207 protein-coding genes, 5 tRNA genes and 3 pseudogenes (2 of these 215 only partly in view) are annotated in these 230,686 nt (G+C 49.1%); 64 read left to right on the forward strand and 151 right to left on the reverse strand.

All coding sequences use genetic code 11. The annotated features are described in order from the left end of the window. From ACJJI8_RS20285 to ACJJI8_RS20295, 3 genes are all read right to left on the reverse strand, one after another. Window positions 1-81, reverse strand: the start of a protein-coding gene (locus ACJJI8_RS20285) for an NADH:ubiquinone reductase (Na(+)-transporting) subunit B (protein ID WP_108733655.1). 1,131 nt of this gene lie to the left of the window's left edge; the window shows 81 of its 1,212 coding nt (coding positions 1-81); its start codon is at window positions 79-81; its stop codon lies beyond the left edge, outside the window. Between the two features lie 2 nt (window positions 82-83). After that, window positions 84-1,424, reverse strand: a complete 1,341-nt coding sequence (locus tag ACJJI8_RS20290) for a Na(+)-translocating NADH-quinone reductase subunit A (protein WP_444933531.1) — start codon at window positions 1,422-1,424, stop codon at window positions 84-86. A 374-nt stretch (window positions 1,425-1,798) separates the two neighbouring features. Further along, a complete protein-coding gene (locus ACJJI8_RS20295; protein ID WP_444894742.1) occupies window positions 1,799-3,259 on the reverse strand; it encodes a glyceraldehyde-3-phosphate dehydrogenase in 1,461 nt (486 codons plus the stop codon). Between the two features lie 304 nt (window positions 3,260-3,563). On the opposite strand from ACJJI8_RS20295, the gene mfd reads away from it, so the two are divergent. Beyond that, complete coding sequence (gene mfd / locus ACJJI8_RS20300; protein ID WP_444933532.1) at window positions 3,564-7,043, forward strand: transcription-repair coupling factor; 3,480 nt, start codon at window positions 3,564-3,566, stop codon at window positions 7,041-7,043. Between the two features lie 123 nt (window positions 7,044-7,166). Continuing rightward, on the forward strand, window positions 7,167-8,162 hold the full coding sequence (locus tag ACJJI8_RS20305) for a CsiV family protein (protein ID WP_444933533.1): 996 nt from the start codon (window positions 7,167-7,169) through the stop codon (window positions 8,160-8,162). Between the two features lie 513 nt (window positions 8,163-8,675). On the opposite strand, the gene ACJJI8_RS20310 is transcribed toward ACJJI8_RS20305, so the two are convergent. The 5 genes from ACJJI8_RS20310 to ACJJI8_RS20330 form a co-directional block, all read right to left on the reverse strand. Beyond that, on the reverse strand, window positions 8,676-8,891 hold the full coding sequence (locus ACJJI8_RS20310) for a cold-shock protein (protein ID WP_020413094.1): 216 nt from the start codon (window positions 8,889-8,891) through the stop codon (window positions 8,676-8,678). A 299-nt stretch (window positions 8,892-9,190) separates the two neighbouring features. Beyond that, window positions 9,191-10,297: a mechanosensitive ion channel family protein gene (locus ACJJI8_RS20315; RefSeq protein WP_413662432.1), complete on the reverse strand. Its 1,107-nt coding sequence runs from the start codon at window positions 10,295-10,297 to the stop codon at window positions 9,191-9,193. Window positions 10,298-10,378: 81 nt separating this feature from the next. Next, window positions 10,379-11,395 (reverse strand): beta-N-acetylhexosaminidase, encoded by a 1,017-nt coding sequence (gene nagZ / locus ACJJI8_RS20320; protein ID WP_444933534.1) that lies wholly within the window; start codon window positions 11,393-11,395, stop codon window positions 10,379-10,381. Window positions 11,396-11,428: 33 nt separating this feature from the next. Then, a complete protein-coding gene (locus ACJJI8_RS20325; protein WP_444914120.1) occupies window positions 11,429-12,058 on the reverse strand; it encodes a TetR/AcrR family transcriptional regulator in 630 nt (209 codons plus the stop codon). Between the two features lie 283 nt (window positions 12,059-12,341). After that, window positions 12,342-12,980: an LOG family protein gene (locus ACJJI8_RS20330; protein ID WP_282932322.1), complete on the reverse strand. Its 639-nt coding sequence runs from the start codon at window positions 12,978-12,980 to the stop codon at window positions 12,342-12,344. A 160-nt stretch (window positions 12,981-13,140) separates the two neighbouring features. Between ACJJI8_RS20330 and lexA the strand changes: the two genes are divergently transcribed. Beyond that, the gene (gene lexA, locus ACJJI8_RS20335) at window positions 13,141-13,746 is read left to right on the forward strand and encodes a transcriptional repressor LexA (RefSeq protein ID WP_444893501.1); all 606 of its coding nucleotides are present in this window, start codon (window positions 13,141-13,143) and stop codon (window positions 13,744-13,746) included. Window positions 13,747-13,809: 63 nt separating this feature from the next. On the opposite strand, the gene ACJJI8_RS20340 is transcribed toward lexA, so the two are convergent. From ACJJI8_RS20340 to ACJJI8_RS20355, 4 genes are all read right to left on the reverse strand, one after another. Beyond that, window positions 13,810-14,067 (reverse strand): hypothetical protein, encoded by a 258-nt coding sequence (locus tag ACJJI8_RS20340; RefSeq protein ID WP_282932320.1) that lies wholly within the window; start codon window positions 14,065-14,067, stop codon window positions 13,810-13,812. 348 nt (window positions 14,068-14,415) lie between these two features. Further along, window positions 14,416-14,907 carry a DUF6586 family protein gene (locus ACJJI8_RS20345; protein WP_444933535.1) on the reverse strand — a complete coding sequence of 164 codons (492 nt, stop codon included), beginning with the start codon at window positions 14,905-14,907 and terminating at the stop codon, window positions 14,416-14,418. A 3-nt stretch (window positions 14,908-14,910) separates the two neighbouring features. Then, the gene (gene topA, locus ACJJI8_RS20350) at window positions 14,911-17,598 is read right to left on the reverse strand and encodes a type I DNA topoisomerase (RefSeq protein ID WP_444914122.1); all 2,688 of its coding nucleotides are present in this window, start codon (window positions 17,596-17,598) and stop codon (window positions 14,911-14,913) included. 207 nt (window positions 17,599-17,805) lie between these two features. Continuing rightward, window positions 17,806-18,336 (reverse strand): hypothetical protein, encoded by a 531-nt coding sequence (locus tag ACJJI8_RS20355; RefSeq protein ID WP_444914123.1) that lies wholly within the window; start codon window positions 18,334-18,336, stop codon window positions 17,806-17,808. Window positions 18,337-18,481: 145 nt separating this feature from the next. On the opposite strand from ACJJI8_RS20355, the gene ACJJI8_RS20360 reads away from it, so the two are divergent. Beyond that, a complete protein-coding gene (locus ACJJI8_RS20360) occupies window positions 18,482-18,925 on the forward strand; it encodes a universal stress protein (RefSeq protein ID WP_282932316.1) in 444 nt (147 codons plus the stop codon). 53 nt (window positions 18,926-18,978) lie between these two features. Here the strand turns inward: ACJJI8_RS20360 and ACJJI8_RS20365 are convergent, their stop codons facing one another. Then, the gene (locus tag ACJJI8_RS20365) at window positions 18,979-20,844 is read right to left on the reverse strand and encodes an ATP-binding cassette domain-containing protein (RefSeq protein ID WP_444933536.1); all 1,866 of its coding nucleotides are present in this window, start codon (window positions 20,842-20,844) and stop codon (window positions 18,979-18,981) included. Window positions 20,845-21,000: 156 nt separating this feature from the next. Between ACJJI8_RS20365 and ACJJI8_RS20370 the strand changes: the two genes are divergently transcribed. After that, the gene (locus ACJJI8_RS20370) at window positions 21,001-23,007 is read left to right on the forward strand and encodes a transglycosylase SLT domain-containing protein (protein ID WP_444911032.1); all 2,007 of its coding nucleotides are present in this window, start codon (window positions 21,001-21,003) and stop codon (window positions 23,005-23,007) included. A 1-nt stretch (window position 23,008) separates the two neighbouring features. On the opposite strand, the gene ACJJI8_RS20375 is transcribed toward ACJJI8_RS20370, so the two are convergent. Beyond that, the gene (locus tag ACJJI8_RS20375) at window positions 23,009-23,263 is read right to left on the reverse strand and encodes a glutaredoxin family protein (RefSeq protein WP_413662439.1); all 255 of its coding nucleotides are present in this window, start codon (window positions 23,261-23,263) and stop codon (window positions 23,009-23,011) included. Then, on the reverse strand, window positions 23,260-24,120 hold the full coding sequence (locus tag ACJJI8_RS20380; RefSeq protein WP_444933537.1) for an FHA domain-containing protein: 861 nt from the start codon (window positions 24,118-24,120) through the stop codon (window positions 23,260-23,262). Before ACJJI8_RS20380 ends, ACJJI8_RS20375 begins: the two co-directional genes overlap by 4 nt. Window positions 24,121-24,439: 319 nt before the next feature. Here ACJJI8_RS20380 and ACJJI8_RS20385 point away from each other — a divergent pair, with 319 nt between their 5' ends. From ACJJI8_RS20385 to ACJJI8_RS20395, 3 genes are read left to right on the forward strand one after another with little or no spacing between them, the layout of a single operon-like run. Then, window positions 24,440-25,357 (forward strand): PP2C family protein-serine/threonine phosphatase, encoded by a 918-nt coding sequence (locus ACJJI8_RS20385; RefSeq protein WP_444914128.1) that lies wholly within the window; start codon window positions 24,440-24,442, stop codon window positions 25,355-25,357. Window positions 25,358-25,374: 17 nt separating this feature from the next. Further along, a complete protein-coding gene (locus tag ACJJI8_RS20390; protein WP_444914129.1) occupies window positions 25,375-27,765 on the forward strand; it encodes a bifunctional serine/threonine-protein kinase/formylglycine-generating enzyme family protein in 2,391 nt (796 codons plus the stop codon). 26 nt (window positions 27,766-27,791) lie between these two features. Next, the gene (locus tag ACJJI8_RS20395) at window positions 27,792-28,205 is read left to right on the forward strand and encodes a hypothetical protein (protein WP_444914130.1); all 414 of its coding nucleotides are present in this window, start codon (window positions 27,792-27,794) and stop codon (window positions 28,203-28,205) included. 152 nt (window positions 28,206-28,357) lie between these two features. Here ACJJI8_RS20395 and rlmKL read toward each other — a convergent pair whose 3' ends face one another. After that, the gene (gene rlmKL, locus ACJJI8_RS20400) at window positions 28,358-30,556 is read right to left on the reverse strand and encodes a bifunctional 23S rRNA (guanine(2069)-N(7))-methyltransferase RlmK/23S rRNA (guanine(2445)-N(2))-methyltransferase RlmL (RefSeq protein ID WP_444933538.1); all 2,199 of its coding nucleotides are present in this window, start codon (window positions 30,554-30,556) and stop codon (window positions 28,358-28,360) included. Window positions 30,557-30,989: 433 nt separating this feature from the next. Here rlmKL and rmf point away from each other — a divergent pair, with 433 nt between their 5' ends. Further along, the gene (gene rmf, locus ACJJI8_RS20405; protein WP_108733677.1) at window positions 30,990-31,241 is read left to right on the forward strand and encodes a ribosome modulation factor; all 252 of its coding nucleotides are present in this window, start codon (window positions 30,990-30,992) and stop codon (window positions 31,239-31,241) included. A 63-nt stretch (window positions 31,242-31,304) separates the two neighbouring features. On the opposite strand, the gene ACJJI8_RS20410 is transcribed toward rmf, so the two are convergent. Both ACJJI8_RS20410 and ACJJI8_RS20415 read right to left on the reverse strand, forming a co-directional pair. Beyond that, the gene (locus ACJJI8_RS20410; RefSeq protein WP_444933539.1) at window positions 31,305-32,342 is read right to left on the reverse strand and encodes a quinone-dependent dihydroorotate dehydrogenase; all 1,038 of its coding nucleotides are present in this window, start codon (window positions 32,340-32,342) and stop codon (window positions 31,305-31,307) included. A gap of 104 nt (window positions 32,343-32,446) precedes the next feature. After that, a complete protein-coding gene (locus ACJJI8_RS20415; protein WP_444935181.1) occupies window positions 32,447-37,336 on the reverse strand; it encodes an NAD-glutamate dehydrogenase in 4,890 nt (1,629 codons plus the stop codon). A gap of 315 nt (window positions 37,337-37,651) precedes the next feature. Between ACJJI8_RS20415 and ACJJI8_RS20420 the strand changes: the two genes are divergently transcribed. The 6 genes from ACJJI8_RS20420 (at window position 37,652) to ACJJI8_RS20445 (ending at window position 44,955) form a co-directional block, all read left to right on the forward strand. Continuing rightward, entirely contained in the window at window positions 37,652-38,623 is a 972-nt protein-coding gene (locus tag ACJJI8_RS20420; RefSeq protein WP_282932305.1) for an AAA family ATPase, read from the forward strand. Next, entirely contained in the window at window positions 38,623-39,600 is a 978-nt protein-coding gene (locus ACJJI8_RS20425) for a DUF58 domain-containing protein (protein WP_444933540.1), read from the forward strand. Before ACJJI8_RS20420 ends, ACJJI8_RS20425 begins: the two co-directional genes overlap by 1 nt. Window positions 39,601-39,727: 127 nt before the next feature. Continuing rightward, window positions 39,728-40,273: a DUF4381 domain-containing protein gene (locus ACJJI8_RS20430; protein WP_444933541.1), complete on the forward strand. Its 546-nt coding sequence runs from the start codon at window positions 39,728-39,730 to the stop codon at window positions 40,271-40,273. Then, window positions 40,266-41,306: a vWA domain-containing protein gene (locus tag ACJJI8_RS20435; protein ID WP_444893491.1), complete on the forward strand. Its 1,041-nt coding sequence runs from the start codon at window positions 40,266-40,268 to the stop codon at window positions 41,304-41,306. Before ACJJI8_RS20430 ends, ACJJI8_RS20435 begins: the two co-directional genes overlap by 8 nt. Window positions 41,307-41,308: 2 nt before the next feature. Continuing rightward, the gene (locus tag ACJJI8_RS20440) at window positions 41,309-43,192 is read left to right on the forward strand and encodes a vWA domain-containing protein (RefSeq protein ID WP_444935182.1); all 1,884 of its coding nucleotides are present in this window, start codon (window positions 41,309-41,311) and stop codon (window positions 43,190-43,192) included. After that, on the forward strand, window positions 43,186-44,955 hold the full coding sequence (locus tag ACJJI8_RS20445) for a BatD family protein (protein WP_444933542.1): 1,770 nt from the start codon (window positions 43,186-43,188) through the stop codon (window positions 44,953-44,955). Before ACJJI8_RS20440 ends, ACJJI8_RS20445 begins: the two co-directional genes overlap by 7 nt. A 38-nt stretch (window positions 44,956-44,993) precedes the next feature. On the opposite strand, the gene ACJJI8_RS20450 is transcribed toward ACJJI8_RS20445, so the two are convergent. From ACJJI8_RS20450 to ACJJI8_RS20465, 4 genes are all read right to left on the reverse strand, one after another. Continuing rightward, entirely contained in the window at window positions 44,994-45,764 is a 771-nt protein-coding gene (locus tag ACJJI8_RS20450) for a glycosyltransferase family 2 protein (protein ID WP_444933543.1), read from the reverse strand. 81 nt (window positions 45,765-45,845) lie between these two features. Beyond that, window positions 45,846-46,802: a GDP-L-fucose synthase family protein gene (locus ACJJI8_RS20455; protein ID WP_444933544.1), complete on the reverse strand. Its 957-nt coding sequence runs from the start codon at window positions 46,800-46,802 to the stop codon at window positions 45,846-45,848. A gap of 3 nt (window positions 46,803-46,805) precedes the next feature. Continuing rightward, window positions 46,806-47,921, reverse strand: coding sequence for a GDP-mannose 4,6-dehydratase (gmd, locus tag ACJJI8_RS20460; RefSeq protein WP_444933545.1), 1,116 nt, complete (start codon window positions 47,919-47,921; stop codon window positions 46,806-46,808). A 61-nt stretch (window positions 47,922-47,982) separates the two neighbouring features. Then, window positions 47,983-48,852 (reverse strand): glycosyltransferase family 2 protein, encoded by an 870-nt coding sequence (locus tag ACJJI8_RS20465; RefSeq protein ID WP_444933546.1) that lies wholly within the window; start codon window positions 48,850-48,852, stop codon window positions 47,983-47,985. 239 nt (window positions 48,853-49,091) lie between these two features. Between ACJJI8_RS20465 and tnpA the strand changes: the two are divergent. Then, window positions 49,092-49,518: pseudogene (tnpA, locus tag ACJJI8_RS20470) on the forward strand (IS200/IS605 family transposase). A 211-nt stretch (window positions 49,519-49,729) separates the two neighbouring features. On the opposite strand, the gene ACJJI8_RS20475 reads toward tnpA, so the two are convergent. Together ACJJI8_RS20475 and ACJJI8_RS20480 are read right to left on the reverse strand one after the other, a co-directional pair. After that, on the reverse strand, window positions 49,730-50,812 hold the full coding sequence (locus tag ACJJI8_RS20475; RefSeq protein ID WP_444933547.1) for a glycosyltransferase family 4 protein: 1,083 nt from the start codon (window positions 50,810-50,812) through the stop codon (window positions 49,730-49,732). Then, on the reverse strand, window positions 50,813-51,922 hold the full coding sequence (locus tag ACJJI8_RS20480; protein ID WP_444933548.1) for a glycosyltransferase: 1,110 nt from the start codon (window positions 51,920-51,922) through the stop codon (window positions 50,813-50,815). A 273-nt stretch (window positions 51,923-52,195) separates the two neighbouring features. Here ACJJI8_RS20480 and ACJJI8_RS20485 point away from each other — a divergent pair, with 273 nt between their 5' ends. Together ACJJI8_RS20485 and ACJJI8_RS20490 are read left to right on the forward strand one after the other, a co-directional pair. After that, on the forward strand, window positions 52,196-52,963 hold the full coding sequence (locus ACJJI8_RS20485; RefSeq protein ID WP_444933549.1) for an ABC transporter permease: 768 nt from the start codon (window positions 52,196-52,198) through the stop codon (window positions 52,961-52,963). After that, window positions 52,960-53,658 carry an ABC transporter ATP-binding protein gene (locus tag ACJJI8_RS20490; protein WP_444933550.1) on the forward strand — a complete coding sequence of 233 codons (699 nt, stop codon included), beginning with the start codon at window positions 52,960-52,962 and terminating at the stop codon, window positions 53,656-53,658. The genes ACJJI8_RS20485 and ACJJI8_RS20490 overlap by 4 nt, the downstream gene beginning before the upstream one ends. A 270-nt stretch (window positions 53,659-53,928) precedes the next feature. Here the strand turns inward: ACJJI8_RS20490 and ACJJI8_RS20495 are convergent. After that, window positions 53,929-54,183, reverse strand: a pseudogene (locus ACJJI8_RS20495) (integrase core domain-containing protein); the annotation flags it as partial. A gap of 46 nt (window positions 54,184-54,229) precedes the next feature. On the opposite strand from ACJJI8_RS20495, the gene ACJJI8_RS20500 reads away from it, so the two are divergent. Beyond that, window positions 54,230-55,368, forward strand: a protein-coding gene (locus ACJJI8_RS20500) for an IS3 family transposase (protein ID WP_444933095.1) whose coding sequence is annotated in 2 segments (ribosomal slippage) — window positions 54,230-54,479 and window positions 54,479-55,368 — 1,140 coding nt in all. Because the reading frame shifts where the segments join, the coding sequence is not laid out codon by codon here. Between the two features lie 146 nt (window positions 55,369-55,514). Here ACJJI8_RS20500 and ACJJI8_RS20505 read toward each other — a convergent pair. The 12 genes from ACJJI8_RS20505 to cysC all read right to left on the reverse strand — a co-directional run bounded on the left by ACJJI8_RS20505 (window position 55,515) and on the right by cysC (window position 69,861). Next, window positions 55,515-56,549 (reverse strand): IS481 family transposase, encoded by a 1,035-nt coding sequence (locus tag ACJJI8_RS20505; RefSeq protein ID WP_444932638.1) that lies wholly within the window; start codon window positions 56,547-56,549, stop codon window positions 55,515-55,517. A 1,097-nt stretch (window positions 56,550-57,646) separates the two neighbouring features. Next, entirely contained in the window at window positions 57,647-58,387 is a 741-nt protein-coding gene (locus tag ACJJI8_RS20510; RefSeq protein WP_444933551.1) for a sulfotransferase domain-containing protein, read from the reverse strand. 109 nt (window positions 58,388-58,496) lie between these two features. Then, a complete protein-coding gene (locus ACJJI8_RS20515; RefSeq protein ID WP_444933552.1) occupies window positions 58,497-59,669 on the reverse strand; it encodes a glycosyltransferase family 4 protein in 1,173 nt (390 codons plus the stop codon). Further along, the gene (locus ACJJI8_RS20520) at window positions 59,662-61,056 is read right to left on the reverse strand and encodes a glycosyltransferase family 4 protein (RefSeq protein ID WP_444933553.1); all 1,395 of its coding nucleotides are present in this window, start codon (window positions 61,054-61,056) and stop codon (window positions 59,662-59,664) included. Before ACJJI8_RS20520 ends, ACJJI8_RS20515 begins: the two co-directional genes overlap by 8 nt. A 73-nt stretch (window positions 61,057-61,129) precedes the next feature. Next, window positions 61,130-62,533, reverse strand: a complete 1,404-nt coding sequence (locus tag ACJJI8_RS20525; protein WP_444935183.1) for a mannose-1-phosphate guanylyltransferase/mannose-6-phosphate isomerase — start codon at window positions 62,531-62,533, stop codon at window positions 61,130-61,132. A gap of 78 nt (window positions 62,534-62,611) precedes the next feature. After that, a complete protein-coding gene (locus ACJJI8_RS20530) occupies window positions 62,612-63,778 on the reverse strand; it encodes a nucleotide sugar dehydrogenase (protein ID WP_444935184.1) in 1,167 nt (388 codons plus the stop codon). 59 nt (window positions 63,779-63,837) lie between these two features. After that, a complete protein-coding gene (locus ACJJI8_RS20535; RefSeq protein WP_444933554.1) occupies window positions 63,838-64,707 on the reverse strand; it encodes an NAD(+) kinase in 870 nt (289 codons plus the stop codon). Window positions 64,708-64,853: 146 nt separating this feature from the next. Further along, a complete protein-coding gene (locus tag ACJJI8_RS20540) occupies window positions 64,854-65,846 on the reverse strand; it encodes a 1-aminocyclopropane-1-carboxylate deaminase/D-cysteine desulfhydrase (protein WP_444933555.1) in 993 nt (330 codons plus the stop codon). A gap of 543 nt (window positions 65,847-66,389) precedes the next feature. Next, a tRNA-Asp gene (locus tag ACJJI8_RS20545) sits at window positions 66,390-66,466 on the reverse strand. Window positions 66,467-66,493: 27 nt separating this feature from the next. Next, window positions 66,494-66,569 (reverse strand) — tRNA-Val (locus ACJJI8_RS20550). A 100-nt stretch (window positions 66,570-66,669) separates the two neighbouring features. Further along, window positions 66,670-69,036, reverse strand: a complete 2,367-nt coding sequence (locus ACJJI8_RS20555; protein ID WP_444933556.1) for a DUF6351 family protein — start codon at window positions 69,034-69,036, stop codon at window positions 66,670-66,672. 195 nt (window positions 69,037-69,231) lie between these two features. Beyond that, a complete protein-coding gene (cysC, locus tag ACJJI8_RS20560; RefSeq protein ID WP_282932285.1) occupies window positions 69,232-69,861 on the reverse strand; it encodes an adenylyl-sulfate kinase in 630 nt (209 codons plus the stop codon). Between the two features lie 1,018 nt (window positions 69,862-70,879). On the opposite strand from cysC, the gene nhaA reads away from it, so the two are divergent. After that, complete coding sequence (nhaA, locus tag ACJJI8_RS20565; RefSeq protein WP_444933557.1) at window positions 70,880-72,310, forward strand: Na+/H+ antiporter NhaA; 1,431 nt, start codon at window positions 70,880-70,882, stop codon at window positions 72,308-72,310. A gap of 114 nt (window positions 72,311-72,424) precedes the next feature. On the opposite strand, the gene ACJJI8_RS20570 is transcribed toward nhaA, so the two are convergent. Then, on the reverse strand, window positions 72,425-72,820 hold the full coding sequence (locus ACJJI8_RS20570) for a universal stress protein (protein WP_444933558.1): 396 nt from the start codon (window positions 72,818-72,820) through the stop codon (window positions 72,425-72,427). A gap of 1,086 nt (window positions 72,821-73,906) precedes the next feature. On the opposite strand from ACJJI8_RS20570, the gene ACJJI8_RS20575 reads away from it, so the two are divergent. Further along, complete coding sequence (locus tag ACJJI8_RS20575) at window positions 73,907-74,131, forward strand: DNA-processing protein DprA (RefSeq protein ID WP_444933559.1); 225 nt, start codon at window positions 73,907-73,909, stop codon at window positions 74,129-74,131. A 146-nt stretch (window positions 74,132-74,277) separates the two neighbouring features. On the opposite strand, the gene ACJJI8_RS20580 is transcribed toward ACJJI8_RS20575, so the two are convergent. Then, on the reverse strand, window positions 74,278-75,108 hold the full coding sequence (locus tag ACJJI8_RS20580) for a glycerophosphodiester phosphodiesterase family protein (protein ID WP_444933560.1): 831 nt from the start codon (window positions 75,106-75,108) through the stop codon (window positions 74,278-74,280). An 811-nt stretch (window positions 75,109-75,919) separates the two neighbouring features. Between ACJJI8_RS20580 and ACJJI8_RS20585 the strand changes: the two genes are divergently transcribed. Further along, window positions 75,920-76,198 carry a hypothetical protein gene (locus ACJJI8_RS20585; RefSeq protein ID WP_444933561.1) on the forward strand — a complete coding sequence of 93 codons (279 nt, stop codon included), beginning with the start codon at window positions 75,920-75,922 and terminating at the stop codon, window positions 76,196-76,198. A gap of 1,021 nt (window positions 76,199-77,219) precedes the next feature. On the opposite strand, the gene ACJJI8_RS20590 is transcribed toward ACJJI8_RS20585, so the two are convergent. Together ACJJI8_RS20590 and ACJJI8_RS20595 are read right to left on the reverse strand one after the other, a co-directional pair. Beyond that, window positions 77,220-78,358 (reverse strand): IS3 family transposase gene (locus ACJJI8_RS20590; protein WP_444933562.1). Its coding sequence is split into 2 segments (ribosomal slippage): window positions 77,220-78,109 and window positions 78,109-78,358, totalling 1,140 coding nucleotides; the frame shifts between segments, so codons are not numbered across the junction. A 444-nt stretch (window positions 78,359-78,802) separates the two neighbouring features. Then, window positions 78,803-78,947, reverse strand: a pseudogene (locus ACJJI8_RS20595) (DUF4113 domain-containing protein). Between the two features lie 558 nt (window positions 78,948-79,505). On the opposite strand from ACJJI8_RS20595, the gene ACJJI8_RS20600 reads away from it, so the two are divergent. Together ACJJI8_RS20600 and ACJJI8_RS20605 are read left to right on the forward strand one after the other, a co-directional pair. Then, window positions 79,506-79,862, forward strand: coding sequence for a hypothetical protein (locus ACJJI8_RS20600; protein ID WP_444933563.1), 357 nt, complete (start codon window positions 79,506-79,508; stop codon window positions 79,860-79,862). A gap of 105 nt (window positions 79,863-79,967) precedes the next feature. After that, entirely contained in the window at window positions 79,968-80,444 is a 477-nt protein-coding gene (locus ACJJI8_RS20605) for a mismatch-specific DNA-glycosylase (protein ID WP_444933564.1), read from the forward strand. Window positions 80,445-80,461: 17 nt separating this feature from the next. Here the strand turns inward: ACJJI8_RS20605 and ACJJI8_RS20610 are convergent, their stop codons facing one another. Together ACJJI8_RS20610 and ACJJI8_RS20615 are read right to left on the reverse strand one after the other, a co-directional pair. Next, a complete protein-coding gene (locus ACJJI8_RS20610; RefSeq protein ID WP_444935185.1) occupies window positions 80,462-80,602 on the reverse strand; it encodes a DUF4113 domain-containing protein in 141 nt (46 codons plus the stop codon). A gap of 1,198 nt (window positions 80,603-81,800) precedes the next feature. Further along, window positions 81,801-82,343 (reverse strand): hypothetical protein, encoded by a 543-nt coding sequence (locus ACJJI8_RS20615; protein ID WP_444933565.1) that lies wholly within the window; start codon window positions 82,341-82,343, stop codon window positions 81,801-81,803. Window positions 82,344-83,187: 844 nt separating this feature from the next. On the opposite strand from ACJJI8_RS20615, the gene ACJJI8_RS20620 reads away from it, so the two are divergent. After that, window positions 83,188-83,436 (forward strand): hypothetical protein, encoded by a 249-nt coding sequence (locus ACJJI8_RS20620; protein WP_444933566.1) that lies wholly within the window; start codon window positions 83,188-83,190, stop codon window positions 83,434-83,436. 493 nt (window positions 83,437-83,929) lie between these two features. Here ACJJI8_RS20620 and ACJJI8_RS20625 read toward each other — a convergent pair whose 3' ends face one another. The 36 genes from ACJJI8_RS20625 to ACJJI8_RS20800 form a co-directional block, all read right to left on the reverse strand. Continuing rightward, on the reverse strand, window positions 83,930-84,826 hold the full coding sequence (locus tag ACJJI8_RS20625) for an RbmA family biofilm matrix protein (protein ID WP_444933567.1): 897 nt from the start codon (window positions 84,824-84,826) through the stop codon (window positions 83,930-83,932). A 367-nt stretch (window positions 84,827-85,193) separates the two neighbouring features. After that, entirely contained in the window at window positions 85,194-85,577 is a 384-nt protein-coding gene (locus ACJJI8_RS20630; protein ID WP_444933568.1) for a hypothetical protein, read from the reverse strand. A 10-nt stretch (window positions 85,578-85,587) separates the two neighbouring features. Further along, the gene (locus ACJJI8_RS20635; protein WP_444933569.1) at window positions 85,588-87,840 is read right to left on the reverse strand and encodes a Hint domain-containing protein; all 2,253 of its coding nucleotides are present in this window, start codon (window positions 87,838-87,840) and stop codon (window positions 85,588-85,590) included. 24 nt (window positions 87,841-87,864) lie between these two features. Beyond that, window positions 87,865-89,406: a hypothetical protein gene (locus ACJJI8_RS20640; RefSeq protein WP_444933570.1), complete on the reverse strand. Its 1,542-nt coding sequence runs from the start codon at window positions 89,404-89,406 to the stop codon at window positions 87,865-87,867. Between the two features lie 257 nt (window positions 89,407-89,663). Further along, the gene (locus tag ACJJI8_RS20645; RefSeq protein WP_444933571.1) at window positions 89,664-90,113 is read right to left on the reverse strand and encodes a hypothetical protein; all 450 of its coding nucleotides are present in this window, start codon (window positions 90,111-90,113) and stop codon (window positions 89,664-89,666) included. A gap of 160 nt (window positions 90,114-90,273) precedes the next feature. Beyond that, window positions 90,274-90,669, reverse strand: a complete 396-nt coding sequence (locus ACJJI8_RS20650) for a hypothetical protein (RefSeq protein WP_444933572.1) — start codon at window positions 90,667-90,669, stop codon at window positions 90,274-90,276. Window positions 90,670-90,680: 11 nt separating this feature from the next. Next, complete coding sequence (locus ACJJI8_RS20655) at window positions 90,681-92,891, reverse strand: phage tail length tape measure family protein (RefSeq protein WP_444933573.1); 2,211 nt, start codon at window positions 92,889-92,891, stop codon at window positions 90,681-90,683. A gap of 3 nt (window positions 92,892-92,894) precedes the next feature. Beyond that, window positions 92,895-93,086: a hypothetical protein gene (locus ACJJI8_RS20660; RefSeq protein WP_444933574.1), complete on the reverse strand. Its 192-nt coding sequence runs from the start codon at window positions 93,084-93,086 to the stop codon at window positions 92,895-92,897. Between the two features lie 31 nt (window positions 93,087-93,117). Further along, the gene (locus ACJJI8_RS20665; RefSeq protein ID WP_444933575.1) at window positions 93,118-93,585 is read right to left on the reverse strand and encodes a phage minor tail protein domain-containing protein; all 468 of its coding nucleotides are present in this window, start codon (window positions 93,583-93,585) and stop codon (window positions 93,118-93,120) included. A gap of 2 nt (window positions 93,586-93,587) precedes the next feature. Further along, a complete protein-coding gene (locus ACJJI8_RS20670; protein ID WP_444933576.1) occupies window positions 93,588-94,001 on the reverse strand; it encodes a phage tail tube protein in 414 nt (137 codons plus the stop codon). A 26-nt stretch (window positions 94,002-94,027) separates the two neighbouring features. Beyond that, the gene (gene gpU, locus ACJJI8_RS20675) at window positions 94,028-94,435 is read right to left on the reverse strand and encodes a phage tail terminator protein (RefSeq protein WP_444933577.1); all 408 of its coding nucleotides are present in this window, start codon (window positions 94,433-94,435) and stop codon (window positions 94,028-94,030) included. Window positions 94,436-94,515: 80 nt separating this feature from the next. Further along, window positions 94,516-94,977: a hypothetical protein gene (locus ACJJI8_RS20680; protein WP_444933578.1), complete on the reverse strand. Its 462-nt coding sequence runs from the start codon at window positions 94,975-94,977 to the stop codon at window positions 94,516-94,518. 119 nt (window positions 94,978-95,096) lie between these two features. Next, on the reverse strand, window positions 95,097-95,441 hold the full coding sequence (locus ACJJI8_RS20685; RefSeq protein WP_444933579.1) for a hypothetical protein: 345 nt from the start codon (window positions 95,439-95,441) through the stop codon (window positions 95,097-95,099). A gap of 701 nt (window positions 95,442-96,142) precedes the next feature. After that, on the reverse strand, window positions 96,143-96,370 hold the full coding sequence (locus ACJJI8_RS20690; RefSeq protein ID WP_444933580.1) for a hypothetical protein: 228 nt from the start codon (window positions 96,368-96,370) through the stop codon (window positions 96,143-96,145). Between the two features lie 248 nt (window positions 96,371-96,618). Continuing rightward, a complete protein-coding gene (locus ACJJI8_RS20695) occupies window positions 96,619-98,193 on the reverse strand; it encodes a RelA/SpoT-related domain-containing protein (RefSeq protein ID WP_444933581.1) in 1,575 nt (524 codons plus the stop codon). Between the two features lie 100 nt (window positions 98,194-98,293). Further along, window positions 98,294-98,995: a hypothetical protein gene (locus tag ACJJI8_RS20700; RefSeq protein ID WP_444933582.1), complete on the reverse strand. Its 702-nt coding sequence runs from the start codon at window positions 98,993-98,995 to the stop codon at window positions 98,294-98,296. Window positions 98,996-99,096: 101 nt separating this feature from the next. Then, window positions 99,097-99,405, reverse strand: coding sequence for a head-tail joining protein (locus tag ACJJI8_RS20705; protein WP_444933583.1), 309 nt, complete (start codon window positions 99,403-99,405; stop codon window positions 99,097-99,099). Window positions 99,406-99,412: 7 nt separating this feature from the next. Beyond that, a complete protein-coding gene (locus ACJJI8_RS20710; protein ID WP_444933584.1) occupies window positions 99,413-99,784 on the reverse strand; it encodes a capsid cement protein in 372 nt (123 codons plus the stop codon). Between the two features lie 85 nt (window positions 99,785-99,869). After that, window positions 99,870-101,915, reverse strand: a complete 2,046-nt coding sequence (locus ACJJI8_RS20715; protein ID WP_444933585.1) for a ClpP-like prohead protease/major capsid protein fusion protein — start codon at window positions 101,913-101,915, stop codon at window positions 99,870-99,872. Between the two features lie 9 nt (window positions 101,916-101,924). Further along, window positions 101,925-103,421, reverse strand: coding sequence for a phage portal protein (locus ACJJI8_RS20720; protein WP_444933586.1), 1,497 nt, complete (start codon window positions 103,419-103,421; stop codon window positions 101,925-101,927). Beyond that, window positions 103,421-103,636 (reverse strand): DUF6148 family protein, encoded by a 216-nt coding sequence (locus ACJJI8_RS20725; RefSeq protein WP_444933587.1) that lies wholly within the window; start codon window positions 103,634-103,636, stop codon window positions 103,421-103,423. The genes ACJJI8_RS20720 and ACJJI8_RS20725 overlap by 1 nt, the downstream gene beginning before the upstream one ends. Further along, window positions 103,637-105,649 carry a terminase gpA endonuclease subunit gene (locus tag ACJJI8_RS20730; protein WP_444933588.1) on the reverse strand — a complete coding sequence of 671 codons (2,013 nt, stop codon included), beginning with the start codon at window positions 105,647-105,649 and terminating at the stop codon, window positions 103,637-103,639. It lies immediately after the preceding gene. Then, entirely contained in the window at window positions 105,612-106,133 is a 522-nt protein-coding gene (locus ACJJI8_RS20735) for a hypothetical protein (RefSeq protein WP_444933589.1), read from the reverse strand. Before ACJJI8_RS20735 ends, ACJJI8_RS20730 begins: the two co-directional genes overlap by 38 nt. A gap of 86 nt (window positions 106,134-106,219) precedes the next feature. Then, a complete protein-coding gene (locus ACJJI8_RS20740) occupies window positions 106,220-106,942 on the reverse strand; it encodes a hypothetical protein (RefSeq protein ID WP_444933590.1) in 723 nt (240 codons plus the stop codon). 151 nt (window positions 106,943-107,093) lie between these two features. Continuing rightward, on the reverse strand, window positions 107,094-107,615 hold the full coding sequence (locus ACJJI8_RS20745; RefSeq protein WP_444933591.1) for a hypothetical protein: 522 nt from the start codon (window positions 107,613-107,615) through the stop codon (window positions 107,094-107,096). Window positions 107,616-107,626: 11 nt separating this feature from the next. Then, window positions 107,627-107,938 carry a hypothetical protein gene (locus ACJJI8_RS20750; protein WP_444933592.1) on the reverse strand — a complete coding sequence of 104 codons (312 nt, stop codon included), beginning with the start codon at window positions 107,936-107,938 and terminating at the stop codon, window positions 107,627-107,629. A 249-nt stretch (window positions 107,939-108,187) separates the two neighbouring features. Further along, window positions 108,188-108,391 (reverse strand): holin, encoded by a 204-nt coding sequence (locus ACJJI8_RS20755; RefSeq protein WP_444933593.1) that lies wholly within the window; start codon window positions 108,389-108,391, stop codon window positions 108,188-108,190. Then, entirely contained in the window at window positions 108,388-108,756 is a 369-nt protein-coding gene (locus ACJJI8_RS20760) for a 3TM-type holin (RefSeq protein WP_444911063.1), read from the reverse strand. Before ACJJI8_RS20760 ends, ACJJI8_RS20755 begins: the two co-directional genes overlap by 4 nt. A 92-nt stretch (window positions 108,757-108,848) precedes the next feature. After that, entirely contained in the window at window positions 108,849-109,340 is a 492-nt protein-coding gene (locus ACJJI8_RS20765) for a hypothetical protein (protein WP_444911064.1), read from the reverse strand. A gap of 287 nt (window positions 109,341-109,627) precedes the next feature. Continuing rightward, window positions 109,628-110,005 (reverse strand): D-Ala-D-Ala carboxypeptidase family metallohydrolase, encoded by a 378-nt coding sequence (locus ACJJI8_RS20770; protein ID WP_413662502.1) that lies wholly within the window; start codon window positions 110,003-110,005, stop codon window positions 109,628-109,630. A gap of 149 nt (window positions 110,006-110,154) precedes the next feature. Continuing rightward, window positions 110,155-110,772 carry a hypothetical protein gene (locus ACJJI8_RS20775; RefSeq protein WP_444933594.1) on the reverse strand — a complete coding sequence of 206 codons (618 nt, stop codon included), beginning with the start codon at window positions 110,770-110,772 and terminating at the stop codon, window positions 110,155-110,157. A 367-nt stretch (window positions 110,773-111,139) separates the two neighbouring features. After that, window positions 111,140-111,967: a hypothetical protein gene (locus ACJJI8_RS20780; RefSeq protein WP_444933595.1), complete on the reverse strand. Its 828-nt coding sequence runs from the start codon at window positions 111,965-111,967 to the stop codon at window positions 111,140-111,142. A 393-nt stretch (window positions 111,968-112,360) separates the two neighbouring features. Beyond that, entirely contained in the window at window positions 112,361-113,023 is a 663-nt protein-coding gene (locus ACJJI8_RS20785) for a hypothetical protein (RefSeq protein ID WP_444933596.1), read from the reverse strand. A 491-nt stretch (window positions 113,024-113,514) separates the two neighbouring features. Then, window positions 113,515-113,937 carry a phage tail terminator protein gene (gene gpU / locus ACJJI8_RS20790; RefSeq protein ID WP_444933597.1) on the reverse strand — a complete coding sequence of 141 codons (423 nt, stop codon included), beginning with the start codon at window positions 113,935-113,937 and terminating at the stop codon, window positions 113,515-113,517. Between the two features lie 76 nt (window positions 113,938-114,013). Continuing rightward, window positions 114,014-114,730, reverse strand: a complete 717-nt coding sequence (locus ACJJI8_RS20795; RefSeq protein ID WP_444933598.1) for an abortive infection system antitoxin AbiGi family protein — start codon at window positions 114,728-114,730, stop codon at window positions 114,014-114,016. Window positions 114,731-115,130: 400 nt separating this feature from the next. Then, window positions 115,131-115,502: a DUF2190 family protein gene (locus ACJJI8_RS20800; RefSeq protein WP_444933599.1), complete on the reverse strand. Its 372-nt coding sequence runs from the start codon at window positions 115,500-115,502 to the stop codon at window positions 115,131-115,133. An 86-nt stretch (window positions 115,503-115,588) separates the two neighbouring features. Here ACJJI8_RS20800 and ACJJI8_RS20805 point away from each other — a divergent pair, with 86 nt between their 5' ends. Next, window positions 115,589-116,365 carry a tyrosine-type recombinase/integrase gene (locus ACJJI8_RS20805; RefSeq protein ID WP_444933600.1) on the forward strand — a complete coding sequence of 259 codons (777 nt, stop codon included), beginning with the start codon at window positions 115,589-115,591 and terminating at the stop codon, window positions 116,363-116,365. A 318-nt stretch (window positions 116,366-116,683) separates the two neighbouring features. Here ACJJI8_RS20805 and ACJJI8_RS20810 read toward each other — a convergent pair whose 3' ends face one another. From ACJJI8_RS20810 to ACJJI8_RS20820, 3 genes are all read right to left on the reverse strand, one after another. Next, a complete protein-coding gene (locus tag ACJJI8_RS20810; protein ID WP_444933601.1) occupies window positions 116,684-117,937 on the reverse strand; it encodes a Y-family DNA polymerase in 1,254 nt (417 codons plus the stop codon). Further along, the gene (locus tag ACJJI8_RS20815; RefSeq protein ID WP_444933602.1) at window positions 117,937-118,326 is read right to left on the reverse strand and encodes a LexA family protein; all 390 of its coding nucleotides are present in this window, start codon (window positions 118,324-118,326) and stop codon (window positions 117,937-117,939) included. Before ACJJI8_RS20815 ends, ACJJI8_RS20810 begins: the two co-directional genes overlap by 1 nt. Window positions 118,327-118,427: 101 nt before the next feature. Continuing rightward, entirely contained in the window at window positions 118,428-118,625 is a 198-nt protein-coding gene (locus tag ACJJI8_RS20820) for a hypothetical protein (RefSeq protein WP_444933603.1), read from the reverse strand. Window positions 118,626-118,841: 216 nt separating this feature from the next. Between ACJJI8_RS20820 and ACJJI8_RS20825 the strand changes: the two genes are divergently transcribed. Next, a complete protein-coding gene (locus tag ACJJI8_RS20825; RefSeq protein ID WP_444933604.1) occupies window positions 118,842-119,180 on the forward strand; it encodes a helix-turn-helix domain-containing protein in 339 nt (112 codons plus the stop codon). Between the two features lie 12 nt (window positions 119,181-119,192). On the opposite strand, the gene ACJJI8_RS20830 is transcribed toward ACJJI8_RS20825, so the two are convergent. From ACJJI8_RS20830 to ACJJI8_RS20985, 32 genes are all read right to left on the reverse strand, one after another. Then, window positions 119,193-119,369, reverse strand: coding sequence for a hypothetical protein (locus ACJJI8_RS20830; RefSeq protein WP_444933605.1), 177 nt, complete (start codon window positions 119,367-119,369; stop codon window positions 119,193-119,195). Between the two features lie 109 nt (window positions 119,370-119,478). Beyond that, window positions 119,479-119,919 carry a DUF2793 domain-containing protein gene (locus ACJJI8_RS20835; RefSeq protein ID WP_444933606.1) on the reverse strand — a complete coding sequence of 147 codons (441 nt, stop codon included), beginning with the start codon at window positions 119,917-119,919 and terminating at the stop codon, window positions 119,479-119,481. 16 nt (window positions 119,920-119,935) lie between these two features. Continuing rightward, window positions 119,936-121,495, reverse strand: a complete 1,560-nt coding sequence (locus ACJJI8_RS20840; protein WP_444933607.1) for a phage tail protein — start codon at window positions 121,493-121,495, stop codon at window positions 119,936-119,938. Window positions 121,496-121,502: 7 nt separating this feature from the next. Next, entirely contained in the window at window positions 121,503-122,084 is a 582-nt protein-coding gene (locus tag ACJJI8_RS20845) for a hypothetical protein (RefSeq protein WP_444933608.1), read from the reverse strand. Between the two features lies 1 nt (window position 122,085). Beyond that, on the reverse strand, window positions 122,086-122,976 hold the full coding sequence (locus tag ACJJI8_RS20850; RefSeq protein WP_444933609.1) for a hypothetical protein: 891 nt from the start codon (window positions 122,974-122,976) through the stop codon (window positions 122,086-122,088). After that, complete coding sequence (locus ACJJI8_RS20855) at window positions 122,973-123,890, reverse strand: hypothetical protein (protein ID WP_444933610.1); 918 nt, start codon at window positions 123,888-123,890, stop codon at window positions 122,973-122,975. The genes ACJJI8_RS20850 and ACJJI8_RS20855 overlap by 4 nt, the downstream gene beginning before the upstream one ends. Beyond that, complete coding sequence (locus tag ACJJI8_RS20860; RefSeq protein WP_444933611.1) at window positions 123,878-124,312, reverse strand: NlpC/P60 family protein; 435 nt, start codon at window positions 124,310-124,312, stop codon at window positions 123,878-123,880. The genes ACJJI8_RS20855 and ACJJI8_RS20860 overlap by 13 nt, the downstream gene beginning before the upstream one ends. 1 nt (window position 124,313) lies before the next feature. Then, window positions 124,314-125,249, reverse strand: coding sequence for a phage/gene transfer agent baseplate hub protein (locus ACJJI8_RS20865; RefSeq protein WP_444933612.1), 936 nt, complete (start codon window positions 125,247-125,249; stop codon window positions 124,314-124,316). Beyond that, window positions 125,246-125,836, reverse strand: coding sequence for a DUF2460 domain-containing protein (locus ACJJI8_RS20870; RefSeq protein ID WP_444933613.1), 591 nt, complete (start codon window positions 125,834-125,836; stop codon window positions 125,246-125,248). The genes ACJJI8_RS20865 and ACJJI8_RS20870 overlap by 4 nt, the downstream gene beginning before the upstream one ends. Next, window positions 125,836-128,106: a hypothetical protein gene (locus ACJJI8_RS20875; RefSeq protein WP_444933614.1), complete on the reverse strand. Its 2,271-nt coding sequence runs from the start codon at window positions 128,104-128,106 to the stop codon at window positions 125,836-125,838. Before ACJJI8_RS20875 ends, ACJJI8_RS20870 begins: the two co-directional genes overlap by 1 nt. 16 nt (window positions 128,107-128,122) lie before the next feature. Continuing rightward, on the reverse strand, window positions 128,123-128,386 hold the full coding sequence (locus ACJJI8_RS20880; RefSeq protein WP_444933615.1) for a phage tail assembly protein T: 264 nt from the start codon (window positions 128,384-128,386) through the stop codon (window positions 128,123-128,125). A gap of 20 nt (window positions 128,387-128,406) precedes the next feature. Next, window positions 128,407-128,766 (reverse strand): phage tail assembly chaperone family protein, TAC, encoded by a 360-nt coding sequence (locus ACJJI8_RS20885; RefSeq protein ID WP_444933616.1) that lies wholly within the window; start codon window positions 128,764-128,766, stop codon window positions 128,407-128,409. Window positions 128,767-128,776: 10 nt separating this feature from the next. Continuing rightward, window positions 128,777-129,256, reverse strand: coding sequence for a phage tail tube protein (locus ACJJI8_RS20890; RefSeq protein WP_444933617.1), 480 nt, complete (start codon window positions 129,254-129,256; stop codon window positions 128,777-128,779). A 12-nt stretch (window positions 129,257-129,268) separates the two neighbouring features. Next, window positions 129,269-129,640, reverse strand: coding sequence for a DUF3168 domain-containing protein (locus ACJJI8_RS20895; protein ID WP_444933618.1), 372 nt, complete (start codon window positions 129,638-129,640; stop codon window positions 129,269-129,271). After that, complete coding sequence (locus tag ACJJI8_RS20900; protein WP_444933619.1) at window positions 129,640-130,134, reverse strand: HK97-gp10 family putative phage morphogenesis protein; 495 nt, start codon at window positions 130,132-130,134, stop codon at window positions 129,640-129,642. Before ACJJI8_RS20900 ends, ACJJI8_RS20895 begins: the two co-directional genes overlap by 1 nt. A gap of 9 nt (window positions 130,135-130,143) precedes the next feature. Next, window positions 130,144-130,482 (reverse strand): phage head closure protein, encoded by a 339-nt coding sequence (locus tag ACJJI8_RS20905; RefSeq protein WP_444933620.1) that lies wholly within the window; start codon window positions 130,480-130,482, stop codon window positions 130,144-130,146. Further along, on the reverse strand, window positions 130,467-130,778 hold the full coding sequence (locus ACJJI8_RS20910; RefSeq protein ID WP_444933621.1) for a head-tail connector protein: 312 nt from the start codon (window positions 130,776-130,778) through the stop codon (window positions 130,467-130,469). Before ACJJI8_RS20910 ends, ACJJI8_RS20905 begins: the two co-directional genes overlap by 16 nt. Continuing rightward, entirely contained in the window at window positions 130,775-131,188 is a 414-nt protein-coding gene (locus ACJJI8_RS20915) for a hypothetical protein (RefSeq protein WP_444933622.1), read from the reverse strand. Before ACJJI8_RS20915 ends, ACJJI8_RS20910 begins: the two co-directional genes overlap by 4 nt. Window positions 131,189-131,268: 80 nt before the next feature. Continuing rightward, window positions 131,269-132,402: a phage major capsid protein gene (locus ACJJI8_RS20920; protein WP_444933623.1), complete on the reverse strand. Its 1,134-nt coding sequence runs from the start codon at window positions 132,400-132,402 to the stop codon at window positions 131,269-131,271. 5 nt (window positions 132,403-132,407) lie between these two features. Then, on the reverse strand, window positions 132,408-133,076 hold the full coding sequence (locus tag ACJJI8_RS20925; protein WP_444933624.1) for an HK97 family phage prohead protease: 669 nt from the start codon (window positions 133,074-133,076) through the stop codon (window positions 132,408-132,410). Continuing rightward, window positions 133,066-134,295, reverse strand: coding sequence for a phage portal protein (locus ACJJI8_RS20930; protein WP_444933625.1), 1,230 nt, complete (start codon window positions 134,293-134,295; stop codon window positions 133,066-133,068). The genes ACJJI8_RS20925 and ACJJI8_RS20930 overlap by 11 nt, the downstream gene beginning before the upstream one ends. Beyond that, a complete protein-coding gene (locus ACJJI8_RS20935; protein ID WP_444933626.1) occupies window positions 134,295-136,046 on the reverse strand; it encodes a terminase large subunit in 1,752 nt (583 codons plus the stop codon). The genes ACJJI8_RS20930 and ACJJI8_RS20935 overlap by 1 nt, the downstream gene beginning before the upstream one ends. Before the next feature lie 3 nt (window positions 136,047-136,049). Further along, window positions 136,050-136,493: a phage terminase small subunit P27 family gene (locus ACJJI8_RS20940; RefSeq protein WP_444933627.1), complete on the reverse strand. Its 444-nt coding sequence runs from the start codon at window positions 136,491-136,493 to the stop codon at window positions 136,050-136,052. 91 nt (window positions 136,494-136,584) lie between these two features. Further along, window positions 136,585-136,968 carry an HNH endonuclease gene (locus ACJJI8_RS20945; protein WP_444933628.1) on the reverse strand — a complete coding sequence of 128 codons (384 nt, stop codon included), beginning with the start codon at window positions 136,966-136,968 and terminating at the stop codon, window positions 136,585-136,587. Beyond that, complete coding sequence (locus tag ACJJI8_RS20950; protein WP_444933629.1) at window positions 136,968-137,189, reverse strand: holin; 222 nt, start codon at window positions 137,187-137,189, stop codon at window positions 136,968-136,970. The genes ACJJI8_RS20945 and ACJJI8_RS20950 overlap by 1 nt, the downstream gene beginning before the upstream one ends. Window positions 137,190-137,205: 16 nt before the next feature. Beyond that, window positions 137,206-137,724: a hypothetical protein gene (locus tag ACJJI8_RS20955; RefSeq protein ID WP_444933630.1), complete on the reverse strand. Its 519-nt coding sequence runs from the start codon at window positions 137,722-137,724 to the stop codon at window positions 137,206-137,208. Next, entirely contained in the window at window positions 137,712-138,119 is a 408-nt protein-coding gene (locus tag ACJJI8_RS20960; protein WP_444914652.1) for a D-Ala-D-Ala carboxypeptidase family metallohydrolase, read from the reverse strand. The genes ACJJI8_RS20955 and ACJJI8_RS20960 overlap by 13 nt, the downstream gene beginning before the upstream one ends. 223 nt (window positions 138,120-138,342) lie before the next feature. Then, window positions 138,343-138,699, reverse strand: coding sequence for a hypothetical protein (locus tag ACJJI8_RS20965; protein WP_444933631.1), 357 nt, complete (start codon window positions 138,697-138,699; stop codon window positions 138,343-138,345). Between the two features lie 334 nt (window positions 138,700-139,033). Further along, on the reverse strand, window positions 139,034-140,785 hold the full coding sequence (locus tag ACJJI8_RS20970; RefSeq protein WP_444933632.1) for a DUF5906 domain-containing protein: 1,752 nt from the start codon (window positions 140,783-140,785) through the stop codon (window positions 139,034-139,036). Then, window positions 140,782-141,375 (reverse strand): hypothetical protein, encoded by a 594-nt coding sequence (locus ACJJI8_RS20975; RefSeq protein WP_444931530.1) that lies wholly within the window; start codon window positions 141,373-141,375, stop codon window positions 140,782-140,784. Before ACJJI8_RS20975 ends, ACJJI8_RS20970 begins: the two co-directional genes overlap by 4 nt. Continuing rightward, window positions 141,372-142,412 (reverse strand): PriCT-2 domain-containing protein, encoded by a 1,041-nt coding sequence (locus tag ACJJI8_RS20980; RefSeq protein ID WP_444933633.1) that lies wholly within the window; start codon window positions 142,410-142,412, stop codon window positions 141,372-141,374. Before ACJJI8_RS20980 ends, ACJJI8_RS20975 begins: the two co-directional genes overlap by 4 nt. Window positions 142,413-142,680: 268 nt before the next feature. Continuing rightward, window positions 142,681-142,950 carry a transcriptional regulator gene (locus tag ACJJI8_RS20985; RefSeq protein ID WP_444933634.1) on the reverse strand — a complete coding sequence of 90 codons (270 nt, stop codon included), beginning with the start codon at window positions 142,948-142,950 and terminating at the stop codon, window positions 142,681-142,683. A gap of 110 nt (window positions 142,951-143,060) precedes the next feature. Between ACJJI8_RS20985 and ACJJI8_RS20990 the strand changes: the two genes are divergently transcribed. Further along, window positions 143,061-143,927, forward strand: a complete 867-nt coding sequence (locus ACJJI8_RS20990; protein WP_444933635.1) for a helix-turn-helix domain-containing protein — start codon at window positions 143,061-143,063, stop codon at window positions 143,925-143,927. Between the two features lie 65 nt (window positions 143,928-143,992). Here the strand turns inward: ACJJI8_RS20990 and ACJJI8_RS20995 are convergent, their stop codons facing one another. Next, on the reverse strand, window positions 143,993-144,388 hold the full coding sequence (locus tag ACJJI8_RS20995) for an HIRAN domain-containing protein (RefSeq protein ID WP_444933636.1): 396 nt from the start codon (window positions 144,386-144,388) through the stop codon (window positions 143,993-143,995). A gap of 241 nt (window positions 144,389-144,629) precedes the next feature. Here ACJJI8_RS20995 and ACJJI8_RS21000 point away from each other — a divergent pair, with 241 nt between their 5' ends. The 16 genes from ACJJI8_RS21000 to ACJJI8_RS21075 all read left to right on the forward strand — a co-directional run bounded on the left by ACJJI8_RS21000 (window position 144,630) and on the right by ACJJI8_RS21075 (window position 151,424). Then, window positions 144,630-144,965 carry a response regulator transcription factor gene (locus tag ACJJI8_RS21000; RefSeq protein ID WP_444927158.1) on the forward strand — a complete coding sequence of 112 codons (336 nt, stop codon included), beginning with the start codon at window positions 144,630-144,632 and terminating at the stop codon, window positions 144,963-144,965. After that, window positions 144,962-145,144 (forward strand): hypothetical protein, encoded by a 183-nt coding sequence (locus ACJJI8_RS21005; RefSeq protein WP_444914662.1) that lies wholly within the window; start codon window positions 144,962-144,964, stop codon window positions 145,142-145,144. Before ACJJI8_RS21000 ends, ACJJI8_RS21005 begins: the two co-directional genes overlap by 4 nt. Beyond that, window positions 145,141-145,443 carry a DUF7673 family protein gene (locus ACJJI8_RS21010; RefSeq protein ID WP_444933637.1) on the forward strand — a complete coding sequence of 101 codons (303 nt, stop codon included), beginning with the start codon at window positions 145,141-145,143 and terminating at the stop codon, window positions 145,441-145,443. Before ACJJI8_RS21005 ends, ACJJI8_RS21010 begins: the two co-directional genes overlap by 4 nt. Continuing rightward, window positions 145,440-145,748 carry a hypothetical protein gene (locus ACJJI8_RS21015; RefSeq protein ID WP_444933638.1) on the forward strand — a complete coding sequence of 103 codons (309 nt, stop codon included), beginning with the start codon at window positions 145,440-145,442 and terminating at the stop codon, window positions 145,746-145,748. Before ACJJI8_RS21010 ends, ACJJI8_RS21015 begins: the two co-directional genes overlap by 4 nt. Next, window positions 145,748-145,906: a hypothetical protein gene (locus ACJJI8_RS21020; RefSeq protein ID WP_444933639.1), complete on the forward strand. Its 159-nt coding sequence runs from the start codon at window positions 145,748-145,750 to the stop codon at window positions 145,904-145,906. The genes ACJJI8_RS21015 and ACJJI8_RS21020 overlap by 1 nt, the downstream gene beginning before the upstream one ends. Then, window positions 145,903-146,190 (forward strand): phage antirepressor KilAC domain-containing protein, encoded by a 288-nt coding sequence (locus ACJJI8_RS21025; RefSeq protein ID WP_444933640.1) that lies wholly within the window; start codon window positions 145,903-145,905, stop codon window positions 146,188-146,190. Before ACJJI8_RS21020 ends, ACJJI8_RS21025 begins: the two co-directional genes overlap by 4 nt. Window positions 146,191-146,213: 23 nt before the next feature. Continuing rightward, window positions 146,214-146,513, forward strand: a complete 300-nt coding sequence (locus ACJJI8_RS21030; protein ID WP_444933641.1) for a hypothetical protein — start codon at window positions 146,214-146,216, stop codon at window positions 146,511-146,513. 88 nt (window positions 146,514-146,601) lie between these two features. Continuing rightward, window positions 146,602-146,955, forward strand: coding sequence for a YfdP family phage-associated protein (locus ACJJI8_RS21035; RefSeq protein ID WP_444927152.1), 354 nt, complete (start codon window positions 146,602-146,604; stop codon window positions 146,953-146,955). A 55-nt stretch (window positions 146,956-147,010) separates the two neighbouring features. Next, the gene (locus ACJJI8_RS21040; protein WP_444933642.1) at window positions 147,011-147,856 is read left to right on the forward strand and encodes a DUF2303 family protein; all 846 of its coding nucleotides are present in this window, start codon (window positions 147,011-147,013) and stop codon (window positions 147,854-147,856) included. Between the two features lie 59 nt (window positions 147,857-147,915). Then, complete coding sequence (locus ACJJI8_RS21045) at window positions 147,916-148,170, forward strand: hypothetical protein (RefSeq protein ID WP_444933643.1); 255 nt, start codon at window positions 147,916-147,918, stop codon at window positions 148,168-148,170. A 75-nt stretch (window positions 148,171-148,245) separates the two neighbouring features. Next, entirely contained in the window at window positions 148,246-148,431 is a 186-nt protein-coding gene (locus ACJJI8_RS21050; RefSeq protein WP_444914668.1) for a hypothetical protein, read from the forward strand. Between the two features lie 30 nt (window positions 148,432-148,461). Then, a complete protein-coding gene (locus ACJJI8_RS21055) occupies window positions 148,462-148,791 on the forward strand; it encodes a hypothetical protein (RefSeq protein WP_444933644.1) in 330 nt (109 codons plus the stop codon). Continuing rightward, window positions 148,778-149,224, forward strand: coding sequence for a hypothetical protein (locus ACJJI8_RS21060; RefSeq protein WP_444933645.1), 447 nt, complete (start codon window positions 148,778-148,780; stop codon window positions 149,222-149,224). The genes ACJJI8_RS21055 and ACJJI8_RS21060 overlap by 14 nt, the downstream gene beginning before the upstream one ends. After that, the gene (locus tag ACJJI8_RS21065; RefSeq protein ID WP_444933646.1) at window positions 149,221-150,135 is read left to right on the forward strand and encodes a hypothetical protein; all 915 of its coding nucleotides are present in this window, start codon (window positions 149,221-149,223) and stop codon (window positions 150,133-150,135) included. The genes ACJJI8_RS21060 and ACJJI8_RS21065 overlap by 4 nt, the downstream gene beginning before the upstream one ends. A gap of 15 nt (window positions 150,136-150,150) precedes the next feature. Continuing rightward, a complete protein-coding gene (locus ACJJI8_RS21070; RefSeq protein ID WP_444933647.1) occupies window positions 150,151-150,390 on the forward strand; it encodes a DUF4224 domain-containing protein in 240 nt (79 codons plus the stop codon). Then, complete coding sequence (locus ACJJI8_RS21075; RefSeq protein WP_444933648.1) at window positions 150,390-151,424, forward strand: tyrosine-type recombinase/integrase; 1,035 nt, start codon at window positions 150,390-150,392, stop codon at window positions 151,422-151,424. Before ACJJI8_RS21070 ends, ACJJI8_RS21075 begins: the two co-directional genes overlap by 1 nt. Window position 151,425: 1 nt before the next feature. On the opposite strand, the gene ACJJI8_RS21080 is transcribed toward ACJJI8_RS21075, so the two are convergent. From ACJJI8_RS21080 to ACJJI8_RS21095, 4 genes are all read right to left on the reverse strand, one after another. Then, complete coding sequence (locus ACJJI8_RS21080; RefSeq protein WP_444933649.1) at window positions 151,426-152,283, reverse strand: hypothetical protein; 858 nt, start codon at window positions 152,281-152,283, stop codon at window positions 151,426-151,428. Window positions 152,284-152,418: 135 nt separating this feature from the next. Continuing rightward, a tRNA-His gene (locus tag ACJJI8_RS21085) sits at window positions 152,419-152,494 on the reverse strand. Window positions 152,495-152,609: 115 nt separating this feature from the next. Further along, a tRNA-Arg gene (locus tag ACJJI8_RS21090) sits at window positions 152,610-152,686 on the reverse strand. A gap of 18 nt (window positions 152,687-152,704) precedes the next feature. Continuing rightward, window positions 152,705-152,781 (reverse strand) — tRNA-Pro (locus tag ACJJI8_RS21095). Window positions 152,782-153,121: 340 nt separating this feature from the next. On the opposite strand from ACJJI8_RS21095, the gene folD reads away from it, so the two are divergent. Genes folD through ACJJI8_RS21110 form a run of 3 tightly spaced genes read left to right on the forward strand, consistent with a single transcriptional unit; the run spans window position 153,122 to window position 155,689 of the window. Then, entirely contained in the window at window positions 153,122-153,967 is an 846-nt protein-coding gene (gene folD, locus ACJJI8_RS21100) for a bifunctional methylenetetrahydrofolate dehydrogenase/methenyltetrahydrofolate cyclohydrolase FolD (RefSeq protein ID WP_444933650.1), read from the forward strand. Further along, window positions 153,960-154,664 (forward strand): 16S rRNA pseudouridine(516) synthase RsuA, encoded by a 705-nt coding sequence (rsuA, locus tag ACJJI8_RS21105; RefSeq protein WP_444933651.1) that lies wholly within the window; start codon window positions 153,960-153,962, stop codon window positions 154,662-154,664. The genes folD and rsuA overlap by 8 nt, the downstream gene beginning before the upstream one ends. A gap of 8 nt (window positions 154,665-154,672) precedes the next feature. Beyond that, on the forward strand, window positions 154,673-155,689 hold the full coding sequence (locus ACJJI8_RS21110; protein WP_444933652.1) for a class I SAM-dependent methyltransferase: 1,017 nt from the start codon (window positions 154,673-154,675) through the stop codon (window positions 155,687-155,689). 48 nt (window positions 155,690-155,737) lie between these two features. On the opposite strand, the gene ACJJI8_RS21115 is transcribed toward ACJJI8_RS21110, so the two are convergent. The 11 genes from ACJJI8_RS21115 to ACJJI8_RS21165 form a co-directional block, all read right to left on the reverse strand. Then, window positions 155,738-156,193, reverse strand: a complete 456-nt coding sequence (locus tag ACJJI8_RS21115) for a hypothetical protein (RefSeq protein WP_444897768.1) — start codon at window positions 156,191-156,193, stop codon at window positions 155,738-155,740. A 126-nt stretch (window positions 156,194-156,319) separates the two neighbouring features. Continuing rightward, a complete protein-coding gene (locus tag ACJJI8_RS21120) occupies window positions 156,320-157,066 on the reverse strand; it encodes a spermidine synthase (protein WP_444933653.1) in 747 nt (248 codons plus the stop codon). Further along, a complete protein-coding gene (gene msrC, locus ACJJI8_RS21125) occupies window positions 157,066-157,539 on the reverse strand; it encodes a free L-methionine (R)-S-oxide reductase MsrC (RefSeq protein ID WP_444933654.1) in 474 nt (157 codons plus the stop codon). Before msrC ends, ACJJI8_RS21120 begins: the two co-directional genes overlap by 1 nt. Before the next feature lie 131 nt (window positions 157,540-157,670). After that, window positions 157,671-158,132, reverse strand: coding sequence for a hypothetical protein (locus ACJJI8_RS21130; protein ID WP_108735279.1), 462 nt, complete (start codon window positions 158,130-158,132; stop codon window positions 157,671-157,673). Between the two features lie 168 nt (window positions 158,133-158,300). Then, window positions 158,301-159,503, reverse strand: coding sequence for a Wadjet anti-phage system protein JetD domain-containing protein (locus ACJJI8_RS21135; RefSeq protein WP_444933655.1), 1,203 nt, complete (start codon window positions 159,501-159,503; stop codon window positions 158,301-158,303). A gap of 43 nt (window positions 159,504-159,546) precedes the next feature. Next, window positions 159,547-163,194: an ATP-binding protein gene (locus ACJJI8_RS21140; protein ID WP_444933656.1), complete on the reverse strand. Its 3,648-nt coding sequence runs from the start codon at window positions 163,192-163,194 to the stop codon at window positions 159,547-159,549. Between the two features lie 155 nt (window positions 163,195-163,349). Further along, window positions 163,350-164,114: a DUF4194 domain-containing protein gene (locus ACJJI8_RS21145; RefSeq protein WP_444933657.1), complete on the reverse strand. Its 765-nt coding sequence runs from the start codon at window positions 164,112-164,114 to the stop codon at window positions 163,350-163,352. Then, the gene (locus tag ACJJI8_RS21150) at window positions 164,107-165,534 is read right to left on the reverse strand and encodes a Wadjet anti-phage system protein JetA family protein (protein WP_444914172.1); all 1,428 of its coding nucleotides are present in this window, start codon (window positions 165,532-165,534) and stop codon (window positions 164,107-164,109) included. The genes ACJJI8_RS21145 and ACJJI8_RS21150 overlap by 8 nt, the downstream gene beginning before the upstream one ends. A gap of 15 nt (window positions 165,535-165,549) precedes the next feature. After that, window positions 165,550-165,738: a DUF3012 domain-containing protein gene (locus ACJJI8_RS21155; protein ID WP_108733723.1), complete on the reverse strand. Its 189-nt coding sequence runs from the start codon at window positions 165,736-165,738 to the stop codon at window positions 165,550-165,552. Window positions 165,739-165,852: 114 nt separating this feature from the next. Further along, window positions 165,853-167,229, reverse strand: a complete 1,377-nt coding sequence (gene cysS, locus ACJJI8_RS21160) for a cysteine--tRNA ligase (protein WP_444933658.1) — start codon at window positions 167,227-167,229, stop codon at window positions 165,853-165,855. An 87-nt stretch (window positions 167,230-167,316) separates the two neighbouring features. Then, complete coding sequence (locus tag ACJJI8_RS21165; protein ID WP_444933659.1) at window positions 167,317-168,990, reverse strand: glutamine--tRNA ligase/YqeY domain fusion protein; 1,674 nt, start codon at window positions 168,988-168,990, stop codon at window positions 167,317-167,319. A 213-nt stretch (window positions 168,991-169,203) separates the two neighbouring features. Here ACJJI8_RS21165 and ACJJI8_RS21170 point away from each other — a divergent pair, with 213 nt between their 5' ends. Further along, window positions 169,204-169,713, forward strand: coding sequence for a peptidylprolyl isomerase (locus ACJJI8_RS21170; protein WP_108733726.1), 510 nt, complete (start codon window positions 169,204-169,206; stop codon window positions 169,711-169,713). A 35-nt stretch (window positions 169,714-169,748) separates the two neighbouring features. Next, window positions 169,749-170,474 (forward strand): UDP-2,3-diacylglucosamine diphosphatase, encoded by a 726-nt coding sequence (locus ACJJI8_RS21175; protein WP_444933660.1) that lies wholly within the window; start codon window positions 169,749-169,751, stop codon window positions 170,472-170,474. Here the strand turns inward: ACJJI8_RS21175 and ACJJI8_RS21180 are convergent. Genes ACJJI8_RS21180 through ACJJI8_RS21190 form a run of 3 tightly spaced genes read right to left on the reverse strand, consistent with a single transcriptional unit; the run spans window position 170,471 to window position 173,576 of the window. Further along, entirely contained in the window at window positions 170,471-171,412 is a 942-nt protein-coding gene (locus ACJJI8_RS21180; protein ID WP_444933661.1) for an NAD-dependent epimerase/dehydratase family protein, read from the reverse strand. The genes ACJJI8_RS21175 and ACJJI8_RS21180 overlap by 4 nt on opposite strands. 24 nt (window positions 171,413-171,436) lie before the next feature. Next, entirely contained in the window at window positions 171,437-172,219 is a 783-nt protein-coding gene (locus tag ACJJI8_RS21185) for a glycosyltransferase (RefSeq protein WP_444933662.1), read from the reverse strand. A 52-nt stretch (window positions 172,220-172,271) separates the two neighbouring features. Then, window positions 172,272-173,576: a condensation domain-containing protein gene (locus ACJJI8_RS21190; protein ID WP_444933663.1), complete on the reverse strand. Its 1,305-nt coding sequence runs from the start codon at window positions 173,574-173,576 to the stop codon at window positions 172,272-172,274. A gap of 210 nt (window positions 173,577-173,786) precedes the next feature. Here ACJJI8_RS21190 and ACJJI8_RS21195 point away from each other — a divergent pair, with 210 nt between their 5' ends. From ACJJI8_RS21195 to adiC, 5 genes are all read left to right on the forward strand, one after another. Continuing rightward, window positions 173,787-174,947, forward strand: coding sequence for a saccharopine dehydrogenase family protein (locus ACJJI8_RS21195; protein ID WP_444933664.1), 1,161 nt, complete (start codon window positions 173,787-173,789; stop codon window positions 174,945-174,947). 98 nt (window positions 174,948-175,045) lie between these two features. Then, complete coding sequence (locus ACJJI8_RS21200; RefSeq protein WP_444897783.1) at window positions 175,046-176,728, forward strand: FMN-binding glutamate synthase family protein; 1,683 nt, start codon at window positions 175,046-175,048, stop codon at window positions 176,726-176,728. Between the two features lie 25 nt (window positions 176,729-176,753). Continuing rightward, window positions 176,754-178,466: a thiamine pyrophosphate-dependent enzyme gene (locus ACJJI8_RS21205; RefSeq protein WP_444897784.1), complete on the forward strand. Its 1,713-nt coding sequence runs from the start codon at window positions 176,754-176,756 to the stop codon at window positions 178,464-178,466. Window positions 178,467-178,507: 41 nt separating this feature from the next. After that, entirely contained in the window at window positions 178,508-180,811 is a 2,304-nt protein-coding gene (locus ACJJI8_RS21210) for an Orn/Lys/Arg family decarboxylase (RefSeq protein WP_444933665.1), read from the forward strand. An 8-nt stretch (window positions 180,812-180,819) separates the two neighbouring features. Continuing rightward, window positions 180,820-182,301 carry an arginine/agmatine antiporter gene (gene adiC, locus ACJJI8_RS21215; RefSeq protein ID WP_444935186.1) on the forward strand — a complete coding sequence of 494 codons (1,482 nt, stop codon included), beginning with the start codon at window positions 180,820-180,822 and terminating at the stop codon, window positions 182,299-182,301. Window positions 182,302-182,303: 2 nt separating this feature from the next. On the opposite strand, the gene ACJJI8_RS21220 is transcribed toward adiC, so the two are convergent. Continuing rightward, window positions 182,304-182,774, reverse strand: coding sequence for a YpsA SLOG family protein (locus tag ACJJI8_RS21220; RefSeq protein ID WP_413662538.1), 471 nt, complete (start codon window positions 182,772-182,774; stop codon window positions 182,304-182,306). Window positions 182,775-182,903: 129 nt separating this feature from the next. Here ACJJI8_RS21220 and ACJJI8_RS21225 point away from each other — a divergent pair, with 129 nt between their 5' ends. Continuing rightward, the gene (locus ACJJI8_RS21225) at window positions 182,904-183,359 is read left to right on the forward strand and encodes a DUF2269 family protein (protein ID WP_444933666.1); all 456 of its coding nucleotides are present in this window, start codon (window positions 182,904-182,906) and stop codon (window positions 183,357-183,359) included. A gap of 17 nt (window positions 183,360-183,376) precedes the next feature. Here the strand turns inward: ACJJI8_RS21225 and ACJJI8_RS21230 are convergent, their stop codons facing one another. The 3 genes from ACJJI8_RS21230 to ACJJI8_RS21240 all read right to left on the reverse strand — a co-directional run bounded on the left by ACJJI8_RS21230 (window position 183,377) and on the right by ACJJI8_RS21240 (window position 185,580). After that, window positions 183,377-184,357 (reverse strand): hypothetical protein, encoded by a 981-nt coding sequence (locus ACJJI8_RS21230; RefSeq protein ID WP_444933667.1) that lies wholly within the window; start codon window positions 184,355-184,357, stop codon window positions 183,377-183,379. Window positions 184,358-184,431: 74 nt separating this feature from the next. After that, window positions 184,432-185,061 carry a malonic semialdehyde reductase gene (locus tag ACJJI8_RS21235; protein ID WP_444907839.1) on the reverse strand — a complete coding sequence of 210 codons (630 nt, stop codon included), beginning with the start codon at window positions 185,059-185,061 and terminating at the stop codon, window positions 184,432-184,434. Between the two features lie 54 nt (window positions 185,062-185,115). Further along, a complete protein-coding gene (locus ACJJI8_RS21240; RefSeq protein WP_444917663.1) occupies window positions 185,116-185,580 on the reverse strand; it encodes a DUF3429 domain-containing protein in 465 nt (154 codons plus the stop codon). Window positions 185,581-185,650: 70 nt separating this feature from the next. On the opposite strand from ACJJI8_RS21240, the gene ACJJI8_RS21245 reads away from it, so the two are divergent. Beyond that, on the forward strand, window positions 185,651-185,911 hold the full coding sequence (locus ACJJI8_RS21245; protein WP_413662543.1) for a DUF3081 family protein: 261 nt from the start codon (window positions 185,651-185,653) through the stop codon (window positions 185,909-185,911). 302 nt (window positions 185,912-186,213) lie between these two features. On the opposite strand, the gene ACJJI8_RS21250 is transcribed toward ACJJI8_RS21245, so the two are convergent. Together ACJJI8_RS21250 and ACJJI8_RS21255 are read right to left on the reverse strand one after the other, a co-directional pair. Further along, the gene (locus ACJJI8_RS21250) at window positions 186,214-186,480 is read right to left on the reverse strand and encodes a hypothetical protein (RefSeq protein WP_444933668.1); all 267 of its coding nucleotides are present in this window, start codon (window positions 186,478-186,480) and stop codon (window positions 186,214-186,216) included. 1,897 nt (window positions 186,481-188,377) lie between these two features. Beyond that, window positions 188,378-189,004, reverse strand: a complete 627-nt coding sequence (locus ACJJI8_RS21255; protein WP_444933669.1) for a MiaE family protein — start codon at window positions 189,002-189,004, stop codon at window positions 188,378-188,380. 220 nt (window positions 189,005-189,224) lie between these two features. On the opposite strand from ACJJI8_RS21255, the gene ACJJI8_RS21260 reads away from it, so the two are divergent. Then, a complete protein-coding gene (locus tag ACJJI8_RS21260) occupies window positions 189,225-190,160 on the forward strand; it encodes a hypothetical protein (RefSeq protein WP_444933670.1) in 936 nt (311 codons plus the stop codon). A gap of 43 nt (window positions 190,161-190,203) precedes the next feature. On the opposite strand, the gene ACJJI8_RS21265 is transcribed toward ACJJI8_RS21260, so the two are convergent. Then, window positions 190,204-190,653: a DUF1289 domain-containing protein gene (locus ACJJI8_RS21265; protein ID WP_413662547.1), complete on the reverse strand. Its 450-nt coding sequence runs from the start codon at window positions 190,651-190,653 to the stop codon at window positions 190,204-190,206. Between the two features lie 304 nt (window positions 190,654-190,957). Here ACJJI8_RS21265 and acnB point away from each other — a divergent pair, with 304 nt between their 5' ends. Both acnB and ACJJI8_RS21275 read left to right on the forward strand, forming a co-directional pair. Next, the gene (acnB, locus tag ACJJI8_RS21270; protein WP_444907834.1) at window positions 190,958-193,573 is read left to right on the forward strand and encodes a bifunctional aconitate hydratase 2/2-methylisocitrate dehydratase; all 2,616 of its coding nucleotides are present in this window, start codon (window positions 190,958-190,960) and stop codon (window positions 193,571-193,573) included. Between the two features lie 419 nt (window positions 193,574-193,992). Next, a complete protein-coding gene (locus ACJJI8_RS21275; RefSeq protein ID WP_444933671.1) occupies window positions 193,993-195,984 on the forward strand; it encodes an alginate lyase family protein in 1,992 nt (663 codons plus the stop codon). Window positions 195,985-196,005: 21 nt separating this feature from the next. Here the strand turns inward: ACJJI8_RS21275 and ACJJI8_RS21280 are convergent, their stop codons facing one another. Then, the gene (locus ACJJI8_RS21280) at window positions 196,006-197,385 is read right to left on the reverse strand and encodes an MFS transporter (protein WP_444933672.1); all 1,380 of its coding nucleotides are present in this window, start codon (window positions 197,383-197,385) and stop codon (window positions 196,006-196,008) included. Between the two features lie 40 nt (window positions 197,386-197,425). Beyond that, window positions 197,426-198,814, reverse strand: a complete 1,389-nt coding sequence (locus tag ACJJI8_RS21285; RefSeq protein ID WP_444933673.1) for an MFS transporter — start codon at window positions 198,812-198,814, stop codon at window positions 197,426-197,428. 199 nt (window positions 198,815-199,013) lie between these two features. Between ACJJI8_RS21285 and ACJJI8_RS21290 the strand changes: the two genes are divergently transcribed. The 3 genes from ACJJI8_RS21290 (at window position 199,014) to ACJJI8_RS21300 (ending at window position 202,479) form a co-directional block, all read left to right on the forward strand. Continuing rightward, a complete protein-coding gene (locus ACJJI8_RS21290; RefSeq protein WP_444933674.1) occupies window positions 199,014-199,484 on the forward strand; it encodes a hypothetical protein in 471 nt (156 codons plus the stop codon). A gap of 197 nt (window positions 199,485-199,681) precedes the next feature. After that, window positions 199,682-200,905, forward strand: a complete 1,224-nt coding sequence (locus tag ACJJI8_RS21295) for a hypothetical protein (protein ID WP_444933675.1) — start codon at window positions 199,682-199,684, stop codon at window positions 200,903-200,905. Window positions 200,906-201,255: 350 nt separating this feature from the next. Beyond that, on the forward strand, window positions 201,256-202,479 hold the full coding sequence (locus tag ACJJI8_RS21300) for a hypothetical protein (RefSeq protein WP_444933676.1): 1,224 nt from the start codon (window positions 201,256-201,258) through the stop codon (window positions 202,477-202,479). Between the two features lie 500 nt (window positions 202,480-202,979). On the opposite strand, the gene ACJJI8_RS21305 is transcribed toward ACJJI8_RS21300, so the two are convergent. Continuing rightward, window positions 202,980-204,473 (reverse strand): sulfatase-like hydrolase/transferase, encoded by a 1,494-nt coding sequence (locus ACJJI8_RS21305; protein WP_444933677.1) that lies wholly within the window; start codon window positions 204,471-204,473, stop codon window positions 202,980-202,982. A gap of 537 nt (window positions 204,474-205,010) precedes the next feature. Then, the gene (locus ACJJI8_RS21310) at window positions 205,011-206,384 is read right to left on the reverse strand and encodes an MFS transporter (RefSeq protein WP_444933678.1); all 1,374 of its coding nucleotides are present in this window, start codon (window positions 206,382-206,384) and stop codon (window positions 205,011-205,013) included. A 339-nt stretch (window positions 206,385-206,723) separates the two neighbouring features. Between ACJJI8_RS21310 and ACJJI8_RS21315 the strand changes: the two genes are divergently transcribed. Next, window positions 206,724-207,065 carry a hypothetical protein gene (locus ACJJI8_RS21315; RefSeq protein ID WP_444933679.1) on the forward strand — a complete coding sequence of 114 codons (342 nt, stop codon included), beginning with the start codon at window positions 206,724-206,726 and terminating at the stop codon, window positions 207,063-207,065. Between the two features lie 944 nt (window positions 207,066-208,009). Here ACJJI8_RS21315 and ACJJI8_RS21320 read toward each other — a convergent pair. Continuing rightward, entirely contained in the window at window positions 208,010-208,153 is a 144-nt protein-coding gene (locus tag ACJJI8_RS21320; RefSeq protein ID WP_444935187.1) for a DUF5992 family protein, read from the reverse strand. Next, the gene (locus ACJJI8_RS21325) at window positions 208,146-208,349 is read right to left on the reverse strand and encodes a DUF5992 family protein (RefSeq protein WP_444933680.1); all 204 of its coding nucleotides are present in this window, start codon (window positions 208,347-208,349) and stop codon (window positions 208,146-208,148) included. The genes ACJJI8_RS21320 and ACJJI8_RS21325 overlap by 8 nt, the downstream gene beginning before the upstream one ends. Before the next feature lie 388 nt (window positions 208,350-208,737). Here ACJJI8_RS21325 and ACJJI8_RS21330 point away from each other — a divergent pair, with 388 nt between their 5' ends. Further along, complete coding sequence (locus tag ACJJI8_RS21330; protein WP_444933681.1) at window positions 208,738-209,073, forward strand: hypothetical protein; 336 nt, start codon at window positions 208,738-208,740, stop codon at window positions 209,071-209,073. A 997-nt stretch (window positions 209,074-210,070) separates the two neighbouring features. On the opposite strand, the gene ACJJI8_RS21335 is transcribed toward ACJJI8_RS21330, so the two are convergent. The 5 genes from ACJJI8_RS21335 to ACJJI8_RS21355 form a co-directional block, all read right to left on the reverse strand. Further along, the gene (locus ACJJI8_RS21335) at window positions 210,071-210,682 is read right to left on the reverse strand and encodes a hypothetical protein (RefSeq protein WP_444933682.1); all 612 of its coding nucleotides are present in this window, start codon (window positions 210,680-210,682) and stop codon (window positions 210,071-210,073) included. After that, window positions 210,660-212,015: a polymorphic toxin-type HINT domain-containing protein gene (locus ACJJI8_RS21340; protein ID WP_444933683.1), complete on the reverse strand. Its 1,356-nt coding sequence runs from the start codon at window positions 212,013-212,015 to the stop codon at window positions 210,660-210,662. Before ACJJI8_RS21340 ends, ACJJI8_RS21335 begins: the two co-directional genes overlap by 23 nt. Window positions 212,016-212,023: 8 nt before the next feature. Continuing rightward, window positions 212,024-215,788, reverse strand: coding sequence for an RHS repeat domain-containing protein (locus tag ACJJI8_RS21345; RefSeq protein WP_444933684.1), 3,765 nt, complete (start codon window positions 215,786-215,788; stop codon window positions 212,024-212,026). A 482-nt stretch (window positions 215,789-216,270) separates the two neighbouring features. Beyond that, complete coding sequence (locus tag ACJJI8_RS21350; RefSeq protein ID WP_444933685.1) at window positions 216,271-221,463, reverse strand: OmpA family protein; 5,193 nt, start codon at window positions 221,461-221,463, stop codon at window positions 216,271-216,273. Next, on the reverse strand, window positions 221,463-230,686 hold the 3' portion of the coding sequence (locus tag ACJJI8_RS21355) for an isopeptide-forming domain-containing fimbrial protein (protein WP_444933686.1). The gene runs 3,832 nt beyond the window's last position; the window shows 9,224 of its 13,056 coding nt (coding positions 3,833-13,056); the start codon falls outside the window, past its right edge; the stop codon is at window positions 221,463-221,465. Before ACJJI8_RS21355 ends, ACJJI8_RS21350 begins: the two co-directional genes overlap by 1 nt.

Below are 230,686 nucleotides of genomic sequence, written 5' to 3' on the forward strand. Positions count from 1 at the left end.
TTCAAACAGGGCGTAGAACTTTTCGAACTTACCGCCTTTGTGAAACTTGGGTTCGATCGAATCGAGGAATTTACGCAACATACTTACCCCTCCTTCTCAATACGGGTCAGGTTGTCCCGCAAAATGGGGCCGTACTCGTACTTGCCCGGACACACAAAGGTGCACAACGCCAGATCTTCTTCGTCCAGCTCCAGTGCGCCCAGCTTCTGAGCCATTGCAGTATCGCCAACGATCAGGGAGCGCAGCAACTGAGTGGGCAGTACATCCAGCGGCATGACTTTCTCATAACTACCGACCGGTACCATGGCACGCTCAGAACCGTTGGTGCTGGTGGTGAAGTTGAACAGCTTGTTCTTCACCAGGCGCGACAGATAAATCGGGAATACAGAGAAACGCTTATTACCAGCACGCAGATAGTGCAGGAACGGACGCTCATCGCCCTCTTCCAGTACAGAAATCTGGTTGTGGTAGCGACCCAGGTAAGCCATCGGGCCAGCAGCGGTGCGGCCACCGAATACAGAGCCGGAGATGATGCGATCGTTATCGCCTTTCAGCTCATCAGAAGTCAGGGTTTCCAGACTGGCACCGAGGCGGGTGCGCAGCAGACGCGGCTGCTTGACCTGAGGGCCGGCCAGGGAAATGACGCGATCGGTAAACAGCTTACCGGTGGTAAACAGTTTGCCTACGGCGATCACATCCTGGTAATTAATGGTAAATACACTGCGGTTGCCAGAAACTGGCTTCAGGTAGTGGATGTGGGTACCGGACAGGCCTGCCGGATGGGGGCCGGCAAAGGTTTCGCGGCGAATATTCGCTGCGCTCGGTACTGGAATATCCGCATCTGGAGCAGTACAGACGTAAGTGGTTTCTGCCAGTTTGGAAAGAATCTCAACGCCCTGGGAGAAGGCTTTGGGATTCTCAGCAATCACTACTTCTGGATTGGCTGCCAGAGGGTTGGTGTCCATCGCATTGATAAACACCGCTACCGGCTCAGCGTCCAGGGCGGGAACGCGGCTGAACGGGCGGGTGCGCAGTGCGGTCCACATGCCGGACTCAACCAGGTTTTCAACGACCTGTTCGCGAGTCAGACCAGACAGCTTATCTGCGCTGTAGCTTTGGAACTGTTCCGCTGCATCGCCGTCTATGCCAATCACGACGGATTGCAGAACACGACGAGCGCCACGGTTAATCGCAACAACACGACCGGCAGCAGGCGCTGTGTAGCGCACGCCTTCAGTTTTTTTGTCGCTAAACAACAGCTGACCAAGATTGACGCGGTCCCCTACAGCCACTGCCATTGTCGGCTTCATCCCGTGATAATCGGGGCCGAGAACAGCAACGGTCTTGATCGCAGGTCCTTTTTGAATGACCTGCTCGGGCGCGCCGGATATGGGTAAGTCCAATCCCCGACGGATCTTTCTCATACGCCTATGCCTAAGTTTCTAGTTTAAAAAAATTGCAATAGGACCCACCGTCCCATACCTGGGATGACGGGTCCTATTGTGGAATTCCGTGCTGCGAGGGCTTATGCCGTATCACCCGTGAACCGGGAGGAAGGAAGCTAACTAAAAAGGATGTGCGCGCTAACTTCTCGGCGCACGGCCGCCCCGCAAAATCGCGCGCATTATAAAGATGGGCCAGAGTCATTACCAGTCTGGAAAGTCTTTAAGTGGCACTAAGATTGGAAATTTCTGTTGAAAAAACAGGGATTTGGGGAGATATGGTGCGGCGACTGGAACAGTCGCCGAAACCCCGCAGTCGGATCTGGGTACCGACTGCGGCGAGGAGGCGTGACGCCTTAGTCTTCTTGCGGGAACAACTTGTAACGAACACCAGCCATATCTTCCAGGCAGCGAACTACCTGACAGCTATATCCGAACTCGTTGTCGTACCAGCAGTAGAGCACAGCGTTCTTGCCATCCACGATAGTCGCAGTGGAATCGAATACGCAGGCAACGCGGGAGCCAACAAAATCGCTGGACACCACTTCCGGGGAGTTGGTGAAATCGATCTGCTGACGCAGCGGCGAGTGCAGTGCCACATCGCGCATGTATTCGTTCAGCTCTTCCTTGGTGGTCTCTTTACCCAGGTTCAGGTTAAGGATCGCCATGGAAACATTAGGGGTCGGAACGCGAATTGCGTTGCCGGTGAGCTTACCTTTCAACTCGGGAAGCGCTTTGGCAACCGCCTTGGCAGCACCAGTTTCAGTCAGAACCATATTCAGCGCTGCTGCGCGACCGCGACGCTCACCTTTGTGGTAGTTGTCGATCAGGTTCTGGTCGTTGGTGTAGGCGTGTACGGTTTCTACGTGGCCGTGCTCAACGCCGTAGCCATCCATCATCGCTTTCAGGACAGGCACGATGGCGTTAGTGGTACAGGAAGCGGCGGACAGTACCTTGTCTTCCGGCTTGATGTCGCTGCTGTTGATACCGTAAACGATATTCTTGATATCGCCCTTGCCCGGTGCAGTCAGCAGCACCTTGGAAGCGCCTGGGCTCTGCAGGTGCTGGCTCAGACCTTCTTCATCGCGCCATACACCGGTGCTGTCAACGATAATCGCATCGTCGATACCGTGCTGGGTGTAATCCACTTCCTGAGGGGAGTTGGCGTAGATGATCTTGATTTCGTTACCGTTACAGATCAGGGAGTTGGTCTCCTCGTCCACACGGATAGTGCCCTGGAAGGCGCCATGTACGGAGTCGCGACGCAGCAGAGAAGCGCGCTTCACCAAATCGTTGGGAGCCTTGCCCTTGCGCAGTACGATAGCGCGCAGACGCAGAACATCACCACTACCAGCCTTGTCGATCAGCAGGCGGGCAACCAGACGGCCGATACGACCAAAACCGTAGATCACAACATCTTTGGATTCGGGCAGAGGCTTGCCGGCACCCGCTGCGTCGGACAGCTCTTCACGTACAAACTCGTCCACAGACAAGCCGCGATCGTCGCGCATGTACTTGTTGGTCATGGTTCCCAGGTCGATATGTACGGGACCCAGCTCCATCTTGCAGATGGCTTCCAATACAGGGAAGGTTTCAAACTCGGAGAGTTCATTTTCCTCAACCTGACGCACGAAACGGTGCGCTTTCATAATGCTCAGCACTGAGCGATTAACCAGGTTGCGGCCGTACATATAAATACCGACGTTGCTCTCACGGTTGAGCTTTCCAATCATCGGGATCATGGATTCAGCCAGTGCTTCACGCTGTTTCCAGTCCTTGAAAAAGTCCGCGGGCTTCGGTCGCTTCTGAGTCACTATCGGACACCTCTGCAATGTATTTAGTAGGCAAAAAATACGGCCTTGAAACCACTCAGGACCGCATGGCTGCGCATTATAGTGTTCGCTTTACACTGCGCAACTGAGCAAAAAAGAGCCAAAAAAATGTAGTAAAACTACCTTTTTGTAGTCCACCCGAGCGACATTGCGCAATCCATAAAAAAGCGTAGTTGTTCCCGACTGGAAACACAGGCAGGGTTAACATTCCCTGCAAGCAAAACTGTTCGCGGCTACAATAGCCGACCTCGAAGACATCTCGAATGAATGCGCGGATATATAAGGAAAGATGACAGAAATACAGCCCCTGACCCCACCGAAGTTTCGCTCCTCCAGTGACCGACAATTTTGGGGACAACTGCATGGCGCAGCTGCCGCGCTCGCCATCCTCAACGCGGCACGCAATAACAAAGCGCCCACCCTGTTAATCACAAAGGACAGTCTCGAAGCGCACCGTTTAGAGGTGCAATTGAAATTTTTTAACAAAGCGCGGCGAGATAAGGGGGAAAACGGGGAGCTGGAAATTTTCCATTTTCCCGACTGGGAAATTCTCCCCTACGACACCTTCTCTCCCCACCAGGACATCATCTCGGATCGCCTCGCCACCCTTTACCAGCTGCCGAAAATGGGGGCCGGGATCGTCATAATCCCAGTCAGCACCCTGATGCACCGGCTACCACCCTGCAATTATATTGCTGGCAATGCGCTCATATTGGAGGAGGGGCAGCAGTTTGATATCGATATCCAGCGGAGACTGCTGGAGCAGGCCGGCTACCACTGCGTAGACACCGTCTACGAACACGGCGAATTCGCTGTGCGCGGCTCACTGATGGATATTTTTCCAATGGGCAGCCCCCTGCCCTACCGCATCGATCTGTTCGACGATGAAATTGAATCCCTGCGCACCTTTGACCCGGAAACCCAACGCACCATCGACAAGGTGAAAACCATTCACCTTTTACCTGCGCGGGAATTCCCTTTGCACAAGGCTGCCCTATCAGGGTTTCTGCAAAATTGGCACGGTGAATTCGATAGCGATCCCAGCCAAGTGCCAATTTACCAGGATATCAGTGCAGGAATTGCCCCGGCGGGCATTGAGTATTACCTGCCCCTGTTCTTCGATGGGAACTGCTCAAGCCTGTTCGACTATCTGCCCGAGGGCAGCCAGGCATTTTTACAGGGAGATATCCAACAGCCGCTGGACAATTTCTGGCGCGAAGTCAGCAATCGCTATGAAAGTCGTCGCGGCGACCTGACCCGCCCCATATTGCCACCGCGCCAGATTTTACTGGAAATTGATGAGCTTAACGGTGCCCTGAAGTCCATGCCCCGGGCAACCTTCTCTGCCGAGAGTCTTCCGGAAGCCCAGGGCAACTGTAATTTTGACACTTCAGTACCCCCCTCACTGCCAGTAGATGGCAAGTCCGAACAACCCCTGGCTGCACTGGAAAGCTACCTGATGGAATACTCCGGTCGGGTGCTTTTCTGCGCTGAAAGTAGCGGGCGCCGCGAAGCGCTGCTGGAGCTATTAAAGGGCATACGGCTAAGCCCTCCCAGCTTCCAAAGCTGGCAGGACTTCCTCGCCGCAAAGGACACTATCGGGATTACCGTAGCCCCCATCGATCAAGGACTGCTGCTTAAGGACCCGCAAATCAACTTGATCGCGGAACCGCAGTTATTTGGTGAGCGGGTACTGCAGCAACGCCGCCGTAAAAAAGCCAAAGATGAAGCGGACAACGCGGTTAAAAACCTGGCTGAACTGCGCATGGGCACTCCCGTCGTTCACATTGATCACGGCGTAGGTCGTTATCGCGGCCTACAGCATCTGGAGATCGACGGGCAACCGGCAGAATTCCTGACCCTTGAATATGCCGACGATGCCAAACTCTACGTACCGGTAGCCAGCCTGCACTTGATCAGCCGCTACTCCGGTGCCGATGAAGCCCTGGCCCCGCTGCACAGAATGGGCAGTGAACAGTGGCAAAAAGCCAAACGCAAAGCCGCCGAGAAAGTCCGCGATGCAGCTGCGGAGCTGCTGGATATCTACGCCCGCCGCGAAGCCCGTATTGGCCATGCCTTCGATAACCCTCAATTGGCCTACCGGGAGTTTTCCGCAGGTTTCCCCTTCGAGGAAACACCGGATCAACAACAGGCTATCGAGGCAGTTCTGGGGGATATGCTCTCAGATAAGCCGATGGACCGACTGGTTTGCGGCGACGTGGGATTCGGTAAGACAGAAGTGGCCATGCGGGCTGCATTTGTCTCGGCCCACGCAGGTATGCAAGTGGCCATGCTGGTTCCCACCACCCTGTTGGCCCAGCAACACTATCAATCCTTCCAGGATCGCTTTGCCGATTGGCCGATCAATATCGAGGTGATCTCCCGCTTCCGCTCCGGCAAGGAAGTGGACAGCGTGAAAGAGAAGGTTGCCAGTGGCAAGGTGGATATCCTGGTTGGCACCCACAAGCTGTTGCAAAGCGATCTGGACTTTAAAAATCTCGGCCTGCTGATTATCGACGAAGAACACCGCTTTGGCGTCCGGCAGAAGGAGCGCCTCAAGAGCCTGCGCTCCGAGGTGGATATCCTCAACCTTACCGCCACCCCTATTCCCCGCACCCTGAATATGGCCATGGCCGGTATTCGCGATCTATCGGTGATCGCCACCCCACCAGCACGGCGTCTCTCCGTGAAAACCTTCGTGCGCGAGCGCGATGATGCCCTGGTAAAAGAAGCTATCCTGCGGGAAATCCTGCGCGGTGGTCAGGTGTATTTCCTGCACAACGAAGTCAAAAGCATTGAGCGAATCGCGCGGGAGCTACAGGAGATGATCCCCGAGGCCCGTATCGGCATAGGCCACGGCCAGATGCGCGAACGGGAGCTGGAACAGGTGATGAGCGACTTCTATCACAAGCGCTTCAATGTCCTGGTCTGTACCACCATTATCGAAACCGGTATCGACGTCCCCACAGCCAACACGATACTGATCGAGCGCGCAGACAAGTTCGGCCTGGCCCAGCTTCACCAGTTGCGCGGTCGCGTGGGGCGCTCGCACCACCAGGCCTACGCCTATCTACTGACCCCCAACAAGCGTTCCATGACCAGTGACGCCGTGAAGCGCCTGGAGGCGATTAGCGAGGCCCAGGATTTAGGGGCAGGCTTTACCCTGGCTACCCACGACCTGGAAATTCGCGGTGCAGGCGAACTGCTAGGTGAGGAACAAAGCGGGCAGATTCAGAGTGTCGGCTTCAACTTGTATATGGAGATGCTCGACAAGGCAGTGAAGGCCATTCGCGAGGGCCGCACACCGAATATTGACGAACCCCTCGAATCCCCTGCGGTGGACGTCAATCTGCGGGTTGCTGCGCTGATTCCCGAGGACTACCTGCCCGATGTCCACGGCCGTCTGATCATGTACAAACGCATTGCCAATGCCACCGACGGGCAGCAACTGAAAGAGCTCCAGGTGGAGATGATCGACCGTTTCGGGCTACTGCCGGAATCGGTAAAACACTTGTTCCGCACCACGGAGATCAAGTTAAAGGCCGAGAATATGGGCATCCGCAAACTTGAGGCCTCTGCGGCAAGAGGGCGTATCGAATTTGCGGAGAATACCCGTGTAGATCCGCTCACTTTGGTTAAGATGGTGCAAACCCAGCCGGGACGCTACCAGCTGGCCGGCGCAAATCAACTGAATTTCAGTCTCGATGAGGAGGGTACTGATCGCAAGCTCCAGGAAATTAACGAAGTTCTGGAAAAGCTTGCACAGTGATACCATCCGGCAGGCAGCAGCGGGAGCTGGCGGCAAAACTAATTAGTCTCCTACTCCCGCTTAAACGGCCTGTCGGCAATGACACCCTCGGCACCCAAATAGAATTGTTTAAGTGGTAAACCCATGAAAAGGATAATTAGCCTCTGCTCAACCCTGGCGCTCACGCTGGCAGCAACCAGTGCCCAGGCCGTCAACTACGCTGGCAATACTTTCGAAATAGAAATGATCGTATTCGAGCGCCCCCAGGGGATGGAAAGAACCGCAGAGACCTGGCCGACGGCACCCCGTCTTCAGTATCCATCAAAGTGGATCGACTTTGACACCCTGCGCACCCCAAATCAGCCAACAGAGGATGAGGTGCTATCGCTTGAAGACATCATCTCGAGCCCAGAAACGAGCGGCCCAGCCGATATTGAATCATCGGAGCTTGAGGGCGACGCATCTACTAGTTCGCAGAACTCTGAGCAAGCACAAAGAAACTTGCTGCTAAGACCTGTACCCAGGCTGCTGGACAACAAAGCCGCCGCAATTTCCAGGGCTGGTGACAGGGTCCTGTTTCACAAGGCCTGGCGCCAGGTTTTAAAAACCAAGAGAAACTCCCCGGCCATTCTGATTGATGGCGGCAGCCAGCTCAGCGGCCACAGCCAGCTTGAGGGATCTATCACCCTGAGTGTCGCCCGCTATTTACATATCAGTACTAATTTGTGGCTTAGCGATTTTTATACGCAACCCGGGGAACACAGCATTCTTCTTCCTCAGCGCCCACAAAATAAAATCGAAAAGCCGCTACAAATCCTAACCGGCAATTACAGTGATATTGAAAATTCATATTCACAAAATAACGGGTTTGATATCGAAAATAGTCAGGGTGCAATTAACACAACTGAGCCACTCACACTGGGCGAGCCGGAATTTATAAAAGAAGAGCCATTATATGTAGCCCATGCTGCGAGACTGCAACACGAGAGACGTTTGCGTAGCGGACAACTTCATTATATCGACCACCCTGCATTTGGAATTCTTATTGAAGTGCGCACTGTAGCCAAACCCAAAGAAGATTCGCAAAATATGGATATGCTTAATTCCGGCCAAGAAAAAGATAACCGCACGGAAAGTTAATTTATTTAAATAATCGACTTTCGCCAAAAGCCCCAGCAAATCTTGCCGGGGCTGTTATTTTAAATATACCTTTAAAACTCTTCACCTCAAACGAATTAATTTCACCATCACTGCAAGCACACCCCACCCAACCGATATTTAATCAATTTATCTTTAATCAAAATACAGCCAGCAAACAAGCAAATACCGCCACCCCACAACAACAAAAAAATTACTATCAGTAGGCCAATATTCTGGGAGTATTAAAGTAATAATTAGCACAGGGTATTGAGCACAATAAACTCACTCATATACACACAATTACATTGGGGACTTTAGGCGGGGCGGGATATGACCAAACCTACAAAGAGGGACACAAATGCAACTTAAAGAAGAAAAGCCTATATCCACTGCAAAGTAGCAAACAAAAAAGCGGATCAAAAAGATCCGCTTTTCAGAGGCGCTGACAGGGCCGGCGTCAATGAGCCGCAGGACCCTACACGACAACAGTTCTTTCAACGAGTGATCTATAAATCACTCACAGGGAACAACATCTTCCGCCAGCAGTCCTTTGTCACCTTGTTGCATTTCGAACTCTACCGCCTGCCCCTCATTAAGGGTTTTGTAGCCCTCGCCGCGAATGCTGCGATAGTGAACGAAAATATCTTCAGTTCCTTCTCCACAGGTGATGAAGCCATAACCCCGTGCGTTATTAAACCACTTCACTGTACCTGTAACGCGATCACTCATTGAGAAAACCTCATTATTGTTATTGCGCCTACCTCTTTTACCTCACTGCTCAATTCGGCAAGAGGGGCAAACGCCACCCCATTGTTAACAAACTGCTCCATGCAGAATGCTATCTTGCTTAATCCGATGAGCATATACTCAAAGGACGTACCCTGATTCTTAGATAAAACAGCGCCAGTGTCTAGTTTTCTATGTGAAATAAATACTACGTTTTTCCCAATATGCGTAATTAACCGTCAAAATCTTCAATAGTGCTCAATTAGAAACTAATCATTTGTACCTTATTGCACTCCCATTCCTCAACTGTCTAACGCGGCCTCTCGCGTTAATGAAGGTATATCGGCAATATGTAATGTTGAGGTTGGGAATGCACAGGATGCCCCATATCCCTCAATTATTTTAAGAATCGTTAATAGAACATCCTGTTTTACTTCATGATAACGAACCCAATCGGTAGTGCGGGTAAACGTATATATAAAGAAATCCAAAGAAGAGGAAGCAAAACTATTAAAATTAACAATAAGCGTACGATTAGAATCAATTTCCGGATGTTCCTGTAACATATTTTTAACATCCGCCACGATTGCCGCCATATGATGGGCATCTTCATAACGAATACCAATCGTTTCAAAAATCCTACGATTTAACATACGGGAAGGATTTTCTACCGCAATCTGGGTGAAGATACCATTGGGAACATAGACGGGTCGCATATCAAAAGTGCGGATTCTAGTCAGGCGCCAACCGATATCTTCCACGGTCCCCTCAATCTCCTTATCGGGGGAGCGAATCCAGTCGCCCACCGCAAAGGGCCGATCCAGATAGATCATCAGGCCACCGAAAAAGTTTGCCAGCAGGTCCTTGGCCGCAAAACCGACAGCCAGTCCGCCAATACCACCAAATGCCAAAACACCGCTGACGCTGTAACCCAGGAACTGCATGACCACAATTCCCGCCGTGATCACGATTGAGGCCCTGACCAGTTTGCCGATCGCACGTACCGTGGTGGCATCCATCGGCTTGCCCATATAGCGAGGATCGCACAGATTGTGTTCCACGCTGTGTGAAAATCGCCAGGCAAACCAGGCCATCACCAGGATCAAGCCTATTTCCCGCGTCGGTGCAGCCAGGGAGAATATCTCGGCACCAGTGGCGTCCCCCGCTCGCTGGGCAGCGACAGTCAAGCCCAGCAGCCATACCAGTACCTGCCCGGGAGGGGAGAGTGCCCCAACCAAAGCATCATCCCAGGGGTTAACCGTCTTTTCCGCCTTAATGGCCATGCGCTGCACAAACCGGCCAAATAACCAGGCCAACACCCCAGACGCAAGTACTATGAGGAAAACAGAAACTATCCAGACCCGGTTCTCACCAAGCCAGGACAACAGCACGCTCTCAACGGACTCCACTCGAACCCCTCCGCTTTAACCAACAATCAGTAATATCCGTACAGCGCCTTCTCAATAGACGACGGATTTAAACAACTTATCTCAGCGCATTATGGAAGCTAACCACTCCCTGGTTCTGTGCCACCGCGCACTCTTCTCAAGCTCCTCCCAGGAGCCGATCACCGGCCTGCCACCCATGGCCGACAACCGATGAGTGGACTCCGGTTTGGGCACAAAGGTATCCAGTGCCGCCAGCGCCTCAAAAGCGCCGACACGATTGTTGCATACGATACCCATATCACAACCGGCTTCCAGGGCTGCGCGAATCCTATCGCCATAGCCTCCGGCCACACCCGCCCCCTCCATAGACAGATCATCACTAAAAATCACTCCATTGAATCCCAGCTGTCGCCGCAATACATCCTGCAGCCAATAGCGGGAGAATCCCACCGGCTGGCTATCAATGTTGATGAAGTGGATATGGGCCGGCATCACCGCAGTAAGTTCCTGGGTTCCAATACAATCGATAAACGGAAGTGCATCGGTTGCCAAGACCTGATCCAACGAGCGCTTATCCTCTGGCAACTCCACATGACTGTCTTCCAGCACGTGGCCATGCCCCGGAAAATGCTTGCCTGTCGTGGCCATTCCCGCTTCGCGCATTCCTTGGATAAAGGGGCGAGCCAGTGCGGTTAACTGGGCGGGGTCGGGACAAAAACTCCGATCGCCGATCACCCTGCTGTGACTGTCATCCGCATCCAAAACCGGCGCAAAGCTAAAATCCACGCCTACAGCCAGCAACTCTGCGGCCAGCAGCCACCCCACATCCTGCAATTGCTCGTTACTGGCGACAGCACTAAGGGCCTGCATTGAAGGTATTCGCGTAAAGTCATCGCGAAACCGCTGAACCCTGCCACCCTCCTGATCTACCGCTAGCAGGATCTCTGGTCGCACCGCACGGATGGAGTTAACCAATTGGATAAGCTGCTGGCGATCCCGATAGTTTCTCGCAAAAAAGATCAGCCCGCCCACCATCGGATGCCGAAGCAACTCACAGTCTTCCTCGGTGAGTTCAAGCCCCTCGATATCCACCATGACCGGTCCGGGTGGTAAAGACATATTAAGTTCCTTATCGATTTAAGAGTGCGCCCACTAATTATCTACCTTCAACATGGCCGAAGCAGCGGGTACCAATCGCTCAAGAGTCTGGGTCAGGGTACTGTCAGAACCGAAATCCTCCCGCAGGATAGCCTCAATCGCATCGTGGCTCGACAGTGTGAAAATGGTCGCTCCCAGCATAAAGTAGAGGCGCCAATAGAAAGTTTCTGGGTCCAAGCCCGGTAGCGCTTCAGCCAGCAATCCAGCAAAACGACGGTAAGTATCCCCGTATCGAGATACGATAAATCGACGCAAATGCCCCTGGAACTGGGTATAGGCCAATCCTAAAAGACGCATAAATCGCTGTGGATCCTTTCCCTCCAGCCCAAGGCTTCCCAACCCAACTCGATACAGGCATTCGATCAGCTCCTCCACCCCCAGGAGCTGCCCCAGGGCAATACGGCGATCAAGCTCTTCTTCCAGAGCGTTAGTGAAAGGCGTTAAAAAGCGTTCAAATACCGCCTGTATCAATTCTTTCTTGGAGCCGAAATGGTAGTTAACTGCCGCCAGATTAACCCCGGCCGTGCTCGTAATTGTTCTCAATGAGGTTTCAGGAAAACCCCGTTCGGCAAACAGCACTTCCGCTGCATCGAGTATCCGGCTGACCGTATCTATCTGGCTCATAAGTATCAAACCACCATTTAAAACATACGTTTAATCGACGCCAGAGTAGCACATTCTCATTGATCTAGAGCCCGCCAGCTAAGCTCTCCACTCAGCAAGGTACAAGAGTAAAAATACCAGGGAAAAGTATGTCAGGCAGTAAGATCAATACTACTGGAGTTGATCTCCCGCCAACTTGAGCAAGTACGCCACCCCACCAGCCGACATAGCCTTTTAGTCCGGGGGCAGCTTTAACAAAAATAACTTTGAAAATTTTTTCGGTATTTTAAGATCACCCGAATAATTATTCTTTTACCTGCATATATTTCATAATCAGGGCCGCAGCCTCCTCCACACTATCAACGATATGAAAAAGGTCGAGATCACTGGCATCGATACAATCGCGCTCTAACACTGTATCTACCAACCAATCGTACAATCCACTCCAGTAACGCTTACCTACCAACACAATTGGGAAACGCCGCACTTTCTGCGTTTGCACCAAGGTAAGAGCTTCAAACAACTCATCCAACGTGCCGTAGCCACCGGGAAGTCCAACGAATCCAAGTGCGTGTTTTACAAACATAAATTTCCGTACAAAAAAGTATCGGAAGTTCAAACTAATGTCCTGATATGGATTTGCCGCCTGCTCAAAAGGCAGCTCTATGTTTAACCCAATTGATGCGCCGGGCTGCCCGAAAGCCCCTCGGTTACAAGCCTCCATCAGCCCCGGCCCACCACCGGTAATCACGGGGATCCCTTCAGCCGCGAGCAACTCTCCCAACTTTACCCCCTGCTGATATTCAGGACTGTCCTCTGTAAATCTCGCCCCTCCAAACACTGTCACTGCACCACCTAACGCTATCAGCCGCTCTATCCCATCTACCAATTCAGACTGAATACGAAGCACTCTCCAGGCTTCCGGCATTTTTGCATCCAACATTATTTTTCCCTCTTTGTCAGTTCCTTCAACGCTTTCTTCTCTCCTTGCTTTCTCCATCAATGTAGCAGCTCACAAAGACTAAAACCTGAGGATTGCGCGAACAATAAATCTGTATATAATTCCAGCAACTGTATATAAATACAGAAAACTAGGTAAATCTATGACCAATCTCACCGCTCGTCAGTCCCAGGTTCTCGACCTGATCAAGTCCTACCTGGATGAAACAGGCTACCCGCCAACGCGGGCAGAAATTGCCCAGGAGCTCGGCTTCCGCTCACCCAATGCCGCCGAGGAACACCTGAAAGCGCTCGCCAGAAAAGGCGCCATTGAGATGGTTGCCGGCGCTTCCCGAGGCATTCGAATTCCGGATCACCAATCCGGCTTGCCGATTGTGGGTAGAGTAGCTGCGGGGAATCCCATACTCGCCAGCGAACATATTGAAGATTATTGCGACTTGCCCGCGAGCTTCTTCCATCCTCCCGCAGATTATTTGTTGAGGGTGCATGGTATGAGTATGCGAGATGCGGGCATTCTCGATGGAGACTTGCTGGCAGTGCAAAAGACCGAGCAAGTGCGCAATGGCCAAATCGTCGTTGCCCGTATCGATGACGAAGTCACAGTGAAACGCTTTCGCCGCAAGGGAAATCAGGCAACCGTTCAGTTGCTACCTGAAAATGATGACTTTGAGTTAATTCAAGTCGATATGAGAGATAAGAACTTTGTGATTGAGGGATTAGCCGTAGGGGTTATTCGCCAAACGCCTTAAGCCCCCAAAAACGACAACAGCGGCCATTGGCCGCTGTTGTTAAGACTCGAACTAACGCTGATGTTAGTGAATAGTATGATTTACCGGCATTAAATCGTCTTCTTCCTCGAAGTAACCAGCCTCAAGATCGTCTAGATTTTGTACGGCTTCAATACCCGCTTCCAACATAGCCCTTGCCACAGCAACCTTGTTCTTGCGCAGAAACTGAAGGCTTTCCGCAGAAAAAGAAATGCTTACCAAAGGGTCCTCTTTATGGCCAGCACGACGCAAAGCTACATCGCCATTAGCCAGCTCGATTATTTCAAAAGTTTCGGAGGACATTCGCTTTTCCTTCACGGCACAACAGTTTGCGCCCAGTGTACCACAGGCTTGCGATAAGTTTCATTCCTCCAATTTGAGAGGCTTCTGGCTCCTGACTTTCGAGGCAGTCTATTACCAGCACGCTGTATCAAAGGATTATCTAAACCACTGAAGAGATCACAAGAGAAGAGTGAATTGCTTTATACGTTACACAGGTTGTGTCGAGTGGGCCACAACTACCCCATTGTGGCCCACTCAAAGGACAGCGAACTTTCTCGCAGAGGTACGCCTAATATCTACAACCTTCAAAATTCGCAGAAATATTACGAACCTATTCAGAAGTTCACCGAGGTCGAGTAAGCGTATTAGTTAACATTCATCCAAGTGAGCGCGCTGCCTCACCACCAACTCACTCAGCGAGCGATGCCACTGAAGCAATAATTCTTTGGACAAAGGTACAAACTCGGGCTTGGCAACTTCGTTGTGTAGCGGGATTAAATTAACCTGTTGCTGTTTTTCATCAGCACCCACAGATATTTTCTGCTGCTCTTCCCAGGCGTAAAGCATATGGGATAACCAACTCTGCGGGTCGCCGACCAGGCCAGACAGCTCACTGGCCTCTGCACTAGCCCTACCCTGAACGCCCAGCGCATCAATGATCAACTGCGGAGACTCCGGTTCGAATCCCAGCTGAAGTTGGGCTGCCTGCTCTGCAAGAAAAGCCCGATAGGCCTTGCACAACTGCATCAACGCTGCCTCTTCCAGCGCATCGCGCTGGAGAGGTAAGTCCCACGACTGTTGCAGCAACAGCTGGCTCTTGCGTAGAGCCGAAGTGACATGAATCGTGTAAGAGTTACTCATTACCTACTTCTTTGCCGCTGTCTTTTTAGCTGCCGGTTTCTTGCGCTTGGCAGCAGTGCTCTTGGTGGAGGCCTCTACTTTCCAACCACCATCGCGATAAAAAGCACGCCAACCGGTCGCCTTGCCCTCTTCCTCAGATTGAATATATTGCTCCTGGGTTTTGCGGCTAAATCGAACTACGGTATCCCGCCCACTGTCATCTTGAGTCGGTGCAGAGAATAGGAAGCTGTATTTTGGATCGATCTCACTCTGGTGAGGCAGCAGCTCTTTAACCAGGGGCGCACGGGTCTCACGGTTTTTCGGGAACTGGCTGGCAGCCAGGAATAGACCCGAGGCACCATCGCGTAGGATATAATGATCCTCCACTTTGATACAGGCCAATTCCGGCATGGGAACCGGATCCATTTTCGGTGGCGCCGGCTGCCCATTTTTCAGCAGCTTGCGGGTGTTTTTACAGTCTTCATTGGTACAGCCGAAGTACTTGCCAAAGCGACCAGACTTCAACTGCATATCACTGCCACACTTATCGCACTCAATAATGGGGCCGTCATAGCCTTTAATTTTAAAAGTGCCCTGCTCAATCTCGTAGCCATTGCAATCCGGGTTATTGCCACAGATATGCAATTTACGCTGCTCATCTAACAGGTAGCTATCCATAGCCGTGCCGCACTTGCCGCAGCGGCGCTTCTCCCGCAGCAACCTGGATTCAGCTTCCTCGTCCTTATCCGCATCGACCGCCTCATCACCAGAAACCAGGTTCATGGTATTGGTACAACGCTCTTTTGGCGGCAGTGCGTATCCAGAGCACCCCAGGAATACACCGGTGGAGCCAGTGCGGATCTGCATATGGCGGCCACATTTGGTGCACTCGATATCGGTGTCTGTCGGCGTATTGCGACGCATACCTTCATCGGCAGACTGGGCTTTTTCCAGGCGCCCGGAAAAGTCCTGATAAAACTCATCGAGCAGTTGCTTCCAACCCTTATCGCCGTCGGCAACCGCATCCAGGGATTCCTCCAGGTTTGCGGTAAATCCGTAGTCCATCAGGTTCTTGAAGCTTTCGCTGAGACGGTCGGTAACAATATCCCCCATTTTCTCAGCGTAAAAACGACGGTTTTCCAAGCGGACATAACCGCGATCCTGGATCGTGGAAATAATGGAAGCATAGGTGGAGGGGCGGCCGATACCGCGCTTCTCCAGCTCCTTAACCAGGGCCGCTTCACTAAACCGCGCAGGCGGCTTAGTAAAGTGCTGCTTGGGATCCAGCTGTTGCAGGGATAGCTTTTCGCCGACCTTCACATCAGGAAGCACCAGATCTTCATCTTTTTTGCCGCTCGGTGGCGCAACTTTCAGGAAACCATCGAAACGAATTACTCGACCCCGCGCACGCAACTCAAAGTCACCAGCGCTGACCACGATTGAAGAGGAAGTAAATTGGGCGGGCGTCATCTGACAGGCCACGAACTGCTGCCAAATCAGGTTGTATAACCTCTCCGCATCCCGCTCAACCCCGGACAACATATTTGGGGCGATACGAACATCGGACGGGCGAATCGCTTCGTGCGCCTCTTGAGCGCCCTCTTTACTGCTGTAGCTATTGGGGCTTTCTGGAAGATACTTATCGCCGTAATTCTCGGCAATATAATCCCGTGCAGATTCCACAGCTTCTTTACTGAGGTTGGTGGAATCTGTACGCATGTAGGTGATATGACCGGCTTCATACAAGCGCTGGGCCAGGGTCATGGTCTTCTTCACACTGAAGCCGAGGCGGTTACTGGCCGCCTGCTGCAAAGTGGAAGTAATAAATGGTGCGCTGGGCTTGGAGCTGGTTGGCTTATCGTCACGGGCGGAAACAACAAACTCACTGGACTGAAGCTGCTTGGCAGCACTCATTGCCAGCTCTTCGTTGGTAGGACGGAAAGCCTCACCAGCCTGCTTTTTCACCTCGAGGCGCAGCTTGGAAGCCTTTGCCGTCGCCGTATCGGCAAACAAGGTCCAGTACTCTTCCGGGATAAACGCGCGAATCTCCCGCTCCCGCTCAACTACGAGGCGGACCGCAACAGATTGCACACGACCCGCAGACAGGCCCCTGGCCACTTTTTCCCACAGTAGAGGGGACACCATATAGCCAACGATTCGATCGAGGAAACGGCGCGCTTGCTGGGCGTTTACCCGATTAATATTCAGACGGCCGGGATCTTTAAAGGCCTCCTGAATCGCAGACTTGGTAATTTCATTAAACACTACCCGGCGGTAGCGATCGTTATCGCCACCAATTGCTTCACGCAAATGCCAGGCAATTGCCTCTCCCTCGCGATCCAAGTCCGTTGCGAGATAGATATGATCGGCGCCTTCGGCGAGTTTTTGTAACTCACTCACCACTTTCTCTTTACCCGGCAGTATCTCGTAGTGGGCTTGCCACTCGTGATCCGGGTCGATCCCCATACGCTTAATCAGCTGATCGCGGTTTTTCTTCCGCTTATAAGCCTCTTTCGCCTCGGGGGAAAGCTTGCGTGTTTCCGCTGCACGACGGGCGCGCTCCTTTGCGTCAACCGGCTGTTTATTGCCCCCACCTGTGGGCAAATCGCGAATATGGCCGACACTGGACTTCACAACAAAGTCCTTGCCGAGATATTTATTGATGGTTTTCGCTTTGGCCGGTGATTCGACGATGACCAGTGATTTACCCATAAGCCTTTGATTTCAAATGAAAATTTACTGCTATTGCAAGTCTTTCAAGCCCTCTTATCGGGCTTGTGCTGCGCGAATATATAAGCCTCACTTCAAGCGCGGTCAAGCAAAGCTGACAATTTTCCACTCACAGTCACCAAAATTGGCACTGGGCAGTCCGCCTAAATGCGACTCAGTAGACGCTCTTTTACACCGCTATTACGGCAATCAAGACAGCCCCTCAGTCGCCGCGCGCGAACTCACTTTTCGAATAGCTTCTTCTATTAAGGGGGTGTACTCATCGAGCGACGCCATTAGTTTCTGGAAGGCTTGTTTGCCTCCTGACTCCGGCCACTGAATACCGAGACCCACTGGTGTTGCAGTAATCGCACAGGCGTCCCGAGGGATTTTTTCCAGTAGCTCGCGCAAATATTTCCATGCCCCTTGCGGAGCTGGCTGGCCATCAGCCCAATCCCAAACACCGGAAAAATTCAGCTCGTGCTCAATCCGTTGTTTATCCAAAACCCACCCCACACTCAGGCCTTTACGGTTCTGCCAGCGGTGATAATAGACAGCTGCAGTCCCATCACCCAACGCCGAAGGCAGCGCTTGGATTTGTACGGTAATGCCAGCCTGGGCCGCCCGGCTACGCAAATCTGCAAGACGGCTGTCACGGGCATTGGGCTTTAGCCACATCACCGGCCCCAGCACCAAAGCGATGGCAAATCCGACGATAATCACCGGCAACCAATCAGACATAACCACTCCTCATCAGTGGAAAAAAGTGACTATTGTGCGGTGTTCCGCGTGATCTATGTCAATCGGTTTTTTTTGCGGTAGACTCAAAATAGGTGTCACAAGGGTGTTTTTCACAGTCAATAAAAGGGATAGGAGCAGGTAAATTATGGCGAAATACCGACACATCCTCGTGGGCTTGGACCTGTCAAAAGAGTCTTCCCAGGTACTTGATAGGGCCGCTGATATGGCTGAAGCATTTGGTGCAGAGTTAAGCTTACTTCACGCCATTGAGCCCCTGACTTTTGCCTATGGCGGCGACATCCCAATGGACCTCTCCGAGGTACAGGACCAACTACAATCCCAGGCCAAGGAGCAATTGCAAAAAGCCGCCGATCGGCTGGATATCCCCGCAGATCGCCAGCACGTAATACTCGGCCAGCCATCTACTGAGATTCATCGCTTAGCCAAAGATATCGAAGCCGACTTAATCATTATTGGCAGCCACGGTCGTCACGGCTTAGCGCTATTACTCGGCTCCACCGCTAACGGCGTTCTCCATGGCGCCAAATGCGACGTTCTGGCGATTCGGGTACATATGGAAGACGAATAATCCTTCAAAATTGGGGAGGGGGAAGCAGCAAGAATTGCAGCTTCCCCTTCAACTTAGTCGTCTCCCCCCTCCAGCTCTGACCAGCGTTCAAATGCCTCTTCGAGCTGGGCCTGCCTTTCCATCAGGGTGTTCAGCTTAGCCTGCACCAACGCCTGCTCCTGCTGATAAAAACTGGGGTCGGCAACCTCTTGCTCAATAGCCCCTATCTCTTCTTCCAAAGACTCAATCAAGGCGGGTAGGCTATCCAGCTCTCTTTGAAGCTTATAGCTCAGTTTCTTTTTCTTCGCTGGAGCCGCCGCCTGGGACTGGGGCTTTTCCTTTGGTTTACTAGCAGCTGGCTTAACTTCTTTCAGCTCAGCGACAAAGCTGCCACCTTGGCGCACAAAATCCCCATAACCACCCACGTATTCACGGATGCGGCCATCCCCCTCAAATGCGAGGCATGAGCCCACCACATTATCCAGGAAAGCACGGTCATGGCTCACCAGCAGAACCGTTCCGCCAAAGTCCAGGAGTAACTGTTCAAGCAGCTCCAGGGTTTCTACATCCAGGTCATTGGTGGGCTCGTCAAGCACCAAAATATTGGCGGGCTGGCTAAACAATTTTGCCAGCAAGGCGCGATTTCTCTCTCCACCACTCAAGGCGCTGACTTTAGTACGGGCTTTAACACCACTAAAAAGAAAATCGGCCAAATAAGACATTACGTGGCGGCTTTTACCACCAATAGTCACTGAGTCGCGCCCTTCGGCGACATTATCGAGCACAGTCAAATCGGGATTCAGCTGATCCCGGCGCTGATCGAAATAAGCCACTTGCTGCTTGGTACCCAGGCGCACACTCCCCCCCTGGGACTTTAGCTCTCCCAGCAGCAATTTGATCAGGGTACTTTTGCCGACACCATTGGGGCCTATTAAGCCAACGCGGTCTCCACGCATCAGCGTGAATGATAAATCCCTAATCAACGGTTGCTCATCGGGATAAGCAAAAGTGACGCCCTTCAACTCAGCAACCAATTTGCCGGACATCTCACCGCTATCCAGGGCCATCTTGGCTATACCCTGCTGGGACCGGCGCGCTTCCCTTTGGCGACGCAGTGCTTGAAGCGCTCTTACCCGTCCCTCATTACGGGTTCGGCGAGCCTTGATGCCCTGGCGAATCCAGGCCTCTTCCTGTGCTAACTTCTTGTCGAAAAGAGCTTCATTTTTTGCCTCTTCTTCAAGAAGCTTCTCTTTTTCTTCCTGGTAACGGTCGAACTTGCAGCGAAATGTCCGCAGGTGTCCACGATCCAAATCCCATACGCTGGTGGCCAAACGTTGTGCCAATGCCCGATCATGGCTCACAAACAAAAGAGCGCCACGATAGCTGGCGAGGAAATTCTCAAGCCATTCGACTGCAGCAATATCCAGGTGGTTGGTTGGCTCATCCAATATCAGCAGATCAGGCTCCACCACCAAAGCGCGAGCCAGAGCAGCACGGCGCTGCCAGCCACCGGAAAGGTCGGCAACCTTTTCGTCTGCATCGAGCCCCAAACGATCTAATACACTGTCCACTTTCGGCAGAAGCTCCCAACCGTGAGCCGCTTCGATTTTGGCTTGTAGCTCTGCTGTGGGGGAGTCCCTGTACGCCGACAAAACAACGCCTATTTCGCCCAATCCCATAGCAACATATCCGTAGACAGAATCGGGGCAATCGGCAGGTAACTCCTGCTCCAAAACCGCTTGAACCATACCGCTGGCACGAACAATCTCGCCACTATCCGCGTCAACTTGCCCCGCTATCAAGCGCAACAGGCTGGATTTCCCCTCCCCATTACGCCCCACAAGGCATATACGATCTCCACGCTCAACTTTTGCGCTGACATTGTCTGCCAGTACCTGGGTCCCGTAACGAAGACTGACCCCATCCAATAGAAGCAACATAAATAGGCACTACAATTATCAAACCCGAACCTCAATCCCGCTGATGAAAGAAGCGAAGTCGGCTCTTTCGGGTTCTGTGAAAAATCAGCTATTTTACGCGTTTTTACCGTATAGTCAGTCATAGCTGGAAACACATGTCCAACTGAGGTAATTGAGATGTCAGCTGACGCAAAAGGAATCGCGCTTCTTTCTGCCCTAATCATCACCTGTCTCTGCACAGCCGTGCCCACTAATGCACAATCTGTTCAGGCAACCGCTATCGCACCGGAAGTATCCGAAGATAATCGTGCGGCGCAGAGAGAAAAGCTACGCCAGGCCCGGCAGGCGATAAAATACAAGGATCGACGGCAACTTCGAGCACTTAAAGCTGAGCTCAAAGATTATCCCCTCGCTGCTTATATTGACTATTGGGCGCTCAGTGAAAAACTGCACCAACTGCCCTTAAAAGAAGTTGATCAATTCCTGGAGAGCAACAGAGGCACGGCTATTGGCGACTGGATGATGGTCAGGTTGTTGCGCCAACTCGGTAGTCAAAAAAAGTTCTCGACTTACCTGCGCTATTACCAACCTTCGCAACACAGTCGCACCTCCCTCCGCTGCTATTACGCCGATGCCCTATCGCGCCGAGACGGCTATCAGGCAGAAACACAGCAGTTGATATCAGAACTCTGGCTTGTTGGGCGGTCCCAAGTCGAGGAGTGCGACCCCGTTTTTGCCCGCTGGATGAAAAACGGCGGCTTGACGCAGGAACTCGCTTGGAAGCGGCACCTGCTGGCAGTCGAAGAAGGCAATCTCGATTTGGCACGTTATATCGCCAAAAAAATGACGCCAGCACAAGCAGAGAAAGCCAAACTTTTACGCTCGGTCCATCGCAACCCACAGAAGCTTCTCACTGACACCAAGTTCGCCTACAACCCTCTGGAATATCGCGATATCGTGTTGCACGGATTGCACCAATTGGCGAAAAAAGACGCGATCAAAGCTGAAACTGCGTGGCACCGCTATCAGGCCAGCTACTTGTTTTCCGATGCCCAACAAGAAGCCATGTTCAAGCACTTGGCGCGTCAATTTGCTCGCCAGGATAATATGCAGCGCTTGCAACAGCTGGTTGAACATCACACAGTGACCGACGGCCGTACCATCGAGTGGCTAGCCAGACAATCCCTACGTGAATTAAATTGGCAACAGGTCGCGTTCTGGATTGACCGCCTGCCAGAGGAGAAACAACAACTCGACCGGTGGATATATTGGAAAGCCCGCTCACTGGAAGAACTTTATGGCACAGGAAGTTCCGAAGCTTCCTCCCACCTTTACCGCAAAGCCGCCCGCAATCGCAGTTACTACGGTTTCCTTGCCGCTGATACCTTGGGGCAACAGTACAGCTTTGAGCACCGGCCGGCACCAATCACCCCCATTCAAGTGCAGGAGATGGCAAAGCGCCCCGAACTGCTGAGGGCCCGAGAATTACAAGCGATAGGCGAACTCTTCCATGCCCGAAGGGAATGGAGCTATGCCACAAGAGCTATGGACCACCAGGAATTACTTGCGGCTGGCAAAGTAGCTAGCGCCTGGGGTTGGTACCATAAATCAATCCAGTCAGTGCTTGCGGCTGACTACCTCGACGACTTGGAACTGCGATTCCCACTCGCTTTTTCCGATATTGTTCACGATGTAAGTAAACAGGTCGGCGCCCAGAGCTCGGCTCTAGAGCCTTATCTGATTTACGCTGTAGCACGACAAGAGAGCCACTTTAGCCACGATGCAAAATCCAGTTCCGGGGCCCTGGGACTTATGCAATTGCTCCCATCGACCGCAAAAGCTACTGCACGCAGAGCAGGGGTGCGCTATCGACGCAGCTGGGACCTATTGAGCCCCAACACCAATATTGCGCTGGGCAGCTTTTACTTAAGTAGCTTACTTAACCGCTTTGACAATAACCGCTTTCTGGCAGCCGCCGCCTATAATGCCGGACCAACCCGCGTAGCGGGATGGCTAAAAGAGACCCGAAAACAGCTGCCCTATGATGTGTGGATTGAAACCATTCCATTCAGGGAAACGCGTAATTATGTGCAAAATGTACTCGCCTATTCGGTAATTTACGCCTACCGAAGCGGCACCAAGCTGCAACTATTAAGAGAGAGTGAAGCTGCGAGTCGACTGTAATTTAAAGCCGCTCCTTCAGCCAATCTTGCAATTGCACCTGGTCAAACGGCCAACCGCAAACATCGTCGGGGTCTCCAAGGCCAACCACCGGAATGCGGATAGAAAAGCGCTCCATTAACGCTTCATCCTCGGCGATATCCACCTCGCGAAGACGCAAGTTGAATTTTTCCAGCGCAGGCCAAATTTCAATTTTGGCTTTTTCGCACAGGCCGCAACCCAAAGTGGTGTAGAGCAAAAGCTCTTTTATATCGCTCATCCAAAAACCCCCTGGCTGCTGCCCCAGAGATATCCCGCAACACTTAGCGCAAGCCCCACTATTAAAAGCCACGTTTTACTTTTAGCCTTTGGCTTATCGACTTCCTCAGGTACCTCCTCGGACAAACTGGGTTGCACTGCGTAGGGGACTGTATCGGCTTCTCCAGAGACAGAGGTAGAACTGGGCAATTCGAACTCCGGCAAAGCCGGGCGTACAGCCGTGCGGTTGTTATCGTCAGCTGGGCCGACAATTGAAAAACTTAAAGTGTCGAGCCGGAGCTCATCTCCCCTGCGCACCCGACTCTCACTAACCTTTCTATTATTGACAAAAGTCCCATTTGCCGAACCTAAGTCAATAACGAACAGTAAGCCCTCCCTTACTTCGAGACGAGCGTGCCTACGCGAAAGATGAGAAAGCGAAAAAGTGATATCACACTCATCGGAGCGCCCAATTACCGCACTCTCTTTCACAGGGAACACCTTTCCTGCAATAGCCCGGTGATTGGCTCTTAGCGCCCAGGCAACGCCCTGATTCGAAGCAGCCTTAGGGGGGCCAGACTTGAGCTTAGTTAGCTTCGGGTCGATTACCTGAAGTAAACGGCTGCCCACTTTGACCTGATCGTTTATTTTTAACTGGCACGGTGTACCAGTTGGCTGACCATTAAGCAAGACACGGGCCGCGCCCGACAAGTTGTGCAAAGTCAGAACATCGCCATTAACTGCAATTTTAAGGTGCGACTTCGCTACGGAATCATCGGCAATACACAAGTCACTACTCTGTGCCCGCCCCACAGTTACTCCCGGCGATACCAACCATACACTCTGGCTGAGATCATTGACATCACAAAGTTTGAGCATCGAAATCGCTCCTAAAGCCAAAATGGCCGTGTGAAATTGGCCAATTATTGAAGACAGTGAGCTTAACTAATGTTAAAAAGCAGCCGAAACACTCACTTTTATTGATAAAGTTGAGTTTATCATGGGCGATATCATTAGCGTGTGATTCGGTTTGCAGCTTAAAATGGCCCAAAGGTCTAGTATTTAACAGATTCAGCGATGACCTACAAAGTGATCGGCAACTTGAATAAGCCGAGAACACAACAGGGAAGAGGCGTGTGATTACCGGAGGGTTATCACCGTTAGAAAGATTAAATAAATTACAGGTAGTTGCACGCCAGTGAGTGAAGCCAAAGTACGCGAAGTATCACGGCACAGCGGGATAGTTCAGCATAGCAAAGACGCTACACGCAGTGCCGGCGCAACCCATACCGGCTATAAGCGTGAACAGAACGAAGATGCCTATTGGGCTGCGGAAGACAAAGGTATCTGGGTTGTAGCCGATGGCCTTGGCGGTCACCACGCTGGTGAACTCGCGAGCAAAACTGTTGTTGAAGAAATCCAAAAGTCAGCGGAAACTGACAAGCACTACGAGCGTGCCTTGCAAAAAGCGCACGCCCTTTTACTGGGCGATGAACAAACCACAGCCAATATGGGCTCTACTGCGGTCGTTGTTGCTGAAGAGGGTGACTACTTTCATATCTACTGGGTTGGAGACAGCCGCGCTTACCTCTGGGCTCCCGAAGGCACAACAGGGAAGCTCACCCAACTAACCAGCGACCACTCCTACGTACAGATGTTGATGGATTCAGGCGCTATCAACTCCGAAGAAGCCGCAATTCACCCCAACCGGCATGTAATTACCCGATGTATCGGCGGTAGTACCAACCCCAAACTCGAAGTAGACCGAGTCTCCTATCGCTGGGCAGCAGGACAGAGACTACTCATCTGCAGCGATGGACTTAGTTCGGAAGTACCAGCAAACTCAATCAACCAGATATTGACGGAAAACAGTGATACCCACAGAGCAACAGAACTTCTAATCGCTGCAGCATTGGATGCAGGAGGCAAAGATAATGTCACTGTTCAGGTCATAGATGCCCCATCCACAGCGCAACCTTCTTCTACCGCATCCCTCACCCCAATTAGCGAGCCCACCCTGCCCGGCTCCACACTCAGAAAGTATCGCCCCTTCATTCTCCTCTTCACAGCCGCCTTAGCCACCGCAGTTGCCTACGGACTTTCAACTCTGCTTTAAGATAGGGAAAGCACTTCATGGAAGTCGTCAATAGCGGCACCTCTTCACTGCAGATACCGGGCTACCGCATCCTCAAGAAGATCAATCAGGGGGGAATGTCCTCAGTCTACCTGGCTATACAGCGCAGTGTGGGCCGGCAGGTGGCACTAAAAGTTATGTCGCCAGTACTGAACGCTGATCCAATCTTCAGTGAGCGGTTCCAGCGGGAAGCAAATATCGTTGGGCAGCTGTCACACCCAAATATCGTCGGTATTCACGATATTGGCCGCTACCGCAGCCTGAACTATATCGCCATGGACTACATGCCTGGGGGCTCGGTTGCAGAGCGTTTAAGCAAAGGTGGGCTTGAGCCTCTTGAGGCGCTTAATGTTGTGCGCCAAATAGCCATGGCCCTAGACCACTCCCACAGCAAGGGGTATGTACATCGAGACCTGAAACCGGAGAATATCCTGTTTCGCGAAGACGGATCGGCCGTACTCAGTGATTTTGGGGTTGCCCGGGCTATCGCGAGAACCACCCGTATGACTAACAGCGGGATGGTTGTGGGAACCCCTCACTATATGAGCCCGGAACAAGCTCGCGGAGCAGCGGTTGACGGTCGTGCCGACCTGTATAGCCTGGGAGTTGTTTTCTATGAAATGCTCACAGGAGCCGTGCCCTATCAGGCAGACGAAGCCGTCGCCATTGCAATAAAGCACCTCACCGACCCAATACCGCGACTGCCAGCCCGATACGCACTTTATCAGCCTCTACTTGATCACTTCCTGGCCAAAGATCCGGATAAGCGATTTCAACGCGGCCTGGATATCGCCGATGCCGCAGATGATTTGGTTGCAGCCCTCGCCGGAAAGCCGGCCAACCAAATCAGCCAGCTCAACAATTCAACTTTAAAAACTTCCAGCTTGGCAAAAGCGCTTGTACTGACCATTTACGGCAGTGTGGCAGACCAACTCGGGAGAGTTGCTTCCAGTTGGAAACGGAAGGAAACGCCCGAGAAGCCAGAGCGTAAGGAGCAGGAGACTGTTGTACGCCTGCGGCAGTTCCTCGCTGAGCCAACAAAACACAAGCGCTCCTGGCTTATGAGCTGCTTTATCGCTCTTGGCCTCACCTCAACCTGGGGCCTGTATAGCGTCGTTGATCACAAGGCCGGCTGGCAACTTGGACTACCTATATTGGACGGCGCTGCCGATTTTACAGCTGCCACCCTACTAGGTACCGCGGAGCAGCCTGCCAATATTGCTCCAAATTCAAATACAGAGTCTGCGCCAACTGAATCAACAGCAGATGTCCTAAACTCACAGGTACAAGTTACCCAGCTAAATCTACCTTCCTCGCTCAATACAGATGCACAACTCCCCCTCAGTGGTAATCAGGCACTGATTGCCAGGAGTAATATTGAGCCCCCAAAAGTACTCACGCCTGAACCTGCAGAGCCAAGAGCAGAGAACCAACCCAAGCTGTACAGCCTAACGATTAACACAAAGCCATCTGATGCCCGTGTGCGGATTATGAATATAGCCCCCCGCTACCAGCCGGGGCTTGAATTAAGCCCAGGCAAATATGATGTTGAAGTGAGTAAGCGGGGCTTTAGTAAAGTTCGCCAGTGGGTCTTGCTGGAAGAACAAAACCTCGAAGTGGCGGTCGAGCTGGAACCTGCCTACTTTATCGGCAAGCGATTTCAATCTGAATTGTCCTCAGGTGGCCTGGGCCCGAAAATGGTCGCTGTGGGAGCAGGCAGCTTTACCATGGGCAATAACCAGCGGCGATTGGCCAGCCCTGCGCACAGGGTAAATGTAGAGCAGGACTTTGCTATATCCATCTATGAGGTCACCTTTGCCGAATACGATCGTTTTGCCGAGGCCACCGGTAGTGCTAAACCCAGCGATGCAGGCTGGGGGCGCGGAGATAGACCGGTAATTAATGTGACCTGGCGGGACGCACAAAGGTATGTGAAGTGGCTGTCAAAGGAGTCTGGCAAGCAGTATCGGCTGGCCAGTGAAGCCGAGTGGGAGTACGCAGCCCGGGGAGGCAGTACCCACCAATACTGGTGGGCTTCCAGCGACGTCCGGGGAAAAGCGAATTGCCGCAGGGGTTGCTCTAGCGAATTTACAAAGCTGTTCAGCATCAGTACAGCTCCCGTAGGGCATTACCAGGCGAATCCTTTTGGCCTTTTTGACACTGCAGGGAACGTGGCTGAGTGGGTGGAAGACTGCTACCAAGCTGGATACAACCCCGCAAAAACCACATCAAAATCAGTAAAGATTAGCGGCTGTCAGCTTCACACCGTGAGGGGTGGATCGATGCGAGACAGCTCTAGCAAGATATCTTCTGACTATCGAAAAGGCCTAAATGAAACAGCGCGCGCCAAGGATGTTGGGATACGTGTTGTGATGGAATTCGATCAATAAAATCTAAAATACAAGAGGGAACTTCAGTGCAACGATTACTTCTCACCCTTTCTTTAATGTTACTTGCCGGCTGTAACGGTATAGAGTTTAAAACAAACGCTGGCCCATATATTTCCGGCAGAGTTAAATCCGCGCTAATAGAGGAATACTCTCTGGCTGAGATCCATCAGAGCAACGGAACATTACTCGGCAGTGTATCAGCTAATAGCTGCCAAACCCTACTTACCGACGATAAGCCCAGACCGGAATCCATCAAAAAATCACTAAAAATCAAAACCCACGATATGGGCGGCAATGCCATAGTTTTCGAAGGTTGTTATAGAAAAGATTCTGCGAGTTGCCTGGAGTTTATCGAATGCAAAGGCCTTGCTTATATAATTCCAAAACACAACGAGCAAGAACCCAACAACCCACCAAACACTCCCAATCGCGCATTTTGACTTTGTGCTGATGAGCCGACTGATTTATATACTTTTAGAGAACTAACGCAATACCTGCAGACCTTAGGGACTGCAGGTATTACATATTACTTGCTGTGAATACGCTTAAACTAAAGCGTCAAAGCAAATGTAGTCAGATTATTCAAGCCAGTTTATTTTACCCGTAGCTCCCAAACATTGTGAATTTTTGGGTTGCGCTGAAAGTCCTTATCCAAAAGGTTCAGCTTCTCTACCGAATATTCACTGGAAACATCCTCGTCCATCTTAAAGCTGCGCAAGTTGTTGGAAAACACCAAGCGACCTTGAGGCGACAACAGGGACATACACTGACGAATCAATTTCCCGTGATCCCTCTGAATATCTAATACCCCGCTCATCTTCGCAGAATTGGAGAAGCTCGGGGGGTCCATGAATATTAAATCGTAATGGCCTTTCCTGTTCTGTTGAGCAGATTCAAGCCACTGCAAACAATCGGCCTCGACCAACTGATGGCGATAAGGATCCATGTTATTAGCACGGAAATTTTGTCCCGCCCAGTTTTGATAGGTTCGCGACATATCGACACTAGTGCTCTGCTTGCAACCACCCAGAGCCGCTTGGACTGTCGCACTGGCGGTATAGCAGAAAAGGTTCAGGAATGTTTTACCGGCAGAAATCTCTCGCAGATATTTGCGCACCGGGCGATGATCCAGGAAAAGCCCTGTATCCAGGTAGCTCCACAGATCTACCGCCAACTCAGCACCATACTCCCCAACCCAGAGTTCCTTTCTGGATTCCGTCTGCTTCTGGTACTGACTTCCACCCTTACCTCCGCCCTTGTGGCTGTGGCGACGGCGTTCTTTAATACTGATATTCGCGCGAGGCAATTCGAGCACGGACTGAAGGGCCCTTAACAAATCGCGCAAGCGCCCCCGAGCTTTCTCTTCCTCGATAGTGGCCGGCGGACGATACTCCTGCAAATGCGCGTACACGGCGCCATCCAGGGTTTTATAGATATCGATCGCCGCAGCATACTCAGGCAAGTCCGCATCGTAGAGGCGGTAACAATCCACGCCACTCCTCGCGGCCCATTTACCTGTAGTGCGCAGATTTTTGCGCAAGCGATTTGCTACCATCTCCGCCTGGGGTGACAACTTCGGCCCAGCAGCTTCACTCGCCGCCGCCCCACTTTGCGCACGAACCTCAAACATCAGCAACTGACTGGGGATACTGCCATTGTATAGCTGGTACTGCTTGTGAGAGCGTAAACCGGTGGCATAACCGAGTTCCGGATTGCCGGTAAACACACCGACCAACCAGCCCGGGAACTCCGCCTTTAACTGCCGCCCCAGTTCAAAATAGGTCTCCCGCAGAGCTTCCTGCTCACCCAAGCGCTCACCGTAGGGCGGGTTTGTCAAAACCAATCCCGCTTTGACTTCTCTATGGCTCGGTACCCTAAACCCTGCTACTGGGCGGCAACTCACTCGCACCTGGCGCTCCAGACCGGCCCGGGCAATATTAGCCTCAGCCGCAAACAAGACTTTCGCATCGGCATCGTAACCGCGAATCTCTGGCAGTTCGCGCGCCAGGCCAACGCCTTGACGCTGCAATGCCTCTTCGCGAAGCTCGTTCCAAATATCGCTTTGATGGTTCAGCCAGCGCTCAAAACCAAAGCTATCCCGCATTAATCCCGGTGCCATATCCGCAGCGATCATCGCCGCCTCCACCAGAATAGTGCCCGAGCCACACATCGGGTCGAGCAAGGCTCCACCCTGCTCAGCAATCTTTGGCCAGCCGGCTCGCAGCAACAGTGCTGCCGCAAGGTTCTCTTTCAGTGGGGCTGCACCGATATGGGTTCGGTAGCCACGGCGATGCAAGCTGTCACCGCTTAGATCGATGGCGATATCCAACTTATCCCGATGCAAGCGCAGGGCAACCGTCAAATCTGGATGATGTTTATCAATACTTGGACGGGCTCCCGACTGGCGGCGAAGGCGGTCGACAATGGCATCTTTTGCTTTTTGAGCACCGAACTGACTATTGCGGATCTCTCGATTGGTCCCAGAGAATTGCATCCACAGCTTGCCCGAGGGGCGAATGTGGAGCTCCCAGGGTTGCTCGGCAACTGCTTGGTACAGGTCCTCAGCTGTGGCTACATGCACCTGCGCCAAACGCAACATAATGCGGTTTGCCAAGCGACTCCACAGACAGCAGCGGTAAGCCAACTTCAGGGAGCCGGAAAAATACACTGCCGCCGGCTGCTCCCTTACAGACCCTGCACCCAGGTCGCGTAATTCATTAGCGAGCAACCCCTCTATTCCCTTGGGACACGTAGCCGTAAACTCAAATTCTTCGGTTTGTAAATCTGTCAAAATACTTACTCATTAAGCTCCTCCTGTGGAGGAAGTTTTGTGCGCCAATAATGACCGCCCACTTAAAGCTGCCGGCAACGTCTGCGCCGCCAGTACGCACAAATAAAACCTGGGGCAAAACCTTTACCGCCCCCAACTAAGGAAATTGAGCATTATCGCCATGCCCAAAAGAGGACGATTATCCCATTTTGTGGCAGAAGAGAATACGCCCTGCCGTTAATTACTACCTGCCCCATAAGTCATACTGTCATCTAGAGATGTTTTCCGATTCCCACGTATCCACTTTACTCTTACTAATAAGGTGGATTGGGTCGGTCCGTTCAAAGGCTTATTTCCTTCACTAAAATTCATTGAGAGACACCCCAAAATAGAGCCGTTTGCGAACCTGCCGACAAACTGTCCACAGACCGACAAAGTAGAGGTGCCGTATACGATGAAACGCCAAAAACGAAATCACGCCGACAGGGCATTTTACAAGGGCTATTTGGCAGCCCTGAACAACAAGTCTATGGATAGCTGCCCATTTGTCGAAGAGGATCCTCATCAGGAGTGGATCAACGGTTGGCGTGAGGGGCGGGAAGATTACTGGAATGGCTTCGACAGAGTGACCAAGGCGCAAAAACTGGAGATTTATGGCGCCGTTTCTACCGACATCCAATACCCTGACGGGTGGAGCACCATTTAGAGATGGCGAGGGGGCTTATCGTCAAAAGCCCCCATTTTCCTAGCAGTCAGCAACTGATACAGCTTACCCTTGCTCTGTTCGGCGACGCTCCAAAGCAATTGCCTCTGCCGCCTCACGAATCAATTCAGGCCCCCGATAGATAAAACCGGTGTACATCTGTACGGCAGTCGCCCCAGCACGAATTTTTTCAGCCGCACTGTCACCATCAAAAATACCGCCAACCCCGATAATCGGGATCTGCTTGTTCAACTCTTTCGATAACAGCTCGATGACCTTGGTGGATTGCGCTCTCAGGGGTTTTCCGCTCAAACCGCCCTCTTCGCTACCATGGGGCAGCTTGGCGACTGAAGACTTATCGATCGTCGTATTGGTAGCGATCACCCCATCGATATCGTACTCACACAGCGCCTCGGCTATCTGCGCCACCGCATCGCCTTCCATATCCGGGGCAATCTTGACGGCAACAGGGACGTAGCGATCACTCTTTTGAGCCAGCTCCATCTGCTTGTCCTTGATGCTGCCCAGCAAGCGATTGAGACTGTCACCAAACTGGAGGTCACGTAGCCCTTTGGTATTGGGAGAAGAAACGTTGGCAGTGATGTAGTCGGCGTAGCGGTACACCTTCTCCATACACAGGCAGTAGTCATCGGCGGCCTTTTCCACTGGAGTATCAAAGTTCTTACCCACATTGATCCCCAAAACACCGCTATAACGGCGCTTTTTCACTCTTTCAATCAGGTAGTCAACACCGAGGTTGTTAAAACCCATACGGTTAATAATCGCATCGGCCTCTTCCACCCTAAACAGCCTTGGCAGCGGATTGCCGGGTTGGGGGCGCGGTGTCACGGTGCCCACTTCAACAAACCCGAATCCCAGGGCTCCGAAACCATTAAAGGCCTGCGCATTCTTATCCAGACCAGCGGCCAAACCAACCGGGTTGGGTAGAGTGAGCCCCATCAACTCGACCGGATCATCCGGGACCGACTTTTTGTACAGGGACATCAAACCGAGGCGCTCTGCAGCGCCAATGGCATCAATCGACAAATGGTGGGCCCGCTCAGGGTCAAGCGCAAACAGGGCTTTACGCAGTGTTGAATACATACCTTTCCTTACGTGGGGAGGCGAACCCTTCAGAAAAACGAAGGGCTCTATCTTGTGATGACGATACTACAGGGGCCTTTGAGCGGCCCCTGGGCTCTATTCCGCTACTGTTCTGCCAGAGTTTCCCGGTCCGCAGTGGCGTGGGCGAGATACATTAGCTCGCGCAAAGCCACAGTGAACATCGCAAAGTCACCGACAGAAGTAGACTTCAACTCGGCAATCATATTGTGCCAGCGTTGAATTGCGGGCGCCATGATAGCGCTCCAGCGGGACATTGCACCCTCTACATCAAGATTTTCAGCCTTGCCCAAGCGGAGAATGTTCACCGCCAGTGTCGACAACTGGCTGTCCAGGTCATCCATACTGGTCTCCCGGGCCTGCGCCTGCCAGAAGCTGTCTACCGGCAAGTCGACGATCAGATTGCCAAACCAGTGCAGATTCAACTCATCCGACAACCTGAAGTAAACCGTGGCAACTTCCTCTACGGGCGTATCGCTAGCTCGCGCCGACTCAGAAATACCCAGTGCCGAGTAGAGGTAAGTGGGCGACGCCGACAGCAGGGCCAGGGCCTCTGGTACCCCTGCTTCCAGGAGTTTCTGGTAGCGCTGCTCCCATTCGTTAAGGGGCTCGCCACTTAAGACCTGCGGCAACGCTGTAATAACCCGCTGTACCGGCTCCTGGAACAGCTCGCAGTTGGTAGCTGGCTCCAACTCATTGCGGCGATTGCGCAGGAACCACCGGGTTGCCCGGCGCACACGGCCTATCATCGAGTTCAGCAGTTCTGTTTGCAGCTCCGCTGGCACCTTGTAGTCCAGCGCAGCCAGCTGCTCCTGGAAGTCGTGCATCTCGTACACATCACGAGCGCTGACATAAGCGGCAGTTACATCGTTCACATCGGCGCCAGTGGCTGTACCGATACGGTTGTAGAAGGTGATACCCATACTGTTAACCATCTCATTGGCGACCTGGGTAGCCACAATCTGGCGCAACAGCGGATGGTCATAGACTTGGTCGCGATAACGCTCGACCAATTTTTCCGGGAATGCAGACTCAACCGCAAAACGCACCCGCTCATTGTCGGTGATTTGTGCATTTTGCAGCTCTTCTTTCAACTTGACCTTAACGTATGAAATTAGAACCGATAATTCGGGGCGGGTCAGGGACTGCCCTTTGTGCTCGCGCTCAGAAATCTGCTCGTTGTCAGGAATAAACTCCAGCGCGCGGTTCAATCGGCCGTCGTCTTCCAAAGTGTTGATAGTTCTGCGGTACTCGTCCAGGCGCTTGGCAACCTGATATTCCGCCACACTGAGGGCAAAAGTCTGCTCATAGTTATTGTGCAGCACCAATTCACCGACAGCATCGGTCATCCCATCCAACAGCTCATTGCGCTGCTTTTCAGTCAAATCACCCTGGGCAACGACTTTATCCAGAAGGATCTTGATATTTACCTCGTGGTCAGAACAATCCACACCGGCCGCATTATCGATAAAGTCGGTGTTACAACGCCCGCCATTGAGAGCAAACTCAATACGTCCACGCTGGGTCATACCCAGGTTGCCGCCCTCGCCAAAGACTTTGGCACGCAACTCCCGACCATCAACGCGCAAGTGATCATTAGACTTGTCACCAACTTCGGAGTCCGTCTCGGTAGTAGCCTTAACATAAGTGCCAATACCGCCATTCCAGATCAGATCCACCGGCGCTCTGAGCAAGGCACTAATCAGCTCGTTGGGATTCAGTTGATCCTGTTTGATATCAAACGCTTCTTTCATTTCTGGCGTAATAGCAATGGCCTTGGCGCGACGCTCGAAGATACCACCACCTTTGGAAATTAATTTGCGCTCGTAATCTCTCCAGCTCGACCGGGGCAAGGCGAACAAACGCTGGCGCTCTTTAAAGCTGGATTCTGCATCCGGATTGGGGTCCACAAAAATATGCAGGTGGTTAAAGGCCGCTTTCAGGCAGATATGCTCAGACAGCAACATGCCGTTACCAAAAACATCTCCACCCATATCGCCAATGCCGACAACAGAGAAGTTTTCTTTCTGGACATCCACCCCCATCTCACGGAAGTGGCGCTGCACCGATACCCAGGCTCCACGGGCTGTAATGCCCATTTTCTTATGGTCGTATCCCTGGCTGCCACCGGAGGCGAAAGCGTCGCCCATCCAGAAGCCATACTCCCCGGCAATGCCGTTGGCAATATCTGAGAAAGTTGCCGTCCCTTTATCCGCAGCTACTACCAGGTAGGGGTCATCCTCATCCCGACGAACAACATATTTGGGCGGTACAACTTCGCCATCTTTTAGATTGTCAGTGATATCCAAAAGGCCACGAATAAAGGTTTTGTAGCAGGAGACTCCCTCTTCCATCATGGCTTCGCGACTGCCATCGGTAGGCGGACGTCGAACAACAAATCCACCTTTTGCACCACTGGGTACAATAACCGCATTTTTCACCGCTTGGGCTTTTACCAGGCCCAGAACTTCTGTGCGGAAATCTTCCAGTCGGTCAGACCAACGCAGGCCGCCGCGAGCGACTTTACTGCCGCGCAAGTGCACACCTTCCACACGAGGGGAGTAAACAAAAATCTCAAACTCCGGGCGGGGTTCAGGAATGCCGGGAATATCCCGGGGACTGAATTTGATCGAAATATAATCCTTGGGCTGCCCTTCATCATCCACCTGGAAGAAGTTAGTGCGCAGGGTCGCCAGGATTAATTCCAAATAACGGCGCAGAACCAAATCTTCATTCAGGTTATCAACCGTATCCAAACCATCGTGAATTTTAGCGATCAAGCGCTCGACACGGGGCTGCTCCTGCTTACCAGTGCTTAAACGGGGATCGAACATCGCCCTAAACAAGGCTACCAGGTTGCGGGTGATATCCACGTGGCTGGCCAGGGTAGCGGCAATATAGCTCTGGCTGGCACCGGACTTGGTTTGCTTCAGGTAACGGGCGTAGGCACGAAGCATGGATACTTCGCGCCAGTTAAGGCGGGCGGCCAGCACTAGGCGATTGAAGGCATCGCTTTCCGCCGTGTGATTCCAGATCGCCGCGAACGCATCCTGGAACAGGCCACGGGATGCTTGCGCATCAATTTTGGTGGGCAGACCAAATTCCAGATGGAATTCGTGCATCCACACATCGGTATAGCCACGGGGGCGAATCGTATAGGGGAATTCACCAATAACCCGCAAGCCCAGATTTTCCAGCACGGGAATCACGTCGGAGAGCGTCAGGCCGCTGCCCCAGTTGAATACCTTGAACCGCAGGCTGCCCTGGGCGGCCCCCACCGGCTGGTAGAAACTCATTGCTACCCGGTTATCTTCACTGAGACTCTGAACGGCTGCTACATCCTGCACCGCAATACGAGGCTCAAAGTCTTCACGGTACCCCGCCGGGAAGGCGCGGCCAAAAGTACGATAGAGACGGCTGCCCTCTTCTTCCCCGCTATTTTCAATTAGTGATCTTTGGAAAACATCTTCCCAGGAGCGGGTAATATCCACAATTTGCGCCTCCAGCAGCGCGACATCAAAATCAACAGGCTCATCGGGGGACACGCGGAAAACAAAATGAACCCGCGCAAGAATGGATTCGGAGAAGAAAGTGGTGAAGTCCGAGTCCTTCGCATTAATCGCTTTGGCAATATGCGCGCAAATCACCTCGCGCACATCACTGTTAAACAGCTCACGGGGAACGTATACCGTGGCAGTAACGAATTTACCAAAGGGGTCGCGACGCATAAACAGACGAAGGTGAGCCCGCTCATTTAACTGCAGCACACCAATTACCACGTCAAACAGCTCTTTGGTGCTGCCCTGGAAAAGTTCATCCCTTGGGAAGGTATCGAGAATCCGGCGCAGGGCTTTGCCATCGTGCCCCTGCCCGGAGAGACCGCTAGACTCTATGATCGAGGCCATCTTGCGGCGAATAATCGGAATTTTCGCCGGGCTCTCGGTGTAAACCGGCGAGGTATAAAGCCCCATAAACGCCGCTTCACCAATCACCTCGCCCTCGGTGTTGTAGCGCTTAATCATCACGTAGTCCGAATAGGCCGTGCGGTGCACCCGGGACTTAACGGAGGACTTGGCAAATGTCAGGTAATTGGGCCCTTGGTAGAAACGCTGCTTGCCCTCACTAAAAGAGGTTTCCAGCATCGGCGCGGCTTCTTCCAGCTTTTTGAAAATACCGAGCCTGCGGTCTTCAACTTCATTGAGGATTTTTTTATCCCCGACAACACTGAACTCGTATTCGCGATACCCCAGGAAGGTGAAGTTACCGTCGCGCATCCACTGCAAAAATGCACTGGCTTCCAATAGGTTGGTGTCTTCGTCTGGAAGTCCCGCCTGTAACTGTCCCTCCATTGCGCTGCAGGTTTCCAGCATCGGGACATAGTCGTCCACTACCAGCTCCACATCGCCGAGTACGTCTTTTAAGCCAGTCATCATGCCTGAAGCGAACTCAGATGAAGTGTCGTGATTAATCTCGACATAAATCATCGCTTCGTTAGTAATGCGCTTCCCTTTTGCCTGCGGCTTTTCACCCAGTAACTCTTCCTCTGGCGGCAACAGGCGAGTCAGTTTCCCCTTGGCATCGCGCTCGACTCGAACTACCGTACTCTTTATCGAATGAGTCACTGTATTTCGGCGATTGATCTCCATGCGAATGGAGTCCACCAGGAATGGCATATCCCGCTGCAGCACACCAATGACCGTATGCGAGCACTCCCAACCATCGTCTTCGAGGCGGGGGTTAAAAACCTTCACCTTGGGTAGGCCGCCCGGGCGTTGTTGAATAAAGTTCCACCAGGTGTATATGCAGCCATAGACGTCAACAAGACGACGACCGGCCAGATCCTCTAATGGGTACTGATTGAGGAACTGCTGGGCAAAAGCCACAACGGGTTCGGCTTCGCTGGTCAGCTTGTCACGAATCAGCTCGCAAATCTGCGCAACTAATTCTTCACGGCTGTCGGTAATAACCGTCGCCATATTCACGGGGAACCTCCCAATCTCATTTTTGTCACATCGAATCCAAACACTGTAGATCCGAAAAGGTCATCATCTCAGCCCATACGCAGCTGCAGGGTCGAGTCCTAAAAATTACACTTTCAGTCAGACAGTGAGGAGAAGTCCATTCCACCTCAGAATCTAGTCGGCTCGGCAGAGGCCTACGTCTCAAGAGTTGCCTCTTCATTTGGTGCCGCTAAAATCATCAGTCGCCACCTTCTCGGCGGCGACTATATATAGATGGTAGAAAGCCAGCCAGGTCCGTGCGGCGGCTAAATTCTCAGAAGAAGAGATACTATGGAAGCAAACCAGACTATTAGGGATCATATCGCCGCTTTGGGCGATTGGTTGGAAGAGCAGATTATCGGTCAAGAGAGATTGGTTAACCGATTGCTGATCGCCATGCTGGCCGATGGCCACCTTTTGGTGGAGGGAGCGCCAGGCCTGGCCAAAACCAAGGCCATTAAAACACTGGGCGAAGCTATTGAGGGTGACTTCCATCGCGTTCAATTTACGCCAGATCTGCTTCCGGCGGATATTACCGGCACCGACATTTACCGGCCGGAAACCGGAGAGTTCCATTTTCAACCAGGTCCAGTGTTTCACAACCTGATACTGGCCGATGAGATTAACCGCGCGCCAGCCAAAGTTCAGTCGGCGCTGCTCGAAGCTATGGCAGAACGGCAGATCAGTGTCGGCCGAAAAACTTATCCCCTTCCCCAGTTATTTTTGGTAATGGCTACCCAAAACCCTATTGAGCAGGAAGGGACTTATCCTCTACCAGAGGCACAATTAGATAGATTCCTAATGCAGGTAAATCTTGCCTATCCCAATGCGGAGGCGGAAGCAAAAATCCTGCGCCTGGCCAGATCCGAGGCTAGCCTTGGCGAAAATCGCCCCACTGAAATTATCAGCCAAGAAACCATTCTTCAGGCGCGCAACCAAATTCTGGAAATGCAGATGGTTGAGGCCGTGGAAACCTATACTGTCCAACTTGTCATTGCTACTCGCGAGCCGGCGAAGTATGACAGCGAGCTGGCGTCATGGCTAGATTTTGGTGCAAGTCCGAGAGCAACAATTGCATTGGATCGCTGCGCGCGCGCTCACGCTTGGCTCGCCGGGCGCGATTATGTCACCCCAGATGATGTGATGAATGTCGCTCCCGATATTTTACGCCACCGACTCCTGTTGAGTTTTGAGGCGGAAGCGGCGGGAATTACTACCGACCAGGTAATTGAGCGATTACTTCAACAGGTGCCTGCGATCTGATGTCCGCTGAAGCACCCCCAACTGAGCTCGAACTGCGCGGGGCTTATCCCGAAGTAACGCCGTTGGTACAAATGCGCTACGCCGCACGGCAGTTGCAATTATTCAAACCGCGCCTGGCCCGCAGTGATCAGGCCGGCAGCCTGCTCACTCGCTACCGCGGCCGCGGCATGAATTTTGAGGAAGTGCGGAACTACCAGGCCGGCGATGATGTACGCTCCATTGACTGGCGCGTAACAGCTCGAACCGGCCAAACCCACACCAAACTTTACCAAGAGGAGCGCGAACGCCCGGTAGTTATCCTGTTGGATTTGCGCTCGCCGATGTTTTTTGGCAGCCAAAGAGCATTTAAATCGGTGACGGCAAGCGGCATCGCTGCGGCGCTGGGTTGGGCTGGTTTACAGCACAGCGATCGGATCGGGGCGCTACTTTTCTCCGACCGGGAAATAGACACAGTGCGCCCGCGCCGCAGCCACCACGCCGTACTTTCGATGATTCACAGTACGGTTGCCCGCGCTGCGGAACTGAGCAGCCCCGTCCCCGAACAGGGCAGCCAAACACTAAAAACATTGCTGGAGGAAGCGCGAAGAATCGCACGCCCTGGAAGTGCGCTCTTTTTAATCAGTGATTGCCATGATCTCGACGAGAGCTGCTCGCAGCCACTCTACCTTTTATCCCGTCATGCCGACCTGCAGGTGCTGAGGGTATCGGACCCGCTGGAGCAACATCTGCCCGGCCAATCCCTCACTATATCTGACGGTCGCCAGCGCACATTCCTTCATGCCGGCAATCGGCCGGTTCACGAACATTTTGCCGAAAAGCAAGCCCGAGCCCGCGCCGAGGTTGAACAACTGTGCCGGCGTTATCGGCTGCCGTTGCTGGACTTTGATAACACCCAACCGCTTATTCCAGCACTGATGTCCGTCTACGGCTCGCGGCAAAGAAATAATGGCTGGCAAAATACGAGAAGGCCCAAGTAGTAATGAGTTTGAAAGTGCAGAAAAAGCTAGTCGCCAATGTTTTGGCGAACCAAGGAGCGAAGGCAAAACGCACTGGCAATTTAATTGAGGGCCAGTCGTGATAAAAGGAAGTCTTCTGGCAAAACAAATGCAATCCCCAACACCGCAAGCGCCTTCGCCCGAGGCCCAGGAATTGTTATCGCAACTCCGCGATATACAAGAGCCCAATGCGGTTAATTGGTGGCCACCCGCTCCAGGCTGGTGGATGTTGGCCGTATTAATTCTTGTCTGTGTGGCCGCCGCTGTCCTATGGTGGCGGCAGCGGCGCAAAAAAGTTGAACGCAATCGCTATCGTGTCGAAGCAGCTTCACTGCTCGCCGCAGTAAATACTGAGGAGGCGGATGCAGTACCAGAAATTAATGAAATACTTAAGCGAGTGGCAGTTACAACCTATAGCCGTACAGAGTGCGGCAATCTTATCGGCACAGCATGGGTCGAATTTCTGAAAAAGTCAGCCCCACTTGAGTGCCCCTCTGATGCGCAACAAGCACTCATTGAAAACCTCTATCGCGGCAGCTGTGACCCAGACAAAAACCGAGTGCTACAGGAATATGCCATTTTATGGGTGAAGCAGCACGGACAACCCACCAAAAACAGCCCACAACACCAGGGCGGGGAGGCCGCGCATGTTTGAATTCGCCTGGCCATGGGTTTTCTTTTTAGCCCCACTCCCGCTACTCGCTCGCTGGCTGCTACCCCGCTCCAAACCCATGAGCAGCGCCCTGAAGGTGCCATTTTATTCTGAGCTATCCCAACGCGGCGGCGGCGAACAAAGCAATCTGCTCAATCTCTTTTTGCTGATTCTGATCTGGCTGCTTTTAATCAGCGCCGCAGCCCGTCCCCGGTGGTATGGGGAGCCGATATCTCAACCCAGCAGCGCAAGGGATCTCCTTATTGCCGTAGATATTTCAGGCAGCATGGAAACGCCCGATATGGTAATTAATGGCCGACCGGCGATGCGTATCAATGCAGTAAAACAGGTGGTTGGTGACTTTGTTGAACGGCGTAAAGGTGACCGTTTGGGGTTGGTATTGTTTGGGACTCGCGCCTACCTGCAAGCCCCACTCACTTACGACAGGGAGACGGTAGAAACTCTACTAAAAGAGGCCCAGATCGGCTTTGCTGGACAGGGAACTGCCATCGGCGATGCCATTGGGCTATCGGTCAAACGCCTGACCCAACGCCCCGCAGAGCAACGCGTGCTGATACTCCTCACCGATGGCGCCAACACTGCGGGGGAAGTCTCCCCGCTCAAAGCTGCCGAACTGGCACAACAAGCGGGCATTACGGTTTACACCATCGGTGTAGGTGCCGACGAAATGGTTCAACCCGGTCTTCTGGGGAGCCGTTTTGGCAGCCGCAGAATTAACCCTTCGCGAGACCTCGACAGCAAGACCCTCAAGGAAATCGCCGATAAAACCGGGGGCCGCTATTTCCGCGCCCACAACCCGCAAGAGCTGGCAGAAATCTATGCCGAACTGGATAAGTTAGAGCCTGTCGAACAGGAAGCGGAAAGTTACCGCCCCATGAAGTCCCTGTTCACCTGGCCCCTTAGTATCGCCCTACTACTGGCTGGAATTTGGGCCCTGATTCCCCTGGCGAGCAATTTTCAGCTCCCTGCCAGACGAGAAGAGTTAAGTCGTAACAATGGAGGTCAAGCCCAGTGAATATGCTCGACCTAATCCAATCCTTCCACTTCCTGCGCCCTGGGGTTCTGTGGCTGCTAATTCCCGCAGCACTACTCTGTTGGGGATTGGCAAAGATGGTGCTCAACAGCGCTCAACTGCAAAAGGTCATAGACCCAGATCTGCTGCCCCACCTTCTACTGCGCGGCGGCAGTAAAAGACCCTGGTTATTCGCATTAATATTTGCGCTGCTGGTCGCGATGATTATCGCTCTGGCCGGCCCTGCCTGGCGCAAGCTGCCAACCCCGGTGTACAGCAACCAGGATGCCCTGGTCATACTGCTAGACTTGTCACCGTCCATGATGGCGACAGATCTCTCACCCAATCGACTAACCCGCGCCCGCCTTAAAATTTTGGATATTTTGCGCCAGAGAAAAGACGGCCTCACCGCGCTCGTCGCCTATGCCGGAGAAGCCCATGTCGTCACCCCTCTTACCGAGGACACGGCTACTATCGCCAATCTGGTACCCGCGTTATCGCCCTCAATCATGCCAGTCCCCGGCAGCAATATCGAAATGGCCGTCGATACAGGAATTCGCCTGTTAAAGGACGGAGCTGCTGGGCGCGGGCAATTACTTGCCGTTACCGATGGCATAGACTCAATGGCCGCCGATGAGGTCGCCAAAGCTCTGTCCAACGCAAAAGTTGAGATGAGCATACTCGCCGTAGGCAGCGGCGAGGGCAGCCCCATCCCTAGGGGAAATACCGGTGGATTTGTGACCGACAGTAAAGGGGCCATCGTCATCTCCAATTTCGATGCCGCTGAGCTTCGCCAGCTCGCCCAATCCAGCGGAGGGCGTTTTGCCAAAATTACGGTAAATGACAGCGATATCGACTATTTACTGCCTCAAACTGACAGCCCGCAACAAGCGCAGCTCACTGAAAGGGAGTTCGACCAATGGCGGGATGAAGGGCCGCTATTACTGCTTTTAATACTACCTTTTGCAGCCCTACTCTTCCGTCGGGGAGCTCTGGCATGCGCCCTGCCCTTACTGTTGCTAACTGGGATTTCAAGTGAAAGCCAGGCTATTGAATGGCAGGATTTATGGCAACGCAAAGACCAGCAAGGCCAGCGCCTACTGGAAGAGGGACAGCCGGCAGAGGCCGCGCAAGAGTTTCACAATCCCGAATGGAAAGGCACTGCCAACTATCGCGCAGGCAACTACGCAGAGGCCCAGGAAAATTTCGCCCAAAGTAATAATTCACAGAGTCTGTACAATCTTGGCAACAGCCTGGTGCAACAGGGGGACTACGACAAAGCTATCAAAGCCTACGATGAAGCCCTGCAAAAGCAGCCCGAGTTTGCCGATGCCGAGCACAATCGGGAGATTGCTGAAAAACTGAAAGAGCTGCAAAAAAAACAGCAGCAATCCCAACAGCAGTCCGGTGAACAGCAGCAAAGCGAGCAGGAACAGAACCAGCAGGGCCAGCAGCAGAGCCAGGAACAACAACAAAACCAAGAGCAGCAAGCTGAGAACAACGAACAGCAGTTCAGCGAGCAGCAACAACAGGGCAATAATCAACAGCCCTCTGGTTCACCAGAGCCCTCTGAGCAACAACCCCAAGGCGAGCAGCAGCAGGGCTCCCAAGAAAAGGGTCAGGAAGAGCAGGAGAGCGAACAACAACAGCAAGGTGAACAACAGGGTGAAGAACAACCGCCGCAAGGGGAATCGCTACCTACTGGCGCTGCAGAAAGCCCACTCGACCAGGAAACCCAGCAAGCCCTGGACCAATGGCTCCGTCAAATTCCCGATGATCCAGCCGGCCTGATGCGCGAGAAGTTCAAATACGAGAGCCTGCAACGGCGCCGCGCCTATCGCAGCGGAGAATGGGAGCCACCGGAAAATGGGGCGACACAAAGATGGTAAAGAACAGCAGAACAATGTCGCTGGATTCAAGAACACTGATTTCAAAAATGCCTATGGACGCAATCATTAACAACCGAATAAAACTTTGGAACCTCCCACTCAGCCACGCCTTCGCTTTGCTACTTCTTGCAATAGCACTTTGTCTGTCGACACCGGTTTTAGCAAGCGATCTCAGCGCAACGGTCGATAGAGATAAGATTGGAATTGATGAGACAGTCAATTTACGTGTGCGCTATTCAGGAGACAAAAGTGGTGGACAACCGGACTTTGACTTGTTGGAACAGGATTTCGATATTCTCTCACGCCAACAGTCCAACCAGTATCGCGTTATCAATGGCCGTGCAGAGAGTTTTGTCGAGTGGGTACTGGCGCTAGCCCCCAAACGGGAAGGCAAACTGTTTATCCCCTCTTTTAACTATCAAGGAGAGGTTTCCGATGCGATTCCCGTCACAGTCACCGAGGCGCAAAGTGGACCTAACGGCGGTGAAAAGCAGGCTTTTCTGGAAGTAACACTCGACAAGGAAAAGGTCTATGTCCAAGAGCAACTGCTGGTAAAAATTCGCCTGTACACCACTATCGGCTTACACGATATCGCAACAGAGCCTCTCAAGGTTGCCGGCGCTCATGCAGAAAAAGTCGATGAGCAGCGATATGAGCGCAAGCTCAATGATGTGAGCCATGCGGTTTACGAAGTTACCTACGCCGTTTTCCCAGATAGCTCAGGCAAGCTCAGCATTCCCGCACTAACCTACGTGGCCATCGCTGGGCGCAGGGACCCCTTCTCCCTGTTTAATCGCAACAGCCAAAGGCTTCGACTTCGCTCCCAGGAGAAGTCTATTGAAGTGCTGCCAAAACCCGCTGACTACTCTGGCAGCCAATGGCTGCCCGCTGCCAGTCTCGGCATTGTTCAAAGCTGGAGCCAGGACCCGGACACCTTTGCCGTAGGCGAACCTATTACCCGAATTCTTACCGTACGTGCCGAAGGGCTCAGGGCCGCACAGTTGCCCCCACTTCCCAAACTCAACGTGGATGGCCTTAAAACTTACCCCGATCAACCGCAACAAGAAGACCAGGTTGGGCCCAACGGCGTTACCGGAAGCCGTATTGAGACAACCGCGATTGTGGCTACACAACCCGGGGACTACGAGCTTCCTCCCGTCACTGTGACCTGGTGGGATACAAAAAGCCAACGACAACGCACCACTCAACTACCGGCATTCCGCTTCTCAGTTTCCGGTACTGCTGCTGCAGTAACCAGCGACAATGAAACCAGTGCTAAAGTACCTCAGTCAGCTACACCCACCGAACAAGTCGGTACTGTGAGCCATTTTTGGCGCAACCTGGCTATTATCGCGATTGCCTCTCACTTACTGTGGGTGCTGTACTTTTTCTTTCAGAGGCGCAAACCCGCCCAGCAAATACCGAGCAACCACACCCAGGCTCCCGACTTACAACGTGAAACCCGTTCCCTTAAAAAAGCTCTGGAGAGTGAGAACCCCATCCATATCCAACAAGCCACTTTAAAGTGGTTGTCTGCAAAATGGCCACAAGTAAATGGGAAGAGCTTGGCTGAGACCGCAAGGCAACTGCACATCCCTGAGCTGGATCAGCTCCAAGCAGCTCTGGACGCCTCTATTTACAAGTCACCGGCTAGCCCTTTGGACACCAATAAGGTGGAAGCAATAGTCGACTTATTACTGAACGCGAAACCTGAAAGTGAACCCAGTGAAACGGATAGCGCCCTGCCCTCACTCTTCTCTTAACAGGAGCCACTTCAAATCAAACAGGGAAAGGTTGGCCTTCACCGCCTATGGGTAAGGCCAATTCCTGTGTATTCGAGCAATTTAAGAGGTACTTTAAATAGAATCAAGAAAAAGTTTGTGTAGATATGATTTTCTTTGCAAGCCCTAACAATTTCCAGGTTTTGATGAATCCGCCCCCAAACGCCCTGGGAACTAACACCCCCTTCACGCATTTTCACAATACATTTTGGCAAGCGCCTGAAGCTGATTTTATCCCGATAAAGAAAACGAGCTAGCAATTCAAAATCTGCCGCAACACGGTAGTTGGTTTTATATAAACCTAGCTTTTTGTAACAGTCTCGCCGCACAAAAAATGTAGGATGGGGTGGCATCCAGCCCCAGCGAAATTTAGACACCCTAAATTTACTGGAGCCATAAAAACGCACTCTTTGGCTTAAGTTGTTGCGAGCCACAATCTCCAGATCTGCATAGACAGACTGGGCTCCCGAAACCAAAAATTCATTAACAACATTTGAAATTACACGACTATCAGAATAGACATCATCAGAGTTAATTGTGCCGACTATATCGCCAGACGCCAGGCATATGCCTTTATTCATAGCATCATAAATACCCGAGTCTTTTTCAGACACAACTGCCGCGACTCGGTCTTTAAACTCAGATATTATCTCTAGCGTGCCATCAGTAGAGCCACCATCAATAATTATATGCTCAATATTTGCATAATCTTGAGCCAACACAGATAGTATTGTGTCGCGAATGGTGTCAGCACTATTTAGACAAACCGTTATCAGGCTTATTTTTATCACAAAAAGTCTCAAGTTGTCGTTTCGTGAAAAGTAAAACCTCTCTTGAGAACTTTAGTACAAATTACAATATCTGACATTCGATCAACGTAAAATACTTCTATACCAGTCGTATGTTTTCTTTAACCCTACCCCCAAGGAAGTGTGGGAATCCCACCCCAACTTCGATAGCTTTGAGGTGTCTAGCAACTTCCGCGGCACACCATCAGGCATTGACCTGTCAAATGTAATATTTCCCTCAAACCCAATGATCTCGGCGATTAAATAAGCCAGCTCCTTAACAGTGCAATCCACCCCAGTACCCACATTTAGGTGGGAGCACATAGGCTCTGTCACGGTTCGATATACTCGATCTTCCAATCCCATTACAAATACCAACGCATCAACCATATCCTCTACATACAGAAATTCTCGCCGAACATCACCACTCCCCCAAATCCTGACATTCTGCAGCCCTTCATTTTTGGCCTTGTGGAAACGATATATTAATGCAGGGATAACGTGTGAATTTGCAGAGTCAAAGTTGTCATGTGGACCATAAAGGTTTGTCGGCATAACACTGCGATAGTTACGTCCATACTGCCTTGAGTACGACTCGCACAACTTAATTCCGGCAATCTTAGCAATAGCATAAGGCTCGTTAGTCGTCTCCAACCTGCCCCCAAGCAGGTCCTGCTCCCGTATCGGTTGGGGGGAATCCCTCGGATAAATACAAGACGACCCAATAAACAGCAAATTTTGGATATCGGCCTTGTGAGCCTGATGGATTACATTGCACTGAATCATCAGATTCTGGTAAATAAAATCAGCTGGGAGCTTGCTATTCGCCAATATGCCCCCCACTTTTGCCGCAGCCAAATAAACAGTATCAATCGACTCCGAATTAAAAAAATCAGAAACAGCATCAGCATCTGTCAAGTCCAGCGAATCTCGAGGGCAAGTAATGACTTCACAGTTTTTTACCGGTCTCAGCCTCTGAATTAATGCCGAACCAACCATACCCCGATGACCTGCGACAAAAACTCTCTGGGAGTATTTCACTAACTACTCCTCAAAAATAGGCTCAGTGCGATAACCATTCCCAGCCAACAACAAATTCCGCTTCGCTTCCCTCAAATCATACTTAACCATCTCCCCAACTAAATCTTTCAAAGTTGTTTTAGGTACCCACCCCAGTTCTTGACGAGCCAATGAGGCATCACCTACTAGTGATACCACCTCTGTCGGGCGAAAATAACGAGAGTCCACTTTAACAATTACATCTCCACACTTAACTGCTGGAGCATCTTCTCCCACAATTGAAGCAACAACACCTACCTCTTTCTGCCCCTCTCCATGAAACTCTACCTCTATCCCCAACTCTTGAGCACAATTACGAACAAAATCTCGAACGGAGTATTGCAGCCCTGTAGAGATGATAAAATCCCTAGGACTTTCTTGCTGCAACATCAACCATTGCATTTCAACATAGTCTCTAGCATGGCCCCAGTCCCTCAGTGCATTCAGCTCCCCCAAATACAGGCACCGCTCTAAACCTTGGGCAACATTTGCCAAACCCCGGCTTATCTTTCGAGTAACAAAAGTTTCACCACGCCGTGATGACTCGTGATTAAATAAGATTCCATTGCAAGCATATAAGCCATAGGCCTCGCGGAAATTGACCACGGTCCAATAAGCAAACAACTTTGCAATTGAGTATGGAGAGCGAGGGTAAAAAGGAGTGTTTTCATCCTGAGGGGAAACTTTGGCAGCACCGTAAAGCTCCGACGTTGAGGCTTGATAAAACCTGGTTTTATCCAACCCCAGAAGACGCATCCCCTCAAGTATTCTGAGGGTTCCAAGCCCGTTCACATTTGCAGTATATTCAGGGCATTCAAAACTGACCGCAACATGAGACTGAGCACCCAAATTATAGATTTCATCAGGCCGCACCTCCTGAAGAATTCGGGTCAAATTGCTCGTATCGGTAAGGTCTCCATAGTGAAGAAAAAACCTTCTACTATCATCTTGCGGCCCTTGGTACAAGTGATCTATGCGGCTCGTATTAAATGAAGAGGACCTTCTTTTAACCCCATGAACCTCGTACCCTTTCGCCAATAAAAATTCAGCTAAATAAGAGCCATCCTGGCCTGTAATTCCAGTCACTAGCGCCTTTTTCATTCGGCAAATACCTTATCAGTTATTTTTTTAGTAAATATCTTTGGGTACACTTCATTGATCATCAACGACGCTCCGGCGTCGCCCCTGCAACCAACTTAACAACTTCAAAAACCTCAACAAGCCATAACTGAAACTGAACCAAAACCGAAAAAAATCTAAACTTTAAGGGGTGCTCATTCCTACCTAAAAAATAGAGCGCTGACCTAAATGGAGGGCAAAGTGTTCGCAAAATTACGCCCAACCTTGCAATTCCATGACTTTTTGAGAACTGCCCTCCCTTCACTCTCCTTGCCTTAACAGCCAAGGAATACCAAGAATTTCTCACCCTATGAGCCACAACAGCTTGTGGAAGATAAATCAATTCTCCTCCACACACTGTCGCACGAGCACAAAAATCAAAATCACCCCCAGAATATAAACTCTCATTGAACATACCCACTTGCTCAACAAATGATTTCCGAACAGCTAAATTAGCAGTTGCAGCCACTCCAGACTGCACATATTTCTCTTGAGGAATACCTTTCACGTAGTCGTATATATGATAAACACCACAATCAAAATTATTTTTCACACAAACAACGCGACCAGCAAATAATGCGTTGTGAGAATCACAATTTAGAATAGCTGCATTAATTTCCTCCACCCAGCAAGGAGCAGGCAAGCAATCTGCATCAGTAAAGAGAAGCCATTCTCCTCTTGCGAACTGTATTCCTAAATTTCTAGCAGCATAGGCTCCAGGGGTAGAACATTTGAGGATTTTAAGGGAAAAGGAATATTTCTGCTTCAGAAAGGCAACAGGAGGGTCATTGGCAACTAAAACTAACTCAAAGTCTGTCCTCTTGAATGACTGGCTTTCTAAATGAGATAAAAGCCCAGCAATAAAACACCAATGTTGATACACAGGAACAATTATCGAGAATTTGGGTTCCATTTGAGCATCCTTGCTCAACCAATCAAAAAATTAAAAGTCAAACAAAAATACAAATTTAACAACTAGCACATAATTTAAAATAAACAAGAAAATATACAAAAGCGGCGGAAAATAACACCAATTTGATCAACATATAGATAAGCTGCCGCCTCTGGGGTCAGACTTGGCAAGGCTCTGCCATTCCAGCGTGCAGAGTAAATATGGCCTCCATGAACCGGCAAGTTCTATAAGGAGGCCATATACGAGATTTGCAATGCCATGCTCACGTGAAGCATTATTGCCGGTACCACGTGGTTTTTTGTGCCCAAGTATCGAAAGAAAGTGTTATTTGGAGCACTGAGGCGGGGGATTGAAGCAATATTTCGAGACTTATGCTGTCAAGTTGGTCGAGGGTACGCAATGAGAGATCACATCCATATGTTGTTAATGATTCCTCCGAAGTTCAGTGTTTCCAATAGGGTTGGATTTCTGAAAGGGAAGTCTGCGGTTCAGATATTTCGTAGATACAAGCATGTACAGAGAAATTATACAGGAAGACACTTTTGGGCTCGCGGCTACTGCGTAAGTACAGTAGGGTTCGACGAGTAAATGATTCGAGAGCACATTAAGAGTCAAGAGGTTGAAGAGCGCCGTCAAGAGCAGAGCAACTGGCGGGGTTGTAATTAGCCCCCTCAGAGGGCTTTCAGCAACCACCCTCTATGCGGGTGGTTGCTGATTATAGGTGACGGCAAAAATACCCTGCTAGAGAATGTAAAGCCTATTTCAATACCTTTATTCCTTGCCCCTGGATTGATCCATTTATAGCAAAAGCTGAATTAATAGACCTATCCTGACAGAAAATACAACAAGACTATAAAGAATCTCACATCCGACACAGCTAAGGTGAGCCCTCTAGCACAGATAACGTTTGGGCCGCAGACTCGTCCCAGCTAAACTCATCTAGCCTAATAAGAGCATTTTTTTGCAAACTCACAATCAGAGATTGCTCAATTGTGAACCTCGCTAAAGCTTTAGCCATGCCCTCAATATCTAAAGGGTCTACCAAAAGTGCCGCATTGCCTGCAACTTCCCTCATTGCCCCAAAGTTTGAAGTTAAGACTGGAGTACCTTGACTAAAAGCTTCAACAATTGGAAGGCCGAAACCTTCATATAAAGAGGGAATTAATAGCGCTCTAGCCCCCCTGTATAGAACTGGAAGGAGATCATCATTAACATAACCTAGAATCTCAACCTTTTCGCTAAGCCCCAGTCTTTCAACAACCTCTTCAATCTTTACCCCTCCCCAGCCTTTACCTCCACATATTTTCAAGGGTAAAGCTTCCTCTACAATCTCTATATATTGGCCATAAGCTTCCAATAAGCGCTGAAGATTCTTCCGAGGTTCGAGGGTTCCTACAAAAAGAAAATAATCTCTTTCACCAGTCCTTTCACAAAGAGAATCTAAGAATGGCGCTTCAGGAATAACGACAACCTTGTCCTTGCAATAGCTGAAAGAGTTCAGAATTTCATCTCCGGTACTCCCAGATACAGCAATAACCTTATCAGCTATTCGCAAAGATGGAGGCATTAACAGCCGCTCAAGCTGTAAACCCAGGCGTGACATAGTCTGTGGAAACCTTTGCCAAACTAGATCATGTATCGTAACCACTTTGGAAGTTCGCAACGGCAATAGAATAGGCAGGTGGTGACGGGGAGACCAAAAAATGTCTATCCGATCAAGCCTAGCCCAAATTGGAAACACCACTTGTGCAAACGGGGAGCTAAGGGCTCCCCATTGGATATCGCTATATCTTGTCTTAATATTATCCGAATTGGGGATATTCCCAATTAGCGGTTTATGGCTATAAAGATACCAATGATGCTCACTCTCATACATACGATCGAGCAGAGCCCGCGTATAACGACCAATTCCCGTTGTCTTCTCAGAAAGTGGCCGCGCGTCAACAGCAATCCTAGCCACTTACCCCTCGCTTTGTCCAAGTAGATCTCGATACAGCCGCTCGTAAGAAGAGGCCATTTTCTCTGCAGTAAATAACCTCTCGAAACGACTACGCCCTGCTAGCCCCATAACATTGGCCATCTCAGGCTCATACCACAGCTTCGCCATAGCCTCTCGTAGAGCATAGTGATTAGCAGGCTCTACTACATACCCTGTTTCACCATGTAAATTTACATAGCTAGTGCCAGTTCCAATTTCACAAGATACCAGTGGCTTCCCGCACATCAGCCCCTCAACTAAAGTCACACCAAAAGCCTCAGATCGCAAATGTGAGGGGAATACCACTGCGCGACAAAGGGACAATAGAGCCATTTTATCCTCATCGCTGATGAAGCCTGCAAAAATGACGTTATCCGCCCCCAGGCTCATCGCCAACGCTTCAAGGCGCTCCTTTTCTGGTCCTTTGCCAGCAATAATGACGCGATATGACTGGCCGGCCGCTGCTCTTATCAAAAATTCTAAGCCCTTGTAGTATCGTAAAACACCTACAAACAACATAAAATCACGACCAAATTTAGCCTCTACCGATTTGATACCATGACTCTCTACTTGGGGGTAACTATCTTCAGATATTCCGATGGGTATAACTCTTACTTTATCCTTATACTCTAACAGTACCTCACTCGTTTCTAAGTAGGCTTGTGACGTCGCTACAATAGAATTTGCTCGCCCGAGAAAATACTTCATTAACGGCCTATATAATGCCCCCCAAAATCTCTGGCGAACTATATCTGAGTGGTAAGTAACAACTAACGGCCGAGAACGCCCCGCAAGTAGATAGCTCAAATCACCAAAAGGCCATGGAAAGTGGAAATGTATGATATCAGGATCTTTTTGGAAGAGGCGAAGTATCAGACTGGGTCCCACACAACATGAGGCAATTGAAAACCACCTCTTAGAACTACTAACCTTAACGTGCGCGTAACGCATCTTACTTTTTGGCGACTCAGACAAGGTCAGAACCTCCCCATCTGCCCTACGGGCAATCTCAAGGATAACTTGCTCTATCCCACCTTGACTTTCGGGGAAAAATGTTCTGTAGCAATGAAGAATCTTAGCCGAGCCTTTCAAACTATCACCCTAATCACAATTTGGATAGTTATTATACACCTTATCGACATAACCATAGCTATCTACTACTTCATCTCTTGGACAACTTAAACTTATCACTTGTTAGCAGCAGACACTGCTGGCTACTGTTTTTAAACAAAATATTGTATATTTGTACTCTTGACGCGAATGGCAATGGCCAACTGCGATGGTAAATATGGCGATCATATCTAGCCAGAAAACGCTCTGAGAAAGCTCATAGGGTTTTCCACTTAAACAGTGAGTTCAGTGTAGATGTTAAAAAATTACCTGAGTATTATCTGGATTCGCGGCCTAAGCGCCCTTAAAGCGGATTCAGAAAATTCTTATTTAGGGTCACTTTGGTGGGTGCTTGAGCCCATATTGCTAACAGGGCTATTTTACATTGCCTTTTCTATGGGCCTGAGAAATGGAGGAAGTGGATCTAGCTTCATTTATTTTTTAATTTGCGCCCTAATTCCTTTCAAATGGACTTCCTCCTCCATCAATGGAGGCGCCACATCGATTAGCAGCAACAAAGGCATCCTCAACCAATTTTATCTGCCAAAGTGGATATTTCCCGCAACGATAAATTTGTCGATGCTATTACGCTTTTTGGTTGTTCTTCCGTTACTATGTCTATTCTTGGCTTTTCAAGGGTTTGAACCAAGCCTCCACTGGCTCTCCCTAGTGCAGATTGTGATGTGCCAATTCTTTATCAACCTGGGCCTCAGTTTTATTGCCGCGGCTATTGTCCCCCTTATTCCTGATACAAAACATCTCATTAGTCTTGGGATGACCGCAATACTATTTACCTCTGGAATATTTTTCGATGTGAACAGTCGCTCTCAAGCCGCCCAGGACATTTTATATCTTAATCCTTTTGTGGAAATCTTTGACTCTTATCGCGCAATTCTTTTGCGCGGTGAAGTAATAACTAGTTCCGATCTCTTTTACCCTTATGCATTCTCCCTAATTTCAATCACGCTAGGATTTATAATTCTACAGAGATTTGATAGGTATTACCCAAGGACTCTTATATGAACGGTGAAGTACTAACATTTGAAGATGTAGGAGTTGGGTTTCGCCGCCGTCTGAATCCATTTAGTAAAAAGCGCTATATCTTAGAAGGGCTGAGTTTTGAGCTCTACCAAGGGGAAACCCTTGGTGTCATTGGGCGCAACGGGGCAGGAAAGTCAACCCTTCTGAAATTGTTAGCAGGCATTATTCAACCAGATAAAGGGCGGATATCACGCCCCAAAGGGATCAAATCCCAACTTCTCTCCTTAAATTTAGGGTTCAATAAAAATCTGAGTGGGTATGATAACGCTGTAATGGCCCTTGTAACCCAGGGGAAGTCGATTTCTGAAGCGAAAGCACTAGCTTCAGAAATTGCTAAATTTGGGGAAATTGAGCACCTAATGGAGCAACCGGTTGGAACATATTCAGCGGGAGAAAGGGCACGTTTGGGCTTTTCTATTGCTATTCGTACTACACCAGAGATACTTCTACTTGATGAGATCCTAGGAGTGGGCGATAAAAAGTTTAAGAAAAGATCATCTCAGGAATTAAAGAAAAAAGTAAAGTCGAATCAAACGGTCGTTCTCGTGTCACACTCAATTCGCACACTAAACAAATTCTGTGATCGCGTACTCTGGATAGACGAGGGTAAAGTAAAAATGCTAGGCAGTACTGAAAGAGTGTTAGATTGCTATTCTGAGGATACTATTCACTCTTGACTCTAGGTTAAGTCACTCTGAATAAGCAATACATCAAAGCACGTTTTAAATACAATGATCTCGAATGCATAGAAACATCCACCTCTCGATGGTTTTATAGAAAGTGCCCCCTATTCTCACTCCAAGGAAAAATAGGAGCTTGATAACTAGAAGGAAAATCATCTTCAGCCATTTAGTTTAAGTAATTCAGACTTGATCTGATAATTTGTAGTAGTTCAGACTTGATCTGACAGTTACCGGTTTTTCAGGAGGTGCTCTGTCAGGTCAAATTCAGTTTACGAGCTTTTCCTTCCAGATGCTTTTTCCATCTTCAAGAGTGGCTAACGGTGTTCGACCGCAACACTTCTTACCCTGATGGGTTCTCTCATTATTGTAATATGTGAGCCACTCGTCCAGATCCTTTTGTAACTCTTCTATTGATCCATAGATCTTGCGGCGTAATGAAGGTTGGTAGAACTCTTGTAGAATAGTTTTATGGAAGCGCTCACAGATCCTGTTAGTTTGTGGGTGTAGTGGTCTAATCCTTCCGGACACTTCGCTAAGATGGTAAAACTACCAAGCGAGGTGAAGTATGACAACAAAAGGTACACGTCGGCATTTCAAGCCGGAATTTAAGAAAGACGCCGTAGCGCTAGTCTCTGAGCAAGGGTATTCAATTTCTAAAGCAGCAGAGGCTGTAGGAACAACAGCCAATAACCTGCGACGCTGGATAAAGGAACTGAAGCAGGAAGAAGACGGTGTGAGGTTGGATGTAGGTGAGCGCGCAGAATTAGAGCGATTACGATGTGAAAATAAGCAGTTGCGGATGGAGAAAGAAATCCTAAAAAAGGCCAGCGCCTTCTTTGCGAAAGAAATGAAATAAAGTACAGCTTTATTGAAAAACAGCAAGGCAGCTTTCCTGTTAGGGTGCTCTGCCGGGTAATGCAGGTAAGTAAGTCTGGTTATTACGATTGGTGTTGCCGTGGTAATAGCTCAATAGATGCTCAAACATGGCAACTATGCCATCGTTTGAAGGCCCTATTTGCAGAATCTAGACAGAGCCTGGGAAGTCGTCGGTTAATGAAGCTGTTACGTAAAGAAGGCTTTGAAGTCGGGCGCTATCGAGTCCGCAAGCTCATGAAAAAGCTAGGCTTGGCAGTAAAGCGCAAGAAGCGATTTACACTGACGACAGACAGTAAACATCACCTGCCGGTCGCAGAGAACCTTCTAAATAGGGAGTTCTCACCGAGTGCTAAAAATCAAGTTTGGACGACTGATATTACATATATTTGGACTTCGCAGGGCTGGTTGTACTTGGCGGTAGTGATTGATCTCTATTCGCGCCGGATTATTGGTTGGCATCTAGATCGGAAGATGGAAACGGCCCTGGTAACTCGTGCGTTGATGATGGCTGTCAATTTGCGTTCGCCCCCAAAAGGTCTCCTGCATCACTCTGATCGTGGCAGTCAGTATGCCAGCCATACCTACCAAATGTTATTGAGTCAGCAGGGGATGGTGTGTTCAATGAGCCGTAAGGGAAATTGTTGGGACAACGCACCGACTGAACGTTTCTTCAGCAGCCTGAAGCGGGAGTGGTTAACGGGAAACCTTTATCCGACAAGGGAGGATGCGGTAGCAGATGTAAGAGCCTATATTGCTTATTACAACTCACGAAGAATACATACAACACTGGGAGACCTAGCCCCTATCGAATTTGAGAAATGTGCTTAAAGAAGTGTCCGCTTGGAGTTGACCACAACACAGGTTTGCTTTTAGGTCAACCCTGCGACGCTTTAAAGTCTGTGAACTCATATGTAGTAGTTCAGACTTGATCTGACAGTTACCGGTTTTTCAGGAGGTGCTCTGTCAGGTCAAATTCAGTTTACGAGCTTTTCCTTCCAGATGCTTTTTCCATCTTCAAGAGTGGCTAACGGTGTTCGACCGCAACACTTCTTACCCTGATGGGTTCTCTCATTATTGTAATATGTGAGCCACTCGTCCAGATCCTTTTGTAACTCTTCTATTGATCCATAGATCTTGCGGCGTAATGAAGGTTGGTAGAACTCTTGTAGAATAGTTTTATGGAAGCGCTCACAGATCCCGTTAGTTTGTGGATGTCTGGCTTTTGTCTTGGTGTGTTCTATTTCGTTCACACTTAGATATAACTGGTAGTCGTGCTGTTCCAATTTGCCACAATACTCTGTACCGCGATCAGTTAGGATACGCAGCACCGGTAGATCATGTAAGGCATAAAACGGTAGTACACGGTCATTCAGGAGGTCTGCCGCAGTGATTGGCGTTTTGGTGGTGTACAGCTTGCAATGAGCCACCTTCGCATAGGTATCGATATAGGTTTGTTGGTAGACACGTCCGACGCCCTTAAAGGTTCCTACATAGAAGGTATCCTGCGAGCCCAGATAACCAGGGTGTTGAGTATCAATTTCACCACAGGCTTCATCATCATGCCGTTTTCTCTCCAAAGCCTGAACCTGTGACTCCGTGAGGATCAGTCCCTCCTCAGCGACCTTGGCCTCAAGTGCCTTTAATCGCAATTTGAAGTTAGCTAGGTCATGCCGTAACCAGATACTCCGAACGCCACTAGGGGACACAAATACACCGCGTTTACGCAGTTCATTGGAAACTCGAACCTGCCCATGGGCAGGCTCTTGGAGGGCATAAGTTAACACTGCCTCTTCAATGACTGTGTCAACACGGTTCTTGTGGTTGGGTACACGCCGGTTCTTCTCAAGAAGGGCGTCCACGCCACCACTTGAAACGGCTTCCTTGTACCGATAGAAAGTGTCTCTCGATACACCCAGCATCTTACATGCTTTGGAGATATTTCCGAGTTCTTCTGCCAGATTTAGCAATCCGGTCTTGTGTTTGATGATGCGATCATTAGTATGGATCATGGGGTTTATCCTTGGTTTTGCTTTTAGGTTTAGGCACCTTCATCAAAACCGGTAAACCCCTCTTTTTCAAGAGGATGTGTCAGATTTGGTCTGAACTAATACAACTCATACGTAAGGCTGGCTTGGCATATTAGTTACCTAACCTATACAAGCACAAGAGAGAAATAGTCGAGCACATAGTATACCGAATAAGCTTGATCGCCAATTTAATAAAGAAAAATCCAGTCAAATTTTGTATGGTAGCTTTACCTATATCTAGACTGGTTCAAGCAGGTGCTACCTGGCTTTCGCCATAGGTTTACGCGCTCGTCGTATTGCTGGATGAGCCCTCTTTTAGAAGCCTGATACCATACATTAACGATAAAACCGCATGGAATGGCCTGGGGACAGCAAGGAAAACCCAATGAAGTTATGTTCCACTCGAACCAAGATAGTCTGCACACTAGTCATCAGTTCCGCCAACACTCTAGTGCTACCGAATGACCAAGGGCATAAGTTGTGCACATAAACTACCGAGATAATGCATTAATCAAAATGCTGTTTCGGAGCCTGAAATGTGATTAGCTACCGTCTCTCGGTTACCCCCCCCCATCATAGAAGAAAGCCAAGCCATCGTATTAACTGATCACTCACCGCAACAGGAATACCCCACTAACACAATGACGAGGAACCACCTGGAAAAGCGGAAGAAAAAATTAACTTACTACCCGTAAATAGCTAGCGACTTCACAACCTTATCCCGGCCCAAGGAACTATATGACCTTTGAGCAAAACCACACAATAAGTATACCAGGATTATCATTCTGATTTTTGTAGACAAGGTAGTAAGATCATAGCCTTCCAAACACTGAGTGATTGGCAAGCTGATTACTCACTGCCGCCTTGTCCACCATAGTTGTTCAAAAAAGGTAATAAATAATCCAACAACTGAGAAATGCCAATGACCATATTAATTAAATTAAATAAAGCTCATACAGGCCCAATCTGACATACACTTAATCATAAGAAGACATCATCTAAGATTGAGCCTGAGCTACAAATTTCAAATACATCCTAATGGTATTAAAAACCAAAAAAACAAACCTAGCTAAGATAAATTACTTTCCTAACCAATGAGACAAATCTCGATTAATAAGTCCTGACAACTTTTCAACATCCCGGGCATAATATTCACGCAACTGATCTTGAGTAGCATCGGTTAGAGAAGGAATAACATCCCACCCAGAACTCTTTCTCTTGCTTACAATTTTTTTCTTCTTTGCATTTACATAGAAATTTAAACGCTCCCCCTGAAGATCATTATCCAACCCTAAGTAATCCATCACACTCTTGACAAGAGCTTTCTTTTTGTCTAGATCATCGTACAAATAAAATTGTATCTCAGGAAAATAGTCCAGCCAAAACTCTGTAATTTCAGCGTACCTGCCAAGAGAGAGCATATGGTGCTCATCAGTTATCACATCAAGGTCTCTAACATAATCAAAGCGGCCAGCCATCATATGATGAATGTAAGCTGACTCATATCTCGCCACGGGGTCACGAAAAAGAACTATTATTTTAGGCGACCCCAATAAGGACTGGATATTTTTGGCAACATCTACCCCCCTTTTGGGCAACCTAAAGTAATGAGGTGTACTTTCCATATAATATTGATATTTTTTCGGCGTATCAAAATGCCTCGAGTAGCTCTCTACACCCTCCATAAAATTGGACTTATTAAAGAAATTTAGCTCCTTAATCTCTGAACCATAAATGTACTGCGATTTTGATAAGCAGTGATGGAGCCAAGTAGTTCCAGACTTCTGGCAACCAGCAATAAGCAAATTAGGTAACGTCACTCTTACACCCCTAAAACGATACAATCTGACTTAGACTCACCTAGAAGCGAGCGCAAACATGATATAAAACAATACAAATTCTCTTCTCCAGGCAGCTAAAGAGCTACTCCTACAACCTCATCACTCCCGCAATATTTCTTGCTATCTTATCATAAGTCAAATTTTCCTGGATTAATCTCTGTGCGTTCATAACAGCTTTAATAATTGTATCTTTTGAACCCAAGAACGCGGAAACCTTTTCAGAACTATCGCGGACGCTGTTGATATCTAGGTACATGCCATTATTCTCTAAGACAAAATCACGCATTCCCCCCTCGTGAGAAACAGCTATTGGAACTCCCCGCATAGTCGCCTCAAGCATTACAATACCGAACCCTTCAACTTGCCCTTTCTTTAGTCGCTTAGAAGGCAAACACAACAAATCCATATTATCTATTGCTTTCCACTTCTCTTCCTCCGACACTTTACCAAGCCATGCGACTCGCTTATCGACATCCAACTTTAGAGCAAGGGCTTTCAGCTTGTCCGCATCTGGACCATCCCCCACAACCAGTAATTCGTATTCTGGTAAGTTTTTGAGTAATTCTAATAAAAAGCTAACATTCTTGGATTCTACTAAACGCCCAACGAAACCAAGCACTTTGTTCGGCTGATATTCATTTCTCAATTGAAATCTACTAACAGGGACAACTTTCATTTTAGTAAAAGTATCAGCATCTAAGCCACAGCCAGTCACAAAGACACCATCAGTCCTGATTTCCTTAACAATACCAGATGTCTCACTACTATTTGTAAATATAAAATCAACCTCTTTTACCAAGCCTAAAGTTTGCTGCCGCAAGGTTTTAAAGGGTGATATGTACCCTAGGCACTTATGCAAGAACTTATCCACATGAAGGATTTGGCTTTTAAGCTCAAAACCATGAAAATAGCAAGAGATTCTAATTCCGTTCTCTCTTGCAAATTCAAGTGCAGGGATACCGTAATAGAATGGATGCAAAAGTAGAACCTGATCAAACATACCCAAAGAGTTAAGGAAACTCTTAATTCGTTTCCTTTCTTGAGCCCCCCTAACCCCCCCTCTTAGCTCTGGCCTTGAATCGAGATCAGCCACCAGTTTATAGTGAGCGATATAGTCCTTCGGGACTAGCGAATCTGCTGGAGCAACAACTGTAACATCCCAACCAACCTGACAAAATCCATTTGCCAAATGGTGAGTCATCAGAGAAATACCACCAATTTTTGGGAAATAATCAACACTTAAAATTATTAACTTAGACACTCGAGGAAAGCCCATTCCATTCGGAGGTTAATCGTTTCGCTGATTCTTGCGACTCAAAGAGGGACTCAACGTGCTCACGGGCATTGAGTCCAATTTTGTCTGCGAGAACAGAATTATTTATCAATGATGCTATTGATCTTGCAAAGGCAATTCTATCATTTGGCTCAACAAGAATACCTGTTTGACCATCCAGTATATTCTCTTTAAGCCCTCCCACAGAATATGCAACAATAGGCCTGGACGACATTGCAGCTTCAAATGGCACCCGCCCGAAAGGTTCTGGCCAAACAGTTGGGCAAGCAATGACTGTTGACCTAGCATATGCTCGGTATAACTCTTTCCGCCCAAGAAAACCCGCAACCCAAAAGTGATCAAGAAGCCCTTCTGACTGAGCATCCCCCAATATCTTTTCTGCAAGCTGGCCTCGCCCAGCAATAACCACCCTAAAATCACCAACTAACGCCTTGAGGTGCTTAGCAATCTCAATAAGTTGCCATTGTCCCTTATTGTGCCCAATCATACCCACAACCAGTATCTCGGGTATCGAACTCTTTTCAATCCCTTTTTGAGACCTGTCAATCTCTTTTGAGGATTCAATTAAGTTAGGAATTTTAACTACACTTCGATTAGGCAAAATGGAGCCAATTTGATCGCATAAGAACTGACTTGTTGTGGCAATAACGGCGGACTTCCCTAAGGCCTCTTGGCGAATCCGTAACGACTCATCCATAAGTGACTTCACCTTTTCCTCTACAACTACAGGAAACTTATTGTCCACGCAGCTTTTATCGCACTCTATACATATAGAACCTTTCACATTTGTAGCTTGATTTTTATGAGCACAAAAAAATCTATTATCTCTAACGTAGGATATTACAGGTATAGGTAGATCCACCTGACTTGCCAACACTATACTTCTATAATTATCAGCATGGATTACATCCGGACTAACTTCGAAAATAACATCCTTTAGTACCTGAGCAGCCCTGGAATTAATTAAGTAGTCAGCATCCATCAAAGGCAGAGCGCCAACTTTTCCAGGCCACAGCTTACGTATCACTCCCGCTAGAGCTACCCTTTGTAAGGTCTTAAAGTTTCCTCTAGAAAAATTTCTCACAAAATGCTTGATGAGACGAAATAACAACCGAATCTTTCCCGCCGAAACCGCACTAACTGGCCATGAATCCTCAAATGGGATCCGGTAAACAATACGATCTCGGTAAATTTCTTTTTTTAAGGCATATCGACCCGGCGATAGGGCTGCAATCACAACCTTAAGATTATGATGCTCCATCTCCGAAAGCATATTATCCAAGCTAAGCTCAGCCCCCCCAGACACCTCTGGCGGAAACTTATCTGTGATAACTAATATCGTCTTATAAAACATCACTTCCCTCTACAGCAGGGCTACCCTTGCGTTAAAATTAAATTTTAGATTGCACCTACATTTTTCTTACAAACTAAATCACCCGTCCATATACATCATCGAAACGAACAATATCATCCTCCCCAAGGTAACTACCACTCTGCACTTCAATGATTTCTAACGGTAACAACCCAGGATTTTTTAGTCGGTGTTTAGCCCCTACCGGAATATAGACACTCTCATTTTCAGCAAGCATTAATTCTTCGTCCCCCCGCTGAACCAATGCGGTTCCCGAAACGACAACCCAATGCTCTGCTCTATGATGATGCATTTGTAATGATAAGCTGGCTCCAGCATTAACTGTGATCCGCTTTACCTGAAATCGATCTCCCGCACCAATCGAATCATATCGCCCCCAAGGGCGTACAACCTCTCGATGATTAATATGCTCATTACGTCCGGCAGTCTTAATTTTATTCACTATTGCCTTTACTTCTTGGGCACGATCTTTTGAGGCAACGAGAGTAGCGTCCTTAGTATCAATGACTATCAAATCTTCTACACCAACAGCGGCCACTAAATGATCCTCCCCAAACACTAAAGAGTTTTTACAGTCTTCAATGATTACATCTCCAATTGCAGCATTACCGTTATCATCTTTTGCTAGGGCTTCCCAAAGAGAAGACCATGAACCAACATCAGACCAGCTACACCCCAGAGGAACTATGTAACCACGCCCAGTTTTCTCCATGACCGCATAATCAATGCTATCTTCGGGGATTTTTAATACATCTGGTTTCCGTAATTTAATGAAATCACTTTCAACTATCGCGTGCTGCATCGCAGAAGAGGCGGTGAAAAATATCTCTGGAGCCACACTTTCAAGCTCTCCCAAATATGTTTTCGCCCCAAAAAGAAACATCCCAGAATTCCAAAAGAAACTCCCATTATCAAAATACTCTTGAGCAGTTTCAGCGTCTGGCTTTTCTGTAAACTGGCCAATTTTTTGGACGCCAGCCCCAACCTCCTCCTTACCTTGTATATACCCATACCCAGTTTCAGGGGAGGTCGGGATAATACCAAAGGTTACCAATCCGTCTTGATGAGCTGCCTCCAGTCCAGCATCAACAGCTGCATAGAATTGCTCAACCCCTTTAAGCATATGATCTGCAGGAAGCACCAATAAATTAGCCTCCTCTCCATTCAGCTCGGAAGCCAAGATTGCAGCAAATGCAATTGCTGGGGCCGTATTTCTCCCTAGAGGTTCAGTAATGATTGTAACCTGATCAAACCCTATCTCCCTAGCTTGTTGCGCTACCATAAAGCGATGCTCTTCATTGCAGACAAGGATAGGCTTCCCGAATCCCTTCACCCTCTCTAGAGTCTGCTGTAGCAAGGTTCTCTCACCTGTTAAACTCAGCAATTGCTTAGGAAGAGCTCCTCTAGATTTAGGCCACAATCTAGTACCAGCGCCACCGCACAAAATTACGGGGGAAATCTTTAAATTCGCCAAAACAAACCTCTACAATTACTTAAAAAAGAGCTATATACCTTACCTGCTAAGCACGCATTGCCCTTAATCGCTCCCAAAAATATCGCGCGTATACACCTTGCCCGCCACATCAGCTAAGTCGTCAACCAAACGATTTGCAACTATAACGTCTGACTGTATTTTAAAACTACTAAGATCCTTTAACACTTCAGAATTAAAAAACAGATCATCTTTGAGGGTCGGTTCGTGTACAATAACTCGAACTCCTTTTGCCTTTATTCTTTTCATCACACCTTGAATAGCACTGGCTCGAAAATTATCTGACCCCGACTTCATGATCAGCCGATAAACCCCCACTGTGCCAGGGTTACGACTTAAAATGCTTTCAGCAATAAAATCTTTCCTTGTTGTATTTGCATCAACTATCGCTTTGATCAGATTATTTGGTACATCATTGTAATTGGCAAGTAACTGCTTAGTATCTTTTGGCAGGCAATATCCACCATACCCAAACGAAGGGTTGTTGTAATGCCCACCAATCCTGGGATCCAACCCTACACCCTCAATGATTTCTCGAGTATTGACACCATGAACTTCCGAATATGTATCAAGTTCATTGAAGTAAGCAACCCTCATAGCTAAGTAGGTATTAGAAAATAGCTTTATAGCCTCTGCCTCTGTACTACCAGTAAAAAGTATTGGGACCTCCTTCTTGATAGCACCATTCTGCAGCAATTTTGCAAATTCCTCGCCCCTACTGGAACGCTCACCTACAATAATTCTCGACGGATATAAGTTGTCATAAAGAGCCTTACCCTCACGTAAAAATTCCGGCGAAAATATAATATTCTCACAATTAAAGCGCTCTTTTGCCTTTTCAGTATATCCAACAGGAACTGTGGACTTAATTACAATGAGAGCATCCGGATTTATTTCTACCGCTCTCTGGATCACTGCGTCCACGCTACTTGTATCAAAGTAGTTAGTGTCAGGATTATAATCGGTAGGGGTTGCAACAATAATCACTTTCGCGCCATCCATAGCCCTTGCTGGGCAAAGAGTAGCCTCGAAATTTAAATTTTCTCTCTTTAGGAATTTTTCAACTTCTGTATCAGCGATGGGCGACCTCTTTTGGTTGAGCTTTTCAACCCTTTCCCTATCAACATCTAACGCAACAACCAGATTTGATTGGGCCAATAATAAAGCGTTGGATAAACCTACATATCCTATACCAACAACAGCAATTTTTATCATATCTAACGACACCAACTCTTCAAAATTTTTGTCCGTAGAAGCTCCACAGAATTAAACTAAGTCAACCAACCCAGTTTCGACCTACACGTCTCATAAAAATTGTGATCAATCGGATGAATCAAGGTAAGCCTGTGAGGTTTTTTATGTATGCGGATTATGTCGCCGGGCTCTGTAACTATTTGGTCATGCCCATCGCAAGTTACATAAGGGCGAGTGGCATTTTGCTCTTTTACAACCAACTTAAACTCACTACTACCCTCTACAACAATTGGGCGACTACTAAGAGTGTGTGGGTTCAAAGGAACCAATACGATAGCATCCAACTTAGGATGCATTATGGGGCCCCCACCAGATAAAGCATATGCGGTTGATCCCGTAGGAGTAGAGATTATCAACCCGTCTGACCGCTGCGTGTACACAAACTGTCCGTCTATGTACAAATCAAACTCAATCATTCGGATCATTTCTCCAGGATGAAGTACCACATCATTTAGTGCAGCACCCTTGCCAATAGGTCGGCCGTCACGTGTAACGGACATATCTAGTAAAAAGCGGCTTTCAGCCATATACCTACCAGATAGCACCTCTCCAACCTTCTGCTCCACTTGCTCAGGAGTGATATCTGTCAAAAAACCCAGGCGTCCACGATTGATCCCTAGCAAGGGGACACTAAAGCGCGCTAAAGCTCTCGCAGCCCCCAGAAGGCTGCCGTCACCTCCAACGACAATTACTAAATCACAGAGTTCACCAAGCCTGTCCTTGTGTGATACCTCCGCACCGCAGCTTGTCACAGAGTCAGCAGTACCCTCTTCTAAAACAACTGTGTAACCCTCCTCTTGCAGGAAAGCCATTAAGCGCTTCAATGACGTGATGGCGCTATTGCTCTCTGTTCGACCAATAAGTCCGATCGTTTGAAACTCTGACACATTGCCCCCGTAACACTTAGGTAACAACCTTCCAAGCATGCACACTGTTCTACCTTAAAAGTGGCGTTGCACGACCAGCCATTATGCCGGAGGGCTTACAATGAGTCGAACCGCCCCATGACAGAGGACAATTTTCGACCAAAATATCAGGCGCGACCTCGCCGCCCTTGTAGACCACCAGAATGAATCACCAGCACTCTGTGACGACCATCTAGTTGACCACCCTTTGAGCAACCTGAAAGCGCCAAAAACAACTTACTCATGTACACTGGGTCAAGAGGCACTCCGGTTTCTTTTTCAAATTGATATTGAAATTTTTGCAAGCTCGCTGGGTACTTTCCGTAACCTCCACAATGATGACCACTAAGGAGCTGCCAGCCGGTAGAGCCTAGCAATCTATGACTTGAAGTACTGTGACCGCCAACACGTACCAAAGTGTCACTTAGATCTCTACTTATCTGCTTTTGCCAGCTCAACGCATCAGCAGCAATACTGTCTCCAGCCTTCAAAACCTCTACACCAACTACAGACATATTTGAGAGGCCCGCAGCGAGCCCAACAAAAGTAGTGCCTGTTCCACAAGCAACCCATACTTGATCAAACACAACAGGGGCACTTTCCTCTATAATTTGACCAAGCAGTCTCCCCCCCTCAATACCAGCCAAGCCTGCCCCACCCTCAGGTATAAAGAGCACTTCACCCTTTCTTTGCCACCTATCACCAATCAAGCCATCTATTCTTTCCTGTTTATACTTGGCTCTACTCACAAAAGACAACTCCATCCCTAATCGTCGAGCATCACTTAACGTAGCACTAAGGCTACCTGGATCCTCTCCTCTGATAATCCCAACAGTTTTAAAACCAAAACGCGCCCCAGCCGCCGCCGTTGCATGAATGTGATTGGACCAAGCCCCCCCACACGTTACTATTGTTTTTAGACCTCGACTTTTAGCCTTAATCAAACTAAATAAAAGCTTGTAAGCCTTATTTCCTGAAAGTATCGGGTCTAACAGATCATCTCGACGTACCCACACCTCTACACTGGGAAATAAATCTGCGCTTAATTTTTGGTAGGGGACTTTTGATGCAGCACTTATGAAGGACCCAATATCCAGTTTCTCAATAAATCTGATCGTCATATAAATTCAACTAAACCGAAACTCTTGATAAGATTTTAAGGCAACAATTCAGCCAACTTATAATTTTTACACCAGTTGACTTAATTAAGCTAACGCCTTTTGCAGGCTACTTAATTAGTAATCATCAATGGGCTTTTACAGTGTAAAGGAAAGCACAACCCCTTAAGAAAAGACACGGTTAGCTCGAAGGTAAAATTACAAAATACTACCCTGTCAACCAATACCCGGGTAAGCCTTACACCTATCGGCGCTTTATAGAAATTTTGAGCAGGAATTTTTACCTAGCCAAGACTCCATCAATGACGCCAAAGGCAGGAAATGCTTGAAGCAACTAATGATGCCTTACTTCTCCAAAAGTGTAGAAATAATTTCCGTATAGATGCATTACTGGATAACTCAAAAGAAGGGCGCAGCTCTCGGAAACAACTAAAGCGCCATAACAAACAGGAGATAAAGGAGAGGGGGCACAAATTTTCCAGAAGGAAACTGAAAGGTAGCAACCAGATACAAAAAAGCCCTCACATGTGAGGGCTTTTTTGTATCTGGCGGACCGGACGGGACTCGAACCCGCGACCTCCGGCGTGACAGGCCGGCATTCTAACCAACTGAACTACCGGTCCTCGGTAGTAAACTTCCTCTAAGGAAGTTGGTGGGTGGTACAGGGGTCGAACCTGTGACCTACGGCTTGTAAGGCCGTCGCTCTCCCAACTGAGCTAACCACCCGGTGCTCTTTGCTATAGAGGCCGTGCCCCCTTGAGCGAGGCGCATATTACCCGACTGCAGATTTCTGTCAACAATTTTCGCGCCAAATAACCACGTCCGATTAATTTCCATCCGATTCGTCTGGTAATGAGACAGGGACCCCCCTCATTTCCGCGTCTTCAGTACTTGCCCCCTGCAAGACCTTACCCTGCCGGTAGTCTGGGTCTAACAGATGCCCAGCTATCTTCACTGGGATCCCCCTCGGTATCAGCTGCTCTTTTGGTCGGGCCAAGTCTTGCTCGTTGTAATTACACACACCGGTAGGGAATATTCTCTTTAGATCTGCCACACGACTGGAAATTTCCTCAGTGAATGGACCGTAGATCCCCTTCGCCAACGCCCGCTCAACCGGCTGTAGAGCGCACTTAAAGACATCATCGGTCACCGGTGCCCCCGCCACTTGCCTTGATGTACTATGAATCGGGTATACCCTCATACACTTCCCGGGAGCCTGGCTATTCCAAGGTCCATTCCAGACATTGTCTCCAGACGCCAGCAAATTTCCTTCCTTGTCAAAGCATCGATCATTGGCGTCATCCGGGCGGTTCTCCACTACACCTTTACCTGGGTTTTCAATGATGCTCTGCATCCAACGGTCAACTAAATCCAGCGCCTCATGCAGCGGGTTGTAGCCTTTGTCACTCATCCAAATCAGTTGATTCTCCGCATGTCCACGGGCACGCCGAATACGCCCGCGTGCAGAAAAAGAGGCAGAGCTGTGGTGCATATCAGGCTCTTTATCGAGGTAATGCCGCAAATCAATAATGGGGATCTCTACATCCCCCAGGAAAACGTGCCCGGAACGATATATTCCATTAATAGCCTCCAGACTTGCGCGGCTGCGCTTCGCCGGCTTTTGGAGTGTTCCCATATTGAGGTTTTGCTCGCTCCAAAGGGACAAGCGAACCGGAAACATATTCCCATTCATAAACCACAACTGCTCTTGGCTCTGGTCTTCTGGCACTTTCCAGCCACCTACAGCAGCATTGACACGTAAAAATGTATCTATATTGATTTCGCCGTTCACCAGGGCTTTCAGGCCGTACTGCACCCCCTCATTGTCCCAAGAACTATTTGCGTACCCTGATGCGTTTGCACCATAAAACTTGCGAAGGTCCTCCCAGTGCGTCCAATGCACTTTTGGGACAACCTCAGCAGCGAAACTCTTAGCAAAGTGAACAAAGTTAGGGTTATTAACCAACGGTACTAAGCCTCGCCACCCTTCGACGCATTCAGTGGTTCCCTGCATCCTATCTCGGTAGCGACTATCAAAAATCCCAGCAAAAAAGCTCAACACTCCAAATTTACTTGAACCATTCTCACTGGCAGCTAACCCCTGGATAACCGTGCGCTCCTCTGCTTTTTTCCAGCGCTGATTCTGCCTATCCACAATGTCAAAGAAGTACTCCAGTGGCTCACAGTCGAAGGCATAGATCGTTTGGGACACCATATCTGGGTAGGAATACAAGGGAATAGCGGCATCTAAGAGGCCCGGTGCATTCTGCGCAAATAGATACTGTTGGATCGCTCCACCAGACCCCCCGATGCCCACGGTGTACATTGGCTCCCCATATAACGATACAAATTGCTTTTTCACCCTACGAGCAGTGTCTTCTGCCAGCCACATGTTGTAGTGGTTTCTAGTCTGATTGGCGGTCGAATAGACAATCGCATAACCGCGCGCAAGTTCATCCATTCGCCGTGTGGTGATATCTCCTTTGTTGATTTTTCCCTGGCGCCCTCCAATGCCTACGCCACCACGGAACTGATAGATCAGCCGCTTATTCCAGTTACTACCACTTGGTCTACCTGCAGACTCACCCTCGCCCCTTAATACTGCTATTGCATAAAAGTGGCGGTTGATCGTGCCTGTCTCTACACGAACAATAAAATCAACCTGCTTCCCGTTTACCGTCACCTTATCGATATCATTTCTGGCCTCATGCATATAGTGAAACTGGCCATCAGTGGTACTACGGTAAAAATAGGTAACCTCTGTAGCATGACTGCAATCCCGACTATACCCAATAACCTCTTTCGTCTTCCTGCCCTTATCATTTAGTGCAAATATGGGCACCCCTTCCCCATCCTGATTGTCTACCAGGGGCTGCTTATTTGTAATATTGTTTTTCCCGCAATATAGAGGGTACCTGGCTGGGCCACTGAATAGCGTCTCTACAGGCCCCACCTCTCCCAAACCAATAGGAAATGGGAAATATTCAGGCGGGCGGGACATCATTCGGGGGTGAGGGCCGGAATAAGCTGCCGCAGGTTGATAGTCCAGCACCCCTTCAGGAACCTTCAACACCGGAGCATCTACGCTCCCATGGACTTTTGGCAGCTGGTTATACCCATACCAAGCTGCTGCCCCCAGGCCCACTAGCACCAAGAGCAAAATAGAGAGTATCCAGCCTCTCCTAACGGACATAAGCGCCTCCACAGGAAACATCACTTTCTGTACAGCTTGAGTATATGAACGGATGTCCCAGGCTACTGGCAGTTGGCGCCGAGGAAGACTTAAAGAGAGGCAGGACTTGTAGAGCGGTGCGCAGAAGCGCAAATATCTTTAGGACAAAAACAAAAAAAGGGGATCTAGTGATCCCCCTTTCGAAAGCAGTACCGCCTAGTCTTTAGCGATAATGCCTTTCTCTTGGAGAGTGGAGAGAATCACTTCTACTTCCTCTTCAAGAGTCATTTCAGCAGTATTCAGGTGCAATTCTGGTGAAACAGGTGCCTCATAGGGATCATCTATACCAGTAAAACCTTTGATCTCACCTGCGCGAGCTTTCTTATACAAGCCTTTGGGGTCGCGTGCCTCAGCCTCTTTCAGTGGGCAGTCTACGAACACTTCCATATACGGAAGATCTCCTGCTTCATGCATCTTTCTTACTAAATCACGATCTTCACGGTACGGACTGATAAAACTGGATAAAACAACCACGCCAGTATCCGCAAACAACTTGGAAATTTCGCCTACACGTCGGATATTTTCCTGGCGGTCCTCAGCTGAGAAGCCAAGGTTAGAATTGATGCCCAAGCGGATGTTATCGCCATCCAAACGGTAACTGAGCACGCCACGAGCAGCCAGTGCCTTCTCTACGGCAACAGCCACAGTGCTCTTACCAGAGCCCGAAAGGCCGGTGAACCAGAGAGTCACGCCTTTGTGGCCGAGGATACTCGCCCGGTTTTCGCGGGTCACATCACCCTCATGCCAATGGACATTGGTCGCTTTTTGCTCAACTGTAGCTGTCACTGATTACTCCAAGTCTTGAATACAATCCTAGTGTCACAGGTATCAAGCATTTCATTGCGCTCTGTGCCAATGCCTGCCTGTGATATGGGCGCTAATTATCGAGTATTTGGGCGGTAAGCGTAAAGCCCTCTGTTATAACGTGTCTATTCAACTCAAAGTCTTGAGTGCATAAGCAACAAAGTGGCATTGTTCTAATAGTGGGGCCGAATGGGCAAAATAACCCTATAGACAGGACTTTTTTGCTTGGAATCTGCTCCAGTGGTACTACTGCAGGCAGCATCATTTAAACCATTCTGCCACTACCATCCCTTCGTTACGCGAAGGCTGAGTGGGACATCAGATTGTTACACTAATCCATCTATAACTAGGTACTTCTATAAGCTATTGAGAGAAATAAAGAATCGAGCAAGAAGTATCACTAGTCACAAACGCTCGCAGCCAATACCCATCTACATATTTTGTAAATCTATAAATTCTCACCGGAGGTGCAAGCTCCTTTTGCTCGCTCCAATGAACAATATGCCGTTGAATTATCATCAGCTTAGGAGCCAAAAACAGGTAGGAAAATTTGGCAAGGAGGCTCCCATGCAATGCTACCCCCCTTAATCTCAAGCAAAGAAACTTAGGAGCATCACTACCCTTTTGGACTAGCTAGGCAAACTAAAGTAGACCATTCAAATCCATAGACAATTGATTATTACAGTTAACACAAAAAACTATTATTCCTTACAACCCGAATACAGTAAAATTACATGAGATTAGAATTAAACTTGTCACCTGTCGATAAAAAGCATCATTTAATTTCAAGTCATCGACACTCTCAATTTTTTCACACGAAGCGAATACCCCCCGACAACTGCGCAGGTTTTCTCATTCATCATATTTGCGGCCGGCTACCGAGTGACGCGCATTAATCTAGTTAAAAATACAGGTTCCATGGTAATCTGTGGGCCTAAATCGAAAAAAAACAGCCCTATATTTCTTAGGGTCTATAGCCAGTAAAGGAGGATGCTCAACGATGAGTAAAGGGGTTTTAAATAGATTTAAAATTCGCAAAGGAAAAATTTTTGAAGCCCCGCTAGAAGAGGCATTTGGTCGCCTGGTTACTCCTTTTGAGGAATTTATTCACCGCCAAAGCAGCAGTGGTATATTGCTAATGCTCTCTGCGCTTATCGCTTTGATTGTTGCTAACTCTCCTCTGCAAGAGGCCTACAAGCATCTACTTCATATGCCTATTGCGGTAGGTGCAGGAGACTGGACATTTTCCCTTTCCCTACATCACTGGATCAATGACGGCCTAATGGCCATCTTTTTCTTTCTAGTCGGCTTGGAATTAAAACGAGAGTTTCTTGTGGGAGAACTCTCAGATCTCCGTCAGGCAGTACTACCTGTGATGGCCGCTATCGGCGGTATGGTGGTGCCAGCCCTACTATACAGCTCCCTTAATTTAGGTACTGAAGCCGGTCCAGGCTGGGGTATCCCGATGGCAACAGACATTGCCTTTGCAGTAGGCTGTATTGCACTACTAGGTAACCGTGTACCACGAGCAGTAGTGACCTTTTTGGTCGCACTGGCGATCGTAGATGACTTAGGGGCAATTCTCGTTATTGCCATCTGGTACACAGAACAAGTAAACATGACAGCGCTCATCGCATCAGGTGGCCTGGTTGTTGTACTCGGGCTGCTCAATGCTGCGGGCATTCGCCGATCCGCAGCCTATGTCTTTGTTGGAGGTCTATTGTGGTACGGACTTCACTCAGCCGGTGTCCACGCTACTCTCGCTGGTGTCATTACCGCTATGGCATTACCTGCCAAGCCAAAATACGATCCTGTAGCATTTAGCACCTTCGTAAAAGATATCATTCGCAGCTTTGACCGCTGCTTCCGCCCAGGTGACAAGATTATCGCTAACGACGATTTACGAGCTCGCGTAATGGGCTTGGGTAATGGCGTGAACTTAGCCCAATCTCCGCTACAACGCATGGAGACTCGCCTGCATATTCCGGTCGGGTTTGTAGTGATACCTATCTTTGCACTGGCTAACGCGGGAATTCCGGTCGACAGCTTCAGCAGCTCCGAAGCAGTACTCAACCCGGTAACTCTTGGGGTTATCTTTGGCTTGGTAGTCGGAAAGTTACTTGGGATTGTAGGGGCCACTTGGGTAGGTTGGAAGCTAGGCTGGGGCCAATTACCCAAAGCGGCGAATTTCCAACATATTGTCGGTGTAGCATTGCTCGCAGGTATTGGGTTCACCATGTCCATTTTTATCGCAGAACTAGCATTTAGCTCACAAAATGAACTGCTTATTCAGGCGAAAGCCGGCATTCTGCTTGCATCGGTTATCGCTGGGACAGCTGGCTTTTTGGTACTGCGTAATGCTCCCGCCTCAGAAGACAATGAAGTCAAAAGCGAGGAGTCAGATTACCCGGCCCAAGCTACGTCCAACTAAACAGCAACATTCAAAGTAGGCCGGGCAAACTCCGGTTGCCCGGCCTACAAAAAGCGTCATCACGAATAAGGAACGAATAGAAGACAAACTTTGAGTCAACTATGTCCCTATAACTTAGATTCGAACCAAAGTTACATCACAATGTGCATAGTTCACTATGCTATTAGCGGTAGAACCAATCAGGGAACTCAAACCTTTCTTGGAGTGAGTTCCCAGAACTATCAGATCCACCTTCCTTTTTTCAGCTTCCTTACAGATAACCTCATAAGGCTTTCCCACTTTAAGGGCCCGATTTCTCTTGCTAACCCCAAAGTCTTCCGTAATCTCCTCAAACTTCGGAATTGCACTCTCTTTCAGCTCTTTTTGATAATCCTTGGGCAGGAAGCTATAAGGCAGTACATTTAAAACTACTAGCTTGCTATCAAATTTCTTAGATAATTCTACCGCTTTAGACAACACATGCCTCCCTTCTTGAGACGCTTCTATAGCGCAAAGGATAGTATTGTACATATTCCCCCTCCAGTATATTTGACTAATAACAACTGAACTTATAGAGCAACGATTCCACCACAGCTTAAATGAAAAGAGTTCGAAGCACAAAGAGGGAAAATTAAAAAATCAACCTAATACCACCTGTTATCTATTCAACCCGAACGGACTAAAGCCTCGATTACGGCACAACTCTCAAACAGCCATAGGAGGCCAGAAGTTATCATTTTCTTGACTAAACCTCCTGTAAGTTCTAAAAAAATTAAAGACCGAGAAGATATAAGCAACAAACGGATAGGGCACATCTGCGTCGCAAGCAAAAATTTATTACTATACGATGGACATCTTTATCCACGCAGATGATATCAATAGAAGAACTTTCAACTTCAGAAAAATGTATATCTAATAACATCTCATTTACAGCCCTAGCTCTCTTCTATTTTGGCACAAGTCTATCTCACAAAAAATCCATTACCAGAAGATATCAATTGCAGGGCTTTCTGTTATTTTTAAACTGTCAACTCATCGCTTTCAACAAGTCTCGCCCCTAGAGCTGATTGTATAACTTAAGGCAACTATGACATTACATTCCCAGCCCTACACCCAAAACAAAGCTTCATTTCAGAAGCCAATTGTTTCTCCAGCAGGATTTGCATTATAAAGCGCGGTGTCACTCAAAGGCCGAAAGAAACCTGATATGAAAGCCTCATGTTTAGCGGCTATAACTCTTTGTAAGCTGCCTCCGACCTAATTAGACATGCTAGAAAGTAAAAGGGTTCTTTTAATCTGCAGAATGGAAGTAGCAAAGATTCGACAAGGTAATTACAAATATCCCTATGGACTAGAAGACACTCCCAATCCCCTCTTAACTGTTTATGCGCGCAGTAATATTAGCTTACTTAAGTAGCTTGGCATTGCAATAATTGGATCCATAGATACGACAAAAATGGAATGAAATAGACTAAAAAATAGCCAACCATATTGCTGCTAGAAACACAGTGGGCTAACTCTAGGAATTGACACAGAAGCCCGTAGGGAACCCTAGCTCCTAAAGATGGAACAATTATAGTCTCACCTACGGATTGCATATTGTATATAGCAAACCCAATGCCGAATTATCGACTAGCAATGGAAGTATCAAAAAGTGGGGGCCTGTGGGTACCAGAGCACACCACCCGACAGCACTTTTTTGTAAGCCAGAATAGATTGCAGCTAGGCCTATCCCAACCCTCTCTAATTGTTGAATCTGAAGCTTCGGGAGGCTCAATGAAGTATGTAGATTTTTGCCTTCAGGCTAAACACAAACTCCTTGCATACTACTTTTTCCCATAAAGATCGATATCACCGTCTCCTAGAACCTTAAAAAGTCAATAAAGCACTGACTTTTTAAGGTTGAAATTATCAAGTTAACACTAACTTCATTATTCTTTTACAAGAAAATTATTGTACTCGGCAATTCTGACCCGCATCGAGGAAAATTACCGTTCCCCAGCACTCTCAAGTAGTTGATAAACTCGTCCAGGGAAATCACCAATAATCCCATCTACACCAAGGGATATACTGCGCTCAATGTCATCTATATCGTTAACGGTCCAGAGATCGACGGCCACGCCTTTACCCTGAAAAAAGCGAACATAGGGCTTAGTGGTAATACTGTATGGCAGTTGGGCAACTTCAAAGTCCGGTTTGAAAGCCCATCCAAAGCCTGAACTCCAGGCTAGACTGGCCTCTATAAGTTCACCGATTGTTGCGCTTGTTCTAATCTCTCCCTCACTGATATCACGAAAGTGTCCCATGGCTTTACTGTGCTGGCTGGCCACAGTAACTTGCTGCTCCATTCTATAATCAACAATTACTTGCCATAGTATTTCTGAGAGGACTCTGTCATTTGGTTTAATTTCAATATTAAATATAGCATTGGGGTAGCGCTCAAATAGCTCATTTAATGTTAAAAGGGCGAGTCCTTGGTTTCGGAATGGGTAACTATCACCATTATCTAGGGTAAACTCATATCCAGCATCCAATGCTTTTATTTCTCCCAAAGTCAAATCTTCTATTTTATCCGAGACACCTGCATTTTTTTTAAGGTCTGCATCGTGATTGATAATAATAAACTGATCTTTTGACAAATGTATATCCAACTCTAGAATATCTGCCCCCTGTTCCAATGCCATATCAAAAGCCAGGGTGGTACTTTGAGGGTACTCACCAGAAGCTCCTCTGTGAGCAAGGATATCAATAGCCAAAACCTTATTGTAAGCCATCATAGATAAAACCAGACAAGTAACAATCTTGAGCACGTTGTTCATTTAGAAGTTTCCTATGTTTTAAGAGAAGAGCTATTGCTCAGACACAAACAAAAGCCAATCCAAAATAGATATTACAGAGAAATAGTATTAGGTATAATATTTCTCTCACATACAAAGCACGAATTGACTCATTTAACCTATTTAAACTATATAAAAGATACAAAAGTAACTCTTACAGCCTTCAAGGCTCTTTTTGTTCACGTATACCCAACCAAAGAATCAACCATTAAAGCACTTAAATCTGATTGATAACCCACTCTAAATGCACCCATCTATTTTAAGCAATATCATACATTTAAATATTAAGTACCAATGCACAAATCTAGAAAATATCGCCACCAAATTCATTAACTAAACAAAGCCTCCATTATCAATTAAGGACATATCGATCAAGCTTCTAGGTTGGAAATTCTATCCTTTAAACTAAAACAATATATTTAGATCAAGCCAGGAAGGTTAAGAGCGGTCGAGAGGACCTGAAAATCCTCCCCCTTCATCTATACAGGCAGGAAAAAATAAAAATATATCGAACAATATAAAGCCTAGAGCAATTTAGACCTATTATTCTTATGCAAACATGTTGCAGATCACGACAAAAACTCTCCTCAAAATGCAAATGCATGTAATGGTTAAGCTTCTATACATAAACAAAAGGGTTAAATTAGAGTGCATGGTTAGCATGTATGTTTTATAAAAGATAAAACATACTTTTAGCCGGGAAATTAGCTAACCGCGCTTCGGCGTATTTAGCCGACAGCAACTACCTAAGGTTACCGACTCGGAGCCCAGATTTATAAATTTGGAGAATCCCATGGAAAGATACGCATTATTTACAGGTACTTATAACTTACTTATGGGTGGAATAAAGGACTTCAAGCGATCATTTCACAATGAGGAAGACGCCTACAAAGAGATAGAACAGATTGCCAAAACTGATCAATTTACTCACTGGGCACAGATATTCGACAAGAGAACTGATAAGGCAAGAATTTTTAATATTATCGATGGAAATGTGATTGAGAGTGAAATCAATGACTACCCGAAACAATCTGCCAAATCAATGATGAAGGCTGTAACTGAGTTTTGTTAAATAGTATTCAGCCAGCTTGTGAGCCCGCGTAAAGTAGGCTCGCAAACCCTCGCACATTTATTAGCAGTATCGAATATCAGATACCTATGTGGCTATTCAGTAAATAAAGAAGTTCTTACTTTCCAGCAATACTTGTGCGCTATCAATTCTGCGGGTATCGCTACCCAAAATTACGAATAGCAGCAAGTATAAAGAAGAAATTACTCCGATCTTAAAGCTACTCATATAATTCGGAAGGATAACTTCGACACAGGAGTATCCAAGCTTATAAAAATTTATAGCACTAGTAGTTAAACTGTGCTGACCATAGGTGTATCTCGATGAAGCGGAAATTTCATGAAGAACCACTTACATGTACTAATTCAATATTAACCTGAAATACCCTATAAAAAGGAGGTGTTTATCGGTTTTGCTGCTGGAACCTAGACCTAAAACCAAAGATAAACCCGATGATCCATACTAATAATCGCATTATCAAACAAAAAATCCAAAGCTCAATCCAGTAAAATAACTCGGCAATATATCCAAAGCTGACACGATTCTGGATGTATCGAGAGACTCTTTGTACACCGTTTCAACTCGCGGCGTAGACACAGCCATTGAAAAAACAGCCTTGACTTATGCCCTCCTCTAGGAGCCCCCCCCGACAGATTCGAGTCTTCAGTGAACTGCGTAAACGCAGTTCACTTGTCTGTCCTCGTGGCGTTCGAAGCATTTGACTAAGATCAGACTAAAAAAATTTTAAACTTAGATTAAAAGAACTTGGGGCTAAGGTGGAGAAGGGACTCACCCTCAACGAGCCACAAGTGAAGGCTTTGGAGCGAAAGCAGCATAGAAACAGCGGTTAGAAGTTTCTATTTGAAGTTGGATAACCAGCTTGCCTCCAAGCTACTCATAAAAAACCTTCACGTCGTATGACAAAAGGGAGTAGGATCAGTTGAACTTCTTCCCAGCCTCTCTCTTGACAAAAAATTCTATCTACTACTCTTCATGTTGTGGTCAACTCCAGCCGGACACTTCTTTAAGCACATTCCTCAAATTCGATAGGGGCTAGATCTCCCAGTGTTGTATGTATTCTGCGTGAGTTGTAATAAGCAATATAGGCTCTTACATCTGCTACCGCATCCTCCCTTGTCGGATAGAGGTTTCCCGTTAACCACTCCCGCTTCAGGCTGCTGAAGAAACGTTCAGTCGGTGCGTTGTCCCAACAATTTCCCTTACGGCTCATTGAACACACCATCCCCTGCTGACTCAATAACATTTGGTAGGTATGGCTGGCATACTGACTGCCACGATCAGAGTGATGCAGGAGACCTTTTGGGGGCGTACGCAAATTGACAGCCATCATCAACGCACGAGTTACCAGGGCCGTTTCCATCTTGCGATCTAGATGCCAACCAACAATCCGGCGCGAATAGAGATCAATCACTACCTCCAAGTACAGCCAGCCCTGCGAAGTCCAAATATATGTAATATCAGTCGTCCAAACTTGATTTTTAGCACTCGGTGAGAACTCCCTATTCAGAAGGTTCTCTGCGACAGGCAGGTGATGTTTACTGTCTGTCGTCAGTGTAAATCGCTTCTTGCGCTTTACTGCCAAGCCTAGCTTTTTCATGAGCTTGCGGACTCGATAGCGCCCGACTTCAAAGCCTTCTTTACGTAACAGCTTCATTAACCGACGACTTCCGAGACTCTGTCTAGATTCTGCAAATAGGGCCTTCAAACGATGGCATAGTTGCCATGTTTGAGCATCTATTGAGCTATTACCACGGCAACACCAATCGTAATAACCAGACTTACTTACCTGCATTACCCGGCAGAGCACCCTAACAGGAAAGCTGCCTTGCTGTTTTTCAATAAAGCTGTACTTTATTTCATTTCTTTCGCAAAGAAGGCGCTGGCCTTTTTTAGGATTTCTTTCTCCATCCGCAACTGCTTATTTTCACATCGTAATCGCTCTAATTCTGCGCGCTCACCTACATCCAACCTCACACCGTCTTCTTCCTGCTTCAGTTCCTTTATCCAGCGTCGCAGGTTATTGGCTGTTGTTCCTACAGCCTCTGCTGCTTTAGAAATTGAATACCCTTGCTCAGAGACTAGCGCTACGGCGTCTTTCTTAAATTCCGGCTTGAAATGCCGACGTGTACCTTTTGTTGTCATACTTCACCTCGCTTGGTAGTTTTACCATCTTAGCGAAGTGTCCGGAAGGATTAGACCACTACATCACTACCTCCCACCGTACCCAAAAGCTCTATGATCGGCCACAGTATACCCACCTAACGCATATTTGAATCTTTTTAACGAGATACCGAGAAACAAAGCTTTAATATAGATTAAGGCCCAAATTACCACACCAAGACAGAAGCGAAAAAATCCGCATAGGCGAGTTTGTAAGTCCTTAATAAACAAGGAAGAATCTGGGGTGGCCGACGGGGATCGAACCCGCGACCTCAGGAGCCACAATCAGATATAAAAACGTATAATAATCATAGAGTTACAATCACCTATGCGTAAATGGTAAGGCAGCTCACACCTCCTACAACCCCGTGATTACTCAGCTACTCAATTTTTTGCACACGTAGAAACTGTATGGCTACACAGTAACTAGGCTGTAATCACCGTCAGTTGATCCCACTCAGTTGTATAGGCCGGAGAGCGATGCTTCTGCCGCATCTTCCATTTCTTCTGGATACCTTCAGCCCACAGTCCCCCGGCCAAACTTGCGGTTGATGCTATCGATGGCTTGCATAGTCTCCCTGGCCCTTGCCGATTGGCCTAGCGTGAATAGATCACCCAGCCCTAGCGCACGGGATAATCCCAACAAGCTCTACTCCTGCTTTCATAATGCGGCACCCTGACTGGTACAGGCCAGCAACAGCTTTACTCACCAGCCGCACGATTATTCACGTATTGTCGTAGGGTATAGTGTCTGCACAATTGTGCTGCGACTTTAGTAGTTGGGCTCATGGAGCGAAGTATGCGAAATACATGACCTGATAGAGCAAACCGAAACTTATACAAAGTGGTAGGAAAGGATCTTAAACCTAACAAGTTCCTACCTCTAAAGATAAATAACGGAAAATGGGAATGGTGGCCGGTTGGCGTGAATATCCAAATTAAATAGTGACAACGGAACAGGAACAGGAATCGTCGAATAAATTTTGCGTTTCCAATTGCTATAGATATTGAGCGAGTAAATACATAGTATGTTGTCTCATTGACTTGAAAATATAAGCTCATCAGCCACTAAAATCTTAGTGTTTTAGGTATCAATAAAGACCCAACATTTTACTTAATGGAGCTATTTATGCCTAAGGTTAGAAAACTTGGTACACAAATGCTGCGAGGAAATAGTAGTAATTTCTATATTCGTTGTGACGACGACTTGGACGACCAAGGTGTAGATGAATACAGGTGCGATGAGTACCCTCATATCCATGTCGTAACCGATGGACCGACACAATGGAACAATATTATATATATTGGGATAACTTTTGGTGGGAGTCGAGTAAACATTGATATTTTCAAAAATGGATCTTATGTAAAAAAAATCGATGAAACAATAAAGGAAACAAAAAAACACTGTAAGAAAATATCTGTTGAAAGGGTACAACCACTAGCTTGCTACCTTCACAACTACGCCTTTTCGGTTGTACATCAATAACCTTTAATCTTGAAATTCTTTTGATCTATAAAAAAAATAGAGAAAAAGAGCCAACACAATCGTCACACTATACTTCACCTATGCACGTGGCCATAGTTAAGAATAATGCTTCCAGACTTACTAGAAAAAAACTTAAATATAGTCATATGCGGTACAGCTGCAGGAACGAGATCAGCAAAAGCCGGTCAGTATTATGCTGGCCAGGGCAACCAATTGTGGAAGGTTCTGTATTCTACAGGGCTAACCAATATTCTTTTGTGTCCCGATCAATTCAACAAGCTTCTTGAATACCAGATAGGTCTAACTGACTTAGTAAAATCGCAATCTGGAATGGATCAGAAAATCAACTTTGGCGAGGTCGACCTTGCAAACTTTAAATCAAAAATTAACCATTTTAATCCCAAATTACTCTGCTTCAACGGAAAGAAGGCAGCTAAGTTTTTTTTCAATAGGAAAAAAATTGAGTATGGGATTCAATCAACCAAGCTAGGAACAACTACTTGCTTTGTTGCACCCTCTACCAGTGCCATAGCAAAGCGGTGGTGGGACGTTTCAAAATGGGAGGAACTGGCCACATTATAAGTGCAAATTCACCTATCTTAAGCATGCCACCACAAAACAAACCCAGCTTTAGGTGGCAAGCTCTTAGATCCATTCTCTGGCAAGCCAGTCAAAGTCACCACCCGAGGCAAATCAGCCCACTGCGTTGTATAAGCCGGTGAGCGATGCTCTTGCCGCATCTTCCACTTCTTGTTGATATCTTCAGCTCCCAGAAACAAGGTGCCCCACCAAACCTCTGGTTAATCTGATCGATGGCCTACATGGTCTCGCCTGATCGTATTGGCTGGCCTGCTGTGAACATATCACCTTGGCCCAGTGAGAGAGGGGTAAGCTCTACCAGCCCTACCCCGGTTTTCAGGAACCTATGCCCCTGCTGGAACAATTCTGAAATTGCACACCTGACAAGCTGCTTTATTAACCGTGTGTCATCCGTTGGGTATGGGGGGATGCTCTACGATGCTCAGGCACACTGAACTCCTTATAACTGCTAGTCTTTTCTCTGTCTTATGTTACCTAAAGCCAGTTATTTGTCAGAAAAATGGTTAACTATTGTTCGCCACTTGCCAACTTAGTCTTAGTGTCCTTCAATGGCTGAGTCACTATCAGAAAGACAATATAGACCAACCAGGAAAAGAAAAAAACCCCGAAGAACCAGCCCACTTTTGCTCCACCATGAGAGCGACTGGAAATAAGTACATGCACTATTGGCACTATAAAAAACAATATTACGATCAATTGCCAGATACTAATTCCACCAAATCCCATAGCGGCCTCCTAGCCTAGTATTGTTATCCAGTAATGAATGCATAACTTACCCCACTCTGTTAAATCAGGCCATAGACCGACCCATCAAATTCAAAGCAATTGTTACACCACAAAATCAACCTGGTACTCCTGTAATGTCACACCCCCGAAAATGGCACCGGTGTGTCACACTATAAGCCCCAGTATCTTAACAAGTGTATGAACTGAGTAAGGTTCTTCTTTAAAATGAGACGATCGTTCAATTTTATGATGAATGAACATCATGCAGTTTTTTTGCAGAGAAAGATTCTACGGCTAAAGCGTGCCGCTTTTTATTGGTGAAGGTTACTGGAGCCCGGGAGAATTGAACCTGCAGCTCATGGCGGGTGCTCTGGCAGTCTCGGTCAGTATCAGACCAGCATGGAAGCCATTCGTGGCGGTCGTATTCGTTGGTACTGGCTTAAGCCTCGAAACAACCAGACGAGCAGTAGTTAAGAGTTAGGCGCATGGTAACCCCTCTATACTGTTTAGAGGGGTCACACAAAGTGCATCGTGATAGAGCAAATACAGATGATCACATCGCAGTGATGAATATATGCGTATTACCTTGTAATTTACCGCAAGCGCATTCGATCACGCCGAATTTTCCAGAAGCTTGTACTTTGCCAACCAGTTTTCTTGAGATAGCTCTGGATCAATTTTCTTATTAACCAGTAATAGTTGATCACGTAAAAATTCGGGGCTCCAGGTTTGAGAAATAGCAGCTTCAATATCCCCTTCGGTATGCGCCCTCACTAGTATATGATCGAAATGCACTAGCCCCTCAAATAGAAACGTGTGCCGCCCTTCAACCTCACCGTATTCGGCTTCCCAGCAAAATTCAGCGCTTTTTCCATCAAAGCTTTTCACTGTCATGCGATTATTTTCTAAATCCCAAAAATCATTTCCCCAAAATGCATCCCACGAGCTTGGCTTTTGAAGATTGAAGCAATAGGGTTTTGAATTTTTCACTAACGGAAGATGTTTGATCTCACGCTCATCTTCTGACAGAAAACACAAACTACAACTTGGCGCTAAAGCACCATCCTCACCCGAATTTTTGCCAACTGTAATTTCAAAATCGTATGTTACGCTGACCATGGCATCGTCACACCACTCTCCAGTCTGGATGTTCACACGTTCAGACCAAAGAAATATACTAAGGCTGGCGCTCTCTATTGGAATTCGTTGTTTATCAATACTTATGAAGCACACATTATTTCTTTACTAAAATTCATGATTCGTAAGAGATCTTACCATCATACAGAATATAATCCTGCCTCCTCAGTACTTGCGCGGCTGTTAACCAGTGATTGCACAACTGTTCGTTCTGTTTTTCAAGGCAGCAAGGGCTTAAGATGTTATACCTAAAAAGAATTGTAAAGCCTGAGATATCCAATGTTTAGTAATATCGAGAATACAGAAAATTTAAGCTAAAAGCACGAAAATCCGCTTTATCTGGGCCAGGCGGCTGGCGCTGGGCGCTTGACTGCTTGGGGGATAATCGACCTAAAAATAATACCTTAGTTTAGGCTAAGCATAGAAACACGGCTGATTTACCCAAAAACGGGCCAACACCCGTCGATGAAATTTAAAAAGGCTGGGTATATAGAATTAAAAACCAGATTATTTATGTATAGCGACAATAAATATTAATATAGGCGCCATACTGCCTAATGCCCACATAAACAACCAATAAAAGGGATGCAAAGTTATGGCTTGGGTAAAGGGAACAGGAGTAAATCAAAGCGGAAAAACAGTCAGTGTCAGTGGCAAAAGTGGTTGGAGTTCCAGTCTAATGCGCAACTTCAACGGGTTATGCCAGTCAGGGGCACCCGGCATACAAGAGGATGCTAAGACCTTTGACGCTTAGCTAAATTGGATCGAAAGAAATAATAATAGAGAGGGTAGGTCGCCTTTTTTCTGCGCAGAAGCCAATGCCGTTATTCAGCTTCTTTTGCAAAGAGTTCGGTTATCTGATATGACGATTAATGCGGAACATGCCCGCCATGGTAGCCATAGAGTCCATATCTGTCGCAACTGTATGCAATGGCTTTATGATGGCAGTCCCGTCGGGCCTGACGGGTACTACGCTGAACTAAGGGAAGCTCAAGAGGCTTCACAACGTAGAGCCGAAGAAGCTGCACAACGTGCAGCCCAAAGGGATAGAGTGGCCAGTGGTCAGGATCTGGATGCAATTGAGTGGCCCGCCCTGGGTTCCCTGCGGTAGCCTCGCCTTATGGCGGCTATGTCTTTACAGGCCGCCATACCTCCCCGAAATGCATTTCACAAAAACCCGGCAATCCGGGTGTCTGTAAAAAACCACTTTCAGGAAAACTGTTAAACATTTTTTCCGTAATGCTGGGCGAACTTCTATCCATTAAAAAGTTATTCCGGAAAACGGATTCTTGACTGTTTTTTTGGGAGGGGGATTGATCGGAAAATAATACCTAAGTTTAGGCTAGGCATAGAAATGCGGCTGATTTACCCACAACAGTCGAGCAACCAGCTTACAGTTATCTTGCCAATAACCCTTCTCTCAGCCATGAGCCTCTGCAACGCAATACGGATCAGTAGGAGGTTGTGAAATCACTTTTAGCTAAGCTATTTTTTGAGGTCTCACCAACGACAGCTCTTGCTCACCCTCTCGGTATCGCCAATTATGTAACCTGAATAGGAGAGCTGGGGCAAAATAGCGTCCCAGCTTGCCAGCAGCTTAAAACTTAGTCAGCACTCTTTGTAAAATACAGACTATCTTTCACTCGATTACCGGTGTTTGGATCAGCTACATACCAAATTAGCTCATAATCCCCAGCTTCGAACCAAGCAGGTATGTTTAGATAATTTCTAGTGTAATCTTTCGCCTCAGAATAATTTAACACTACATCCCTTGACTTATGAATGGGATAATTATCCCCGTTGGGTAGAGTGAGTACACTCCATTGCTCAAGTGTAACCAGCGATTTCGAAGAATCTAAATTACGAATATTCGCATCATAATTGACTCTTTCTCCGTAGGAGGGAACTAAAAATTCAGCAGGTTCGTCAAGTACAATCGCCAACTGAATGTCAGAGACATCACCCTCTACAACCAATTCAAAATCCCAGAAATCTACATAACCACCGGATACATGATACGTAAACTCACCTTCTCCATCGAGAAAATTCTTTGCCAAGACACTATTTTCATCCCCACAGAAATTTATGCTTTTTTGAAGCTGTGGTACAGGGTTGGGGTTTTCCGGTGTTGGAGCATCTATACTCTTAGCAAGCATCTGCGCATACACTACAAAATTAGGCAAAGTGAAAGGCCCTGTAGGTTCACTTTGAGTTGAATAAGATACTGATGTAGCAGTTCCATTATCAACCTTACCACTAATACAAACTTCATTAATGGCATCGAATTGATAATCAACATCTAAATTTACTGCATGTTTGATTCCATCTTCCATCCTAAAGGGGAACGGTTCACCTAGGTCTATTTTTGTACTAATTGTCTCTGCTTGGACCAATGCCGATATGCAGATTAATGTGATACCAGCGATAGAATTTTTCAACACATCCCTGTGCAGAGGGGAATTTGTAGTCATTTTTTCAAAATTAAAATCCATTACATACATTATGAAACACAACTTAATTCAGACAGTTTTTTGAGTTGAATCTTGGTAAAGTAAAACCAGTTCCTTGACAATAAAGTATTTACCAAATGTCTTGGTAGTTTTAATCTGAGAGAAAATTTTATCGGTTTGCCAAGCTAAAACTGCCCGAAGCATTGTATTTTACCTTTTCACATTCCTACAATATTTTTTTCTCTCTAGCCGTACCAGGTCCAATAAAAACTAAAGGCGACCCTACTAATTAATCTGGTTATCCTAATAAATATTTTCACCCGAATAAAAATTGCGTAAACACTTCAGTCAAGTTTATGCCTACACCCCCGACAACCATCAGCAATAACTCCGGGCGGTTAGTCGCTAACTGTTTTAGTCACCCGCTAGGGATCGCCATAGCCGCAATAGAGCTATGCACAGCAAGCCGATTGGCCACTTCAACAATACAGTCAGACACTAAACCTGCGGCCACATCAACAGCGCTCACGGTCTGGCCAGAATCCGTGGTTAACGTCTTAGTAGTGACATAAACCGTATCCATATAATCGCCAGCCGTATCAATCTTCACATTATTCTGGCTATCAATTACGGCAATAACGCACTTGAGCACGGCCACAGCCCAGGCTTCGGCGTTCGCGGGCTCTGTTTTTTGAGTAATGGTTGCTCGCACAATAGTTCCGGCGCTATGACCGTCATCGATGGTGTAAGCAAACAGCCAAGCCTCAAGGCTATCAATAGTTTTCGGTGAAAAGCTGGGCACTGTACTCTCCTCAAGGTTTATAGATTGCGTTATGGGTCGCGATGGTTAGGTCTGATTTACGGCCGGCGAAAAACATACGATTGCCAAAGTCGGGCTTTAGTACCCAGCGTACACCGAGCTTTTGCAGCTCAGAAACCACAGACACTTGGGCGGAGCCATTGCTAAGTACGTACACCGGCTTGCCTAGCATTCCTGAGGTATACGCTATGGAGCCGTCCGGTAAATCCATAAGGGTAGACTTTGACTGCCATATCTCGGCACCTTCGGGAGTGCGCAGGCTATAACACTCTTCCTCGCCTTCACCCATTGCACTCAGTGGAAACTCACCGCGTTCGCCAGTATACATATCAATACACTCGACCAAATCTCCTGGTTGCAGGTCTCGCACATACCGGCCATCCGGTAATACGGTCTCGTAGTCCACGCAATAAGGGTTGGTAGGGGTTTTCGTGCTCCCACCGTCCGAGGGAGTGGTGACTGTTCCTACCGGTCGGCGTGCTCTTTCTGCTGCTAGCTTTGAGATATCAGTGACCGCGTAATAGGTTGAGCTACCACCTAAGTAACCTTCATCATCAGCGTAGATGTAGTAGGTGCTTGAGAAATTCAGACCGGTGATTGACCCACTATTATAATTAACAGTAAAGCCTGCATACTGAACCGTATGCGCAGAGATTGAGATTTTCGCAGAGGAACCATCATCAGAAGCTGCGAGAACTGTGCTGCTAGTTGGCAGGCTTGCAATGCTGCTCATGTTCTGCGGCAAGCCGCGCTGGTCAAACACAATTCCGGTTTCAGGGTCGGTATAATTTCCGCTTGGTCTGGAATAATCGCTTGGCTCTGTTTGATTCCCTATCGCCGCCTCTATCATTAAGCAGTCAAAACGCAGATATTCCCCTGCATTTAAATTGATTGCGGCCACACGCAAATAGGAATATCCGGTACCAATTGCTGTAACGATCCAGGTTTTTCGAGTTCCAAAAGAGTTGCCGTAAGCCACATAGGAGCTAAGACCAAGGTTAGAGTTATCATCGGCCCCTCGAAGTTCGAAGCGCACATCAATCTCCTGGGATTCTGTACGACTCCAAGCGGAGACAATGTAAGTTTTGCCTTCCTCCACTGCAAAAACCTTCTGGCCTTCATAATGTCGAAAATTAAACCACATCCCTTCGCCAGCTGAACCAGTAAAGCCGGCATGTAAGCAGCGCGGATTTGGCGGACTGGTGACGGTGGCGATCGATAAGCTATAACGCGCACTGCCGTGGAATAGCGGCAGGGCATAGCCCGAAAATAACGACAAACTTGCCGGGAGTAAGTTGGTGCCCTTTCCTGCTAATAGCGCCCCTTCTGCTGCCCGCTCTGAAATCTTATTCAACAATATCCGGCGAGTTCCGTCGGCATATTTCCAGTTGCTATCGAAAATAGTGCGACTGACTGAGGTATCATCCTGGCGACTATCCCATGCCGGCACCAATCCCTTCAGGTAACTAGTCAGCGCCGTTAAGGCATTCGTAAATGCTGCACGCTCCGCATCGAGCGCAGTGCCGAAATTACTGGCCAGCGTATCTAATTCGGTTTGCTCATTGACCAACTGGTTATATTCGCGGATCAGCTGCAGCTTTTCCTTCTTGTGAAGTACACCACCGGCAGAGATATTGCCGAGATCTTCAAGCCCAGCCTCTGCGTCCTGCGCAGCTTCTTCTGCTGCATCTAGCGCGGCTTGAAGACCTGGGTCGAGTGCAGGATCTCCATGATCCGGGTAAGCAATACGGGATTTGGGCACAAACAGCAGGCGCACAGCGTTGGTACCTAGACAGGTGCTCCCCAACCCTGCGCGCCCGGGACTATCCGGACTATCGCCATAGCAGGCAATGATTTTGCTATTGGTAAGCACCGGCATCGGGTTATCAGTGCCGTCCACTAAAAGAACAACTCCACCCGGTGCACCGCCGCCACCGCTTCCACCATAGTCTCCAGGAGTGCCGGATAACTTTGTGCCTTGATCGCCATCTTCGCCAGAGTTATCTATTTTGCCGCTAACACCAAGTGCTATGCCGCGAGCAATAACCACTATCCCCGCACCACCATCGCCACCTTCTCCCCCTATTCCGCTGTATGCATAAACCCTGTCCCCGGATTGGTAGTAGTAAGAAGCCCCACCCTTTGCACCACCGCTTCCCCGCAGGTCATCGGGAATACCCTGTAAATCACCACCATAGTTTTCAATATTGAACTGCGGTATTACTTTGTTGCGGCCGGTAACCACTTGGCCACGGCAAGCCTTTGAAGCCTAGCTAGAATAAGGATCTTTGCCCGATAACTTACCCGAACCACCGCAACAAGAGCCTAAAAACCCTGCATTGCTAGTACTTGGAACTCCGCGCAGTTCCCCCTCAATCTGCAAAACACCGCGAACATGCATCTCAACATTGTCACTAACAGCAAGGGTTCGCCCTGCTGGAGTTGTGAGGTCGCCGGTATGGAAATAAATCACTCGGCTGCTAGTGTCACCAGTTAATAGACCGTCGGCACTTAATAAACCGCTGGTATCAATGCTGAGGCCAGCAGCCGCCATTGCGGTGCCCTTACTCTCATACCACTCATCTGGCAGTTCGGCACTGGTGCTCTCGGATTGATCCGCAACCATGCCGGCAGGTTGGTAGCTTCCGAACAGGTCAACACTGACCGCGCCCGTCACTTGGTTAATACTGACTCTCTGAACCTCCATAGCCCGATCTAAGCTGTATTCATCCATCCCTAAAGCAGGAAGTAGCCGGATGTAATCCAGCTCATAGCTATAGTCTGCAGTGTGGTCATGGCCAATATCGATGCGGATTAGCTCGATATCACCGCCGGTCCAGTCGTCCTCCTGGGATAGATCCAATACAAATTCTTGCCACTCATCTTTAACACTGTTCATCCGCTCGATAAGATCGAGCATTTCATCCGCGCCCGCTGAAAAATAACTGCTACTTCCGGTGTGTTTGAAAAACAGTTTACTGCCTGTACCTGCAGCGATCGGCTCATCACTGGTGCGACGAATGCGCAACTTTATATAGGGCAGATCCACACCAGGAAAAGTGGGGGAGAAACTGCGGCTAATCCAGGGATTCTCCCCAACGACATTAACCGCCAGTACTCCATCATCCACAATGGAGGTGGTAATACCATCACGAGGTATCCAGCCCTCGTTATCACTGGTGAAGTTAAATTCATAGGGGCGATCCCCTCGAATCGAGTGATCGCGCAGCTGGGGTAAACTCACCAGCACTATATCCCCTACTTCCAGGTCATTCTTACTTGGGAGTAGGCCTAGGCGCAGGCTCAATGGAGGGCCGGCAAAGCGATCCCTAAGCGCATCAAAAGTGTTTTTAATCGTAGTGTAGGTGTGGCGTGAATTATGGAGCCCTCTAAATGCCAAGGTATGCTGTTTTGCCTCACCATGAACAGCGATTGAATCAGCATCAAGTACGTGGTTTGTACGCAGATACTTGCCATCAAATCCAGGCTGCTCAAACCAACTCCATTCAACAGAAAATACATTCCGCACACCTGCCAAGCTATATTTCAGCTCACCAAGGCTGGTAACATCATCAGGACCAATTGTCGCTACACTTCCAGAGTCGGCGAGTACTCCAGCCATACGACGAAACCCCAACTGGCCGGCAGCATTAACTGGCATAAATGCACCGAGCAGCAGATTGATTTCAGTCTCGATAAACTTCTTGCCATCCGTTTCTTCGAGTCCGTCGAATCTTAAAATCTTACCTTTGGAGTGGTCGCTGGGTTTATACCAGTCTGAACCTATATTTTCGAATTGATCGAGGACCACATAGTTAGGATCTATCCCTAGATGCCAATTGCTGGGCAGTGCATCATCGGTACCTAAGATAGCGCCAGTAAGGAGCGCATACGCCAGCTGAGGGCCTGGACCTTCCAGGTAGACAAATTCTTCTACTTCTACCCCGCTTTCATCATCGCTGTCTTCTGGGAGTATATGGTCACGAGCATAAGTACCGAACAGGCCTCGACTACAGCCAGTAAAACTACTATCAGTTTACCGGTAGCCCGAACAATTTCGAAACCATCCTAATATTTAATTTTCAGGTAATGAACTGATTGATTTGGGGCATCGCCATAGGCTGAAGTGTGCGGGTTTGGTTCGAAGCTGCTTGCATCGTAAACCTGTAGAGTAACGTCAGATTTAGAGAAGTCAGCAGCTAAGCGCGTACTGTTAAGTACAAAAATATCACTGCGCATTTCCCGCTGAATATCCCGGCAACGCACACGGTAAATACCGTTCGTGTAAGAAATAGACTCCTCAGCAATCTGAGTCTGCTCAAGCCTAAAATCCTCCCAGGCAAGGCCAGCAAAACCTTGATATAAGCGGACTGTACATCCCTTAATACCGCGCCCCTGCTCCAGCTCATCACGCAGTACATAGAATAACTGAGCGGCAATATCGACTACTTCAAAGGAGATTGCTCCTATCTGTGCTAACCCCTGCTCTGGAATAATTTTTTGCTGGTGGAACTGCACTTCTTTAAGGTCCCAAGAATCGCATTGGCAGGAAGCCCGGGAATATCCGTATGACTACTGATATAGAGCGGCATGTCATAGCCAATCTCAATCACCAATCGCAATTGCCGCTGCGGAGCCTGGTTATGCAAATCAAATATTTCAGTGTTGTTACGCATAATTAAGCAATCACTTGAACCGTGGTAAACGAGAAGATAAAGCGACCATCTTTCTGCCGCTTTTCTTTGAAGGATTTAAATTTGAACTGCACTTGTTGGGGGGCATCAGCAAGCGCTGACGTCCCGTAAGCATCGAAAGTAAAGAACTCACCGAATGCGCAGCTTCTTTTAAACTCACGCCAACGCACTAACTCTGCGCTAGTAAGTTTGAGAGGCACTGTCTGGCAAACATATTCCTCTTCAATACGATAGACCGTGTACCCGCTTTGCCCACTGAGCGCTTTATGTTCTTTACCTTCAAGTCGGTCACTGCTGTCATAGCACTTCAGTTTGGCTTCAATCTGGAAATCACTACCATCACCAACTAGTGAGCGAGTTGGAGTGTATTGAGTCAGCATGAGCTACTCCTTTATCCAGTAAGCTCTAGAGCTTGACGGCTGTTTTTATCGAACAGCACCAGTTCTCCCTCATTCATCTTGGTTTGAATTTCTTCTATAAATCGTTCACTGCTATCGCCAACGACATCTCCCTGAATCTGGATAATCACTTGAGAAGCAGGCTGTTGAGCTTCCCCTTCGACTACCTCATCAATACCAGACACACCGGGGCTCTCCACGGCTGAACCCGTTGTGCTAATACTGGGTGCGGTAGCACCGCCTGAAACTCCGCTGGGCGCCTGTAAGTCAGACAGCATTCCAGCGATTTGAATGCCCTGACCAATAGCACCGGGAATCATGGGAATATTTTGCGGGTATCCAATTTCAGAGGCTTTTGCGATATTTTTAACAAGGGAAACCCCAGTAGAGAAAACAGCCATTGCCATCTCTGTCTTTGCCGCTTTTTGGTTATAGGCTGCTGCTGCAGAAAGTACTTGGCTGGCTCCAGAAACAAACAATTGAAGTCTGCTTTTGTTGGAGGCCTGCTCAAGCTTCTCGCGCTGTTTTCGATGTTGGTTTTCTAAAAGGGTGAGATTGCGCTCATAGGTATCGTGCGCAATTAACTTGCTGGCAAAGGCTTGATCCAGCAGGGCCATCTCTTCATCCTGTTGGACTTGTAGCTGCTCCATTTCGGTAAGCCAGGAGAGCTGTAAAGTCTCCAAGCGGGCAACCATGCGCTGGCGCTCTGCTTCCGTTAGACCATCCTCACCGATCTGGCCCTCTTCGCCTTCACCATTGGCTGTGCGCGCCTGCTCTTCTGCCAGGGCCATTTGGAATCGCTCTTTCTCACGATCAGCGTACTCCGTGCGTAGCGCTTCAATGGATTCAAATCCCCGCCTGGTAAGCTCTTCCTCAGCAACTTGCAACCCAGCGATTTGTTGGAGCCGCTGTTCATGATCCAGCTTTATTTTGCCTTGTTGATTAGCTAGGAACTGATCCAGCTGTATTAATTGAGCAGTGCCCGCCTCCTCTGCCATTGCGCGCTGTTGGGCTATACGATCACGCTCAGATTGCTCCCTCGCGGCTACTGCGGCTTCTTCAGCTTTTCTCTCTTCATCCTGCCGCTTTTTCTGCGCGGCTATTTGTTCACTCTGTAGCTCGGCAAGTTGGCCGCGTATCATTTCAGATCTGTTGCGATGGATTTCGACCTGAACCTGAATGCCTTCGGCTTCTGCCTTGGCCAGCATTTGCTGATGCCACACATACTGGTTATGCAGTTCAGCAAATTGTGTACGCTGTTTTTCCTCATCAGTAGGCGCGAGTCCGCGCCGCAGGGTATCCACGGCGCCGGTTAACTTATTAATACCGGATGTCGCAATACCGGTGGAGCTCGCAGTTTCACTCAGCCCCTCCAGAAACTCCTGCCAGGACTGCGCCAGGGAATCCGTAGCACCGGTGAGACCACCCGCTTCAGCAGCACCGGCACCGCCCACCTGCTGCTCAAGCTTTAACAGAATCATGCGCTGAGCTTCGGCGACACGTCCCGATTGCTCCAGAATCCTGATCTGCTCCTTTTCTGCAGCCGTGAAACTGACCCCGGCACGCTTCAGTGCGGTGATTCCGGTTGAGGGTTCCTCTAACGCTTTACCTAACTGAAGTGCCGCATTCTTTGCATCGCCTCCCATCACCGCTGCCATATCCTGGCTGAGACGAATAGCATCATCGAATACCGGACCTTGAACACCTTTAAAGGTGAGCAATATGCCCTGGGCTTCACGGATACCAGTAACACTAGCCAGGGTTGCGCGGGCCACTGAACGGGCTTGTTCATCCAGCTGCTCTGCAGTTCGACCACTAGCACTACCGGTCGCCTTCAGCAGTGCCTCAATCTTGAGTTGACCCCGCTCCATTTCTTCACCAGCGCGGATACTTTTGTACATCACGGCTGTGACACCAGCGATCGCGACACCAAAGGACGCCCACGCCAAATTCCCACTAGTCAGCAACCCATTAAGCGCACCGACTCGACCAGAAACACCGCCCAAGGGACCATCGATAGCGGCGACACCCTGTACAGCCCCTCGCATGGAGCGGCCGAACATATCCCCCGCTGCACTGGTCGACTTCACTTCTCGGGTTAGCTTTTTATTGCGTGCAGAAGCTTGGTCCATCTCCCGCTTATATTGAGTGGAGCGCAGCTCCAAGTTGGCCACCATCGTAGCCATGGATGTTTGTTTAGCCATTGCTTAACTCATGGAGTTCCAGATTGCGATTTGCTGCTGTACGGATTTAGGTTTGTGCGTCTGAGGTAGGTATTGAGAGACTTTGCCTCCCAGGGTACCGGCAGCGATATGGGCGAGTTGCCACTGCTGGACTTCGGTCTGTAAGGGCCGCTCGGAGTGGAATTCATACCAGTGGTCAAACTCGGTAGAACTCATCGAGCGCAACATGTTGAAATAGTCGGGACGATTAAAATCTCGTGCGAGCTGCCGGGCAAAGTAAAAGCCCGGCACTAGCTTTTTTTTCTCTGTCCTCACCTTCCGTATCGCTACCCTCACCCTCATCGGGTATCTCTACAAAAAGGCCAGATAGCTTAGCCGCAGGCACATAGAGCACATCGATCAATTCAGGAATGATACTGCGGATAAGCCCTTGGTGAATCTGCTCCACCGAATCCTGACAGTCCGGCTTCATCCAAATTGCGTAGGCAATCAGCAATAACTTATTGCTCACTTCCCCGGCACGAAAAGCCCAAAGCTGGCCAAAGGATTCCAGTTCGGTTTTTGGAACGTCGTCACCTTGAGGCAAGGGGATGTCCTCGGTAGTTTTCTGCAGGTATTCACAGCGGTGATAAGCACTCAGCTCAAATAGCTCTACTTCTTGCTCGCCAAAAGACACTATTTCAGATTTTAAAATAGGGGCTGGAACTAAATTCATGGCTAGCTACCTGCTGTTATCGAGGGCTTACCAGAGATCTTGAACTTAACCGTGCGAGTAATCTTGTCATCCTTAGGTACCGCCTTACCCCAGCCGGTAATATGTCCAAGAAACTCAACGGTAGTACCCTCAGGGTATTCGACCTTGTAGTGCTTGTTGGTATCGGAGTCGTAATCTGCACGTAGAGCCTGCTGGCCACTATCGTTCTCTTTCCAGATCAAGGTAATAGAGACTTCACCGGGATCACGCAAGCCCGAAGGGTCATAGTCCATATAGCCACTGGTGCCATCAATGGGAGTCATATCAATCGAACCACGAGACTCTTCACCGGGTTCAATATCCAACATGCCCGCCACTTGAGAATAGGAGCTGCCATCATCACTGCGATAAAACTTGGTTTTATAACCTTGTGCCATAGTCATAACCTCATCGGGTTGTTTCGTTAAAAGTCTGGGGGTTCAGTGGAATACTTGGCGCTATACGTCAAGCGCACTTCACCTAATGGGTGATCCTGGTCCAGCGCAAACTCGGTTTGGCTGAGCAGGAACAAATCACAGGTATCCTCCAGAGAAGCATCCTGCAAGGCGCTTTCAATATCCGCCGCTGCCTGGTCTAACGCGGCATATACATCGCCGCTAGTTTTCACCACCGCAGCAACCGTCAGATCCAGTTGCCGCTCGGTATCTCTATGCATTTCGTGTTCGGTGTTCTCCACTGTAAAGCCAACCACAATGGCCGGCAGCTTTTTGGTATCAATTTCTTCTGTGGTACCAGGAGGCGGGAATGTATAACCGGATAGAGTTTGCAGCTTGGTCAGTACGGCATCGCGGATTGTTATACGTTGGGTCATTGGGGTGTGTTCTATAAATTTTGGGTATAAAAAAACCCGCTGGTGCGGGTTTAATACTTACGATGTAGTGGCTCCGTTTGTTAAGCGCTTTCTGGCACGATCTTGTAATCAACTTCTTGCCAAGGCCTGCCATTTACTAAAACGACTAATTTATAGTCTCCGTAAGGGTCGCCGGGTTCGAGGCGATAACCAATTACTGAGCGACCCTGATGTAAATTAACTCGAGATTTGATACCTTCAGCATAGTCCTCCGGTGAACCTTCAAGATTTCCGGATATAGATTTAGGCGCTGATGGAAAATAAATAATAGTTTGCACACTGTACAGTTCATAGTGACCAGGATTAATTTTGAAACCAAAATATGGAAGCTCCGTGGCCACTCTGTGTGGAATAATAAATTGGTTTTCAACTACATCAAGTGTATTCATTGAACCACCAACAAGAAGCCCAAATTTAAAATCGAAAATGTCGGCATTTTCTGTATTTTGGGCAGCACAGCTCGCCAACAAAAAAGCGAAAAAAATTTTTATAACACTCTTCATATTTCTCTCAGATGCATAACAGTTCATTCAGAAGAAGCTAATCGCCACTTCAGTTTATAATGGGTTTTGCAGTACCATTTGCCAGGAACTCAGAAGCAGCCCAACGTCTAGAAATATCGCTAGACTGAACGTCTTATTAAAGGTGAGCTGCCTTTAAACCACCACAAAATTAACACTGGTAATACAAGCATTGGCACTTGGTTTAATTGCCACGCCCCCGAAATAACTAGCGTGACTTGATGTAAAACCAGTACAGCTATGGCTAAAAAATACGCCCAATGCTTGTTTACAAAAAGGCCTGCCATAGATACCACCCACCCAGACATCAAAACAGCAGTTGAGTAGAAATACCACTTGTTAAAATTGGCTAAAAAAGCATCCTTAGACAAAAGGTGAACCCACAAAACCCCAAATACAAGCAACGCTGTTATCAAGCTACAGGCTTTTCTGATAAATTTTTTCATAAAAAATTGAGTTGTGATTAGTAATCTTTACTCTTTCACACAACCGTTAAGACTCTCATTCTCTACCTTTTCGCCTCTCTTACCATCAGTAATTTCGTAGATGGAGACGAGGCAAAAATGACTAAATGGAAATATATCCGCTTCATAGTGTTTATTACTCTCTAGGCTCATAGCCTCAGTGCCTCTACAGATTGTTCTACCTGACTTATTCACATGAAGCACAATACTTTTGTTAGCTTGAACATATACATTTTCGCTATCCAAATAGCTTTCAGCCCTTACAGTTCTAAAGTTGACAGCACAACCTTTCTCGTTTAGCTCACCTAGCTTGTATAAAGTATTGTCATCTTTTGGCAATTTCAATTTAGTCAAATTACTATTTTGAGGTGGCTTATACGTTACAAGGACAGAATTACAACCCAAAATGGAAAGTGAAATGAGAACAAGAAAAAACCTTTTCATATCGACAGTAAGTTACCACATTTAAACGATTAAAAATTGAACACACATAACGCCCGCCACACAAGCGAGCAACTTATTGCGAGTCCAATACATACAAGGAAGCCTATTTATAACATTTTAAGAAGAGCAAACAAAACACCCCCTACCCATCCACCAACACCCGCCAAACAACCCCATTATCCGACAGCCGCTTGCGCGCTGAATACGCCCTCAACATCCGCCGCAGCCCTATCCAACAGTTAATAGACACCCCCCCGGCTATGCACCACCACCGCTACAACGAGATCCAGCCGGCGGGTGGTGCCTGAGAATTCCTGTTCTGTTTGTTCCGTAGCAAAGCCCACAAGGATAGCTGGCAGCTTTTCCCGTTCGATACCTTCAGTGCTGCCGGCTGAGGGGAAGTTGTAGCTGGATAGGGTTTTCAGTTTGTTTAGCGTGGCATCGCGGATTGTTATGCGTTTGGTCATTGGAGATCGCTCCAGGAATTTCGGGCATAAAAAAACCCGCTGATGCGGGTTTGTTATTTAATCTTTAGAAGTGCCTTTCGAACTCTCTACCTTTCATAGAGAGATAGAACCAGAGATTTTGAAAATACGTATTTCTAGAATTTAAAACCCAACTCAGGCGCTCATAAAATATAGTATTTTCGTGCAAAAAGAGTTAGCACTACATATATAAAAACGGCGCAATGAAACTTAGCGCTTGCGAATTCTAATTAACTATCTGATTCACTATCAGCTGAATCTACTTCAGGTATACCAACTGAGGATGCTTGAAGCAGATCACCTGTTGTATTGCCTAAACCTACTCCAGGTATTTCAACTGAAGATGCTTGAAGCAGATAAGTCGCTGGATCGCCTAAACCTACCCCAGGTATACCAACTGAAGATGCTTGAAGTAGATAAGTCGCTGGATCGCCTAAACCTACCCCAGGTATACCAACTGAAGATGTTTGTAGTAGATCAGTTGCTGGATTGCCTAAACCTACTCCAGGTAAATCAGCTGAAGGTATTTGTAACAGCTCAGTTGCTGAATTGACTAAACCTACTCCAGGTAAATCAACTGAAGGTATTTGTAACAGCTCAGTTGCTGAATTGTCTAAACCTAGTCCAGGTAAATCAGCTGAAGGTATTTGTAACAGCTCAGTTGCTGAATTGCCTAAACCTACCCCAGGTAAATCAGCTGAAGGTATTTGTAATAGCTCAGTTGCTGAATTGCCTAAACCTACTTCAGGCATACCAGCTAAAGATGTTTGAAGTAGCTCAGTTGCTGAATTGCCTAAACCTACTTCAGGCATACCAGCTAAAGATGTTTGAAGTAGCTCAGTTGCTGAATTGCCTAAACCTAATCCATGTATACCTGCTATTAAATCTCCTACAGAAGTAGTAGCAACTGCAGCACTACTCCTCAACTCTTGAATCTCTTCTGTGAGCTCATTTAATTTTTCAGCATGATTTCTGTTTTGTTTCCTTTCCTGCTTGAGCTCATTTGCTAAGGCTTCAATTTTTGAAAGACGCTCCTCGTGCTTTGCATTAGATTCAACAAGCCTAGCTTTCTGTTGTGATAATTCTTTAGTTAAATCTTTTACAAACGTTCCCATCTCATCAGCGTTACCAGCCAAACGATTAAATATCGTTAGAAAATATGAAATGAGCTTATCATCTGAAAAATTAGGATATCTTACCTTGTGGTCAATCTCACTCCATCCCTCTTCAAAAATAGTACGAACCTGTATTTCAGAAACGACCTTCCTTAAGGTTGGCTGAGTTGAGATGATGTAGTGCACTGAGCGATACCCTGAACTATGCAACTCCACATCACATCCATTTTCTTTGTAGCTTTCTACAACTCCACCTTCATCACCTTGCCGAATATATGCTTTTACATTTTCCAAAGGAGTCCAATTCTTTAAAATAAATGAATGAATATCAAACCATTCACTTTTAAACAAATGCAGAACCCTAACCCCAACAAGATCCGTTATCACTTCAGTATAATTATTCAGTTCAATCTGCTGGTACTTTTCAGAACCGGCAGCGCGCTTTCTTACAATCTTCTCTAACAAATGTTCAGGATCTTTTACTCTCCATCGCACAGAATGAACTTGTGGGCATCCTTGCAGTATCCTAGCTAAAAGCTCAGCAGTCTCATTCAAACTGGAAATATTCTTTTTATAATCTTCATATATCGAAAACAATAACCCCTCATCAATTCTTGCTTTCTCCCAATCTTCTTTTGTGATTCTATTTCTTGCTAAGAAAGAATCAAGGTCATCAGTCTTTAAGTTCATTTCACCCCCTGAAATTTGGCTTCTACACATAGTAAAAAAACTAACACAATAATGAATAGCAGCACTATTTTAATAAAGTTTCACATGGAAAGGGCTAACTCTACGCTTCAAACACCACATCTGCAGCCATATATAAATCACTACCTAGAGACGCTGATGTATCATATTTAGCCTGTACATATTGCTCCAACCATGCAGTTAACACCTGCAACTCTTCGAGCACTGGCTCAAAATAAATAATTTCACCATGAGCAAATAGGCTCACAAGCTGATTAAGCTTCTCTGGGTTAATAACCTTCCCTAGTGGATTTTCAAGAAACTTATCACTAAATTCATCGATACTTCCAGCTGCAGCAAAATGAGTAGTAAGGGTGTTATCACTATGGATTTTTTCTGTTGTAACCCATCTTACTGCCCCCCAAGTAGAACACCTATCGCTTATTAATTTTTGCGCCTTTCCTGGAAGGTGCTGAATCCCTGCTCTTAAATTATAAATGGGCGTCATTTTTTCACAGAACTCAACAACTTGATTTAAGTCCTTAATTTCTGGAATTGTCTTTAGAATATGCCTAACCCTTTGAACAGAGTCCACTATCGTCCAAGAATTTGAAAAAATATTAACAAGTGCACTTGTTTTAATACTTTTATTACACCTTAGATAGACTGTAAGAAAATGATCCAAATTATTATACGCTGCATCAGCCATATATATCGCATAACGAATACCATCAAATAGTATGCGCAACTTTGGATGGATATCATCAGGAAGCAGACTTAAAGGGGAGCCTTTCGCAATAATCATCGTAAGTCCATTTACATTATCAACCCAGAATGGTACCACAACATTCAAGATTAAATTACACATCAGTAATTATTCAAACTGATACTATCAGCTACAATATCTCAACTAGGAATTTCACAATCTACAAGAGCCCGCCGGACAACCCCATCATCTCCCAGCCGCTTACGCACCTTATACTCCTCACCACCAAGGGTAACCACAGCCTCTGAATTGTAAGTCCCCACCTCACTCACCAGCAGACTCAACTCTACACGCGGCACCCGCACGCGCTCCTCATCATCGAAGTCATCAATCTCCTGCTCAAAGATCACCAAGCAATCAATAGGTTCACCGCCGCTACCATCATCATAGGTAGCGGCTTTGCCCCACTTGCGAAACGCGCGCTCTGCGGCTCTCTGGTCCAGATCCATGATTCACCTAGGATTTAACGGTGCCCGGTACGCCGGTAAATTTGACCGCGAAGCTGGTAACACTGGAACCCGCATCCTCAGCGGCAAAAGCCGTCGCGCCGGTGATATCGCCAGTGGTTGCGGTGGCTGCGTTGTTATCAAACGATTTGGAGGCAACCGCCCAGGTGAGGGTTTCCCCTTGATTGATCTCTGCGGCAGATACCTTGGGCACGGTGAATACACCATCAATACCAATCACGCCGGACTCACCCACGGCAATATCATCCATCGCCACACCCAACACCGCGCCGACCGGTACCACTTGGCCAGAGGTAATATCAGCACTGGTGCCATTGGTGTAATCCAGCATGCGTCCGTCTTGCACAAAATTAGTAGCCATTCTCTTTCCCTCAATTGGGTTTGTAACTGAAAGTAAAAAGGCCGCGCTATGCGGCCTCTTCAATGAATGTTGTTAGGGCTAACGGTTAGCTGGATTTGGGGGTCTTCACCATGCCTTTGGGGTCCCAGGCTTTGGCTGCCGCATCCAGGCGGACTTTGAATTCCACCCCATCGACACTCCAGCCTTTTTGCTCTTCCAAGACCGGGGCCTGCTGGCCATCCAGATACAGCACTTCGATAGTATCGTGCGCTACTGGGTCGGCATTGAGGTACCAACCTTTGTGGCCACTGAGGCGTGCATCAGAGAGCACTTCGGCAATATTGCGCACGCTGTTCGGCGTGGTGTTGTTTGTGGTGGATGCGCCCACTTCAAATTCAGATTCCAGTGCAACTTTTGCAGCCGCCTCATCGGCAATGTCACAGATGAGGAACTTAGGCCGGGTGTTGAGTACTGCATCGCCATCCTTCTGCGTTCCCATCAAGACCCGTGCGGCATCAATACTCGCGGTATTGATCGTTGCAGTGCTGGCTAGGTTTTTATGATCCGCATGGAACAGGGATTTTCCATCTGCCATTTTGGGGTTGCTGAGCAGAATACTAAATACCAGATCTCCCACCGTGCGCACGGCAGCGAGGCCCATCATCCGTGGGATACGGGTAAATGCACCGAGGTCATCATTGATGATGGCTTGGCGGTTAATAGAGAAGAGTTCACCATAAGTAGCCAGTGCGGCTGTCTCGGCGCGCTCGCCGATACTCACATATTTAAATTCTGCCCCCGCTGCTACTTTGCGCAGTGAGGGGAAGCTGCCCAGGTCCGTGCGGGTTGTGAGTTTAAAGTCACTGAGGTTGCCGACGCTAGTAAAGCGCGGGAAGATCTCTTGTGCTTCTTCATAGCCTTTCAGTATGGATTTATTAGCAATATTTCCAAGGACAGTCGCGAAGTCACCAGAGCTATGGGTGAACGCTGCAGCGACCACACCCATCCGATCCAGGCCGGACAAGCTCTGCCCATGGGCCTGCATCAGAAAGCGGGCAATCTCCATCATGGTGTAGCCGCTGAGTTCATTGCCCTCTGTGCGCTTTTCACCGAGGGCACGCACTGCAATGGCATTTTCAGCATCAGCCTTAAGCCGTTTCATGCCCTCACCTTCCTGCACCACTACGCTGTAGCTTTGTACTGGGGTTGGGGTTTGATTCCCCAGGGCAGTGAGCAGTTTGTCTTTGGCCCCCTGCACTGAGCAGTGCATATCATTGAGACATTCTTGCATCACAGCACTGTGCGCTTCGAAGCCCTTAAATGCGGCCTTGATATCGTCTTTGCGTTTTTGCTCATCTGCTGCAAACTGAGTTACGGCATCGGCTTCGATTTGCGCTTTCATTTCAGGGGTAACCTCGGGCGCAGCGGTTGCAGCTAGCGTGGTGGAGGTGGTTTTTGGCATGGCTTGCGCCTCCTTGGTTTGGCTTGGGTTGTCTGCAACCGCAGACGGGAATCTAAATTCAGTGGGCCCCTGCATAACCAATGCACTAATAGCTTGAGGGGTATTTTTGAATTGGTTTAAATGATCGGCACTGAAGCTTGCAGCCATTTCTATGGCTGTGGTGGTATCGGTAGCAAAGCCGGCCTCTACCGCTTCAGCGCCGGTATACCAAGTTTCGTCATTCATCACTTGGCTGACTTCCTCATCCGACATTCCGGTGCGTGAGGAATACAAACCAATCATGGTGGTTTTAATTTTTGCCAATAGGCTCTTGGCTTTTTCCAGGGCACGCTTGTCACCACGAACACCCACACTGGGGTTATGCACCATGTAATAAGCATTTTCGGCAATATGGACGGTATCCCCAGCAAGGGCAATCACACTGCCCATACTGGCTGCGATGCCTTCAATCCAGGTTTCCACCTTGGCCTCGTGATCTTTGAGCAGGTTGTAAATGGCGGTACCGTCGAACACATCACCGCCGGGGCAGTTGATGTGTAGATTGATCTTGCTGACATCACCAAGCGCTTTCAGATCTCGTGCAAAATCTTTTGCGGTCATATCCCAATAACCGATGTAGTCATATAGATAAATATCAGCTTCACTCGTATTTGCAGCAGCGGTAATGCTGTACCAAGATTTTTTAGGCATTGCGGTTTCCTATTCAGACTCAGAGTCGGACTCAGTATTTTCTGCGGGAACCGCAGTGCGTTTGGTTGGGGTGGTGATCTTGTTTTCTCGCAGCTTTCTCTGCCAGGCAGCGGTCTGCTTAACCACATCGTCCGGCTTCTTGCCTCGGCGGCGAATGGTCTGCTGTGGGCTGGCTAGAACATTTTCCAGCAGCGTTTCATCGGCGCTGGCTTCATGTGCCGGATTAATCCAGGGCATAACCGGGGTAATAAAATCGACGTGCATTAACGTGGATGGATCGACATCTCTCGGCACCTTAAAAGCATCGGCCAGTAAGCCCATCTGCACCCAGCGCCGGGTTGCCGGTTCTACGATTTCCTCACAGAATTCCAGGCTGAGGGTTTCGTAGTTTGTCCATTGCTCTACCAGCTCCTGGCGCTGTGCGCTGTAGGTGCCGTTGTAGTTTTTGCTAATGCTGCTAAAGCTGGCCATGGTGCCGGTGGCAGCCATGCGCTGCATGGTTTCTAAAAATGGCGTTAGCAGACCGCTGGGGCGATTGCTTTGAATGGTGCCGACAGATTCTCCTGGGCGTAGATCGTCATAGATGGCACCGGCACGGATATCGAGGGTGCGGTTTCCTTCATCATCCCAACTATCATCATGCTCGTACTCAGTAGGGCTGCCCTTTTGAATAAAGCCAACCATGGCTGATGCAATCTTGGCTGCGACACGCTCGTTTTCTTCATAGTCTTTAATATCAGTAAGGCGATTCATTACCGCTGCAAAGATGGAAACCCCTCGGGTTTGGTGCAGCCTGCGTACAAATTTCAGGTGCTCGATATTTTCAGCGCTGTGGAGCCTGCGCTTCATACGCCAGCTAAATGAAGCCCCTGGATGTTCGTCATATAGCCAAAACCCTGAAGGCTCCCCCCAGGCAGATTTTTGAATCCCTTGAACAATACGCTTGCTGGGATCGTTGTAATCCACCGGCAAGAAATCTGGCTCCAGGCATTCGATGGTGTAGGGCACCGGGGTGCGGTGCTTTAATCCGGGTACTGTGCCCTGCAGGTGCCGCATCAGCGTTTCACCATCTCTCAGCCAGGTATTACACAGAAGCCGCTGCGTTTTCCCCCAGCTAAACTGCCGAGTACATTCCGGGCGCCTTGCCCATTCCTTGTGGGCATCATTCATTTGGCTGGCAAAATCATCGTGGATATCGCCATCCCAGGTCTTGGGTTGGAATTCCACATCGATGCCACGCGGGCCAACAATGTTGTTTACCAAGGTGGTGAGAATGCCAAAAGCAAAATCGTGGTTTTGCTCCAAATGCCGTGCCTGACCGCGCAGGGTTTCCACACTGCCTTCCAGCACCAAATCCCCGCTGCGATTATCACCGGGGTTTTTTCTGAGCCGGCTGGGTCGCGCAGCTTCATAGGCTGCGGCAACCTCCAGGGCGCGACGAGCTTGCACACGGCGCAAGGCAGCCTCGGGCGCAAAAAACCCGATGACAGAATCTAATTCATTCATCAATTAAAATTCGCGTAGGCGGGCCCAGGGCGTTTGCCGGCGGCCTTTAAGGTTTCAGCAGTTGCGCGGCGCTCCCACTCCTGACGCCCCGCACGGATTTCCTGCAGGTTCTCGGCAGTAAACTGGCGGCCATTGATTACCGTGGATTTACCGGCGAGCACGTCTATCTCGGCCTCGATATAGAGGTCGACCATTTCAGCTGCGGTTTTAGACATTTAACTATCCAATAGAGAGCCGGCAGATTGTGCTGGCCGCCGTGGCTTTTTCGGGGTTGGCTTGGGTTGTTTAGGTGTTTGAGGAGATTCTGATTCACTAAACAAAGTACGCTGGCCCAACCTGGACTCGATGGTTGACCATTTTTTTTCGTTGTACTTGTGCATGCCCATGGCGTGAGCTGCGTGTAAGGCATAGACCTCAGTATCCGTGCCCTCATTGGGTCTACCGGGGCGTTGCTGCCAGGTTTCTCTGCCTCGGTTTTTCTTACTGGGTGCTTTTACCTCTGCGGTGACCTGCTCCCAGTAGTCCTGCCGCACATGCTTGCAGCTGTGCATATAGGCACTGGTGCCCAGCAGGCGCTTGGCAATTAGGTCTTTGGCCTTGTGGGTGCCAACGATATAGACCTTTACGCCGTAGCGGTCGGCTTTAGTCCGGCGCTTAGGGTTGTTGAAATCGACCTGCTTGGGCTGTGTGAATATTTCCTTAGTGCCGAAATCGTTACTGTCACCCTTAATCGCCATCACCAGCACACCGCGATATTTTTTATCGCGGGTTCGCACCCAGTGATAAACCGCGTTACTGGTGCCGCCATCGGAAGAGTCAATACTTACCGCCGCTGCGCGGATCTCGCCGAAGCGCTCGTGCTTAAAACTCTGGAACACCAACTTATCCAGGGCTGCCCAGCAGTCATCTTGCTTGTCAGCGGTATCGCCATCGATCTCACCCCAGTACATCTGCCAGCTTTCTTCATTGCGACCATAGACGCGAATAGTGATGGCAAGTCGGTCGTGCTGCACATCGATACCGACAGTTACCAGCAGACCACTTGCAGGACAAACTAGCTCAGGATAATCCTCTGCCGCTTTCTCAAGTTCCTCGTGGTCTAGCAAGCGACTGGCGGCATACTGGTAGGGCCTGCCCAGCTTGTTGTTCTGGAAAACAATGCGTGCAGATTCATCGCCGCTCTTTGCTTCGTGTTCGGCTTCAAGGAAATCCCGCACCACATCGGCAAGGCCGGTACCGGGGATACAGACATAAAGCTCCGATAGCTCCATAAAGGTCTCTATCGGTTCGACCTCATCTAGCTCAAAGTCTTCGCCACATTGGGTTTTTACCCAACCTGCAAAATCATCGCCATTTTCCAGGGCGGTTCTGCAGGTCTGCAAAATATTGGCCTGGCGGCGGTAGTCATCCCATTCACTACCACAATTAGGGCAACCGTAAATTGCAGTTTCTGGTTGGTTCAAACCAAATACCGGGTGCGGAGTGCCACCCTCTTTCTCTAACCAACTGACGTTTTCCCAGTCCAATACATGGGACTCACCGCAATCATGGCAAGTAACTGGGAGTACGCGCATGGTGCCAAGTTTGGTGTAGTGCTCCACCTGGGAAAGATCAGCAACCGCAGGCGTGCCACCGATAATTAATTTCTTATTGCGCATCCGCTTGAGGCGTTCGCGCAGGTGGCGAATGGAATCGCCCTGATCGCCGACATCTTTGTTGGTATCGTCTGGCTCTTCTACATAGCCCCGACGAGCTGAAGTAGATTTCACATTAGAAATTGAGTTGGAGCCAATGGTGCGCACTTCACCACCGGGAAATTTCTTCCGCGTTGAACGGCTGCCGCCTTTGCGGCTAGTGGTAACATCGATCACCCGATTCACTGCCGGCGAACCTTCGATTATGGGCACCAGCTTTTCATCCATAAACAGCCGCCCCTTTTCATCCTTGGGGAACAGCATCAGGATTCGAGCGGGTTCGGTAACAGCACATTTACAGATATCGGTGGCCAGAAGAACCGTCCAGCCAATCTGCGCAGCTTTTTGCATCACCACCATCCACGACACTGGATTATCCAATGCGTGCATTACGCCCCAGAAATAAGGCACATAATCGTTGCGGTAATAGCCTGCGTTATCGCTATTCTCAGATGGCAGTTTGATATTTTCCGGCAACCATTCAATCAGTGGGACTTTAGGCTGCGGTATCCAGGTCTCCCGTACTTCCCGCACCAACCTGTCCAGATTCGATCTCGTAACTGCCAATAGTTTTGAGGGCAGCGTCAATGTTTGGCTGTAGGGGTTCTCTGTCGACGGTAATGGCATACTGACTTTCGATAGCAATAACGATGCTTTCTACCGCTCCTTGAAATTCATTTTTTCCAATGGTGGACCACTCCACCATCGCCTTGCGAGTCGACTCAAGATCAAGAATTAATTGATCGTCCTTATACAGCTCGCGCATTTTCATCTGAGCATTCACCTCAGACTCAATGGCTTGGGCCATGTCACGGCGGTTCCGGGCTTCATTAGCCTGGCGGCCAGCGGCTTCTGTCCGTAGTCGCTCACAGTATTCTTGAAGCCAAACCCTATAACTGGCACCTCCAGTAAAAACCTCTGCCTTGTAGTGCTTGGCAATAGCCGGTTGTGAGGTACCAACCAAGCGAGCAAAACCAGACTGAGTGGCCTGATCATCAAGTGATAGGTTGTCAGCCAAGGTATAACCCCCTAGGAAATTTCAGATATCTGTTAAAAAAACGGGGTCCGAATTACCCGTGTACTACCCCTCTCAGGAGGACCCATTCAGCGCCTCTTTGCGGTCGCAATCGCATGGTCCATGGCCTTATCAAGTTCTAATGGCAAATGCCTACGAGCTATGCCGTCAGCAATCCGAAAGAAAGGAAAGCGCTTGCGGTAGTCTGGCTTTCCCTTTAGGAAAATAAGAATGGGCTTTACTGTAGGACGTCGCTTACCTCCGGCCCTTTTCCAGACACCCAACACTCCGTTTATCTTCCCTACAAAGTGCTTGCCTGTAGGCCCTTGAGCACTATTTGCTCCGCCCTTCTTGGTACCTGAACCAGCACGGAGTTCTGCCAGAATCTTCTTATAGGTACCTACCGAGATATTCCCATGCCGGTTTAGCCTTGCTGCCTTTCCATGTACGGCATACATACCTGCAGGCAGTACACCTAAATGCCGAAGGGCACGCTCAAATCGCTTATCGTTGCGCTTTACATCGATAACCGATGGTGCCAAGTATTTACTCGGTGCCGTGCCGTTGGTTGCCTGATCACGGATAAAGATCTTCGCAACACCTGATCGCTTAGTGGCTTTCTTCACCAGTACAGAGTTCAGTGTCAGCTTCGCTGGACTTGTAAAGATGCGCCCAATTGCTGCGCGCTCTTCTCCACGTATATGAAAGGCCACGTTATTTAGGGCAACCGAACTGGCATAAGGTAACTGCTTTTTTAATTCAGCAGACGCCCGATTAAACTTTGAAGTATCCAGCTTTACACTAACTTCCATCTGAAAAATATTCCTACGTTATTTGAACCTCTAACTTATTCCCTTAAAAACCAGCAAACCATATAGAAACCGTATCACCTAAAATAAAAAACCCGCACTAGGCGGGTAAAATTAACAATAACTTAATTAAATTTCAGAATCTAATATCTATTTACAGAGTTGATCCATCCCCATAAGCATCATTCAACAACTGCTGCAAAGGTAAAGTATCCGATATGAATTCCTCACCATCCTGGTTTATTGCCCGAACACTAACAAAGTATTCATCAACTTCAGAACCAGCATCTTTTGATATCATAAGATCAACAGGCTTCATAAAACCATCATGAACCCAACTTGAAGGGATAACCAACTGTGCCTCTCCCTTTCCAAACCACAATGAATCAATAACAATTCCGGTGTACCGTTCGGTAGGTATACCAGAAATGTGATTTCTTAAGGATAATTTTAGTGTACTATCATTAACTTTGAGTTTTTCTATATCAACAATCTTACTTGGTGTCACATCAATAAGACGCCCCGAAATCTCAAATAGATCTCCACCTAATTCATCTGTTCTACCCGCACCTGTGAAGCTATCACTTTCTGATACAGAAGCTCTAATTTCAATTTCATCAAAATGCGGGTATAAAGCATCTATATTAGGTATATCAAAATTAAGCTGTCGATACACCCAAGCATTATTTACAGATCCTCGATAGTTTCCAGCAACCCCCCCCAATGAGGATCATGCAGCCTGAAGTTTTTTACTACCAATTTGGCTGCATCAGCAAAGTCAAGCTCGAGAGATACAGACGCAGATTCAGACTCTGGATGCTCAATATCTACCGTCAAAACTACAGAGTTAATATCTTCATAGCGAAATGGTAGATAATATAGATGACCGGAGGATACACGCGCGTCCTGCACCTCATACTTAAATGTTTTTGCTTGTACATTTACAACTAACAGGGCTGCAAAAATTGCCGCAACCTTCATGGCTTTTTTAAGAATCATAAAATCTATTCAATATCAAAAATAAAAAAACACACAAATCAAACAAAACCACAAAAGAGTAGTTTTATTTAATTTAAAAAAAAATAGAGCAAAAAATCTTACATTAGATTATGAATTAAGTACACATTGTTTTTTTGGAGGATTACTTGGTACAGAATCCCAAAATACGGATAATCCTTAACAAAAAATACGTATTCGCAAAATAGAAATACGGCATCTAAGAAGAAAAACACAAACCCTCAGATAACATCATGATTCTCCACACTCTCTTTCCTGCAGCTTTAAACGCTTGTGGTTGTAATACCAATTAACCATCAGGCCCGCCGCAGCTATCAGCACTCCAGCAAGGCCTAACCAGTTATCCGCGAGCCAACCAGCGAGAGTTCCAGCACCAATGGCAGTCATATAGCCAGCCTTATCTGCTAATTCTCTTAGGGTATCGTGAAGTGTCATGACTGCTTCCAAGCTTTCATCGCTTTTTCAGCGCTGCGCCCTACGACATAACCACCGAGGCCGATTTTTACTATCTCCAGCAGTGCCAGAGTTTGATCCTCGCTTAAGTTTGGAGCTGTCCATCCCAGCCAGTGAAATACAATCAGCCCGACAAATGTGAGCATTGTTACTGGCCGCCAGTTTCTCTGTAGCCATGACTCCCCCGAGGCTTCTACCGTGATTACCTTGGTTGCCGCCTTTAGCTCTTCCAAGTCCATTGAAATCAGCTGTGAATCAACCTGAGCTTTTAGGCGGTTGGCTTCCGTCTTGTCTGGGAGAGCTTTATCGATGACCTTACCAAGCAGGTTGGATATCGCTGAAATCACAGGTAGCTCCTGATTAAGGTTTTTTTAGGTACAAAAAAACCGGCTCAGTGGCCGGTTTATATGATTGAGTATCTGGCTGGCTTATTTAAGCACTACCCTGCATTAATCATGATGCCATATATTTGGTATTCACTTCCCTGAATGGCAATAGTCACTTTCAGTGTACCTGATGTACCAAACTCACTCTCTTCAGGAAACTTAACTGCATAATGCAAAACGTAGAAACTTGTATTCCCCTCTGTTCCGGCTAGTTGAGAGTGGGTGAAAGCACCACTTTCAACAGAATTGAAAATTTTGGTTAATCTCTGGAACTCAGTTTCTGCACTCTCTTTTGTAAATTGGGCTTTTGCTGCAGGGCCGAACATGTCATATAAGGCATCATTATCACCAGCATTAAATGCTTTGACGAATTCATTATATATATGCACTCGGACCTTAGAGTCTATAAACAATGGTAGCTCGTGCTCTGCTGTTTTTTCTGCTTGAGTTTGTACTGGAGCTGTCCTCTCATTGAGGCCGAACCATACGGTTGCAACTAAATTTGCCACTAGGAGAAGAATTATTACTGATTGAGATGGTTGCACCTGTTGAGATCCCCAAGATTTAGACTGAAGTTTATATAGCGGCCCCATGACCACTACCAGCACACTAAACGTGCGCGAAGCTACCTAAGATTGCAAATAATATCAACGAGTTATGCGAATTCTTCTAGTAATGAAAGCAGCTAAACATTATAGAGTCCGTTTTTAGTCACATTTCCTACCCAACCGTACTAATTGCCCTAGACTTTCCTACATTGACTGCCCCCTCACGACACTCCCTCAATCCTGGCGGTTACTTTTTCACCTCCCACTTAACCAATCTAGATCAGTTAATAGCTCCAGACGGTGGGGCGGGTGCGCTCGCCGGGTATTGACTCAAGGTCATCCAGATGAAGGAATCGCTTTCCTATTGGGCCTTTCTGCTTTACTCCTATACCAGTAAACCCTAACTCCTGAGCGACTTGGATTAACCGATAGGCTCGCCCTACAGCTACCTGAACATCAACAGCTTGTCCAGTGGCGTGGGTCATAGTGGCATTTAACTGAGTGTTATGTGCTAGGCAACGATAACCGGAATTGATAATCATTGGCTTGCCAAATCGCTCTCTGACTCTAATCAAGCGCATTAGCGTTTCATCTTTAAAATGATTTTTACCACAACAACGACAGGCCAACTCCAACTCTGTGAAATAGTCGTTATGAAACATAAATCCTCAAGATTTAAGCAAAAAAACGGCACCCAAAAGAACGCCGCCAAGTATAGGTAGTGAAAGGATGAAAATGAAAATCCAGAAACAAGAAAGCCCGCACTAGGGCGGGCTTCTATGGTAACAATCAGAGTTATCTGGTTATTTTTCTACTCAACACTAAAAAGGCTATCGTCCAACTTTTCAGCAGATATCTTCTCAGCTGTATATATTAACTTATAGTTCTCTTGGTGCCACTCATGCCTTAAGTATGGCGACTTAGCAACCTCCCAATACCTATTCAAATAGGAAAATTCCAATTTTTGGAATTGAGCTGGGTCAATAAATATACTAGGGGAATACCAATACTTTGATAGCGATCCATCTTCGTATTCAATAGTAACTACACGGGTCTTTCTCCCAAGAACCTCATAGTCAGAATCAGCATCTGTAAAGCTCTTGAGCCTCCTTGTCTCTTTTCCACTATCGTGAGAAACAGGGACAGGATCAGACTTCATCTTTAAAAATTGCTTATTCTCTGATGCTACATAAACTTCCCAAGCGTGCTCTTGCCCCTGCTTTCCAGTGAAAACCATTTTCATATAACCTGGCTTGTAAAAGGCCTGAGCAGAAGTTCCAAAGCCTTCTTCCAACAAATGTATAGGGAGGTTTTCGTGATAGCTCTCAAATTCAATTTTATACTTAATAACCCCTTCAAATGACTCATCTGCACTAGCATGACTAAATGTAAGAAGGGCAAGTACCGTTAAAACAAATATCCGTATCATAAATTCCTCAAAAGCTTAATGTTCATCCAGTAGAGCACGGGCAATTGTGACATTAAAAGTATCGTCTAAACACAACTCAGTTAGTAATTTTAAGCATAAAAAAACCCGACTAGGGGAGCCGGGTTTATTTGCAAAACAGAAAAGCTGCATGCTAGGGAGTTTATACATACTCAGGACAAAGCTGTCAACAAGCGACTTCAAGCCGCCCTCTATTCCTGCACAATCTCAGAAATAGGCTCTAAAGCTCCCGCAGGAAAAGGACTCGAACGACGTTGCAAACGTTTCCAAATCTTTTACCCATTCCCTAAGTGACATCAATCACGCCATTTCAATCCTCAAATCATATCTAAGGATATCGCAGGTTTGATCAATTATCGTACGCGGTGCTAAGCAGGTCTTGCAGTGGAAGCTCTACTGTTTCAAATTCGTTACCGTTCTCGTCTTTTGCCAGAATCTTGATGAAGTACTCATCCCCAATAGGTCCAGAGATTTTTGAAACAGCCAGCTTATATGGCTCAATAAATTTTGCTTCATCGCCAAAGGGGGCCTCAAAATACAAAGTTTCTTCCCCTTCCCCAAACCACAGAGAATCAATAACAAACGCGTTCCCACCAAAGCCAGAATCTGAAGCAGAAGTTACGTTGTTCCTCAGAGATAACTTGAGCCGATCATCGTTGACCGTGAGCCATTCGACATCAACAACTTTGCTCGGGGTCACATCAACTAATCGCCCGAAAGCATGAAATAGTGTGTTCTCCGAATTTCCGGACTGCCCCCCCCCAATAAAATTGTCAGCTTCAGATACATAACCATCAATATTAATCATTTGGTCATTTGGATTTTGAATATCAAAACCATGCATTTCAATATTAAGCTGGCGATACACCCAAACATTATTGACAGATGCTTGGAAATTCCCACTCGATGAATCTTGCTTGAAGTTTTTCACAGAAAGATTCGATGCATAAGGAAAATTAATTTCTAGCGAAGTAATTACAGGGGAGGAATTCCGATCGGCCTGGTCAATGGTCAACGTTGCGGAACTAGCCTCATGCAAATCAAGGCCAGGGTATACTATATGCCCCTGAGATGAACTTAAATCCTGAAGTTCATATTGGAATGTTTTTGCCTGCGCGCCAAAGGCTACTAAAGCCACTGAAACGGCCACTGCTTTAACGGTATCTCTAAAAATCATATAAACTCACTAACAAATATATTAATTTATTCACTCAAATAGAAATAAAATCTTACATCAAGCCTTTAGGTGAGTAAATATTACCTAACGCGATTTAACAGTCATACCTGGCACTATATTGCCAGATATGACATCTCAAAATTTTGTAAGTAGGCCCCCGCTGACTGGATCAAATATAGATCACCTATATAAAATTCCAGCTGATGACATCAGGTTACGGCATAACCGATCATGAAAATAATATGGGAATAATTAAACACTTTGGCGATTTAGCTATGGCGAGAGAGTATTATTAAATTCCAGGCACAAAAAAACCGGCTCAGTGACCGGTTTAATTTTGCAAAGCAGAAAAACTGCACGCTAGGAAATTTATACCCCCTCAGGACAAAGCTGTCAACAAGCGGCTTTAAGCCGCCCTCTGTACTCCTGTACAACTTCAGAAATAGGCCCTAAAGCTCTTGCGGGTAGAGGGTCCAAACGCCGTTGCAAACGTTTCCAAATTTTTACCCACTCCCTATCCCACCGCTTTTTGTCACATCCTAAATTTGTCCGCACTTGGCCCAGGTCTATTAGTCGGCCATTTACACCGCGCAGTGCACACGTATTAATACAAAATAGCGCTAGCTGACTAACCTTTTCTCGCGGGTGCGGCTCTTCCCATTTGTCGAACTCACTCATCAAGTATTTCAGTAGTGCCGCTCGCTCTTTGACTCTTGAGGCTGGTGGGGCGTAGGCGGCCATGCCCCAGCAGTATGCCAACGGATCACTCGCTCGCAGCTTTGCAACTGCATCTTGGATTAACCCCTTTTCACAGGAGTCCATGATGCGGTTGCCGCTGTCCTTGGCTCCGAGGGTTTCTTTCTCAACTAGTGTTGGGGCTGCAACCCGGCAAATGACTTGGTTGGCCCTACCCTGCACCTCTCCGCGAATTACAACTTTTCGCCCTCGCCCAGCTGAGGAAACCGCGCTTCTGCCGCCCATGGCTTCATAACCAAATGCAGCGGTGGAGCTATCAAAGGCGTCGTGCCACGCTTGTCTAGCACTTTCGAATTTCATGTCATGCCCCCCAAGCAATTTTCTAGCAACCAAAAACCAGCCAGACACACCGTCAAGCAGCCTTCGGCATACTCTCGTAGTAATCCTGAAATCGCCTTTCAGCTGCGTGCAAATTATCGCGGTGATAGGTGCCCAGGTAATTTATGTGGCCCTGGTTTATCCAGAATTGGGTAACCACCGTATTCGCGAACACAACCTCCACGAGGTGAGCGTACTTGGATATGAGAATCGTAATCTGAGCGCAGAGCCTGTTGACAGCTGTCGCTTTCTTTCCGGATCAAGGTAATAAAGACCTCGCAAGACCGAAAGGTCATAGTCCATATAGCCACTGATGCCATCAATGGGAGTTATATCAACAGAACTTCGTGACTCTTCACCGGGTTCAAGGTCCGACATTCCCGCCACTTATGAATAGGAAGTGCCATCACCACTGCGATAGAGCTTGGTTTTATAACCTTGTGCCATAGTCATAACCTCATTAGGTTGTTTCGTTAAAAATCTGTGGGTTCGGTGGAATACTTGATGCTATACGCCAAGCGTACATCACCTAATGGGTGATCCTGATCCAACGCAAACTCGGTTTGGCTAAGCAGGAACAAATCACAGGCGTCCTCCAGAGAAGCATCCTGCAAGACGTTTTCAATGTCTGCCGCTGCCTGGTCTAACGCGGCATACACATCGCCGCTAGTTTTCACTACAGAAGTAACTGTCAGATCTAGTTGCCGCTCAGTACCGCCATGCATTTCGTGTTCGGTGCTCTCAACTGCAAAGCTCACGACAATGACCGGAAGCTTTTTGGTATCAATTTCTTCTATGGTGCCAGGAGATGGGAATATGTAGCCGGATAAGGTTTGCAGCTTGCTTTGTACGACATCGCGGATTGTTATGCGCTGGGTCCTTGAGATGTGCTCCATGAATTTTAGGCATAAAAAACCCGCTAATGCGAGTTTTAACTTCATGTATTTGGAACGGCCTTATTTTTCATCTAAATTATAGATCTTTTTTCAAAGTCTCTAAAGAAACAATCCGAGATAGGAGTATTTTGAGATCATTCAAAGGAAACCTACCTAGCTCTGTATTGATAAAATCTACCAATTGAGGAATGTCACTATCTGACCGAACAAATATATACTTAATGTCGCTTGGAGACATTTCTAAAGAAAATTTCTCAATTTCTTTATTAGCTCGCTCTTTTTTATCTTCGAATTGTTCTTGATATAACAAATCTGTAACGGGCGGAACAAAACGCCACTCATTCTCTTGATAGAACTCCTTTTCTACAAAAGAACCTGAAACTAACATTTTCCCATTAACGGGTTTTACAATCGACCAATATTCAAAAAGATGATCACTGAACCGCTGATGTTCTGCATCACTGACATTATTAAAATAAAACAAATATTTTGCCAAACTTTGAGCAACACCGCCCTCCGGGCTATATATGACTGGATTCAATCCATTCTTATAACCCCAACTTTTAGTCAACCCCAACCCAAAATTACCGTAAAAATCAGTATGCTCATAAATTCTTGAAAGAGGGATATCGCAAAAACAGCTCATTGGAAAAGCAATATGCTTATCACTTTCAGCCCCAAACCATTCTATGTCCTCTAAACAGTATCTAGGTTGAATACCATTTTTTAATATTAGCTGCAAAACATCTAAAGATTTCGTGAAGTGAAATAGGTTATCTGTTTTAGGCTTCATTGATCCTTCCAATTTCGGGCTCCTTGAGAAAATTCTAAACCTCAGTATTTTCTTTGCTTTATACAAATTATGGAAGTGGTTTTGTAATAGCATCTACTAGCCATACGCTAACGCTCGCCAAACCACCCCATCATCCTCCAACCTTTTTCGTACCGTCTACTCCACACCACCAATTGTAATCACCGCCTCTGAGTTGTAGGCCCCCACCTCACTTACCAGCAGACTCAACTCAATACGCGGCACCCGCACGCGTTCCTCATCATCGAAGTCATCAATCTCCTACTCAAAGATCACGCGGCAATCAATAGGCTCACCGCCGTTACACTCATCGTAGGTAGCAGCTCTGCCCCATTTACGGAACGCGCGCTCTGCGGCTCTCTGGTCCAGATCCATGCTCCACCTAGGATTTAACGGTGCCCGGTACGCCGGTGTATTTGCCCGCAAGGTTGGCGGCGCCTGCGCCAGCAGCCTCAGCGGCAAAGGCCGTTGCGCCGATGATATCTCCCGTGGCTGCGTTGTTATCAAACGACCTGGAAGCGACCACCCAAGTGAGAGTTTCACCCTGATTGATCTCTGCGGCAGATACCCTGGGCACAGTAAATACACCATCAACACCATCAACACCAACTACACCGGACTCACCCACGGCGATATCATCCATCGCCACACCCAGCACCGTACCGACTGGCACAACCTGACCAGAGGTAATATCCGCGCTGGTGCTGTTGGTGTAATCCAGCATGCGCCCGTCTCGCACAAGATTAGTAGCCATTCTCTTTCCCTCGATTGGTTTTATAACTGAAGAAAATATGACCATTGAGGCGCGCATCAGAGAGTACTTCGGCAGTATTGTGCAAAATGATAGAGGCCGTCTTTGGTCAAGCAGTTCCGGACTCCATCACATCACCTGTGATTCAAATGTATATGGATGCACGCGGGCAGCAATACCCTACCGCAGCAAACAGAGAGCGCACATTTCTCAGTATTATTTTTCGCTGGGGAAAGGCTCGCGGGTTCGTGTCAATCGAAGACCCAGCCAGGGCGGTCAAGCCAATCAAGGAAAAGCAGGCCGGGCGCTATGTCGAAGATTCCGAATATTTAGCTTTCTATAACTGGTTAGAGTCCAAGGGGCATACTGCCCACGCGGCCGCAATGGAGATTGCCTATCTTTGCGCCACTCGCCAACAAGATGTTCTCGCATTGAAGCGACAAGATATCACCGACGAAGGTTTATTGATTTGCCAACAAAAGACCGGCAAGAAGCAACTGAAGCTCTGGACGGACCGACTACATGACGCAGTTGAGCTGGCACTTAAAAGCAACACCACCTCCAGGTCACAAAGCATGTATCTGATTCGCGGCCGAACTGGTCAGCGCTTCACCCGAGACGGATTCAACACCACCTGGAGTAGAGAGCAAAGAGCTGCCAATGAGGGCGGCGCCCTACCCGCCCGCTTCCGGTTTCATGATTTAAAGATTAAAGGCATCTCAGATTTCGAAGGCGACAAGCAGGAATTCAGCGGGCACAAGACTCGCAGCATGATGGAGCGCTACAACCACACCGCCGATAAAGTTGTTTCTCTTAATAAGGCGAGGATTAGAGGAAAGGAAGACACGCCAAAGGACACTGGATGAATGTCCAAACGGAGGAGCTGAAAAAATCGATTGTGGTAAAAATTATCCCCTCGAATTACCCCTCAAAGGCCCAAAACTAAAAAACCCCGCACTCGGCGGGGTTTTAAGACCTTGAAAAACAAGGAAGAATCTGGGGTGGCCGACGGGGATCGAACCCGCGACCTCAGGAGCCACAATCAAACATAAAACCTTAGCGTAATCATACACTTACAACCACCTATGTGGAAATGGTAAGGCGGCTTACACCTCCTTTAAACCCTAAGCTCACTCAGCCGCTCAGTTTTTACCACACTTAAAAGCTGTATATTTACACAAGATTTAGACTGTTATCTCTGGCAACTGATCCCACTGCGTTGTATAAGCTGGAGACCGATGCTCTTGCCGCATCTTCCACTTCTTGTTGATACCTTCAGCCCCCAGAAACAAGGTACCCCGGCCAAACCGCTGATTGATCTGATCGATGGCCTGCATGGTCTCGCCTGATCGTATTGGCTGGCCTGCGGTGAACATGTCGCCTTGCCCCAGCGATCGGGGGATAAGCTCTACCAGCCCTACCCCGGCCTTCAGGTATCGGTGCCCCTGCAGGAATAGTTCTGTAATCGCTCGCTTTACCAACTGCACTATCAGCCGAGTGTCATCTGTGGGGTATGGGGTTTGCACTACGGTACTGCGGCTGTAGTAGTGCGGTTCATGGGGTGAGGTATGCAGGAATACATGGACAGACTTCACCAGGGAATCCTGGGCGCGCAGTTTCTCTGCTGCCCTGCTCGCATACAGGGTGACGGCCTGCAGTATCGGCTGGAGGTCGGTGAGCTTTTCGCCGAATGAGCGTGTGCAATAGATCTGCTTCTTGGCCGGGGGTTGTTCCTCCAGGCTTAAGCAACTGATGCCATTCAGCTCTTCTATCGTGCGCTCAATGTTTACGTTCGTGTGGCTGCGCAGTATTTTCGGGTTGGCTTGTGCCAGGTCATAGGCGGTCTTGATTCCCAGGGGCCCGAGCCGCTTTGATAAGCGCCTGCCTACGCCCCACACATCACCCACCTCAGTGCGCCGTTGCAGCCATTGCCATTTTTCGGGGGAATCCAAGACGCACACGCCCTCACACTTGGGGATCTTCTTGGCGGCTCTATTTGCCAGCTTGGCCAGGGTTTTACTCGGGGCGATACCAACGCCCACCGGCATACGTATATCTCGCCAGAGAGTTTGCCTTATCTCCTGACCGTAATCCGACAAGCTCTCTTGCAACCCATGTAGATCCAGAAACATCTCGTCGATGCTGTAGACCTCAACCTCTGGGCTGTATTGCTTTAGGGTTGTCATTACCCGGTGAGAGATATCGCCGTACAGGGCGTAATTACTCGAGAAGATCTTTACTCCATGCTTTCGCAACAAGTGTTCGATCTTAAAGAACGGCTGTAAGTCGGGGATGCCTAAAACCTTGGCCTCTTTCGAGCGCGCCACTACACAGCCGTCATTATTGGAAAGGACTACCACCGGAAGCCCGCGCAGATCCGGCCTGAATATTTGTTCACAGCTGGCATAGCAGCTGTTGCAATCAACCAGCGCCAACATCAGCAGGACCGGTGATACCGTACGGAAGCCTTGACCACTCCCTCGACAATCAATTCCTGCCCTTCCCAAATGGGGATCGGTGCGTATTTGTCATTCGCGGGCAGTAGCTGCCCTTTTTGCCGATCAAGCACTTTGCAGGTTAGCTGCCCATCCAGGGCAACCACCACTACATCACCGTGAACTGGGGTTAAGGATCGATCAACTACCAGTAGATCCCGGTCAAAAATGCCGAGATCCCGCATGGAATCACCGTTGGCCCTAGCCAGGAAGGTGGCAGCCGGGCTGGTAATCAGGTGCTGGTCCAGGCTGAGCGCCGCTTCTTTGTGGTCATCCGCTGGCGAGGGAAAGCCGCAGCTGACGCCACTGCCGTATAGAGGGGATAGTTTCATGTGCTCTAACAATATACTGTATCTATATACAGTGTATTAGCCAGCCCCCATGAAAGACAAGTAGCCTGTGTGACTCTAGGGCCTCACAGGCACTTATGTACTCAAGCCATCTCGGCGCCGCCACCTCCTTTTGACTCAACCGAATAGATCACCCCTTGGATAGTGGTGCTCACCTCCTCACCTATTAGCTTTAATACGGCATCCCTTCCCGCTAAATCTGGGTAGGCCGCTACCCACTCCAGGGCCACACACAGACTTGCGACCCGCTGCAATTGCTCCATTTGCGATTTCATAGGCATGCTCAACTCCTTTTAACTGCTAGCCCTATCTCTACCTTGTGTCACCGAATGCCAGTTATCTGTACTGCCTTATGACGACAAGTCGCCAAACGCTACTATCAAATTCACATTTCATGAACAGTTGTGCTGAAAGCTTTCTGATTTAGCACGGTAGAATGCGGCTAAGTTTCGATTTTCGAAATACTTTGACTTTAAGAGGATGTATAACGCGGCTCGATGTTTGAGGCCGGATCACTAGGCAATCGCCTGCGCAACGCACGGAAACGGGAGAGGATGACGATTGCACAGCTGGCAAGGCAGTTGGGGCTAGCGCCATCTCAAGTTTCGAAAATGGAAACGGGCGTACAAAGAATACCGGCGGACCTGCTGCCGGCTTGGTGTGAGGCGGTGGGGATTACTTTGGCTGAGGTGTACGGGGTGGAGAACCTGCACCACTTTGCGCAGATTCCTTTTCCCCCGTTGATAGCCCGGCTGTACGCACAACTACCTAAAGAGTTTCGCCTGCATGCTCACCGAGCCATTGAGAATGCCTATCAGCTATGGAAAAAGCTCTAAATCAAATTAGGGCTACCCTCCACCATCTTCATCAGATTCTCCCGAATTCTGATCATCGGAATCCACATCTCCTTTGTACTCAGGGTTATTCGGGTTTAACTGATCAGCACGATTATCCAAGCTCTCCCAATAAGCATCATTATTGGGGTTCATGCTATCACTCCGATCATCATTAGGATCTCTACTCATATCCATCACCCTCGCTACTTTTCTTGCCCTTAAACTCTAAGGTAAACACAAAGAGAATCCGAATACGGCCGCTCAGTAGAAAGCTATTTTCAACCAAGCATCTATCCAGCTAAACACTCCTATTATCCCAAAACACCCCATCCAAAGCCCCCAACATCTGCCCAACCACCCCAGCTAAATCCGTCGAAGTATCCCCAGTAATCTGCGGCAGAGTCTCCGGGCGGTTGGCCACCTGCCAGCCGCTGCTACCGTTGATATATAACAGGCCATCCGCCTGATTCAGTGCGACCTTGGCGGGATAAAATTTCCAGTAGCCGGGGTCGGCCACATAGCGGGCCAGTTGGCCGTCTTGGCTTGCCCAGTCTCCGGTGCCGCTGGCGACTATGTAGCGGGCGCCATCACTGGGGGAGCCGGGGGGATCATTTTGGATCCCCAGCACTTCAATCTGCAGCAACGCGTCGATGGTATCCAGGGCTTGATTGAGGCTTGCCGCTGGGTCCAGGGTGCCTTCGTCGGCGTAGGGTATGGCGTTGTTGGGTGTGTTGCTCATGGTCCTTTTATCCTGTTTATACCGTGATTTCCGTAGCCGGGCCGGCGCCAGTGATGCTGTTGATTTGGCTCACTTGGATGGTGGCGGTGCCTGGATCGGGGATTGTTAGCGTGGTGGTAGTTGTGTCGGTGCTATCGCCGTTGATCGTTACCCGGTAGCCGGTAAAGAACTGGCTTTGATCGTAGGCGGCGCGGCCGCCGAGATACCCTACCCCAACCCATTCAATCATTAGCTGGCCGCCGCTGCGGTAGGCGCGCAGGCTGGTGGGGGCTGGCTCAATATGACTGGCGCCAGTGTAGGTGGCGGCAGTGGTAGTCTCTTCGCCGCTGCCGCTACTGGTGGCACGGAAGGTGAGTGTCTGGTTCAGGTTGTAGCGCTCGGTGGGGATATAGTTCAGCGTGTTGCGATCCAGCAGGACAAAGCGCGTACCCGCTGAGTGCTGGGCTATTTCGGTATTCAGGCGGCCGCGCAGCAGGTAGCCAATTTCCCACACGCCGGGGCTGATCTCGTCGGCCTCGCCAAAGCTCACTATTTCATTACCGATCAGCGCTCGGTTCTGCCGGTTAAGTAGCTGTGCCAGGGTGCGATATTCGAGCGCGTCGCCGTCGTCGTAGAGTTGGATTTGCACTCGGTTGTGGCTGTCGGGGATCTCTCGCTTATGAGTGCCGAGTGCAGTGACCAGCTCACCCATCACCGCCTCCACGTCGGTGGTATCGGACTCGGTATAGTTTTCTCCACCATCTAAAGACAGTGCAACAGTGGCGCCGCTCCAGGCGCTGTTGCTGCCGGTGATAGCGATGTAATAACCCAGCTGGGTATCGTCGCCGCTGGACAGTATTGGCGCGTCGATAAATTCGATATAGGTCGAGCCGGCCACCAGCGGCACCGGGTCCGGTGCGGCCATGGGGGCCACGCCTAAAGCCCGGCTTTGGTAGGCGCTTTTGCGGTCGTGGATCAGTTTGTATTTTTGCTCGCCTCTATCAATATTCACTTCGTCGATGCGGCAGCGATCGCCCTGATACAGCACCACATCTCCTGCCGTGAGCCCCAGGTAATTGCGGGGTAACGTAATATCAAACTCGCCGCGCTGCTCTTCGATCATTACTTTATGCATGATGACAGCGATCTGCGCGGCCTGATCGGTTTCCAGTACAACGGGGGTTTCAATACTTTTTTCCCCTTCACCGCGCGTGTCGATACTGCGGTCTGAGGTTTGCTTGCAGGTATCGATACCGCCGACAGAATCGTAATAATTCAGGTTTAATACCTGAACGATTTCCTCGGGGGAGCGGCGGGTTTTCTCGTCGTCGCTATCGCCGATTAAATCGTTCTCGTCGATTTCCATTACCGGTTCACCGCCGCGCGGGACAAAAGTGACCGTGCCGCTGCGGTTCACCGGATCAAAAAAATATACCTTGGCCAGCTCTTGGATATGCTCGAATGCCGGGGATTCGTTGGTGATCTGCACCCCCTGCACATAACCCTCCAGTAAGGTGGTATCGAATTTATCGTAGGGCACGCCGGCGCGCTCGCAGATCTCAGCCACGACGGCGTAGAGGGGATATGCAGAAGACATAGAGAGCCTAGGGTTTTAATAAAAATTGCAGCCTAAAATGGCGATTCATGCTGACTTTAATCAGCCCGGAACGATTCACGTTTTCCTGTAAGAGGTATTCGGTTTGATAGCGGTCGCGCTGCTGACGGCAGTAGAGATTCCCCGATTTTAAATAGGCAAAAATCACATCACTCTTTGTGGATTGCAGAGGCCGCTTATCGTCCATGGTGACACGCGGGGTAACTACGCCGGGCCACTCGTCAGTGACCTGCATTCCCTGAGCGGTGTCATACCAATACAGTTTGGCCAGGCCCGCTTCGACATAGGCCAGCACCGGGTGCATATTCTGGTCGAACGCCAGACTCACTTCGCTAATATCACTGCCGGTGATAGCCGTGAATGCCGGCACCTCACGCGCATCCAGCACAATTTCAGTGCCGTCATTTAAGATACGCGCCCGCCAGGTCTGATACAGCAGCCCTTCTGACGGATCTTGAATCGCAATACCGCCGCTCTCGTAGTCAATCAGCGAGCGCACCGGTAGTTGGGCGGCGCCGGTAAAGGGGGCGCTATCGATTTGTGTCGATAGCGTATTATCGGGCAGCGCCATCTCAGACCCGGCCCCAACTAACCGTGTGCCTGACAGTCAATTCCTGATCGCTGGTTTTTGAGATAGGCGGGTCTATTTCCACCTGAAAGGACATAGTGCCAAAATCGAACTTAAATGACCGAATATCGAAATTGGCCTCACTGATCTCAAACACCACCCCGCCGCTGCGCTGGTGGGAACCCGGCACATAGTCATCGGTAAAAATATTCGTTCTGGTTGCCTCTTCAGAATCATCGCCCCCGGGGATATTGGTGATACTACCGATGCCTCCAGAGTAGGCGTAAGAGGAGAAATTTTGCTCCGGGAATACCAGTTCACCCGTTGGCATAGCCCATTCGCTGGGCGCGTCCACATAGGCGGCGCGGGCGGTATAGCTATACCCATTACTGGAGCCCACCACATCGACCTCCGGTTTATACATGCGCAGCTCATAAGTCACTACCAAAATTTCATCCGCCTGAATCGATACCGTGGTGGGATTGCCCTGCTCATCTTTGATTAAGGCGCGGGAAAATAGGTTGCCGGAAGTGTTTGGAGAAATACCAAACTCGGAGATATTACCTGTGGCCGTTCCCGCGCTGAACTCATACACTCGTCGCACCCATAAATAGCGATCCCCTGGCGTTGTGGTATATCCCTCTGTTTGGTCGAGATCTGTCGACGTGGCCAGATAGCCAGTCAGGGTTGTGTCATTCACGGACGGCGTAGCAGTACCAGAACCCACTTGGCAGTAGGACAGAATACTGCCCGATGTGAGGGTGCCGAACATCTCCAGGCCGTTATCTAAAATCAGATTATTTTGCCAGCCTGCCGCTGATACCAGCTTGCCGCCGGGCCGGCGCTTCTCCACTTTAAAGCGACCGGCAAATGCAATGGGAATATTGGGGGTCATACGCTCTCCAATTCGGCACTAAACCCGGCATAGGCCGGGATAATTGATTCAGGGTCTTCACTGTAAAAGCGGGCAACGGTTTTTAATTCAAAACTAAATCCGCTGTAGGCCGGGGCCATACTCTCGGGGTTTTCGGCGTAGTTACGGGCTAGGGTTTTTAATTCAAAACTGAGCCCGCTATAGGCCGGGGCCAGGGCCTCTTGATATTCGCCGCTGTCTTTTCTTACCGCGCGCAGCTCAGCGAAAAAGCCGCTATAGCTGGGGGCCATGGCCTCAACGGTTGCGCCCATAGCCTGGGCATCAAATCGGCTGTATCCCGCCGTAAAACTGTCACTGCCTTCCAGCGCATAGGGCCGACTGGTCAGCGTGTAACCCTCAGCCCGCTCCACTTCAAATGCATACTGCGGAATCGCACCGCCGGTACTGGTGAGGTTTTCGTTATCGATCACCATGTAACAGGTGCCGCGATAGGCGTGTACCTCACCAACCCCAAAGGCGGCTTGCATCACTGAGCTGGGCATCTGATCCCAGTCACCCAGGAAGAACTCCGCAATTTGCAGAAACGCGTAGTTATTTACTATCTGGGTACTGTCGGTACTATCCCGGTCGTACACCAATTCGTTGTTGCGCCAGACGCGAGAGATACCGGTGATAGGCCCCTCACAAATTCTTATCGCGTAGGTGCGGTAAACCTCCTCGTTGACAACTTCTGTCGAGCCGCCACCCTTGCCGGATTTTTGTTTTTCTTTTTTCTTAACAATTTTCGGCGCGGTGGTGGCGATAATATTGCCAATGACCGGCAGCACCTTGCCGAAAATAATCGGGCGCGGTACGCCGGCCTTGGAGGTCTGCACTTTGATATCGTCAAAGGTGCGGCCTTCAATCGTGGTGGTACCAAAAATTAAGTTACCCATGGTGAGTAGACCTCCACCAGCAGGCGGCGCCAGCGCTTATCTAAAATATGCTCGCGGCAATCTTGGTCGGCGTGGGCATGGATTAGAGAGAATCCACCGTGGGGGTAATCCCCTAAAAAACCCACGTGACTCGGGTCGGATTTTTGCGGCGATTTAAATACTGCAATATCCCCCGGTTGCCATAGGGGTTCCGCTATGGGATTACCAAAACGCCGCTGCATTTTTTGCCGCAGGCCGTCTTTCCAGGGTTCGCGGCCGTAGTGCTTTTCATCTTCGATATCGACACCGGCAGCGCGCAGGCTGAGCACGATCATACCCACGCAATCTACCGCCCAGTCTGTGCGGCCCCGGTGACGCCAGCGCACACCTTTAGCCACCAGGCCCCGCGCGTAAGCCAGTGTCGCTTGTCTTTGTGGGTTCATATCACACCGATTGGATATTGGTTCCGGGCCAGGTACTGCCGCCGCCGGCACTGCCGGAAACATTAGCGCCGGGCGTGTCTGAGGCTTGGCCGATAGGGATTAGATTCTCGCCTTTAAAATCCAGCCAGTTGCCGTGGTATTTACAGGTAGAAAATTGTCCGTCGCAGTCTTCGCGAATTTCCAGCTCATCGCCGGGTTGCACGGCAAATGGCAGGGGTTCGATCTGGGTGATCTGGCCGGTGGCGGTATCCACGGCCTCGATCTGATAGAGGCGCGAGGAGACGTTATCACCGGATTTCCAGCGCACCCGCCAGCGGTTGGCGGCCGTGGAAAGCGTGGCAATATCATCCACCAGATAGGTGACTTTGGGTTCGTCACTATTAACGGCGGTGACCGTGGCCGATTGCCACAGCGCATCTGCATTTACGCCGCAACCGGTTTGCGAATTGGCATCGGTGCCGAATATGGCCCGGCAGGTGACGGAATCCACATGGCCGACAGACTGGCGCAGCCGCATCATGTAACTCAGCAGTTCGGGAATAAATACCGTATTGCGAACCGTCTTTACTTCGCCAATATCACCGCCGTCCAGCTCAATAGCGCCCATGGATAAGTCGCGGTAATTGACCTCGTACATCACCCACTCAGCATTATCCAGCTCACCGCGCTCAGCCATCTCGACGGTAATGCCGGGCACGTCGGTGGAGTACAGGGAATAGCCCTCGGCATTGTCCACATCAAAAGACGTGTCACTGGCAATTACGCTGGGGTCGAAGCCGTTCTGGGCGTAATAGGTAATTCCGTTGTATTCGACATTGCGGTCTAACGTAGTGGCACCAAATGCGCGGCCATCGGTGAGGGTGATTTTTAATAGGCGGCAAGTGGTAGTGACGCCGCTGTCGTAGTGGGCTTGCAGTGCGCTGGGAATGTATCTCACAGGCGAATCTCCAGCAGCTCGACACTCCCACTACACACCGGTTGGCCCCTATGGCGATTTTCAATACTAAAGCTGACATCATCCTCAAAGCGCACCGGCACATCGAACTCACCTTGCCAGGTAATTTCTGCACCGGCAGTCGCGCTGAGTTCCACTTGGCCGGTGGTGTAATCAATCGCAGCGGCCACCTCTTGGCCATCGACAAAGATTTTTACCGTGCCGGTGACCGGTTTAACAATTTCACGCTGATAAGACAGCGATCCGAACACATAGCTTTTTACCAGCTGGTAAGTTTCTGTACTGCCGCTGCCGTAACCGATCACCTCACCGTCTGCAAAAAAATCACTGGCGTCTTTAAAGCGAAATCCTACCAGGGCACCGGCACAGGCGTGGTGCGCGGCGATCACTATCTGGTGATCTTCATAATCCAGGTTTTTAAATATGACCGAGTACTGGCCCAGCGGGCGCTCCCACTCCGCATTGCGGCGCTCTACCCCGTTGCGTAATTCACGAATATCCGTTTTGTAACGGTGGCCATATTCGGAGCCATAGGCCACACGCTCCAGCAATCGACTTTCATTAAACATTAAGAGCCGAGCCTCCTGCGGTTAATACGTTGCTGGCGTGTACTCTCGCGAGCTAATTGTTTTGTAGTGCGATTATCCAACTTGCCGGAAACGCTAATATTCTGGGTGAAGGGTGCAGCTCCACCCGAGCTGCCACCACGGCCACCGCTGTGCATATCCGCTTGAATCATCGCCAGGGTGCGATCCAGTTTTGCACTGGTTTCTGAGGTGGTTACCCGCTCGCCTTTTTCCAGCAGCCAGGTGCCAGTTTCAGGTACCGCATCAAGGCCGTCGTGTGCCATACCGGTAAGCTTTGCCGCAGCCAGGCCGCCGGTGACATACACCGCACCGGCTGCCGCTGCACCCAATACCGGGCCAACATAGGGAATAGAAGCCATCGCGTTATAGGCGCCCATGGCAGCATCCTGGGTATTGGCAATAATGCTCTGCAGGGCGTTGCGCTTTTTCTCATCCAGCAGGGTACTGCCGATGGCGAGCGCTGCGCGCATATAGGCTGCCTCTTCGCCCTCCATACCGGAGTAATATTCCGAGGCCACCGACATCAACAGGTTGTAGCCTTCCAGCTGCTGCTGTCGGCGCAGGTCTTCATTAGCCTGGGTAATTTCGGTGAGCTTTTCTTCATACTGCTGGCGAATGGCCAGCTCTTCCTCATCCCAGGTGGCATTGAGGTCGGCGCGTTCGCTGCGGAATTGCTCCAGCATATCGAGCTGAGTGGAATACCAGTCTTCCAACTCGGTGCGCGCGGATTCGATATCGGAACCACTATCGAGGCCGCCGAGTGCAGGGGAATCTTCAGTGGCGGCGTCGGCGATACGGCCCAGGGTCTGCTGGCGCTGTTCATCGGTGATATCTTTTACCGCTTCGAGAATATCCAGGCGCTCGCGCAATAAATCCAGATTGCGCTCTTCATCGGTTTGCAGGTCTGAAACCAGTGAATTAAAAGCCTGCTGCGCGCGCAGCATTCGCTCGCGTTGTTCCGCCTCTTTTTCCAGTTCGCCTTCGATATCCCCCAATACATCCGAGAAGGTTTCCCAGGGATCGCCGATGGCTGCCTGTAGTTTTAATTCTTTCTCTGCTTCAGCAAGCGCTTGATGGAAATCATCGCCGAGCAACGGCCCCTCGATGGTGATCTCTGATTGGGTTTTAGCATTGGTTTTCGTGGGTGTGCTAGTCCCAAAGAAATCATCCCGCTGCTTTTGTAACTCCGCGAGCTTTTCCCGCAAGTCATCGACAGAAGTACCCTGATGAATATATTCCCCGGTAGCCAGGCGAATACCCGTGAGCAGTTTGCCATCACCGATCACACCGCTATCAATCGTTGTGCTCAGCTGTTTCAGCGAACGCTCCAGCTTCATAACTTCCGGTTCGCCGTGCGTCATACGGGCCACGGATTTACCGACTTCCTGAGTGAACTCCACCAGCTCCACCACCGCAGAAGCCGCAGCAGATCCCACTTTAATAATTGCCGTGGTTAGTGATGCGAAGGCATCTCTGGTTTTGGGGTCTGCAATTAACTCTGTGAAATCCTTGATCGCCGGCAGTGCGCCTTTTACAACTTCCTTTTCGAATCCATCAAGCGCGCCCTTGAGTTTATCCAGATCCTCACGCACCTCACCCAACTGCTGCAGATCCAGGTCCGACAGCACCGCGCCCACATCCTCGGCCTCATCCCCCAGCCGGCCAAGTTCCTTGCCGTTGTTGCGCAGCAGCGGCAGCAACAAGGTGGCATCACTGGCAATGGCCTCCATATAGAAGGTCATTTCGCTCTGGGATAAATTGGCTTTTTCCAGGCTACTGACATAAAGCCCCAGCGCATCACGGCCCGATAAATGGCGAAACTCCTCCGCAGTGACGCCCACTTGCGGGGCGATATTTTCAAAGAAGTCCGCCATCGGACCGGCGCCGGTCTGCAGGAAGTCACCGACCTTATCCGAGGTATCCTTGAGGATATCTGCAACCTTATCCTGCTCAACGCCGTAGCGTTGAGCAGCGTAGGACATGCGCTGGAATTCCAAGGTGCTGGTGTTGGCCACCGCAGACAGGTTTTCAATCTCAGCAGATTGCTCAATCACCCGCGAGGTCATTACCGCTAGTGCGCCAGCCGAGGCGGCAGTAACCGCAGCAAACGACTTGCCAACGGCAGCGACATTTTTCTTAACTTGCTGTTTCCACTTGTCAGTGCCGCGCTCAGCTTTATCCAGCCCCTTTTGAAATCCTCCTACTTTGGCGATCAGGTCCAGCGTTAATGTACCCAGGTTTTTATTTGCCATAGCGATCCACCGCCCCTTAGTGCCAGGTCTTCATCGCTTGTTCTAGCGAGATTTCCGGCTCCTTCTCATGGGGCATAAAGTCTGTGATTTTTGCGGGGGCGCCTTTGCCGCGATGGGCATTGGCGTAGAGGGTGGCGAGGAGTGCCGATGATCGTTCAATACGCATTCCCGGGTGCAGGGAGCCGCGCAGCTCACGATATTTCGCCCAGCTTTGTACTTCTTGATAGCTCAGCCGCCGCTGGGCCTCTTCGATGGTGCAACCGCCAATGCCGTTTAGCACCAGCTCGTGCCAGAGTTCCTCTAGCTCGCTGAGCTTTTCGCCTTTCCCAGATTATTGACCGCACCAATTTCCAGCAGTAATGCCTGGGTTAAATCCGCGTTGAGCGGGCCGCGATCTGGATCTGCCTCGCCGGTAATATCCTTCGCAGTAAATACCGGCTTGCCCTCGGCATCGACAACACAGGCGGCAATCCGCCCGGCAATCACATCGCCCTCACCGCGCAACGCCGCCACATCATTGACGGCGCTGTAGTAAGAGAGGCGGCGAATATAAACCGTCGCCTTGATCTCCTCATCGCCATGCTTCCAGGTAATGGAACGCTTAACCGGCGCACCGGAAAAGCTGCCCTGCTGCTGCAAGGCTTCAATCGATAATTCCATGGGTTACCCCTTACGTTATATTTTTGGGCGTCCAGGCAGAACCGCCGCTGCGCTGGATCGACATTTCACCACTGACCAAGGTGTTCAGCTGAAAATCAAAAGGGAAGTCAGCCACATAGCCTTCAAAGGTGAACCAAGTGCGCGTGGTGGGCAGTGTCCACTCGCCGGTGGTTACGGTGGGTGCTTCAGTGCCATCACTCCAGCCCACCGCCCACTTAATACTATCCACCGTGTCATCCTGGGACAGTTCATGCAGGCGCTTATGCACCGCGTTCTGCGGGTTTATTTTGAGCCCTACCGATGCCTGCCCCGGTGTACGCAGTCCGCGCTTGAACTTCTTATCCAGGTCTTCCAGGGAAGTGTCATCCAGCTGGTCGGCGGGACTGCCGCCGGGATTAAATGAGGTTACCCCGGTGATCACCTTCACGGTATCACCAGAACCTGCCGGGTCGATAAAATAGATATTGGTGCCCTGAGCCAATTGGGACATAGGTTTTCTCCGTTAGCGTTTAATCAGAAATTCCGCATCAAAGCCGATACGATAATTACGGGTTTTAGGGTCGCGGCTTCTTGCGCCCCAGCGTGTGATATAGCCACCGCTCTCTACAGCCTGCGCAAGTGCTTTTACCGCAGCGCGTACCGCTGAAGGGCTGCTGCCATAAACATCAATCTGCACCTGGGCACTGTCGGCATCAGGCGAACCGGCTAAATAATTCTGCGGCTGCCCGCCAATCAGTTGATAAACCGCATAGGGGTGCGCCACATCTTTAGGAGCTTCGCCAAAGGGGTATACACGGCAGTCGCCCCCGGAACCCAACAAATTGGTTACTTCGCTACTGGCCAGAGCCAAGCGGAAAACTGGAAGATCCAACACTATTTTTTCCCCGCCTTTGCCATACGCCGCGCATAGCGTTGCAGCCACTTATCTAATTCACGGGCAAACTCTGAGGTGGCATTGTCGATATTGTTTGAGAGTGCCGGGCGCATAATCGGCTGCGCGGGCATATTTTCGGTGCCGAATTCCAGCAGGCGCCAGTGCTGTGTGCCACGGCCAGGCAGATCTTGAAAGGTTTGTTTTTCCTCCTTATCAAGCTCAACCTTAGCTCCACCCATAACCCCGATACGGAACTTCAGCTCTCCAGTTCTTTTGAAATGCCGGTTATCAAATCTGAGCGCGATGTTTTCACTGATCACCGATACGCTGGTGGGATCATCTACTTTTTTAGCATTGGCCACAGCATCGTTTAAAACCAGCATTGCCGCTTTGCGCAACGCAAACCGAGCGGCTTTTTTCTTTACGTCTTTTTCAAGCCCCTGCAATCCAGCAATCACCTCATCCATACCGTGAAGATCAAATTTCACATCCATGGCTGCCCCCTAAACTCTTACGCCCTGATTAACCATTAAGCGCAGGCGGCCACGTTCTGGAATCGGCAGGATTCCGCTGATTTCATAGGCGTTGCCATCCCATAAAACACGGCACTCGGTATCCACATCGGAGCGCTTATGGATTTCCATTTGCCCGACCAATTCAGAAGTTTCTGCACTGGACTGGATATACTCTTTTGCGCTCAGAGCGTCGAAGCTGGCCCAGACCGTATCGATATCCACCCAGGTATCTTCGAAGTCACCGGACTCGTTATTGCGCGTCTTAGTGAGTTTCTGCAGGGTCACCCGGTAGCGCAGGCGCCCGAGCTTATTTACACGTTTAGCCATCGGTGAGGGTTCCAAAGCAGGCGCGTGGGAACCGGCAGCCGATCGCCGCCTACATCACCATCGCGGTTTTCATAAAGCCAAGCCACCAACACCGCAGCACCCAGCTCAATTTCCTCAGTGACTGCAATGGCGTTTTCCTCAGCTTCTGTGAGGTCGGCATCAGCTGAGTAAAGGGTGCGCCCGGTGTAGTTATTAAATGCTTGCTCTGCAGCCAAGCCCAGGGATTGCAGATAGGTATCCTCCTCCTCGGGAGGGTCGCGCAGTTGTTTCCTAATTAAATCCAGGGAAAAGATCACTGGGAATTCTCCGGGGCCGGATCTTCTAGGAATTGAGGCTGCTGACTTTGCACGCTTTCATCGTCCGGCATGTCCAACTCAGCCAATACTTCTTCCAAGGCAGCGACTTTACTTTCCAGCTGTTCGGCAAGATCGGTTATCGTTTTGATCTGCTGATCCCGCTCAGCCAGTTGCTCAACCAGCTGGCTATTCTGCTCTTCGGAAATTGTGAGCTTGCCTTCTAGGACTGTAATATCGTCGGCTTGCTGCTTCGAGTCATTCTCGTCACCAGAAGGGCCAACTTTTACGGCTGCTTTCGCATCTATCAGCTGCTGGGCAAAAGCTCGGCTGAACTCCCGCTCACCTTCTTTTACCTCACCATATACAGGAGAGATGAAGCTCTTAGTTACTTTTACACGAATTTTTTCCATGGCCTTTTCTCCTACGCTAAATAAAAAAACGGGACAAATTGCCCCGCTTTCAATTGCTTTAACTCAATCCAGTTTTTGGTTTATGCGGTCAAAGACCCATAGGCAACTGCTGCCGGTCGGTAATTAGATAGAGCCGCGCGTAGCGTCGCCCTAACGGTTACAAGATTTTTAGTAAAGTTATCATCATCAGACTCTGACATTTCGACAGCTACACCTTTACGCATATTGATTGCCGTTGCTAAATCAAAAGCACCTACAAAGAACTTGCCCGATGCCACAGCGTTGGTTTTAACTACCGGGAGCCCCCACACAGAAGCCGATACTACAAGGCGCGGGTTGCCGGCCAGGTAGTGCTCATCACCACCAGTTTCCAAGTCGAGGGCAACCACATCCGAACTATTCATATAAACCGCAGAGGGCATGTATTCAGAGTTTTCAACTTGCCCCATAGCACGACGAACACTTGCTATAGCCTTTTCATCAGCCGTAGGAGTAAAGACCGTATGATGACCAGAAAGCGCTAGGCCACCCAAGTTATTGCCTGTGCCATCTCCGTTCAGTACCTGATAATCCAAACGCAGTTGCGCGCCATAAATCAAGCGACTGTCCACATGTGCAGCTAACGCAGGAGCATCTTCAATAACTTCTTTGGACAACTTAATCCAGTGCCCCACAGATCGAACCGGTGCGCTTATCAATTCATAGGTGATAGAGGTTTCCGGCAAGGCACCACCTTCAGCTACCTCAGCGGCATTAAGAGTTACAACATTCTCTCTCGTGTACTCTACGGCATTACTCGAAGTCGGCAGATTTGGCATAGTGCTAGTTACGCGCAAAGTTCGACTTGCACCAGAGATAATTGTTGATTGACGATCTGGCGCGACCGTATCACCAGTTCCCAGCAAGGTATTTTTTGCTTCATAGGTCATTTTGCTGGCCTTGCCACCAACAAAGCCTTCATAGTCTGCCGACTTGGTTAGCTCCTGCCCCATAGTCTGATATTCCGGGGTATCAGTAGAGCGGGAAGCCATTTTCTGTTCGATCTCTGATACCTTCTCGCGAAGCTCTTCTGCCTCACTATTCAGGCTTTCAAGCTTGGATTTATTCTCACGGCCAAGCCTGGCATTAGTTGTCGCCTCCTCATTTGAGGACTTAATAAAGTCATCCAGCTTTTTGTCAAAATTTTGCAGAGACTTTTCGATTGATTCAGGCATAGTGATTAACCTTCCAGTTTTGCTGATATGCGGTTTAACATCTGATTGATTTCATCAACCCCGGCTTCGCCACGCGGCTCCCCCGCAAACAAAACCTTGGCTCTCTTGGTAGTTGCTTCTGCCAAGCTTTTTGAAAAGCTTCCTGCCTCCCGCAGGAAACGCTCAAAATCTCTGATTGTTTCGCACTGGTGAAGTGCGCTTTTGAAAGTTCCCAGGTCCACACGTGCTTCATCATTAGCGGGATAGGTCACTACTGAAATTTCCCGCAATGTGCTGACTACTTTGATTAAGCGTGTACCGTCTCCCTGCCACTCAGTATCATCATGAGATACGAGACCACCCCAGCTAAGGCCATCGACAGTGCCGTCCTGCATAGCGGCCTGAACATCCTTTGCCATGCTGATCCCACTGGTGAATTCACCGTGAGCAATCAAGCCAACTTCATCGGTTTCGAGGTGAGAATATTTTCCTATCGGAACTGCATAGTGATTGTGGTTAAAAAACATTTTTGGCTTTACGCCGGTTTCAATAACCTGATCAAAGGCACCCGCGACAACGACATCCCCGTCACTATCAACATTCCCAAATTTGCTAGCGTATCCCGTGAACTGGCTGGGCTTGCCGTTAGCAAACTTAATTTCACACTCTTCAAAACTAAGTGCTTTACGTTCCATCTGAGTCTCCAGAGTTATCTGTTTGCTGGCCAAGTTGTTCTAAGGGGGATAAGGCGCTTTGTACTGTGAGCATGTCACCACCCGGTAAAGCTGGTAGGTTTTCTTTTTTCCTAGCTTCATTCCGAGTCATTAAGCCGTTATTAACCATTTGTGAGGAGTATTCCGCACGGCCTTTGCTGTCAGCCCTGAGGAGTCCTTCAAAGGCGAATTCGATCTGGTACTTACGTCGATCCGAGGTGGGGAGCAGCTTTTCCCTTAGCGCTTCTTCCCAGCGTGAGAGATACGGGCGAAGATTGAGCTGATAAAAACCCAGCATTATTTGTTCAACTCCCGTGCCCCAGGTAGTTGTACCTTCTTGGTCATTAATCAAAATTGAGGGGACACCAAAGAAGCGGGCGATGTCACGCATTTGAAAACGCCGAGTTTCCAACATTTGCATATCTTCAGGTTTGAGCTGGACCTGCTGATATTTCATGCCAGCCTCAAGCACCATCAATCTGTGTGCGTTTTCTGAGCCCTGAGTGAGAGCACTAAAATTTTCTCTCACTTTTTTTCGCTGATCGTCTTTGAGTACCTGATCAATAGTCAGTACACCGCCCGGCTTGCCGCCGTTGCAGAAAAACTTGCTGCTGAATTCTTCAGATCCTGTGGCAAGACCAATTGAGTTTCGAGCATATTCGAGTGGTGAAAGGCCAATAGTGCCATTGCCAAACAACCGAACATGCAAAATATTTTCTTCTGCGAAGACGGCGACATCATTACCCTCGTAATAGTGATAAACCACGGAACCATCAGGCAGTGTTTCCACATCTACCTGCTGAGCTGGCAGTGGCCAAAGGCTGATAGCCTGACCTTTAGAATCGCGATCTATGACCGCGTAGCAGTTACCATGTAAAACTAAATTGAGCTGCATGGTTTCGAACCAAACAACCTTAGTCATCCTGGCATTGGGCTTGCGCTTCAATAGCCTGGCCAAGTTGTGCCGGCTATCTTCCTCACGCTCATCACCATCAACCCTATAAATATGCAGCGGTATGCTTGCGAGGGTTTCAGTAAGGAGCCTGACGCACGCCCAGACCGCAGATATTTGAAGCGCTGTGTCTTCAGTAACCGTCTTTACACTTTCAACATTTCGCGTATCTGGTGATGATGATTGCTGCCCTTCCTGTTGAGTTGTGGCCGAACGGCCCCAGAAACTGAACCGTCTCCATATACTCATTAGTGGCCTACATTAATTGGATCGTTAAGGAAGTCATCCAGATCGGTTTCAGGCTCCTGCACCATTTGCCGACTCAGCGCCATAATTGCAGCAACTGCTGGATCTATTTTTTCGGATACTTTGGACTTATCGAATTTGATGTCTCCGGCTGCGTTAGTTACAGCCACAACGTTGGACATTGCAAAAGAAAGCGCTGGATTGTTATGTCGAACTGAATCAGTCAGCACCAGGCGCAGAAGTTCTTTCATCGGAGCAGAAATTGAGCCCGTACCCTGGCCAACCTGAACCATGGGAACACCTTTCTCAATAAGATCGCTTACCAACTGAGAACTATTAAAGCGGTCAAAGGCAATTTCTTTTACATCAAAGCGCTCACACGCGGCCAATATATCCTGCTTGATATAGCTGTAATCACAAGCATCACCAGGTGTAATAACCAAGCAGCCATGGTCTTTTAAACGCTGATAGACCTGCTGAAGCTGCCCCCCTTTATCTATTCGATTTTGGAAAGCTGCTTCGGGCAAATATGCCCTCGATATAAATGTGTGCTTCCCCTTTGAATCTTTGAAATCAAGAGTTAGCGCTGTTAAGTCTTCCACCGAGGCTAGATCTAACCCGCCATGGCAGGCCATGCCGTCAAACTCAGATTCTTCACCTTCAGTCCAGCAAGCTAAATCATTTAGCGATTCATCCCGGCACTTGTTCCAGCGCTCCATATTCATCCAGGTCGATTCACCATAAACCCAGATATTTAAGCGCTTGGTTTGAAACTCAATTTTTGCCGTGGGCATTTCCTGTGCTTTTCGGCACTGGTCCTGCATATCCTCCAGGGATACTGAGATTCCTAGATTTGGATTTGCTTTGATCCAAACCGAGGGATCTTTCCAATCGTCATCATCATCCAGCGTGTAGATGATCCCAAAGAAAGCATCATCCTCAACGGTGCCCTCCAGCACCTTGATGGCATAGCCACGCAGTTCATAGCAGAAGCTATTTTTATTTTTCCCGGCTGTGGTAATACCCCACATAAGGGGCTGCCGACGCGCGCCCCTGCCGGACTCGAGCACATCCCATACACCTGAATCACGGTGAGCGTGAACCTCATCAATAATGCCAGCATGGACGTTGAAGCCATCCATACTGTTGTAGTCAGCTGCCAGAAGTTCCACTTGCGAGTTTGGAGAATTCCGCGTATTGCATCGAATGACATTTCTCAGCGTGGTCATTGTTTTACGCAATACACGATCCTGAGCGGCCATCATGCCGATAGAGTCGAAAACCTCTTTTGCTTGATCTCGCTTTGTTGCGGCGCAATAAACTTTGGCGCCCGGCTCTGAGTCGCCCGCTGCCATATAACCACCAACGCTAGCTAGCTTGGTGGTCTTGCCATTCTTTCGGGCAATCTCTTCGTAGACCATGCGAAAGCGTCGCCTACCATCTGCCTTCCTCAGCCACCCGAATACATTGGCATTAATAAAGCATTGCCAATCACTCAATATGATTGGTGTTCCTGCCCACTCCCCTTGATAGTGCTTGCAATATCGATAGGTAAACCGGAAGACTTTTGCGGCTGCATTCTCATCAAAGATCAGCCCGCGCTCTCCTGCCGTCTCCAGGTCGCGATACCAGCGATCAACTGCTAATCGCACATACCTGCACGCTGGTATTTCTCCAGAGCGCACCTGCTCGGCATATCGGTACGCCCTATCTAGCCATTCTCGTGAGGGGTCAGCCAGCTTTGAAACTGGCATAGGCTATAACTCCAATTCTCCCTGATCCGGGTTTTCAACTTTGAAATTTTGTCGCGCACGAACTGTGACCCCAAACTGCTTGGCCAGCTTTTCATATTTGCTTGAATGCCTTTCCCATTGCACAGCTTCAGGGGCCAACTGCATGTAACCGCTTGGAGTTTTCTGGTATTCCGTGCCACGATCTTGCAGCTTTTCTTCAGCTTCTTTCATACGTGCATACGAGGTGCAGAGAATCGCCAAAGCACCTTGGTCGATCTTTGCAATCAGTCCAGCCTTCTTCAGCTCAGCACACAGAAAACGATAATGCTTTTTAGCCTCTTTACTCAGCCAGGCCGGACACGGAGGAGCTTCACACGCAATCCCCTGAAATAGTGCTCCACCTTCTTGAGGCTTTTGATTCTGATTTTCTTCCGGGGGTCTTAATGGAACCACATTGTCATTTTGCACTTAGATACTCCCTAGGGATTTAATACCCCCCCCCTAAAAATTTACCGATAATAAACGCGTGCCTAGGGCGGCGGTGTCGGGTTTTTTCCCTTTAGAGATTCGACCCACCCCTCCCCCTGGCGCCGCAACCTTCTTGCGCCGTCTTTCGAGCATGACAACGGGTACACAGCCATTGCAGATTCGACAACTCATCCGTGCCGCCCTGTGACTTCGGGATAATGTGGTCACAGCAATTACCCTCAGTGATCAATCCCATGGCAGTGCAGCTTTCACACAAACCTTTAGCCTGCACCTTGCACAGCTCACGATTACGCAAATACTCTTTACTCTTATATCTGCGGTTTGCCTGCTTACCTAAGCGACGCTGATACTCGCCCCAGTTAGTGACTAGATCCTGATGGGCATCACAATATCCATTAGAATTTCCATGCGCTCGCTTGCACTTACGGCATGGCCGTTTAGCTTTCATCGGCATCAGTATTTATCCTGCTGCCTTTCCTGCAGCTTCAAACGCTTATGGTTGTAATACCAATTAACAATGAACCCACCCAAAGCAATCAAGAAACCACCTACCGCCAATAACTCCTGCGCTGCATATCCACCGACCACCGCTGTACCTGCAGCAACCGTCGTGGTTGCACTGGCGACCTTCTGAACCATGGCTTCCCTCGCTGCCTCTTGAGCTACAGTGTTCACCGCTTAACCTCACTAACTACTTGTTTTTGAAATTAGCGGGAGTTAACGCGCGATCACCAAACCACCAAGCCGTTGCAGTACAGGCTGTAAAGAACACGGAATAAACCATATACATCAGCAGCTCATGCCGCTCCGCTGCTGACAGCAATTCAGATACATCATTAACCACCACAGCAAAAACCCAGGCAGCTAAACACCAAAGAACCACAGTAATCAGCGGCCTAAATAGGGATTTAATTGCAGCCACCCAAGGGTAAGAGGGATGATCAACAGCATTAAGATGGCTCGCTTCCAAACCAGACCAAGAACCAGCTTGAGCAGCTAATGCCAACTCCGCCTCAGTCTCTTGTGACTTCGCCCGCATATTAAGCTCAAGCAACTCTGTCTCGTGGGTCCACTTCTTTTGCTCCCACTCCTGCCGCTGCTTTTCCTGCCAATACCGGGACACCTGCCCAGCAATAGAGCCCAGGAAGCCGAACAAACCACCAGATACCGCTGAAGCGCCCACACCTAAAAGATCACTTAACCATTCCATAATTTTTTAGCTCCTGCGCCATACCAATAGCGCCTACGCCCCATATCGACGTGAAGAAATGTTTGGTAGTAACCGAACCCAGTGAAGCCCGCACGACGGCAAGCCTCACGGAGAACAAAACGATTGTGACCAGATAACGAAATATCAAATGCAATTAACTTATGCCGGGACAACGCAGCCCCTCCCACCCTCGCGTTATGTAATGCACACCGATGCCCGCTATTAATCTTTAACGGACGCCGTATTTCGTCACGAGTAAACTGGAGCGCATCCATCGACGGACGGTGTAAATAAAACTCACCACAGCAAGGACAAGCCAGGTTTGGCTCATCAGGGGAAAAATTGTCCCAATGCCACACCCCTTCCGGTATTTCGGAATAGTGTTGATAGAGCACAATAATTCTCCGAGGAATTCAAAAAAAACGGCGCCCAAAAGAGCGCCGTCAAAGATCGTACAAGGAATGAAAAACGAAAGCCCCAAACGCAAAAAACCCAGCTGGGGGAGCCGGGTTTTTTGCGCGATCCGAAAATGGGGGAATCGGACTGGGTTTTCGATAGCCACTTATTTGCAGCGTGCCTGAATTCAATCATTTCATTGACACGCCGTCAACACCTTTTTCAAGAAACTCTCGGCAAAGCCCCGCAATATATTTCTGCATTAAATAAAACATGTACCCCATCAACACGACGGTATAGCGTTCTGGATGAAATTTTTAATTTCTTCGCCGCCTGATTATGGGTCAGGTATGGCGGCAAATAAAACAAACAAACAGTTTTACGTAAATCATCAGGCAGCCGCAATACAAACTCCTCCACTTCACGCACATCAGAGTTGATAGGCACGATACAACCAGCCTCGCTTTTATTCACAACCCCGCCACTGGACTGTAAAGCACCAAGAAGGTGGCCACACCCACTGCCACCTTCCATCGCCGCTGCCCACTCCTGAAATCGTTGATGCACTCGATCAATCATTTCAAATCCCCTTTTTTTTACCTAATCCATCAAACAGATACCTTCGGATACAATACGGAGAGCAAATAAATACCCCCTCCGAGACTACAGACCGCATGGTTACTAGGTTTTGATGCAATTTCGGAGACACGGAGACACAACGCCCCACGCGCACGAAAAAAATTTAAATTTAAAAAATCCCCTGAAGTAATCACACGCATATGTGCGCACGCGTGCGCGCGCGAAAAGACCCCGTGCTCTCCGAAAATCGCGCAAAGTAAGGTATGACGCGGGCTGTAGTCTCGGAGGGGGTATTGGTTACCTCTCCGAATGGCCTCCGAAAGACTCCGAGAAATCATTGTTGCACCTCGACAAATGCACCAATTTGCTCTCGAAAATGGCGTACACACTCCGACAACCACTCATGTTGAGTTTTCCCTGCCGGAATATCGTGTAAAAAGAAAAACGTGCCTGTTGTATTTTTCTTTGGGGGTTTACCAAAACCACCCGGTGAATCGTAATAGCGGTTTGGCTTCCGGTTTAGTGTACGAGCAGCATTTTGCAGAAACTTATCCCGCCTAAGCGGCGACCCCGCAAAAGACTCTTTACACCACTGCACATAAGAATAAAAAAGGTCATTACTAAGGCAAGTACAATATGGCGCCTCAAGCTCACCAGCCTCCCATTCTTTCAGAAAACGTTCCCAACTGGGAAGCCCAAAATCAATCAAGCTTTGCTTGGCAGCAGTTATCGGTGGCTCAGTATGTGTATCGAATCCATCCAGATCTACCTGCAATAACCAGGCATAAAAGGCTTCAGCACCACCATTCTCAAGCTCCCGAGGAACTGCTTTCTTTAGCTCCTCTGATAACTTCCTTTCAGGCCAAACAACAAGAAAACGGCGATCAGATGCTTCCACTGGGAAAGGCAGTATTTCATTTGAAAGGAAGACGGCATTCATATAATTGGCCTCCTCCCAACCACTAACAAATTTCTTTTCGATTCTCACAGTCTTACCAGTGATCATCTGCTTCAATGAACCCTGATGTGAATACTTATTGGAGCGAGAGAATATTTCCTCAAATACTCCATAAAGCAGGTTAGACATCCAATCCGTGTACTGCCCTTCCATTTGCTGCTGACCCAAAGTACGGGAATACTCCCCGTAGACCGCCCGCATCACCACATCAAAAAGCAACGACTTACCAGAACCATGCACAGAGCTATGCATTAATATTGCCGAAGCCATCTTAGAACCTAAATGCTGCAATGGATAAGCTAGCCAACGAATCATCCACTCAAAGATCTCATCATCCTCATTGCACAACTGCCACAATAGGAAGCGAATATTCCGACACTTATCATCGTCACGTTTCGGCTTTAGGGGCAGCCCCCGAAACATATTGATATGGGTATCTGGATCAGTCTGGCGCGAAGGATCAAATACCAAGTTTTCTTTATCTACTTTGCGCCGGTCTTGATGGCGATACCAGATATCATAGGAATCTGGATATGCATGACGGATATCCTGCAAGCGAACAATATCCCTCCTCCGCGCATCCCAAGCAGTATCAGAAACCTCTAAATAGGTGAAACGCTCAAGCATCTCACCTACCCCCCCTTCCCCCTTGCTGGCGGCCTGGCGCGCCGAGATAAACCGGCGCACATCCAACTCAAGCACCTTGCGCTTATCACCAGCATCCATGAACTGCTTGTAGATATCGGTACCTACCTCAGCCTTAAATGCAGCAGCTTTCATTTCTTTGTGCTGATGCTCATCCCACACCTTGGTAGTACCAGAAATCAAAGCAAAACGCTTTTTCGCATCCTCCAGCGTAATTTCGCGCGCCTCTGCCGTTATAGAGGGTACGGGAGAATCAGCAGGCTCGCTCGGCTCAGAATACTCGGGGGGAATATCATCAATAGGCGGAGCATCAACAGGCCCCGAATAATCATCAGCAACCGCAGCGGGCGCCTCAGTAGATGGGGAGCGGGGGAAGAAAACCACATTCTTCATAAACACATCCCACTGCCGCCGCACCTCCTCTAATCCATAGCGGCAATGGATATCATTAAAATCAAATCCCTCTGGCTTGCTTTTGCTCATGCTGCCTCCTGAGACGGTTTAGAGTACCCAGCTGCTCTTCGGGCAACTTCAACCAACCAATGAGCAAAATCTATTGGTGTATGCTCACGTTCTGCCTTCGTTACAGAGGGCAGACGCGGATAACTTTTTGTCGGTCTAATACAGTGCGTAGCCTTTCCGAGTACCAGCGGAATTTCTGGCATATCTTTTGGCTCAACACCTACCACATATAACCAGGTTGCCTTCTCAGCTCTATGCCCCCACCAATGCTGATGCACTGGCAGTGTCCATCCATCAAATTGATCTCGTGAACCAGGCAATGGCAATCCTTCAGACTTCCAGAGCGTTGAATAGGCTGGATGCTCCAAAACACCTCCCCACTTCTGGATTTTCCCAATCGCGAAAATCGCTAATTCTTTTTCATCCTCTGAACCTTTCGCAAACTGTCTCAGCCTGCCCCACAACCGACACGGCGGGTGCGCAATCAAAGAACTTCCCCCAGGCCACCTGCGTGCATCCCTTTCCGCATCCCAGACATCGACACCCTCTATTGATTTATAGTTACTGTCCTGTCTCGCGAAAAGCACAGCTATTTTTTCTAACTGGCTCATGCAGCTTTATCCTCCACCTCATCACGCAGAGACGGAACCCACACCGCAGCATCACCCACAGCCTTTGCCGCCTCCATAGCCTTCTGCACACCATCATTCACATCCAAGTGCAGATCATTATCAGCAGCGAATACCATGTGTTGATCAGGGAAGCGCGCGCGGATCAACAGAGCCACCACCTTCAAATTGCCGCAGTCAAAACAAATCAATACCGGGCACTCTGTGGCCTCATGGGCACTGGCACCCGTCGAAAAGCCCTCAACCAATACTAAGGGTTTACGTGGGTCCATCTTTCCAAGGAGTACATACAAACCCGACTTACGCCCATTCCGTAAAAACAACTTCTTACCTGAGGGTGTAATAATTTGTAGATTCCAAATCACACCATCAATATCAGTCATAGGGACTGCAAAATATCCACTCTTGAAATAGTGAAACTTCGGGCGCCCTTCTTTCGGCAAAGCGAAAAACTCTGATATTTTTTCCTGATCCTCAACCCGCTCCAAATGATCATCCCGCTCAATCAACAACAACGCCGAACGGAAAAAGCGCACCCCATGGGCACCAATTTTTTTAACCCCCAGGTACTTACTCCGCCCTGTAGGTTTTAATTCTGACCAAATCGCCTGCGCCTGCTGCTTTACCGCCTCATGCCAAGCCGCCGTTTCCGCCTCTTCCCGCTGAATATCCTTGGCCCGCTGTGCATCGCGCGCTGCCTTTTCCTTCGCCCAGGCCGCCTTCTCTTCCGGCGTTAACTCCCGGCGCTCAAACTGGTAGCCGCCCTCTTTCGCCTTCGCAAATAAGGAACCAATACCAATACCACCTGCTGACCGCTTGAAACTTTTCCAAGTACTTTTCGCCGCACGCGGGCAATAGTTATCCGCTTGCTGGCTCCACTCATCCCAGATATCAAAGGCTGAATCACCAAATTCCGCCTTGATCGCCATACCTATCTCAACCCAGGTATCACGCACGGCATAATCGAGAACAAACGTGAGCGCACGGCGCACATCATCCATAGTGCACTGTTCGTACATAGAGAATTCCCCCTAAAACAGAAGCGCCGAAGCGCAGTGAAGAGTGCCGGTCTTTCCCGGCTGTCTGCGGTCTTTCCCGCCGTCTTCTAATTGGGCCAGCTTAGGTAACGCACCGGCCCATCCTGTGGGTATTCAATACAACCTGTATAAATCCCCATATACCGCAATGAATTAATCCCGATATTCAAAAACCGCAGAATGGCAGGACAATAAAATGGGGAATTGAAAATGATCGTTATTCTGGTTTCTGAAACGAACCCGCACGGCCTTAACTTGCCTGCCGAACTTCTGGCATGGCTTGCCGATCAGCAGCCTCAAGCAAAGGAGCCAGTTTCGGGCAAAGATCCACAGCCCGAACCACCCCACCTGCCACCTGCTCCGCGCGCAGAGCCAATACAGCTGACGCACCATGTTTTCCATTCAGTAAGTTACTGATTGTGGGCTGACTGACGCCAAGTGCTTTGGCAGTAGCCTGCTGCCCCCCGAAGTGCTCGATGAGTTTCTCGGCGGCCTGTTTGACCTGATTTAGCTTGTTCATGGCTGGAGAATATTAGTTTACTTCTATTCGGTCAACAGAAAACTAATTATGGCTAATATGAATAGACTTATAACATACAGCTCACAGTAAATTTCGACGGAACCCCCCCCGTGACCGACCTAAAGGACCGACTCAAAGAGGCCCGAACAGCTGCTGGCAAAACGCAGAAAGAGACAGCCGAAGCTGTAGGTATGACGCAATCAGCTTACTCAAACCTGGAGCGTGGCAGTGCCTATGGCTCTCGCTTCATCACCCAAATAGCCGAGTATCTCGGTGTAAACCCCTTCTGGCTGGCCAACGGCAAAGGCGTCATGCGCGACCCCACAATAGAGGAGGTCCGTCGAAAAAATTTAGATCCACTACTTGATAAATATGGAGTGGAGGGCCTAAAGGAAAAGCTTCCCGACTTGGAAAGCCACATCCACTTCATCTTCAATGAAAAGCGCCCCATCAACAGCCGAGTTGCCAGGAAGATTGAGGCCGGACTGGAACTCCCCCTAGGATCACTGGACTACGACGCAACAGCAAAAGAAGCTGGTAACTTTGGTAGCAATGTAAGCCCAGGCCCCCGCATACAGGGCCAAGTGCCGCTGATTAGCTGGGTTCAAGCGGGTGCGTTCTGCGAGTCGATTGATATATTCGAGCCAGGTGACGCAGAAAACTGGATGCCCTGCCCGGTTAAACACTCTGATCGCACTTACGCCCTACAAGTAAAGGGCGATAGCATGACCAGCCCATACCCCGGCCATAAGTCCTACCCAGAGGGAACCATTATCTACGTGGACCCCGAAGCATCCATCACCAACGGCTGCCGCGTAATCGCAAAGCTAGACGGCGAAGCAACATTCAAAACTTATGCGGAAGATATGGGCCGAATTTACTTGCGACCAATCAACCCCAGCTATCCTGCAATGGATATCACCGACAAGAATGTTTCGATTTGCGGTGTGATTCTGGGCTCTTTCAGCCCTGGCTAACACAAAAAAGCCCGCTCACCGGCGGGCCTTCTTCACCTAAAGACACCTCCAAAAGCAACCCCAGGTTACTCAGCATCTTTCAGCTTATGGTGCTCACTCTTGGGGCCTAAGATATCAATCACAACATCCATACCACCCTTATCCCCAACCCACACACTCTGGGCCCGAAGAAGAAGTTCTTGCTCTATATTCTTTTCGGCAATTGTCTTGGCAATCTCCTTGGGAACATAACCTATATGCAACTTCCTGGTTCTAAATATCCCCTCTTTAAGGGCAACAACCTTTAGAGCATTTGGATCATGTGCATTCTGCGGGTCGGGCTCCAGCTTTAGAGAAACTTCAGCTTCATCAAAAGCCTTTGCCACTTCTGACTTACGAAACCCAACACCAGCCACGCTCATCGCCCCGAAGAAAATCCGATATCCCTTGGGAATTGGACTCTTAAAGTGTCTCGAACTCATACCAGCCCCCTGTGACCAAATGACGGCATGAGCTGCACCACTTCAACCAAAGCCATCCCTACCGCATCGCAACCCATTCTTTTCATTTTTATCTTCCATTGATTATCACGTCCCAAGCATATCAAACCCCCTTCTGCGACACGCTATGCATCCGAGACAAATCAGTTTGCATCTTTTTTTATTGACAGAAAATATGAGTTAACTAATACTTGCGGGAAACACCACGGACAGGGCACCCAACATGGACACCGCCACAAGCCACCTCAGACCCCTGGCACCACGCCAAGCGGAAGCGCTAACACACCGCGCCCGAGGGCTCTCAAACCGGGAAACCGCCCAGGCTATGCAGTGCTCCGTCACCAACGTCAGCAACCTGCTCGCCGAGTGCTTCTACAAACTGCACGCCCGCAACAGCACCGACGCCGTGGCCAAAGCCATAAAGCACGGATTAATCCAGTTCGTCCTGATCGCCACGATTGTCAGCGGAATTGGCGCAGAGCAAGAACAGCTACGCACCCGATTCCAACGCCGCCTCACCTCACAAACCATCCGAAACAACCGGGAGGGAATCGCATGACCGCCACCGTGTTTGTACACCCCACGGCGATGAGTAAAAACAATATCGATCGCCTCAAGCGCCGCATCGATATTGCCAACGCCGTCCACAAAATTGGCACCCGCCTAGTGCAGCCAAAACCCACCACCGCAAAGCCAGTAAATAACAACTGGCCACCGTTTGGAGGTGATGCCGCATGAACCAGAACAACCCAGCCCACAGCGTGGAAACCCTACTCACCGTCGCTAATCGCCATACCGGCGCCAGCGAAATTGCCGCACAGGTTTTGCTTTCTGCTTGGAACAGCAGTGCCTTCGCAGTTCCCGTAGCAGATCTGGCACTGCTCGACAGCGCCAACTATCAGCACGCCATCAACGTAATGACATTGCGTTACCACTGCAAAGAGCCTCAAAGGGTAATTCCAAACGGCGATAAAAAATTCCATGCCCTCTACCGAGAATGGAACCACTTGGAAATCCAGAGGAAGGAAGCCGCGTGAACACCAAAGAATTTTCCCCACCGGATTACAGCGCCCCCGCCTTTCTGGAAAAAGGCGCCCAGCATATGCGCGACCGCGCGGAGCAACGCGATAGCGAAAAGGGCGAGCGCTCAATGGCCAAAACCGTAAACGCTTTTAATGCACTTTACGGCACCTCCCTCACTGAGGAAGAAGGCTGGATGTTTATGGTGTTGCTCAAACAGTCCCGTGCAAGCTGTGGCGTATTTGTGCCAGACGACTATGAGGACGGCGCCGCCTATTTCGGCCTAGCCGGCGAAGCCGCCGCAAAGGTCAGAGCAGCCTGATGAACGAGTTCAGCCGAATCTTAGAGCTGTACGAAGAACTGCTGGCCAAGGTGAAGCTGCAAGAAACTGAAATTGTGAGAATGCGCAAACAAATCGCCACACTCTCCGAAGCCATCCAAGGCCAAGCCCCACAACAAGAAAATCAGGAGGCAGCGTGAACAATCAAAAAACTTTCACCGTCACTCAAGCCGCCCGAATGCTGGGAATGGGTAGAAACAACCTGCTAAAGCTAATGCGCAAAAACGGCTTTTTATACAGTCACGAACCTATGCGCAACTCACCCACAAAATGGGCCCTAGAGCAGAAATTGCTTCATCAAAAAACAGGTGAGTTTTTCAAAGGGCCGGTAAAAGTCCAGCACATCACCGCACTAGTTACGCCGAAAGGTATGGCCTGGATTCGCGATATCGTCGAAACACAGGCCACACCTAAAGCCAGCTAGACCTCATAAAAACAAGGACCGATATGAATACAACACAAGTTGAAAAGCACTTAAGTCTTCTAGGCATGAAGTGCCAAGACAAGGTAACAGGACTCAAGGGCGTAATAGTAAATATAGGCTTTGATCTTTATGGGTGCGTTCAAGCAATTGTACACCCAGGACTCAGCGCAGACGGTAAGCCCCAAGAAACCATATGGTTCGATATTTCTCGCCTTGAAATAACCAGCAAAAAATCAGTCATGGAACGACCTAATTTTGAATTTGGGCACATTGCCGAAGGCCGAAAGGGGCCAAGCGAAAAACCCCTAAAAAGCAAGTATTAAAATTCAACCGCGCCACAGGCGCATCAGTCAGCTGTAACCGTTAGGGCTGCCGGTACGGAGCCCAATTTTAAAAAACTTGGAGCATCCCATGAGCACAAACGTAACCCAGGTATTTGCCGATTTGGACGGCGGAGTATTTATAGAAAAGCTCGCCCACATCCTCAGCGATGTTGCCGGCGCAGTTACCGATCATGACAAAAAAGGTGAGGTAAATATCAACCTGAAAATGTCCAACATCGAAAACAGTGATCAGGTGAAGATTGATCACACCGTGAAGTTTAAAAAGCCGACCATGCGCGGCTCCATTATCCAAGATGACGCCACCTCTACCCCAATGTACGTCGGCACAAAAGGAGCCCTAAGCTTCTACCCCGAAAAACAGCCTCCGCTGTTTGACAAAGAGAGCAACGGCAACGTGGCCAAGCTTCAAACCAACGGCTAACAAAAAGCCATAGCAACCTAACCCAGCAACCCAAAAAGAAAATAAGGATTTATCTATGACCATGGACCAAAGTGCAGTAAAGGAAATTCAGAAGTCCCAGACAGCAGCAATACTTGAAGCCGCTCTTCTCGAGAAAGATCTTCAAAAGCCTGTTTTGGCCGCACCTGCTGACTTCAAACTGCACGACCTCGAAAGCTACCTGCCAGGCAGAACTCGACTCCGGGGCGTAATGCACACAATTGCTTTGCTTGACTTTATTTCCTATTCCCTGAATCACCAAAAGGGTAAGGATTCAGCGTGTTTTGTCGATCCTGAGAGAATGTCTGCCGAAACTATTTTCAACCTCGGTAACGATATTGTACCGGGTCATGCTGATTTCTCTGCTGAAATAAAGCTGGTCAAAACCGCAGAGTATAAAGCGCTCTTGGACATCAATGGCCATAAGCTCAGCCAGAAACAACTGGCAGAGTTTATGGAAGACTACGCCGAAAATATTGTCTGCTACTCTCCGGACGGTCAAATAATACCCATTAGCGAAGCCGTCGCTGCTGTGCGCCGCCTGACCATCGAAGCCTCTCGCAAAGCGGATTACGAAGTCCAAGACTTCAAGTCCAGCCGCAGTGATCTCGAAAATATCGAAGCTCGCAGTGAAAAGACTTTGCCCGCCGGCTTTAAATTCGAATGCGTTCCTTACAACGACCTTAGTATTCGCACGTTTGATCTGCGCCTCTCAGTCATTACTGGGCGCGAAGCTCCCACACTTAGTGTTCGGATTAAGCGCCTTGAAGCCGCCCAGGAAGATATGGGCAGAGAACTCCAGGACAGGCTCGCCGATGCGTTCGCAGCAGAAGATATTTCCGAGCAAAAAATAGAAACCTATATCGGTTCCTTCTCCCCCTAACCACAAACTCTAACGTCTCGGGCCGCAGGTACTGGGCCCTAATACAGGACCAAGATCCAATGAAAAGATTCGCACTATTTACCGGCACTTATAACTTGATGATGGGAGGTATCAAAGATTTCAAACGCTCCTACGCCACTGAAGAAGAAGCCTACCAAGAGGTAGAGCGCATTGCCCAGCAGGAGCTGTTCACACACTGGGCGCAAATCTTCGACAAGAAAACCGACACCGCAAAAATTTATCGTATCGACGATAAAAAAATCACTGAGGACAAATCCTCAGATTGCCCTCACCCAGAACCGAACGCCGCCTGACCCACAGCCAATAACTTTCTAAGCCCGCCCAGTGCGGGCTAAGTGGGTAGAAAACAATAGTAAGAGTATCGAGTAATGAATACAGCTGAATTCAACAATCAATACCCACCCGGAACCCCAGTAATTTTTGTTGATGACTTTGGAAATGAAATAAGCACGCACACTCGCTCAATTGCTTGGGACGTATGCGGCACGCCAGTTGTAAAAATTGAAGGGAAAGCCGGCGGCGTTGATATTGAAAGAATTAAGCCCAGCCGTTGATATCAGCTCAACAAGAATCAGGGAGCCATTGTGAAAGCACGGCAATACAAAAAACTCTGCAAGAAAGCGCGTGCGCTGTTAATTGCGCTTGGTGAACCTATTGATGCTTTCTCGCAAGAGTATGAGCACATGGGACGGCTTGAGTGTGCATACGTCTGGGGGATTAATACCGGCCCCGACTATTCCGGCGAGTACGACTGGTGGGACGCTTGGTACATATTGAGTAATCGGGTTGCCGACAAAACCGCAACATGGGAAGAGCATGAAGAGAACCCTTACCGCACAAGCATAACAGGCACTATCGGCATTTTGCGGTATGCGCGGCAAATGGTGGAGACCCCAAAAAATGCCCAAGCGTAAACCCCGCAAGCCCATGAGCCAACGCGCCCTGCACGCCCGTCGGGCAAACCGCTGGCTACCCGGTTTGCTCCTCACTGCGCGCAGCAGTACCGGCCTGGATACCGATGGCGATCCTATTTTAAAGATCACCCACCGCCGCCAACGCGGCGCCGTAGGCGATATCGCCCGCGCTGATTACCAACATGAAATATTGAACTGGCAACACCACTGGCTGGTAACGGTATTTGTTGAGTGCAAAACCCCTGAAGGCGATTTCTATAAAGACTCAACCGAGTTCGAAGCCTACGGCGTCCGCCTTAATGACCTAGCCGAATTAGTGCGCCCGGAATTAGACACCATCAAAAACAAAGCCAACCCCAACCACTACAAAGACCACGGCTGGCAGGCAGAGATTCTACCGAATCGTAAACAGGAAAAAGGGAGAGCCGCGTGAAACTCTGGCAATCCCTCACCGGTATCGCCGCCCTAATCTTCTGCGGCACCAGCCTCGCGTTCACTTTCCAGCTGTGGGTATCCATGCCCGCAGGTCTCGGTGGGCAGGTGGTGGCCGGTGCCACGGCGGTGGCGCTGGAGCTGTGCAAGTTCAGCTTCGCCCCACTAGGCCTTTGGTTGTGCAGCCAAGGGCAAAAGAGCGGCTATGCCCTGCTCTGCCTCTGGCCCCTGCTGGTAGTGATCAGCATTGTTGCAACGGTCGGATTCCTCGCCACTCACAGCGACGAACAGCAACAGCGCAGCACCCGTAATAGCCAGGAATACCAAGCGTTGCAACAGCAGTTAAACAGTTTGCAACAGCAGATCAACACCCTAAACAGCCTGATCAACACCGACGCCAACAACGGCTACCGCCAACGCGCCATTAATACCGCCGCACAGTTATCCACAATGGAGGCTGAGCGAACGCAGCTCATAGAAAAGCTATCCACAATCGGACAGACACCCAGCACGCACAGCGCTTTCAATAGCTTGGCGGGCACTCTGAACGCAGACCCGGCAAAGGTTCAGCATATCGGCTTCCTCGCCCTAGCGATCATCACAGACATCGTGGGATTGGTTGCGTTACTCGCGTTTAACGCCGCTGCAACAGTTGCGAAACGCGCCACTGCACCGTTGCAACAGCCTGAAACGGTGGAAACACAACCGTTACACACCGGCCACTTGAGCGAAGAACAACAGCAACTCGCCCAGCGAATCCGCGCCGGGGAGTTCGGCCACAAGCCCGTCATGCGCAACATCATCAACGATATGCGCCTTCGACACGGAACCGTTAAACCCGTTTTCGACGCCCTGCAACAGGCAGGCGCACTCAAACGCAACGGCCAGGGGTTTGCCCTGGTGCAGAGCTAGAAGGTAAGGATTGCCATGAGCAAGCTACTCACTAAAACAGAGATAGGCCGCCTGACCGGTGCCGGCGCTGATAATATCGAAGAGCAAAAGCGTATTCTTGATGCCAACCGAATCCCCTACGTGCGACGCAAGGACGGCTCACCCGCGCTAACCTGGGAAATGGTCAATCAGGCAACCCTATCCCGAGGGGCGTCTAAACCCAACACCTCAGGTATAAGCTTACCTGCAGGCTTTAACCTTGGAGCAGCTGGCTAATGGGCAGAAGACGAAACCCGGAAAATGCTTGGATGCCGCCAAATGTAGAGCGGTACAAGAATGGTTTTCGAGTGAATCGAAGAGGCTACCCAACTAAGCATCTGGCAAAACTTGATGCCAGTAAGGCAGAAGTTTGGACTGCTTACGAGCGCTACCTGGCCGGGTTGGTAGAGAAGGAGTTCACCCTTAAAGACCTTATTGAGCTGTATTTTGCATCACCTCAATACACCAAACACATCAAACCGCAGACGCAAAAAGACTACCATCGCTATAGCCTGCGTATCTTGGCAGTGTTTGGGGAAATGGCGCCCGATGCTATCACCTCACCACTGGTTCAGATGTTCATTGATGCCCGAGGTGCAGAACACCCTACCGCAGCAAACCGAGAAAAAACCTTTCTAGGCATTGTGATGAAATGGGGCAAAGCCAGAGGGTTTGTAAAAATTGAAGACCCAACCGCAGTAATTAAAAGCCTCAAGGAAAAAGCAGGCGGGCGCTATCTCGAAGACTGGGAGTATGAAGCCTTTTGGCAGTGGCTTGGCGATCGCGGCCATATTATGCATCAGTGCGCTATGGAGATTAGCTATTTGTGTGCAGCCAGGCAGCAGGATGTGCTCGCCCTCACCCGAACAGATATGAAAGAAGATGGCCTGCTAATTGTTCAAAGCAAGACCGGAAAAGCACAGATAAAACTCTGGAGCCCAGCACTAAGGGAGGCTGTGGAACACGCACTTGCGAGCAACATTGAAGCACAAATTCAAACAGCTCATATTATTCGCAGCCGTACCGGGCGACCTTTCACCCGAATGGGCTTTAATGCTACTTGGCTAAGAGAGCAGCGAGCTGCGCTTGAAGCGGGAGTTATTAAGGAGCGGTTTCGGTTTCACGATCTGAAAATTAAAGCCGCCAGTGATTTTGACGGTGACGTGCAGAAATTTACAGGACACAAAACCCGCTCTATGGCGGAGCGATATAATCGAACAGCAGATAAAGTTGTCAGCCTAGACCGGAAGCGCCCAAAGAAAGGCAAATAATTTAGTTTGCCTTTTGCTTTACATTCTCTTTGGTTTCTACAACTTCAATATGAGCATCTCTTTCAAGCTCAAGACTCAGTACAGCTCTTAAACCTTCAATTGATTCAGGCGATAAAGTGACCTGCTCACCTTTGACTTTAGCTAGCTCAACTGAAAGTGCACGAGTTAGATTATTTATAGACTCATCAGAGAGAGTGACTGCTTGTAAAGCCACAGGGGAACTTAGATTTACAGAAACGGCACTATTTTGAGAGTAAACCTGATAACAAAGTGCGAGAGCTGCAATGAAAGCCGAACCCGAAGCAACCCAAACCCCTCTTCTAGTATGTACGGCGCCTTTATGAGCAATTTCAGAACTCCCCTTTGCTGCCTGAGCGCTACTCTCGGCAGCCAACGCGCTCCTATTAGCTGACTGGGCATTATCTTCGGCAATCTTTAACCCACGCTCAGCCACATCAACTCCCGCAAGAGCAGCCTGTACGCTACTTTTTGAAACCTCCAACTGCTCTAGGATACCCCTCCTGTCCATCACTTTCTCAAGATGTTGAATCTGGATCTCAATTAGGGGCATAAAGGCATTAATTGCACCTATCTTTTCATGAACCTCTTTCACCAACTGACGATGTGAGGGGTTATCGTTACCATCAGCGAAGCCTTTAACTTTGTGATCAATTATCGCTAACTGAGATTCGAGCTCACCCTTAAGGGCCATCAGTTTCCCAAGAGCGCCTTCTAAATCCCCGCTCAGTGACTCTTTAACAAATGACTCTAATTTAGCCCGTATCTCTTTATTGCTACTCAATCCACCTAAAACTTTCCTAAGACGCAAAGCCTCATCTTCGCTAACTCCAACTTCCATGTAACCCCCAATAAGAAATGAACCTCAACATAGATTGAGGCCAAAATTACCACACCAAATTACCACACTGGAGCCTAAAACGAAAAAACCCCGCACTCGGCGGGGTTTTAAGTCCTTGATAAACAAGGAAGAATCTGGGGTGGCCGACGGGGATCGAACCCGCGACCTCAGGAGCCACAATCCTGTGCTCTACCAACTGAGCTACGGCCACCATAAAAGTGATATACTTCAGCACCTTGTGGCAGTACTGATTGCCGGATACCTCTTGCAGCCAATCTGGCTTCAGACTAAGTCCTTTTTGCCAAACCAGCACCATCTTGTGAAGATGGCACGCCCGGCAGGACTCGAACCTGCGACCATCCGCTTAGAAGGCGGATGCTCTATCCAGCTGAGCTACGGGCGCAAGGTGAACCCGGAAAATTGGTCGGGGCAGAGGGATTCGAACCCCCGACATCCTGCTCCCAAAGCAGGCGCGCTACCAGACTGCGCTATGCCCCGTTTTTCCAATCATTCGCACCTCTTTGACCCTGTTAACCGCCCCGTAGGTGGTTGTGTAAGTCGCTGTAGCTGCGAAGTGCGTGCATAGTAATGATACCCCCGGCCCATGTCAACGCTTCTAAGCTATTATTTTTAAAGAAGTTTATCCTTTTGCCTATCTGGGCCCAGAAGTGGCGAAATTATTTCCAACCTGTGCGAAAATGGCGCACTTCGCGAATCCGACCGGATAAAAAGTAAGCGTTTTTGAAAATCGCCGGCTTCCGCCCTTCTATATAAAGTAGGTGCTGAAGCAGATTCCGGTCTATTAGCCATCGATTTTTTACTGTTAGAGATAGTATCTATGTCTGCACTGGTTCTGGACGGCAAGGCCCTGGCACAGAAAACTGAAGAGGAACTCTCGGCTCGGGTAGCCGCACTAAAGGAAAAGAGTGGTGGCCAAACGCCAATCCTGGCGACCATTCTGGTAGGTGATGACCCCGCCTCCGCCACTTACGTAAAGATGAAGGGCAATGCCTGCCGCCGAATCGGCATGGACTCCCTCCAGGTGGAACTGCCCTCCTCCACCACCACTGAGCAGCTGCTCGCCAAGATCGAAGAACTCAACACCAACCCCAACGTCCACGGCATTCTGCTCCAGCACCCGGTACCGGCGCAGATCGATGAGCGCGCTTGTTTTGATGCGATCAGCCTGGAGAAAGATGTAGACGGTGTAACCTGCCTGGGCTTTGGCCGTATGGCAATGGGTGAAGAAGCCTATGGCTGCGCGACCCCTAAAGGAATTATGCGCCTGCTGGAAGCCTACAATATTGAACTGGAAGGCAAGCACGCCGTGGTTGTGGGTCGCAGCCCCATTTTGGGTAAGCCGATGGCGGCCATGTTGTTGAATGCCAATGCCACCGTGACTATCTGCCACTCCCGCACCCAAGACCTGGCCGAGCATATCCGCCGCGCCGATATCGTAGTGGGCGCTGTGGGCAAGCCTGAGTTTATCAAGGCCGAGTGGATTAAGGATGGCGCTGTAGTTGTGGATGCCGGTTACCACCCCAGCGGTGTCGGCGATATCGAGCTGGGCCCGCTGACTGAGCGCGCTGCCGCTTACACCCCGGTACCCGGTGGCGTTGGTCCCATGACCATCAATACCCTGATTTATCAATCTGTCGATTCCGGTGAACGTAAAATTGGCTAACCTGATTCGTCTGGATAAAGCGGTCAGCCAGGTCACCGACCTCTCCCGCACCGATGTAAAGCGCGCCGCCTGGGCGGGGCGCATTACCGTCAATGGTGAGGTGGTCACCAATGCGGCCACCAAAATACAAGTCAGTGATGAGTTGTGCCTGGATGATGAGCCTCTGCACGAGCCGGGGCCCCGCTACATTATGTTGAACAAGCCCCTGGGCTATGTCAGTGCCACCAAAGATGGCGAGCACCCTACAGTGCTGGACCTGATTGATGAGCCTAATAAGGAAAAGCTGCATATTGCCGGGCGCCTGGATATTGATACCACCGGCCTGGTGCTGCTTACCGATGACGGCCAGTGGTCCCACAAAGTGACCTCCCCCAACCACCATTGCAACAAGACCTACTACGCTCTGTTGGCCGAGAAAATTGAGGAAGATGCCGTGGCCAAGCTTGCCAAGGGTGTCTGGCTCAATAACGAAAAGAAGAGAACCAAGCCCGCCAAGCTGGAGATCCTCTTTGCCAACGAAGTGCGCATCACCATCGGTGAAGGGCGCTATCATCAGGTGAAGCGTATGTTTGCGGCCCTGGGCAACAAGGTATTGGAGTTGCACCGGGAAAAGATCGGCGAAATCATCTTGGATGAAGAACTTCAGGAAGGTGATTACCGCCTCCTGACCCCTGAAGAAATTGCCTCTATCAATTAAAAAAAGATATGTCAGCCCTTCTATATCAGGAACTTATCCAGGCCCCAGAGGAAACCCTGTGGATCGCCGATGAAAACAGCAAGCCCCTCATACATCAGGAGGGGTTTCATTTTGCCGGGGATTTAATCAGTAACCGCTGGGATATTGTCGAACTCGCCGAAAATACGGTGAAGCGGAGCTTCTTCAACGATTTCCACTTTGAAGAACTGGACCGCAAATACCGCCGTATTGTCTACGCCGTTTCGAAAGAAAAGGCCATAGTTCACCATATTATTGATTGTGCACCCCACTTCCTCGGTGAAGGTGGCGAATTGATTCTGCTGGGTGAAAAGCAAAGCGGAATCAAAAGCTACGCCGCCAAAGTGGCCGAGCGCCTGGGCACTGCCAAGCACTTGCAAAAAAACGGCAACGACTACCTGAGCAGTAATGTTGTCGCTCACGAGGACACCGGCAATCCAATCAGTGAGCTTCAGTACGCCCAGTTACAAAAGCTGCCCGAGCTTGGCGGCCTCTACTCCAAACCGGGATTGTTCGGCTGGAACAAAATCGATAAAGGCAGTGCCCTACTCGCCCAGCAATTAACGACGGAGTTGCCACAGGACGGTTCTCGTATTGTTGATCTCGGTTGTGGTTATGGCTACCTGAGTATGCAATTAGCCGCTTTGGGTAAATATCATTTTACCGCTACGGATAATAACGCCGCTGCTCTAGTGGCCTGCCGCAAAAATTTTACCGAACAGGGAGTCGAAGGCATCGTTGTGCCCTCTGATGCAGGCTCTGAACTGGAAAGTGAAATCGCCGATCTGGTACTGTGCAATCCTCCTTTCCATCAGGGCTTTCAGGTGGAGGGAGATTTGACCGATCGCTTTCTGCAACAGAGTGCGCGGATTCTTAAATATTCCGGCACTGCGATTTTTGTGGTGAATGAATTTATTCCCCTGGCGAAAAAAGGGCCCCGCTATTTTTCCCAGGTGGATTTAATCACCAAAGAGCAAGGATTTTGCGTATACCGACTGCGCCCCTAAGAGCTGGGGCGCAGGCCGGCAGCAGTCGCCTGGAAACAGGATTAAAGGCTAGTAATCACGCAGATTAAACAAGTTCATCGACAGCGTATGCTCTTCCAACTCTTCGAGTTGTCGCAGTCGTTCGAACGCATCCCGTGCCGATGGGGTTTCAGCGCCTTGGGCAAGATCCCGATATTGATCGGCCAGGTAGATCTCGATATCCATGGCCAACTTGGCAATCTGCTCCAAGTCTTCAATATCAATGCCGCGCAAGCGCTGCAAAAATTCTTTCTCCCGCCCTTCCGGGGCAAATTGCACCCAGGTATGTAGGGCACCAGGGGGCAGGTCTTCATGGAAATTTTCCAGTGAGTGCTTCATGGAATCTTCCCGTCGTCGCAGCTGATCCAGCAGCAACTCGACCCGTTCATTGGTGGCAAGCTGCTCATACTCTTCGTACTGCAGCGCCAACTTGGCATGAAAATCCCTTCCTTCCTGAATCACTTCCTCAACAGTTTTGTACCGCATCAATCGATCCCGGCAGAACACTTCGCTCACCTTGAGTATAGTCACGAGGTGACAAAGGGCGCCAATGAATATCACTATTAAAGTGACAGGGATTTTAGGAGCCGGCCTCTGTGGGGGCTGTCGAGATTAGCGAAGCTGGCTCATGCGGAAATCCAGGCGCCGATTGGGGTTGGCGGGATTGATCTTTTCTGGGGCCCTGGCCGCCAGCTCACCTTTGCGCAGAGTTCCTCTGCTCACTGCCAGGATATGATTCTCATACTGGGGCATATAGGCCATCCAGGCACCGCCGAGTCGCTCGCGCATAGCTTTGTCGCGCCAAGCGCTGTTCTGTAGCTCGGGCCTATCCCCGAAGTTGCTGACTAGCACGCCATCTTTATGAAGCAGCCGCATCAGACTGGAGCACCAGGACTTATCGGCGGTTACCGCTCGCTGCGCTACGCCGTCGCAGTGCCCAAATAAGTCGTCGATCACCAGGTCGAAAGTGCTGTGAGAGGGTCGCTTCAAGTGGTCGCGCACAAAGTCACAGGCATCCGCACACACCAGCTCAACATCACGCACGCCAAAGAAGCGACGGGCAATATCCAGGTGCACCGGGTCCAAATCTACGCCGACAATACGCTTAGCGGAGGTGAACGCCTGCAAAAGGCGAATCAGGGCACCGCCACCAACGCCGAGCACCAATACCGAATTCAAGCGCTCTTCAGGGAGGAAAAATGCCGGTAGCAGCAACAGCTCCCAAAGGGAGCCCTTGAGGGGATCGCGGGGATTCCACTGAGAATGGAAAACCCCATTGCTGTAGAGGCGCACACTGGCGCCATGGTTGCGCACCTGGTAGCAGGTATCGCCAACCTGCTTTTGCCAAAGCAGCGCCATCAGCTCGCCGGGAGGTCTGAGGACTTGAGCAATACCCGGGCAAAATCCTGTAGGCCCGCCAGGTCTTCCTCGCTAAAGCGCGCCACACTGGGGCTATCGATATCCAACACTCCCAGGCAACGACCCGCTTCGTCATAGAGCGGCACCACCACCTCTGAAGCTGACACGGCATCGCAGGCGATATGGCCGGGGAACTGATGCACATCCTCTACCAATTGGGATTCACCGGTCGAAACAGCAGTACCGCAAACACCGGCGCCCACTGGAATCCGGGTACAGGCAGGCTTGCCCTGGAAGGGCCCCAAACGCAGCTCATCACTGTAGAGGAAATAGAAGCCGGCCCAGTTGATATCTTCCAACTCCATAAACAACAGCGCACTGGCATTGGCGGTGTTGGCCAGCCAGTCTCGCTCTCCAGAAAGCAATCCTTCCAGCTGCCCATTTAAGGTGGTGTAAAACTTGTTCAGCGACATACCTAGCGCCCCTTGCCCACTTATAATTTCAAATCGTGTCAGCTAAAACTGGCAAACCCGCAAAACAGTATCCTGCGGGAGGCAGGTATTTTGCGGGCTTTGGCGAGGGAATCAATATGCAGAGTGCAAAATTACTGGTAGGGATCGACCACTGCGGGTTCTTCACCGGTCTCACCACGATACTCATCGGCATCTACAGTTGGGCGAGACCACTCGCTTTCATCATTGTTGCTACGAGTGTTCGACTGGATAGCCGGCGGCGCGCTGGTAACGTCTGACTGCATCAGGTTGCGCGACTTTTCAAAGCGGTCTTCCACTTTTGGCTTGGGCGCAACTTGTGCGGAGTTGCCGCTACCTTCGCGGCGAATGCGGTTAGCCATAGCACTCAGATTAGGGCGGCGACGCTCCGCAAGCTTCACGGCTTCCAACTCACTGTTCAGGCGGTTGATCTCCGCCTGTAAATCTCCCATCTGCGCTTGAAGTTCAGTAATCTGAGTCAACACACCTTTTACTTTACGACTTTCCTTTTCGTACATCACGGCGGCGCCGCCAAAGGCCAACGCAAAAATGACCAGGATGGAAAACTGACGCATAGCAAACTCCGGAAACTGCACTTGTTATTCTGAGGGGCATTTTTACAGCATATTTTTTCTATCTTCCGAGAAATTGCGCATAAAAAACAAGTTCAAACGCCCGCCGACGCCTTGATAGTCACCATTCCATAAAAACGAACAATTAAAATTTATCGGATAGCGACATGTTCACTCTAATGTCCCAGCCAGCTCCCCAATCTCAACCGCCTCCTGATCCACATAGCGATTGCTGTCTGAAATTGCTGGCAGCAGAGTGCTATCTGCATATTGGCAACCAATCGCTTGCACCAGCTTTTGCCCCACCTTTTCCGCCTGCTCTGGAGCATGGGCTTTTCCCATGCGCAGAAAATGCAGTAACAGATCGTAGCCCGGGCGCCAGCACTGCAAGTCGGGAAAGCTCTTTCTCAGCGCTGCGGCAATCCGCAATCCTTCATAGTCCAGGTCCCCCCAGAAAAATGTTGGAACCGTTCGGGATTCCCCATCGTGCCACCAGCTTAGGAATTGCTGCCGGATATTTTCACTAACCACATTAATAGTGCTGAAGCGCACCCTCGCCCCATTGCGAATCCGTTCTGCGCCGCCCTGGTAGCCCTCGCTATAAACCAGCGCAGCACGACTGGGTTGCAGCTCCGCCAGGCTAATAAAAGTGTCCTGGTTTTCGATAAAAATGACCTGCTCAAATTGCCTGGGCAGGTAGGCGTGGAGTAAAAGTTGGCGCTCCTGGATTTTACGGCTCAGGTCAGGATAGAGATTGCGCACCAGAGATTGACGACTGGGTAATTCCAGGTATTTGGAATCCCCTTTAAAGCAGCGCGCGGCTAATTGTCGCCAGGAAATTTTATCGGCAAAGATCAGCTCTTTGCCGACGGACACCCAGCAAGCAATAATTTCTTCGACGGACTCAAACCCCGGTTGGAGCTCCAAGCCTTCGAAGGGAAAAGCAGAGGGGTTTTCAAAGCGATCGACATAGGGTTCCAGCAGGCTGGTCCAGGCGGATTGGCGAACGGTGGGGGATGGGCGATTGAGCCACAGGCGCAGCTGTTCCTCGCTGGCATCCCGAAAAATCAATTGGGCCCCCTGCCACTCGGCAATACCCGGCCGCCTTTTCGGATTCGGTTTTACCGTAAAACACTGGTATTCCCGCGCAAAATGCTGCAATTCATTCCACAGCTCCTGCTCGTCTTGGTCGGGGTCCCTGAGGGGCTCCAACACTTCCAACCAGCGCTTACTGCCAGCGCGCAAATCCAGCCTGAAACTAATGCGGGCTTCCTTGCCGCGTTCCAGCTGGCTGTCCCGCCGATCCAGAATAAAATTCAGGATGCCGATTAACAACGGGTTTTCCTCTACCCAATAGGGCAATGTCTTTTCCATCGGTTGCCTCCCTGCCAATGGAGGGGTTTCCCCCCGAAAATACCTATCCCTCTACTTCTACCAGGTCCATAAAATCCAGCGATGCCTGTTGGCGAATCGTGCGGCGGTGGTTGGCCCAGAGTTCGGCGATACGCTCCTGGTTGCACACCTTGCGATCAACATACACTCGGGTATTCAGCTGGCCGATGGGCTTGGCACTGGGGCACTTGCTGAATACAAACTGATTCGAGATCAGGTCCATAAAAGGCCCGGATTTACTGCTGGGCATAATAAACAGCAGCTGTAGCCCCAGGGTTTCAGTCAGGTAACGGATCACTTCCTTGGAGCGGGACTCATCCATTTTGGAGAAGGCCTCATCCACCAGCACCATTTGCAAATGGCTTCCGCTTTCACCAAAGCGGAAGGCCGAAGTGACCGCTGCGGAGCGGATAATATAAGCCGGCGTTTCCAGCTGACCGCCGGAACCGGTGCCGTACTGGCTGAGCGCAATCGGCTCCTTGCCTTCCGGTTCCTTATAGATCTCATAGCTGCGGTAGTTGCGATAGTCGCTGATCCGATCCAGCTCGCGCCGCGCTACCTGCTCGTCTTCACTCAGCAGCATACTCAACAGGCGATCCCGCACCTTGCGGTGCTTGGGCGCCAAGTCCGTGTCGAACAGGCTCTGCTCTTCACCCAGATTCGGCAGTTCAATTACCGCCTTAAAGAAGCTCCAGTACTCCTTGAATTCCGCCACCCACTGGTAGTCAAAACGGAAGCGCTCGCGGTCGGCGCCAAAGCGGTGGTGTTCCAGCTCTTTGTTCAGATCATCCAACACGCGCTTACCATCGTTAATGGACTGGTAAATAGCGTGGCACAAGTGGGTTACAAAAGTGGTGTTAAAGGATTTTTTCAATCCCAGCAATTGATCGTGGCGCTCCACCAGCAGGTTGTTCTTCAGGCGGTTGCGCAGGGTCTCTACCTGATCGCCGAGACCGCTGATCAACTTGAACAGGTTGTCTTTATGGCCGCCACTCAAGTCTGGCTCAAATACCAGGGTATCGACGCTGGCACAGGTGGCGTTGTACTCCATCACCGCGCGATCCAACTGGCGACTGTATTTCTCCAGCTGTCCCTGCCAACTTTCGATATCCGCTGAGAAGTCGAAGTTGTCTGCTGCGCGATCTACCTGCTCGTCGGCAGTAACCAGCACTTGCTCGGCATCAAAAGTCGGATCGATGGCGGTAATACGCCTTACCATTTCCTCGCTGTCACTGGCGGCATCGTCCAGGGATTCCAGCTCGCCAGACAGCGCGTATAAGAGTTTTTCGTTGCTTCTTAGCTTGGTCTCCAGAGAGCCATGCTTGCGCTGGAGGTCCGACAGCTGCTTTTGCTGATCTTTGAGCTGGGCCTTGAGTTCATCGACCTGCTGCTCGAACTGCTCGAAGTCCTTCAGGTCCAGGTTTTCCAGGGCGCGCTCGGCACTGCGCCATTCTCGCTGGGCCGCCAGGGCGGTATCCACAATGGACAACAGCTTGATATTCGCCAGTCCGCGCACCGCGTTGGTAACGCGACGGTAGAGCTGGTGGCGCTCGTTGACGTGGGTGGCCTCTTCCAGCAACTGCTCCATAGCGCGCTGCTGCGCCGCCAGTGCGCGAGCACGGGCGCCCTGGCCGAATACCAGCTCGGCATCGTCCATATCGCAGCGCCACATGCTGTAGTTGCCACTGGCCATACCGTCGGCAGTCAGGCCCCGGCGGGTGCCCCGCAGCTCGTGTTCATCCTCCACCTGAACCACGGCACCGTAAGAGGCGCGCAAATAGTGCTCGGCAGTTTTATGGGTGAACTCCATCAGTTCGATAATGGAGCCCGACGGCGTATCCAGGCGCTCCGCATCGCGGCGGGCTTTGTCCCCCTGGATCACACGGGCGCGGTTGTTGCGCCCGGGCAGGCCTCGCACGATACGAATCGCGCGGGCCTCGTGTTCCGGCTCCACGATAATTGAGAAGCGCGCGCCGCCCAGATAGCCTTCAATCGCCATCTGCCAGCGCTCATCCAGCACTTCCACATAATCACACAGGACGCGGGGCTCCGCCTCCGGGCACTGCTCGCGAATTGCGGCCAGGGCCACTTCTACCGATTGGGGGTAGCGCACGCGATTGGCCTGGAGATGCTGAATGCGACTCTCTTGGGTGCGCAGCTGCTTTTGCAGTTGCTGCACTTTTTGCTCCCAGCGGGAGGCCTGCTGGGCAATCTGCTCTTTGGGGGAAACCTCATCACTGGCGCCAGCTTTACCACTGCTATCCAGCAGGTCGAAGAGGCGGTTCTGTAGGGCCTCACTGCTGGCGGCGCGCTCCCGCAGTGGCTCCAGTGCGGCCAGATCGATCCAGTCCTTGCCCAGCAACTTGTGCAAATCCGGCAGGTCTTCCTCGCGGGCCACCTGCTTAATTGCCTGCACCAGTGCCTTATCGGAGAAGGCGGGAATTTCCAGCTCGGCGGAGGTGGAGTTGAGTAGATTTAATAATTCTTCGGCGGCCTCGCGGTTCTCGCGCCAGCGGGCCTCTTCGGCAGACATGGGGGTGTGCTGCTGGGACAGCAGGCTCAGGGCATTGTTAATACGCTGTTCCAGTTCGTCCTTATTGCGCAGCGCATCGATACCCAGGCGCTGGGCTTGAAGCTCTACCAGCTGACCGTTGAGCTGCTCGACGCGCTCGGAAGCGACGCGCACTTCCCGCTCATTGTTGTCCAGATCGCTGCGCAGTTTTTTCTGGTCGTTCTTGCCACTCAGATAACTCTTTTGCACCCGCTGCTGGCGGTGGCGCGCGCATAAATATTCCTGCACCCGCAACTGCAACCACTGCTCCCGATAGAGCTCTACCGACTGGGCGATGGCCTCCAGGGAACTGACCCGCTCCACAATCTGGCGGGCTTCCTGCTCCATGCTGTGAATGGTTTTCATCAGTTCGGAGACGGAGCGGATGGCATCACCCAAATCGCGTTTTTCCAACACCTCTTGGGCGACAAAATCGTTAATACTTTTTACTGGCTTGTAGGCCATAAAGTTGGCAAAGGTGCGTGCAGCGTGCATAGCCTCTCGATCGGAGACCGCATCACGACGTCCGCGCAGGGCACCGTAAAGGCGGCGCAGGTAGGCCTTTTTCTTGTCGTACTGCTCTACTTTTTCGAACTGCTTGCTCAGGACCTGGTTGAATTTATCCAGCGGCAGCAGGTGTTTGCCGTCGGTGTAATCCCGGATAAAATCCCCCATCACCAACTGTTCGCCGGGGAATACGAAAAAGCGCAAATCACTCTGGCGGGCCTGGGCGGGTTTACTGCTGCTATCCAGGTGCGCGCGAATACCCATCACTGCGGTAAAGGGCTCAGCATCGTCTTCACCGCTGGTGGGATGGAAAATACCGGCGATGTAACAGTCGGTAGGCTCGACACGGGCATAACTGCCGTCGTCACAACCCAGTACATAGGAAGCTAGCGTCCGCACCTGCTTGCCACCGCGCCCGCGCTGGGTGGTTTCATCCTGTCCCGGGTTAAAGGTAAACAGAGTGTCGTGGGCGGCGGTCATCAATGTCTGGATAGCATCGGCCGCCGTGGTTTTACCGGAACCGTTGCCACCGGAAAACAGGTTGATCGGGCCGAAATCATATTCCAACTGCGGGATATTGCCCCAGTTAATCAGGATCAGTTTTTTTAGGAACATAGTCTTTTCAAAAAAACGGTCTTTTCAAAAGCAGGGTCTTTTGCAGGCGGGAAGCCGACACCCTTCTCCGAGGCTCCCGAGCGCAATTCACGCAGACCCGGGCGGTCGAATGTTTCTCGATTTTTTATAGCCGCTACTGCGGCCTCTATTTTCAACTAGGAAGCGGCTTCACTCTCAAACAGGCTGTTATCTTCGACTTCTGGAGTGATGCGTTCGAGCGATTGCTCTTGTTCCGCCTCTTCAACCTCGCCAACCTCATGAACTTGAGCGGCCTCGCTCTCCACTGTAGTAGGGACTTCGCTGTCGATCAGCTGGTGCAATACCGACTCGCTGACAAAGTGGGCGATGGTCGGGCGTACGCGCAACCAGACTTCCGCACTGGTATCCACTTCTTCGCTGCTGAACTGCACCAGACGCAGCTGGCGCAATTTCTTCAGCAGGTTTTTACGCTCGGCGTGCTTATCCGGCAGGGACATTTTCAGCAGGTTGCGCATGCCCAGTTCCAGGGCTTCCATCGACAGGGCGGCGCAACCACTCTCATCCACTTGCCCTTCCCGCAGCGCTTTATCGTATTCCACGCGCAGGGCGAGAATCGCGGCCACTTCCTGTTGGCTGAGTCGGGCGCGGAAGCCGCCGTGGTGCGGCTCTTCCTGATCCGGCAGACCCGGTACTTCGGCACCGGGCGGATACACACGAATAAACTGGAAACGGCTGTCGTGCTGCAAACGCAACCCCAGCGGGGCCAACCACTCGCGCACCAGCTGCTCGCAGCGCTGGAAGCGATCATAAAGCGTGGTTTCGATAACGCTCTCATCCCGGCAGATAACGCCGTAATCCAACAGGCGCACCAGTAGCTCGGAAAATTCGCTGCGGTTCAGGCGACACTGCGCCAGGGCCTCTTCCAAAGCCTGTTCAATCACTGTTTTTCAGCTCCAGGATATATTCGTCAAATTCGGTGAAATAGTCATTGCTGGCGATTTCACCGGTAAATTTCACCTGCAGGTCGGCGGCGCCGCTCTGGTTCACCGCCGCTGCTTCGATCACATGGCTCATAGCGAGCAGATCACGCGCATCGCGCAATGGCAGGTTGCGGCTGTTGATCTGGCGGCCGGTGCCGAGGGCATCACTCAGATAATCGCGCAGGTTACTGTTGTTGAAATTAAACGCCTGGTCGAGCAATTGTTGCAGCTCGATCTCGCGGCGGTTCTCTTCACCGATGGGAGTTTCATCTTCGACCCGGGTATTCACCGGTTGGCGGCGATTGCGCTGCCACAGCTGGGTTTGTTTGGGGTCAAACAGGCGCAGCTGGAAGCCGCCTAACTGTTCGCCCAGCTGCTCGAGAATTTGTGTTTTTTGCTGGCTCTCACCGAGGCGCTGGCACAGGTCCGCAAATTCACCTTCGGCCTGGCTGTGCAGGTAGCTGAGCTGGCGAATAATAATATCGGCGCGCTTGGTAAAGCCCTGTAGCGCGCGGCGCAAAGCGGGCAACTTCACCTCGCAGGCGCGGCGCATACGGTCCTCGATGGTGTCGAGCATCAGCCACAGCAGGGAGTGGCCCGGCTGCATCAATTCCGGCAGCAGCTGGCGCAGGCGCTTCTCCCACTCCGCTTTCTGCACATCCTCCTTTCTGCGAATGCAGTCAATCACCCGATTGATGGAATCGCGGTGTTTTTCCACGCTGTCCGCAGACAGACGGATAGCCAAGTCCGGCTGGAAACGACTCTCCATAAAGGAGAAAAACTCATCGGTGGCCTGCTGCACCAGCAATTGGGCCTCTACTTCCCGCACCATTTCCCGCTTGCGCTCTTCCAACTCGGCGATCATATCGGTGAAATCCGCCACGATACGTTCGGAGTATTCCCAGGCATCGATCAAGTCGTGGATTTCACCTCGGCTGGCAAAGGCTTCCAGGGCATTTAAGGTGTTGCGGGTATTGCGGTGGCGAGTGCGCACGCGGGTACCGTTCACTTCAACCAACGGCTGAGTGAAAAGGCGGCCCCGGCGGCTAAACGGATAGGTGGCGGTGAGCGTGGCGCTGTCCACCTGCTTCTCCAACCAACCGAACTCCACCAGGCTGTTCAGTACCCAGACGGCCTGATCGCGCAGGTTGCGGAAGCGGCCCTCCGGGTCCTGCACGCCGTCCTCACTATCGAGTTGGGGCGCGCGGGTCAGGGCCTCGGCAAAAATTTCCAGGATCTGTTCGCGCAACAAAGACTCACCGTAGTCAGCCTTGGCGGTGTACAGACGCTCATACAAAAGGCGCAAGCACTCAACCACCTGCTCGCGGTATTTACCGGTCAGCGGGCGGAAGAAGTGTTGGTAGGAATCGACGAAGAACAACGACTATAGGCCCGCTTATTCCTCTTCCGGCTTTTGGTTGAAGACACAATATTTTGTGTAGTCGCGGGTATCGTCAAAAGTCCACTGCCCTTTGGGAATGCCATCCATTTTCTCGCACCAGGCATCGGAACCCCGTTTGGGCTCACAGCCGGTCAGTGCGATAAGGGCGATCACAGCGCTGGTCAGGACAAATACTTTTTTCATGGTTCGCTTCTACAAATGAAATTCGAATTTCACTTCCCCGGCGGCCGCAATGTGCCAAACTGGGGAAAATCTATCGGTGTCTCAAATCTATCCGTGTCTCGGGGAGGGACCGCGCTATTCGCGGCGCCACTTGGTCCCTTCGCGGCTATCCTCAAGCACCACACCTTTGGATTTTAACTCTTCGCGAATCTCATCGGCGCGGGCAAAGTCACGGTTCTTCTTGCTCTGTGCGCGCTCTTCGATCAGTGCTTCAACTTCTTCGGCAGAAATACCTTCATCTCCACCACGGGCCTGTTTGAACCAGGCTTCCGGGTCTTGCTGGAGAATGCCCAGCATATCTGCAGCGGCCAGCAGCAAACCTTTCAGGCGTGCTTTATCCGCCTCATCGGCTTTGTTCAGGTCGCGGGCAATTTGGTGCAACTCGCTGATGGCGATCGGCGTATTCAGATCGTCTTCCAACGCCTTGATAAAGGCGGTGTCGTTAAGATCTGCCCCTTCAGCCTCAACCGCTTCCGTTTCACGCAGTGCGCCATAGAGAGTATCCAGGGTGCGCCATGCCTGATCCAGCAAATCAGCACTGAAATTCAGTTCTGAGCGGTAGTGGGCAGATAGCAGTGCAAAACGCAGCACTTCACCGGGGTATTGGCTCAGCAGGTCTTTGACCATGCGGAAGTTGCCCAGGGATTTGGACATCTTTTCGCCATTGATATTCACGTAGCCGTTGTGCATCCAGTAGCGCACAAAATCCACACCATTGGCGCAGCAGCTCTGGGCGCGCTCGTTTTCGTGGTGGGGGAAGGTCAGGTCGCGACCGCCGCCATGGATATCGATAGTGTCACCCAGGTGCTTCTTGATCATGGCCGAACACTCCAAGTGCCAACCCGGGCGCCCACGGCCCCAGGGGCTGTCCCAGCCGGGCTCGTCATCGGCAGATGGCTTCCACAGTACGAAGTCGCCGGCGTACTTTTTGTAAGGCGCTACTTCCACCCGCGCACCGGCGAGCATATCGTCGAGGGAGCGCTTGGACAACTGGCCGTACTCCTGCATGGATTCCACGGCGAACAGCACATGGCCTTCGGCGGCGTAGGCGTGACCTTTCTCCAGCAGGCTTTCGATCATCGCGATCATTTCCGGCAAGTGCTGGGTGGCGTAGGGGACAATATCCGGCTCCAAGTTATTGAGCGCGGCCATATCCTCGTAGTAAGCCTGGGCATAGCGCGCTGACAGCACGCCGATTTCCTCGCCGTTATCCCGCGCGGTCTTCATGATTTTGTCTTCAATATCGGTGATATTGCGCGCGTAAATCACATCGCTGAAATTTCTTTTCAGTATCCGGTACAGGGTGTCGAACACCACCACAGGGCGGGCATTGCCAATATGCACGCGGTTGTACACGGTGGGGCCACACACATACATGCGCACCTGATCTTCCACCAATGGTACGAAGGGTTCTTTCTTCCCGGAAAACGTGTTGTAGACTTGTAGAGACATCTTTTCTCTCGAATTCTTTTTGCTGTGTGGCTGGGCCAGTCATTGACCCAGCCGCGAAAACTGCCACTCGGGCAGCCCTCCGCTTTGCTATTTGTTTTGCTCTTTGGCCCAGCTGTCGCGCAGGCCAATGGTGCGGTTAAACACCGGCGCTTCTGCGCTGCCGTACTTGCTGTCGCGACAGAAGTAGCCGTTGCGCTCGAACTGGTAGCCCTGCTCCGGCTCCGCTTTGGCCAGGCCGATTTCCGCCTTACAGCCTTTTAGAATTTGCAGGTTGTCCGGGTTTACGCAGTCGAGGAAGTTCTTACCGCCGGCATCCGGCGCCGCATCGTTAAACAGGCGATCGTAGAGGCGCACTTCGCAATCGACATTGTTGTCCGCAGATACCCAGTGAATAACGCCCTTTGGCTTAACGCCGTCGGCCGGATCTTTGCCCAGGGTGTCCAGATCAACCGAGCAGATCACCTCAACAATTTCACCGGCATCGTTCTTCACGACTTCTTCAGCAAAGATCACATAGGCGTTGCGCAGGCGAACTTTTTTGCCCAGCACCAGACGCTTGTACTTCTTGTTGGCCTCTTCGCGGAAATCCTCTTTCTCAATATAGAGAGTGCGGCCAAAAGGAAGTTCACGGGCCGGCAGATCATCGCGCACCGGGTGGCCGGGTGCTGACAGCATCTCTTCCTGGCCTTCCGGGTAATTTTTCAGGGTGATCTTCAAAGGCTCCATCACGCACATGGCGCGCGGTGCATTTTTATCCAGATCGTCGCGAATGCTGTATTCCAGCATGCCCACATCGACAACTGAGTCGGAGCGGGTTACACCGATCATCTCGCAGAAGTTGCGAATGGAAGCCGGGGTAAAGCCGCGACGGCGCATACCGGACAGGGTCGGCATGCGGGGATCATCCCAGCCGTCTACATGGCCTTCGTCTACCAGCTGCTTGAGCTTGCGCTTGGACACCACGGTGTAGTTGAGGTGCAGGCGTGCAAATTCGTACTGACGCGGGCGCGAAGGCACCGGCAGGTTCTCGATCAGCCAGTCGTACAGCGGCTTGTGATCCTCAAACTCCAGGGTACAGATGGAGTGGCTGATACCCTCAATCGCATCACACTGTCCGTGAGCGAAATCGTAGCTGGGGTAAATGCACCACTTATCACCGGTCTGGTGGTGAGCCATCTTTTTGATGCGGTAGATGATCGGGTCGCGCAGGTTGATATTCGGTGCGGCCATATCGATCTTGGCGCGCAAGCTACACTGGCCCTCTTCCATTTCACCGTTGCGCATCTTTTCAAACAGCGCCAGGTTTTCCTCGGCGGAGCGATCCCGGTAGGGGCTGTTTTTGCCCGGCTCTTTCAGCGTGCCACGATAGTGACGAGCTTCTTCTGCGGACAGGTCGCAGACATAGGCTTTGCCATCTTTAATCAGGTGCAGCGCCCACTCGTACAATTGATCAAAATTATCCGAGGAATATTTGGCCTCGCCATTCCACTCAAAACCGAGCCAGGAGACATCGCGCTTAATCGCATCGACAAACTCTTCCTCTTCCTTGGCTGGGTTGGTGTCGTCAAAGCGTAAATTACAGGTGCCACCGAATTCCTGCGCCAGACCAAAATTCAGACAGATGGACTTGGCGTGGCCGATATGCAGGTAGCCGTTGGGCTCCGGCGGGAAGCGGGTCGCGATCTGCGTAACCCGGCCCTCAGTCAGATCTTCACGGATAAGGTTCTGTAAAAAGTGAGCTGGCTTGCTCTCGGATGTCATAGGATTCTCTTAATTTACAGCTGTGCGAACGTAAACGGCGAATTATAACCTACTTGAGAGACAGAATATCGAATTTGACGGAACGCTTTTCATAGAAATTCACTGCAAGCGTTTGATTTTTGTGCAATTGACACAGATATTCCGACACAGCATTTTACAGCTACAGACTACAAGGTATCATGCCGCCCCAAATCAACCCTCATAGGACATTTTATGATCACCCTTCACACAACCCATGGAGATATAGCCATCGAATTGGATTTCGAAAAGGCACCCAAGACTGCTGCCAACTTTTTGCAGTACTGCCGTGACGATTTCTATACCGGCACTGTCTTCCACCGGGTGATCAACAACTTTATGATCCAAGGTGGCGGCATGACTCCAGACATGCAGCAGAAGGAAACCCGCGATTCCATCGAAAACGAAGCCAACAATGGCTTGAAGAACGACACTGGCACCCTGGCCATGGCCCGCACCATGGATCCGCATTCCGCCAGCTCCCAGTTCTTTATCAATGTTAAGGACAACGATTTCCTGAACTTCCGCAGCGAAGACTCTCAGGGCTGGGGTTACTGTGTATTTGGTAAGGTTGTCGACGGCATGGACGTGGTCAACAAAATCAAAGACGTTAAAACCGGCAGCAAAGGCTTCCACCAGGACGTACCCCTGGAGACTATCGAAATCACCGGTATCAGCATCTCTGACGCCTACGCCGATAAGTAATTCCACGGGTCAGTACCGACTCTAAGGCGGGGACATTGTCTACTTATTTTATTTCTGACTTGCACCTCGACGAAAAACGCCCGGATATTACCCGGGCGTTTTTTGATTTTCTGCACGGGCGAGCTGCCGGTGCTGAGGCGCTATATATTCTCGGCGACTTTTTTGAGGCGTGGGTTGGCGACGACGACGATGCCCCGCTGGCCCGCGAAGTAATAGGCGAGTTAAGTCGCTATAGCGGTACCGGCGTAGAGTTGTACCTGATGCACGGCAATCGGGATTTCCTGCTGGGTAGCGACTTCGCCCAGCGCGCGGGAGCCACTTTACTTCAGGACCCAACTGCGTTATCCCTCGGTAATGAGCGCGTGCTGCTTATGCACGGCGACAGCCTTTGCACCCTCGACAAAGAGTATATGGCTTTCCGCCGCCAAGCCCGGGACCCCAAGTGGCAACAAGAGCTATTGGCCAAGTCCCTTCAGGAACGTCGCGCTATTGCCGCGCAGATTCGTATGGCATCCAAGAGTATGAACAGCCGCAAGGCCGAAGACATCATGGATGTGACCCAGGAAGAAGTGGAGCGGGTGATGCTCGAGCACAATGTGCATCGACTGATCCACGGCCACACCCACCGGCCCGCCCGCCACGGGTTGACAATCAACGGTGAACAGGCGGAGCGTATTGTGCTGGGAGACTGGGATAAGAATGCCTGGTGCCTGAAAGCGGACAACGACTCACTGGAGTTGATTCACTGGCCGATCGGCTAGGAGCCAGCGTTTTGGATGAGGCTCTGCTGTTGCTGCACAGCCTCTACCAATTCCCCAAGCGTCTCCCGCAAACGCTGCACACCCCCAAATTGAAAGCCTTTCCTCTGTAAATAAGCGCAATCCATCACTGCCGGCGGTTTCACTTGTAGCTGGGGAGGTAGCGGTCCCTGCTGTCCGGATATCGATCTTAGAATCTTCACCAACTCGCGACTGCTAACCAGGCAATCACTACAGTTTACTGCCCGCCCCCGGGCATCTTCGTGCTCCAGTAAAAGCTCTACCGCCCGCGCCACATCTTCTCCGTGCACTTCCGTTGAAAGCCGGGAATTTAAATAGGCTTCCCCAGACATCACGGCTCGAGCGATGTCATACCACTTGCTGCGACTTAGCGGACTCACCAACCCGTAAACTCCAGTTAAGCGCAATGACACCGCATGCCAGCCACGCTGATATGCCCAAGCAGACAGCATGGCTTCCACAGCCGCTTTATAGCCTCCGTAGAAAGTATCCGGCTGAACAACCTGCTCCTCACTTAAAGAACCGCTCAACTTTCCAGTGGCATAAACGGCACGACTGGAAATAAAAATAAATTTTTTTACCTTCGCTGCATAGGCGTATCGGATTAATGCCAGGGTTTGATTGAGGTTTACATGTAGAAAACCCTCGAGATCGTCCCCCTCCCCTTTTCGATAGCACCCAGGAAGATGCTCGAAAGCTGCATGCACCACCACATCCAGATTGCTGACGAATGTCTGTAGTGCTGTATCAGAAGTAATATCCCCGACACTCCACGCCAATCTGGGTGAAGCAATACTGCGAAAAAGAGCTGCACTTTCCTCCCTGCGCAGTAATGCTCGCACTTCATAGCCCTGCCGTAAAAAATGCCTGACTAGAAATTGCCCCACATAGCCACTCGCACCAGTTATCCCTATTCTCACAATTCCCTCTCTCGATTTTATTTTCTAAGCACGGGCTAACTCATCCAGATCAACGGCGATATCTCGCCCTTCGTAAACCGCCCACCACAAGTCGATCAGGGGCTTGAGCTTTTCAACTTTTGAGTGCTGTTTTTGCCAGGGTTTTTCATATTGGTAGTGAATGACATGAATACTGTCCCACTGCCACAGCTGCGGTAAATTCAGATAGAGGTATTGCAAGGCGTTATAGATATAAGGCAGGCCGTGCCAACGAGGAAAAAAGGACTGCAAAAATGTCTGGTCTGTGCGCCGCCAGAAAACCCCTGGTCGATCCAGTTGCTCAAGCATTTTTTGGTAGGTCGCTTCACTCGGTACCGCAGTAAACAATCCCGAATTCATACGATGAAATCCATCCAAGTCTTCGTAAAGATTGGGCGCTGCACAAAATTCCGGATAATTCATCAAGTGGTCAATATTGCGCAATACCAAGGTGTCCGCATCCAGGAAAACAAGCTTATCGAATTGGGTCAATTGCCACAGTGCCAATTTGCAAAAGTTATTCAATGGGTCATGGAAAGCGGGCTTACTACCCTTGTCAAAGGGCGCGCGCCGGTGCAAAGAATCGCGTTTATGGCGAAGGATAAACTCATCGGAAAAACGAGGCGTATGAACCTCTTTTATCTTACAGCCCGCCGCTTCCAATGGCGCTGGATCACAACTGTTCGGTGGCACCATACAAATTAACGGATAGGCACTGGCCGTACGATCCAATGAGTGTTTCAGTGCCTGCGCACCTATCACATAATCCGGACTATTAACCAGGGTCACAAAGGCACATCTTGACATAACAATTGGCTCTACAGTCCCTATACAGCGTTATTTACAGCGGCGGTAGAATATCTTCAGGTCCGCACAATAATCTGTCACACCAGCGACTTACCATTGCTTCTACTTGTTTTTGTTCAAAGCAATTTTCATTGTAGATAAAGCTCGAGCGCAACTGCTTCCCAAAGACGGTAATAGATAGATAGATGCCATATGGCGTTAAGCGCGTCGCCAGGGGGACAATGCGAATCTTCAAGTGATCATCCAATTTGACCCAGTCAGAAGTTTCACCGGTATAAACCGCAAAAAAACCTTCCCGATGCTCCTCTGTTTGCAGGAAAGTCACCAAGTAGCAATGGGATGCATCGAGGTGATGGCCAATCAGGCCGTGAGGCCCAATTGCATCAGCAGCATAAACCGTGCGCATAGCATACTTTATCTCCGCAGACAGGCGCGTGAGCTTCTCCTTCCAAGACTCATCCCTACAAACCATCAGATTGACATACCGGCACATGGGGCCAAACACTTCCCGATACACCCTCTTAAGCCGAAGGGATAAATTGCCATTCATCCAAAAAGAGTGAGGTATGAATTCACATAAAACCTGCTGAAATGCTGCTGCTAGATAGGCGAAGAGGCTCACATTCTCCGAGCTGGCCAATGCCTTTATCTGCTCCAGCTCAATCTCATCTATGTGCTGGATTACTTCACTACAAATAACCGAGGTCTCTTCCGATTGGGGCAACTGCTCTATCTCATCTTTTTGGGATTGCAACTTTTGCTGCCAAAGATTTCGCGCCTTATCCCCCCTCGGCGATCTCAGATAGGTATTTTCATAATTCACATAATCAGCAAAGTCTGCAGTTTCCACCCTGGGTTGATAATCCTTACCCTTCACACTATCCAAATAGTGAGTCAAGGATTCAGACCAGAGGAGTGACAAGCTAATCCCATCGGCAATGATGTGGTGACACTTGGTCAAGAAAATGTATTCATCTTCTCCACTGCGAAGAACACTGAGTCCCAACAATTGGTCCTGCGTCAAATCCATTGGCGAGCTGCCAAATTGACGTAAAAAGCTCTCGAAGTGAGCATCACTTAAGTGGCGGATGTCGATATAGTCCAGTTCAATATCTACAAAAGAGCGAACAGCCGGTTCCCCGCTATAACGACAGCGAAAAATCGGATAGGTGTTTACCACCTCTGAAATGGATTTCTTAAACAGTTCAACATCGAATTTTCCTTTGAAAACCATGGCGCGGGTAATCAGGTCGACCAGATCCTTGCGGTGATGCAAGTCATAAATACGCTGCTCAGTGATCGATAGGGGGACCTGAGTCGATAAACTCCAACCGGTCATTCTGATCTCCAAAAATCATTTGCCCGACATGAGATCACTAATGAGCCTGATAAAACTGCACAAGATCATCGGGAACGTTACTTTTAGAATATACAAAACGGTGAAATGACAACGGCGGTATGCTGAAGGCACAGACAAGATTCTCTTGATTTAAGTCGCCGGCACGATGCATGATCTCTACAAACTATAAGGGGCAGGAGTTCCATCCAGGTGATCAATAACCTGAATAAACGCGTATTGATTCTCGGAGGCTACGGCAATTTTGGCGCACGTATTGCACAAATGCTGAGTTCTGAGCCCAATATCCAACTGATTATTGCCGGCCATAACAAATCGTTGGCCGACCGTTGCGCCCAATCACTCGGTGGCCTCGCCGAGGGGTTACGACTGGAGCGGGACTCCATCAACTTGGCTGCGCAATTGAAAGCCTTGCACCTGGATTTATTGATCCACTGCGCTGGCCCCTACCAGAGAGAAACCGATTACCGGGTGGCCAAAGCCTGCATTGAAGCCCGTACCCCCTACATCGATATTTCAGATGCGCGCCGCTTTGTATGTGATTTTCACCGTCTCTCCCCGGCCGCCGAGGCCGCCGGTATCGCCATGGTATCCGGTGCCAGCAGTCTACCCGGCCTCAGCTCAGCAGCCATAGCTGAGATCCAAAAAGAGCTGCCGGTCATTCACTCTGTACAAGCGGCAATTGCTCCGGCACACAAGGTAGAACGCGGCCTTGCCACCGTGCGCTCCGGTTTTGAAGCGCTGGGGGAGAGCTTCCCCCAATTGCGGGATGGGCGCTGGAGAGAATCATTTGCCGGCAATCACCTGCACTCGGTAACTCTTGCCCATCCAGTGGGAAAACGCTGGCTGTGCGACTTTGAAGTACCCGACCTGGAGTTGTGCCCAAGACACCTGCCAAATTTAAACACAGCACTATTTTCCACGGGGACAGAGCCCCTGATTCTCCAGGCCGGCCTGTCTTTGTGCGCCCAACTCTCGCGCCTAAATTTGCCCGCCACGAGTTCCCGCATCGCACAGATTGCCCATAAATTGAGTGCCCGCTGGCCTGGTGGCAGCTCTCACGGCGGCATGATTGTCCGCGCACTGGGTGAAGATGCTGACGGTAGGGCAGCTGGAAGGCAGTGGCAAATACTTGGAATGGATGGCGATGGCGTCTGGATTCCTGCAGCACCCGCAGTGGCTTTGGCGAGAAAATTCCTTCGCGGTGAAATTTCAGACAGTGGCGCGCGCGCCTGCTGGCAACTATTAAAGCTGGATGAAATTCTGGATGAACTAAAGGATTACTCCATCGTCACTGCCATCGAGTTTTTACCTGCAAAGCAAAATTCACTGCCTGCATTAGCGGCAAGTTAGGGGAAAAAGCCCTTTAGTTGACCTTATCAAGGCAGAACCCTTACAAATGATCTAGGTTCAGTATCGGAACTTTATGTAACGATGCTGAACCTGATTTTATGAGTAGCTCCAACCCCTGGTGCGCCTATTCCGGCCGGAATGGTATAAAGCGCGCGATTATTCCCATTACCGCTCTTATCCTGACCCCATTCTTCTTGGTGCTCACGTTTACAAACAGCGCCTGGTGGCTGGTGGCTCTACTGATTAGCGTTTCACTGGTACTACTGGGAATCTACGATATGCTCCAACCCCATTGGAGCATTACGCGGAACTTCCCGGTTGCCGGCCGCATTCGCTGGATATTCCTGAACCTGCGTCCCTATTTCCGTGCCTATATGGTAGAGGGTGATGAGGAAGGACGCCCTTACAGCATTGAAGCCCGAAGGCTTGTGTATGCCCGCTCCGAAGGTTTTTCTGATATGCATCCGTTCGGCACTGAAAAAGATGTGCAGAGTGAGGAATATACCTGGCTCACTCACTCGGTGAAGCCCGAAAAACATGCAGACACCTCCTGCCGTACTGAAGTGGGCACGGGCCGCTGCAAACAGCCCTACTCCGCCGCCCTGTTAAATATCTCGGCCATGAGCTTTGGCGCTCTGTCCGCCGCCGCAATAGAAGCTTTGAATAAAGGAGCCTCAATTGGCGGCTTCTATCACGATACCGGTGAGGGGGGTATCAGCCCCTATCACCGCAAACATGGCGGCGATCTAGTGTGGGAATTGGGTACCGGTTATTTCGGTGCGCGCAACGATGACGGCAGCTTTAACCCGGATCTATTCCGCGAGGCCTGTAACGACCAGGTTAAAATGACGGAAATTAAATTGAGCCAAGGAGCGAAACCCGGGCACGGTGGAGTATTACCTGGCACCAAAGTAACTCAGGAGATCGCCTCCACCCGGAAGGTTACGCCCGGCCAGGACTGCGTATCCCCCCGCGCGCACTCCATGTTCTCCACCCCCATTGAAATGCTGGAATTTGCCGAACAAATGCGTGAACTGTCCGGCGGCAAACCGGTAGGCATAAAACTCTGTGTAGGGCATATCTACGAGGTGATGGCCATAATGAAGGCCATGCACGAAACCGGGAAACTGGTGGACTTTATTGTTGTAGACGGCGCCGAAGGCGGTACCGGTGCAGCGCCGCTGGAGCTGTCCAACCACGTGGGTATGCCGCTGCTGGAAGGGTTGATTATCGTACGCAATGCCCTGGTGGGGGCGGGCCTGAAAGATAAGGTGAAGCTGGCTGCCAGCGGCAAGGTTTATTCCGCATCCGGACTAGCGCAATGCTTGGCCATCGGCGCCGACTGGTGCAATGCGGCGCGGGCCTTCATGCTTTCCGTAGGCTGTATTCAATCCCAACGCTGCCACACGGATACCTGCCCAACTGGCGTTACCACCCAAGATCCTCGGCGTCAGCGTGGGCTAGTGGTGGATGTGCAAAGCAAGCGAGCGGCGGCCTTCCAGGCAAAAACCCTCGAAGCATTGGAGGATATTGTGGCCGGCGCGGGGCTTACCGACCCCCGAGACCTAAAACCCTATCACATGATTCACCGAATTAATGGCGCAGAATCCAGGCCGATAGATCGTATCTGGCATTTTCTTGACACCAACTCGCTGATCGACGCACCAGAAGATACGCCCTACTGGCACTGGTGGCTGGCCGCACAGGCAGACAGTTTTCAGCCTGCGATCAAGCTCGAAGAGGGCAAGTACGCGTCGATCCGCCGCGCTATTAACCGCTAGCCTCACCCAATCTGTGGAGATTGCTATGCAAACCGTTTCAGAGATTATTGTCGATACACTGGTCAAGGCCGGCGCCAAACGGTGCTACGGCATTGTCGGCGATACCATCAATCACTTTACATCAGCGGTACGCACTTCCGACTTGGAGTGGATACATGTGCGTCATGAGGAAGTGGGCGCTTTCGCCGCTGGGGGGGAGTCTTACCTTACCGGTGAGCTGAGTGTCTGCGCCGGGACTGCCGGACCCGGCAGCCTGCACTTTATCAACGGCATTTTTGAAAGCCATCGCAATGGCGCCCCGGTGGTACTGATTGCATCCCGCATCGACCGTGCGGAACAGGGGTTCGGCTATCCACAGGAAGTGGACCAGCAAAAACTCTACGAACAGTGTTCGGTCTTCTGTGAAACCATGACCCACCCGGAGCAAGCCCGTCGAATGATTGTGCAGGCGGCACAAACTGCGCTTACTCGCGGTGGTGTCGCGGTGGTGCAAATTAGCGGCGACTTGTTCAAGGAGAAGACCAAAGACAGTCTGCCCTGGTCGGTACATCGCCCTGAATGGCTAGCGCGTCCGTCTGACTCTGAGCTCGACGCCCTGGCAAAGAAAATCAACGCCGCAAAAAATATCACTATTTACGGCGGTATCGGCTGCCGTCACGCTCACGATGAAGTAGTAAAACTGGGACAGCACCTGGCCGCTCCTATCGCCCACACCACCAAGTCGAAAGAGTTTCTCGAATACGACAACCCCTGCCATGTGGGCATGACCGGGATTCTCGGCAATCCCGCGGGCTACCGGGCCATGGAGACTTGTGACCTGTTACTGTGTCTGGGTACCGATTTTGCCTACACCCAGTTCTACCCGAAAAAAGCCACCATTATTCAAATTGATGCGGAAGCGCCGCACCTGGGGCGACGCGCTCCTGTGGATATGGGCCTGGTAGGGCATGTGGGGCCCACCATTGAAGCCCTCTTGCCCCGATTAAAGGCCCGCACCGATAGCACCTTCCTCGATGACCTTCTCGAACGATACAAAAAAGATCGGGAAGAGATGAAGAGCCGCGGCAAAGAGAAAGACCCCAGCCTGATCCACCCTCAATTTGTCGCCCAGACGCTCAACAAGCTGGCCGATGAGGATGCCGTATTCACCGCCGATGGCGGCGCCTGTATGGTTTGGATGCTCCGCGACCTCACTGCCAACGGCAAACGCTCATTTCTCACCAGCCTTTCCCACGGCACCATGGCCAACGCCTACCCCCAAGCCCTGGGCATGGCCAAAGCCTATCCCGGGCGCCAGGTCATCGCTATGTGCGGCGACGGTGGTATGACCATGTTAATGGGAGACCTGTTGACACTGGTGCAAGAAAAAATCCCATTAAAAGTCCTGGTATTTAACAATAACTCCCTCGGCTTCGTAGAGATGGAGCAGCGCATTGAGGGGCTTCTCGATAGCTATACCGACTTACATAACCCGGACTTCGGCCGCGTTGCCGAAGCTTGTGGCATCAGTGGTGCCAGTATCGAGAGTGCGGATCAGCTTGAGGAAAGTATGAAGCGCTGGCTCGCCACTGACGGGCCGGCACTACTCAGCGTACCGACGAACCGCGTGGAGCTGGTGATGCCGCCGGAAGTTACAGCGCAGCAAGTCACCTCCACCGCACTGTTCGGACTTAAGGCAATACTCAACGGCCGCGCCGATGAGGTGGTAGATCTTTTGCGAGACAATTTCCTGCGCTGAGACTTTTTAGCAGGCCACAACAAAAGGTTTGTGCGGCACTCATGCATCATTTCGGACAGCAACGCCATAACAGCATGCTGGCCCTGATCGCCAGCAGTGAAGTCGACGACAACAGCGCTCCCGGCCGCGCCGCCATGAGGCTACAGGCAGAGTTATCAGAGCGAAAAATTGACGTAATAACAACCACCAGTGGTAGTGATGCCTGCGCCATACTGAGTACTAACACCGCGATCCAATGCCTGCTGATTAATTGGACCCTGCCCGGTGAAGCGAAATGCCCCGCCCTGGTTGTATTGGAAGAACTTCGCGCCCGCAATCCCCAAATGCCGGTATTCCTTCTGGCAGATCAGCAGACTGTCAGCACCATGCCGCGACGGGCCCTGGAATTAGCCAACGATTTTATCTGGATGCTAGAAGATACCCCGACCTTTATCGGCGGTCGCATCCAGAGTGCGATTGAAAGATACCGCCACGCCATTCTTCCCCCCATGTTTCGCGCCCTGACCCACTTTGCCCGGGTCCATGAATATTCATGGCACACACCCGGCCACACTGGGGGAACAGCTTTTCTCAAATCCCCTGCGGGTCGCGCTTTTTACGATTTCTTTGGGGAAAATATGTTGCGCTCGGACCTCTCTGTTTCTGTAACAGAGTTGGGATCGCTTTTGGATCACTCGGGCCCCATTGCCAAGGGAGAGAAATATGCAGCAAAAGTATTTGGTGCGGATCGCACTTACTATGTAACCAATGGCTCTTCGACATCGAATAGAGTGATATTGATGGCATCGGTTACCCGGGGGCAATTGGCTCTGTGCGATCGAAACTGCCATAAATCCGTCGAACACGCGATCACCATGTCAGGTGCAGTTCCAACCTACCTGATTCCCCTACGCAACAACTACGGCCTCATAGGCCCTGTCCCTCCCCAACAGTTGACGGCCAGCTCTGTTGCCAATGCTATTCGGCAAAACCCTTTGTCCAAGCACGCCAAAAACTCCCGTGCCGTTCACGCAGTCATTACTAATTCCACCTACGACGGTCTCTGTTACAACGTGCGCAGAGTGGAAGAACTTCTCGGCGAGTCCGTTGATCGCCTGCACTTTGACGAAGCCTGGTACTCATACGCTCGATTTAATCCTATCTATCGAGATCGCTTCGCAATGTATGATTTGGGCGAAGCCGACGCGAAAAATGGCCCGAGCAAATTTGCCACTCAGTCAACACATAAATTACTCGCCGCATTGTCCCAGGCATCGATGATTCACATTCGCGATGGGCGTAAACCCATTGAGCATGGGCGCTTTAATGAAGCCTTTATGATGCATGCCTCAACCTCCCCACTTTACTCCATCATGGCCTCCAATGATGTGAGCGCAGCAATGATGGATGGGCCGGGTGGAAAAGCATTAACAGAGGAGTCAATTGCTGAGGCCATAGCGTTCCGACAAGTATTGGCCCGTTTGCAACAGGAGTATCGCGATAAAGAAGAGTGGTTCTTCGGAGGTTGGCAGCCTGAGCATGTCACCGATCCCAATAACGGGCACAACTACGCTTTTCACAGCGCCCCAGCAGAACTCCTGTGTCATGAGCCCAGCTGCTGGTTATTAGACCCCGGCGAATCATGGCATGGATTTGGTGATATTGAGCCTGATTACTGCATGTTGGACCCGATTAAAGTATCGATTACCACCCCGGGGATAAACCCTGATGGCAAACTGTCTGCACCTGGAATACCTGCCAACATCGTCAGTAAATACCTGGACAACCTTGGCATTATCGTGGAGAAAACTACCGATTTTACGATTTTGTTCCTGTTTTCTATCGGTATTACCAAGGGTAAGTGGGGCACTCTAATCAATGCTTTACTGGCCTTTAAGCGCGACTTCGATGCCAACCGGCCCTTAAGTGAATGCCTGCCAAACCTTATAAAAAAGTCCCCAGCCTATCGCAACATCGGGCTGCGCGACCTTGCAGACAATATGTTTGCTTCCATGAGAAAATTGCAAACCACAGTGCAAATGTCTGCAGGATTTTCAGCCTTACCTAGAGCTGACTGCAGTCCGGTACAAGCTTATGAAACCCTGGTTCGCGGCGATGTGGAAATGCTTCCGCTAAGCAAGTTACCGGGACGTACCGCAGCCACAGGCGTTGTACCCTACCCTCCAGGTATTCCTCTGCTAATGCCCGGCGAAAATTTTGGCGATGAAGATAGTCCGGCATTGATTTACTTGAGAACTCTGGAAGCCTTCGACCAGCAATTTCCAGGCTTTACCCACGATAACCACGGAGTAGAGGTGCGGGACGGCCACTATCATATTTACGCCCTACGGGGAGACTCGCCATAGGCTCGCCTATCAAAGAGGAGCATAAAATAGGCCTGGTCCCCGCAACCCTGATGGTTGCAGGCAATATGATGGGCTCCGGGGTTTTTATGCTCCCCGCCAATCTCGCTGCAGTCGGCAGTATTTCTTTGATCGGCTGGTTGATAACCATCGTCGGCGCTATCTCCCTGGCCCTGGTATTTGCCAAGCTCGCCGCTATCTATCCCGCAGCCGGCGGCCCCTATGCCTATGCCCGCCGCGCTTTTGGCGATTACATTGGCTACCAAACCAATCTGGTTTACTGGCTGGCCAATGTAATCGGTAATGTTGCGCTGATTACTGCAGGCCTGGGCTATCTGACCCATTTTTTTCCACCGTTAAAAGACCCACTGACTTTTGCCATGGCCCAGGTTGCCATGGTCTGGCTGCTAACTTACGCCAATGTACTGGGCCCGCGCACTGTCGGTCGCATCCAATCCCTCACCACCGGCCTGGTTTTGCTTCCAATCCTAGGCACCGCTATTTTTGGCTGGTTCTGGTTCGACCAGCAAAACTTTACCAGCAGCTGGAATGTATCAGGCAAAAGCGACCCCAGTGCTATTATGGCCAGCCTGACCTTCACGCTCTGGGCCTTTATTGGGGTGGAAACCGCCTCTGTATCCGCCGCAGTGGTAAAAGACCCCACCAAGAACGTCCCAATCGCAACGGTTGGGGGAGTTATCCTGGCTTCTATTGCCTATGTACTCAGCTCATCGGTCATTATGGGGATGCTGCCGAACCAGGAATTAATCCGCTCCTCCGCTCCCTTTGCCGATGCTGCTCGCCTGGCACTGGGAAATACTGCGGCCAATGTCGTAGCCCTGTGCGCCGCTATTGGCTGTATCGGTTCATTGGGCGGCTGGATACTGTTGGTGGGGCAGTCTGCCAAGGCGGCGGCAGATGATGGCCTGTTTGCAGCACTATTTGCCCGCACCAATAACAAAGGCGTGCCTACCGGCGGATTAACCCTGGTGGCCGTGCTGATGTCTGTATTGATACTTACCACCATATCGCCAACGGCCAGCCAGCAGTTTGGCAAAATTGCCTCTGTCGCTGTGATTATGACACTGATGCCCTATATCTATTCAGCGGTAGCTTTGCGGGTTTTGGCCTACGGCAAAATGCCGCCTCAGCAGTACGGACTGTTTACTGTGATTTTGCTGATTGCAGCGGTGTACTGCCTTGTGGCCCTGGTGGGATCTGACGGGCAACAAACCCGCTGGTCCCTGATCTTTGTGATTGCGACAGTCATTTTTTATGCGCTAATTTTAAATCGCCGTCGCAGCGTTGAAGAAAAGCACTTTCTACCCGGTGGGCCAGAACCAGCCTGGGTTCACTACTTCACTCTCTTTGCCACAATTGCTGCCCTGTGCCTGTTCTTCTGGTTTTCCGTAGGGCAATACCCGGACTTGGAATTGCGCCTGCGCGCACCCAACCCCTCGGGTCATCATCTTGAGAGGCACATTGGACCCTAGACTCAGCGGGTTAGCGCCCTCTCGATGGTTTCCGCGGTAATTTCAGTAATCCCTTGGGAGTTGGATTCACGGTTACCCGCCACATTGAGCGTCTGCGGACGATTCTTGAGGATAAAGTCACGCACCAATTGTACTCGATCGGCATCAGTCGGATTGACTACCAAGTGTGGTTTCCCCGATGCCTGGCAGAACTCAATAGTAAACAGGGTGCCATCACTACTGGGATTGGTTGTGAAGATAACAGTGGCATCAGAGTTGCGGATATTCTCACGAGTACGCTCTTCCAGATCCGGGGACGTGTTTTCAACCAGCCCAAGCCCTTTCAGAAAATCCGGCCGATCACCGATCTCAGTCCAGTAACCCTGCGGTGCTGTGCCACCGGTGGCAATTCCCAGGCGCTGTCCTGCCAGCAAGCCGCCGGTATCCGCCCCCGTCTGACCACCACTGATAATTTTCTCCGGTCGGAAGATCACTTTTCTCCCCCATATCGTTTATCGTCCTACTAGCTCGAGCTAGCAGATATCAAGGCAGCGATAATTGGCATTGAAATTAACGACCGCAGCCACTAATTTATCTCCAACTTTAGTCTGGCCGGCAGCGCTGTGAATTACTATCTGATACTGAAAACACTGCATATCCTTTGCGCCATAATCGTACTCGGCACAGGGACCGGCATCGCTTGGTACACCCTGAGGGGCTGGCTGTCCGGAAATGCCCAAGTTATGCAGTGGGTCAGCCGGGAGACGGTACGGGCAGACTGGATATTTACCGGATCGGCGGTAATTGGTCTATTCGGTAGCGCGGTGGGAATGCTGCTGATTAATCCAAGCTGGATGCTGCAAGCCTGGCTGCAATTAGCCGCCGGTCTCAGCGCAACCGTGTTCTTGTTGTGGCTGCCGGTTGTTTACCTTCAGTACCAGCTGCGTAAACATGCCAAAGAGGACGGTAATATAGACAAAATGCGCAAGCTAATGATGGCTTGGTCCCTGCTCGGGGCTATCGCATTTCCCATAACCGTTGTCATTGTCTATCTGATGGTCTCTAAGCCGGCACTATAAGGACTCATGCCTGGCCATTACCTCTTCGCCCCCCTGAGGGTCTTATAGCTCGCTCGATGGCCAATATCTTTCCACTGCCGCTTGAAGTCATCCAGGACGACCCCAGACACGATTTCTGCATTACCTTCCGCACTTTTATCCAAACGGTGTATCGCTTCTTTCTTACATAGTGGAACAATAATCGCCGAGCGTTCATGTCGGTCCATTCTCAACAGACGGCTGCGAATATGCTCTGCCTCACCACCGGTACAACTTGCATCTGTAATCACAAATACATTGGTATCACTGTCCAGGTCCGAGGCTATGGTGCCAAAACCTAGATCAAACTGCCGAAATACCACCCCTTTAAACAGCCCCTCCCCAACTTCCGAACCCGTAATAAAGGGCCAGGCATGTGCCAGGGTCCACAAGTAGGACTTACTTAAGACATATTGCAGGTGCTGATTGCGAACAAGCCCCAACTGGAATTGACGCTCAAAGGTTTCATCATTCAACTTGGCTTTACTGCAAATGGCTTTGGGAATGAGTTCCCCTTTGTAGCTGGTGGTCGGGATAACCACAATAAAATCATCAGCATCCCGCTTTTTCTCCAACGCCTTAAGAATGGTCGCCTGTAGATGTAAGACAAATTCCTCGGTGGTAATTACATCGTGTGGCAGCGCTGCGTTGTCCATTGCCAGGTTCATATAAAGTGTTTCCGCTCTATATGCCTGAATAATCGGCTCCAGCTCTTCTCGACTAAACAACAACTTTTCATCGAGAATCGCCTGCTCATTTATTTTCTTTGCGTAGCAATCTATCAGCAGTTGGTCTGCGGCATAGATACCGAAATTTCCCGAACTGACACAGCGGAAGTATTCCTCATCTTGCATCGACAAAAATCGCTCAACCACAGCCCGGCTTATGTCCCGGCCAAACAACTCATAAAGCGCGTCCTCTTGCCTAGGTAAAAAATATTCTTCCGGGTCAATCAACTGCTGAGATCGTTTAAGAACCACTTAATCACACCTAATTCTTAATCCACTGCCATTAACCCGCATTAACAAATACGAATTATGTTAAACACAACAATTTACAGAGTTGTGCACACTTCATCGAAATCCAACCGAGGGTTGCGCGGATATAATTTGTCAGTTTCGCCATAGCCAAGGTTGCACAAGAAATTGGACTTAATATGACAATCGGGGAAGTGCTCCGGTAGAAAAGCCGGTGCTGAGCATTTTTCACTGAAGAATTCCTCATCAACTAATGCGTTATCAAACCCCGACATTGGACCGCAATCGAGCCCCAGGGCCCTCGCCGCTAAAATAAAGTAGCCTCCTTGCAAGGAACCATTGCGAAATGCAGTAACCTCGGCGTATTCGGGGCTATCGGCAAACCATTCCCGCGCAGGAGTCTGGGGGTAGAGCCTCGGAAGGTGTTCATAAAAGTGCATATCGTAAGCAATAATGGCAGTCACCGGAGCCCGCATAGTTTTTTCAATGTTTCCTTCATTAAGCGCTGGCTTGAGCCGCTCCTTAGCCTCCTTACTTACAACAAACACCAATCGCATAGGGCAACAATTAGCACTGGTGGGTCCGAATTTGACCAAGTCGTAAAGCTGTTTCAAAACCTCTTTTGAAACCGGCTTATCCTGCCAATGACTATGGGTTCGGGCTTTGTTGAATAGCTGATCGAGCACCTCAGAGGAAACAGGTTGCATAAGAGCTACCCCAAAATATCTTCGCTGGTAACAGTTTAGTTTGCGCCAGGCACTTCAAAGGAGCAGCAGAATCATAAGAAGATGGCAGGCCATCACTAAATAGGTCACAATACTGCGGGTGCGAAAGTACTGATCCCTCCCGGGCAGATTGGGGTTCAACCGGGCCTCGGCCCAGACCACAAAACCGAAAGCAACTAGTAATACCGGTAGCGCCCAAGTGGTGCGAAACATCAGCAGCGCCACCCACCCCACCAACGTCACCAGGTTACTCAGTAGCGCTAAAATCATCCTGTGCGGATGCCCCACTTGATTGAGTGCAGCACCCCACCAAACACCGCAGAGAAAACTCAGAATCACGGCGCTATAGGCGGTGAACAGCAGGCGCGGAGTCACTCCCCAAAGAGAAAACCCTAACCACTGCATAATGATTCCTGCGACAAATGGAATCAAACCAAGGTAAGCCAGCCAGTCAAACAGCCGCGTATCTACTGGTGGGTAGTGATGGATGTCAGTGTCCATGTCGTCTAAGCTTCCAAGTCAAAGACAGTTTCGTCTCAAACAACAAGCTTAGCGGCAGGAGCAAGCAGCAATGGATGCCGAACAGAAGATTGACGTCAAACAAGCGCTGCGGGTGTTTGATAGGGCGACAAAGGAGGGGCGCAAGGAAGGTAACGAATGGCATTACCAGGGACTGGCAGTCAGCACTGACTTTGACGGCTATACGGTTTTTATCAACTCCCCCAAAGTAAAACTCACCATATTTTTCCACAATAAATTTTCTGTGGATTCCACCAGCAGCAAAGAGCTCGAAGAGTTTATTCGGCTATTGAAAAAGCTTGATTCAGGATAAGAGAAAAGAACCTAGAAACCTCAATCAGAAGTAAATTTTAAACACCAAAATGAGACACGTTGAGAGCAACTTTTCGACATTCACCAAAAGAACACCGTAAGCACAAATGGAGACACTATCCGCCACCAAGCTTAAAAAGCTCAGAAAACCCAACGCATCCGGTTTAAAATTACAGCCTAATACTACCGCAGCTACCTTCCAGATAAATCGATCATCTTATGGAATTATGCGGGTGGCACAGAATTTTGAAGCCCAGCGAAACATTGACCCATCATTTCACCCAAAGTCCGCTGGGCTAAATCTTAAGCTTCCCCTAGTAGAATTTTAATTATTGCCCCAAGAATATAACCAACACTATCCGTCACTCCACCAGACACATCACTTCCAGCCATTAACATATCTGCTGAAATGGTTTTCCCTTCTTCAGATATCTGAGTGTGAATCACATCCTCATGTATTGATCCAGCAAAACATACGCTGACAGTTAGGACCATAAAAAACAATTTATATATAACTTTCATTAACATTCCTCCTAATTGATCAAGTTTTCCATCTTTCCTTCTTTCCATCCTCCAAAAATCTCCCTATTTTTGGAATATCCACATTAATGGATATTTGAACAGCCTTCAAACCTATTAAGTTAAACTTAAAATTCTCATATGAAACCTTATTAGCTTCCATGAACGAAAAAATACCTGCGAGATCAGCATGGGTATTACTCCCTGACGGAACAAAGTAGCCAGCAAGATTGAACTTGCGATTGCCAATATCTTCCGCATCATATTCAATCCCCCCGGAACCTAAAAGGCATCAACACCTCCAAAAGGTTCAGTGTTTTCACTGGGAGACGCGCCTAGTACTTTTCTGCCACGTCTAAAAGCAGAGGACCACCACCGGCCAACATGGTAGAATTGTGTTTAAAAAATCCAATAGTTGGTTTTCTATAACCAGATACTTCGTCAAACACCAGTCCCAAATAACACCATCTCCCCAGCCTCCCTTTAATATCAACCTTTACATTTCATTGCATGCAAATATTTTTTAACATCCTCAGGAGCCAATAAACAATTACAGCTTTGAAATATCTTGCTCCTAGCAACATCATTGGTCACACAAAAGATCATCTTGAGCATCAATACTGATTCAGAGTTAGCTATATTGATGTTCAAACGGCAAAATATAACCTTTTTCGCCAGAGTAAAGTTGGAAGCTTGCCATGTCTTTTTTCAGTCCTTCTCGAGGAAGGCCAAATAGCCTTACACCCTAACAGGATTCTTTAATGGCTTTATTGATACAACCTTCTCGCCAAGGATAAATGTAAATCATGGTCATATCTACTGGAGAGCGTCCCAAGATCTTTATATTTTCTGCAAACTAAAATACTACGGCGTCTAAGTGATCAACCCCACCGTGAATACCGTTTTGCTTTATGAGATCTTGTGCAAAATTATTGAGTAAAGCACGGGGCAGCCTTGCCTTTGTGCTTCTCTCAGCATCTGTATATTTCTTGGAAATGAAAGATAGTTTTTCCATTACTTACATTTTCTGGGGGAGGAGGGAAGAAATACCGGGCTACCTGGTACAAACTCACCATAACAATCATCCTGACTGATCATTACGCTCCTCAATCTTCAGTGCTCCAAGATCGCCGAATGCGGCCCCTGCAGTAACACCAATAGGTTTACCGTCCTAGGCTTTCCCGTTTTGGTGCATTTCTCAGGAAGCCTAAAAAATTCCTGAAATTAGCCCGTCGCCTAGTATCTCTCTCTTATATGTCGTTAAGCAGTTTCATTACCCCTTAATGCACTACAAAAAAGTACCCAAAGAGTCACTTTCGTCTTCCTTGAATCACTCAGACAAAGATGCCCATAAACCATTTATGCTTTCTGGTTACAAAATAACTGATTGAAAATAAAAGCTAATTAAGAAACGGCACGTAAATCTTCAAAAGGCGGTACTCAAAAACTGTACTTCCACACATTGGCTCTAATTTATAATTTTTACGGAAGGATGGTCAGTAGAAATCCACTGTACAGTACGTAAGTTTTTCAAGATTGGCCAACAGGGTATTGATGAACAGCCCCTAGTGTACGAGTTTGATCTTCTAGCGAGCCTACGATAGTACAGCTTACAAATACCCTTTAGTATTAGTTTACTACTGCTCACCCAGCTTACTTATAGCGTTTGATCAGTCGATATCGACTTGTAATGGCGAGTTCCCAAAGAGACCTGTGCTGATTTTTAGAGCACTAACGTGGAAGCGGGCAAAGGCAACAGAACTACCAAGCTGTCTCACGATAACCCCATAGCCAACGATTAGAGCTACTGCTGAAATGACCCAATTTAGTGGGCTTAGGCAGCGAGTATTCTGGCGTTTCCTCTAAAGAATCAGGAAGCTTGGAGCCAATAAACGTCAATGCAAAAGCTTCCTGTAAATCTGAGCCACCTTAGCAGGCCAAGCGAGAATTACTGCCCGGCACTCTCCGGCACACCACTGTGAAAGCGGAACTGTCCATCACTGCCTTCCACTAATTCCTTTTCTTTCTCCAGCAGTACCTGAACCCTAGATTGAATATCTTCATCGGAAGCCTTCTGGGCAAGGTGTAGGTAATCGCGGAAGTGACGCGCCTCAGATTTAAGCAGGGAGAGATAAAACTTCTGCAACTCATCATCTAACTGAGGCGCAATCCGTGCAAAGCGCTCGCAGGAGCGCGCCTCGATAATAGCGCCACAAATCAGCGTGTCGATCAGTCGCCCCGGCTCTGCGCTGCGGACTTCGGCACGAAGGCCCGCCGCGTAGCGGGAGGCACTAACGTGGTGGTAGGCGATACCGCGTTTCTCCATAATCGCCAGCACCTGCTCAAAGTGGCGTAGCTCTTCGCGAGCCAGACGCGACATTTTGTTCAGCAGCTCAAAGTCATTCAGATAGCGAAACATCAGGTTCAGGGCAGTACCCGCCGCTTTTTTCTCGCAGTTGGCATGATCAATCAGCATCATTTCCGGCTCCTTCAATGCCGCCTCCACCCAGGCATCGGGCGTGGGACACAGCAGGAATTCATTGATAGCGGACAGATCTGGGATTTGAGCATTCATAGGGCGAACAAACTTAACCGGAGCAAAATAACTTGGCGCGGGATTATAGCGGCCCCAAGCCACAAACGCCCACTTTTAAACCTCTAACGGGCACTACTTCACCGACTGACAGAGCCTGGCAGCAATTACCCAAGAAGGTCCCTAATGATAAATACACTCAACTTGATAACGATTTATTAAGTGCATTAATATAAAAATCACTTTTTATCCGGCATATCTGATGAATGACTACAGAACCCAGGCAAAAGCTATCCCACCGCTACTGGAAAACGTCCATGGCGCCGCCCAAGCCCTGAGAGAATCCCTGGAGTTGCTGCAAAATGCCGAGAAACCCTGGCAGCACTATCTACTTCAGCCCCCTTTCGCACAGGATGCCGCACTCAGTCTCAATCAGAGCTTTGAACGCCCCTATTCACTGTCAGGCGCTCTCTACTCGCAACTCGACTATCTGGAGCCCGTTAGCGCCGGAGGAGATGCCCGCGCTACTTTACAAGTACCAGGTTTATTGGCGGTACCGACCAAAACCCTTGAGCTTGCCCAACAACTCAATAGCCACAAAGAGATCTTTGCCAAGGCTATTGCCGAACTTCGCAGCGCCCTAGCGGAGCGGCCAGTAGCTGAGCAGGATCGCACTGTGCGGGAAACCCTTGCGGATGCTAGGTACCCCCGCGCACATCTACGCCAATGCTACCGGCTAGTGTTGATGTGCCCGAAGCGGCCGGATGCCATCACCCTTTCATGGATCAAGGCGCGTAAATCCATTCGCAAGGTCACGGTGAAATGGTGTGAAAAGAAGTTGGTGCAGCTCGACCCTCAAGGGTCCGATCCCGGTATCCAATATCAGCGCCAGCTACTCGCCGGGCTACACAAAAGCCAGCAGGAGGATTTACGCCAAGTGCAGGTACAGAGTCGCCCTAATCTCCAGGTAGCGGAAATCTTCTATGGGCACGAGCTAGGTGAGGAAGAGGAATATCATCAGGTCGGCTATTCCTCCATGCCGATTCTGGTAGAGGCCAACGAAGCCGGGCAGCTGCCTGAATTCACCCGAGTTGACCACCAACCGAGCTTGAGTCGGCGGCGCCAGCGGCGGGATCTGGCAATCGCCAGTGAGCCCTTTCTACCGGCGCTCAGAGTATTTTTGCGCCAGCAGCGCTAAACCCAGGCTCTCAAATGGAGCTGCCATCAACTTTTGAACCGTCCTAGGTAATACCAGGCGCCACATAGCGCTGGTAATAGGCGACAGACAGTGCGTAAAAATCCTCATCAATAAGGCGGCGAATTTCCACCAGTGGGACGCCGCGCGCCTGTGCAGTGAGTTGCAACCCAAAAGCCTTGAGGTCTGATATTTGGCTGGCCCCTGCCCTCAACAGTTCGAACACCCAACAGTAGGGATTTTGACTTTCATCAAAACGGACCCGCTGGTGATGAAGCTGCTCCAATAGCAGCTCGCGATCCACGATCTCCAACTGGCTGCGCACCGCATTCACCAAATACCCCTCTCGGCGCTCGGCAATTACCCGGCGCTGTTCTTCACTGTAGGCATTCCAATCAATAACCTCATGTGCAAAGCGCTTGCAGCCACGACAAACATCATCGCCAATTCCTGTGGAGCAAACACCGATACAGGGCGTGCGAACCTTCTTGTACATTAACTATCCGACCAACCTATTTATGCCGCCCGCGCGGCCTTCAAATTGCGCGTAGCCTATTTTGTTTCCGCCGCCAAGAAAAGGGGGGAAGTACCAGCTGCCAAACTACTAAAATTCACCTAGCAAATAGTCATAATTCACTTAAATTATTGATTTTTCGATAAACTTAACAGCAGTAGGGCTTTCCTGTAGTATTCGCCCCCCGCCATCAGCGGCCTCGAAAAAAAAATCCCGGCTGACAGTTAATAGACCGGGAATTCCACCCGCTGTAGGTGCCACCCCACACACCAAGAGGGACTTATCAGTGCTTGAAGCCTATCGCAAACACGTCGCCGAGCGCGCCGAACAAGGCATTCCGCCAAAGCCATTGGACGCCGAGCAAGTCGCCGGCCTGGTTGAATTGCTGAAAAATCCGCCAAAAGGCGAAGAACAGGAACTGGTTGACCTGCTCACCCAACGCGTTCCGCCGGGCGTTGACGAAGCCGCTTATGTTAAAGCAGGTTTCCTGTCCGCCATTATCAAAGGTGAAGCAGAATCCCCGCTGATCGATCGCAAACACGCTGTAGAACTGCTGGGCCAAATGCTGGGCGGTTACAACATCTCCACCCTGGTCGAGCTGCTGGACGACAAAGATCTGGCCGAACTGGCTGCCGAGCAGCTGAAAGGCACCCTGCTGATGTTTGACGCCTTCCACGATGTGGAAGAGAAAGCCAAAGCCGGCAACGAATTCGCCAAAGCGGTAATGCAATCCTGGGCAGACGCCGAGTGGTTCACCAAGCGCAACAAAGTACCCGAGAGCATCAAAGTTGCCGTATTCAAGGTAACTGGCGAAACCAACACCGACGACCTGTCTCCGGCACCGGATGCCTGGTCTCGTCCGGACATTCCCCTGCACGCGCTGGCCATGTACAAAATGAAGCGCGACGGCCTGGAGCCAGAAGAAGCAGGCGTTACCGGTCCGCTAAAGCAGATCGAAGAAGTTAAAGCCAAAGGCCTTCCCGTTGCTTTCGTTGGCGACGTAGTAGGTACCGGTTCTTCCCGTAAGTCCGCCACCAACTCCGTGCTGTGGTACTTCGGTGAAGAAATGCCTGGCGTGCCCAACAAGAAAGGTGGCGGTATTTGTATCGGCGGTAAAGTTGCCCCGATCTTCTACAACACCATGGAAGATGCCGGCGCACTGGTATTCGAAGCCCCCGTTGACGAACTGGGCATGGGCGACGTTATCGAGATCCGCCCTTACGACGGCAAGATCCTGGCCGAAGACGGCAAAGTCCTGTCTGAATTCCAACTGAAGTCCGACGTACTGCTGGACGAAGTTCAGGCTGGCGGTCGTATCAACCTAATCATCGGTCGCGGCCTGACCGGCAAAGCCCGTGAAGCCCTGGGCCTGGCGCCTTCCGAGCTGTTCCGCAAGCCTGAGCAACCTGCCGACACCGGCAAGGGTTACACTCTGGCCCAGAAGATGGTTGGTAAAGCCTGTGGCGTTGAAGGTATCCGTCCGGGCACCTACTGCGAGCCGAAAATGACCACTGTGGGCTCCCAGGACACCACTGGCCCCATGACCCGTGACGAACTGAAAGACCTGGCCTGCCTCGGCTTCTCCGCCGACCTGGTAATGCAGTCTTTCTGTCACACTGCGGCCTATCCGAAGCCCGTTGATATCAGCACCCAGCACACCCTGCCGGACTTCATCATGAACCGTGGCGGTGTTTCCCTGCGCCCGGCTGACGGCATCATCCACAGTTGGCTGAACCGCATGCTGCTACCGGACACCGTAGGTACCGGTGGTGACTCCCACACCCGCTTCCCCATGGGTATCTCCTTCCCGGCAGGTTCCGGTCTGGTAGCTTTCGCCGCCGCTACCGGTGTTATGCCGCTGGATATGCCTGAGTCCGTACTGGTGCGCTTCAAGGGCAAAATGCAGCCCGGCATCACCCTGCGCGACCTGGTGCACTCCATACCTCTCTACGCTATCAAGCAGGGCCTGCTGACCGTTGAGAAGAAAGGCAAGAAGAACATCTTCTCCGGCCGCATCCTCGAGATCGAAGGCCTGGAAGACCTGACTGTAGAGCAGGCATTCGAGCTGTCCGACGCCTCCGCCGAGCGCTCCGCTGCTGGCTGTACCATCAAGCTGTCCGAAGACACCATGTCTGAGTACCTGCGCTCCAACGTAACCCTGTTGCGCTGGATGATCGCTGAAGGTTACGGCTCCAAGCGTACCCTGGAGCGCCGCGCGCGCGCCATGGAAGAGTGGCTGGCCAACCCGAAACTGATGGAAGCGGACGCCGACGCTGAGTACCTGGAAGTAATCGAGATCGACCTGGCCGAGATCAAAGAGCCGATCGTATGTGCTCCTAACGATCCGGACGACGCTCGCCTGCTGTCCGACGTTGCTGGCGACAAGGTAGACGAAGTGTTTATCGGCTCCTGTATGACCAACATCGGTCACTTCCGCGCTGCCGGTAAACTGCTGCAAGAACACAAAGGTGGCATCTCCACTCGTATGTGGATTTCCCCGCCCACCAAGATGGACGAGCACCAGTTGATGGAAGAGGGTTACTACAACATCTACGGTTCTGCCGGTGCCCGCACCGAGATGCCCGGATGTTCCCTGTGTATGGGTAACCAGGCACGTGTGGCACCGAACGCCACCGTACTGTCCACCTCTACCCGTAACTTCCCCAACCGTCTGGGCGATGGTGCCAACGTGTACCTGACCTCCGCTGAGCTGGCTTCTGTAGGCGCCATCCTGGGTAAACTGCCGACTCCGGCTGAGTACCAGGAATACGCACAGAACCTGGACTCCATGTCCAGCGAGATCTACCGCTACCTGAACTTCGATCAGATTGAAGACTTCCAGAAGTCTGCCGAAGAAGGCAAGCGCATCGCCGCGACTGAGATCCAGGAAGTGAATGTCTAATTGACAACCTGATCCAAACGAAAAGCCCCGCTAACTAGCGGGGCTTTTTTTTGCCTATAGGAAAGATCTCAGCTTGCCCTGCACAAAAAAATAACTTTTAAGCTGGCGCACTTTACGTCTACATGGCTCGACACCAAGCTCTAGAATCTAGCCGACTATAATTAACTCCGAATCACGAGAAAAAATTTGATTGCCGGCTTTCCGTCAGCAATCAATGAGCACTCACTAGATTTCTCTATATCTAACTATAAGAATACGCTTCCATGCCAACGCCCGTAAAACAGCTAGCCTCCGAACAGGAAACAACATCACTCCGTGAGCACACTTTTTGGCTAAGGTGGCGAGATCGCTGTATATTTTTTTCTCAAAAGCTAAAAAGAAAAACCCTAAAATATGCCAGGCGCCTAGCCAATATTATTATGCGAAGGTATCGCCACTTTCCCAATTTCCACTATCCGAGCAGTCGTTCCCCCTACCCCAAAACTACGCCAGTCAAATCTCATAAAGCCACAACGAATAGAACCCAGACCTTTATTCTCTACAGAGTCATCGGCAACGACTTAGCTCCCCGGCATAGTGTGGGACAGTCCCGCAAGAATCTCGAATTTATTTTGAAGCATGAGCCTGAACTCGACAACTGCGAAAAAGTATTTATCCTCAATCGAATAGTCGACCCTAATGAAGAAGCAGCCATCATTAAACTGCTCGACGACCATCAACAAACCTTCATCAGAATCCCCTTTAGTTGGGACGACTATCGAAAAATAGAGTGGAATATTCTCGATCACCCCATCAGCTATGCCCCCTATAAATTAAAAGGGCTACGATTACGCCAGGACTTAGCGGTTCAGGCAGAGCTGAGCCTTTACCGCTATAAAAACAATTATGTAATGAACAATAATGGGGCCAGAAATCTCGCCCTTCAGGACGGTAAATCAAAAGCCGACTGGATTTTACCTTGGGATGGCAATTGCTTTGTAACCCCAAAAGCCTGGCGAGCAATAAAGCAACAGGTACTTCACAACAACGCTTACCCCTACCATGTTATTCCAATGACAAGACTGCTGGATAACCAATCCATTCTATGTGAGAACTTCAAACCAACTCCCACTGAAGAGCCACAAATAGTATTTCGATCTGATAGTACAGAGGTATTTGATAGCCGCTACTGCTATGGCAGGCGACCCAAGGTTGAACTTTTATGGCGGCTAGGCGTATCGGGAAAATGGGATGAGTGGGCGATTTTCCCATGGGATCTCCCCTGCCCGGATTACTCGGAAGCCGCAGGTCACTATACTCAAGGAGCCTGGGTAGCCAGACTATTTTCTGGAAAGCCGCACCTGGAGCGGACAGATCAGCAGTCCAGCCGGGATCGAGGCACAACTCGCTCTGAAGCTATCCTTGCCATGCTGGATCAACTCGATGATTCCAGCTTCTCCGCCGACACAAGTACCCCTGGCAGCAAGTTGACCACTGCAAACAGGTGCGACCTTTCCTATCTAATGCTATTAAGAGAGGCCACGCAAAGATCGGTAAAAGCAAAACAGAGGGCATGGCCCAGTTCGATTAACAGCCTGCTTCAGGATTTGACCATTGTCGCCCTTGCGCAATCCCGCTGCTCGAAGCCACAATTCATTCAATTTATCGACAATAGCCTCATCAAGCTATTCCCCGACAAAAATGAAACGAAATACAGTAAACAATTACAATCTGTAAATCCCAACCTACTGGCCCACACCCTTTCTACTTTAAGAGAACTTAAACAAGAACAGCAGATTCGCCTGATAGGAGTTGAGCGATTAGACTACCATCTGGAGCAATACCTTAGCTGGTTGATAGATAGTCATCGCGGGCAATCAATGCGTCCAAAACTTGGGCATCTTGGCACACAGTATGATTTACAAGTTGTAGCTTTAGCGCTATATCTCAATCAAATACAAACTGCCAGAAAAACTCTTAGGGACTCCCGCTTCCGAATATTAGAGCAGTTTGATCACTCAGATAACCAAGTATCGAAAACCAAGAGTAAAAATAGTGTTCATTATGAATGCCTCAATTTTCAATCATGGATTTATCTTGCCAGTCTCGCAGAAACAATTGATGAAAATCTCTGGAACTTCACAGCAAGAAATGGGGCTGGCATCCAGCAGGGAATAGATAATTTTACACAAGCATTCGAAAACAACAAGGGCGCCAAGTATTTCGATCGGCAGAGACTGATCCCAATAGCCTATGCCTACAGACAACATTATGGAGAGCTAAAAATAGAACTTAATGCCATACCAATCAGCCAATGCAAACCTGTTTTCCCAATCGAAACGGGAATTTCCCCATTTTGGAACCTCGGCAAAGAAGCACAAACTTTACCTTCAAAGGCTGCCGATCAATTAACAACTGAAGTGGAAAGATAGATAATGGATAGATTATCAAAGTCAAACTTCAGGCTTTTTATCCCCGACAAATAAAATGCAAATAATAAAAGCAAACAAGGCGAGATAGGCATTTACAGTAAATGCATATTCAATACCCGATGGCATATCAGTGGCCATCGCCACTATCGTAGTATTCAACCCTAATCCTACGGCACCACCCGCTATTTGAAACATAAAAATGATTGCACCCGCTAAACTTGCCCTACTGCTATCAACAACCGTTATAGCTACAGTTGTAATGGTGGAATTGAACAAACCAATACCAGCACCCAATATCACAAGCCCGGGAACTAAAGACATATATTGAGTATCTTTGTGGATATGAGATAGAAGATACATTCCCAGCGTCATCAATAAAGTAGCTGCCGATACTATCTTCTTTGCTCCAATCACATCATATAGTTTCCCTGCCAAAAAGCCGAAAACGCTAAAGGAGAGCATCATAGGGATCAGCCCCATCCCCGCCTTCATTGCTGAGGTGTCACGAACATTGGTTAGGAACTGTGGAATAAAAAACAGTCCAGCAAAGAAAAGCGCTGAAATCAATAACGTGGCAACAGAGGCGAAGACAAACCGTTTATTCCCAGCCACATCCGGTGGAATCAACGCCTGTGCCCCAACTCGTTTCTCAACGACACTAAACAAGCAAATAAGTAAGAAAAAGGCGGCGATAAGGCCGAGGACCAATGGGCTTTTGAAACCGACATCAACAACAAGATCGAACGCCAGTAACAAGGCAAATAGAGCCATCGACAGCGAAGCGATCCCGGCATAGTCAATACGCTCATCACAAGCTTCTGGAGAGTCATCAGGAATCACTCTCCAACAAACATATAAAGCAATTGCCGATACCGGCAGGTTAATAAAGAAAATCCATCTCCAACTGGCATAATCTGCCAGCGCGCCACCCAGTAGAGGACCGACCGAATTAGCGATACCGCAAACAGTGATCACCAATCCACCTGCTAACCCAGCTCGCCGTTCAGTCATCAGGCCATAAGTCATGCCGAGGATAGAGGGCCACATCATCGCTCCCCCACCCCCCATCAGCGCCCTGGATATCAACAACATTCCCATATCGACTGCAAGCCCACCTAAAAGCGAGAACGCCATAAATACCAGGGTTCCAATAAAGAACACCTTCCTCCTGCCATACATATCGGCAAGGCGACCACCAGAAATGATCAGTACCCCAAAAACCAGAGCATAACCATTAATGACCCACTGCGTCGTTGTAAGGTCTGAATGAAATTCATGCTCCATTACCGGCAGTGCTGGAGAGAATGCCGTAAAGTCATTGGCGACAAGAAAAATCGCCAGAGACAGCGCCAGCAGGCCTAGATAAAGGCCTTTATCAACCGCTGGTTTTTGACTATCCATGCCTGGATTCTCAAGTTATGTCCTGAGGAAAGAATGGCTTTCACTGGCTACATCTTTCTTTTGAAAGTCCAGAAAAGAAAACCAAGGAAATCAGGAACCCAAGTAGCGCCAGATAAGCATCAACCACAAAGGCCCGCTCAATCCCAACAGCGATGTTGGGAGCCATAGCCAGTAAAGTCGCATTAACTCCCAACCCAAGGGCCCCGCCCACAAATTTAAACATATAGATAATCGACCCTGCCAAACTGGAATCACTGGGCTCAACTACGCTAATTGCCGCTGTAACAATCGTAGGGCTATATATGCCAATACTGCTGCCCACTATCAAAAGCCCGGGAAGGAAGCGAATATAAGATGCCTGGGGCTCAACAGCCGACAGTAGAAACAGCCCTACACACATACCCAAAGCACCAGCACAAATCAAAATCTTAGCGCCCAGCCGCTCGTATAATGCGCCAGAAATATAGGCTACAACACCAGAGCTGACCATTAATGGTAGCAACGCCAACCCTGCCCCAAAGGCAGAATAGCCCTTTACCTTGATAAATAGCTGCGGGATATAAACCAGGGTCGCAAAAAATGCGATAGCAACAAAGAACATACTGAGTCCAGCGGCGATAAAGCCTCTGTTCTTTATCAATTCACCTGGAATTAGCGCGTTATTAGGATCAACAGTTTCAACAACAGCAAAAAATATCATGAGAAATATGGACAGTACCAATAGGCCCCACACATAGAAGTGGGACAAGCCATACTGAACCACCAGATCCATAGCAAGGAGGAAGCTAAATAAATACCCACAGAGGGTAATAACACCCCAATAGTCAATTTTCTTATTGCTTCTCTGCGTACTAGCTGGAGGATATTTGCTCCAACACAGAAGAATAACCAGCAAAGCAATGGGAATATTAATAAATAATATCCAGCGCCAGCTGGCAAAATCAGCCAACAGACCACCAATCACTGGACCACTGGCATTGGCCAACCCCGTTGTAGTGAGAATCAATCCTCCGGCCAGCCCGGCCTTATCCCTGGGCAAGAGGGAGAAAACCATACCCAGGATGGCAACCCAGGCCAAGGCTCCCCCCAAACCCATCCATGCACGGGCGAATAATAGCGTTCCTATATTCCCCGCAAATCCACCTACAAAGGAAGATGCAGTAAAGATATAGATGCCGGTAATAAACATTCGCCGACGACCATAGATATCAGCCATCCTGCCCGTAGACACAATCAAAACACCATACACCAGGGTATAGGCGTTAACGACCCAGTGAATGGTGGTGATATCGACATTGAATGTCTTTTGAATTGCCGGGAGTGCCGGCGAAAATGCCGTATAATCATTGGCAAGAAGAAATGCCGCCAGTAGCAGGGCAAAGAGCCCCCAGTAGTGAGTGGGAGTTAAAGAGCTTTCATTGGATGCCATCGATTAAATCTACAGGTACTTTATATCCAGTATGGTGTATTTGTTCCAACACCCACCCCAGCAAAGCCTCAATTCGTAATCAAAAATCAATATAATTCGAGCCACTATCACATTTACATGACAACAGCTAATGATTACCATTAATTAAGCTACATTCCACTTGAAAAAACAGATTTAAACGAGCTTCATCAATAAGTACATGCCTACAAATTATTACAAAGCGCCTAAGGCCAACCTGGAAAGTAAAACCACTCCTTCGCCCCAAACTATATCCTTCCTTATTGCCCTTAAAGCTACTGCGCTAACCTGTGTCGTATTGCCAACTATTATTGCGGTTTTTTCCTTGCCTGGCGCTTCCGGGATTCAGATTCTTAATGGCACAGTCCCCATGCTGACATTCCATCTGATGACTACTCTGGTATCCTTAATCGCCACCCTAACCTACGGGAAGCTTATTGAGTACTTCCTGTTAAAGATGCAGAGATACAACCGAATTTCTATGATGTTGGGTGGTGCTCTTCCAAGCATTCTCTTTTGCTGTGCAGGAATAACAACAACAGAATCAGGCTTCTTCGGTCTCGCATTTATTATCGCTTTATACTCAATTCCCATTGCCTTTTTATGCCATTATTTTGTTGAAAAATCTGGCAAAGATGTAAAGAGCGCTTAAAGGAACCTGCCTCTTCCCCCCTTCCTAAGACGAAGAATTAAGAGCCTCCGATCACCTTTGGGAATTTCTTCTCAGAATATTGATAGTTAATTCCCAAGGAAAACACTCTGCCCATAATCAAAAATCGGAGGGTCATCCTATAACGTCATCCAATATCATTTTAACGATAGTGCTTTGGATGTCAGTGGTAGCTTTGGGTGAAAATAATTCAAGTAATTACCCAGGGATTTGAGAGCCGTCTTTGCCTAACCAGCTATTCAGCAGAGTCCCAAATCGACAAACAGGCAGTAATCCGCTTGATAGAACTTAATATGTTGATTTGTAAGGAAATAGATATGAAAACTTACGCCTCCATTGCTGCGGCAGTCGCTATAGCCATCAGTGGGCACGCTGCCGCCAATACTACCATTGTCAATCAAAATGGCGTCGGGAATTCAGCCCTGTCCAACCAGGTTGACCCATCCACGTCAGGTAACTTTGCGATATTCACACAAATCGGTGACAACAACTCATCGACCACATCTCAGGCAGTCAACACTACGAATAGTGTTATTAACAGCACTCAACTTGGCGACAACAACACTGTTTCATCGATTGATCAAAGCGACGCTACTACATCAACTGTTACCGTACTGCAAAATGGCCAAACTAATTTGTTTAATGCGCTTCAAATTAGCACTACTTCAAGCACTTCAACAACGACACAAACTGGCACCTCCAATCAATATACCACCGTACAAACTAACTCATCTTTGGATAACACCGTAATCACCCAGAATGGTGACTCCAACATGGGTTCCATGGTTCAGTCATCCTCCTCTGGGAATGGGCTTTTTATTACCCAGCTTGGAACAACTAATACCGCAGGAGCAGCTCAATCAACTGAGACTTCCGGCACCATCACGGTACTTCAAGATGGCACATCAAATATGTCGGGAAGTACACAATCTCTCGGAACAGGGAATACTCAAAGTACAACCCAGGTGGGAACGAGTAACACCTCATTAGTTCTTCAATTTACCAGTGTCGGAGATTCTGCTGAATTAATACAGGAAGGTGATTCAAACGATGCAGATATTGAACAAGATTTAGGCGCGGGCAATAGTCTCTACGCTGAACAACTAGGCACCACCAATACGGTCATGACCTTTCAAACTGGTGCGGGTAACGATGGTGAAATTCTCCAGGATGGATTAAGTAACTCAGCAGATCTATCACAGGATGGCGACTTGCTCGTAGCCTATATAGAACAAATCCAGACTTCGAATACTGCAACAATTACCCAAACATCAACCAACAATAATGCCAGTACTATGCAGATGGGTTTCGCCAACACCCATGACACCACCCAGGCAACAAGTGGAAACTCAGCAACTGCTACCCAGCTAGGTACCAGTAATACAGGTACCATCTTGCAGTAATTTATCGGCCGGCTCCTGTGAGACTCAAGCTGGAGCCGGCCAAACCTGATGATATAGTGATATTTACTTTGCTATAGTAAATCTTTCAACAATTAAAGCCCCCAGGTTTTTCCCCGCCCCTATTTTAAATGCATAAAAGAAATGACTAACGTCATTAGTCACTTCTTTTTTATGCAAGACAAGTTGCAATATAGGCCTGCAACTATCTCTTTAGGGATTTCTTCTCAGTAGATTGATAGTTATTTCCCAAGGAAAACACTCTGCCCATAATCAAAAATCGGAGGGTCATCCTATAACGTCATCCAATATCATTTTAACGATAGTGCTTTGGATGTCAGTGGTAGCTTTAGGTGAAAATAATTCAAGTAATTACCCAGGGATTTGAGAGCCGTCTTTGCCTAACCAGCTATTCAGCAGAGTCACAAATCGACAAACAGGCAGTAATCCGCTTGATAGAACTTAATATGTTGATTTGCAAGGAAATAGATATGAATACTTATGCCTCCATTGCTGCGGCAGTCGCTATAGCCTTCACTGGGCACGCTGCCGCCAATACCACCATTGTCATTCAAAACGGTAATGGAAATACAGCAACATCTACCCAGAATGATCCATCAACATCTGGTAACTTTGCAATATTTACTCAAACTGGCGACAACAACTCATCCACCACCGCTCAGACAATCAACTCTACAAACAGTATTATCAATAGCACACAAATAGGTGGCAACAACACCGTTTCATCAATTAGTCAATTTGACACCACCACTTCAGCCATTAATGTACTGCAAAATGGCCAAACCAATCTCTTTTTTGCCATGCAAAGCAATACGATGACAAGCACATCAATAAGCACACAAAATGGTACATCTAATGAAATGGTAATTACACAATTTGAATCCAACTTAGATAATATGGTTGTTACCCAGACAGGAGATTCAAATATAGGCGTGCTCGGACAAGACCAAACATCTAATACTTCCCAAATCTTAAATCAGCAGGGAATCTCAAACGTAGTCGGAGGCATTCTAGCTAACGAGACGTCTAGTATTGGCATAATATTCCAAGATGGAACCTCGAATATTGCAGACTCTATTTTTGAAAATGGTTCGGGGAATTATCAAAGTACCATACAGCTAGGCCTTAGTAATACATCATTCACTAAGCAATCCTCTGCATTTAACAACACTTTTAATCTGCTACAGGATGGTGACTCTAATGATGCCCATGTTGTCCAGGAGTATGGCTCCGACACCTCCATTGAGGTCATACAGCTTGGCACAACTAACATGGTAATGACGGACCAGACTGGATCAACTAATGAGGCAGGACTTGAACAAGATGGCCTCAGTAACACCGCAGACCTCTCTCAAGATGGAGGCCTACTTGCAGCCTTTATGGAGCAGGTTGGAGATTCTAATGGAGCTACGATTACCCAAACCTCTACGATGAATACCGCTAGCACCATGCAAATGGGCACGACAAACACCCATGACACTACCCAGGCAACAAGTGGAAATTCAGCAACTGCAATCCAAGTGGGAACCAGCAACGTAGGTACCATCTTGCAATAGTCCACTAGCCGGCCTCATGAGACTGTCACCCTATGCCGGCCAACTTGGCCTTTGGCTTTCCGTAGAATTCTTCTCAGTATTTTACGCCGTCTGCGAACCTATCCACTTGTTTACAAGAACTATGGGGCTGCCCTGCAATATAGTGTCCTTAATGCCAACCATGGCTCACCATCTTCAAGTTTATTATCCGTCAATTTGTCACCAGGCTAAGAATTCACACAAATGAATGCACTTATAGAGTTAAGGAGCCTCTGAATAATTCCGTGATACCTCTGGTTTGCAGAGCGGTTCACAATCAAGGCGCGACTTCGCAGGAATGTCTAGACCTTTCAAGAAGTTTCAACGCGGAGTGTGAATCGCTCTGCAAGCCCCGTAGGGCAGGCCCTGAAGGCTACAGCCATTCGCGGCGAGCTGCGCCTAACATCTGCAGCCTTCAAGGCCCGCAGAGATATTACGGAATTATTCAGAGGCTCCTTAAAGCTACATTTAAGAATTCAACCCTAGGGCCATGGATACTTCCCAGTACCCTCCTTCTCAAACTGCCCTAACTTTTCTTTCGCTTGAGGCAAAAGATCATAGATTGGCGGGTTGTTGGATATAAAGCCGATCTTGAATTGTGGGGGATACTTAATGAGTTCTTTCATGTAGTCCCCTGCTGTTGTCATCGCCGGCACAAGCATCGGCAAATGACGCACACCGATACTGACATCTTCCTGAGGATTGGAATAAAGGTTAAATAATATTGCCCCACCACTCTCGACAAAGATAGGGCCACTAAACCCGCCCCAGTTACCTCTCTGTACAACACCATTCTCGATTTCTGCAGTCCATACATATTTGAATTCATCAATACGCATGGCAGAAAAATACTGATTCATCGTATAGGGCCGACTACGGCGTGCAGACTGGCCATTATCCGCCAACAGCATTCCCGTTTGATCGATACCATCGATATATCGATTTTCACTAACAAAACTTGCCAGCTCCCTACCGGGCTTGCCCGCTATTGAAATGGCCGTGTTAAAGAGATCGGCCAGGTCAAACAACCCTTCAGTACGGCGAGGCTTTATCATCCCCTTCCAATAGGCAAATGTCGGCACTCTTACTCCACACCCCCAGCTCGTACCTTTACAACCCCGGAAAGGGGTTCGGCCATAAGGAGGAACCTCGCACTCGGGGCCATTATCTGAGGTGAAGAAAATCAGGGTGTTATCCAGCTGGCTTGTCTCCTGCAAAGCACTAAATAGCTGTGCAAGTACATAATCCATATGCACCATACAGTCGCTATATACTGTACGAGCTCGCGATTTCCCTGCCCATTTATCAGATGGATAGTTGTCAAAGTGGGAACCTCGGGGGGCGTGATACAAAAAGAATGGCTTTTCAGAGCTTTTCATTTGCCTAATGAAATTTACACTGTAATCCATCCACTGGTCATCGAGCACCTTGATAGTGTCCAGGTCAATCAGATGGAGATCTTCACACCGCTCCGTGTCCTGCGGCGTGCAATGAACCTCACTATGACTAAATGGCTCCTTCTGCATCATGGCAAAGCACTCTGGAGACAGCGCCACTTCTGGATTGAAATAAACGTCCCTCCATTCCGTATACATATCTGATACACCGAGAGACCCTCGGTAATCGTCATAACCAACATTCTGCGGTAGTGAGCCCTTATTCTCTCCCATATGCCATTTACCGGCCCCCTGGGTCACGTAGCCTAACTTTTTGAGTACCGCCGGAATAGTTACCGCTCCGTCCAAGCCACCAGCCTCACCGTACATAGGGGGGCGTAGGATTCCATGGTGTAGCGGATTTTGGCCGGTATGAATCGTAGCCCGTGTTGGCGAGCATGAAGGTGTTGAATAGGCAAAGGTTAAGATAAGCCCCTCATTCGCCAACTTATCCATGGTGGGTGTGGCATTGCCGACAGCAATTCCTCCTCCGTTAAAACCAACATCCATCCAGCCCACATCATCGAGTAGAAATATCATTATGTTAGGTTTCTTGCCAAACCTTTCTTCCAGAAGTGTCAGCTTCTTTCTAGCTTGCTTTTCTCCCTGCGGATGCTGGATTACCGGATACATATTGTCAGCCAGCTTTACAGGCTTTAAATGCAGAAATTGATCCGGATGGCTGTATCCTGGTGCAGAAGTTGGCCCCGTGGTGCTTCCCCGCAGGTTTTCTGCCTGGACAGTAAAACTTGATATGACAAAGATTGAAGCAAAGTAAGCAATAGAGAGTTTTCTGCGAAAGAAACACAGCCAAGACAGCTACATATCCGACATCCCGTTGACGTAAGTATTGACTTGTGGCCGCTAAAACCACAATGCCGCAGAATCCACCAAAGTTAAATTGCCAATAGCCTATACGAATTAAAATAGAGATAGCTTTCCCTAATGTTCATTTAAGAATAGCTCTGAGTGCTGGCCATATACTTTACAAAAATATTTGAAAGATGTAAGAAAACGAATACGCCTGTGAAAGACAATAAAAAGCTAGATTACCAGGAGTGAATAGATAACCCTTTATTACCTTCCCTTCTTCTCTTGGAAGAAGAGGAGTGAAATCAAGAAACCTATCAGAACAATAAACCCATCTACCAGTAGTGCTCGGTTTACACCGGTAGCAATATCCGGCGCTGATGCCAATATGGCTGAATTGATCCCCAAACCCACAGCGCCACCTAAAAAACGGAACATATAGACAACAGCGCCAGACAAACTGGATTTACTGGCCTCTACGGAAGTTATTGCGGCAGTCACAGCGGCAGGACTAAATATACCTAATCCAATGCCAATCAATAACATGCCCGGTACAAAGACCAGATAGACGATATGATTACCGTGAACTGAGAGCATAAAAAGCCCCAGACTCATCGCTAAAGCACCTGAGCAGAGCAGCAACTTTGGGCCAAACCGTTCATGAATTGCTCCAGATACAAAGGCAAAAATGCCAGAAGAGACCATAGCCGGCAACAAAGCCAATCCGGCCTGAAATGCAGAATAATGATGCACGCTAATAAAAAGCAAAGGGATATAGACAAGGGTTGTAAAGAAGGCGATAGCGACAAAAAACACACTAACTCCTGATGCCATAAACACACGATTTTTCACCAAGTTCTCTGGAATAAGAGCATCATCTGCCATTCTAGCTTCAACAAAAGCAAAAGTTATCGCAGCCAATAAAGATATTGCCAGAAGACAGAAAACCAAGAGTCGAGAAATACCGGTCTGAGTCATTAAGTCAAGAGCCAACAAAAACAGGAAAAGGGATACGGAGAGAGTTAACACGCCCAAGTAATCAATTCGTTCGTCTTTTTTTTCAAACTGCTCTGACGGGTACTTCAATACGTAAAAAACGACCACAAAGATAGCAATGGGGATATTTATAAATAAAATCCAGCGCCAGCTCAAAAAATCTGACAACACTCCTCCAATAACAGGCCCGCAAGCAGTAGCCACACCTAATGCAGCCAAAACAAAGCCCCCAACAAATCCTGCGCGATCAGATGGCAACAGTGTGTAAGCCATCCCCAGCATTGCCGACCAGGCTAATGCACCTCCCAACCCCATCAATACCCTGGCGATTAACAGCACCCCTACCTCACTCGCGAACCCTCCCAATAGCGATGAGCAAGAAAATATACCAACACCAATTAAGAAAACAGTTTCACGCCCATAGATATCCGCCAAACGCCCACTGGTCACAATAATGACTCCATAGGCCAAGGCATAGGCATTCACTACCCAGTGCACAAATGAGATGCGGACAGAAAAGTCTTTGGCGATAGCGGGGAGAGCTGGTGAAAAGGCGGTGAAATCGCTGGCGATAAGGAATACTGATAGGAAAAGGACAAACATGCCCCAATATTGATTTCTAGCAATACTTTTTATATTTGCCATTTTGGGCGTACAAGCTCTCTAGGCTGCTATAATTTAGCAGTCTAGCTCATGTTGCGAAGTTATTACTTATCTATAAAATCACTCATATGAATTATAAAGAAAACCATCAACAATAACTTTATTTAAGTCAGTATCTATTTCTCAAATGATCATCCCCGAATAAATATATTTTAGCGCTCTACAGGCATACTTAACCATTACCAACCTACCCCTACAACTCCAATTAGCAGCTTCACCTCCATAACTTTCTTATTGTTGCTATACACAGCAACAACTTGCTAAATCATCTTAAGCAAAGTTAAAATAGATGATCAGCATGAACTACATCTAAAGCATATAATGAAATTTTTGAAATTAGTAGCTTTTGGATTACTTTTTACATCAAACTTAGCCTTTGGCGAAGAAGACTTAAACACATCCTCAATTAAACATATTGTATTTTATTCAACCGCATCATCTCGAGATGGTGAAGTTGTTATTCAATTAGAAAAGGAAACTGAAAACTGCCAGCAGTACTGGATAAGTGCAAAAGATAGCTTAGGCTATCGAAACACCATTTCTTCAGCACTATCTGCATATCACGCTCAATCAGAAGTATTAATAGGTGCCAATCCAAGTAACCTATGGACTGGCAGTGGTGTTTACGACACCTGTGAAATTATTCATTTTCGAGTACTTTAATTAAACTCTCTCAATTCGAGCCTAAACCGTCTTTAAAAAGGCGGTTACATCGGGAGATTATCTCTAAAAACATACCATCTATCTTCATAGCAGCTACGCCCCAGGAAAACTACAACCGATAATTTAACATTTTATATACCTCATAGCCTTTAGACTTATACTGGCACGGTTTATTAAACATCCTTCAGTTAAGCAGGCGCTCTTGATATGCCTCCCCCCTAAAGCCTCCTAGGATAATAGATTTCTCACTAGCTGTACCAATTCGAAAACCTGAGTAGACTTTGATTCTATTTTCATTCAATAACGTATTCACGCTGCAACCTCAACTATGCGGTCCAAAGAGCTACCGCCAATCGCCCCCAATCGTTGTGCAGATCCAATATAATTCTAACTCTAATCAATCCAAACTTCGAAAGCCGTTTTAAAGGATTGGAGGACTGGTAGCGGCCAAACAAACCTGTATCCACCTCAATAAATGTTAGATTACCAATATCAACGACTGTTAGTGATTCCTTTCTAAGCTCCTAACAATTATTACCGCATACCAAAAAATTCGAATATAAATATAACCTTTTACCAGATCTTTGCATCTAATCAATGGCAGTCCTTATGATTTTTAATATTGCTTTATTTTCTCTATAGGCACTAGGAACTAGATATTGATAGCTCTAATACTTGATAGCCCCCCCATCCACGCCGATCTCTCATTTCAGCCAGTATTAGAAACAACAATTTCAGCCCCTAAACCTTCCCCAAGACTGGAGCACAAAACTAGAAAGGAAAATTTATTTAAGCAGGCATCATAAACTCTGATACCTGCAGCTAATTCATAAAGTCTTAGCAAAACTCAAAAGAATCTAAAAACTAAGAATCCTATTTTCAAATACATATAAATCAATATCCTACTAATAATTAGAGGAGCATGACAACAACATTAAATATATTTAATAAACATCAATTGAAACACCTGAAAAACAATCAGTATCATCCTTGTAACTCCAAATACCGACTTTCTTGCCAGAAACTAAAGCCGTTGTTGCCAGGGTAAAGCTCCTCTGAAATACTCCTTCAGTCCCTGCATTAACAATGCTGGAATTTTATCTTACCAGAGCAATTATCTGTATTTGATGAATACCACACCCAAAAAGCATCTGCATTCTGCGAAGTGGATGATACTTTTGTCACTATAGCATCCTGAGTAAGATATCCCTCACCAGCATAAGCGTTTATCGAAAGAAGCATGAATAATAAAACCAAAGATCTTTTCACATCAATCCTCTGCATATTGAAAGTTTATTTAAAGGTAGTTGAACTTTATCTTAACAACATATATACCTTACGTCACCGTGGAAATACCTAAAGCTAGCAAACCCACCATCATAATTGAGAGGAAGAGAAAGCTAGCCATATATTTTATTATTAAAACTAATTGCTGAGCAGTATCCACGGTTACAATTTTTAAGCCCTGCCTTTCATAAACAAGTATCACAAAACCCCCTCTAGAGAAGATACCAGCAGCACTGCCAAGACCTATTTAATCAAGAGTCAATTATCTATTGGCGGTAATTTCTAGAGATTGCACCCTAACAAATCCCTGTAGCGTCCAATAAAGTTCCAGTATAATTAAACATACAAATCATTTAAATAGAACTTATGTACCAAGGAGCAACCAGTGAAAAAGATTTCGGCCTTCATTCTTACAGCATTAATTTCTGAGTCCTGCCTGGCAACTGGATTCCACTACTGTACTGGCGAAATAACTCGCATAGTTACCAGATCTACAGGTGAAGGAACTCAAGTAAGCATAGAAGGCATGAACGGAAGTGCCAAGATAGGTTATGGCGGCGATTCATTTTCAAAAATGCATGATAGGCAATTTAGTATGCTGCTGTCAGCCCAGATGGCAGGAAAGGAAGTAAAACTGGAATTTGAGGATAACAGCATGAGCTGTGAAGATGACCACAATCATGTACTTATTCGATTTGTAAATATTGACTCACAAGATTAGCTAGATTTACCTCAATCCATATGTAAATGCCTTTTTTAATTCCTCCCAGACGGGAGGAATTTCAATTTGAAACAAATCAAAAGCTATCGTAGAGCTCAATCCTCAACTATAAAATTGCAGGTGAGGTAGTTCAGCCTCTATTTTTCAAGAGACATACTAACTTCAAAAGCTCTAGAGGTATTTGAGTCGATAACTTGTCCGGGTAGCTACAGTCTCAAGCAAGCAGCCCAAAAATCTCCTTCCATTTATCGACGGTGAGCGTTTGAATACTCCGAAAGGGCTACCTTTTCAACTGGATCACTATCTGGAGCTGGTAGACTGGAGCGGGAGGCATCTAGACCCAAGAAAGCGCGTAGCCATTGCTGAAAATACTCCTCCCATACTTAAACGGATGGGTATTTCACCTAAACACTGGCTCTATCTCAACCAAAATTTTGAAAGTCGCTTTAAAGGTTTGGTAGGGTCTGCTGAGGCCTTAAGAAGCGCTTGTCGGCAGCTCGATAAACGCTGGGTACACGGTATAAGCGATTGTCGGCGCTACCTTTCTGCTACACCTTGCTAACTCCCTCAATACTTTTTCTCAAAGCCACAGTTTTTCTAAGCCCAAGCATAAACCTTTAACATTTCCCCTCACTTTAACTATAAAGCAGAAAGAAATAGCCGTTGGAACTAGCGCCAATACTGCTAGCGTCTTTTTCTAATCTATGGATGTCCTAGTTTGTTTTATTCTCCTTATTCTAACCTATGGGTGTCCTAGATTGTTATTCCTTTCCCACCAAATTAGATGAGATAATTGTCAAAGCTAATGCCATTAACGATAATGCTATCTATCGCCATTTTGTGGGTGTCCAGAACTGCCGTTCAGGAGTTTTCGATTGTTCAAGCTAAATTTAAGGGTGAGACGCCATACTCCATTGAGGCGCATAACAAAAAATTTATTTTACTTTGACTCAAACAATAGCCCCACGAGAGCGGGGCTATTACTTGTTAGAACAGCCTAGATGCGCCTAGAACCATCAACAAATAACCGAGCATCTTGATTACTTATAGTCAAATATCCTTGCTTCAGCACAAGGCTTAAAAATTTGTTTTCCTTATCACTTAGCGCCTTTGAAAAATAGCCTTCTTGGGGATCCCACAGCGGCCCATAACGAAAAAGCTCTAAAATAAAATCTCTCAGAATATCTCTTATAAACGAATCAGAGTCTTCATAAGCACTTTCGAGAAGATCGAGACAAGTACTAGCATTGTTCGTAGTTAGCAACTCTCTCCAATCAGATAAATGTGTTCCTGCATAGCTAGATCCAAAATTACATATCAAACAAATTCCAGCTTTCACAAGCATAACAGCATCTACATCCAGTGCCACAGTTATAGATTCTTCATTATCGATAAGGTTTTTTCGTTCAAGAAGACATTCATACAAATAATCAGTAATTACCTCATCTGCACTGTCAACATCTTCAGAAAAATTGCCTTTACGAAACCATTTACGCTCATTTTCTGATTTCAAAGCAGCAGAGTTAAAACCCTCGATAGATCCAGGATAAACCCACCTAAATGGGCCATCAGCATCAATTATTTTTTCACAATCCTTTAAGTGCATCACTAAGGTCGTCTATATGATGATTAATAGTATTAAGCAATAATGATCTTTCAGAATCGCTCATCGAATGTGAACGATCTACTCGCTTACGAATTTTCTTGAGCTTACCTAAAATATTACGTCCTTTTTGAATATGATCGGAATCACCAACCAGTTCCCCTGTTCGCTTTGTATGTCTAATTGCTCCAGCTACGCCGCCTGGAATTTTTAAATTAACATTCACTCTTTTTGAATACATCAATTCGGCAACAAGATTATCAACTGCACTAAACTGCTTTTTGAATGCTCCCGATGCTCCCTTGGCAACATCAAAATCACAAGTATTATGAACCCAAACATCCGTCTTACCAACAAAATATGTATGGTCAGTATCTACGGTAAAATTATAGGCATACTGCGGTGAGTCATTAATAGCTATACCAACAACTTTAATCGCGCTTTCAGGAGAGGATCCCGCAAAGACGGTATCAATCCCGATTTCACCTGCCGGCAACCATCCCTGTCCAGCGATATAGAAGGGATGTTCCGCGGTAGTAGTAATCGTTTCCTGAATACCATTCTCATCAACAACTGTGAATGTAATGGTTTCCTGGTGCCAATCCTTAAAGGTATCAGTAACTTCCCGCCAGCTTAGCTCACCGGTAATATCATTTTTGGAAAGAACAATATCGCCTACCTGAACTTCAATGATGGCTTTATAGCCATCCTGGGTCAGGATCAGTGTTTCTGGTGTAAAGCTACAGCCGCCGCCCTTCTTGTAAAGCTTTGCTACTCGATTGAATTTCTGCAAAGTTTTGGCCGGGTTTAACATTCCAACCGCTGCTTCCCCTACAGCCCCGGTCAGGTTAAGAGAGCCAGTCTCTGCATAGTTCAGCGCTGCAGTCAGGGCTACATCTGCGGCAAACTTAACCGCAAAATTTAAGAATTCCCCATCCGGATCATTATATTTATAGGGGTTATTATTCGCATAGGCGTAGCGGTTCATTCCCTGAATAGGGTTTCCTCGCTCTAGATGCCCCAGATACCCCACCGGGTCCATAGAGTAAAAGCGGCCAATTAGTGGATCGTAATAACGGGCCTGCATATAGACAAGCCCCGTATTGGCATCCTCCGCATGACCTGTATAGCCTCGGTGATTCAGACTTTGCTTATCACCTCTTTTCTTACCATAGGGTTCATAGGATTCGGTCCAGAGAAGCTCGCCATCTTTATCAGAAGCCGCCACTGGGGAACCCAGCATATCATTATGATAAAAGGTCAGCGTTTCCTCTGCACCAGCAAGGGCGGAGAGTATAATGGCCCCAAGAAAGAGAATTGATGCTGTTAGATTTCTCATATCTCCCCCTAATTCATCATCAAAGTAATAGAAGGCAGAATCCACTCCATCTTGGTTCTGCAGTTCCCTTGTGCATCAGAAAATGAAACACAGTTATCTCTACGGGTAAGAAGTTCACCATTTAAATAGTAATACTCACTGACATTTCCATTGGTATCCACTTCCGCCATTAACTTTCCATTATGGCCATACATAGAAATATATTCGCCTCTTCCCGCGTAGTTAATTACCCGCTTATTGTGAGCATCATATTCATACACCCAGTCATCTGCCTTGGATGTCGTACCCATACCAAGGGCATTTCCAGCAAAATCATAAGTGAAGTAATTTTTTGAATTTTGAGTCACATTACCTTGACTGTCATATTTATAAGTCTGGTTATAATCACCATATACCGAACTCAACTGATTATTCGAGTCATATTGATATCCAAGAGAGTCTCCATTCGACTTATCTCTTCTTAAAATATTCCCTGAATCACTATAAGCATAAGTATAATTCCCCCAGGAACCATTCGCCTGCTCAAGCCTATTTAAGCCATCATAAGTAAATGAATCCCTGCGCCCACCATCTATATAATCAGTGATAGCACTAATATTATTAAGGTAATCAAACTCATACTTAAGGTTAACTCTGCCGGGAACTGAAATACTATCAACACGCATTTGTGAATCGACCCCATAGCTCTGAGAAAGGCCATTGGCAAAATTAATCTTCTCTATTGCATCATTGGGGTGGTACTTAACGCTATTCACCAGGTAGCGATTTGATTTACCAGAGTATTCATTAAATAAGGCTCTATCCCTACCTAAACCATCCGTTGCCAGATTAATAGATTCTCCAGATGGATAAACAACAGAGTTAACGTTTCCCTGTGAATTGTAACCGTATTGTAAAGAATAATTTTCTCCACCAACCGACAGTACCTCGCTCTTCATCGTGCCATCTGAGTAATAACTATAGTTCCAGTCACTCAGATTGTGGGTTGGATTTCCAGCACTATTTACTCTGCGTGCACGTTTTAAAGCACCATTTTTATAGTAATTGAAAAGCACATCGTAAGTCGGCGCTGGATAATCAATGCTCTCCAGCCTATCATTTTTGGTGTAGTTTAATTTGGCAACCTGAGATCGATCATTATTAAACCACCTTTCAATTATCTGTCCCTGCTCATCTAAAGATGTATTGATCACTATCTCTGGACGTGAGACTTTCTCAATATATTGAGTGCCAGATTTATAAGAATAACTTTCTTTAACTCCGCCCTGAGTTACAGATATCAGCACTCCTTTTACGTTACGAGCATGGGAGGTTTTTACAAATCCACTTGATCCAGATGTTTTTTGCCTATAGAGATCCTTGAGATAGGTTTCACTGGGATTTCCATACACATCATAATTCATTATAGTTTTTATCCCCTTTTCATTTACGGTTCTTATGCCATAAGAAATAGAGGGCTCGCCAGACTGTATACATCCAGCACCATAACAGATTGCTTTACTCTTCCCACTAACCGTATTGGTAACCTTTGTCAGGCGATCCAAGACATCATAGTACTGCTTAACTCCTCTTGTCTCTCCCTCGGTTTCAGAAGGCCAGGCGGTAAAAAAGGGCATACCGCGATTTGTATATTCCTTATTGTGGATTACTGGTTCAGATGTGTAGGCCGTATCCCAAGTCTTTTTATACTTCAACTGACCTAGAGCATTATATTTTTCAATGTCTCGATAGCTACCTTGAGTAATATTTTTTTGCTTGGCGGAGGGCCAGGTTATAATAACGTCTGCGCGGCCCGGCCTCTTCTCTTTAGAGACACGACCCATCGAATCATATTCGTATTCGACCCAGTTACTTTCGGGGTCTGTAATACGCTTTACATTACCGAAATAATCTACTGTTGCAGTGGTTACAAAACTATCCTCATCGGTAAATTTCCTTGCAACACCACGGTAATAGTTATCGTAGTACTTTCGCTCCAAGTTACCGCCCACGGTCTTTCTAATCTCACTCAGATTGCCATTGGAGTGATAATAAAGCGTCTGCTTTAATTTATTCTCAGTTGCCGTTTTAACCTTATTCTTATCATAGGTATAGGAAAGAACATCTGAAACACCATCCACAGATTGCTCTTTTACTTTTCCAATAAACCATTTGGAAGTATCGTTATGGTAAGTGTATCTAGTTACTCTGGTTCTGGTTCCTGTTTCAGTAACCTTGGAGGGGTTACCCAAATTGTCTCTCCCAGAAAAAGCGGTCGTCAGGGTTTTTCCATCGATAATGGTGGTTACATTGTTTGACCAACGGAGAGTCTGACCACTTTCATGCTCATTCTCCAAGCCTGTTTCACCAATTTTTGATCCACGCCCCCATGAGAATTCTCTTTTTAGAATTTGCTTACCGCTTTGATAAATTGTATGGCTGTCTAACAAACCGTGCTGCCATACATTCCTGTGAAAGTCCAACACATCCTTTCTATTACCAGCAACAATCTGAGATCTTGAAATTTTTCCATTTTGTTGATGAGTAAAGGTAAAAGAAGAGGAGTGTGCAGTAATATCATTACCGCTGACTGTTCTTGTCTTTATAGTAGGAACATAGCCACAACAAGCCTTAATGCCCCAAAATCCTTTCGTAACTCGACTATAGGTATAATTTACACTAGCTCCAGTAGGAGTAATCATTTCCTTAATTGCATATTGATATTTGTAAGAAATAGATATCTCTTTACCTGTTTTCTTAGGAAGAAGACCTAGTACAGCGTCATTTTCACCACCATTGGAATCCTTGTCATATTTAATTGACCATTTTAAGCCCTCAGGCAAAACAATCTCTTTCAAATATTTTGCACTATCACTTTCGCTCTCATACTTAAAAGTCCAAGCTCGACGATCCACGGTTATTTTTTCAAGCTTTGGATTGGCCTCTGAAGAGTGGGTAAAATCAACCAACCTCCCATCATTTGCCTGAATCTTATCAATGAGTTTTCTGGTATGAAGTAGCGGGCTAGGATGTGCTGCAGAACTATCATAGTAAGAAAATGTCAGTTTATTTCCCCAAGGATCATATATTGACTTTGGATATACCGTTAATATTCCTGGATAATTCTTTAACCTCCCATTTCCCGTTGAAGCGTGAAAACCAACCGTAGAGCTTAACACATTAAATTCGTAGGTAATTGAGTCAGGTGAAACCACCTTAAAAGTAGTTCCATTATCTACACATGATATAATGTAATTACCCGTTGTCACATATTTAACAGAGGAAGGATATATATCTCTCTCTACATTTCTTTCCAATACTGTTTGCGGCTCTATTCCTGGAAGAATCAAACTGATCGGACTATTCTCGCCCGATGGAGCTCCAAGCCCCTTATTACCCAAAGTTCTTGTATCACTACAAGCTTGCTGAGGTTTATTAGTATAACCTGTCCCACTGGTATGGCCTGTTACAGACGTATTGGAATATATAACAATCCTTGGAATCTCCAACTCCCAACTGCCAAGATTAAAGTAACCGCTCGGGTGCGCCTTATTAAAAGAAAAGCCAACATTAATATCTAGCCCGCCTTGCCCAGGAACTGAGGGACCCGGAATTTCCCAATAGTTTGAACCGGTACGGAAGTCTATATTTTCACCCGGTAATAATGAGAAAGGTACTTCAACAGATTGGGACAAGCTCCTCTCATAAATACCTAAATCTTCCAAATCTTCTGCCTGCACAACGACAGAAAATGCAAATAACAACAATTGAAAAACAATATAGAACTTTCTCACAATGTTCATTTCCCCAAATAGTTTATTATTAAACCAATAGTTAATCGACAATCCATAGCGTATCTGACCAAATAAGCATCAACTTGAATAAACAAGAATTTGTTTATCCTTCCTATAACACATGCCCTGCTATAGAAAACTTGCAATCACTTTAGGTGGCCAAAAGGTTGCCTGTCATAACTTTGCGGATCATAGCTTCAATAGTGACCAGCATCCAGCTCAATTTGGTATCGCCCTCTATCTGGTACGTATTTACAAGTTATGTATGTAATACTTATTGGGATTTAATATATTAGGCAAGAGTGTTTATTTGTCGTACGCTTATAAGTAACTTCCAAATAATCGTTACGGAATCTAATTATTAATCACTAGTTAATATAGATATTGGATCTGGGTTACTTAAGGAGAGATAAGTCGATATAAAACGTAACGCACGTTTGTTTTAATAAATTAGACCCAGCTTATTAAGCCGGGCCCTAAAATCACAACTTGCCAATAATATTAATAAACACCCCATGACTGTCATAGTCCAGCTGGGTGAGGTCATCAGAGAAGTCGGTAAAGTTGTAGCCCACCCCCAACTTAAGGTGATCGCCAACATGGCGATACAAGCCGATTAAGGCGCCGCTCTTGCTATCCTGGGCATCGGGTAAATCGAGCAGACGCGCTTCCAAGAGGAGGTCCCATCGCTTGATAAAATGCCAATCGGCACGCAGTACATAGAGACTTGCACGGCTATCGAAAAACTCCGGGTCTTCCGTATCCATGCTCAACTGGCCTAGACGATAGGCGTACTTGCCACCCAAAGTCCACTGTCGATTGAGGTCGTAACTGGCGTCTATCGAAAAGATATGACTCTTCTGGATAAATTCAGTGGAGGTGTTTTCAACCGTAACCTGATCCTGAGTCGGCACATTATAGAAGTAGGTGTACTTCATCAGGGTATTCAGGCGGTCATTGTTTACCGGGCGGTAGGCATAACCCATTACCGCTTCGGTAAATTTACCATCGTAGAATTCACCTTCCGAACTTTTGCTGTCTGAATAGTTGAGTTTGCCAACCAAGCGCCAGTCCGGAGTGAACTGGTAGTTGAAGGTATTTTTTAATAGCCAGGTATCGCGCTCAGTTTCCGATACAGTATTTTCGCCCGATACCGTTTCCGAAATATCCGTACGGTATTCCAGCGCGGATGCGATACGTATAGCATCCAAGCCATAGCCCACATTAAAGCCCATGGCATTGCGCTCGGTCTTGGCTCCTGTATCCGGGTCTTCGAGTGTGCCCGCCTCCAGGGTAGTGCCATAGGTCCAACGGTCATTGGGGGCCAGATCCATACCCAGGGCGTGGGTCAGACCAGTGGAAACATCACCGTGACTGTAGCGCTCCTCACCGTAAATATTTAGCGTATCAGAATAGCGACTGCGAAAACCGGTACTCATATTGCCCTTGCGTGCACGCACACCGGTATCGCTGCGCTCGTTATCCAGCGCATAATTCATATAAAGGCTGGTTCTGTCAGTCACCAGAAAGTCCGTACCGAGTCGAGCAGCTGTGCCAGTATCACCACCGGAAACTTCACTGTCCATGGTCAGGCGGTCACTTACCCGATAAGCGCCACCGAGGCCGATGCGATTGTTCTCTTCGCGGGTACCGGTCACTTCCATCGTATTCTGAACAAAACCAAAGGCGCTCCAACTCTCACCGGAATCATAGCTCGCCTCGACAGCAACATCTGTGCGATCCCCTTCTGTCTGGGTAGCGGCGACAACTTCGGATTCATCTTCACGGCTATCATTGCGAACTGCGGAGGTGAGTCGCCAGTGATCATTGATACGGTAGCCGAGCATCAAGTCCATGGCATTGGTTTGCAACCCCTGCTCTTCCTCTTTGGTGTCGGCTTTGATTCTTACATCAAAACTTTCGCCGATCGGCAGGTTAACGCCACCGCCATATTGGATGGTATCGCCATCCACAAATTGGCCTGGACCGGAAAAACCAGCTTCACGCTCTTGATGGTAAAAACTACCAGAGCCACGCAAACTCTCGAAGAAATCTCCCAGCTGTAAAACGCCTTCCACTTTGGTTGCACTCGCAGCAACCGTGGAGTCCAGGCTTTCATCATCAAAAGTGTAGCCGCCATCGAGCGAACTGACGCTATCGAGATTGCTACCCTCGCTATCGGCCATTTCAATTTTCACCCAACTACTGGCGCTTTTACGCAAAGTCAGGTCAATACCCTGCAAGGAACTTTCATTTTCATCTTCGTCTTGCTGAATACTGCTGAAGCCCAATTTGACGTGATCGCCCAACCAGTAGTGGGCACGCCCACCAACAGCCAGGGTGTCCATTTCTTCAAAACCTGGTGTGTATTCGTAGCGTGCTACCAGGTATTGGGGATTGCCGTTGTAAGCGCCATCCTCAATGAGCAGTTCATCATTTGCCAGGGAAGATAAGGGGCTGTTAAGCAGGATACGCCCTTGGATATAGTCGATGTCGTAATCAACTACTGCGGTGAGAGTCTTAACTGCGAGCACCAGCCCGGAATCTTTATCCCGAACTTCTACTCGTAAACTTTCCGAACCGCTGGAAATGTCCTGGTGACGGAGGTAATACAGGGAACCGCCGGTTCCACGATACTCATCGCGCCCGGCAATGGTTCCCGGCTCTGCTCCAAAGGCATCTATTTGAAAGCGCTTCTCACCAAAGCTGGTCATCGCATCGGTTTCAAAGTGACCACTGCCGCCGTAGAGCGTCCGGTCAATTTGGGCGAGCTCATTATCGGCGTAGTTGGCTTTGAAATTACCCCAGAGACCGTAGTCATCGTACTTGGACAATTTCACATAAAACTTGCCTGACGTGGGGGCGTCTTCAACTACGGTGGAGTCATCGCCAAACGTTGGGTAATACAAATCACTATCCAGGCGGCGGAACAAGGCATCGGGAGACTTTTCCATAAAGTTGGAAAACAGATCCTCTACCGGGCCCTCTTCGGTATCTGCACTGGCCGACAGACGCCAGCCTTCCCCGAAACCGCCGTTGGTGTAAAACGCCAGGCGGCCATCGTAGCTTACTGAGTTGTCATAGTGAGTTTCATCACCGGTAACCAGGGCTGCTGGGCCATTGGTTTTATCGTAACCCACGGTAAGGTCGGCAATACCTACAGTAAACCAGTCGTTTTTGGCAAAATCCAAATCCCGCAGGAAAAGTTCGCCATTACCCTCATCATCGAGTATCGCCACTTCAACCGTATGCATACCCGGCTCAAAAATTTGCTCGGCGATAAACTGGCCTTGACTGTCGACCGGTACCGGATTGCCCGCTAACCATACGGTGTGCCCGGACGGCACCTGAGTGCCATTGACCAATACACTGTTACCATCCAGAGGGATGTTCCGCTGGGCTAAGCGGTTCTCACCGTAGCCTACTAATAATTCCCTACCGATATCTTCATTTTCTGCAGACTCTTCAACTTGATCTACCAACCACAGGGTCTGTTCCGTGGTCTCATCATAGCGGCCCTTATTGTCATAGGCACGCAGCACGTAGTGTAATTTTTTTAGAGGCGCCTGGAATTCAGAAAATTCTGCACGCCATTCCCCTTTGCCAAAGTGGTCCAGCGGTACAATTGCCAGAGGTGTATCGCGCAGAGACTGTCCCTCTTCGAACAATCGCACTTCGGTACTTTTAATAAAAGAGGGATAGTTGGTATAGCTACTGAAAAATACCCGGTTCTCTGCCAGATCGGTATCCGGGTTATCTGCGTAACGGATGGTGTTGGGCCACGCTGTCACATTCAGGCGCGGTTGCATTTTTTTATTGTCGAAGCGAAATTGAATATTCGCTTCTTGCAAGGCCACATCAGTACAGCGCTGTAAGTCCGCTGAGTTTTTATAGGGGTCGTATTCCGGGCTGCCATCGACAGTGATACGCATTAAGTTAAGTGCGTAGGGATTATTCGCTATGGCTTCACGATTAATGCGCTCGATTTCCAGGCGATCACTTTCAGTGAGAATTGCCAATTCATCGTACAGGACTTCGATCTCAACCCTGGCGCCATCCCGCTGCTCAAAGCCATTGCTCACTACATCCGCAGATTGGACGTAGCCGCGCCCCTCAAACTCCACCTGGGTGTCTTCGAGGTTGAGCAGCTCCTGTACCTGTGCCATAGCGCGTTGAGCGCGGGCACCGGACAATCCCTGGTCATCGCCGTAAACCATCGCTTCGCGGCGATCCATACGCTGGTTATCACTGTAGCCAATAAAGCTGAGGCGAACATTCGCTTTGTTGGAAATTTCAGCCATGGCCGCACGTATTTGTGTCAGCTGTGCCTGACTGATAATCGGATCGCCATTATCAAAACGAATCGGCGACAGTTTTCCACCGGCAGACTCATAGGCAATGGTGAGAGTTTCCGCAGCGGCAGCTTCCGGACACGCCTGAACAGAATCTGTAGCGACTTCCAGTGGGTCGTCATACCAAAATTCCACTTCCACCCGACGGTTGAGGGCTCGCCCTTTCGGCGTATCGTTGGCCGCTAGCGGCTGGCTCGCCCCTTTGCCACTGCTGGTGATCATGGCCGCAGGCAAATTCAATGCAGTACCCAGGGCCTGAGCGACACGGCGAGCCTCGCTATAGGACTGCTCCTGATAAGCACTCTGTTGGGCTTCCGGATTTTCACTCACGTCCAGGGGACGGGCGTCGGTATGACCAATAAAGTGAATAACCAGATTGTTTTTATCCGCAAGGTTAGATCGAACCTCGCGGATACGGCGGATAAAGGCTTCCGGCAATTCTGTTTGTCCGGGCTCCATCCTCAGTGGCGTCACCAGGTTTCTCAGGCGTGCCCGCTGTTCACTGCCTGCAGCGTAAGTAAGTCTACACACCGTTTCCTGGCGACATACTTTCACCCGGTTGAGCAATAATGCCTCCGCACGGGCACGGTCCGCCATGGCTTTTTCATCCAGGGCGTCGTAGGTTACTTTTACCTGTACTCGGCGGTTCTCTTCACGACCTGCGGTAGTAATATTATCCGCTGTGGGTTCTATATCCCCACGCCCTTCAACAACAATCATTTGCTCAGGTAGTTCAAGGGCCTCTTGAAGGAAGTCCGCCACAAACTGGGCCCGCGCCAAAGTTAATTCTTCTTTGCTGGCAAAGTCTGCTACCTGCTCCCCGGTAAGGGGATCGGAATCTGTATGGCCAATAAAGTGCAACTTAAAATTGGGCGTCTCACCCAAGTCATTCAAACTCTGGCGCAGTAACTCCACTGCCTCCAGAGGAATTTCATCCTCAACGCCATAGAACAGGATTGGGTCGATAAAATCTTCCACCACAATCGGGTCCAGCGGTGCAACAAATTGAGTCGCATCCTGCAACCATTGATTTGTAGGTGCGCTCAGCAGCATACCTTCAGTATTACTGCCTATCGACTGCTCTTCGAGTTCGGATTGAGCTCCACTTTCTTCAGAACTCAGGCTTGGAATATTTTGCCAGACCTGCCACCAACTAGGCTCATCTACTTGCGCACCCACTTCCTGGGACTGCGCCGGAAGTGTCAATGCCAACGCGATCGCAGTAGCGAGACGGCAGTCCCGCCGGGGGAAAAAGCGGGTCGTCTTCGCGGCAGTATTTATCGAGCAAGCTCGCCGGTCACGATTCCGTTTTGCAAAGGACATCACTCCAAACCTCCTTTACCAGGAGGCGCTCCACGGCGCCAGAAAACTTCAGTTTCTATGGTCAAATCGTAGTCACCTTCACGGCTCTCCCAGTCCTGGGCGACCTGATCTTTAATTGCCTGCAGACGCTCGTCCACCAGATCCGGATCTTCATTCTCCCCAAGATAGGCAAGGCGTAAAACAGAGGGAGCTTCACTGAGTTTTTCCAACAATAAATCCATTCGGGAATGCCATTGCGGGCGCAACTCTGTTGTGCCCGGTTCAAATACCGCTTCGGCAATATCCAGGCGCACTACCCGGTGCAAGCTGGCTCCAAAGTTGAACTTCAGCATCTTGCCTCGGGTGGCTCGCAGCACACGCGGGTTTTCAGTGGTGAGACGATACCCGCTTGGCAAGCTGCGATCGTCGAGCTTGAGCACAAAATTGGAACCTCGATCCCCATTCGGCACCACTGCGCAGGTAATATGGAATCGACCGTGGGAGTCCGCAGTAGCATTCAGGCCGGTAGCCGTCACCACTCGAGCACCCGGTAAACCACCCTCTCCTTCATCCTGGTAGCCATTCATATTTTTATCGTCAAACACTTTGCCGATAACATCGGTGCAGTCGAAGGTGGGATCGGGCACCACGCGCACAGTGGCAGAGGCCTCACCTGACGCGGCCTGACCTGAGAGTTGGTTGAACATACGGGCGCGGTTAACATATTTGCCCTCGCCCACACCGGAACCCACGACCAGCAACAGTTTTAATACGCGGGTTTCTTCCGCCTCCACGCGCAGATCCGACCACCTCAATTGCAGGCCTTCGCTTTCAGGCTCAACCGCTTCTCCATCAAGGCGCGCCGAGCCCGCGACATATTTGAAGCCTGCCGGGAAGTAATCTACTAGCTGTAGATCTGTCAGTGGAATTGGCAGCGTATTGCCAAAAGTAATGGTGTAAGGAACCAACTGACTGCGGGTTACATTGAGCATGGCCGCGGTTTTGGTGATGGATAGCGCCCCTTCCAACTCCGGGTCCATGGCGACATGGTTGTTGAACAGCTGGCTTTCCCCTGGAATCTGACCATCATCCAAAGTCATTCGCAGGTAGTAGTCCGTTGCCGCATCCCGCGCCTCGACATCAAGAGAGGGGTGAGAGAACGATTCCTGAACCTCACAATGATTTGCGGTCGCAGGAACCATATCGGCGTTGCTGCCCAGGCAACCGGCCACATCAAAACCGGCAGTTTCGCTGTTGGTCTGAGAAGGAATTACCAGTGATTCACCACCCACATAATCCTCATCCGCGATATCCACCTGAATCAGGTAGTCCGCGTTGGATGGACAGGCTGCATCGCTGAAGTTGATATCAAACTTGTAGTAACCCCCAGACTGGGTTACCTGCCCTTGTTGTTTCTCATCATCAAAACAACGCGCAGGCAATTCCTGACCGGAACTCACCCTCGCCATAGTGAGGGTGGCACCCTCAATGGCGGAGCGGGTTACTGAATCGTAAACCACGCCATTGGGTGTTAGAGGCAAATTCAAGTCCTGCGGGTTCGCTCCCGAATCTACATAAATTTCAATAATGGACTGCGGGCCGTTGGTGAAATCAGAAACAGAGTTACCCAATGAAGCTGTACTTTCAGTAGCATCTGGTGCGGTGTAACGCATTTCATAGCTAAGGCCACCATAGCTGTTCGGTACAAGCCCCTGGAACTGGAAGTAACCATTTTCATCAGACTGAACTGTTTCCATCAATTCGTCATTGAAATACAGGTCTACCGCCCAATTAAGCAGCAGGCTCTCATCCGTATCCAAGGCATCATTGAAATTCACATCGTGCCACAGATAACCAGCCAGGTTGGCAATGCCCGGGGTACCGCCAACGTCAATGGCAACACTGGCCTGAGCGCTGGAAGCCGGATCATTCCACTGTACTTCTGCGGTATTTACTACAGTAAAACCATAATCCAGGTTTTCTGACATCTGCGCCTGGAAACGCAGAGTAACCATCTCTCCCGGTTCCAAATCACCGTAAGTTGTGGCGTAGTCTGCAGTGATTAGTGTATCGACAACAGTTATTCCGTCAGTCTGCCCGTTGAGCATGGCCGAATCAGCGATATAAGTAAGAACTCCATCTCCAGCTATAGCCAGGTCATCGGTGATCTCAATATAAGTTGCTGGGACACCGCTGATATTTTCGACGGTTACCAGGTATTCCAATACCGCACCCGCTTCTGCGGCACCGCCACCGACAACCGCAACTTCTTTCACAATGGAGAGCAACTGGGCATCACCCACAACAACGTCAGTTGGCTGTGCACCATTGGCTGGGTTACCATCTGCGTCGGTCAGGGTAAGTGCCAACTCATCTGCTTCAACACTACCCTGGTTACTGATAACCGTGCCTGTCGGGGTGCCAGCATTCACCATTACCTCAAATGTGACTGTGGCAGTTTGACCCGAGGTAATAATGCCTTCATTGGCTCCTGGTAGCGGCGGTGTCAGGTCATCGGATGAAACCGGTAGGGCAGAATCCAACTGTGAATTACCACCACCGTTATCCGCTACCACTTCACCATTTAAAGTGGTGGTGCCAGCAACATAAGTAGTGTCATTTGGTACCTGATCGGTAAGCGCTACTTCGAGAGCATCTACACCACCCATATTGGTGATTGCGATGGTATAGCGAAGTACATCACCCGGATCGACAATCCCTGCGGAAATATAGTCTTCGGCAATCTCCACAGTCTTGTGGGCAATTAACAGGGGTACATCGCCAACAATATCGATCGTGGGATCATTGGGAGCATCGGTATTCGGATCATCGGAGGGCACTTCATCAAAAGTACCGCTACCCGCACCTTCACCATTTACAAATGCCTGGTTTGAAATAACGGTGCCATCATTAACGTCATTAATGGTGACGTCAAAGGTGATGACCACTGCAGGTGCGCCATTGGCCGTTGCGCCGATAAAACCATCGGCTTCACCATCGGTATTAATGCTCATACCTGCAGCCAGAGGAGAGGTGCCGCTGACATCAGACAATGTGGAGCCATTCAGGGTGGTAGAGCCACTGACATAAGTTGTATTAGATGGGATCTGATCCAATATCAGGGCATTGATCGCATTCTCATTACCGGCATTTTCCGCGGTAATAGTATATCGCAGGGTATCCCCAACCATCAGCAGATCTGCATCATCAGTCATATCTGCCGACGTTTTTTCTACCACCAGTAATGGCTCTGACTCAATCAGTACTTCTGTGGGATCTTCATCACCCGCCGTATCCGGATCATCGGTGCCGTTGATGTTGGGATCATCACTGTCTTGCAGTAATTGCCCGGGAAGCTGAACCTGGGCCTGGTTGAAGACTTGGGTCCCACTATCAATAACTGCTGCCAGGGTAACTTCATAAACAATCTGGATAGAATCTCCCGCGGTACCGCTCGCCGTAAGATCCAGATTACTGACTTCCAGATAGCCACTATTCCAGGTACCGGCAGAGGCATCGATAGCACTGCTGTCACTGCCAGTCGGAGCACTTACCAACTGTAAAGTGCCCGATTCAAACAGTGCAGAATTATTTAATCGACCCAGGTCATCGGTAATCTCTACTCCGCTCACATCAACACCACTCGTATTGGTCAGAGTCAATGTGTAACGTAAAACTTCCGTGGGGCTGGCGGCAGTGGCCGGGTTTTCTCCACGGCTGATATTTTCCACAGCTTTGTAGAAAGTCACTGTCGGCACAGAGGCGCTAACTGAATAAGCATCCTCATGATCCAGCACACCGGGAGTGCCATCGGTGGGCGCCGCACGGGTGTACTGGCGAACTTCAGTGAGGCTGCTATCCCAGCTGTGCCACTGAGTAACACCAGCAATATTCGTCAGCGTATCCCCATCGACGGTGTCGGCATCCAAATAGGCATCGTAACCAATCAGCAGATGGTAATCCGCATCCAGCATTGCCACTGAACCAATGGAGGTAATTGTGAGGGTGCAGCTATCGTTATCGAATACCGCGCTAAAGTCGGAACCCTCTGTCAGGGTGGCCGTCGTGGTGCCGGCGCTGTCAGTAATTTGCGCGGTGAAATTGGCTGGGGCCGTTTCACACATTCCACCGGGATTATTATCCGGCAAAATATCGGTAACACTAATATCCCAGGCCGGGCCCGTACCGGTATTGTGCAAATCTAAAGTAAAGGTACCGCCTACACCGGACTGAACACTAGTGGGGCCAGATTTAGTCAGGGTAATAGCCGTGGGCTCTACTACTGTCATGTCCGCCGTAGTATTGCCGCTACCCGCACCCTGCCCCGCAGAGGCATTATCATTATCGTAGTTGTAACTGTAGCTGGCACTGGCGGCAAAATTCAAACCGTCCACATTCGGCGGGTCCATATCCAGCAGTCGCAGTGTTACATCAATAACGACTTGCTCGCCGGCGGGCACATCAATTCCGTTAGTGCTATCTGCAATACTGAGACTGGTGGAGCTGCCGTTATTTTCCGGAGTGAAAGATGCACTGCCAGATACTTTACTGGCACTGACAAATTCCAGATCCGCAGCAGACGTAGACAGATCCATCAGCACAGTGACATCGTGAAGCGCCGTGGTCTGCACCGTTTCCGGGATGGTAATGCGATAGTTAAACGGCTCGCCAATGGAAGCTGTTAATTGGGTAACTTCAATCAACAGTGGCGCGGCATTGGGAGTATTAAATTGGACACTCACCGGAGAAGTCGGGCCATAATCCTCACGTAAATCGTCAGTGACCGCCACGGAATTCAGAGACGGCAAATCGTTATCATCAAGCGAATAATAAACTTCAACATAGGCCGCATTTTGCAGACTAAGTCCAGCCCCTAAATTAGAATCCGCTTCAACGCGATATACCATTTCCATGGACTCACCAGCGTTGATTCCGTAACCCGTACCTGCGGCAAAATTCCAAACGGCTTCGCCATTACTACTATCGAAAGTAGGCGCAACCACTGTTGCTGCGGCACCATTTACCGTGAGGGACTGGACACTGACTCCCCCTTGGCGCAGACCTAAAGGAATCACATCGCGGAATACCGGGTCATAGGCTGGTGAAGAACCATTGTTGGTAATCGTAACGGTATACTCAATCGTATCGCTGGCGGAAAGCGTGCTGCCATCTGCGGGAGTTGAGCTAATAGCTACGGCGAGGTCCGGCTGTAACAGATCCAGTGTTTCGCTATCACTGCGGGTTTCGGCTCCTGTGGCAGCATCAAAACCAAACTCTGCAGTATTGGTCAGCGCGGTGTTCGTTGCTGGCCAGGGATGGGAATCCTCATTGAGAACCCGCACAAGGTAACGCACAACAAATTCATCGTTGCTGGTATCGTTATCACCCGTGTTGACCAGGTCGGGAATGCTCCAGGTAACCGTAGTGGCACCAGTAGAAGGATCACCAGACTGCACTGGCTCTGCGATGTCGGTGTGGTTAAAGGGCGCCGCAGCAGTAAATGGAGCAGAAGTCTGGCCATTAATTGAAAGAGTGCTTACAAACACCATTCCCTGGGGCAAAGTATCGACAATCAGCCCATTGGAGGCCGTGCCCTCTGGTAGGGAGAGGGTAATCTGGTATTCAACCAAGTCGCCCACTCGCAATTGCTCGTCAGCGCTACCATAGCTGTCATCTGAACGAATTTTGCTAATTGTGCTGTCATTGGCAGCATCTAGCTGAGCAGCAATATTTTCCAGCAAGTAATCATTCAGGCCGCCGCTGCCATCAGCACCGTTACGTTCATAAATACTGCTGTTATCTTCATCGAGACTGGTCCATTCCACACTGGCAGTTGCGGACAGCGCCGCCGCCGGCTGTACGCTATCGAGTACAACCACATCGAAGACCAGTTCACCGTTATTACCTGCAGCGATATCCAGATCACTATTGGCCCGATCCCAAACCAGGTTTTGCGCAGTAGTAATTCCGTCACCAGTTACGGTGGGATCTGCCTGGGAGGCTCCGGCAAAAGTCACGGTGCCCGGTACAAACTCAAGCCCCAAGGATAACAACTCATTAACCGAAAGATCGTAAGCTGCAGAATTTTCCGCATTACCCGCAGCACTGAGGTCCAGGGTAAAACGCAGTACATCGCCCGCATCCGGATCGTTACCGGGATTGGTTTGATTTGCGACAGAGGCAATTGCACTTATCTCTGGCTCGACGATGGTGAGTGTCGCCGCAGTACCAGTGCCTCCGGACTGAGAAGTGCCGCCATCAGTCGCGGCATAAGAATAAGTCACCTCATTTTCAAAGCTGTGGCCAGCCTGGGCTGTGGCATTGTTGGCAACCCGGGCGCGAACTTCAAAAATTGCCACGGTACCGGCTGGGATAATATCGATTGCCATATCGATATTATTGCCAGTGGTATTATCGGTGTAGGTAAGCCCATTAATCTCCTGCAGTTGCACCAACTCCAGGCTAGTGTCCAATACATCGGCAATTGCAATATCGTAAATGGCCGAGGTGGTGCCGCTACCGGGGACCTGTATCTGGTATACAACCTCGTCACCGACAGCGGCAGTAGTCGCTGTTTGCAGTGTTTTTTGTGGAGCAGTCACACTGGTCGCAACAGTGCCCATCGGATAGGGAGTGCCCAAGGTAACTGCAGAGTACTGTTCGCCATTACTAGCTTCCAGCGACCAGAATTCATCGACGGCAAAAGTGTTAACCCAGCTTTCACCGCCACTAATATCTGTATAGAAACCGATCTGGTAACTGATTTCCAAACAGGTGCCCGCTTCAACCGGCACCAGGAAATCGAAGCCCATATCAGCACCGCGCGTTGCCGGCGCGCTATAGGTGTAATCTGCTCCCTGTGTCAGTACAGCACCGTCGAGGCTCACCTGGAGATTGGCAATGGAACTCTCGTCCATTTGCGTCGCTAAATCGTCAGTTAGCGATAGGTTGTAGGCGGGGGCAAGACCCGAGTTACAGGCCTGCAGGGTAAACTGCATAATATCGTTGGCCGGGTCCACATTCATATGGGAGCTGGGCCAGGTAGCATCGGTCTTGGTGAGATTGTCGATCACCGGTTGCAGTACAGTAATATCGGCGATGTCCTGCAAGGTACTGGCGGCACCGGTGTAATTTAGCTGGGCCGTATTGGTCAGGGTTGCGGTAGGCGCGGTGATTCCCGAACCCGCCACTACTTTAGCGGTGTACTCAATAACAAAGTTATTGGTATTACCGAAATTACTGGTGATATCCCCCAGATCCCAGGTCACCGTGCCAGTATCACCGGCAGTGGGAACCGAAATCGCTGAATAGGTAAAGTCATTCAGACTATCGCTGTAGGGAGCAGCTGTGTCCCCATTTACGCTGAGAACAGTGTCAAACTCCAAGCCACTGGGCAGCGTATCATCAATAGTTACTGCAGGTGTTGTTCCCGCCTGTAAATTCAAGGTGAGCTGGTAAGTGACAGTATCGCCAACACGCAGAGTGCCCACAGCAGTTGCGGTATCTGTGTCGGCAATTACTGCTTTTGTAATGCTGGTATTGTCTACCGTATTAATACTGGCTTCTGCAGGACCAACACAGTAATCATCAGGTGCGGAAATACTGGGGCATCCAGCACCGTCGCGCTCATAGGCCAGGTCATTGATGCTGCCATCGTCCAGGGAGGTCCAGTCCAGCATCACACTGTTGCTGATAGGCGAACCAAAAACGCCTGTAACCTGGGTTCGGTAGGTGAGCACCAGAGTTTGACCCAGCGCTAAATCCAGACTGTTATCGCCGTTGTCACGACCCCATACGAGTGGACCTGCTGGAGCTGCCGCTGGTGTGGCGACAAAGCCGGATACCGCGGTACCGCCTATTTCTGCGGTGGGTGTAAAGCTGCTGTCAAAAGTCAACTCTGAAGGCAGCGTATCGACTAAATTCAGCTCATAAGCTGCGGCACTGGAGCCCGCATCATGTTCCACGGTAATAACATATTCCAGCACATCACCACCCACCGGCAGATTGCCGGGATTGGTGGCATTACTCACTGTCTTGCTAATCTCGAGTAACGGCTCTACTACCGTTACACTGGTTGTGCTGTCGTTGATATTTTCTGTGCTGCCACTTTCCCCATTGCTGTAAGTAAGCGCGGCATTATTTTGGCGATTATCACCATCATTAGTGGCGAGATCATTTTCGATGCGGGCAAAATAGGTAATTCGAATCAGCGGAGCAATTGTGCTTCCGGCCGTGTCATTTTCACTGCTGGTATCGACGGTGCCGATATCCCAGGTAGCATTTCCGGAAGTATTATCCCCCGGAAAACTGTTAAAGGCCGATTCAAATGGCGCGCTGCCATTAATAGTTTCAATACCGACAAAATCGTAAGTGATATCGTAGTCAGTATTGTGAGAGAGCACATAACCCTCAGGGCTACCCAGCTGATCAGTGATAACTACATTTTCACTGATACCTTCCGGCAAACTGATTTCCAGTTGGAATTGTTTATGGGCACCAATGGTGGGAACTACCGAGGTGCCCAAATCCGTTTTAGTCAACGCTAATGAAGGTACTTCAGTCTGGGCATTGGCAGTGATTTCATAATCATTGATAGGATCGCCGACATTGGGCAAAACACCAATACGCATGCCGTCAGCGGTACCATCAATGCCAATAGAATTGCCACTGTTAAGTGCAACATCCGAGCCCGGCAGGGACTGCCAGCGGGCTTCAACGGTGTTGTCCAGAATTTCATGGGGCTCAACGCCCTGCTCTACCTGGACTTCAAAAGTGAATGTTTTTGTATTGCCAACCGCAATAGTGTAATCGCTATTACTGCGATTCCAGCTAAAGATGGGAGCATTGGTGCCCACCGTAGTGACATCGACATTATTGGGTGGATCGTTACCGCCCACATTTCCCAGGTAAATAAGATTACTGCCGGTGAGATCGTCGAGCACCTGCAAGTTGTAGGCATCGGCACTGCCAATATTTTCTGCTGTAACCGTGACTGTCAAAATATCGTCAGCATCACTATTGGTAACAGCAAAGGATTTGGTCAGCTGTATTTGTGGCTCGAGTACTGTTATTTCATGGGCATCAAATGGCACCGCCACCGCAGCACCGGACTCATCCACATAGGTAACTTGCGCAGTGGTATGGCTGCCGCCATTACCCAAAACATCGCCGTCATTGGTGTTACTGCTGTTTTCAATACGGGCAATAAACTCTACCGGAAAATCAAACAGGCTACCGGATACGG

This window comes from Microbulbifer maximicatervae (SeqCode), assembly GCF_052467695.1.

What these genes read in the sequence shown, in the direction of transcription:
- ACJJI8_RS20660 (WP_444933574.1), bottom strand. Translation starts at nt 93,086, where the DNA reads ATGAGTTCTACCGAGTTTGACCACTGGTATGAATTCCACTCCGAGCGG.
- ACJJI8_RS20705 (WP_444933583.1), bottom strand. Translation starts at nt 99,405, where the DNA reads ATGGATCTGGACCAGAGAGCCGCAGAGCGCGCGTTTCGCAAGTGGGGC.
- ACJJI8_RS21255 (WP_444933669.1), bottom strand. Translation starts at nt 189,004, where the DNA reads ATGAATGCTCAAATCCCAGATCTGTCCGCTATCAATGAATTCCTGCTG.
- ACJJI8_RS20830 (WP_444933605.1), bottom strand. Translation starts at nt 119,369, where the DNA reads ATGAGTAGAGATCCTAATGATGATCGGAGTGATAGCATGAACCCCAAT.
- ACJJI8_RS21120 (WP_444933653.1), bottom strand. Translation starts at nt 157,066, where the DNA reads ATGGCGCTGCTTTGGCAAAAGCAGGTTGGCGATACCTGCTACCAGGTG.
- ACJJI8_RS20785 (WP_444933596.1), bottom strand. Translation starts at nt 113,023, where the DNA reads ATGAAATTCGAAAGTGCTAGACAAGCGTGGCACGACGCCTTTGATAGC.
- ACJJI8_RS20465 (WP_444933546.1), bottom strand. Translation starts at nt 48,852, where the DNA reads ATGGAACCCAAATTCTCGATAATTGTTCCTGTGTATCAACATTGGTGT.
- ACJJI8_RS20875 (WP_444933614.1), bottom strand. Translation starts at nt 128,106, where the DNA reads ATGGCAAATAAAAACCTGGGTACATTAACGCTGGACCTGATCGCCAAA.
- ACJJI8_RS21045 (WP_444933643.1), top strand. Translation starts at nt 147,916, where the DNA reads ATGAAAAGATTCGCACTATTTACCGGCACTTATAACTTGATGATGGGA.
- ACJJI8_RS21350 (WP_444933685.1), bottom strand. Translation starts at nt 221,463, where the DNA reads ATGTCCTTTGCAAAACGGAATCGTGACCGGCGAGCTTGCTCGATAAAT.
- ACJJI8_RS21155 (WP_108733723.1), bottom strand. Translation starts at nt 165,738, where the DNA reads ATGAAAAAAGTATTTGTCCTGACCAGCGCTGTGATCGCCCTTATCGCA.
- ACJJI8_RS21135 (WP_444933655.1), bottom strand. Translation starts at nt 159,503, where the DNA reads ATGGAAAAGACATTGCCCTATTGGGTAGAGGAAAACCCGTTGTTAATC.
- ACJJI8_RS20840 (WP_444933607.1), bottom strand. Translation starts at nt 121,495, where the DNA reads ATGTCTTCTGCATATCCCCTCTACGCCGTCGTGGCTGAGATCTGCGAG.
- ACJJI8_RS21285 (WP_444933673.1), bottom strand. Translation starts at nt 198,814, where the DNA reads ATGGCATCCAATGAAAGCTCTTTAACTCCCACTCACTACTGGGGGCTC.
- ACJJI8_RS20325 (WP_444914120.1), bottom strand. Translation starts at nt 12,058, where the DNA reads ATGAGCCAGATAGATACGGTCAGCCGGATACTCGATGCAGCGGAAGTG.
- ACJJI8_RS20360 (WP_282932316.1), top strand. Translation starts at nt 18,482, where the DNA reads ATGGCGAAATACCGACACATCCTCGTGGGCTTGGACCTGTCAAAAGAG.
- ACJJI8_RS20600 (WP_444933563.1), top strand. Translation starts at nt 79,506, where the DNA reads ATGCCTAAGGTTAGAAAACTTGGTACACAAATGCTGCGAGGAAATAGT.
- ACJJI8_RS20575 (WP_444933559.1), top strand. Translation starts at nt 73,907, where the DNA reads ATGCCGAATTATCGACTAGCAATGGAAGTATCAAAAAGTGGGGGCCTG.
- ACJJI8_RS20835 (WP_444933606.1), bottom strand. Translation starts at nt 119,919, where the DNA reads ATGAGCAACACACCCAACAACGCCATACCCTACGCCGACGAAGGCACC.
- ACJJI8_RS20430 (WP_444933541.1), top strand. Translation starts at nt 39,728, where the DNA reads ATGCAATCCCCAACACCGCAAGCGCCTTCGCCCGAGGCCCAGGAATTG.
- nhaA (WP_444933557.1), top strand. Translation starts at nt 70,880, where the DNA reads ATGAGTAAAGGGGTTTTAAATAGATTTAAAATTCGCAAAGGAAAAATT.
- ACJJI8_RS20965 (WP_444933631.1), bottom strand. Translation starts at nt 138,699, where the DNA reads ATGATTGATCGAGTGCATCAACGATTTCAGGAGTGGGCAGCGGCGATG.
- ACJJI8_RS20740 (WP_444933590.1), bottom strand. Translation starts at nt 106,942, where the DNA reads ATGGAAGTTAGTGTAAAGCTGGATACTTCAAAGTTTAATCGGGCGTCT.
- gpU (WP_444933577.1), bottom strand. Translation starts at nt 94,435, where the DNA reads ATGACCCAACGTATAACAATCCGCGATGCCGTACTGACCAAGCTGCAA.
- cysS (WP_444933658.1), bottom strand. Translation starts at nt 167,229, where the DNA reads ATGTCTCTACAAGTCTACAACACGTTTTCCGGGAAGAAAGAACCCTTC.
- ACJJI8_RS20715 (WP_444933585.1), bottom strand. Translation starts at nt 101,915, where the DNA reads ATGCCTAAAAAATCTTGGTACAGCATTACCGCTGCTGCAAATACGAGT.
- ACJJI8_RS20845 (WP_444933608.1), bottom strand. Translation starts at nt 122,084, where the DNA reads ATGGCGCTGCCCGATAATACGCTATCGACACAAATCGATAGCGCCCCC.
- ACJJI8_RS20770 (WP_413662502.1), bottom strand. Translation starts at nt 110,005, where the DNA reads ATGTTTCATAACGACTATTTCACAGAGTTGGAGTTGGCCTGTCGTTGT.
- ACJJI8_RS21310 (WP_444933678.1), bottom strand. Translation starts at nt 206,384, where the DNA reads ATGGCAAATATAAAAAGTATTGCTAGAAATCAATATTGGGGCATGTTT.
- ACJJI8_RS20420 (WP_282932305.1), top strand. Translation starts at nt 37,652, where the DNA reads ATGGAAGCAAACCAGACTATTAGGGATCATATCGCCGCTTTGGGCGAT.
- ACJJI8_RS20815 (WP_444933602.1), bottom strand. Translation starts at nt 118,326, where the DNA reads ATGAAACTATCCCCTCTATACGGCAGTGGCGTCAGCTGCGGCTTTCCC.
- ACJJI8_RS21035 (WP_444927152.1), top strand. Translation starts at nt 146,602, where the DNA reads ATGAGCACAAACGTAACCCAGGTATTTGCCGATTTGGACGGCGGAGTA.
- ACJJI8_RS20440 (WP_444935182.1), top strand. Translation starts at nt 41,309, where the DNA reads ATGCTCGACCTAATCCAATCCTTCCACTTCCTGCGCCCTGGGGTTCTG.
- ACJJI8_RS21250 (WP_444933668.1), bottom strand. Translation starts at nt 186,480, where the DNA reads ATGGAAAGAAGGAAAGATGGAAAACTTGATCAATTAGGAGGAATGTTA.
- lexA (WP_444893501.1), top strand. Translation starts at nt 13,141, where the DNA reads ATGACCAATCTCACCGCTCGTCAGTCCCAGGTTCTCGACCTGATCAAG.
- rmf (WP_108733677.1), top strand. Translation starts at nt 30,990, where the DNA reads ATGAAACGCCAAAAACGAAATCACGCCGACAGGGCATTTTACAAGGGC.
- ACJJI8_RS20355 (WP_444914123.1), bottom strand. Translation starts at nt 18,336, where the DNA reads ATGTCTGATTGGTTGCCGGTGATTATCGTCGGATTTGCCATCGCTTTG.
- ACJJI8_RS20955 (WP_444933630.1), bottom strand. Translation starts at nt 137,724, where the DNA reads ATGGAATGGTTAAGTGATCTTTTAGGTGTGGGCGCTTCAGCGGTATCT.
- ACJJI8_RS21280 (WP_444933672.1), bottom strand. Translation starts at nt 197,385, where the DNA reads ATGGATAGTCAAAAACCAGCGGTTGATAAAGGCCTTTATCTAGGCCTG.
- ACJJI8_RS21315 (WP_444933679.1), top strand. Translation starts at nt 206,724, where the DNA reads ATGAAATTTTTGAAATTAGTAGCTTTTGGATTACTTTTTACATCAAAC.
- ACJJI8_RS21235 (WP_444907839.1), bottom strand. Translation starts at nt 185,061, where the DNA reads ATGCAACCTGTTTCCTCTGAGGTGCTCGATCAGCTATTCAACAAAGCC.
- ACJJI8_RS21170 (WP_108733726.1), top strand. Translation starts at nt 169,204, where the DNA reads ATGATCACCCTTCACACAACCCATGGAGATATAGCCATCGAATTGGAT.
- ACJJI8_RS20425 (WP_444933540.1), top strand. Translation starts at nt 38,623, where the DNA reads ATGTCCGCTGAAGCACCCCCAACTGAGCTCGAACTGCGCGGGGCTTAT.
- ACJJI8_RS20985 (WP_444933634.1), bottom strand. Translation starts at nt 142,950, where the DNA reads ATGAACAAGCTAAATCAGGTCAAACAGGCCGCCGAGAAACTCATCGAG.
- ACJJI8_RS20445 (WP_444933542.1), top strand. Translation starts at nt 43,186, where the DNA reads ATGGTAAAGAACAGCAGAACAATGTCGCTGGATTCAAGAACACTGATT.
- ACJJI8_RS20900 (WP_444933619.1), bottom strand. Translation starts at nt 130,134, where the DNA reads ATGGATGTGAAATTTGATCTTCACGGTATGGATGAGGTGATTGCTGGA.
- ACJJI8_RS20995 (WP_444933636.1), bottom strand. Translation starts at nt 144,388, where the DNA reads ATGAGTTCGAGACACTTTAAGAGTCCAATTCCCAAGGGATATCGGATT.
- ACJJI8_RS20370 (WP_444911032.1), top strand. Translation starts at nt 21,001, where the DNA reads ATGTCAGCTGACGCAAAAGGAATCGCGCTTCTTTCTGCCCTAATCATC.
- ACJJI8_RS20925 (WP_444933624.1), bottom strand. Translation starts at nt 133,076, where the DNA reads ATGGAACGTAAAGCACTTAGTTTTGAAGAGTGTGAAATTAAGTTTGCT.
- ACJJI8_RS21305 (WP_444933677.1), bottom strand. Translation starts at nt 204,473, where the DNA reads ATGATATTTCTACTCGATGATGTGGGCTGGATGGATGTTGGTTTTAAC.
- ACJJI8_RS20980 (WP_444933633.1), bottom strand. Translation starts at nt 142,412, where the DNA reads ATGTACGAACAGTGCACTATGGATGATGTGCGCCGTGCGCTCACGTTT.
- mfd (WP_444933532.1), top strand. Translation starts at nt 3,564, where the DNA reads ATGACAGAAATACAGCCCCTGACCCCACCGAAGTTTCGCTCCTCCAGT.
- ACJJI8_RS20520 (WP_444933553.1), bottom strand. Translation starts at nt 61,056, where the DNA reads ATGTTTTATAAGACGATATTAGTTATCACAGATAAGTTTCCGCCAGAG.
- ACJJI8_RS21075 (WP_444933648.1), top strand. Translation starts at nt 150,390, where the DNA reads ATGGGCAGAAGACGAAACCCGGAAAATGCTTGGATGCCGCCAAATGTA.
- ACJJI8_RS21260 (WP_444933670.1), top strand. Translation starts at nt 189,225, where the DNA reads ATGAATGACTACAGAACCCAGGCAAAAGCTATCCCACCGCTACTGGAA.
- ACJJI8_RS21005 (WP_444914662.1), top strand. Translation starts at nt 144,962, where the DNA reads ATGACCGCCACCGTGTTTGTACACCCCACGGCGATGAGTAAAAACAAT.
- ACJJI8_RS20930 (WP_444933625.1), bottom strand. Translation starts at nt 134,295, where the DNA reads ATGAGTATATGGAGACGGTTCAGTTTCTGGGGCCGTTCGGCCACAACT.
- ACJJI8_RS20620 (WP_444933566.1), top strand. Translation starts at nt 83,188, where the DNA reads ATGACGATTAATGCGGAACATGCCCGCCATGGTAGCCATAGAGTCCAT.
- ACJJI8_RS20655 (WP_444933573.1), bottom strand. Translation starts at nt 92,891, where the DNA reads ATGGCTAAACAAACATCCATGGCTACGATGGTGGCCAACTTGGAGCTG.
- ACJJI8_RS20810 (WP_444933601.1), bottom strand. Translation starts at nt 117,937, where the DNA reads ATGTTGGCGCTGGTTGATTGCAACAGCTGCTATGCCAGCTGTGAACAA.
- ACJJI8_RS21275 (WP_444933671.1), top strand. Translation starts at nt 193,993, where the DNA reads ATGCGAAGGTATCGCCACTTTCCCAATTTCCACTATCCGAGCAGTCGT.
- ACJJI8_RS21110 (WP_444933652.1), top strand. Translation starts at nt 154,673, where the DNA reads ATGTCAGCCCTTCTATATCAGGAACTTATCCAGGCCCCAGAGGAAACC.
- ACJJI8_RS21165 (WP_444933659.1), bottom strand. Translation starts at nt 168,990, where the DNA reads ATGACATCCGAGAGCAAGCCAGCTCACTTTTTACAGAACCTTATCCGT.
- ACJJI8_RS20415 (WP_444935181.1), bottom strand. Translation starts at nt 37,336, where the DNA reads ATGGCGACGGTTATTACCGACAGCCGTGAAGAATTAGTTGCGCAGATT.
- ACJJI8_RS21265 (WP_413662547.1), bottom strand. Translation starts at nt 190,653, where the DNA reads ATGTACAAGAAGGTTCGCACGCCCTGTATCGGTGTTTGCTCCACAGGA.
- ACJJI8_RS20690 (WP_444933580.1), bottom strand. Translation starts at nt 96,370, where the DNA reads ATGACCAAACGCATAACAATCCGCGATGCCACGCTAAACAAACTGAAA.
- ACJJI8_RS21205 (WP_444897784.1), top strand. Translation starts at nt 176,754, where the DNA reads ATGCAAACCGTTTCAGAGATTATTGTCGATACACTGGTCAAGGCCGGC.
- ACJJI8_RS20330 (WP_282932322.1), bottom strand. Translation starts at nt 12,980, where the DNA reads ATGTTGGATGCAAAAATGCCGGAAGCCTGGAGAGTGCTTCGTATTCAG.
- ACJJI8_RS20795 (WP_444933598.1), bottom strand. Translation starts at nt 114,730, where the DNA reads ATGAAGCCTAAAACAGATAACCTATTTCACTTCACGAAATCTTTAGAT.
- ACJJI8_RS21010 (WP_444933637.1), top strand. Translation starts at nt 145,141, where the DNA reads ATGAACCAGAACAACCCAGCCCACAGCGTGGAAACCCTACTCACCGTC.
- nagZ (WP_444933534.1), bottom strand. Translation starts at nt 11,395, where the DNA reads ATGTCTTTACCACCCGGACCGGTCATGGTGGATATCGAGGGGCTTGAA.
- ACJJI8_RS20290 (WP_444933531.1), bottom strand. Translation starts at nt 1,424, where the DNA reads ATGAGAAAGATCCGTCGGGGATTGGACTTACCCATATCCGGCGCGCCC.
- ACJJI8_RS20435 (WP_444893491.1), top strand. Translation starts at nt 40,266, where the DNA reads ATGTTTGAATTCGCCTGGCCATGGGTTTTCTTTTTAGCCCCACTCCCG.
- ACJJI8_RS20975 (WP_444931530.1), bottom strand. Translation starts at nt 141,375, where the DNA reads ATGAGCCAGTTAGAAAAAATAGCTGTGCTTTTCGCGAGACAGGACAGT.
- ACJJI8_RS21000 (WP_444927158.1), top strand. Translation starts at nt 144,630, where the DNA reads ATGGACACCGCCACAAGCCACCTCAGACCCCTGGCACCACGCCAAGCG.
- ACJJI8_RS21210 (WP_444933665.1), top strand. Translation starts at nt 178,508, where the DNA reads ATGCATCATTTCGGACAGCAACGCCATAACAGCATGCTGGCCCTGATC.
- ACJJI8_RS20905 (WP_444933620.1), bottom strand. Translation starts at nt 130,482, where the DNA reads ATGGCTAAACGTGTAAATAAGCTCGGGCGCCTGCGCTACCGGGTGACC.
- ACJJI8_RS20885 (WP_444933616.1), bottom strand. Translation starts at nt 128,766, where the DNA reads ATGGAATTATCGATTGAAGCCTTGCAGCAGCAGGGCAGCTTTTCCGGT.
- ACJJI8_RS21140 (WP_444933656.1), bottom strand. Translation starts at nt 163,194, where the DNA reads ATGTTCCTAAAAAAACTGATCCTGATTAACTGGGGCAATATCCCGCAG.
- ACJJI8_RS21030 (WP_444933641.1), top strand. Translation starts at nt 146,214, where the DNA reads ATGAATACAACACAAGTTGAAAAGCACTTAAGTCTTCTAGGCATGAAG.
- ACJJI8_RS21020 (WP_444933639.1), top strand. Translation starts at nt 145,748, where the DNA reads ATGAACGAGTTCAGCCGAATCTTAGAGCTGTACGAAGAACTGCTGGCC.
- ACJJI8_RS20945 (WP_444933628.1), bottom strand. Translation starts at nt 136,968, where the DNA reads ATGCCGATGAAAGCTAAACGGCCATGCCGTAAGTGCAAGCGAGCGCAT.
- ACJJI8_RS20860 (WP_444933611.1), bottom strand. Translation starts at nt 124,312, where the DNA reads ATGAACCCACAAAGACAAGCGACACTGGCTTACGCGCGGGGCCTGGTG.
- ACJJI8_RS20850 (WP_444933609.1), bottom strand. Translation starts at nt 122,976, where the DNA reads ATGACCCCCAATATTCCCATTGCATTTGCCGGTCGCTTTAAAGTGGAG.
- ACJJI8_RS20555 (WP_444933556.1), bottom strand. Translation starts at nt 69,036, where the DNA reads ATGTCCGTTAGGAGAGGCTGGATACTCTCTATTTTGCTCTTGGTGCTA.
- ACJJI8_RS20610 (WP_444935185.1), bottom strand. Translation starts at nt 80,602, where the DNA reads ATGCGGCAAGAGCATCGCTCACCGGCTTATACAACGCAGTGGGCTGAT.
- ACJJI8_RS20390 (WP_444914129.1), top strand. Translation starts at nt 25,375, where the DNA reads ATGGAAGTCGTCAATAGCGGCACCTCTTCACTGCAGATACCGGGCTAC.
- ACJJI8_RS21050 (WP_444914668.1), top strand. Translation starts at nt 148,246, where the DNA reads ATGAATACAGCTGAATTCAACAATCAATACCCACCCGGAACCCCAGTA.
- ACJJI8_RS20970 (WP_444933632.1), bottom strand. Translation starts at nt 140,785, where the DNA reads ATGAGCAAAAGCAAGCCAGAGGGATTTGATTTTAATGATATCCATTGC.
- ACJJI8_RS20855 (WP_444933610.1), bottom strand. Translation starts at nt 123,890, where the DNA reads ATGGGTAACTTAATTTTTGGTACCACCACGATTGAAGGCCGCACCTTT.
- ACJJI8_RS21040 (WP_444933642.1), top strand. Translation starts at nt 147,011, where the DNA reads ATGACCATGGACCAAAGTGCAGTAAAGGAAATTCAGAAGTCCCAGACA.
- ACJJI8_RS20485 (WP_444933549.1), top strand. Translation starts at nt 52,196, where the DNA reads ATGTTAAAAAATTACCTGAGTATTATCTGGATTCGCGGCCTAAGCGCC.
- ACJJI8_RS20685 (WP_444933579.1), bottom strand. Translation starts at nt 95,441, where the DNA reads ATGAAAAAATTTATCAGAAAAGCCTGTAGCTTGATAACAGCGTTGCTT.
- ACJJI8_RS20775 (WP_444933594.1), bottom strand. Translation starts at nt 110,772, where the DNA reads ATGATACGGATATTTGTTTTAACGGTACTTGCCCTTCTTACATTTAGT.
- ACJJI8_RS20720 (WP_444933586.1), bottom strand. Translation starts at nt 103,421, where the DNA reads ATGAATGAATTAGATTCTGTCATCGGGTTTTTTGCGCCCGAGGCTGCC.
- gpU (WP_444933597.1), bottom strand. Translation starts at nt 113,937, where the DNA reads ATGGAGCACATCTCAAGGACCCAGCGCATAACAATCCGCGATGTCGTA.
- ACJJI8_RS20780 (WP_444933595.1), bottom strand. Translation starts at nt 111,967, where the DNA reads ATGATTTTTAGAGATACCGTTAAAGCAGTGGCCGTTTCAGTGGCTTTA.
- ACJJI8_RS20375 (WP_413662439.1), bottom strand. Translation starts at nt 23,263, where the DNA reads ATGAGCGATATAAAAGAGCTTTTGCTCTACACCACTTTGGGTTGCGGC.
- ACJJI8_RS20825 (WP_444933604.1), top strand. Translation starts at nt 118,842, where the DNA reads ATGTTTGAGGCCGGATCACTAGGCAATCGCCTGCGCAACGCACGGAAA.
- ACJJI8_RS21245 (WP_413662543.1), top strand. Translation starts at nt 185,651, where the DNA reads ATGGATGCCGAACAGAAGATTGACGTCAAACAAGCGCTGCGGGTGTTT.
- ACJJI8_RS21340 (WP_444933683.1), bottom strand. Translation starts at nt 212,015, where the DNA reads ATGAGAAATCTAACAGCATCAATTCTCTTTCTTGGGGCCATTATACTC.
- ACJJI8_RS20750 (WP_444933592.1), bottom strand. Translation starts at nt 107,938, where the DNA reads ATGATTCTTAAAAAAGCCATGAAGGTTGCGGCAATTTTTGCAGCCCTG.
- ACJJI8_RS21200 (WP_444897783.1), top strand. Translation starts at nt 175,046, where the DNA reads ATGAGTAGCTCCAACCCCTGGTGCGCCTATTCCGGCCGGAATGGTATA.
- ACJJI8_RS20380 (WP_444933537.1), bottom strand. Translation starts at nt 24,120, where the DNA reads ATGCTCAAACTTTGTGATGTCAATGATCTCAGCCAGAGTGTATGGTTG.
- topA (WP_444914122.1), bottom strand. Translation starts at nt 17,598, where the DNA reads ATGGGTAAATCACTGGTCATCGTCGAATCACCGGCCAAAGCGAAAACC.
- ACJJI8_RS20755 (WP_444933593.1), bottom strand. Translation starts at nt 108,391, where the DNA reads ATGACACTTCACGATACCCTAAGAGAATTAGCAGATAAGGCTGGCTAT.
- ACJJI8_RS21190 (WP_444933663.1), bottom strand. Translation starts at nt 173,576, where the DNA reads ATGACCGGTTGGAGTTTATCGACTCAGGTCCCCCTATCGATCACTGAG.
- ACJJI8_RS20345 (WP_444933535.1), bottom strand. Translation starts at nt 14,907, where the DNA reads ATGAGTAACTCTTACACGATTCATGTCACTTCGGCTCTACGCAAGAGC.
- ACJJI8_RS20920 (WP_444933623.1), bottom strand. Translation starts at nt 132,402, where the DNA reads ATGCCTGAATCAATCGAAAAGTCTCTGCAAAATTTTGACAAAAAGCTG.
- ACJJI8_RS21240 (WP_444917663.1), bottom strand. Translation starts at nt 185,580, where the DNA reads ATGGACACTGACATCCATCACTACCCACCAGTAGATACGCGGCTGTTT.
- ACJJI8_RS21115 (WP_444897768.1), bottom strand. Translation starts at nt 156,193, where the DNA reads ATGCGGTACAAAACTGTTGAGGAAGTGATTCAGGAAGGAAGGGATTTT.
- ACJJI8_RS20650 (WP_444933572.1), bottom strand. Translation starts at nt 90,669, where the DNA reads ATGCTGACTCAATACACTCCAACTCGCTCACTAGTTGGTGATGGTAGT.
- ACJJI8_RS20805 (WP_444933600.1), top strand. Translation starts at nt 115,589, where the DNA reads ATGATAGAGGCCGTCTTTGGTCAAGCAGTTCCGGACTCCATCACATCA.
- ACJJI8_RS20710 (WP_444933584.1), bottom strand. Translation starts at nt 99,784, where the DNA reads ATGGCTACTAATTTTGTGCAAGACGGACGCATGCTGGATTACACCAAT.
- ACJJI8_RS20670 (WP_444933576.1), bottom strand. Translation starts at nt 94,001, where the DNA reads ATGGCACAAGGTTATAAAACCAAGTTTTATCGCAGTGATGATGGCAGC.
- ACJJI8_RS20310 (WP_020413094.1), bottom strand. Translation starts at nt 8,891, where the DNA reads ATGAGTGATCGCGTTACAGGTACAGTGAAGTGGTTTAATAACGCACGG.
- ACJJI8_RS20915 (WP_444933622.1), bottom strand. Translation starts at nt 131,188, where the DNA reads ATGGAAAAAATTCGTGTAAAAGTAACTAAGAGCTTCATCTCTCCTGTA.
- msrC (WP_444933654.1), bottom strand. Translation starts at nt 157,539, where the DNA reads ATGTCGCTGAACAAGTTTTACACCACCTTAAATGGGCAGCTGGAAGGA.
- ACJJI8_RS20800 (WP_444933599.1), bottom strand. Translation starts at nt 115,502, where the DNA reads ATGGCTACTAATCTTGTGCGAGACGGGCGCATGCTGGATTACACCAAC.
- ACJJI8_RS20580 (WP_444933560.1), bottom strand. Translation starts at nt 75,108, where the DNA reads ATGAACAACGTGCTCAAGATTGTTACTTGTCTGGTTTTATCTATGATG.
- ACJJI8_RS20410 (WP_444933539.1), bottom strand. Translation starts at nt 32,342, where the DNA reads ATGTATTCAACACTGCGTAAAGCCCTGTTTGCGCTTGACCCTGAGCGG.
- ACJJI8_RS21070 (WP_444933647.1), top strand. Translation starts at nt 150,151, where the DNA reads ATGAGCAAGCTACTCACTAAAACAGAGATAGGCCGCCTGACCGGTGCC.
- folD (WP_444933650.1), top strand. Translation starts at nt 153,122, where the DNA reads ATGTCTGCACTGGTTCTGGACGGCAAGGCCCTGGCACAGAAAACTGAA.
- ACJJI8_RS20585 (WP_444933561.1), top strand. Translation starts at nt 75,920, where the DNA reads ATGGAAAGATACGCATTATTTACAGGTACTTATAACTTACTTATGGGT.
- ACJJI8_RS21290 (WP_444933674.1), top strand. Translation starts at nt 199,014, where the DNA reads ATGCCTACAAATTATTACAAAGCGCCTAAGGCCAACCTGGAAAGTAAA.
- ACJJI8_RS20725 (WP_444933587.1), bottom strand. Translation starts at nt 103,636, where the DNA reads ATGTCTAAAACCGCAGCTGAAATGGTCGACCTCTATATCGAGGCCGAG.
- gmd (WP_444933545.1), bottom strand. Translation starts at nt 47,921, where the DNA reads ATGAAAAAGGCGCTAGTGACTGGAATTACAGGCCAGGATGGCTCTTAT.
- ACJJI8_RS20700 (WP_444933582.1), bottom strand. Translation starts at nt 98,995, where the DNA reads ATGATTATTGCGAAAGGCTCCCCTTTAAGTCTGCTTCCTGATGATATC.
- ACJJI8_RS20870 (WP_444933613.1), bottom strand. Translation starts at nt 125,836, where the DNA reads ATGTTTAATGAAAGTCGATTGCTGGAGCGTGTGGCCTATGGCTCCGAA.
- ACJJI8_RS20665 (WP_444933575.1), bottom strand. Translation starts at nt 93,585, where the DNA reads ATGAATTTAGTTCCAGCCCCTATTTTAAAATCTGAAATAGTGTCTTTT.
- ACJJI8_RS20490 (WP_444933550.1), top strand. Translation starts at nt 52,960, where the DNA reads ATGAACGGTGAAGTACTAACATTTGAAGATGTAGGAGTTGGGTTTCGC.
- ACJJI8_RS20570 (WP_444933558.1), bottom strand. Translation starts at nt 72,820, where the DNA reads ATGTACAATACTATCCTTTGCGCTATAGAAGCGTCTCAAGAAGGGAGG.
- ACJJI8_RS20935 (WP_444933626.1), bottom strand. Translation starts at nt 136,046, where the DNA reads ATGCCAGTTTCAAAGCTGGCTGACCCCTCACGAGAATGGCTAGATAGG.
- ACJJI8_RS20305 (WP_444933533.1), top strand. Translation starts at nt 7,167, where the DNA reads ATGAAAAGGATAATTAGCCTCTGCTCAACCCTGGCGCTCACGCTGGCA.
- ACJJI8_RS20365 (WP_444933536.1), bottom strand. Translation starts at nt 20,844, where the DNA reads ATGTTGCTTCTATTGGATGGGGTCAGTCTTCGTTACGGGACCCAGGTA.
- ACJJI8_RS20340 (WP_282932320.1), bottom strand. Translation starts at nt 14,067, where the DNA reads ATGTCCTCCGAAACTTTTGAAATAATCGAGCTGGCTAATGGCGATGTA.
- ACJJI8_RS20540 (WP_444933555.1), bottom strand. Translation starts at nt 65,846, where the DNA reads ATGACGATCAGATTTATTGAGAAACTGGATATTGGGTCCTTCATAAGT.
- ACJJI8_RS20625 (WP_444933567.1), bottom strand. Translation starts at nt 84,826, where the DNA reads ATGTATGTAATGGATTTTAATTTTGAAAAAATGACTACAAATTCCCCT.
- ACJJI8_RS21080 (WP_444933649.1), bottom strand. Translation starts at nt 152,283, where the DNA reads ATGGAAGTTGGAGTTAGCGAAGATGAGGCTTTGCGTCTTAGGAAAGTT.
- ACJJI8_RS20695 (WP_444933581.1), bottom strand. Translation starts at nt 98,193, where the DNA reads ATGAACTTAAAGACTGATGACCTTGATTCTTTCTTAGCAAGAAATAGA.
- ACJJI8_RS20505 (WP_444932638.1), bottom strand. Translation starts at nt 56,549, where the DNA reads ATGATCCATACTAATGATCGCATCATCAAACACAAGACCGGATTGCTA.
- ACJJI8_RS20680 (WP_444933578.1), bottom strand. Translation starts at nt 94,977, where the DNA reads ATGAAGAGTGTTATAAAAATTTTTTTCGCTTTTTTGTTGGCGAGCTGT.
- ACJJI8_RS21130 (WP_108735279.1), bottom strand. Translation starts at nt 158,132, where the DNA reads ATGCGTCAGTTTTCCATCCTGGTCATTTTTGCGTTGGCCTTTGGCGGC.
- ACJJI8_RS21325 (WP_444933680.1), bottom strand. Translation starts at nt 208,349, where the DNA reads ATGCAGAGGATTGATGTGAAAAGATCTTTGGTTTTATTATTCATGCTT.
- ACJJI8_RS21060 (WP_444933645.1), top strand. Translation starts at nt 148,778, where the DNA reads ATGCCCAAGCGTAAACCCCGCAAGCCCATGAGCCAACGCGCCCTGCAC.
- ACJJI8_RS20820 (WP_444933603.1), bottom strand. Translation starts at nt 118,625, where the DNA reads ATGCCTATGAAATCGCAAATGGAGCAATTGCAGCGGGTCGCAAGTCTG.
- ACJJI8_RS20605 (WP_444933564.1), top strand. Translation starts at nt 79,968, where the DNA reads ATGCTTCCAGACTTACTAGAAAAAAACTTAAATATAGTCATATGCGGT.
- ACJJI8_RS20890 (WP_444933617.1), bottom strand. Translation starts at nt 129,256, where the DNA reads ATGTCCCAATTGGCTCAGGGCACCAATATCTATTTTATCGACCCGGCA.